The sequence below is a fragment of the Streptomyces sp. NPDC049879 genome, assembly GCF_044461265.1.
Classification (GTDB): domain Bacteria; phylum Actinomycetota; class Actinomycetes; order Streptomycetales; family Streptomycetaceae; genus Streptomyces.
The window spans coordinates 57,672-283,830 of record NZ_JBITKT010000006.1; the positions used below are offsets into that span (position 1 = coordinate 57,672).

206 protein-coding genes, 2 tRNA genes, 1 pseudogene and 1 CRISPR repeat array (2 of these 210 only partly in view) are annotated in these 226,159 nt (G+C 72.9%); of the genes and pseudogenes, 99 read left to right on the forward strand and 110 right to left on the reverse strand.

The genetic code is table 11. The features are described from left to right. Both ACIBPC_RS20980 and ACIBPC_RS20985 read right to left on the reverse strand, forming a co-directional pair. On the reverse strand, positions 1–2,413 hold the 5' portion of the coding sequence (locus ACIBPC_RS20980; RefSeq protein ID WP_398846640.1) for a PDZ domain-containing protein. 791 nt of this gene lie to the left of the window's left edge; only the first 2,413 of its 3,204 coding nucleotides appear in the window; its start codon is at positions 2,411–2,413; its stop codon lies off the left edge, out of view. A gap of 50 nt (positions 2,414–2,463) precedes the next feature. Next, positions 2,464–3,093, reverse strand: coding sequence for a TetR/AcrR family transcriptional regulator (locus ACIBPC_RS20985; RefSeq protein ID WP_398846642.1), 630 nt, complete (start codon positions 3,091–3,093; stop codon positions 2,464–2,466). 131 nt (positions 3,094–3,224) lie between these two features. Between ACIBPC_RS20985 and ACIBPC_RS20990 the strand changes: the two genes are divergently transcribed. Continuing rightward, positions 3,225–4,667 (forward strand): MFS transporter, encoded by a 1,443-nt coding sequence (locus ACIBPC_RS20990; protein ID WP_398846644.1) that lies wholly within the window; start codon positions 3,225–3,227, stop codon positions 4,665–4,667. A 299-nt stretch (positions 4,668–4,966) separates the two neighbouring features. On the opposite strand, the gene ACIBPC_RS20995 is transcribed toward ACIBPC_RS20990, so the two are convergent. The 3 genes from ACIBPC_RS20995 to hrcA are packed head-to-tail and all read right to left on the reverse strand — an operon-like array spanning position 4,967 to position 7,860. After that, entirely contained in the window at positions 4,967–5,713 is a 747-nt protein-coding gene (locus ACIBPC_RS20995) for a 16S rRNA (uracil(1498)-N(3))-methyltransferase (protein WP_398846646.1), read from the reverse strand. Further along, positions 5,710–6,843 (reverse strand): molecular chaperone DnaJ, encoded by a 1,134-nt coding sequence (dnaJ, locus tag ACIBPC_RS21000; RefSeq protein ID WP_398846647.1) that lies wholly within the window; start codon positions 6,841–6,843, stop codon positions 5,710–5,712. The genes ACIBPC_RS20995 and dnaJ overlap by 4 nt, the downstream gene beginning before the upstream one ends. Beyond that, positions 6,844–7,860 (reverse strand): heat-inducible transcriptional repressor HrcA, encoded by a 1,017-nt coding sequence (gene hrcA, locus ACIBPC_RS21005; RefSeq protein ID WP_398846649.1) that lies wholly within the window; start codon positions 7,858–7,860, stop codon positions 6,844–6,846. A 180-nt stretch (positions 7,861–8,040) separates the two neighbouring features. Between hrcA and ACIBPC_RS21010 the strand changes: the two genes are divergently transcribed. Genes ACIBPC_RS21010 through hemW form a run of 3 tightly spaced genes read left to right on the forward strand, consistent with a single transcriptional unit; the run spans position 8,041 to position 10,874 of the window. Next, a complete protein-coding gene (locus ACIBPC_RS21010) occupies positions 8,041–8,739 on the forward strand; it encodes an MBL fold metallo-hydrolase (protein ID WP_398846651.1) in 699 nt (232 codons plus the stop codon). A gap of 25 nt (positions 8,740–8,764) precedes the next feature. Further along, positions 8,765–9,604 carry a DUF3097 domain-containing protein gene (locus ACIBPC_RS21015; RefSeq protein WP_398846653.1) on the forward strand — a complete coding sequence of 280 codons (840 nt, stop codon included), beginning with the start codon at positions 8,765–8,767 and terminating at the stop codon, positions 9,602–9,604. 37 nt (positions 9,605–9,641) lie between these two features. After that, positions 9,642–10,874 carry a radical SAM family heme chaperone HemW gene (gene hemW, locus ACIBPC_RS21020; RefSeq protein ID WP_398846655.1) on the forward strand — a complete coding sequence of 411 codons (1,233 nt, stop codon included), beginning with the start codon at positions 9,642–9,644 and terminating at the stop codon, positions 10,872–10,874. A 27-nt stretch (positions 10,875–10,901) separates the two neighbouring features. Here the strand turns inward: hemW and ACIBPC_RS21025 are convergent, their stop codons facing one another. Then, positions 10,902–12,779: an AMP-dependent synthetase/ligase gene (locus tag ACIBPC_RS21025; protein WP_398846657.1), complete on the reverse strand. Its 1,878-nt coding sequence runs from the start codon at positions 12,777–12,779 to the stop codon at positions 10,902–10,904. Positions 12,780–12,882: 103 nt separating this feature from the next. Continuing rightward, positions 12,883–14,742: a translation elongation factor 4 gene (gene lepA, locus ACIBPC_RS21030; RefSeq protein ID WP_362965389.1), complete on the reverse strand. Its 1,860-nt coding sequence runs from the start codon at positions 14,740–14,742 to the stop codon at positions 12,883–12,885. 302 nt (positions 14,743–15,044) lie between these two features. On the opposite strand from lepA, the gene rpsT reads away from it, so the two are divergent. Then, positions 15,045–15,311, forward strand: coding sequence for a 30S ribosomal protein S20 (gene rpsT, locus ACIBPC_RS21035; protein WP_362965391.1), 267 nt, complete (start codon positions 15,045–15,047; stop codon positions 15,309–15,311). A 215-nt stretch (positions 15,312–15,526) separates the two neighbouring features. Here rpsT and holA read toward each other — a convergent pair whose 3' ends face one another. Then, a complete protein-coding gene (gene holA, locus ACIBPC_RS21040) occupies positions 15,527–16,513 on the reverse strand; it encodes a DNA polymerase III subunit delta (protein WP_398846658.1) in 987 nt (328 codons plus the stop codon). Positions 16,514–16,610: 97 nt separating this feature from the next. On the opposite strand from holA, the gene ACIBPC_RS21045 reads away from it, so the two are divergent. Both ACIBPC_RS21045 and ACIBPC_RS21050 read left to right on the forward strand, forming a co-directional pair. After that, positions 16,611–16,856 (forward strand): hypothetical protein, encoded by a 246-nt coding sequence (locus ACIBPC_RS21045; RefSeq protein WP_362965395.1) that lies wholly within the window; start codon positions 16,611–16,613, stop codon positions 16,854–16,856. Positions 16,857–16,949: 93 nt separating this feature from the next. Next, positions 16,950–17,432 (forward strand): pyridoxamine 5'-phosphate oxidase family protein, encoded by a 483-nt coding sequence (locus ACIBPC_RS21050; RefSeq protein ID WP_398846660.1) that lies wholly within the window; start codon positions 16,950–16,952, stop codon positions 17,430–17,432. A gap of 52 nt (positions 17,433–17,484) precedes the next feature. Here ACIBPC_RS21050 and ACIBPC_RS21055 read toward each other — a convergent pair whose 3' ends face one another. The 5 genes from ACIBPC_RS21055 to ACIBPC_RS21075 form a co-directional block, all read right to left on the reverse strand. Further along, positions 17,485–20,142: a ComEC/Rec2 family competence protein gene (locus ACIBPC_RS21055; RefSeq protein WP_398846662.1), complete on the reverse strand. Its 2,658-nt coding sequence runs from the start codon at positions 20,140–20,142 to the stop codon at positions 17,485–17,487. Beyond that, positions 20,129–20,770, reverse strand: coding sequence for a helix-hairpin-helix domain-containing protein (locus ACIBPC_RS21060; RefSeq protein WP_398846663.1), 642 nt, complete (start codon positions 20,768–20,770; stop codon positions 20,129–20,131). Before ACIBPC_RS21060 ends, ACIBPC_RS21055 begins: the two co-directional genes overlap by 14 nt. A 1,572-nt stretch (positions 20,771–22,342) precedes the next feature. Continuing rightward, positions 22,343–24,367, reverse strand: a complete 2,025-nt coding sequence (locus ACIBPC_RS21065; protein ID WP_398846664.1) for a GTP-binding protein — start codon at positions 24,365–24,367, stop codon at positions 22,343–22,345. 153 nt (positions 24,368–24,520) lie between these two features. Further along, positions 24,521–25,522 (reverse strand): methylmalonyl Co-A mutase-associated GTPase MeaB, encoded by a 1,002-nt coding sequence (gene meaB, locus ACIBPC_RS21070; protein ID WP_398846666.1) that lies wholly within the window; start codon positions 25,520–25,522, stop codon positions 24,521–24,523. After that, entirely contained in the window at positions 25,519–26,739 is a 1,221-nt protein-coding gene (locus ACIBPC_RS21075) for an acetyl-CoA C-acetyltransferase (protein WP_362965407.1), read from the reverse strand. Before ACIBPC_RS21075 ends, meaB begins: the two co-directional genes overlap by 4 nt. A 137-nt stretch (positions 26,740–26,876) precedes the next feature. Here ACIBPC_RS21075 and mce point away from each other — a divergent pair, with 137 nt between their 5' ends. The 5 genes from mce to ACIBPC_RS21100 all read left to right on the forward strand — a co-directional run bounded on the left by mce (position 26,877) and on the right by ACIBPC_RS21100 (position 34,143). Then, a complete protein-coding gene (gene mce, locus ACIBPC_RS21080) occupies positions 26,877–27,329 on the forward strand; it encodes a methylmalonyl-CoA epimerase (RefSeq protein ID WP_398846668.1) in 453 nt (150 codons plus the stop codon). 153 nt (positions 27,330–27,482) lie between these two features. After that, positions 27,483–31,130 (forward strand): hypothetical protein, encoded by a 3,648-nt coding sequence (locus ACIBPC_RS21085; RefSeq protein ID WP_398846669.1) that lies wholly within the window; start codon positions 27,483–27,485, stop codon positions 31,128–31,130. Positions 31,131–31,416: 286 nt separating this feature from the next. After that, positions 31,417–32,361 carry a cellulose-binding protein gene (locus ACIBPC_RS21090; protein WP_362965411.1) on the forward strand — a complete coding sequence of 315 codons (945 nt, stop codon included), beginning with the start codon at positions 31,417–31,419 and terminating at the stop codon, positions 32,359–32,361. 106 nt (positions 32,362–32,467) lie between these two features. Then, on the forward strand, positions 32,468–33,373 hold the full coding sequence (locus tag ACIBPC_RS21095) for an ATP-binding cassette domain-containing protein (protein ID WP_362965413.1): 906 nt from the start codon (positions 32,468–32,470) through the stop codon (positions 33,371–33,373). Between the two features lie 2 nt (positions 33,374–33,375). Then, a complete protein-coding gene (locus tag ACIBPC_RS21100; protein WP_398846672.1) occupies positions 33,376–34,143 on the forward strand; it encodes an ABC transporter permease in 768 nt (255 codons plus the stop codon). A gap of 33 nt (positions 34,144–34,176) precedes the next feature. On the opposite strand, the gene ACIBPC_RS21105 is transcribed toward ACIBPC_RS21100, so the two are convergent. After that, positions 34,177–34,494 (reverse strand): ATP/GTP-binding protein, encoded by a 318-nt coding sequence (locus ACIBPC_RS21105; RefSeq protein WP_362965417.1) that lies wholly within the window; start codon positions 34,492–34,494, stop codon positions 34,177–34,179. Positions 34,495–34,657: 163 nt separating this feature from the next. Between ACIBPC_RS21105 and ACIBPC_RS21110 the strand changes: the two genes are divergently transcribed. Further along, the gene (locus ACIBPC_RS21110) at positions 34,658–35,731 is read left to right on the forward strand and encodes an LLM class flavin-dependent oxidoreductase (protein WP_398847146.1); all 1,074 of its coding nucleotides are present in this window, start codon (positions 34,658–34,660) and stop codon (positions 35,729–35,731) included. On the opposite strand, the gene ACIBPC_RS21115 is transcribed toward ACIBPC_RS21110, so the two are convergent. Further along, positions 35,700–36,089: an SCO5389 family protein gene (locus tag ACIBPC_RS21115; RefSeq protein ID WP_362965419.1), complete on the reverse strand. Its 390-nt coding sequence runs from the start codon at positions 36,087–36,089 to the stop codon at positions 35,700–35,702. The two genes, ACIBPC_RS21110 and ACIBPC_RS21115, sit on opposite strands and share 32 nt — an antisense overlap. 305 nt (positions 36,090–36,394) lie before the next feature. Here ACIBPC_RS21115 and nucS point away from each other — a divergent pair, with 305 nt between their 5' ends. Continuing rightward, a complete protein-coding gene (gene nucS, locus ACIBPC_RS21120) occupies positions 36,395–37,078 on the forward strand; it encodes an endonuclease NucS (protein WP_362965421.1) in 684 nt (227 codons plus the stop codon). A 149-nt stretch (positions 37,079–37,227) separates the two neighbouring features. After that, positions 37,228–38,364: a CRISPR direct-repeat array (repeat unit 37 nt; unit sequence GTGGCGCCCGCCAACGAAGGCGGGCGGGGATCGCAAC). A gap of 11 nt (positions 38,365–38,375) precedes the next feature. Here the strand turns inward: nucS and ACIBPC_RS21125 are convergent. After that, entirely contained in the window at positions 38,376–39,482 is a 1,107-nt protein-coding gene (locus ACIBPC_RS21125) for a protein-L-isoaspartate O-methyltransferase (protein ID WP_398846675.1), read from the reverse strand. A gap of 250 nt (positions 39,483–39,732) precedes the next feature. Beyond that, the gene (locus ACIBPC_RS21130; RefSeq protein WP_398846676.1) at positions 39,733–39,921 is read right to left on the reverse strand and encodes a hypothetical protein; all 189 of its coding nucleotides are present in this window, start codon (positions 39,919–39,921) and stop codon (positions 39,733–39,735) included. Between the two features lie 182 nt (positions 39,922–40,103). Here ACIBPC_RS21130 and ACIBPC_RS21135 point away from each other — a divergent pair, with 182 nt between their 5' ends. The 5 genes from ACIBPC_RS21135 (at position 40,104) to ACIBPC_RS21155 (ending at position 42,286) form a co-directional block, all read left to right on the forward strand. After that, positions 40,104–40,946: a helix-turn-helix domain-containing protein gene (locus ACIBPC_RS21135; protein WP_398846677.1), complete on the forward strand. Its 843-nt coding sequence runs from the start codon at positions 40,104–40,106 to the stop codon at positions 40,944–40,946. A gap of 1 nt (position 40,947) precedes the next feature. Further along, entirely contained in the window at positions 40,948–41,157 is a 210-nt protein-coding gene (locus ACIBPC_RS21140) for a DUF397 domain-containing protein (protein ID WP_398846679.1), read from the forward strand. 131 nt (positions 41,158–41,288) lie between these two features. Beyond that, positions 41,289–41,537: a DUF397 domain-containing protein gene (locus tag ACIBPC_RS21145; RefSeq protein ID WP_398846681.1), complete on the forward strand. Its 249-nt coding sequence runs from the start codon at positions 41,289–41,291 to the stop codon at positions 41,535–41,537. A gap of 118 nt (positions 41,538–41,655) precedes the next feature. Next, entirely contained in the window at positions 41,656–41,898 is a 243-nt protein-coding gene (locus ACIBPC_RS21150; protein WP_398846682.1) for a DUF397 domain-containing protein, read from the forward strand. Positions 41,899–42,058: 160 nt separating this feature from the next. Then, positions 42,059–42,286 (forward strand): hypothetical protein, encoded by a 228-nt coding sequence (locus ACIBPC_RS21155; RefSeq protein ID WP_398846684.1) that lies wholly within the window; start codon positions 42,059–42,061, stop codon positions 42,284–42,286. A gap of 13 nt (positions 42,287–42,299) precedes the next feature. On the opposite strand, the gene ACIBPC_RS21160 is transcribed toward ACIBPC_RS21155, so the two are convergent. After that, the gene (locus ACIBPC_RS21160; protein ID WP_398846686.1) at positions 42,300–43,178 is read right to left on the reverse strand and encodes an RNA polymerase sigma-70 factor; all 879 of its coding nucleotides are present in this window, start codon (positions 43,176–43,178) and stop codon (positions 42,300–42,302) included. Positions 43,179–43,351: 173 nt separating this feature from the next. Between ACIBPC_RS21160 and ACIBPC_RS21165 the strand changes: the two genes are divergently transcribed. The 3 genes from ACIBPC_RS21165 (at position 43,352) to ACIBPC_RS21175 (ending at position 45,180) form a co-directional block, all read left to right on the forward strand. Further along, positions 43,352–43,837, forward strand: coding sequence for a carboxymuconolactone decarboxylase family protein (locus ACIBPC_RS21165; protein WP_398846688.1), 486 nt, complete (start codon positions 43,352–43,354; stop codon positions 43,835–43,837). Between the two features lie 66 nt (positions 43,838–43,903). After that, complete coding sequence (locus ACIBPC_RS21170) at positions 43,904–44,548, forward strand: dihydrofolate reductase family protein (RefSeq protein ID WP_398846689.1); 645 nt, start codon at positions 43,904–43,906, stop codon at positions 44,546–44,548. 56 nt (positions 44,549–44,604) lie between these two features. Continuing rightward, complete coding sequence (locus tag ACIBPC_RS21175) at positions 44,605–45,180, forward strand: hypothetical protein (RefSeq protein WP_398846691.1); 576 nt, start codon at positions 44,605–44,607, stop codon at positions 45,178–45,180. Here ACIBPC_RS21175 and ACIBPC_RS21180 read toward each other — a convergent pair. Further along, the gene (locus tag ACIBPC_RS21180; RefSeq protein WP_398846693.1) at positions 45,155–45,535 is read right to left on the reverse strand and encodes a VOC family protein; all 381 of its coding nucleotides are present in this window, start codon (positions 45,533–45,535) and stop codon (positions 45,155–45,157) included. The genes ACIBPC_RS21175 and ACIBPC_RS21180 overlap by 26 nt on opposite strands. A 165-nt stretch (positions 45,536–45,700) precedes the next feature. Between ACIBPC_RS21180 and ACIBPC_RS21185 the strand changes: the two genes are divergently transcribed. Continuing rightward, positions 45,701–46,270 carry a maleylpyruvate isomerase N-terminal domain-containing protein gene (locus tag ACIBPC_RS21185; RefSeq protein ID WP_398846695.1) on the forward strand — a complete coding sequence of 190 codons (570 nt, stop codon included), beginning with the start codon at positions 45,701–45,703 and terminating at the stop codon, positions 46,268–46,270. A 132-nt stretch (positions 46,271–46,402) separates the two neighbouring features. Here ACIBPC_RS21185 and ACIBPC_RS21190 read toward each other — a convergent pair whose 3' ends face one another. From ACIBPC_RS21190 to ACIBPC_RS21205, 4 genes are all read right to left on the reverse strand, one after another. After that, positions 46,403–48,682: an ATP-binding protein gene (locus ACIBPC_RS21190; RefSeq protein WP_398846697.1), complete on the reverse strand. Its 2,280-nt coding sequence runs from the start codon at positions 48,680–48,682 to the stop codon at positions 46,403–46,405. Positions 48,683–48,798: 116 nt separating this feature from the next. Further along, positions 48,799–49,092: an STAS domain-containing protein gene (locus ACIBPC_RS21195; protein ID WP_362965449.1), complete on the reverse strand. Its 294-nt coding sequence runs from the start codon at positions 49,090–49,092 to the stop codon at positions 48,799–48,801. Positions 49,093–49,360: 268 nt separating this feature from the next. Then, positions 49,361–50,215 (reverse strand): 3-hydroxyacyl-CoA dehydrogenase family protein, encoded by an 855-nt coding sequence (locus ACIBPC_RS21200; protein WP_398846699.1) that lies wholly within the window; start codon positions 50,213–50,215, stop codon positions 49,361–49,363. A gap of 168 nt (positions 50,216–50,383) precedes the next feature. Next, a complete protein-coding gene (locus ACIBPC_RS21205; RefSeq protein WP_398846701.1) occupies positions 50,384–51,034 on the reverse strand; it encodes a TetR/AcrR family transcriptional regulator in 651 nt (216 codons plus the stop codon). A 69-nt stretch (positions 51,035–51,103) separates the two neighbouring features. Here ACIBPC_RS21205 and ACIBPC_RS21210 point away from each other — a divergent pair, with 69 nt between their 5' ends. Genes ACIBPC_RS21210 through ACIBPC_RS21220 form a run of 3 tightly spaced genes read left to right on the forward strand, consistent with a single transcriptional unit; the run spans position 51,104 to position 53,307 of the window. Next, a complete protein-coding gene (locus ACIBPC_RS21210) occupies positions 51,104–51,889 on the forward strand; it encodes an ABC transporter ATP-binding protein (protein ID WP_398846703.1) in 786 nt (261 codons plus the stop codon). Between the two features lie 56 nt (positions 51,890–51,945). Next, positions 51,946–52,701: an ABC transporter permease gene (locus ACIBPC_RS21215; RefSeq protein WP_398846705.1), complete on the forward strand. Its 756-nt coding sequence runs from the start codon at positions 51,946–51,948 to the stop codon at positions 52,699–52,701. Positions 52,702–52,734: 33 nt separating this feature from the next. Next, a complete protein-coding gene (locus ACIBPC_RS21220; RefSeq protein WP_398846707.1) occupies positions 52,735–53,307 on the forward strand; it encodes a cob(I)yrinic acid a,c-diamide adenosyltransferase in 573 nt (190 codons plus the stop codon). Here the strand turns inward: ACIBPC_RS21220 and ACIBPC_RS21225 are convergent. Continuing rightward, complete coding sequence (locus ACIBPC_RS21225) at positions 53,304–53,867, reverse strand: hypothetical protein (protein ID WP_398846708.1); 564 nt, start codon at positions 53,865–53,867, stop codon at positions 53,304–53,306. The two genes, ACIBPC_RS21220 and ACIBPC_RS21225, sit on opposite strands and share 4 nt — an antisense overlap. Before the next feature lie 151 nt (positions 53,868–54,018). On the opposite strand from ACIBPC_RS21225, the gene ACIBPC_RS21230 reads away from it, so the two are divergent. The 12 genes from ACIBPC_RS21230 (at position 54,019) to ACIBPC_RS21285 (ending at position 61,082) form a co-directional block, all read left to right on the forward strand. After that, a complete protein-coding gene (locus ACIBPC_RS21230) occupies positions 54,019–55,236 on the forward strand; it encodes a sensor histidine kinase (protein ID WP_398846710.1) in 1,218 nt (405 codons plus the stop codon). Next, a complete protein-coding gene (locus tag ACIBPC_RS21235; RefSeq protein WP_362965465.1) occupies positions 55,233–55,892 on the forward strand; it encodes a response regulator transcription factor in 660 nt (219 codons plus the stop codon). Before ACIBPC_RS21230 ends, ACIBPC_RS21235 begins: the two co-directional genes overlap by 4 nt. A 64-nt stretch (positions 55,893–55,956) precedes the next feature. Continuing rightward, on the forward strand, positions 55,957–56,259 hold the full coding sequence (locus tag ACIBPC_RS21240; protein ID WP_362965466.1) for a gas vesicle protein: 303 nt from the start codon (positions 55,957–55,959) through the stop codon (positions 56,257–56,259). 33 nt (positions 56,260–56,292) lie between these two features. After that, on the forward strand, positions 56,293–56,715 hold the full coding sequence (gene gvpJ / locus ACIBPC_RS21245) for a gas vesicle protein GvpJ (RefSeq protein WP_362965468.1): 423 nt from the start codon (positions 56,293–56,295) through the stop codon (positions 56,713–56,715). Then, entirely contained in the window at positions 56,712–57,470 is a 759-nt protein-coding gene (locus ACIBPC_RS21250; RefSeq protein WP_398846712.1) for a GvpL/GvpF family gas vesicle protein, read from the forward strand. The genes gvpJ (ACIBPC_RS21245) and ACIBPC_RS21250 overlap by 4 nt, the downstream gene beginning before the upstream one ends. Before the next feature lies 1 nt (position 57,471). Then, positions 57,472–57,780 (forward strand): gas vesicle protein GvpG, encoded by a 309-nt coding sequence (locus tag ACIBPC_RS21255; protein WP_398846713.1) that lies wholly within the window; start codon positions 57,472–57,474, stop codon positions 57,778–57,780. After that, positions 57,780–58,415 (forward strand): hypothetical protein, encoded by a 636-nt coding sequence (locus tag ACIBPC_RS21260; protein WP_398846715.1) that lies wholly within the window; start codon positions 57,780–57,782, stop codon positions 58,413–58,415. Before ACIBPC_RS21255 ends, ACIBPC_RS21260 begins: the two co-directional genes overlap by 1 nt. 5 nt (positions 58,416–58,420) lie before the next feature. Next, positions 58,421–59,302, forward strand: a complete 882-nt coding sequence (locus tag ACIBPC_RS21265; protein WP_398846717.1) for an SRPBCC family protein — start codon at positions 58,421–58,423, stop codon at positions 59,300–59,302. Then, a complete protein-coding gene (gvpJ, locus tag ACIBPC_RS21270) occupies positions 59,299–59,658 on the forward strand; it encodes a gas vesicle protein GvpJ (RefSeq protein ID WP_398846719.1) in 360 nt (119 codons plus the stop codon). Before ACIBPC_RS21265 ends, gvpJ (ACIBPC_RS21270) begins: the two co-directional genes overlap by 4 nt. Continuing rightward, positions 59,655–60,497 carry a GvpL/GvpF family gas vesicle protein gene (locus ACIBPC_RS21275; RefSeq protein WP_398846721.1) on the forward strand — a complete coding sequence of 281 codons (843 nt, stop codon included), beginning with the start codon at positions 59,655–59,657 and terminating at the stop codon, positions 60,495–60,497. Before gvpJ (ACIBPC_RS21270) ends, ACIBPC_RS21275 begins: the two co-directional genes overlap by 4 nt. After that, positions 60,478–60,753: a gas vesicle protein gene (locus tag ACIBPC_RS21280; protein WP_398846723.1), complete on the forward strand. Its 276-nt coding sequence runs from the start codon at positions 60,478–60,480 to the stop codon at positions 60,751–60,753. The genes ACIBPC_RS21275 and ACIBPC_RS21280 overlap by 20 nt, the downstream gene beginning before the upstream one ends. 65 nt (positions 60,754–60,818) lie before the next feature. Then, on the forward strand, positions 60,819–61,082 hold the full coding sequence (locus ACIBPC_RS21285) for a gas vesicle protein K (protein ID WP_398847148.1): 264 nt from the start codon (positions 60,819–60,821) through the stop codon (positions 61,080–61,082). A gap of 76 nt (positions 61,083–61,158) precedes the next feature. On the opposite strand, the gene ACIBPC_RS21290 is transcribed toward ACIBPC_RS21285, so the two are convergent. The 24 genes from ACIBPC_RS21290 to ACIBPC_RS21405 all read right to left on the reverse strand — a co-directional run bounded on the left by ACIBPC_RS21290 (position 61,159) and on the right by ACIBPC_RS21405 (position 85,143). Next, entirely contained in the window at positions 61,159–61,605 is a 447-nt protein-coding gene (locus ACIBPC_RS21290; RefSeq protein WP_362965481.1) for a DUF2550 domain-containing protein, read from the reverse strand. Between the two features lie 71 nt (positions 61,606–61,676). After that, positions 61,677–62,060, reverse strand: coding sequence for a F0F1 ATP synthase subunit epsilon (locus ACIBPC_RS21295; protein WP_362965483.1), 384 nt, complete (start codon positions 62,058–62,060; stop codon positions 61,677–61,679). A 141-nt stretch (positions 62,061–62,201) separates the two neighbouring features. Next, a complete protein-coding gene (gene atpD, locus ACIBPC_RS21300) occupies positions 62,202–63,656 on the reverse strand; it encodes a F0F1 ATP synthase subunit beta (protein WP_362965485.1) in 1,455 nt (484 codons plus the stop codon). Between the two features lie 2 nt (positions 63,657–63,658). Beyond that, the gene (locus ACIBPC_RS21305; protein WP_362965487.1) at positions 63,659–64,588 is read right to left on the reverse strand and encodes a F0F1 ATP synthase subunit gamma; all 930 of its coding nucleotides are present in this window, start codon (positions 64,586–64,588) and stop codon (positions 63,659–63,661) included. A 3-nt stretch (positions 64,589–64,591) separates the two neighbouring features. Further along, entirely contained in the window at positions 64,592–66,163 is a 1,572-nt protein-coding gene (gene atpA / locus ACIBPC_RS21310) for a F0F1 ATP synthase subunit alpha (RefSeq protein WP_362965489.1), read from the reverse strand. Positions 66,164–66,295: 132 nt separating this feature from the next. Beyond that, complete coding sequence (locus tag ACIBPC_RS21315; RefSeq protein WP_362965491.1) at positions 66,296–67,120, reverse strand: F0F1 ATP synthase subunit delta; 825 nt, start codon at positions 67,118–67,120, stop codon at positions 66,296–66,298. A 5-nt stretch (positions 67,121–67,125) separates the two neighbouring features. Further along, positions 67,126–67,686 (reverse strand): F0F1 ATP synthase subunit B, encoded by a 561-nt coding sequence (locus ACIBPC_RS21320; RefSeq protein ID WP_362965493.1) that lies wholly within the window; start codon positions 67,684–67,686, stop codon positions 67,126–67,128. 41 nt (positions 67,687–67,727) lie between these two features. Beyond that, positions 67,728–67,958, reverse strand: coding sequence for an ATP synthase F0 subunit C (atpE, locus tag ACIBPC_RS21325; protein ID WP_052848131.1), 231 nt, complete (start codon positions 67,956–67,958; stop codon positions 67,728–67,730). An 82-nt stretch (positions 67,959–68,040) separates the two neighbouring features. Beyond that, the gene (gene atpB / locus ACIBPC_RS21330) at positions 68,041–68,850 is read right to left on the reverse strand and encodes a F0F1 ATP synthase subunit A (protein WP_398846726.1); all 810 of its coding nucleotides are present in this window, start codon (positions 68,848–68,850) and stop codon (positions 68,041–68,043) included. Between the two features lie 213 nt (positions 68,851–69,063). Beyond that, positions 69,064–69,489, reverse strand: coding sequence for a hypothetical protein (locus ACIBPC_RS21335; RefSeq protein WP_398846728.1), 426 nt, complete (start codon positions 69,487–69,489; stop codon positions 69,064–69,066). A gap of 297 nt (positions 69,490–69,786) precedes the next feature. Next, positions 69,787–71,211: an MraY family glycosyltransferase gene (locus ACIBPC_RS21340; RefSeq protein WP_398846729.1), complete on the reverse strand. Its 1,425-nt coding sequence runs from the start codon at positions 71,209–71,211 to the stop codon at positions 69,787–69,789. A 153-nt stretch (positions 71,212–71,364) separates the two neighbouring features. Then, entirely contained in the window at positions 71,365–72,024 is a 660-nt protein-coding gene (locus tag ACIBPC_RS21345) for a protein-tyrosine-phosphatase (RefSeq protein ID WP_362965540.1), read from the reverse strand. 65 nt (positions 72,025–72,089) lie between these two features. Next, positions 72,090–72,737: an L-threonylcarbamoyladenylate synthase gene (locus ACIBPC_RS21350; RefSeq protein WP_362965502.1), complete on the reverse strand. Its 648-nt coding sequence runs from the start codon at positions 72,735–72,737 to the stop codon at positions 72,090–72,092. A gap of 32 nt (positions 72,738–72,769) precedes the next feature. Beyond that, a complete protein-coding gene (prmC, locus tag ACIBPC_RS21355) occupies positions 72,770–73,660 on the reverse strand; it encodes a peptide chain release factor N(5)-glutamine methyltransferase (RefSeq protein WP_362965504.1) in 891 nt (296 codons plus the stop codon). Positions 73,661–73,684: 24 nt separating this feature from the next. After that, entirely contained in the window at positions 73,685–74,755 is a 1,071-nt protein-coding gene (prfA, locus tag ACIBPC_RS21360) for a peptide chain release factor 1 (RefSeq protein WP_398846732.1), read from the reverse strand. A gap of 119 nt (positions 74,756–74,874) precedes the next feature. Then, complete coding sequence (gene rpmE / locus ACIBPC_RS21365) at positions 74,875–75,099, reverse strand: 50S ribosomal protein L31 (protein ID WP_362965508.1); 225 nt, start codon at positions 75,097–75,099, stop codon at positions 74,875–74,877. Positions 75,100–75,218: 119 nt separating this feature from the next. Continuing rightward, positions 75,219–76,379 carry an LCP family protein gene (locus ACIBPC_RS21370; protein ID WP_362965510.1) on the reverse strand — a complete coding sequence of 387 codons (1,161 nt, stop codon included), beginning with the start codon at positions 76,377–76,379 and terminating at the stop codon, positions 75,219–75,221. 124 nt (positions 76,380–76,503) lie between these two features. Continuing rightward, positions 76,504–78,513 (reverse strand): transcription termination factor Rho, encoded by a 2,010-nt coding sequence (gene rho, locus ACIBPC_RS21375; RefSeq protein WP_362965512.1) that lies wholly within the window; start codon positions 78,511–78,513, stop codon positions 76,504–76,506. A 386-nt stretch (positions 78,514–78,899) separates the two neighbouring features. Then, positions 78,900–79,826 (reverse strand): homoserine kinase, encoded by a 927-nt coding sequence (gene thrB, locus ACIBPC_RS21380; protein ID WP_362965514.1) that lies wholly within the window; start codon positions 79,824–79,826, stop codon positions 78,900–78,902. Between the two features lie 230 nt (positions 79,827–80,056). After that, positions 80,057–81,139: a threonine synthase gene (gene thrC / locus ACIBPC_RS21385; protein WP_398847150.1), complete on the reverse strand. Its 1,083-nt coding sequence runs from the start codon at positions 81,137–81,139 to the stop codon at positions 80,057–80,059. Between the two features lie 40 nt (positions 81,140–81,179). Continuing rightward, positions 81,180–82,472 carry a homoserine dehydrogenase gene (locus ACIBPC_RS21390; RefSeq protein ID WP_362965516.1) on the reverse strand — a complete coding sequence of 431 codons (1,293 nt, stop codon included), beginning with the start codon at positions 82,470–82,472 and terminating at the stop codon, positions 81,180–81,182. Positions 82,473–82,587: 115 nt separating this feature from the next. Further along, positions 82,588–83,982: a diaminopimelate decarboxylase gene (gene lysA / locus ACIBPC_RS21395; RefSeq protein WP_398846735.1), complete on the reverse strand. Its 1,395-nt coding sequence runs from the start codon at positions 83,980–83,982 to the stop codon at positions 82,588–82,590. Between the two features lie 19 nt (positions 83,983–84,001). Continuing rightward, a complete protein-coding gene (locus ACIBPC_RS21400) occupies positions 84,002–84,751 on the reverse strand; it encodes a DALR anticodon-binding domain-containing protein (RefSeq protein ID WP_398846737.1) in 750 nt (249 codons plus the stop codon). Further along, on the reverse strand, positions 84,748–85,143 hold the full coding sequence (locus ACIBPC_RS21405) for a PleD family two-component system response regulator (protein WP_398846739.1): 396 nt from the start codon (positions 85,141–85,143) through the stop codon (positions 84,748–84,750). Before ACIBPC_RS21405 ends, ACIBPC_RS21400 begins: the two co-directional genes overlap by 4 nt. A 156-nt stretch (positions 85,144–85,299) precedes the next feature. On the opposite strand from ACIBPC_RS21405, the gene ACIBPC_RS21410 reads away from it, so the two are divergent. After that, a tRNA-Arg gene (locus ACIBPC_RS21410) sits at positions 85,300–85,371 on the forward strand. A 1,690-nt stretch (positions 85,372–87,061) separates the two neighbouring features. On the opposite strand, the gene ACIBPC_RS21415 is transcribed toward ACIBPC_RS21410, so the two are convergent. The 3 genes from ACIBPC_RS21415 to ACIBPC_RS21425 form a co-directional block, all read right to left on the reverse strand. Continuing rightward, a complete protein-coding gene (locus tag ACIBPC_RS21415) occupies positions 87,062–87,706 on the reverse strand; it encodes a hypothetical protein (RefSeq protein WP_398846741.1) in 645 nt (214 codons plus the stop codon). A 33-nt stretch (positions 87,707–87,739) separates the two neighbouring features. After that, positions 87,740–94,423 (reverse strand): RHS repeat-associated core domain-containing protein, encoded by a 6,684-nt coding sequence (locus ACIBPC_RS21420; protein WP_398846743.1) that lies wholly within the window; start codon positions 94,421–94,423, stop codon positions 87,740–87,742. A gap of 337 nt (positions 94,424–94,760) precedes the next feature. Next, a complete protein-coding gene (locus tag ACIBPC_RS21425) occupies positions 94,761–98,993 on the reverse strand; it encodes a LamG-like jellyroll fold domain-containing protein (protein ID WP_398846745.1) in 4,233 nt (1,410 codons plus the stop codon). 334 nt (positions 98,994–99,327) lie between these two features. Between ACIBPC_RS21425 and ACIBPC_RS21430 the strand changes: the two genes are divergently transcribed. Then, positions 99,328–99,406, forward strand: a tRNA-OTHER gene (locus ACIBPC_RS21430). A 406-nt stretch (positions 99,407–99,812) separates the two neighbouring features. Next, a complete protein-coding gene (locus tag ACIBPC_RS21435) occupies positions 99,813–102,092 on the forward strand; it encodes a glycoside hydrolase family 44 protein (RefSeq protein ID WP_398846747.1) in 2,280 nt (759 codons plus the stop codon). A gap of 43 nt (positions 102,093–102,135) precedes the next feature. On the opposite strand, the gene ACIBPC_RS21440 is transcribed toward ACIBPC_RS21435, so the two are convergent. Further along, a complete protein-coding gene (locus ACIBPC_RS21440) occupies positions 102,136–102,783 on the reverse strand; it encodes a winged helix-turn-helix transcriptional regulator (RefSeq protein ID WP_398846749.1) in 648 nt (215 codons plus the stop codon). A gap of 113 nt (positions 102,784–102,896) precedes the next feature. On the opposite strand from ACIBPC_RS21440, the gene ACIBPC_RS21445 reads away from it, so the two are divergent. From ACIBPC_RS21445 to ACIBPC_RS21455, 3 genes are read left to right on the forward strand one after another with little or no spacing between them, the layout of a single operon-like run. Further along, positions 102,897–103,049 (forward strand): hypothetical protein, encoded by a 153-nt coding sequence (locus ACIBPC_RS21445; RefSeq protein ID WP_398846751.1) that lies wholly within the window; start codon positions 102,897–102,899, stop codon positions 103,047–103,049. Beyond that, complete coding sequence (locus ACIBPC_RS21450) at positions 103,046–103,762, forward strand: DUF998 domain-containing protein (protein WP_398846753.1); 717 nt, start codon at positions 103,046–103,048, stop codon at positions 103,760–103,762. Before ACIBPC_RS21445 ends, ACIBPC_RS21450 begins: the two co-directional genes overlap by 4 nt. Further along, positions 103,759–103,965, forward strand: coding sequence for a DUF4287 domain-containing protein (locus ACIBPC_RS21455; protein ID WP_398846754.1), 207 nt, complete (start codon positions 103,759–103,761; stop codon positions 103,963–103,965). Before ACIBPC_RS21450 ends, ACIBPC_RS21455 begins: the two co-directional genes overlap by 4 nt. 19 nt (positions 103,966–103,984) lie before the next feature. Here the strand turns inward: ACIBPC_RS21455 and ACIBPC_RS21460 are convergent, their stop codons facing one another. The 4 genes from ACIBPC_RS21460 to ACIBPC_RS21475 are packed head-to-tail and all read right to left on the reverse strand — an operon-like array spanning position 103,985 to position 107,377. Continuing rightward, positions 103,985–104,653: a response regulator gene (locus ACIBPC_RS21460; RefSeq protein WP_398846756.1), complete on the reverse strand. Its 669-nt coding sequence runs from the start codon at positions 104,651–104,653 to the stop codon at positions 103,985–103,987. Then, the gene (locus ACIBPC_RS21465) at positions 104,650–105,741 is read right to left on the reverse strand and encodes a sensor histidine kinase (protein ID WP_398846758.1); all 1,092 of its coding nucleotides are present in this window, start codon (positions 105,739–105,741) and stop codon (positions 104,650–104,652) included. Before ACIBPC_RS21465 ends, ACIBPC_RS21460 begins: the two co-directional genes overlap by 4 nt. Then, positions 105,738–106,457 carry an ABC transporter permease gene (locus ACIBPC_RS21470; RefSeq protein ID WP_398846760.1) on the reverse strand — a complete coding sequence of 240 codons (720 nt, stop codon included), beginning with the start codon at positions 106,455–106,457 and terminating at the stop codon, positions 105,738–105,740. The genes ACIBPC_RS21465 and ACIBPC_RS21470 overlap by 4 nt, the downstream gene beginning before the upstream one ends. Further along, a complete protein-coding gene (locus ACIBPC_RS21475) occupies positions 106,454–107,377 on the reverse strand; it encodes an ABC transporter ATP-binding protein (RefSeq protein WP_398846762.1) in 924 nt (307 codons plus the stop codon). The genes ACIBPC_RS21470 and ACIBPC_RS21475 overlap by 4 nt, the downstream gene beginning before the upstream one ends. A gap of 189 nt (positions 107,378–107,566) precedes the next feature. Here ACIBPC_RS21475 and ACIBPC_RS21480 point away from each other — a divergent pair, with 189 nt between their 5' ends. Continuing rightward, a complete protein-coding gene (locus ACIBPC_RS21480) occupies positions 107,567–108,670 on the forward strand; it encodes a helix-turn-helix domain-containing protein (protein ID WP_398846763.1) in 1,104 nt (367 codons plus the stop codon). On the opposite strand, the gene ACIBPC_RS21485 is transcribed toward ACIBPC_RS21480, so the two are convergent. Then, a complete protein-coding gene (locus ACIBPC_RS21485; protein WP_362968281.1) occupies positions 108,660–109,001 on the reverse strand; it encodes a nuclear transport factor 2 family protein in 342 nt (113 codons plus the stop codon). The two genes, ACIBPC_RS21480 and ACIBPC_RS21485, sit on opposite strands and share 11 nt — an antisense overlap. After that, entirely contained in the window at positions 108,998–110,395 is a 1,398-nt protein-coding gene (locus tag ACIBPC_RS21490) for an MFS transporter (protein ID WP_398846766.1), read from the reverse strand. The genes ACIBPC_RS21485 and ACIBPC_RS21490 overlap by 4 nt, the downstream gene beginning before the upstream one ends. A 238-nt stretch (positions 110,396–110,633) precedes the next feature. On the opposite strand from ACIBPC_RS21490, the gene ACIBPC_RS21495 reads away from it, so the two are divergent. Then, a complete protein-coding gene (locus tag ACIBPC_RS21495) occupies positions 110,634–112,118 on the forward strand; it encodes an MFS transporter (protein WP_398846768.1) in 1,485 nt (494 codons plus the stop codon). A gap of 28 nt (positions 112,119–112,146) precedes the next feature. Here ACIBPC_RS21495 and ACIBPC_RS21500 read toward each other — a convergent pair whose 3' ends face one another. The 5 genes from ACIBPC_RS21500 to ACIBPC_RS21520 all read right to left on the reverse strand — a co-directional run bounded on the left by ACIBPC_RS21500 (position 112,147) and on the right by ACIBPC_RS21520 (position 119,416). Beyond that, on the reverse strand, positions 112,147–112,788 hold the full coding sequence (locus ACIBPC_RS21500; protein ID WP_398846770.1) for a class I SAM-dependent methyltransferase: 642 nt from the start codon (positions 112,786–112,788) through the stop codon (positions 112,147–112,149). A 50-nt stretch (positions 112,789–112,838) separates the two neighbouring features. Continuing rightward, positions 112,839–115,616: a hypothetical protein gene (locus ACIBPC_RS21505; RefSeq protein WP_398846772.1), complete on the reverse strand. Its 2,778-nt coding sequence runs from the start codon at positions 115,614–115,616 to the stop codon at positions 112,839–112,841. 50 nt (positions 115,617–115,666) lie between these two features. Next, a complete protein-coding gene (locus tag ACIBPC_RS21510) occupies positions 115,667–117,031 on the reverse strand; it encodes an SWIM zinc finger family protein (protein WP_398846773.1) in 1,365 nt (454 codons plus the stop codon). A gap of 89 nt (positions 117,032–117,120) precedes the next feature. Continuing rightward, complete coding sequence (locus ACIBPC_RS21515; RefSeq protein WP_398846774.1) at positions 117,121–118,377, reverse strand: NAD(P)/FAD-dependent oxidoreductase; 1,257 nt, start codon at positions 118,375–118,377, stop codon at positions 117,121–117,123. An 85-nt stretch (positions 118,378–118,462) separates the two neighbouring features. Next, positions 118,463–119,416 (reverse strand): helix-turn-helix domain-containing protein, encoded by a 954-nt coding sequence (locus tag ACIBPC_RS21520; RefSeq protein ID WP_362968295.1) that lies wholly within the window; start codon positions 119,414–119,416, stop codon positions 118,463–118,465. 71 nt (positions 119,417–119,487) lie between these two features. On the opposite strand from ACIBPC_RS21520, the gene ACIBPC_RS21525 reads away from it, so the two are divergent. The 3 genes from ACIBPC_RS21525 (at position 119,488) to ACIBPC_RS21535 (ending at position 121,993) form a co-directional block, all read left to right on the forward strand. After that, on the forward strand, positions 119,488–119,820 hold the full coding sequence (locus ACIBPC_RS21525; RefSeq protein WP_398846776.1) for a cupin domain-containing protein: 333 nt from the start codon (positions 119,488–119,490) through the stop codon (positions 119,818–119,820). A gap of 328 nt (positions 119,821–120,148) precedes the next feature. After that, on the forward strand, positions 120,149–120,658 hold the full coding sequence (locus ACIBPC_RS21530; protein ID WP_398846778.1) for a SigE family RNA polymerase sigma factor: 510 nt from the start codon (positions 120,149–120,151) through the stop codon (positions 120,656–120,658). A 21-nt stretch (positions 120,659–120,679) separates the two neighbouring features. Further along, positions 120,680–121,993, forward strand: coding sequence for a hypothetical protein (locus ACIBPC_RS21535; protein WP_398846780.1), 1,314 nt, complete (start codon positions 120,680–120,682; stop codon positions 121,991–121,993). Positions 121,994–122,075: 82 nt separating this feature from the next. Here the strand turns inward: ACIBPC_RS21535 and ACIBPC_RS21540 are convergent, their stop codons facing one another. Beyond that, positions 122,076–123,434, reverse strand: a complete 1,359-nt coding sequence (locus tag ACIBPC_RS21540) for a glycoside hydrolase family 28 protein (RefSeq protein WP_398846781.1) — start codon at positions 123,432–123,434, stop codon at positions 122,076–122,078. A 226-nt stretch (positions 123,435–123,660) separates the two neighbouring features. On the opposite strand from ACIBPC_RS21540, the gene ACIBPC_RS21545 reads away from it, so the two are divergent. The 12 genes from ACIBPC_RS21545 (at position 123,661) to ACIBPC_RS21600 (ending at position 136,440) form a co-directional block, all read left to right on the forward strand. Continuing rightward, complete coding sequence (locus ACIBPC_RS21545) at positions 123,661–124,938, forward strand: ABC transporter substrate-binding protein (RefSeq protein WP_362968642.1); 1,278 nt, start codon at positions 123,661–123,663, stop codon at positions 124,936–124,938. A gap of 65 nt (positions 124,939–125,003) precedes the next feature. Next, a complete protein-coding gene (locus tag ACIBPC_RS21550) occupies positions 125,004–125,972 on the forward strand; it encodes a sugar ABC transporter permease (RefSeq protein ID WP_362968641.1) in 969 nt (322 codons plus the stop codon). Between the two features lie 16 nt (positions 125,973–125,988). Next, the gene (locus tag ACIBPC_RS21555; RefSeq protein ID WP_362968640.1) at positions 125,989–126,885 is read left to right on the forward strand and encodes a carbohydrate ABC transporter permease; all 897 of its coding nucleotides are present in this window, start codon (positions 125,989–125,991) and stop codon (positions 126,883–126,885) included. 52 nt (positions 126,886–126,937) lie between these two features. Further along, entirely contained in the window at positions 126,938–128,017 is a 1,080-nt protein-coding gene (locus ACIBPC_RS21560) for a LacI family DNA-binding transcriptional regulator (RefSeq protein WP_398846783.1), read from the forward strand. A 191-nt stretch (positions 128,018–128,208) separates the two neighbouring features. Then, a complete protein-coding gene (locus ACIBPC_RS21565; RefSeq protein ID WP_398846785.1) occupies positions 128,209–128,793 on the forward strand; it encodes a hypothetical protein in 585 nt (194 codons plus the stop codon). A gap of 862 nt (positions 128,794–129,655) precedes the next feature. After that, positions 129,656–130,555 (forward strand): ABC transporter permease, encoded by a 900-nt coding sequence (locus tag ACIBPC_RS21570; RefSeq protein WP_398846787.1) that lies wholly within the window; start codon positions 129,656–129,658, stop codon positions 130,553–130,555. Between the two features lie 34 nt (positions 130,556–130,589). Then, the gene (locus ACIBPC_RS21575; protein WP_362968635.1) at positions 130,590–131,339 is read left to right on the forward strand and encodes an ABC transporter ATP-binding protein; all 750 of its coding nucleotides are present in this window, start codon (positions 130,590–130,592) and stop codon (positions 131,337–131,339) included. Then, positions 131,339–132,982: an FAD-dependent oxidoreductase gene (locus ACIBPC_RS21580; RefSeq protein WP_398846790.1), complete on the forward strand. Its 1,644-nt coding sequence runs from the start codon at positions 131,339–131,341 to the stop codon at positions 132,980–132,982. The genes ACIBPC_RS21575 and ACIBPC_RS21580 overlap by 1 nt, the downstream gene beginning before the upstream one ends. Beyond that, positions 132,979–133,353, forward strand: a complete 375-nt coding sequence (locus ACIBPC_RS21585) for a 4Fe-4S binding protein (RefSeq protein WP_398846791.1) — start codon at positions 132,979–132,981, stop codon at positions 133,351–133,353. The genes ACIBPC_RS21580 and ACIBPC_RS21585 overlap by 4 nt, the downstream gene beginning before the upstream one ends. 11 nt (positions 133,354–133,364) lie before the next feature. Continuing rightward, entirely contained in the window at positions 133,365–134,402 is a 1,038-nt protein-coding gene (locus ACIBPC_RS21590) for an ABC transporter substrate-binding protein (RefSeq protein WP_398846793.1), read from the forward strand. Beyond that, a complete protein-coding gene (locus ACIBPC_RS21595; RefSeq protein WP_398846795.1) occupies positions 134,399–136,033 on the forward strand; it encodes an FAD-dependent oxidoreductase in 1,635 nt (544 codons plus the stop codon). Before ACIBPC_RS21590 ends, ACIBPC_RS21595 begins: the two co-directional genes overlap by 4 nt. Next, entirely contained in the window at positions 136,030–136,440 is a 411-nt protein-coding gene (locus ACIBPC_RS21600) for a ferredoxin family protein (protein WP_362968630.1), read from the forward strand. The genes ACIBPC_RS21595 and ACIBPC_RS21600 overlap by 4 nt, the downstream gene beginning before the upstream one ends. Positions 136,441–136,592: 152 nt before the next feature. On the opposite strand, the gene ACIBPC_RS21605 is transcribed toward ACIBPC_RS21600, so the two are convergent. From ACIBPC_RS21605 to ACIBPC_RS21625, 5 genes are all read right to left on the reverse strand, one after another. Continuing rightward, entirely contained in the window at positions 136,593–137,654 is a 1,062-nt protein-coding gene (locus ACIBPC_RS21605; protein ID WP_362967326.1) for an LLM class flavin-dependent oxidoreductase, read from the reverse strand. Between the two features lie 86 nt (positions 137,655–137,740). Beyond that, positions 137,741–138,445: a flavin reductase family protein gene (locus tag ACIBPC_RS21610; protein WP_398846798.1), complete on the reverse strand. Its 705-nt coding sequence runs from the start codon at positions 138,443–138,445 to the stop codon at positions 137,741–137,743. 86 nt (positions 138,446–138,531) lie between these two features. Beyond that, entirely contained in the window at positions 138,532–138,981 is a 450-nt protein-coding gene (locus tag ACIBPC_RS21615) for a VOC family protein (RefSeq protein WP_362967322.1), read from the reverse strand. Between the two features lie 57 nt (positions 138,982–139,038). Then, positions 139,039–140,520, reverse strand: coding sequence for an MFS transporter (locus ACIBPC_RS21620; protein WP_362967320.1), 1,482 nt, complete (start codon positions 140,518–140,520; stop codon positions 139,039–139,041). Positions 140,521–140,630: 110 nt separating this feature from the next. Then, complete coding sequence (locus ACIBPC_RS21625; protein ID WP_362967318.1) at positions 140,631–141,119, reverse strand: TIGR03618 family F420-dependent PPOX class oxidoreductase; 489 nt, start codon at positions 141,117–141,119, stop codon at positions 140,631–140,633. A 280-nt stretch (positions 141,120–141,399) separates the two neighbouring features. On the opposite strand from ACIBPC_RS21625, the gene ACIBPC_RS21630 reads away from it, so the two are divergent. Beyond that, positions 141,400–142,320 (forward strand): helix-turn-helix transcriptional regulator, encoded by a 921-nt coding sequence (locus ACIBPC_RS21630; RefSeq protein ID WP_398846800.1) that lies wholly within the window; start codon positions 141,400–141,402, stop codon positions 142,318–142,320. A 187-nt stretch (positions 142,321–142,507) separates the two neighbouring features. Here ACIBPC_RS21630 and ACIBPC_RS21635 read toward each other — a convergent pair whose 3' ends face one another. Together ACIBPC_RS21635 and ACIBPC_RS21640 are read right to left on the reverse strand one after the other, a co-directional pair. Beyond that, a complete protein-coding gene (locus ACIBPC_RS21635; RefSeq protein WP_362967314.1) occupies positions 142,508–143,251 on the reverse strand; it encodes an SDR family oxidoreductase in 744 nt (247 codons plus the stop codon). Positions 143,252–143,320: 69 nt separating this feature from the next. Further along, the gene (locus tag ACIBPC_RS21640) at positions 143,321–143,734 is read right to left on the reverse strand and encodes a nuclear transport factor 2 family protein (protein WP_362967312.1); all 414 of its coding nucleotides are present in this window, start codon (positions 143,732–143,734) and stop codon (positions 143,321–143,323) included. Between the two features lie 284 nt (positions 143,735–144,018). On the opposite strand from ACIBPC_RS21640, the gene ACIBPC_RS21645 reads away from it, so the two are divergent. From ACIBPC_RS21645 to ACIBPC_RS21660, 4 genes are all read left to right on the forward strand, one after another. After that, complete coding sequence (locus ACIBPC_RS21645; RefSeq protein WP_362967310.1) at positions 144,019–144,306, forward strand: transposase; 288 nt, start codon at positions 144,019–144,021, stop codon at positions 144,304–144,306. 178 nt (positions 144,307–144,484) lie between these two features. After that, positions 144,485–145,924 carry an ankyrin repeat domain-containing protein gene (locus ACIBPC_RS21650; RefSeq protein WP_362967308.1) on the forward strand — a complete coding sequence of 480 codons (1,440 nt, stop codon included), beginning with the start codon at positions 144,485–144,487 and terminating at the stop codon, positions 145,922–145,924. Positions 145,925–145,991: 67 nt separating this feature from the next. Beyond that, positions 145,992–146,300 carry a muconolactone Delta-isomerase family protein gene (locus ACIBPC_RS21655; protein WP_362967306.1) on the forward strand — a complete coding sequence of 103 codons (309 nt, stop codon included), beginning with the start codon at positions 145,992–145,994 and terminating at the stop codon, positions 146,298–146,300. A 13-nt stretch (positions 146,301–146,313) separates the two neighbouring features. Then, the gene (locus ACIBPC_RS21660) at positions 146,314–147,003 is read left to right on the forward strand and encodes an EthD family reductase (protein WP_362967304.1); all 690 of its coding nucleotides are present in this window, start codon (positions 146,314–146,316) and stop codon (positions 147,001–147,003) included. A gap of 134 nt (positions 147,004–147,137) precedes the next feature. Here ACIBPC_RS21660 and ACIBPC_RS21665 read toward each other — a convergent pair whose 3' ends face one another. Then, on the reverse strand, positions 147,138–147,998 hold the full coding sequence (locus ACIBPC_RS21665) for an LLM class F420-dependent oxidoreductase (RefSeq protein ID WP_398846803.1): 861 nt from the start codon (positions 147,996–147,998) through the stop codon (positions 147,138–147,140). A gap of 260 nt (positions 147,999–148,258) precedes the next feature. Between ACIBPC_RS21665 and ACIBPC_RS21670 the strand changes: the two genes are divergently transcribed. Then, entirely contained in the window at positions 148,259–149,134 is an 876-nt protein-coding gene (locus tag ACIBPC_RS21670) for a helix-turn-helix transcriptional regulator (protein WP_362967300.1), read from the forward strand. Between the two features lie 41 nt (positions 149,135–149,175). Here ACIBPC_RS21670 and ACIBPC_RS21675 read toward each other — a convergent pair whose 3' ends face one another. The 7 genes from ACIBPC_RS21675 to ACIBPC_RS21705 all read right to left on the reverse strand — a co-directional run bounded on the left by ACIBPC_RS21675 (position 149,176) and on the right by ACIBPC_RS21705 (position 157,067). Beyond that, on the reverse strand, positions 149,176–149,502 hold the full coding sequence (locus tag ACIBPC_RS21675; protein WP_398846805.1) for an STAS domain-containing protein: 327 nt from the start codon (positions 149,500–149,502) through the stop codon (positions 149,176–149,178). A 16-nt stretch (positions 149,503–149,518) separates the two neighbouring features. After that, the gene (locus ACIBPC_RS21680) at positions 149,519–151,564 is read right to left on the reverse strand and encodes a glycogen debranching protein (protein WP_398846807.1); all 2,046 of its coding nucleotides are present in this window, start codon (positions 151,562–151,564) and stop codon (positions 149,519–149,521) included. Between the two features lie 7 nt (positions 151,565–151,571). Beyond that, positions 151,572–153,416, reverse strand: a complete 1,845-nt coding sequence (locus ACIBPC_RS21685; protein WP_398846809.1) for an AGE family epimerase/isomerase — start codon at positions 153,414–153,416, stop codon at positions 151,572–151,574. After that, positions 153,413–154,021 (reverse strand): DJ-1/PfpI family protein, encoded by a 609-nt coding sequence (locus ACIBPC_RS21690; protein ID WP_398846810.1) that lies wholly within the window; start codon positions 154,019–154,021, stop codon positions 153,413–153,415. Before ACIBPC_RS21690 ends, ACIBPC_RS21685 begins: the two co-directional genes overlap by 4 nt. 78 nt (positions 154,022–154,099) lie before the next feature. Then, positions 154,100–154,519: a hypothetical protein gene (locus ACIBPC_RS21695; protein WP_398846812.1), complete on the reverse strand. Its 420-nt coding sequence runs from the start codon at positions 154,517–154,519 to the stop codon at positions 154,100–154,102. 62 nt (positions 154,520–154,581) lie between these two features. Then, positions 154,582–156,186 carry a thiamine pyrophosphate-binding protein gene (locus ACIBPC_RS21700; protein ID WP_362967288.1) on the reverse strand — a complete coding sequence of 535 codons (1,605 nt, stop codon included), beginning with the start codon at positions 156,184–156,186 and terminating at the stop codon, positions 154,582–154,584. Between the two features lie 53 nt (positions 156,187–156,239). After that, positions 156,240–157,067, reverse strand: coding sequence for a type 1 glutamine amidotransferase domain-containing protein (locus tag ACIBPC_RS21705; protein WP_362967286.1), 828 nt, complete (start codon positions 157,065–157,067; stop codon positions 156,240–156,242). Between the two features lie 276 nt (positions 157,068–157,343). Between ACIBPC_RS21705 and ACIBPC_RS21710 the strand changes: the two genes are divergently transcribed. From ACIBPC_RS21710 to ACIBPC_RS21720, 3 genes are all read left to right on the forward strand, one after another. Then, the gene (locus ACIBPC_RS21710; RefSeq protein ID WP_398846815.1) at positions 157,344–159,317 is read left to right on the forward strand and encodes a maltotransferase domain-containing protein; all 1,974 of its coding nucleotides are present in this window, start codon (positions 157,344–157,346) and stop codon (positions 159,315–159,317) included. A gap of 65 nt (positions 159,318–159,382) precedes the next feature. Continuing rightward, positions 159,383–161,053 (forward strand): maltose alpha-D-glucosyltransferase, encoded by a 1,671-nt coding sequence (gene treS / locus ACIBPC_RS21715; RefSeq protein ID WP_398847152.1) that lies wholly within the window; start codon positions 159,383–159,385, stop codon positions 161,051–161,053. Further along, entirely contained in the window at positions 161,050–162,510 is a 1,461-nt protein-coding gene (locus tag ACIBPC_RS21720) for a hypothetical protein (RefSeq protein ID WP_398846817.1), read from the forward strand. Before treS ends, ACIBPC_RS21720 begins: the two co-directional genes overlap by 4 nt. Here the strand turns inward: ACIBPC_RS21720 and ACIBPC_RS21725 are convergent. The 5 genes from ACIBPC_RS21725 to ACIBPC_RS21745 all read right to left on the reverse strand — a co-directional run bounded on the left by ACIBPC_RS21725 (position 162,464) and on the right by ACIBPC_RS21745 (position 168,188). Beyond that, positions 162,464–163,129 carry a ScbR family autoregulator-binding transcription factor gene (locus ACIBPC_RS21725; RefSeq protein ID WP_362967279.1) on the reverse strand — a complete coding sequence of 222 codons (666 nt, stop codon included), beginning with the start codon at positions 163,127–163,129 and terminating at the stop codon, positions 162,464–162,466. The genes ACIBPC_RS21720 and ACIBPC_RS21725 overlap by 47 nt on opposite strands. Positions 163,130–163,499: 370 nt before the next feature. Continuing rightward, the gene (locus ACIBPC_RS21730) at positions 163,500–164,189 is read right to left on the reverse strand and encodes a ScbR family autoregulator-binding transcription factor (protein ID WP_398846819.1); all 690 of its coding nucleotides are present in this window, start codon (positions 164,187–164,189) and stop codon (positions 163,500–163,502) included. 403 nt (positions 164,190–164,592) lie between these two features. After that, a complete protein-coding gene (locus ACIBPC_RS21735; RefSeq protein WP_362967275.1) occupies positions 164,593–165,780 on the reverse strand; it encodes a transposase in 1,188 nt (395 codons plus the stop codon). Between the two features lie 714 nt (positions 165,781–166,494). Further along, positions 166,495–167,397, reverse strand: a complete 903-nt coding sequence (locus ACIBPC_RS21740; RefSeq protein WP_362967273.1) for a helix-turn-helix transcriptional regulator — start codon at positions 167,395–167,397, stop codon at positions 166,495–166,497. A gap of 101 nt (positions 167,398–167,498) precedes the next feature. Beyond that, positions 167,499–168,188 carry a hypothetical protein gene (locus ACIBPC_RS21745; RefSeq protein ID WP_398846822.1) on the reverse strand — a complete coding sequence of 230 codons (690 nt, stop codon included), beginning with the start codon at positions 168,186–168,188 and terminating at the stop codon, positions 167,499–167,501. Between the two features lie 106 nt (positions 168,189–168,294). On the opposite strand from ACIBPC_RS21745, the gene ACIBPC_RS21750 reads away from it, so the two are divergent. Together ACIBPC_RS21750 and ACIBPC_RS21755 are read left to right on the forward strand one after the other, a co-directional pair. Further along, a complete protein-coding gene (locus ACIBPC_RS21750; RefSeq protein ID WP_398846824.1) occupies positions 168,295–168,894 on the forward strand; it encodes a PadR family transcriptional regulator in 600 nt (199 codons plus the stop codon). Beyond that, positions 168,891–169,889, forward strand: coding sequence for a hypothetical protein (locus tag ACIBPC_RS21755; RefSeq protein WP_398846826.1), 999 nt, complete (start codon positions 168,891–168,893; stop codon positions 169,887–169,889). Before ACIBPC_RS21750 ends, ACIBPC_RS21755 begins: the two co-directional genes overlap by 4 nt. Positions 169,890–169,951: 62 nt before the next feature. Here the strand turns inward: ACIBPC_RS21755 and ACIBPC_RS21760 are convergent, their stop codons facing one another. Together ACIBPC_RS21760 and ACIBPC_RS21765 are read right to left on the reverse strand one after the other, a co-directional pair. Continuing rightward, positions 169,952–171,931, reverse strand: coding sequence for an ABC transporter ATP-binding protein (locus tag ACIBPC_RS21760; RefSeq protein WP_398846828.1), 1,980 nt, complete (start codon positions 171,929–171,931; stop codon positions 169,952–169,954). Between the two features lie 662 nt (positions 171,932–172,593). Then, complete coding sequence (locus ACIBPC_RS21765) at positions 172,594–175,719, reverse strand: AfsR/SARP family transcriptional regulator (protein ID WP_398846830.1); 3,126 nt, start codon at positions 175,717–175,719, stop codon at positions 172,594–172,596. A 208-nt stretch (positions 175,720–175,927) separates the two neighbouring features. Here ACIBPC_RS21765 and ACIBPC_RS21770 point away from each other — a divergent pair, with 208 nt between their 5' ends. Then, positions 175,928–178,333, forward strand: coding sequence for a tetratricopeptide repeat protein (locus tag ACIBPC_RS21770; protein ID WP_398846831.1), 2,406 nt, complete (start codon positions 175,928–175,930; stop codon positions 178,331–178,333). Between the two features lie 24 nt (positions 178,334–178,357). Here the strand turns inward: ACIBPC_RS21770 and ACIBPC_RS21775 are convergent, their stop codons facing one another. The 7 genes from ACIBPC_RS21775 to ACIBPC_RS21805 all read right to left on the reverse strand — a co-directional run bounded on the left by ACIBPC_RS21775 (position 178,358) and on the right by ACIBPC_RS21805 (position 185,406). Continuing rightward, a complete protein-coding gene (locus tag ACIBPC_RS21775; RefSeq protein WP_398846833.1) occupies positions 178,358–178,945 on the reverse strand; it encodes a hypothetical protein in 588 nt (195 codons plus the stop codon). Next, positions 178,942–180,084: a hypothetical protein gene (locus tag ACIBPC_RS21780; protein ID WP_362967257.1), complete on the reverse strand. Its 1,143-nt coding sequence runs from the start codon at positions 180,082–180,084 to the stop codon at positions 178,942–178,944. The genes ACIBPC_RS21775 and ACIBPC_RS21780 overlap by 4 nt, the downstream gene beginning before the upstream one ends. A gap of 266 nt (positions 180,085–180,350) precedes the next feature. Next, positions 180,351–181,160: an Fpg/Nei family DNA glycosylase gene (locus ACIBPC_RS21785; protein WP_398846835.1), complete on the reverse strand. Its 810-nt coding sequence runs from the start codon at positions 181,158–181,160 to the stop codon at positions 180,351–180,353. Between the two features lie 69 nt (positions 181,161–181,229). Then, the gene (locus ACIBPC_RS21790; RefSeq protein ID WP_398846837.1) at positions 181,230–182,255 is read right to left on the reverse strand and encodes a hemolysin family protein; all 1,026 of its coding nucleotides are present in this window, start codon (positions 182,253–182,255) and stop codon (positions 181,230–181,232) included. Beyond that, positions 182,252–183,580 (reverse strand): hemolysin family protein, encoded by a 1,329-nt coding sequence (locus tag ACIBPC_RS21795; RefSeq protein WP_362967251.1) that lies wholly within the window; start codon positions 183,578–183,580, stop codon positions 182,252–182,254. The genes ACIBPC_RS21790 and ACIBPC_RS21795 overlap by 4 nt, the downstream gene beginning before the upstream one ends. 388 nt (positions 183,581–183,968) lie before the next feature. Next, positions 183,969–184,907 carry a M56 family metallopeptidase gene (locus tag ACIBPC_RS21800; RefSeq protein ID WP_398846838.1) on the reverse strand — a complete coding sequence of 313 codons (939 nt, stop codon included), beginning with the start codon at positions 184,905–184,907 and terminating at the stop codon, positions 183,969–183,971. Between the two features lie 4 nt (positions 184,908–184,911). Further along, positions 184,912–185,406 carry a BlaI/MecI/CopY family transcriptional regulator gene (locus ACIBPC_RS21805; RefSeq protein WP_362967247.1) on the reverse strand — a complete coding sequence of 165 codons (495 nt, stop codon included), beginning with the start codon at positions 185,404–185,406 and terminating at the stop codon, positions 184,912–184,914. 164 nt (positions 185,407–185,570) lie between these two features. Here ACIBPC_RS21805 and ACIBPC_RS21810 point away from each other — a divergent pair, with 164 nt between their 5' ends. After that, positions 185,571–186,146, forward strand: coding sequence for a TerD family protein (locus ACIBPC_RS21810; protein WP_398846840.1), 576 nt, complete (start codon positions 185,571–185,573; stop codon positions 186,144–186,146). 115 nt (positions 186,147–186,261) lie between these two features. Here ACIBPC_RS21810 and ACIBPC_RS21815 read toward each other — a convergent pair whose 3' ends face one another. Both ACIBPC_RS21815 and ACIBPC_RS21820 read right to left on the reverse strand, forming a co-directional pair. Then, complete coding sequence (locus ACIBPC_RS21815; protein ID WP_362967243.1) at positions 186,262–187,059, reverse strand: VOC family protein; 798 nt, start codon at positions 187,057–187,059, stop codon at positions 186,262–186,264. 70 nt (positions 187,060–187,129) lie between these two features. Then, positions 187,130–188,143: an aldo/keto reductase gene (locus ACIBPC_RS21820; protein ID WP_398846842.1), complete on the reverse strand. Its 1,014-nt coding sequence runs from the start codon at positions 188,141–188,143 to the stop codon at positions 187,130–187,132. 222 nt (positions 188,144–188,365) lie between these two features. On the opposite strand from ACIBPC_RS21820, the gene ACIBPC_RS21825 reads away from it, so the two are divergent. Both ACIBPC_RS21825 and ACIBPC_RS21830 read left to right on the forward strand, forming a co-directional pair. Continuing rightward, entirely contained in the window at positions 188,366–188,866 is a 501-nt protein-coding gene (locus tag ACIBPC_RS21825; RefSeq protein ID WP_398847154.1) for a hypothetical protein, read from the forward strand. Between the two features lie 24 nt (positions 188,867–188,890). After that, positions 188,891–190,354, forward strand: a complete 1,464-nt coding sequence (locus ACIBPC_RS21830) for an SPFH domain-containing protein (protein WP_362967237.1) — start codon at positions 188,891–188,893, stop codon at positions 190,352–190,354. 67 nt (positions 190,355–190,421) lie between these two features. On the opposite strand, the gene ACIBPC_RS21835 is transcribed toward ACIBPC_RS21830, so the two are convergent. The 3 genes from ACIBPC_RS21835 to ACIBPC_RS21845 form a co-directional block, all read right to left on the reverse strand. Next, on the reverse strand, positions 190,422–190,754 hold the full coding sequence (locus ACIBPC_RS21835) for a cupin domain-containing protein (protein ID WP_362967235.1): 333 nt from the start codon (positions 190,752–190,754) through the stop codon (positions 190,422–190,424). An 83-nt stretch (positions 190,755–190,837) separates the two neighbouring features. Continuing rightward, positions 190,838–191,941 (reverse strand): PucR family transcriptional regulator, encoded by a 1,104-nt coding sequence (locus tag ACIBPC_RS21840; protein WP_398847156.1) that lies wholly within the window; start codon positions 191,939–191,941, stop codon positions 190,838–190,840. A gap of 61 nt (positions 191,942–192,002) precedes the next feature. After that, positions 192,003–192,692, reverse strand: a complete 690-nt coding sequence (locus tag ACIBPC_RS21845; RefSeq protein ID WP_398846845.1) for a cysteine hydrolase family protein — start codon at positions 192,690–192,692, stop codon at positions 192,003–192,005. A gap of 84 nt (positions 192,693–192,776) precedes the next feature. Between ACIBPC_RS21845 and ACIBPC_RS21850 the strand changes: the two genes are divergently transcribed. Continuing rightward, a complete protein-coding gene (locus ACIBPC_RS21850) occupies positions 192,777–193,427 on the forward strand; it encodes a TetR/AcrR family transcriptional regulator (RefSeq protein ID WP_398846847.1) in 651 nt (216 codons plus the stop codon). A gap of 152 nt (positions 193,428–193,579) precedes the next feature. Here the strand turns inward: ACIBPC_RS21850 and ACIBPC_RS21855 are convergent, their stop codons facing one another. Together ACIBPC_RS21855 and ACIBPC_RS21860 are read right to left on the reverse strand one after the other, a co-directional pair. Next, complete coding sequence (locus ACIBPC_RS21855; RefSeq protein WP_398846849.1) at positions 193,580–194,437, reverse strand: nitroreductase/quinone reductase family protein; 858 nt, start codon at positions 194,435–194,437, stop codon at positions 193,580–193,582. Positions 194,438–194,866: 429 nt separating this feature from the next. Then, on the reverse strand, positions 194,867–195,526 hold the full coding sequence (locus ACIBPC_RS21860) for a DedA family protein (protein WP_362967227.1): 660 nt from the start codon (positions 195,524–195,526) through the stop codon (positions 194,867–194,869). A 123-nt stretch (positions 195,527–195,649) separates the two neighbouring features. Between ACIBPC_RS21860 and ACIBPC_RS21865 the strand changes: the two genes are divergently transcribed. Further along, entirely contained in the window at positions 195,650–196,714 is a 1,065-nt protein-coding gene (locus tag ACIBPC_RS21865; protein ID WP_362967225.1) for a histidine kinase, read from the forward strand. Next, positions 196,705–197,349, forward strand: a complete 645-nt coding sequence (locus tag ACIBPC_RS21870; protein ID WP_398846852.1) for a response regulator — start codon at positions 196,705–196,707, stop codon at positions 197,347–197,349. The genes ACIBPC_RS21865 and ACIBPC_RS21870 overlap by 10 nt, the downstream gene beginning before the upstream one ends. 19 nt (positions 197,350–197,368) lie before the next feature. Here the strand turns inward: ACIBPC_RS21870 and ACIBPC_RS21875 are convergent, their stop codons facing one another. Continuing rightward, positions 197,369–197,692: a helix-turn-helix domain-containing protein gene (locus tag ACIBPC_RS21875; RefSeq protein WP_362967221.1), complete on the reverse strand. Its 324-nt coding sequence runs from the start codon at positions 197,690–197,692 to the stop codon at positions 197,369–197,371. Positions 197,693–197,762: 70 nt separating this feature from the next. On the opposite strand from ACIBPC_RS21875, the gene ACIBPC_RS21880 reads away from it, so the two are divergent. Continuing rightward, positions 197,763–199,127, forward strand: a complete 1,365-nt coding sequence (locus ACIBPC_RS21880) for an MFS transporter (RefSeq protein ID WP_398846854.1) — start codon at positions 197,763–197,765, stop codon at positions 199,125–199,127. Positions 199,128–199,311: 184 nt separating this feature from the next. Here the strand turns inward: ACIBPC_RS21880 and ACIBPC_RS21885 are convergent. From ACIBPC_RS21885 to ACIBPC_RS21895, 3 genes and pseudogenes are all read right to left on the reverse strand, one after another. After that, positions 199,312–200,646 (reverse strand): annotated as a pseudogene (locus ACIBPC_RS21885) (ThuA domain-containing protein); the annotation flags it as partial. 8 nt (positions 200,647–200,654) lie between these two features. Next, positions 200,655–203,090 (reverse strand): PQQ-dependent sugar dehydrogenase, encoded by a 2,436-nt coding sequence (locus ACIBPC_RS21890; protein WP_398846856.1) that lies wholly within the window; start codon positions 203,088–203,090, stop codon positions 200,655–200,657. A 287-nt stretch (positions 203,091–203,377) separates the two neighbouring features. Beyond that, a complete protein-coding gene (locus ACIBPC_RS21895) occupies positions 203,378–204,022 on the reverse strand; it encodes a TetR family transcriptional regulator (protein WP_398846858.1) in 645 nt (214 codons plus the stop codon). A gap of 99 nt (positions 204,023–204,121) precedes the next feature. Here ACIBPC_RS21895 and ACIBPC_RS21900 point away from each other — a divergent pair, with 99 nt between their 5' ends. The 9 genes from ACIBPC_RS21900 to ACIBPC_RS21940 all read left to right on the forward strand — a co-directional run bounded on the left by ACIBPC_RS21900 (position 204,122) and on the right by ACIBPC_RS21940 (position 218,058). Continuing rightward, a complete protein-coding gene (locus tag ACIBPC_RS21900) occupies positions 204,122–206,641 on the forward strand; it encodes a beta-glucosidase (RefSeq protein WP_398846860.1) in 2,520 nt (839 codons plus the stop codon). A 177-nt stretch (positions 206,642–206,818) separates the two neighbouring features. After that, on the forward strand, positions 206,819–208,753 hold the full coding sequence (locus tag ACIBPC_RS21905) for an RICIN domain-containing protein (RefSeq protein WP_398846862.1): 1,935 nt from the start codon (positions 206,819–206,821) through the stop codon (positions 208,751–208,753). 234 nt (positions 208,754–208,987) lie between these two features. Further along, on the forward strand, positions 208,988–209,386 hold the full coding sequence (locus ACIBPC_RS21910; RefSeq protein WP_398847157.1) for a ChaB family protein: 399 nt from the start codon (positions 208,988–208,990) through the stop codon (positions 209,384–209,386). A gap of 152 nt (positions 209,387–209,538) precedes the next feature. Further along, positions 209,539–211,956: a phosphoketolase gene (locus ACIBPC_RS21915; RefSeq protein ID WP_398847158.1), complete on the forward strand. Its 2,418-nt coding sequence runs from the start codon at positions 209,539–209,541 to the stop codon at positions 211,954–211,956. Between the two features lie 308 nt (positions 211,957–212,264). Beyond that, positions 212,265–213,530, forward strand: a complete 1,266-nt coding sequence (locus ACIBPC_RS21920; protein ID WP_398846864.1) for a glycosyltransferase family 4 protein — start codon at positions 212,265–212,267, stop codon at positions 213,528–213,530. Further along, a complete protein-coding gene (locus ACIBPC_RS21925) occupies positions 213,527–214,393 on the forward strand; it encodes a transferase (RefSeq protein WP_398846865.1) in 867 nt (288 codons plus the stop codon). Before ACIBPC_RS21920 ends, ACIBPC_RS21925 begins: the two co-directional genes overlap by 4 nt. A gap of 37 nt (positions 214,394–214,430) precedes the next feature. Beyond that, positions 214,431–215,693, forward strand: a complete 1,263-nt coding sequence (locus ACIBPC_RS21930; protein WP_398846867.1) for a phosphoribosyltransferase family protein — start codon at positions 214,431–214,433, stop codon at positions 215,691–215,693. Between the two features lie 73 nt (positions 215,694–215,766). After that, positions 215,767–216,885, forward strand: a complete 1,119-nt coding sequence (locus tag ACIBPC_RS21935) for a site-2 protease family protein (RefSeq protein ID WP_398846869.1) — start codon at positions 215,767–215,769, stop codon at positions 216,883–216,885. Between the two features lie 354 nt (positions 216,886–217,239). Further along, complete coding sequence (locus tag ACIBPC_RS21940) at positions 217,240–218,058, forward strand: hypothetical protein (protein WP_398846871.1); 819 nt, start codon at positions 217,240–217,242, stop codon at positions 218,056–218,058. A 13-nt stretch (positions 218,059–218,071) separates the two neighbouring features. Here ACIBPC_RS21940 and ACIBPC_RS21945 read toward each other — a convergent pair whose 3' ends face one another. The 5 genes from ACIBPC_RS21945 to ACIBPC_RS21965 form a co-directional block, all read right to left on the reverse strand. After that, positions 218,072–218,452, reverse strand: a complete 381-nt coding sequence (locus tag ACIBPC_RS21945; protein ID WP_398846872.1) for a VOC family protein — start codon at positions 218,450–218,452, stop codon at positions 218,072–218,074. 78 nt (positions 218,453–218,530) lie between these two features. Further along, positions 218,531–219,343 carry an SAM-dependent methyltransferase gene (locus tag ACIBPC_RS21950; RefSeq protein WP_398846874.1) on the reverse strand — a complete coding sequence of 271 codons (813 nt, stop codon included), beginning with the start codon at positions 219,341–219,343 and terminating at the stop codon, positions 218,531–218,533. Continuing rightward, a complete protein-coding gene (locus tag ACIBPC_RS21955) occupies positions 219,330–219,458 on the reverse strand; it encodes a hypothetical protein (protein WP_398846875.1) in 129 nt (42 codons plus the stop codon). The genes ACIBPC_RS21950 and ACIBPC_RS21955 overlap by 14 nt, the downstream gene beginning before the upstream one ends. 23 nt (positions 219,459–219,481) lie before the next feature. Then, positions 219,482–219,712 carry a hypothetical protein gene (locus tag ACIBPC_RS21960; RefSeq protein WP_398846877.1) on the reverse strand — a complete coding sequence of 77 codons (231 nt, stop codon included), beginning with the start codon at positions 219,710–219,712 and terminating at the stop codon, positions 219,482–219,484. Further along, positions 219,709–220,146, reverse strand: coding sequence for an ATP-binding protein (locus ACIBPC_RS21965; protein WP_398846879.1), 438 nt, complete (start codon positions 220,144–220,146; stop codon positions 219,709–219,711). Before ACIBPC_RS21965 ends, ACIBPC_RS21960 begins: the two co-directional genes overlap by 4 nt. Positions 220,147–220,484: 338 nt before the next feature. Here ACIBPC_RS21965 and ACIBPC_RS21970 point away from each other — a divergent pair, with 338 nt between their 5' ends. The 6 genes from ACIBPC_RS21970 (at position 220,485) to ACIBPC_RS21995 (ending at position 223,193) form a co-directional block, all read left to right on the forward strand. Then, positions 220,485–221,309, forward strand: a complete 825-nt coding sequence (locus tag ACIBPC_RS21970) for a helix-turn-helix domain-containing protein (RefSeq protein ID WP_398846881.1) — start codon at positions 220,485–220,487, stop codon at positions 221,307–221,309. Beyond that, entirely contained in the window at positions 221,306–221,545 is a 240-nt protein-coding gene (locus tag ACIBPC_RS21975) for a DUF397 domain-containing protein (RefSeq protein WP_362968848.1), read from the forward strand. Before ACIBPC_RS21970 ends, ACIBPC_RS21975 begins: the two co-directional genes overlap by 4 nt. 11 nt (positions 221,546–221,556) lie before the next feature. Next, positions 221,557–221,763: a DUF397 domain-containing protein gene (locus ACIBPC_RS21980; protein ID WP_398846883.1), complete on the forward strand. Its 207-nt coding sequence runs from the start codon at positions 221,557–221,559 to the stop codon at positions 221,761–221,763. Positions 221,764–221,808: 45 nt separating this feature from the next. Then, positions 221,809–222,069, forward strand: a complete 261-nt coding sequence (locus ACIBPC_RS21985; RefSeq protein ID WP_398846885.1) for a hypothetical protein — start codon at positions 221,809–221,811, stop codon at positions 222,067–222,069. Positions 222,070–222,190: 121 nt separating this feature from the next. Next, on the forward strand, positions 222,191–222,622 hold the full coding sequence (locus ACIBPC_RS21990; protein WP_362961594.1) for a DUF4240 domain-containing protein: 432 nt from the start codon (positions 222,191–222,193) through the stop codon (positions 222,620–222,622). Between the two features lie 247 nt (positions 222,623–222,869). Beyond that, positions 222,870–223,193 (forward strand): SH3 domain-containing protein, encoded by a 324-nt coding sequence (locus ACIBPC_RS21995; protein WP_398846887.1) that lies wholly within the window; start codon positions 222,870–222,872, stop codon positions 223,191–223,193. On the opposite strand, the gene ACIBPC_RS22000 is transcribed toward ACIBPC_RS21995, so the two are convergent. Continuing rightward, positions 223,190–223,438 (reverse strand): DUF6087 family protein, encoded by a 249-nt coding sequence (locus ACIBPC_RS22000; protein WP_362961598.1) that lies wholly within the window; start codon positions 223,436–223,438, stop codon positions 223,190–223,192. The genes ACIBPC_RS21995 and ACIBPC_RS22000 overlap by 4 nt on opposite strands. Positions 223,439–223,536: 98 nt before the next feature. Between ACIBPC_RS22000 and ACIBPC_RS22005 the strand changes: the two genes are divergently transcribed. The 4 genes from ACIBPC_RS22005 to ACIBPC_RS22020 form a co-directional block, all read left to right on the forward strand. Further along, positions 223,537–224,346, forward strand: coding sequence for an NAD(P)-dependent oxidoreductase (locus ACIBPC_RS22005; protein WP_362961600.1), 810 nt, complete (start codon positions 223,537–223,539; stop codon positions 224,344–224,346). Between the two features lie 86 nt (positions 224,347–224,432). Further along, positions 224,433–225,347 carry a hypothetical protein gene (locus ACIBPC_RS22010; protein ID WP_398846890.1) on the forward strand — a complete coding sequence of 305 codons (915 nt, stop codon included), beginning with the start codon at positions 224,433–224,435 and terminating at the stop codon, positions 225,345–225,347. 524 nt (positions 225,348–225,871) lie between these two features. Then, positions 225,872–226,045, forward strand: a complete 174-nt coding sequence (locus ACIBPC_RS22015) for a hypothetical protein (RefSeq protein ID WP_362961604.1) — start codon at positions 225,872–225,874, stop codon at positions 226,043–226,045. A 57-nt stretch (positions 226,046–226,102) separates the two neighbouring features. After that, positions 226,103–226,159: the 5' end (the start) of a diiron oxygenase gene (locus tag ACIBPC_RS22020; protein WP_398846892.1), read on the forward strand. Its footprint extends 933 nt past the window's final position; 57 of the gene's 990 nt are visible here — the first part of the coding sequence; its start codon is at positions 226,103–226,105; its stop codon lies beyond the right edge, outside the window.

The following is a 226,159-nucleotide window of genomic DNA, read 5'->3' on the forward strand; positions in this document are numbered from 1 at the left end:
GGCCGTCCACGGCGAGCAGCGCGTCCCCGGGCCGTACGGCGACGCCGGGGGCGGCCAGCGGGGAGCGGGCCGCCGGGTCGGCGGGGTCGCCGGGCAGCACGCGGACCACGCGCCACACGCCGTCGCCGTCCCGGGTCAGCTCGGCGCCGAGGAGCCCGTCGCGGCCGTGCGGGGGCTCGGGCGGCTCGGGGGTGAGGACGTAGGCGTGGGAGGTGCCCAGTTCGCCCTGGACCTCCCAGAGGAGGTCGGTCAGGTCGCCATGGCTGCCCAGGGCGTCGAGGAGCGGCCGGTAGTCGGCGAGGACGGCGGCCCAGTCGGTGCCGCCCATGTCGGCGCGCCAGAACTTGTCGCGCATCAGGCGGCCCGCCTCGTCGTACATCTGGCGCCACTCGGCGGACGGATCGACGGTGACGCGGATGCGGGCGAGGTCCACGTCGCGGGCGCCGTCCGCGCCGCCGCCGGTGCCCGTGGCGGGGAGGTCGCGCAGCCCCTTGCCGGTGTGGACGAGGAGGCGCGTACCGTCGCCGCTGACCTCGAAGCGGGCGGTGTCGCGGGCGAGTTCGTCCAGGTGGAGGGCGCCCAGGTCGTAGCGTTCCAGGGTGCGGGTGGGGCGGGTGTCCGTGCCGAGTTCCATGGCGGTGCCCTCACCGCCGCGCACCGGATGCCGCAGCCACAGCAGGCCGGTGGCGCAGGCGCGGAGCGACGAGTAGCGGCCCGTGTCCACCGGGAAGGGGACAGCGCGTTCGGCCAGTCCGTCGAGGTCTACGGTGACGGCCGGGGTCTCCTGCTCGGGCGCCGGCTGCTGCGGGGCATGGCCTTCGCGGAAGGGGCCGAACGGGGAAGGCGTGGTCGCGGCGAGCGGGATCAGCCACGGGCGGGCGGCAACGGGGAAACCGGCGTCGAAGACCAGGGCGTCGTAGACAGGCTCGAAGGACCGCTCGGAGAGGAACGCGAGGTGGAGTCCGTCGCGCGTGAATGCGGGCGCGTAGTCGCGGAAACGCAGGGGCGTGACTTCCGTGACGGCGTGCTCGGAGCCGCGTACGGGCGCGATGCGCAGCTGGCGCAGCGGGACGGGGCCTGCGCTGGACCAGGCAAGCCATGCGGAGTCGGGTGAGAAGGTGAGACCCGTGGCGTGGTCGTAGGGCGAGCGGTCCAGTTCGGTGACCTCGCCGCCGGCGGGATCGACCAGCAGGACACGGCCGTCGTGCGCGGCGACGGCGGCGAGCGTGCCGTCCGGGGTCACGGCCAGTTCGTGCACGCGGCCCAGCCGCCCGGCGGCGAACAGCCGGGGGGCGACGGGGGGTTCGCCGTCCTGGGGCGTGGCGGGGCGCAGCGCGAGCCCGTCCTCGCCCTCTGCGTCGGTGACCCACAGGACGTGCGGGACGCCGTCACGGACGAACGTACGGGGCAGGCGCGCCCGCACGCCCGGCTCCGCCGCCAGTGCGCGGGCCGGGCCGTCGCGGTGGGTGAGCCAGTGCAGGGTGCCGCGGATCTCGACGGCGCTGGCGCGGCCGGTGGTGTCGGGGCTGTAGGCGCCGAGGTGGTCGGCGGCGCGCACCTGGTGGGGGCGGCGGGCGGAGCGCGGGCTGCCGAGCGTGATGGCCGGGCGGCGGGGGCCGCCGCTGTCGGGGGCGAGGCTGTCGAGCACGAGCAGCCGGCCGCGTGTCATGTAGGTGACGCGGGTGCCGTCCGTCGCGGCCTCGCGGGCGTAGGTCTCCAGCGGGGTGTGACGGCGCAGGTCCGAGCCATCGGGCAGTGAGGAGTACACGGCGCCGACGCCCTCGTGGTCGGACAGGAAGGCGATGCGGTCGCCGACCCACATCGGGCACTCGGTGTTGCCGCCGAGCCCTTCGTGGACGGGCGCGAAGTCGCCGGAGCCGTCGCGGTCGATCCACAGGCGGCCCGCCGTGCCGCCCCGGTAGCGCTTCCAGCGGGCGGCGTCCCTGCCGCGGCCCATGGTGGACGACATCAGCAGCACGCCGCCGCCGGGACCCCGTGCCACGCCGTTCACCGGCCCGTACGGCAGGCGCCGCGCGGGGCCGCCGTCGAGGGGCACCGCCCACGCCCAGGTCCAGCGCGCGAGCGGCTGGTCGTGCGAGGCGAGGACGAGGACCTCCTCGTCGGAGAGCCAGCCGCGTACGGACGTCTCGGTCCCGGCCCAGTGGGTGAGCCGGGTCGCGGGGCCGCCGTCCGAGGGGCCGGCGTACGCCTCGGGGACGCCGTCGCGCCAGGACGTCCAGGCTATGTGCGCCCCGTCCGGTGACAGGCGCGGCGTGGTGACGGGGGCGTGGTCGGTGGTGACGCGCCAGGCACGGCCGCCCGCGAGCGGGGCGAGCCAGACGTCGTCCTCGGCCGCGAACGTGACCAAGTCGCCGCGGGGATGGGGGAATCGGGCGTAGAACGGCTTGTCCATCCGGCCAGGCTAGGGAGGGCCGAACGGGTGAAGCGGCTGCGACACGCGGGTCAACCTGCGTCACTCTCCGCAACCTCGGGTACGGGCCGTCCCGGCGGGGTGAAGGCGGCGAGGAGTGTTCCGGCGATGGCGTGGGGGGCCTCGTTTTCGGCGAGGCGGGCGGCGGTGATCTCGTCGGCGGCCGTGTGCAGGACCCCGTAGAAGGTCGCGACGAGCCAGGCCGCCGGGACGTCCGCGCGGAACGCGCCCTCGGCCTGCCCGCGCTCGATCAGGGCGTGGATGCGGCGCATCGGGGTCTCGTGCAGGTCGCGGATGCGCTCGGGCGACAACTCGCCCTGGGCGGCGCGCAGCAGGGCGCGTGAGCGGTCCACGATGCGCCAGGACGAGTCGATCAGCCGGGCGAGGGCGGCGCGCGGGTCGCCGCCGAGGTCCACCGTGCCGAGCGACGCGTCGGCATCGGACATCGCCCGCGAGAAGACGGCCTCCACCAGCTCGGGGCGTGAACCGAAGTGGCTGTAGAGCGTGACGCGGCCGACGCCCGCGCCCTGCGCGATATCGCCCATGCTCGCGGCCGGGTCCCGGCCGAGGATGTCCCAGGCGGCGTCGATGATCAGCTCGGCGTTGCGCCTCGCGTCGGCCCTGCGGCCCCTGACCCGCTGCTCCTCGCCCGCCTGCGTCATCCGCCCGCCGCCTCTCGCCCGTCCGTTCACCCGTAGGTGTCATTCTGCGGCACCCCTCTTCCCGAACAGCCGTGTACGGGTTAACGTGAGCCAGGAAACCGAACAGAGCTGTACATGTTAGGGGGCATGCGATGGCCGCGCATTCCGCGCACCACGCGGCGGAGGCACACGAGGGGCATCCGGGACATGGGGCGCCCGGCCGGTGGCGGGCGCTCGCGCTGCTGAGCGTCGCCCAGTTCATGCTGATCCTGGACGTGACGGTGGTCACGGTCGCGCTGCCGGACATCGGCGCGGGACTCGGCCTCGACCGCTCCGCCCTCACCTGGGTGGTGAGCGTGTACACCCTCGTCTTCGGCGGGCTGATGCTCCTCGGCGGCAGGGCGGCCGACCTGTGGGGGCCCCGCCGCCCGGTGCTCGGCGGCCTCGCCGTCTTCACCGCCGCGTCGCTGGTGGCCGGCCTGGCGGGCGGGCCCGCCGGGGCGGCCCTGCTCCTCGGCGCACGCGCCGCACAGGGCCTCGGCGCCGCGTTCCTCTCCCCCGCCGCGCTGGCGGCGGTGACGACCGCGTTCCAGGGCGCGGAGCGGCGGCGGGCCCTCGGGGTGTGGGCCGCGCTCGGCGGCACCGGGTCGGCGGTGGGCGTCCTCGCCGGGGGGCTGCTGGCCGCCGGGCCCGGCTGGCGGTGGATCTTCTTCGTGAACGTGCCGGTGGGCCTCGCGCTGCTGGCCGCGCTGCCGTCCGTCCTCCCCCGGTCACCGCGCCGGGGCGCGCACCGGCTCGACATACCGGGCGCGCTGCTGGTCACCGCCGCCACGGCGGCCGCGATCCAGGGCCTGATCCGCGCGGGCGACGACGGCTGGGGCTCCGGCTGGACGCTGGGCACGCTCGCCCTGGCCCTCGTGCTCTACGGCGCCTTCGCGGCGGTGCAACGGCGGTCCCGCGCACCGCTGATGGACCTCGCGGTCCTCGCCCGGCGGCCGGTGGTGACCGGCGTGGTGCTGATGCTGGTCGGCACGGCGCTGCTGATCACCCAGTTCTTCCTCGGGTCGTTCTACCTCCAGCGCGCCGCAGGACACGGGCCCCTGGCGACCGGGCTGCTGTTCCTGCCGGTCGCGGCCGGGACCGTCGTGGGCGCCCACACCGCGAGCCGCGCGGCGGGCCGGTTCGGCGCGCGGCCGGTGGCGCCCGTCGCCCTGCTGGTGACGGGCGCGGCGCTCGCCGTTCCGGCGGCCTCGCTCGGCACGGCGACGCTGGTGACCGGCATGAGCCTCGCGTCCGCCGGGATCGGCGCCGTCCTCGTCTGCGCCACGACCACGGCGCTCGCCCGGGTCCCGCACCACGAGGCCGGACTGGTCTCCGGCGTCGTGAACACCTGTCACGAGTTCGGGGCGTCGCTCGGTGTCGCGGTGGTCTCCAGCGTCGCCGCCGTCAGCATCGCGAGCGGCGGCGCGGGCACCTCGGGATTCCGCGACGCGCTGTGGCTGGCCGCCGCCGTGGCGGCCGTGACAGCGGCGCTCGCCCCGTTCCTCATACCGGGCGGACGCCCACCGGCCGGGACGCGCGTCTCCATGCACTGATCCACACCGGAACCCGGCCGGTCCCCGGCCCGGATTCGCACACCGGTCCAGGGGCCCTCCGGCTCCACGGGCATGACAGACCCACCGACCGTCACGGCCGGACGGTCGGTCGGGGACAGGCCGGGGAAGGCAGGGCCCGCACGCGCCGCGCGAGTGCGCTTGGGCGGGGGGGCGCGGGGCGGCCGGAGCGCCATGCCTTCCCGCCGTGGGCCTCAGGGCGCGCGGACCCTGGAAAAGTGTGCCCAGGAGGCGCGTTCATCGGCGCGCGGCGCTCGCGGAGGGAGCCGGGCGGACGGGCGTCAGGACCAGCGGCCGGTGCGGCCGAGGAGCAGGGCCAGGGCGGCCGTGCCCGCCGTGGAGGTGCGCAGGACCGTGGGGCCGAGCCGGTACGGCTTCGCGCCCGCCTCGGCGAAGGCGGCCAGTTCGTCCGGCGTGACCCCGCCCTCGGGGCCCACGACCAGGACGATCGGCCCCTCCACGGGCAGCGGCGCGGTCGCCAGCGGCTCGGTGCCGCTCTCGTGCAGGACGGCGGCGAACGCGGCCCCGGCCAGCAGCTCCGCGGCGCCCCGCGTCGTCACCGCCTCGGTCACCTCGGGGAAGCGCAGGCGCCGCGCCTGCTTGCCCGCCTCGCGGGCGGTGGCACGCCACTTGGCGAGGGACTTCGCGCCCCGCTCGCCCCGCCACTGGGTGACGCAGCGGGCCGCCGCCCACGGCACGACGCGGTCCACGCCCGTCTCGGTCATGGTCTCCACGGCCAGTTCGCCCCGGTCGCCCTTGGGCAGCGCCTGGACCACCGTCACCTCCGGCCGGGGCGGCGCCTCGGTCCTGAGGCCGCCGACCGTCACCTCAAGGCGGTCGCGGCCCTCGACCGACGCCACCGTGCCGGACGCGCCCGTGCCCCGGCCGTCCGTCAGCACGACGTCCTCGCCCGGCCGCAGCCGCCGCACCGAGACGGCGTGCCGCCCCTCGGGGCCGTCGAGCACCAGCGTCCGGCCCACGGCCGCCGCGTCGAGCGACTCGACCAGGAAGACAGGAGCCGTGCTCATCGCCCGTTGAACGCGTCCTTCAGGCGGGAGAACAGCCCCTGCTGCCCCGGCTGGAACTGCCCCATGGGCCGCTCCTCGCCCCGCAGCTTCGCCAGGCGCCGCAGCAGCTCCTCCTGCTCCGCGTCGAGCTTGCCGGGCGTCTGCACCTCGACGTGCACCACGAGGTCGCCCCGCCCGCTGCTGCGCAGGTGCGTGATGCCGCGGGCGTGCAGCGGGATCGACTGGCCGGACTGCGTGCCCGGCCTGATGTCGACCTCCTCCATGCCGTCCAGCGTCTCCAGCGGCACCTTCGTGCCCAGCGCCGCCGCCGTCATCGGCACGGTCACCGTGCAGTGCAGGTCGTCGCCGCGCCGCTGGAAGACCGCGTGCGGCGTCTCGCGGATCTCGACGTACAGGTCACCGGCGGGGCCGCCGCCGGGACCCACCTCGCCCTCGCCCGCGAGCTGGATGCGCGTGCCGTTGTCGACACCGGCGGGGATCTTCACCGTCAGCGTCCTGCGGGTCCGCACCCGGCCGTCGCCCGCGCACTCGGGGCACGGCGTCGGCACCACGGTCCCGAAGCCCTGGCACTGCGGGCAGGGCCGCGACGTCATGACCTGGCCGAGGAACGACCGCGTCACCTGCGACACCTCGCCCCGGCCGCGGCACATGTCGCACGTCTGCGCCGACGTGCCGGGGGCCGCGCCCTCGCCGTTGCACGTGTTGCAGACGGTGGCCGTGTCGACCTGGATCTCCTTGGTCGTGCCGAAGGCCGCCTCGTTGAGGTCGATCTCCAGCCGGATCATGGCGTCCTGGCCGCGCCGCGTCCGCGACTTCGGGCCGCGCTGCGACGCGGTGCCGAAGAAGGCGTCCATGATGTCCGAGAAGTTCCCGAAGCCCGCGCCGCCGAAGCCCGCGCCCGCCGAGGCGGCGCTCCCCAGCGGGTCGCCGCCGAGGTCGTACATCTGCTTCTTCTGCGGGTCGGAGAGCACCTCGTACGCGGTGTTGACCTCCTTGAACCGCTCCTGCGTCTTCGGGTCCGGATTGACGTCCGGATGCAGTTCGCGGGCGAGCCTGCGGAAGGCCTTCTTGATCTCTTCCTGCGAGGCGTCCCGCTGCACGCCGAGGATCGCGTAGTAGTCCGTCGCCACTTAGTTCTCCGCGAGGATCTGTCCGACGTACCGTGCCACTGCGCGCACCGCTCCCATCGTTCCCGGGTAGTCCATGCGGGTCGGTCCGACCACGCCGAGCTTGGCCACCGCCTCGTCCCCAGAACCGTAGCCGACCGAGACGACCGAGGTGGAGGTCAGGCCCTCGTGGGCGTTCTCGTGACCGATGCGCACGGTCATCCCCGAGTCCTTCGCCTCCCCGAGCAGCCGCAGGAGGACGACGTGCTCCTCCAGCGCCTCCAGCACGGGCCTGATCGTCAGCGTGAAGTCCTGTCCGAAGCGCGTGAGATTGGCGGTCCCGCCGATCACGAGCCGCTCCTCGGTCTCCTCGACCAGCGTCTCCAGGAGGGACGACAGGACGGTCGAGACCGTGCCGCGCTCCTCCTTGTCGAAGGAGTCCGGCAGATCCGCCACCAGCCGCGGCATGTCGGGGAACCGCTGCCCCGCGATCCGGCTGTTCAGCCGGGCGCGCAGGTCCGCGAGCGAGGTCTCCCCGAACGGCGCCGGGCAGTCGATCAGCCGCTGCTCCACCCGGCCGGTGTCGGTGATCAGCACCAGCATCAGCCGCGCGGGCGCCAGCGACAGCAGCTCGACGTGCCGCACCGTGGAGCGGCTGAGCGAGGGGTACTGCACGACGGCGACCTGCCGCGTCAGCTGCGCGAGCAGCCGCACCGTGCGGCCGACGACGTCGTCGAGGTCCACGGCGCCGTCGAGGAAGTTCTGGATCGCCCGGCGCTCGGCCACGGACAGCGGCTTCACGTCGGCGAGCTTGTCGACGAACAGCCGGTAGCCCTTGTCGGTGGGCACGCGCCCCGCGCTGGTGTGGGGCTGGGCGATGTACCCCTCCTCCTCCAGGGCCGCCATGTCGTTGCGCACGGTGGCCGGGGAGACCTGGAGGTTGTGCCGCTCCGTGAGGGCCTTGGAACCGACCGGCTCCTCGGTGCCCACGTAGTCCTGGACGATGGCCCTGAGCACCTCAAGCCTGCGTTCACTGAGCATGCCGCGCACCTCCCGTCCGGCCGTCGCCGCCCTTGGCACTCGACGTCACCGAGTGCCAATCCCTGGACCAGTGTACGGCCGGGTAGCACGCCCAGGGAATCGCGACCGGTGTGCCGGTTGTCGGCGGGGACCGGGTGCGGGTGGCTCGTTGTCGTTGGCTCAGGCTAACGTCCCAGGTCCATGAGCACTTGGGAAGAGGTGACGGACGGCGTGATCCGCCGTCGTCTGTCCGGCTGGGACGAGACGATCGGCGCGATCGCGGGTGACGACGGCCTGCTCCTCGTGGACACGGGGCCCACGCCCGGCGCCGCCGCGGACGCCGGGCGGGAGGCGGAGGCGCTGCTCGGCCGCCCCGTGACGCGGCTGGTGGTCACGCACCCGCACTTCGACCACCTGCTGGGAGCGGGCGCGTTTCCGGAGGCGGAGGCCTACGGGCCGCGGCACGACGCCGCGGAGAACGCGCGGGACGGCGTGCGGCAGGGGCTGGCGCCCGAGGACGCGGCGCACGGCGAGGAGCTGCTGTCCGGGGTGCGCTGGCGGATCATGGACGGCACCGATGTGACGCTCGACCTCGGCGGCGGGCGGCGCGCCCTGCTCGTGGACCTGGGCGCGGCGCACTCGTCGCACGACATCGCCGTGGTCGTCCACGGGCCGGTCCCCGTGGTGTTCTGCGGCGACCTGGTCGAGGAGTCGGGCGAGCCCCAGGCGGGCCCCGACGCGCGGCCTGAACGCTGGCCCGGCGCCCTCGACCGGCTGCTGGATCTCGGCGGGCCCGAGGCGGTGTACGTGCCAGGGCACGGCGCGCTGGTGGACGCGGACTTCGTGCGGGCCCAGCGGGACGCGCTGCGTGCGCGCTTCGGCGGAGCCGGGCCGGCGTGAGGGGCCCGCGTGGTCGAATGGGGCCATGCGCAGCCGACAGTACGGTCCCGACCTGACGCCGCCGTGGAAGCGGCGCACGCCCGTCCCCGAGGTCCCGGCGGACCACGGTCTCGTGGTCGAGGAGGCCGCGACCGGCTTCTGCGGCGCGGTCGTGCGCTGCGAGCGCACGGCGCAGGGCGACACCGTCACGCTGGAGGACCGTTTCGGGGCGCTGCGGGTCTTCCCGCTGGAGCCGCGCGGCTTCCTGATCGACGGGCGCGCCGTGACGCTGACCCGGCCCGTACGGCGCCCCGCCGCCCCGGCCGGGCCGGCGCGGACGGCCTCCGGCTCGCTGGCGGTGCCGGGGGCGCGCGCCCGCGTAGCCCGCGCCGGGCGGATCTACGTGGAGGGGCGGCACGACGCGGAGCTGGTCGAGAAGGTCTGGGGCGACGACCTGCGGATCGAGGGCGTGGTCGTGGAGTACCTGGAGGGGGTGGACGGGCTGCCCGAGGTGGTCGAGGAGTTCGGGCCAGGCCCGGACGCGCGGCTCGGCGTGCTGGTGGACCACCTGGTGCCCGGCTCGAAGGAGTCGCGGATCGCCGCGTCCGTGAGCGGTGAGCACGTGCTGGTGGTGGGGCACCCGTTCATCGACGTGTGGGCGGCGGTGAAGCCCGCGTCGGTCGGCATCGCGGCCTGGCCGGACGTGCCGCGCGGGCAGGACTGGAAGACGGGCGTGTGCCGCGCGCTCGGCTGGCCGGAGAACACGGGCGCGGCCTGGCAGCGGATCCTCGGCGGTGTCCACAGCTTCCGCGACCTCGAACCGGCGCTGCTCGGGCCCGTCGAGCACCTCATCGACCACGTGACCGTTGGTGGCCCCAACGGCTGAACGCGGCGGGCGCGGGCGCTGAGGGACAATCGGTCCCATGCCCTCCACCCTCCCCGACGGCGAGCCGGTCCCCGAGGACGGCGCGCTCCCCGCGTCGGCGACGGCCGGCGCCGCGGACCGCCCCCTGGCGTTCTACCTGCACGTCCCGTACTGCGCGACGCGCTGCGGCTACTGCGACTTCAACACCTACACGGCCTCCGAGCTGCGCGGCTCCGGCGGCGCCCTGGCGTCGCGCGAGAACTACGCGGACGTCCTCGCCGAGGAGGTCAGGCTGGCGCGCAAGGTCCTGGGGGACGACCCGCGCGAGGTGTCCACGGTCTTCGTCGGCGGCGGGACGCCGACGCTGCTGCCGCCGGGGGACCTCGGCCGGATGCTGGCGGCGGTGCGCGACGAGTTCGGGCTCGCGGCGGACGCCGAGGTGACGACGGAGGCGAACCCCGACTCGGTGGACCCCGCGTCGCTCGCCGCGCTGCGGGAGGCCGGGTTCACGCGCGTCTCGTTCGGCATGCAGAGCGCGCGGCCGCACGTCCTGGCCGTGCTGGAGCGCACGCACACGCCGGGCAGTCCCGAGCGGCGGGTCGCCGAGGCGCGCGCGGCGGGCTTCGCGCACGTCAGCCTCGACCTGATCTACGGCACCCCGGGCGAGACGGACGACGACTGGCGCGCCTCCCTGGACGCGGCGCTCGCCGCCGGGCCCGACCACATCTCGGCGTACTCGCTGATCGTCGAGGACGGCACCAGGCTCGCGCAGCGCGTGCGGCGCGGCGAGGTGCCGATGACCGACGACGACGTGCACGCCGACCGCTACCTCATCGCCGAGGAGACGCTGACGGCGGCGGGCATGGAGTGGTACGAGATCTCGAACTGGGCCGCCTCCCCCGCCGACCGCTGCCGCCACAACGAGCTGTACTGGACCGGCGCCGACTGGTGGGGCGCGGGCCCCGGGGCGCACAGCCACGTCGGGGGCGTGCGCTGGTGGAACGTGAAGCACCCCGGCGCGTACGCGCAGGCCCTCGCCTCCGGCCGCTCCCCCGGCGCCGGGCGCGAGCTGCTGTCGGACGAGGACCGGCGGGTGGAGCGCGTGCTGCTGGAGCTGCGGCTGCGCGACGGGGTGCCCCTGGACGTCCTCGCCCCCGCCGGGCGCGCCGCCGCGCGGGAGGCCCTGCGGTCGGGGCTGCTGCGGCCCGGCGCGTACGAGGACGGCCGGGCCGCGCTGACGCTGCGCGGCCGTCTGCTGGCCGACGCGGTGACGCGGGATCTTGTGGACTGAAGCGCCTGAAAGGGACCGGGAAGCGGGTCAGTCCTTCGGGTACATGTCCTCGACCAGGCCGTGGAACTCGCGCTCCACCACCGGGCGCTTCAGCTTGAGGCTGGGCGTCAGGTCGCCGTGCTCGACGTCCAGCTCGCGCGGCAGCAGCCGGAAGCGCTTGATCGTCTGCCAGCGCTGGAGCCCCGCGTTCAGCTCCTGGATGTAGCCGTCCACCAGGGCCTGGGTGCGCTCGTCGGCGACGATCTGCGCGTAGTCGCCCGGCACGCCGTTGTCCTTCGCCCAGGCGAGCAGCGACACCTCGTCCAGCGCGATCAGGGCGGAGCAGAACTTCCTGCCCTGGCCGACGACCATCATGGCCGACACATAGGGGCAGACCGCCTTGAAGCGGCCCTCGATCTCGCTGGGCGCGACGTACTTGCCGCCCGAGGTCTTGAAGAGGTCCTTCTTGCGGTCGGTGATCCGCAGGTAGCCGTCGTCGGACAGCTCGCCGATGTCGCCGGTGTGGAACCAGCCGTCGGCGTCCAGCACCTCGGCCGTCTGCTCGGGCAGCTCGTGGTAGCCCAGCATCACGCCGGGGCCGCGTACGAGCAGCTCGCCGTCGTCGGCGATGCGCGCCTCCAGGCCGGGGAACGGCTTGCCGACGGTGCCGACGCGGTTGGCGGCCAGCGGGTTCAGGAAGCTGGCGGCGGCGGTCTCGGTGAGGCCGTAGCCCTCCAGGACGGGGATGCCCGCGCCGTTGAAGAAGTGGCCGATCTCGGGGGTCAGCGCGGCCGAGCCGGACACACAGGCCCGCATCCGGCCGCCGAACGCCTCGCGCAGCTTCGCGTAGACCAGCCGGTCGGCGAGGGCGTGCTTGGCGCGCAGCCGGGCGGGCACGGCGGCGCGGCCCGTGCGGCGGAAGTTGTCCTGCGAGACGCGGGAGAACTCCTTGGCGGTCGCCGCGGCCCAGTCGAAGATGCGGCCTTTGGCGCCGCCGCCGGCGCGGGCGCGCATGGCCACGCCGTTGTAGACCTTCTCGTAGATCCGCGGCACACCGCACATCACCGTCGGGCGGACGGCGGGCAGGTTCGTGATGATCTCGTCCACCCGGCCGTCGACGACCATCACGTGCCCGACCTTGACGTGCGCGGACAGCAGCACCTTGCCGAAGACGTGGGCCAGCGGCAGCCACAGGTAGTGGATGTCGTCGGCGCGCAGCAGGTCGATGGCCTCGATGGTGTGGCCCATGTACGACCACGTGTCCTGGCTGAGCCGCACGCCCTTGGGGCGGCCGGTGGTGCCCGAGGTGTAGATCAGCGTCGCCAGGTGGTCGGGGCGCAGGGCCGAGACGGTGTCCTTGACGGCGTCCGGCTTGCGCTCCAGGTAGGCGGCGCCGCGTTCCGCCAGGTCGGCGAGGGAGAGGACCCAGCCCTCCGGGTCGCCCTCGGCGGGGACGGCGTCGTCCGCCTCGATGACGACGACGTGCGCGAGGTCCGGCAGCTCGGCCCGGCGCTCCCTGGCCTTGGCGAGCTGCGCGGCGTCCTCGGCGATCAGCACCCGGCTGCCGGAGTCGGCGAGGATGTACGCCGTCTCCTCCGCGTTGGTCTGCGCGTAGACCGTGGTCGTGGCGGCGCCCGCGCACATGATGCCGAGGTCGGCGAGCATCCAGTCCACGCGCGTGGCGGAGGCGATGGCGACGCGCTCCTGGGGGCGTACGCCCAGGTCCATCAGGCCGGCGGCGATGGCGAAGACGCGGGTGGCCGTCTCGGCCCAGGTGTAGCCGGCCCAGCCGTCGGGACCGCCGCCCGCGGTGGGCACCGGGTAGCGGAGGGCCTCGCGGTCCGGGGTGGCGGCCACGCGCTCCAGGAAGAGATGCGCCACGGACGGCGGGCGGTTCTGGGTCAGCTGAAGCTGCCTGTCGGTCACGACTTCCTCTTCCTCCGGGTGCGGCGCTGCAACGGGGGTGACTAATGGGTAACTTTCGGGTGGCGCTCAGACTAGAGGCCACGGCCCCCGTGCGTAAGGGGGGTCATTTCTTGTTCTTCCCCTCACCGCCGTCGGAATCCGACGACAGGGCGGCGATGAAGGCCTCCTGCGGCACCTCGACGCGCCCCACCATCTTCATGCGCTTCTTGCCTTCCTTCTGCTTCTCCAGGAGCTTGCGCTTGCGGGAGATGTCGCCGCCGTAGCACTTGGACAGGACGTCCTTGCGCATCGCGCGCACCGTCTCGCGGGCGATCACGCGGGAGCCGATCGCCGCCTGGATCGGGACCTCGAACTGCTGCCTGGGGATCAGCTCGCGCAGCTTCCCGGCCATCCTGACACCGTACGCGTAGGCCTTGTCCTTGTGGACGATGGCGGAGAAGGCGTCGACCTTGTCGCCGTGGAGGAGGATGTCCACCTTGACGAGGGCGGCGGCCTGTTCGCCGGTCGGCTCGTAGTCGAGGGAGGCGTAGCCGCGGGTCTTGGACTTCAGGGCGTCGAAGAAGTCGAAGACGATCTCGGCGAGCGGCAGGGTGTAGCGCAGTTCGACGCGGTCCTCGGACAGGTAGTCCATGCCCTGCATGACGCCGCGGCGGTTCTGGCACAGCTCCATGATCGCGCCGATGTAGTCGCTCGGGGCGATCAGGGTGGCGCGCACGACGGGTTCGCTGACCTCGGCGATCTTCCCGTTCGGGTATTCGCTGGGGTTGGTGACCGTGTGCTCGCTGCCGTCCTCCATGACCACCTGGTAGACCACGTTGGGCGCGGTGGCGATCAGGTCGAGGTTGAACTCGCGCTCCAGGCGCTCCCTGATGACCTCCAGGTGCAGCAGGCCGAGGAAGCCGACGCGGAAGCCGAAGCCGAGGGCGGCCGACGTCTCGGGCTCGTAGACGAGCGCGGCGTCGTTGAGCTGGAGCTTCTCCAGGGCGTCGCGGAGGTTCGGGTAGTCCGAGCCGTCGATCGGGTACAGGCCCGAGAACACCATGGGGCGCGGGTCCTTGTAGCCGCCGAGCGCCTCGGTCGCGCCGCCGCGCTGCTGGGTGATCGTGTCGCCGACCTTGGACTGGCGCACGTCCTTCACGCCGGTGATCAGGTAGCCGACCTCGCCGACCGCGAGGCCGTCGGCGGGGGTCATCTCGGGCGAGCTGACGCCGATCTCCAGCAGCTCGTGGGTGGCGCCCGAGGACATCATCTGGATGCGCTCGCGCCTGGCGAGCGCGCCGTCGACGACCTTCACGTACGTGACGACACCGCGGTACGCGTCGTAGACCGAGTCGAAGATCATCGCGCGGGCGGGGGCGTCCGGGTTCCCGACGGGGGCGGGGACCAGGCGGACGACCTCGTCGAGGAGCGCCTCGACGCCCTCGCCGGTCTTGGCGGAGACGCGCAGGACGTCGCCGGGGTCGCAGCCGATCAGGTGCGCCAGTTCGGCGGCGAACTTGTCGGGCTGGGCGGCGGGCAGGTCGATCTTGTTGAGGACCGGGATGATCGTGAGGTCGTTCTCCATCGCCAGGTAGAGGTTGGCGAGGGTCTGGGCCTCGATGCCCTGCGCGGCGTCCACCAGCAGGACGCAGCCCTCGCAGGCGGCGAGGGAGCGGGACACCTCGTAGGTGAAGTCCACGTGCCCCGGGGTGTCGATCATGTTCAGCACGTGCGCCGCGCCGTCCGACTGCCAGGGCATGCGGACCGCCTGCGACTTGATCGTGATGCCGCGCTCACGCTCGATGTCCATGCGGTCGAGGTACTGCGCGCGCATCTGGCGCTGGTCGACGATCCCGGTGAGCTGGAGCATCCGGTCGGCGAGCGTGGACTTGCCGTGGTCGATGTGCGCGATGATGCAGAAGTTACGGATCAGAGCCGGGTCGGTACGGCTGGGCTCCGGCGCGTTCGAAGTGATCGCGGGCACGCGGGGTCCTGTCGGTCATGGCTGGGGAAGAATGGATGTCCCCATGCTCCCACGCGTCCGCCGCTGGTACGGATTCGGAGCCTGTGAGGGCCGCTGGTAGGCTGGCGGTCCGTGCCCGCGCGCCGGTCCCCGGCCGCGTGCACACGGTGACCCCGCGCACACGCCACGGTGGGACGTCCGGCAGGACGGCGCCCGCTCGCGGCACACGCGGCATCACCGGGAGCAGGACCCCCAACCGTGACACCCACCGGTGCGCGCCGGCCCCCGGCCGCGCCGATCCGAACCTGCAAAGGCTCAATTTCGTGGCGAACATCAAGTCCCAGATCAAGCGGATCAAGACCAACGAGAAGGCGCGGCTGCGCAACCAGGCCGTGAAGTCCGAGGTCAAGACGGCCGTCCGGCGCGCCCGCGAGGCCGTCGCCGCCGGTGACTACGAGCAGGCCGAGGCCGCGCGCAAGGTCGCCGCCCGCAAGCTCGACAAGGCCGTCAGCAAGGGCGTGCTGCACCGCAACAACGCCGCCAACAAGAAGTCGGCGCTGGCCCTCCAGGTCAACGCGCTCCAGGGCTGACACCGGTACCCGCTCCGCGCCACCGGCCAGGACCCAGCGGCCCCTCTCTCCGCTCCCGTCCGGTGCGCGCCGTGCGCCGCGCTGATCCCAACGTTCGCCACGCTGGTGCGGTGCTGCGAGCGGCCACCGGGTGACCCCCCTGACATGCCGGAGGCCCCGGTCCCCCCTTCACCGGGCGGGACCGGGGCCTTCGTGTTGCCTCCGATCGGGCGCGGTCAGCGTGCGCGTGCGGCGCGGGCGATGGTGACGACGGCCTTCTCCAGCGCGTACCCGGGGTCGTACCCGCCGCCCTTGACGGCGGCGTCGGCCTCGGCGACGGCGGTCAGCGCGGTGGCGACGCCGTCCGCCGACCAGCCGCGCAGCTGCTGCCGCACGCGGTCGATCTTCCACGGCGGCATACCGAGTTCGCGCGCGAGGTCGGCCGGGCGCATGCCGGGCGGCGCGGAGGCCAGCCTGCCGATGGAGCGGACGCCCTGGGCGAGCGCGCTGGTGACGAGCACGGGCGCGACGCCGGTGGACAGCGCCCAGCGCAGCGCTTCGAGCGCTTCGGCGGCGCGGCCCTCGACGGCGCGGTCGGCGACGGTGAAGCTGGACGCCTCGGCACGGCCCGTGTAGTAGCGGCCGACGACGGCCTCGTCCACGGCGCCCTCGACGTCGGAGGCCAGCTGCGCACAGGCCGAGGCCAGTTCGCGCAGGTCGCTGCCGATGGCGTCCACGAGCGCCTGGCAGGCGCCCGGGGTCGCGCTGCTGCCCGCCGCCCTGAACTCCCCGCGCACGAACGCCAGACGGTCGGCCGGTTTGGTCATCTTGGGACAGGCCACCTCACGGGCACCCGCCTTGCGCGCCGCGTCGAGCAGCCCCTTGCCCTTGGCCCCGCCCGCGTGCAGCAGGACGAGGGTGATCTCCTCGACGGGCGCCGCGAGGTACGCCTTGACGTCCTTGACCGTGTCGGCCGACAGGTCCTGGGCCTGCCGGACCACGACGACCTTCCGCTCGGCGAACAGCGAGGGGCTGGTCAGTTCGTCCAGCGTCCCCGGCTGGAGCGCGCCCGGTTCCAGGTCCCTGACGTCCGTGTCGGGATCGGCGGCCCGTGCGGCGGCCACGACCTCCTGGACGGCCCGGTCGAGCAGCAGGTCCTCCTGGCCGACGGCGAGGGTGAGGGGGGCGAGCGGGTCGTCGGCGCGGGAGGCTCTGGCTGGCATGCGCCCCAGCATGGCACGCGCCTCGGACAGTGCCGCCCCGGGCGCGACCGCCGGACCGGCCCGCGGCGGCCCCCTGGGTCCGGCGGAGAATGGTCCGGTGAGCGATGGACGACACGTACTGGTGCTGCCCGACCGCGACGCGGCGGAGGAGGCGGCCTCCGAGGTGGCCGAGCTGCTGGGTCTCGCGGAGGAACCGCGCCCGCTGCGCGACGCCCTGGCCGGGGAGGACGACGCGGAGGACGCGCAGTGGCTCGTCGTCGTCGAGGACCCCGGCGGGGGGTACGACGAGGAGGCGCTCGCGGCGCTCGCCGAGGCGCACGAGGGCTGGCTGGAGCGCGACTGACCCCACGGCCGCCCCCGCGCCCGCGCCCGGGACCAGCGCCCTACGCCGCTCGCCCGATGTGCCGCCCGCCACAGCCCGTTACGGTCGGCGACCATGGGAGACACGACCAGTAGCACCACGGGAAGCAAGAAGGCACCGGCCCGGGAGAGCGCGCGGCGCAAGGAGGACACCCTTCGCCGCCTCGAACAGGACGTGGACGCGTGGGTGTCCACGGCGGGGGCGGACGGACTGCCGTACCTGACGCCGCTGTCGTTCGTCTGGCACGACGGGTACCTGCTGATGGTGACGCGGACGACCAACCCGACCGCGCGCAACGCCCGGGCGACCGGCAGGGCGTATGTCTCGCTGGGGCACACGCGGGATGTCGTGCTGATCGAGGCGGAGGTGGAGGCCGTGCCGGTGGAGGCGCTCGGGGAGGCGGAGGGCGAGGCGTTCGTCGCGAAGCTGCGCTGGGACGTGCGGTCGGATGCGGCGTACACGTTCCTCCGGTTCCGGCCGGTGACCGTGACGGCGTGGCGTGAGGTGAACGAGCTGGCCGGGCGCCATCTGATGCGCGACGGCGCCTGGCTGGTCTGACCGGTCCTCCGCGCGCGGCGCGCCAGGCACGGCGGAAGAGTGGTGAGCGGGGTCATGGCGCGGCCTCCCGTGCGACGGCGACCGGGCCCTCGGAGCCGGTCGTGACGGCGAGATCGCCGTGGAGGTCGGTCCTGAGCGTGACCGTGCCGAGGTCAGCGAGGCGGTCGAGGGTGCGGGGCGCCGGGTGCCCGTAGCCGTTGTCCTCGCCGCAGGAGACGAGGGCGATGCGGGGGCGGAGCCGTTCGAGGAGCGGGTCGTGCTGGTGCGCGGAGCCGTGGTGCGCGACCTTGAGGACGTCGGCGCGCGGCAGGCCGGGGTGGGCGGCCAGCAGCCGTTCCTGGGCGAGGGGTTCGAGGTCGCCGGGGAGCAGGGCGGTGAGGCCGCCGGTGCGGACGAGGAGGGTGACGCTCGCGTCGTTGGCGCCGAGGCCCTCGGCGGTGGCGTCGGCCGGCGGCCACAGGACCTCCCAGCTCAACCCGTCGCCGATCCGCTTCCGTTCGCCCGGCACGGCGGTCTCCACCGGGACGCCCGCCCCGGCCGCGAGCCGCAGGACGCGGGCGGCCTGGTCGGAGCCGTCGCGCGCGGACGAGGTGTGGAGGGCGTCGACACGGCGGCCGCGCAGCACGCCCGGCAGGCCGGACGCGTGGTCGGCGTGGAAGTGGCTGATCACCAGCAGCGGTACGTGCCGTACGCCGAGGTCGCGCAGGCAGCGGTCGATCGCCGCCGGGTCGGGGCCGGTGTCGACGACCACGGCGCTGCCCGGCCCGGCCGCCAGGACCAGGGCGTCGCCCTGCCCGACGTCGCAGGCCACCATCCGCCAGCCCGGCGGCGGCCAGCCGGTGAGGTACCGGCCGAGGGGCGCGGGCCGCAGGACGGCCAGGAGGAGCAGCAGGACGCATCCCACGACGGGCCAGGGGCTGCGCGGGAGGCGGCGGACGAGGACGACGACGGCGGCGGAGACGCCCGCGAGGAGCGCGGCGCCCGCCCAGCCGCCGGGCCAGTCGAGTTCGGCTCCGGGGAGGGCGGCGCCGGTGCGGGCGACGGTGGCGATCCACCGCGCGGGCCAGCCCGCCAGCCAGGCGAAGACCTCGGCGGCCGGCGGCGCGACCGGGGCGGTCGCGAGGGCGGCCCAGCCGAGGACGGCCACCGGTGTCACCGCGAGGTGGGCGAGGAGGTTGCAGGGGATGGCGACCAGGCTGGTGCCCGCCGCGAAGACGGTGACGACCGGTGCGCACACCAGGTGGGCCGCGCAGGCCGCCGCGAGCGCTTCGGCGGGCGGGCGCGGCATCCCGCGCCGGGTCCAGGCGGACGCCCAGCCGGGGGCGAGCACGAGGAGCGCGCCGGTGGCGAGGACGGAGAGCAGGAAGCCGAACGACCGGCTGAGCGTGGGGTCGTGGAGCAGGAGCAGCAGCACGGCGGCCGCGAGGGCGGGCAGCAGCGAGCGGTGCCGTCCGGTGGCGAGGGCGAGGAGGGTGATCCCCGCGCAGGCGGCGGCGCGCAGCACGCTGGGGTCGGGGCGGCAGATGAGGACGAGGCCGGTGACGAGTCCGCCGCCGAGGACGGCCGTGACGCGCAGCGGGATGCCGAGCCGGGCGGCGAGGCCGCCGCGTTCGGCGCGGGCGGCGGCGGTGAGGCTGCCGAGCAGGACGCCGAGGACGATCGCGACCTGGCTGCCCGACGCGACGACCAGGTGGGTCATCCCCGTGGCCCGGACGGCGTCCGCCAGGTCGTCGGGGACGCGGGAGTCGTCGCCGGTGACCAGGGCGGGCAGCAGCGCCCCGGCATCGCCGGGGAGCCCGGCGGAGGCGTCGCGCAGTCCGTCGCGCAGCCGGTCGGCGAGGCGTTGGGCCGGGCCGGGAGCGGTGACGTCCTGGGGCGGGCCGTCCGCGTCCGCGCGCAGGACGGCCGCCAGGTCGCCGCGACGGCCGGGGAGCGGCGGGGCGGGCTCCGCGTCGAGCCGCAGCCCGGTGCCGGGCCGGAGGGCGAGCCAGTCGTCGGCGCGTTCGGCGGTCACGACGAGCATGACGGGCGCGTGGAGGTCGAACTCGTGGTCGGCGTACGTGAGGTGGTGCACGTCGGCGGTGACGAGGACGGGGCGTGGTGCGCCAGGACGGTCGGGGCGGGCCCTTGCCTGCCGGGGGTCGTCGGTCAGTGTCACCGCCACGGTGACCCGGCTCCCTGCCGCCTTCTCCCAGAGGCCGTGGTGGAGTCCGGCCGTGTGCAGGCCGGTGGCCGCCAGCGCCGCCGCCGCGCAGAGGAGGGAGGTGGCCGCCGTGGCGGCCAGGGTCCTGGCCCTGGCGGTCGGTCGCTGGGCGGGGCGGGCGGGCGCCGGGAGTCGCGGGAGGCAGCAGATGCCGAGGGCCACGGCGGTGGGGACGGCGGGAGCGCCGAACGCGGGGACGGCGACGGTCCACAGCGCCCCCGCGAGCGGCAGCCGCCACAGGGGTCGGCGGCGCGGGGTGTCCCGGGTGAGCCCCAGGGCGGCACCGGCGGCCAGGCAGCAGCCGAGCGCGCACAGCCCGGCGGTGCGGCCGGGAAGTCCGAGGGCGAAGGCGGCGGCCGCCCACGCGGCGGTGGCGGGGGCCACGAGCCGCAGGTCCGTGGGGAGTTCCTGGTAGGGGTGGGCGGCGCCGAGCCGGTGCCGCGCCGTGGCGTGGACGGGATGCCGGGTGTCCCGGGACCGGGCGGCTGCGCGGTCAGAGGGTGACACGGTCCCTCAGTTCCGCCAGGCGGCGTTCCCCGATCCCGGAGACGTCGCCGAGCTGCTCGACGGAGGTGAAGCCTCCGTGCTGCTGCCGGTGGGCCACGATGCGCTCGGCGAGGACCGGTCCGATGCCGGGGAGGTCCTGCAACTGGTCGGGAGTCGCCGAGTTGAGGCTGACAGGAGCGGCGGGGACGCCGGTCGGTGTCCCGGCTCCTGGCGCCGGGGCGGGTGCCGTGGCGCCGACGAGGATCTGTTCGCCGTCGAGGAGGAGGCGGGCCCTGTTGAGCCCGTCGGTGTCCGTACCGGGATCGCTGCCCCCGGCGGCGTCGAGGGCGTCCGCCACCCGTGACCCGGCGGGCAGGGTGTAGATCCCGGGATCGGCCACCGCGCCCGCGACATCGACCACCACCGCCCCGGCTGCCGCGCCGGGCGCGGCCTGGTCCTGCCCGTCGCTGCCTGGGGAAGGCTCGGCGGTCGGTGCGGCGGAGGCTGCTGCGGAGGCCGAAGGGGGCGCGGTGCCCTGGTCGTCCGTGACCGTCACGGCCTCGGGGCGTCCGGCGACGAAGTGGTACCAGGCGAACGCCACGGCTGCCACCAGCACGACGCACAGCGCCGCGAGCGTACGCGCCTCCATCCCGCAGCGCGCCACCAGCCAGGTGGCCAGCCGCCCGGTCGCCCCACCGCCCCCGTGCCGCGCGGGCGGTGCGGCCTCCTCGCGTCGCGGCCGCTCGGGGCCAGGACCGCCGGTCGCCGCGCCGCCCGGAACCGGGGCGGGCGTGGAGTCCGGCGGATCAACTCCCCGCGCTCGCCCGTTCGTCCGGCGAGCAGTCCTCGGGGCACGGTCGGGCGGTCGCCCCGGCGTCTCCGATGTGTCCGCACCCGTCTGCGGGGTGGAGGCGGCGGCGGATTCCTGTGCCCGTCCGCCTGTCCAGCGGAGAGGGGCATGCCCAGCGGCCACGGATGGCGCAACTCCCGTAGGCCGCCCGCCTGTCCAGCGGAGGGACGGCGAGGGCGGCGGGCGCTCGTCCCGTTCCCGCTCGGCGGCCGAGTCGCGCTGCCCCTGCATCTCGCCGTGCCCACCCGGAGGCGGACCGGTGCGGGTAACGGGACCGGCTTCGGGCGGAACGCGGCCGACTGCCGTCCCGTGGGCGGCGGCAGTCCCATTGACGGCGGACAGGGCCGTGGCCCGTTCCAGCGCGGGGCGGTGGCCCCGCCCTGGTCCCGGCCCGGCGCTCCGGCGCCCTGCGATGGTCCGCCGAGGCCGCGTTCCCCTGTGCTGTAGGCGTGCGTTCATGCCGCAGACGCTTCCATCGATCACTCACCGTGACCAGCGGCCCCCTCGAATCTGGGGACAACTCACGCGTTGTGGATAACTCGGCCACTCCGGCGGGTGACGGCGAGGCCCCTGGCCACGCCGACCGCGTGGCAGTCGGGCCTGCAGGACGGGCCACTCAGCCCAGCAACTGCGCCATGGCCGCGCCCCGTCTCCCCGTCTGCCAATGAAGCCGGGCGAGGTGCCGACAGTGGCGAAGCACGGCAGTCGTGCGGGATCCGCGCGGGTGTCACCCGACGGCCGTGCGCCAACTCGGACTTGGGCGGGCGGCGAGCCGGGGCACCGCCCGGCGCGTCACCACCGCGACGACCGTGCAGACCCAGCGGGCGGGCCGCTCAACCGGCATGCGGCGGAGACGAGTTACCAGCCAGCGCCGGAGCCATGGCCCGGCCGGACCTTCCGGCGGCACCGCGGACGGCGCGCTCCGACCAGGCCCGAAGCAGGACAGCGACCGGGCCGAAGAACGCCCAGTCGAGCCTTCGCGAGGGTCACCGTGCCCGCACCTACGGCGTTCAAGCCGACAGGGACGATGCCGCGAGGGGCCGTTCAAGCCCGGTGATCTGGCCGTCGTCCACGGCCTGGGTCACGTCCTCACGGATCCCGTTCGAATTGGACCGCGTTGGAGAACGCGGTGCGTCCCAGGCGGGGCAACACGGCGAGGTTCCCCCCAGGCCAAGGGGACCTGGGGGTGCCCTCAACCGGCAGCTCCGTCCCGGGACGATCCGGAAGACGACTTCCGGCCCGGCAAGACAACGGCCGAGCGCGGCGGCCGAGGAAACCGCAACGGACATTGCGCAGGTGCCGTTCAGGATCCCCGCTGCGACGCAGCCGAGCGCACCGAGCCGCCGTCGTCGCCGGTCCCGGTGTGCCCCGTCATGCCGTCCCGGTCGGCAGGCTGCGGTCCGCCAGGAAGCGCAGGTACTCGACCGGGTCGAGCGGGTTGCCGTCCGTCCGCGCCCGCCGGGGCGGCACCCCCCGCACGGGGCGGTCGGTCCCCGGCCGTGTCCACAGCGCGCCCTCGCCCCTGGTGAGCCCCGGCAGCGCCGCGACCAGCCGTTGCAGCGGCCCCAGCGGCAGTTCCGCCTCCACGGTCCACGTCCCGCCGCGCGGCTCCGACCCGCCCACCGCCGCGCCGAGCCCCGCGAGCAGCCCGACGACGTCCCCCACCGTGTCCTCGGGCACCTCCAACTCGACGGCCTGGCACGGCTCGAAGACCCGCGTTCCCGCCTCCTCCAGCGCACGCAGCACCACCATCGGCGTCACCTTGCGGAAGTCGGCCGCCGTCGTGTTCGGCGAGTGCTGCCCCACGCGGTGGACCGTGAGCACGCAGTCGGTCACCGCCCACCCGTGCATCCCCTGCCGGAGCGCCTGCACCGCCGTCTCCTCCACCGCACGGTGGAACGCACGCGGCATGTACCCGGTCTCCACATCGTGCACGTACCGCACGCCCGACCCATACGGCCCCGGCTCCACGCGCAGACCCACCGTCGCCCAGAACTCGTTCCCCTCCGTCCGCCGCATCTCCGACAGTGCCTCCCCCGCACCCACCGGCCGCTCCACGTACACCGGGCGCGGTTCCTCGAAGACCGCGTCGATCCCGAAGTCCAGCAGCAGCCGTGCCTCGACGACCTCACGCTGCACCGCCCCGTACAGCAGCAGCGACATCGCCCCGTCCCCCGCGCGCCGTACCTGGATCAGCGGGTCCTCGTCCGCCAGCGCGGACAGTGCCGCCCACAGGCGGCCCTCCCCGTCCGTCTCCTCGCTGCGGACCGCCGTCTCCAGGCCTGGCGGCGCGAAGTGCGAGCCGCCGCCACCGGCGTCCCCCGGCTCGCCGAGCCGGTCCCCCACCCGTACGTCCGCCAGCCCGCGCACCCGCGCGATGCCGCCCGCGAGCAGCCGCCGCCCGGCGTCGCGCCCCGGCGCGGCGACGACGTCGAGTCCCGTGACCCGCCCGCTGAAGCCGCCGGTCGTGCCGTCCGGGTCACGCCGCCGGAACGTCAACCGCTGCCGGTCGCGCACCTCACCCGCGAAGAGCCGCAGGTACGCCACCTTCCGGCCCGTCGCCCGCCCCCCGCCGTCCGACCGCTCGACGGCGAAGACCGTGCCGCGCGCCTCCCCCGACGCGTCGCCCCCGCCAGGGGGCACGAACGCGCCGATCCCCGCGACCAGTTCCGCGGCGCCCTCACCCGTGAGCGCGGACCCGCAGTACAGCGGGTATGCGAGCCCGGCCGCCGTCTGCCGGGCAAGCAGTGTCCGCAGGCGCGCCTCGGACGGCGTGCGCCCCTCCACGAGCGCCGCGAGCAGCCCCTCGTCGTTCTCGGCGAGCGTCTCCGCCGCGCCCTCGCCGAGCGGCAGCGCGACGGCGCGCGCCCGGGGCGTGCCCTGGTCCGCCGCGCCCGTCAGGGGTACGACGCACGGCGCGAGCGTCCGCCGTACGTCGGCGAGCAGCCCGTCGTACCGGGCGCCCATGCGGTCGATCTTGTTGACGAAGACCAGCGTCGGGAGCCGCAGCCGCCGCAGCGTCCGCATCAGGACGCGTGTCTGGGCCTGCACGCCCTCGACGGCGGAGAGCACGAGCACCGCGCCGTCCAGGACGGACAGGGCGCGTTCGACCTCGGCGATGAAGTCGGGGTGGCCGGGGGTGTCCACCAGGTTGATCTGCCGCCCGCCGGGGGCGGTGAACGCGGCGACGGCGGCGCGGATCGTGATGCCGCGCTCGCGTTCCAGGGCGCCGGAGTCGGTACGGGTGCTCCCGGCGTCGACGCTGCCGAGGTCGGGGACGGCGCCGTGGTCGAACAGCAGCCGTTCGGTGAGGCTGGTCTTACCGGCGTCGACGTGGGCGAGCACGCCGATGTTCAGGGTCCCGGCGGTCGGCGCCGGGGCACAGGGGGAGGTCACAGATGTCCTCGGGGGTCAGGAGGTGGGCATTCGTCAGCTCGACCGCTCCGAAGCGACGGCGCATCTCTTTCTCCTGACTGCGAGGACCGCGACCGGTCCACCGGACGTGGAACGGCGTGGACCCTACCCACACCTCCCGCGTACCGCGAGCGATTAATCCACGCCCCGCGCGCCCCCCTCCGCCCGGCCCGTCAGCCCGGCCAGCAGCTCGTCCGCCGCCGCGTACGGGTCGGTCGCGCCCGCCGCGACCCGTTCCGCCAGGGCGGCGAGGCGGTGGTCGCCGCGCAGGTCCGCCATCCGGCGGCGCAGGGCGGTGAGGGCCAGCGTCTCGATCTCCCGGGCGGCGCGGCGCGCGCGGCGGGCGGCGAGCGCGCCGTGCGCGGTCAGCCAGTCGCGGTGCCTGCCGAGGGCGGCCGTCACGTCGTCCACGCCCTCGCCGCGCGCCGCGACCGTCTTCACCACGGACGGCCGCCAGTCCTCCGGGGCGCGGGGCGCGCCCAGGCCCAGCATGTGCTGGAGTTCGCGCACTGTGGCGTCGGCGCCGTCGCGGTCGGCCTTGTTGACGACGAAGACGTCCCCGACCTCCAGGATTCCCGCCTTGGCCGCCTGCACGCCGTCGCCCATGCCGGGGGCGAGCAGCACGACCGTCGTGTCCGCCTGGGACGCGATGTCCACCTCGGACTGCCCCACCCCGACCGTCTCCACGAGAACGACGTCGCACCCGGCCGCGTCCAGTACGCGCACCGCCTGCGGCGCGGCCCAGGCCAGCCCGCCCAGGTGGCCGCGCGTCGCCATCGAGCGGATGTAGACGCCCGGGTCCGTGACGTGCTCCCCCATCCGCACCCGGTCGCCCAGCAGCGCGCCGCCGGAGAACGGCGACGACGGGTCCACCGCCAGCACCCCGACGCGCAGCCCCGCCCGCCGGTACGCGGTGATCAGCGCCGACGTCGTCGTGGACTTGCCGACTCCGGGCGAGCCCGTCAGACCGACCACGTACGCGTGCCCGGTGTGCGGGGCGAGCTGCGCCATGACCTCGCGCAGCTCGGGAGCCTCGTTCTCCACGAGCGTGATCAGCCGCGCGACGGCGCGCGGCTGCCCGTCGCGCGCCCTCGTCACCAGCTCCGCGACGCCCGCACCCCGCGCGAGCCCGCTCACGCGCCGGGCGCGCGCAGGATCAGCGCGTCGCCCTGGCCGCCGCCGCCGCACAGCGCCGCGACCCCGGTGCCGCCGCCGCGCCGCCGCAGCTCGTGCGCCAGGTGGAGGGCCAGCCGCGCCCCGGACATCCCGATCGGGTGACCGAGCGCGATCGCACCCCCGTTGACGTTCACCTTTTCGAGGCCGACGCCCAGGTCGCGCATCGACTGGACGGCGACGGCGGCGAACGCCTCGTTGATCTCGATGAGGTCCAGGTCGTCCACGGTCAGGCCCTCGCGGGCGAGCGCCGCGCGGATCGCGTTGGACGGCTGGGACTGGAGCGAGTTGTCGGGACCCGCGACGTTGCCGTGCGCGCCGATCTCGGCGAGCCAGGGCAGCCCGAGCCGCTCGGCGCGCGCCCGCGACATGACGACGACCGCCGCCGCCCCGTCCGAGATCTGCGACGACGAGCCCGCCGTGATCGTCCCGTCCGCGCTGAACGCGGGCCGCAGCCGCGCCAGCGACTCCTCCGTCGTGTCCGGCCTGATGCCCTCGTCCTGCGTGAACATGACCGGCTCGCCCTTGCGCTGCGGCACGGCCACCGGCACGATCTCGGCGTCGAAGACCCCGTTCTTCCGCGCCTCCGCCGCCCGCCGGTGCGAGGCGGCCGCCACCGCGTCCTGCTCCTCGCGCGTGATGCCGAGGAGGCCGTTGTACCGCTCGGTGGACTCGCCCATCGCCACCTCGTCGAACGCGTCGGTCAGCCCGTCGAGCGCCATCGAGTCCAGCAGCTCCATGGCCCCGTACTTGTGCCCCTCGCGGGACTTCGGCAGCAGGTGGGGGGCGTTCGTCATCGACTCCTGGCCGCCCGCCACGACGACCTCGAACTCGCCCGCCCTGATCAGCTGGTCCGCCAGGGCGATGGCGTCGAGGCCCGAGAGGCACACCTTGTTGACAGTGAGCGCCGGCACGCGCATCGGGACACCGGCGCGCACGGCGGCCTGGCGCGCCGGGATCTGCCCGGCACCCGCCTGGAGCACCTGCCCCATGATCACGTACTCCACGTCCTCGCCGGTGATCCCGGCCCGCTCCAGCGCGGCCGCGATCGCGAAGCCGCCCAGCTCCGCGCCCGAGAACTGCTTCAGCGAGCCGAGCAGCCGGCCCATGGGCGTACGGGCCCCGGCGACGATCACGGAGGTCGCGCGCCCGGCGGATGTGCCTGCCTGGTGGGTGGTCATGGGGTGCTCCTCGGCGGATCTGAGGGAGTGAACGGCGGTTCACGTCAATGTACAGAGCGTGACACGGCCGGTCATCCGGGCGTACATGTGACTCCCGGCACGTTGCGGCGCGGCGCCAAGAGCGCTGCACTGGGGAGATGTTGACGCGCATCGATCACATCGGGATCGCCTGCCACGACCTGGACGCCACCGCCGCGTTCTACCGCGCCACGTACGGCTTCGAGGTCCTGCACACCGAGGTCAACGAGGAGCAGGGCGTGCGCGAGGCCATGCTCCGCATCAACGGCACCGACGACGGCGGCGCCTCGTACATCCAGCTCCTGGAGCCGGTACGCGCCGACTCCCCCGTAGGCAAGTGGCTGGCCAGGCACGGCGAGGGCGTCCACCACATCGCCTTCGGCACCGCCGACGTCGACGGCGACGCCGAGGCCATCCGCGGCAAGGGCGTCCGCGTGCTGTACGACGAGCCGCGCCGCGGGTCGATGGGGTCGCGCATCACGTTCCTCCACCCGAAGGACTGTCACGGAGTGCTCACGGAGATCGTCACAGCCGCCCCGCCGGGAACAGCGGGAGAGGGCTCAGGCCACTGACGCGGGCTGCCCCGGCCGGTAGAGTGGCCCAGCCGGGGCATCGAGTCTCCTTCTCCTCGTCCCGCGCTCGGCCGATGACCGACATCGACCGCCATCGACGACGTACACGACGTGCACGCTTCACCACGACCAGGGGACGGATGGGACCGCGCGGTGCGGGGCTACGACGCCTACCAGGCTGACGACCATCTCTCGCAGCTCGAAGCCGAGATGGACCGGCTGAAGAAGGAGCGCGACAAGGCGGTCGACCACGCCGACGACCTGGGCTACCAGGTCGAGGTTCTGCGTGCCAAGCTGCACGAGAACCGCCGCGCGCTGTCCCTGCGCCCCATGTACGGGGACCCCGCCTCCCACGCCGAGCAGCTCCTGCGCTCCGCCCACCACCAGGCCGACCAGATGCGGGCCGAGGCGGAACGCGAGCTGCGCGACGCCCGCACCCGTTCGCAGCGCGTCCTCCAGGAGCAGGCCGACCAGCGCGCCCGCATGGACGCCGAGCTGCACGCCGAGGCCGTCAGCCGCCGCCAGCGCCTCGACGAGGAGCTGGCGCAGCGCCGCTCCACCGTCGAGTCCCACGTCAACGAGAACGTCGCCTGGGCCGAACAGCTGCGCGCCCGCAGCGAGGCCCAGGCCCGCCGCCTGCTGGAGGAGACCAGGGCGGAGTCCGAGGCCACCGTCACGCAGGCGCGCGCCGAGGCGCTGCGCCTGGTGGACGAGGCACGGCAGCGCCTGGCCGCCGAGGCGGAGGACGCGCGCGCCGAGGCCGAGGAGCTGCTGCGCCGCGCCCGTACCGACGCGGAACGCCTGCTGACCGCCGCGTCCGCGCAGGCGCAGGAGGCGACCGAGCACGCGGAACGGCTCCGCAGCTCCACCGCGCAGGAGACCGACACCGGCCGCCGCGAGGCCGCCGCGATGATCCGCAAGGCGGAGGAGCAGGCGGCCGACGCCCAGACGGCGCTGCGGGTCGCCCGCGAGGAGGCCGAGCGGCTGCTCGCCGACGCGACGGCCGAGGCCACGAAGCGGCGGTCGTCCGCCGAGTCGGAGTACGAGCAGCGCACGGCGACGGCGAAGGCCGAGATCGCCCGCATGGTCAGCGAGGCCACGCGCGACGCCGAGCAGCGCCGCACCGAGGCGCAGCACGCGCTGGACGAGGCACGGGCGCGCGCCGAGCAGATGCTCGCGGAGGCCACCGAGGAGGCCAGGACCAAGTCGGCCGAGGAGTACGCGGCGCAGCTCGCGGACGCGGCCCGTACCGCCGAGTCGGTGCTGACCAGGGCGTCCAAGGAGGCCCAGGCCACCACCCGCGCGGCGGGCGAGGAGGCGGAACGGCTCCGGTCGGAGGCGGAGGCCGAGGCGGACCGGCTGCGGGCCGAGGCGCACGACGTCGCCGAGCAGCTCAAGGGCGCCGCGAAGGACGACACGGCGGAGTACCGCGCCAAGACCGTCGAGCTGCAGGAGGAGGCGCGGCGCCTGCGCGGCGAGGCCGAGCAACTGCGGGCGGAGGCGGCCGAGGAGGCGGAACGGGTCCGCGCGGACGCGGGCCAGGAGGCCGTCCAGCGGATCGAGCAGGCGGCGCAGAGCGCGGAGGAGCTGCTCGCCCAGGCGCGGACCGACGCGGAGGAGATCCGCGCGGGCGCCGGGGCCGAGAGCGAGCGGCTGCGCACCGAGGCGATCGAACGCGCCACGACCCTGCGCAACCAGGCGGAGCAGGCGCTCCAGAAGGCGCGCGGCGAGGCCGACAAGCAGCTCGCCGACGCCGGGGAGCAGGCGGAACGGGCCGTCCGCGAGGCCGAGGAGGCCGCGGCACGGCTGCGCGACGAGGCGCGTGACGCGGCCCGTGCCGAACGCGAAGCGGCCGCCGCCGAGCTGGAGCGGCTGCGCGCCGAGGCCGAGCAGCGCGTCGCGGACGCCGAGGAGGCCCTGGGCGCGGCCCGCGCCGAGGGCGACCGGCTGCGCGCCGACGCGAACGCCGAGACCGAGCGGCTGCGCGCCGAGGCGGCGGAGCGCATCAGGGCGCTCACCGAGACCGCCGAGGCCGAGGCGGCGCGGCAGCGCGAGGAGGCGGCCGAGGACGCGGCGCGGCTGCGGTCCGAGGGCGAGGAGCTGGCGGTGCGGCTGCGCGCCGAGGCCATCGCCGAGGCGGACCGGCTGCGCGAGGACGCGCTGCGCGCCGCCGACCGCGTACGGGCCGAGGGCGCCGCGGCGGCGGAGCGTACGGCGGGCGAGGCGGCGGAGGCGCTGGCCGCCGCGCAGGAGGAGGCGGCCAGGCTGCGCGCCGAGGCCGACGCGCTGCTCGCGGAGGCGCGGGACGCGGCGCACCGCGAACAGGCGCAGGCCCGCGAGCGCAGCGAGGAGCTGCTCGCGACGGGCCGCGCGCGGCTGGACGAGGCGGAGCGCCGCGCGGAGACGCTGGTGTCGGCCGCCGAGCACAAGGCGCAGCAGGTGCGCGACTCGGTCACCGGGCTGCGGGACGCGGCCGAGGCCGAGATCGCGCAGCACCGGGCCGAGGCGGAGCGCGAGGCGGCCCGCGTGCTGCGGGAGGCGGCCGAGGAGAAGGAGGCCGCGTCGGCGCTCGCCGAGCGGACCGTCCAGGAGGCCATCGCGGAGTCGGAACGGGCGCGTTCCGAGGCCGCGGAGGTGGCCGAACGGACCCGGGCGGAGGCCGACGCGTACCAGGACCGCGTGCGCCGCGAGGCGTCCCAGCGGCGGACGGACGCGGCGGCGCAGGCGGACGAACTGGTCGCCAAGGCGCAGGAGGAGGCCGCCCGTATCCGTGCCGAGGCCGAGGAGACGCTGGACGAGGCGCGCAAGGACGCCGCCCGCAAGCGCACCGAGGCCGCCGCCCAGGCGGACGAACTCGTCGGCAAGGCCGGGCAGGAGGCCGCCCGCGTCCGTGCCGAGGCCGAGCAGGCGCAGGACGAGGCGCGCAAGGACGCCGCCCGCAAGCGCACCGAAGCGGCCGCCCAGGCGGACGAACTCGTCGGCAAGGCCCAGGAGGAGGCCGCCCGTATGGCGGCGACCTCCGAGGAGCGCGCCGAGGCGACGACGGCGGCGGCGCGCGCCGAGGCCGCCAGGCTCGTGGACGAGGGGCGGCGCGAGGGCACCGAGGCCGTGGAGACCTCACGCGCGGACGCCAACCGCCTGCTGGACGAGGCCCGTAGGGACGCGGCGGCCATAAGGGACCGCGCGGAGGAGCTGCGGGGCCGGGTCGAGGCCGAGGTGGAGGCGCTGCACGACCGGGCGCGCCGCGAGTCGGCCGAGCTGGCGCGCGCGGCGGGCGAGCGGGTGGACAAGCTGATGAAGGCCGCCGAGGAGCAGCGCGCGGAGGCGCGGACGACGGCGGAGCGCACGGTGTCGTCGGCCGACGCGGAGGCGAGCAAGATCCGGGTGGCGGCCGTGCGGAAGGCCGAGACGCTGCTCAAGGAGGCCGAGCAGCAGCGTTCGAAGGCGCTGCGCGAGGCGGAGCAGCTGCGGGCCGACGCGGAGCGCGAGGCGAAGCGGCTGGTCGAGGAGGGCAGGCGTGAGCTGGAGAAGCTCACCCGCAGGCGCGAGGACATCAACACCGAGATCTCCCGCGTGCAGGACGTGCTGGAGGCGCTGGAGTCGTTCGAGGCGCCCAAGGCGGGCGGCGGCAGCGGCCGTGCCGGCGGAACGGGCGGTGCGGGCGGTGCCGGTGCCCCGGGCGGCGGTCCGCCGAAGCCGGGCGGCGGCCGTTCGGTCCCCGACCCGCGGATCGCGGGCCGGGAGAAGTCCGGCGCGGGGGCCGGGACGCAGCGGCCCACGGGCAAGCGCCCCACACCGTGACGGTGGCGTGACCGTGCCGACCGCGTTCGCACCGGTGACCCCACCGGTCACACCGGCCACACATCGTGACCACTCTTCCGGGCGGCTTGAATGCGTGTGTGGGGCGAACATTCTCCACAGAGAAGCGAGATCCGCTCGAAGACACGCCGGTTCGCCCCCTAGGATGAGGCTTCCGAGGGCTGGACCCGTCTTGTACCGAAGGCTGAGGAGTTCGACCTCGAAGCGCTGAACGCCCAGGCCCCCCCGATCCCCTACTCACTCACCCGTCTGAATCGACAGGAACCCCATGAGCGACACTTCCTCCCCCTTCGGCTTCGAGCTCGTGCGGCGTGGATACGACCGCGGGCAGGTGGACGACCGCATCTCGAAGCTGGTGGCCGACCGCGACAGCGCTCTGGCCCGCATCACCTCGCTGGAGAAGCGGATCGAGGAACTGCACCTCGAGACGCAGAACGCGCAGGCGCAGATCACCGACGCCGAGCCGTCGTACGCGGGGCTCGGCGCGCGTGTCGAGAAGATCCTCCGTCTCGCCGAGGAAGAGGCGAAGGACCTGCGCGAGGAGGCCCGCCGGGCCGCCGAGCAGCACCGTGAGCTGGCCGAGGGCGCGGCCCAGCAGGTGCGCAACGACGCGGAGTCCTACGCGGCCGAGCGCAAGGCGAAGGCCGAGGAAGAGGGCTCGCGGATCGTCGAGAAGGCCCAGGGCGACGCGGCCTCGACGCGCGCCGAGGCCGACAAGGACGCCCAGGCGAAGCGCGAGGAGGCGGACGCCCTCTTCGAGGACACCCGCGCCAAGGCGGCCCAGGCGGCGGCCGACTTCGAGACGAACCTCGCCAAGCGCCGGGAGCAGTCGGAGCGCGACCTGGCGTCCCGTCAGGCCAAGGCCGAGAAGCGGCTCGCGGAGATCGAGCACCGCGCCGAGCAGCTGCGCCTGGAGGCGGAGAAGCTGCGGACGGACGCCGAGCGCCGTGCCCGCCAGACGGTGGAGACCGCGCAGCGCCAGGCCGAGGACATCGTGGCCGACGCGAACGCCAAGGCCGACCGCATCCGCAGCGAGTCCGAGCGTGAGCTGGCCGCGCTGACCAACCGCCGCGACAGCATCAACGCGCAGCTGACCAACGTCCGCGAGATGCTGGCCACGCTGACGGGCGCGCAGGTCGCCGCCGCCACCCTGGGCGACGACGACGACAACGACAGCCTGAGCAAGGGCGTGCCGGCGCAGCAGACCCGCTGACGCACCCCGGCCCCTCCCCCGTTCTCCGCGGGGCGGGCTCACCTCAACGGCGCATGGGCCGTCGCCCCACCGGGCGGCGGCCCTCGCGCTGTCCTAGCGTCGAGGCATGATCGAGCTGTCGGGCCTGACCAAGCGGTACGGGGCGCGTACGGCGGTGGACGGCCTGACGTTCGCCGTGCGGCCCGGCGTGGTCACCGGCTTCCTCGGTCCGAACGGCGCGGGCAAGTCCACGACGATGCGGATGATCCTGGGTCTCGACCGGCCGACGAGCGGCGAGGTCCTGGTCAACGGCGCGCGGTACGACCGGCTGCGCGAGCCGCTCACCGACATCGGGGCGCTGCTGGAGGCGCGCGCCGTGCACCCGGGCCGTACGGCGTACCACCATCTGCTGTGCCTGGCGCAGAGCAACGGGATTCCCGAGCGCCGTATCGGCGAGGTGCTGGACGTCGTGGGTCTTTCTGCGGTGGCGCGCAAGCGGCCGAAGGGCTTCTCGCTGGGCATGGGGCAGCGGCTGGGGATCGCGAGCGCGCTGCTGGGCGATCCGCGCATCCTGATGTTCGACGAGCCGGTGAACGGCCTCGATCCCGAGGGCATCCAGTGGATCCGCAATCTGATGAAACACCTGGCGTCCGAGGGGCGGACGGTGTTCGTCTCCAGTCACTTGATGAGCGAGATGGCGCTGACCGCTGATCATCTGGTGGTCATCGGGCGCGGGCGGCTGCTGGCGGACACGTCGATGACCCGTTTCATAGAGGAGAATTCGGCCACTTTTGTGCGGGTGCGGACCCCCGATCCGGAACGGATGCGTGACCTGCTGACGCGGATCGGCGCCTCGCCGGGCCAGGAGGCGGACGGCGCGCTGACCGTTCCCGGCTCGGACGCGGCGCGGATCGGCGAACTGGCGCACGAGCACCGGCTGCCGCTGCACGAGCTGAGCGTCCAGCAGGCGTCCCTCGAGGAGGCGTTCATGCGGCTGACGCACGAGACGGTCGAGTACCAGGCGAGGGGCTGAGCATGGCGTATCCGGGCCGGGTGCTGCGGTCGGAGTGGACGAAGATCAGGACGGTCAGGTCCACCCTGTGGACGCTGGCGGCCGCGCTGCTGGTCACGGTCGCGCTCGGCACGCTGATCAGCCTCCTGATCCACAACACGTTCGACGACCTGTCGGCGCACGAGCGCCTCACGTTCGACCCGACGCTGACCAGCTTCGCGGGCACGTCGCTCGGGCAGCTCGCCATGATCGCGTTCGGCATCCTGGTGGTGTCGAACGAGTACGGCACCGGCATGATCCGCGCCTCCCTCGCCGCCGTGCCGCAGCGGGGCGCGCTGCTGGCGGCGAAGCTGGCGGTGGCGACGCTGCTGGCGCTGGCGGTGGGGATGGTGACGAGCTTCGCGGCGTTCTTCGCGGGGCAGGCCGTGCTGGGCGAGCACCGTACGACGCTGGGCGAGCCGGGTGTGCTGCGCGCGGTGTTCGGGGGCGGCCTGTACATGGGGCTGATCGCGCTGTTCGCGATGGGCATGACGTGGGTGCTGCGCAGCGCGATGCTGTCGTTCGGCGTGCTGGTGCCGTTCTTCTTCCTGGTGTCGAGCATCCTCGCGAACGTGTCGGCGACGGAGAAGATCGGCCGCTATCTGCCGGACCAGGCGGGGCAGCGGATCATGCAGGTCGTGGACACGGGCGACCGCCCGTACGGCCCGTGGGGCGGCCTCGGGATCATGCTGCTGTGGGTGGCGGCGGCGGTGCTGGCGGGCTACCTGGTGCTGCGCAGGCGCGACGCCTGAACCGGCGGCGTGCGGGGGCGCGCGGGCGGGGCGTCAGTAGCGCGGCGCGTTGCGGGAGCGCTGGACGCGCGCCTTGCGGCGGTCCCGCGCGCTCCAGCACGCCGCGTGCCAGTGCCTGCGGTCGTCGACGGCGCCGAGGCGCGGCCAGGCGACGACATGGGGGACGCCCGGCGGGATCTCCTGGTCGCAGCCGGGGCAGCGGTAGTGCTTGGTGGCGCCGCCGCCGGTGATGCGCCGGACCACCCACTCCTCGCCCTGCCAGTCCTCGGTGTTCTCCAGGCCGTACGCGCGCGGTCCGTCGTCCGCGCTCGGCTGCCGGCGGCCCTGGGCCTTGTTGCGACGGGGGGACATGCCGCCGAGTGTACGCACCGCCCCCCACCAGGCATTGAACGATCATCCGAGAAATGGGACGGCGGCCCGTGCCCTGGGCACGTGTCGGCCGTTGAGCCGTGGAGGAAACGGCCGAGTCCGGCACGTGGCACGGACCCTGGAAGGGGCGACACCCATGGACACCCTGCGCATAGGCACATTTGTACTGGCGGGCCAATACCCGGGACAGAGTGAGCGCGACGCACTGGAACGCGCGGTGCGTTCCGCCGTCGCCGCCGACGAGGCGGGCCTGGACACCGTATGGCTCGGCGAGCACCACTTCGTGCCCTACGGCCTCTGCCCGTCCGCCACCACCCTGGCCGCGCTGCTGCTCGGCCGCACCCGCCGCATCGGCATCGGCACCGCGATCAGCGTGCTGTCCACCACGCACCCCGTCGCACTGGGCGAGCAGACCGCGCTGCTGCACATGCTGTCCAACGGGCGCTTCACCCTGGGCGTCGGACGCGGCGGGCCGTGGGTGGACCTGGAGGTCTTCGGCGGTGGCGCGGAAGCCCTGGAACGCGACTTCCCCGAGTCCCTCGACCTGCTGCTGCGCTGGCTGCGCGAGCCGCGCGTCGCGGCGGACGGTGAGCGCTACCGCTTCCGCGAGGTGGCCGTCGTACCCGCCCCGCCGACCCCGCCGCCCGTCGTCGTCGCCTGCACCTCCCCCGGCACCGTACGGCTCGCCGCGCACCGCGGCCTGCCCATGCTGCTGGGCATGCACATCGGCGACGACGAGAAGGCCGAGATGGTCGCCCTGTGGCGCACGGAGGCATCGGCCGCCGGCCACCCGCGGGACCTCGTGGACGGCGCGGAGCACGTCGCGGCAGGTGTCGCCCAGGTCGCGGACACCACCGGTGAGGCCGTGGACATCCTGCGCCGCGCACTCCCCCGCTGGCTCAGCCACGGCCTGGCCGCGCACCGCACGCTCGACGGCAGGCCGCGCCGTATGCGCGACGCCCTCGCCTACACCGAGCTGCTGTGCCGCCTGCACCCCGTCGGCGACCCCGCGCGCTGCGCCGACCGCCTGTCCGCCACGGCGGAACGCACCGGCATCACCCGCTTCGCCCTGCTGGTGGAGGGCTCGGGCGACACCGCGACGACGGAGCGGAACGTCCGCCGCCTCGCCGCCGACGTGCTGCCGCTCCTGCGCCGCGTGGACGGGGGAACGGCAGCACAGGACGCGGTCAGCAGTCGCGCAGCTCGGGCGACTGGTTGAGCAACTGGCTCCGTACGGACGTGAAGCGCGCGTGCACCGTCTCCTGGCCCTCCGGCGGGAAGACGGCGACGCGGTGGCAGTTCTGGAAGGCGAGACGCACCCCGAAGTGCCGCTCCAGGGCACCGCGGATGGCGTCGCTTGCGAGGGCGCGGAGCAGCTCGCCCCGCGCGTGTTCGTCCGGCGGCGGGGTGGTGTTGTCGGCGAACGGTCCGCCGTCCACCTTCAGCCGGGCCACCAGCGTGCTGATCATCTCCCAGGCGAACGGCAGGGAAGTGCGGACGCAGTCGATGAACTCCGCGTCATCGACCTCGCCCCGCTCGGCCCGCGCGAGCAGTGCCGGTGAGACGTCGAGCGACATGGATGTCTCCTCTCGGACCCCTGGTGAGGGGTCTGGCGTAACGGCCCGAGGACCCCGCCGCGTACGCCACCGCGTCCACGGGTGAATCCGGTGTGTCCGGACGGCGACGCCCCCAGGGCAAACGGTAGGCGTCCTGGCCCGTGCATGTCAGCGATACGGGCACATAACCGGCCACGGCCAGAACCCACCCATCCCGCCCGCCTCCCGACGCCCCTCACGCCCCCTTCCCCCCACGGCCCCACCCCCCTCACCCCTCACCCACCACCCCGTCCGGGGGGCCGCGCGGCAGCCTCTAGGCTGGGCCCATGCGTCTCGTCATCGCCCGCTGCTCCGTGGACTACGCGGGCCGGCTCACCGCCCATCTCCCCTCGGCCCCGCGGCTGATCCTCGTCAAGGCGGACGGCTCCGTGTCGATCCACGCCGACGACCGGGCCTACAAGCCCCTCAACTGGATGTCGCCGCCGTGCGTGTTGAAGGAGGCCGCCCCGGCGGCGGACGGCGACGGCGCGGCGGTGTGGACGGTGGAGAACAAGGGCGGCGAGAAGCTGATCATCACGATGGAGGAGATCCTCCACGACTCGTCACACGAACTCGGCGTGGACCCGGGCCTGATCAAGGACGGCGTGGAGGCGCACCTCCAGGAACTCCTCGCCGACCGCATGGAGACCCTGGGCGACGGCTGGACCCTGATCCGCCGCGAATACCCCACGGCCATCGGCCCGGTGGACATCCTGGGCCGCGACGCGGACGGCGTGACGGTGGCCGTCGAGATCAAACGCCGAGGCGAGATCGACGGCGTGGAACAGCTCACGCGCTACCTGGAACTCCTCAACCGCGACCCACTGTTGGCCCCGGTGAAGGGCGTCTTCGCAGCACAGGAGATCAAACCACAGGCCCGCGTCCTGGCAACGGACCGAGGCATCCACTGCGCGGTCCTGGACTACAACGCACTACGCGGCATCGAAGACGACAAGCTCCGCCTGTTCTGAGTCACCCCACCCACCCGGCACTTCGGAACCTCCAGTGTGGCAACAAAACCCGGATCGCACCGAAGCAAAATGCCCGCTTCCAACGCTTTCCTCCCGCCCAATCACTCAACACACCGACTACACCGAGCAATACCCGCAGCTCAACAGCAGTGGCGCCCGCCAACGAAGGCGGGCGGGGATCGCAACGTCGGCGGCCTGATCGACCCCGGCGAAGTCAGCGTGGGTGGCGCCCGCCAACGAAGGCGGGCGGGGATCGCAACTGCCAGGGTCGTCATGCGTACCTCTCTCGGGTGGCGTGGCGCCCGCCAACGAAGGCGGGCGGGGATCGCAACAGCTCGAACTCCAGCGAGCCCGGGTCGGTGGCCGAGTGGCGCCCGCCAACGAAGGCGGGCGGGGATCGCAACCGGGCTGAACGAGTAGCCGGCGGCGGCGCGCAGCGAGGGGTGGCGCCCGCCAACGAAGGCGGGCGGGGATCGCAACCCTTACCGGACGCGCGAGCGTTGCGGGCCGGGCCGTGGCGCCCGCCAACGAAGGCGGGCGGGGATCGCAACTGGCGGCAATGCACGCGGCAGCGCCGTCAGCTCAGAGGTGGCGCCCGCCAACAAAGGCGGGCGGGGATCGCAACTTGACCTGTTGACCTGGGTCAACGCCCGCCCCCTGGGGGTGGCGCCCGCCAACGAAGGCGGGCGGGGATCGCAACCCTTACCGGACGCGCGAGCGTTGCGGGCCGGGCCGTGGCGCCCGCCAACGAAGGCGGGCGGGGATCGCAACCAGGCGAGCGACATGGTCCGCGAAGGCTTCGTGGAGTGGCGCCCGCCAACGAAGGCGGGCGGGGATCGCAACTCCTCCCACGCCTCGGTGACGCCGTCCTCGGAGCAGGTGGCGCCCGCCAACGAAGGCGGGCGGGGATCGCAACAACGGCGGCAGGGACTTCAGGCCGCGCTCGGCACGGCGGTGGCGCCCGCCAACGAAGGCGGGCGGGGATCGCAACCGCTCGATCACGTCCGCCATGTCGTGGCCAGCGTTCGAATGGCGCCCGCCAACCAAGGCGGGCGGGGATCGCAACTTGCTGGGCCGGTGCAGGACGTCGGGAAGGGCTGGGGTGGCGCCCGCCAACCAAGGCGGGCGGGGATCGCAACGAGGAGACGGACCGCGCCGCCCAGGGGATGCGGGATCGCGGCGCCCGCCAACCAAGGCGGGCGGGGATCGCAACTTAATGGTGTGCCACCGGTCGGCGAGCTGCGCGATGGTGGCGCCCGCCGACCAAGGCGGGCGGGGATTGCGGCGGGGCGGAGGGTCAGGGGAGGGGCCAACTGGGGCCGGTTGGGGTTTCGAACCAGAGGTTGTGTGTGCCGTCTGGGGTGGTGGTGAGGCCGTAGTGGGCGGGGGTGGGGTGGTCGTGGTTGGCCCAGTGGGTGAGGACCGGGGCGATCTCGCCTACGAGGTCGCGGGGGCCGCCGTATTCGATGGCGTGGACACTCGCGCCCTGGGGTTCGATGCGGGCCCACGAACCGGTGGCCGGGTGGCTCAGGCAGTGGACCGTGCGCCGGTATTCGCCGACGCCGTAGAAGGTGACGGCCTCCACGTCCGGCTGGAGCAGGCCGCGCAGGAGCCGGGCCGTGTCGTCCGCGAGGTCGGGCAGGACGGCCGTGGTGCGGGTGCCGGGCCGTACGAGGAACACCGTGGCCGTGGGGTCGTTCGGCGCCGGACCGAGCGGGGCCGGGGTGGGGAGGAGAGGGCCGTCCGCGCTGTGGTCGGGGCGGACGGTGAGCGCGGCGAGGGCGTGCCCGAGGCGGGTGACGATGGTGCCGCCCGCCCTGACCTGGCGCGTCCAGGCGGGAGGAACGCGGGGTAGGCACGCGGTGGACAAGAGGGCGTCGTACGGGGCGTCGTGGGCGTGGCCGTGGGTGCCGTCGCCAGTCACGAGGTCCGGGTGAAGGCCGGTGCGGGCAAGTGCTTCGCGGGCCTGGGTGGTGCGGCGCGGGTCGAGTTCGATGCCGGTGACGTGCTCGGCACCGGTCTTCGCGCTGAGCAGGGCGGTGAGGTAGCCGTTGGCGACGCCGACGTGGAGGACGCGGCTGCCGCGCGGGAGATCGCCGAGAGCGGAGAGCATCGCGGCGGTGACGGTGGGCGCGGGGGTCGTGGTGGTCAGGGTCTCGGTGTTGTCGTGCCGGACGGTCAGCGGGGCGTCCTCGTGCAGTGCGCGGAGGTAGCCGGTGTCGGCCGGGGTGAAGTCCTGCCCGCCCCAGGGCCGGGGAACGGTGACGTGCGGCATGAACGGTTCGCGCGACACGTCGAGGAACGGCGTGCTCCACGCGGGATCGAGAACGTGCGCCGCGTGCAGCCGCACGACCAGGCGCCGCCGCAGCTCGGCCGGCGACTCTGCCGGGACCAGGGGGTTCATCCGTGAAGTACCTTCCCGTACGGATGTGCTGAGGAGTTGGGCGGAGCCTCCGCGCCGACCGGCGATCGGCGCGGAGGGGTGTGCGTTCAGCGGCGGACGCACAGACAGGGCGGGTCGAACGCGGCGACCCATACGGCACGCGGCGGGTGAGCACCGGGCACAACGCTGCGGGCAACCGCCCGATGCCGCCCCGGCGCCCTGAACACCAGGCCGACCAACGGCATACGGGCGAGCAGCCCGACGAGCCGCTTCACCGCCGGTGCTCCTTCAAGGAGCGCAGGTGTGCCTCGATCGCCGCGTTCAACACGGCGTATTCAGCGGCCAGTTCCTCGCTCGTGGGGCGCCGCGTGGTTTCAGTCGGCTCACCGGAGACGGCGGCGGACGCCTGAGGGGAATCGTCGTCGCTCTGCGAAGAAGCCGCAGGGTCAGGGATGGTCATCGCAATCCACCTGCCTGTTCAGCGTCAAAGACGCCCAGTGCACGACCGGACGCCTGGAGTTACTGAACGATGATGGAAGGCAGCTCAGCATTAGGCAAGTGTTCGTCCTGCTCGTACTTCCAAAGGGTGATCCTGTCCCACCATGGCTGTTCGACTTGAGGCGGGCGCGACATTATGTGGCCATGGCCCAACAGGACATGCCGACCATCCGAAGTCGTCGCCTCGGCGGGGAACTTCGCCGACTCCGCCTGGCGGCGGACCTCACGATCACGGACGCCGCAGAAGCGCTGGAGTGCGGCCACCCGAAGATTTCGCAGATCGAAACCGGCAGGCGCGGCATCAGGCAACTCGACCTGACGACACTCCTGAACCTCTACGGCGTCGAAGACGACGGCTTGCGCGCGGACCTGAAACGGCTGGCCAAGGAGATCCACAAGGTGGACTGGTGGTCAGCCGCAGGCCCGATGCTCCGCGACACGCTCAAGGACTACCTGACGCTCGAATCGGACTCCGATCTCGTCCGAACCTATGAGTCGATCGTGCTGCCTGGGCTGGTGCAGACCGAGGACTACGCGCGGGCCATCATCGGTACAGCCCTCCCTCGCCAAGCGGATGCGCTGGTCGAGGCCCGTATGAAGCGCAAGGCGCTACTGGACGATCGCAAGTTCACGTTCCGTGCGGTCATCGATGCGCCGGCTTTGCATCGGATTCCCGGTGACAAGTCCGTCGTACGCTCTCAACTGGCATACCTTGCCGAGCTGTCGAGCAGACCCAATGTGACCTTGCAGATAATGCCGTTGGACGCCGAGTGGCCCATCGATCAGTTGCCACCGTTCACCGTCTTCGGCCTGCGAGGGGAGATGCCGACGAGCGTCGTCTGGTTGGAGCACCTCACCGGCGCTACGATGCTGGAGCAGCAGTATGAGGTCACGAAGTACCTCACGGCCTGGGACGAACTGACGGCAGCCGCACTCCCTCCTGCTGCGTCGCTGAGATACATCGAAGACCTTGCCAAGGACGACTGACATGACACCCCAGCACCACTCCCCCGCACTCGACGGTGCTGTCTGGCACACGAGCACCTACAGCGACAACGGGAGTGGTTGCGTCGAGCGGGCGCGGCTCGCTGAGGGGTGGCAAGGAGTACGGGACACCAAGGACCGTGACAGAGGTGTTCTCTTCTTCAACGCTTCGGCTTGGACGGCCTTTGTCACCGGCGTCAACCACGGCCTCTGACCGACGACACCGCCCGCTCCGCCTCGCCCCCGCACCAGCTCGCAGGCTGATGCGGGGGCTGTGGTTTGTGCTGTGCAGCCCGGTGAGCATGCTTCCTGCGATCCATTCGATGTGCGAGGGAGAGTCACGGCATGCAACACACGCGGCGGACGAGTCAGACAGCCAAGGACGCATCCGCCTTACCGGTGACGTGGCGCAAGTCCAGTCACAGCAATGGGCAGTCCGCGTGTGTCGAGGTTGCAAGCAATCTCCTCGGCGTGGTGCCGGTGCGCGACAGCAAGACTCCATCGGGGCCGCAGTTGCTTTTCGGTGCCCCCTCGTGGCGAGCCTTCGTTTCCACCTGCGAGACCACTGCTGCCGTCCAGTGGCAGACAGGCTGAACAAGCTTCGGCATCGCGGGGAGTGCGCCGCAGCAGGTGGAGAGGCTGTGGTTTGTGACGGGCAGCCCGGTGAGCATGCTTCCTCAGCCCTGATTGATGCACGACCGAGAGGCACGACATGCAGAACACGCGATGGACGAGCCCCGGTGTCACAGACTCATCGGCTCTGCCGGTGACATGGTGGAAGTCGTCGGCGTCGGCTGCGCAGTCCGACTGTGTGGAGTTCGGCATCCTCAACCGCTCGATGGTCGCCGTCCGCGACAGCAAGCGGCCCACGGGAGCGGCGTTGCTGCTCGACCGCCAGCAGGTCACCCAGCTGATCACCGCTGTTCGTAGCGGGATTCTGGCAGAGCACCCGTAGATCGGATGCCAAGTCGTTCCCCTCAGGCTGTACGGGTCCGTCCCTCCTTCGAGGGACAGGCGCGGCGGGATACGGCTCGGGGGCCTACGTTGGTGGTGTGGAGCGATGTGGGCCGGGTCGTGGGCCGGTGTTCTTGACCTGTCTTGATGGGGAGACCGTTGTGCTGCCGCGCACCATCGATGGTGTGCGTGCGGCGCTTCCGCCTGAGCGGTGGGGTGAGTTCGAGCGGGCTGTGGGAGAAGCGCCCGCCGAGGAGTTGTTCGGCGTGGTGGGGCACTGGGCCATCGAGACCCGGCCTGAGCTTCGTGCCAGGGATGAGGAGATCTTCGCGAGGTTGGACGCGGGGGACTTCTCCGGGTTCACCGCTGCCGAGGATCTTGACCCGTGAGCTGTCGGCCGGTTCAGCGGGTCAAGGGGGTCGGGTGTGTCGTGTGCGAGAGCTTTGACGGGTTGCGGACCGCGTAGAGGCTGGTGATCCGGCCGTTGGTCACGTGCAGCGTCAGAATCGTGTCCGGTTCGGCGTCCGTGCCGAGTGCCAGTGCCGGGTGGCCGTTGATCTGTAGGGGGCGCAGGCGTGTCGTGGTGGTGAGCCGGGAGAGAACGGCGGCCACCTCGGCCGCGCCGATGACGGGGGTCAGCGCCGCCCGTACCGCTCCGCCGCCGTCCGTCAGCAGCACCACGTCCGGCGCGATCAGGTCCAGCAGGCCCTTGAGGTCGCCCGTCTCCACCGCCCGGCGGAACGCCGCGAGCACGTCCCGTGTCTCCGTCGCCGTGACCGTCCCGCGCGGGCGTCGCGCCGCCACGTGCGCTCGCGCCCGGTGCGCGATCTGCCGGACGGAGGCCGGGGCCTTGCCGACCGCCGCCGCGATCTCCTCGTACCCGACGTCGAACACCTCCCGCAGCACGAACACCGCCCGCTCCACCGGCGCCAGCGTCTCCAGCACCAGCAGCATCGCCGTCGACACGCTCTCCGCCAGCTCCACGTCCTCCGCCACGTCCGGCGCCGTCAGCAGCGGTTCCGGCAGCCACGGCCCCACGTACGACTCCCGGCGGCGGCTGAGCGTCCGCAGCCGCGTCAGCGCCTGCCGGGTCACCATGCGGACCAGGTACGCACGCGGATGCTGCACCTCGCCCAGGTCCACGTCCGCCCAGCGCAGCCACGTCTCCTGGAGGACGTCCTCCGCGTCGGCCGCCGAGCCGAGCATCTCGTAGGCGATGGTGAAGAGCAGGTTGCGGTGGGCGACGAACGCCCCCGTGGCGGTGTCGACGGGTTCCTTCACGGCCTGCTCCTGCCTCTTCCGCGGTGATGGTGTCACGCGCACAGGACGCCGCCCGGCACGGCCCTGTGACAGCGCCGCCAGGTGGCGTGCGTCACAGCGGCCGGGCTGTCACAACGGCCGGGCGGGCGGCGTCCCATGGCCGACAGAGCACGATCGAGGAAGAGGACACCGCCATGGCACCCCGCATGAACCTGTTCGCCAACGAGACCGGCGCGAAGATCGGCAAGCGGATCTACGCCGTCAGCCAGGTCATCCACGAGTCGCCGCTGCCCAAGCGGACGCAGGAACTCGTGCAGCTGCGCGCCAGCCAGCTCAACGGCTGCGGCTTCTGCGCCGACATCCACGGCAAGGACGCGGCGGCGGCCGGGGAGGACTGGGCGCGGCTCAACCTCGTCGCCACCTGGCGGCACGCCTCCGTCTTCACCGACGCCGAACGCGCCGCCCTCGCGCTCACCGAGGAGGGCACCCGGATCACCGACGCGTACCCCGGCGTCTCCGACGCGACATGGGCCGAGGTGCGCGAGCACTACGACGAGGACCAGACCGTCGCCCTCGTCTCCCTGATCGCCATGATCAACGCCACCAACCGCCTCGGCGTGATCCTCGGCAACGAGGGCGGCGCGTACCAGGCCGGCGACCTCGCCACCGTCACGGGCTGACGGCGGCGGCGATGAGTTCCCCCGGCCCGGGAAGTCTTCCTGTCGTCGTCCACCTGGGAGGAACTCATGAGCCAGCTGCTGAAAGTCCAGCACTTCGCCGTCTCGCGCGACGGCATCGCCGCCGGTGAGGAGCAGAGCCGGGAGCGGCCGTTCGGCCACGTCGATCCGGAGAGCCTGTTCACCTGGGCCATGGCCACGGCGAGCTGGCCTGGACGCGCCGAGCCGGGCGGCAGCCGTGGCCTGGACGACTACCTCACGCGCGACTTCGCCCACAACATCGGCGCCGAGATCATGGGCCGCAACAAGTTCGGGCCCCAGCGCGGCCCGTGGCAGGACCACGAGTGGCAGGGCTGGTGGGGCGACGAACCGCCGTTCCACACGCCGGTGTTCGTGCTGACGCACCACCCGCGCCCGTCGTTCACGCTGTCCGACACCACGTTCCACTTCGTGGACGAGGACCCGGCCACGGTGCTCGGGCGGGCGCGGGAGGCGGCGCGGGGGAAGGACGTCCGGCTCGGCGGCGGGGTGACGACCATCAAGCAGTTTCTCGACGCCGATCTCGTGGACACGCTGCACGTGGCGGTCGCGCCGGTGACGCTCGGCCACGGGCTGCGGCTGTGGGAGTCGCCCGACGAGCTGCTCGACCGGTACCACCTGGACGTGGTGCCGAGCCCGAGCGGGGTGACGCACCACCTGTTCTGGCGCAGGTGAGCGGCCCCCGGGGCGGGTTGACCTCAACCACCCTTGAGATACGAGAGTCGGTGACCATGACACGTTTCCTCGCACTCGTCCATCCCGCCGCCGGTACCGCGCTGATCAGCGAGTGGCTCACCGGCACGCCCGACCGTTCGCGCACGGCCGCCGACGCCGTGGCCGACGAGTGGGCGGCCGCCGAGGCGCCCCCGGGGCGTCTCGCCCAGCACGTCTTCCTCTCCGCAGAGGGCGACAGGCTGCTGTTCCACGCGCAGTGGACCAGCAACGAGGCGCACCTCACGTGGGCGCGCGCCAGGCGCGGGGAGGTGGTCAGCCGCGTGGACACGCTGGTGCCCGGCATCGAACGCCCCGGGCTCGCGCGGACGCGCCTGCGCCGGAGCGTCGTCCACGACGCGGTGTCCCCGGCCGCCGTCCTCGTGCTGACGAGGACGGGGGCGGCCGAGGCGGAGCGCCTGGCGGCACCGGTCCCGGGGCTGCTCGCGGCGCACGTCCACGTCACGCCGGACGGTGAACGCGCCCTCGTCATCACGGAGTGGGCCACCGCCGGACAAGCCCCGCCCGGCGAGCGGTACGTGCTGTACCGCTCGCTGGTCGATCAGCCCGTCAGAGCGGGGCGAGGCGCGTCCTGAGCAGGCAGAACTCGTTGCCCTCCGGGTCCATCAGGACGTGCCACCGCTCGTCGCCCGTCTGGCCGATGTCGGCCGGGCGGGCGCCGAGCGCGAGGAGGCGTTCCAGCTCGGCGTCCTGGTCGCGGTCGGTGGCGTTGACGTCGATGTGCAGCCGGGACTTGCCCGGCTCCGGCTCGTCCCTGTAGCTGAGGATGATCGTCGGCTGCGGGCCGCCGAAGCCCTCGCGCGGCCCGATCTCCAGCGTGCCGTCGTCCTCGCGGTCGAGCACGACGAAGTCCAGCACCTCGCACCAGAACCGCGCCAGCAGCTCGGGATCGCGGCAGCCGAGCACCAGTTCACTGATCCGACACGCCATGGTGACAACCCACTCTCGGTCCGGGGCGCGAACCCCGCAACCGTACCCAACGGGACGTACCCGGGCGTGGACACCCGGCCGGCGCCGTGACCGGAGCGGTTGGATGGGCGGTGGCGGCCGTCGAGAAACGACGGCCGGCACAGCACGAACCGTGAGGAGTACCGCGTGGACCACCAGGACGTCGATGCCGCCGTGGCAGAAATGCTGCGGATACTCAGCCCCCATACTGCCGAGGACTGGACGGTGCCGGCGGGGCCGCTCGACTGGACCTGCTGGCAGACGGCGGCGCACATCGGTCACGACCTGCTGGCCTACGCGGGGCAGTTGGCGGCACAGCCCACCGATGCCTACCTCCCCTTCGACCTGACCGTCCGCCCCACGGCCTCGCCGGGCGAGCTGCTCCAGGCGGTCACCGCCTGCGGCGGGCTGCTCAGCAGCGCGTTGGCCACAGCCGGTCCGGACCTGCGTGGCTGGCACTGGGGTCCGTGCGACCCGGAGGGGTTCGCGGCGATGGGCGTCGCCGAAGTGCTGCTGCACACCCATGACATCACGCGGGGACTGTCGGTGGACTGGCTGCCGCCCGCACCACTGAGTGCCGCCGTACTCAACCGGCTCTTCCCCGCCGCCCCTTCCGGAGACCCCAGACAGGTGCTGCTCTGGTGCACCGGCCGCGGGGACCTCGACGGTTTCCCCCGCCGAACCTCCTGGAGGTGGGAAGCAGCGCGAGCGGACTAGGGTCTGTCCTCGCTCACACACGGCCGTATGCGCGCGATGCGGCAACGCAGCGAGGCTCCCCCAGGCCCGGGCGGCCTGAGCCGTGCCCCCGTACCGGCGTCGTGAGACAGGCGAGATCAGCCGGACAGACCCCTAGACCGCCGGAGTGCCCTCGTCCGTGGGGGACGCGCCCGCGGTCGTCGTCTCCGGCGGCGGCGGGTCGTCGGTCGGCGGCGGGGTCGTCGGCTCCTCCGGCTCGGTCGGATCGTCCGTGGGCTCGTCCGTCGGTTCCTCCGGCTCGGTCGGCTCGTCGGTCGGCGTGTCGTCCGTCTCCTCCGGGGGTTCCGGGGTGTCGTCGTCGCCTCCGCCACCGCCGCCGTGGTGGCCGCCGCCACCGCCGCCCGAGGACGAGGGGGGCGGGTCGTACGTCGGGTCCGCGGTGGTCGGGGTGTCGGAGGGGGTCGCCGAGGGCGACTCGCTCGGCGTCTCCGACGGCGACTCGCTCTCGTCCGGCTCCGGGTCGCGCGTGGACGGGCGGCGGGTCGGGGTGTCGTCGTCATCGTCCCCGCCGAGCGGGGTGTCGTTCCCGGTGGCCGAGGGGTCCGGCGGCGTGGCGTTCTCCGGGTCGTCGTCGCGCGGGCCCGACGTCAGGCCGAACGCGACGACCGTCCCCAGCACGGCGACCAGCAGCGCGCCCGCCCCGGCCACCACCACGTTCCGCTTCGCCGCCCGGTGCAGGCCGCGGCGCGGGCGGCCGACGACCACCCGCGGCTCCGGCTCGGGGACGCGGTGGATGACCTGCGTCTCCGCCTCCTCCTCCGCCTGGTCGAACGCGGCGACGGCGCGCGCCACCGGGTCGGCGGGCGGCAGGGCGGGCGCCTCGTTCCGCCTGGCCGGGAGGCCCATCGGCGGGGTGTGCGCGGGCGCCTGCGGCAGCGCCGGACGGCTCAGGTCCTCCACGAGCGTGAGCGCCCTGCGGCCCGCGACGGCGCCGCCCGCGTCGGCCAGGACGCCGCGCAGCGCGGTGGACGCCTCCAGCTCCACCCGGGCGCGGTCCAGCTTGCCCCGGCAGATCGCCAGGACGCCCAACTCGTGGTGGAAGTATGCCTGCTGGGCGACCTCGCCCGCGACCCGCGCGGACTCCTGGCCGCTGCGCAGGACCCGTTCCCACGCGCTCCACAGCAGTGCGGAGGCCAGCGGGGGCGCCGCCGCGCGGGCCAGGGCGGTGACGGCCGCGGCGTGCCCGGCGCGCTGGGTGGCGGCGACGGTCGCGAGGAGGGCGTCCGCCTCGGCCGCGACCGCGGCGGCCGTGGTCTCGCGCCTGCCGAGCCACCACGTGTAGTGGACGGCGGCGCCGTGCGCCCGCGCGCCCGTCGTGTCGGCGTACCCGGCGGCGGTCAGGTCGGCGGCGACGGCCTCGGGCAGGCGGTGGCCGCCGCCGGACGGGGCGAGCAGCCCGGCGTCGAGCAGTTCGGTGCGCGCGGTGGCGGCGGCGGTGTCGCCGGAGAGGGCGCCGAGGTGGTCGCGGCCGGGGAGCTCACCGCCCAACGCGACGGCGAGGCGCAGCAGTTCGCGGGCGGGCTGGGACAGGGTGGAGGCGAGCGCGGCGGTGAGGCGGGCGGGCTCGGGCAGCGGCGCGTCCTCGGCGCGCAGGCGCAGCAGGGCGCCGGCCTCGGTGAGGTGCAGCGGGAGGCCGTCCACGGCGGCGCACAGGTCGGCGGCCCAGGCGCGTTCGGTGTCGTCCAGCGGGCGGGCGACGGCGAGTTCGAAGAGTTCGAGGGCGGCGGTGTGCGTGAGCCCGGGGAGTGCGATCTCCTGGAGGCGGGACGCGGGCGCGGCGGCCGGGGCGTCGGGCCCGGCGGAGAGGAGGAACGCGCACTCGGGGGTGGCGGCGAGCACCTCGTCGAGCGCGGTGTCGCCGAACTCGGCGTCGTCCAGGACGACGACCGCGCCGATCTCCCGCAGGGCGGCGGCGAGTTCGGTGCGCCCGGGGCGGTAGCCGCTGGTGGTGTGCACGGCGGCGTAGAGGTCCTGCAGGATGTCGTCGGCGGTGCGGCGGTGGCCGCTCAGCCAGATGACGCCGTACGGCGCCAGCTCGGCGGCGTCGCGGGCGACGGCGGCGAGGAGCGCGGTGCGCCCGGAGCCCGAGGGGCCGGTCAGCCGGACCGAACGGCCGCGCGCCAGCAGGCGGTAGAGGCGGTGGCGTATCTCGTCGCGCTCCAGCAGGGGCGCGCCCTGGGGTGGCGCCGCGGGGGCCGGGAGCGTGCCCGGGGCGCGGCGCGGGGTTATCGGGCGGCGGCCCGGCGGGCAGGAGACGATCTCGCCGCCGTCCACCGGGTTGACGGTGAGCAGGAAGTCACCCGCGACGAGTTCGACGACACGCCCCGGCTCACGGGGTGGCTCACCGTTCGGGGCTGGGGAGTTGAGGTCCATGCTGCTCTTCGTCTCTCGAACGCGATGCGGAGGAGTTGCGGCCGGTGCCCACGCTACCGGTGTGTGCTCGTGGGACGGCGGCCGGTGCCGCCGATTCCGTGAGGATCGCGCGCCGATCAGGACGCGATGGTGAGGACGCGGTGCAGCCGGGTCGCGACGAGCACGCGCCGCACGTGCGGCGGTACGTCGCGCAACACCAGGCGGCGTCCGCAGCGTCCGGCGCGGCGGTGCGCGCCCATGATGACGCCGAGTCCGGTGGCGTCGCAGGAGTCGAGCTGCCGCAGGTCGAGGACGAGGTCGCCGTCGCCGCCGTCCACGGCGCGGTGCAGCGCGAGCCGGGCGTCGGCCGCGTTCCGTACGTCCAGGCGCCCGCCGACGACCAGTTCCGCGTGGTCGCCCGTGATGTGCATCCGGTTTCCCCCGATTCGTGCGGCTCACTTCGTGCTGATGTGCTGGTGTGGTGCTGCGCTGGGTGCGGCGGCGTGCGGGCCGTGGGTGCGGTGGTGCGCGGCTGGACGCACTCCCCCACGGCCGTGGCGGCGCCGGGCCGTCCGCGGACGACCAAGGGTGGTACACGGGACGGTCACTGGGGACCCAAGGGTTGCGGACCGTCCTGAAACCGATATCGAATTCACTCCCCGGGGTGACCGGCGCGGCTGCGGCGGCCGGGGAGCCGGGTCACTGCCCGTGCGCGTGGAAGCCGTGGCCCGTCTTGCGGCCGAGGTCGCCCGCGTCGACCATGCGGCGCATCAGCTCCGGCACGGCGAACTTCGGGTCGCGCGACTCGGCGTGGATGTTGTCGGCCGCGTGCAGCAGGACGTCGACGCCGGTGAGGTCGGCGGTGGCGAGGGGTCCCATGGCGTGGCCGAAGCCGAGGCGGCAGGCGAGGTCGATGTCCTCGGCGGTGGCGACGCCCGACTCGTACAGCGCGACGGCCTCCACGACCAGCGCGGTGATCAGCCGGGTCGTGACGAAGCCCGCCACATCGCGTTCGACCACGACGCAGGTCTTGCCGCACGACTCGGCGAAGGCGCGTGCCGCGGCGAGGGTCTCGTCGCTGGTGCGCAGGCCGCGGACGAGTTCGCACAGCTCCATCATCGGGACGGGCGAGAAGAAGTGGGTGCCGACGACGCGTTCGGGCCTGCGGGTGACGGCGGCGAGTTTGGTGATGGGGATCGCGGACGTGTTGGAGGCGAGCACGGTCCCGTCGCCGACGAGTCCGTCGAGCGTGCGGAAGATCGCCTGCTTGACCTCGACCTGCTCGAAGACCGCCTCGACCACGATGTCCGCACCGGCGGCGGCGTCGAGGTCGGTGGCCGTGGTGACGCGGGCGCGGGCCGCGTCGGCCTCGTCCTGGCCGAGCCTGCCCTTGGCGACGAACTTCGCCCACGACGCCTCGGCGGCGGCGAAGCCGCGCGCGAGGGCGTCCTCGGTGGTGTCCAGGAGCGTCACCTCCCATCCCGCCTGGGCGGCGACCTGGGCGATGCCGGACCCCATGAGTCCTGCGCCGACGACGGCGAGCTTCCTGGTCACGTAGATCTCCCTTGATCCGGACGGAACGACGGGCTCGGGAGGCACGACCTTAGCGGCCACCGCGTGCCGCGGGGGACGAAAGAGACACGCGTCACCCGTGGGTCGTCCCTCCAGAAACACCGTCAACTGTGGTTATCACACGAGATGTTGGCGTGGGAGGCGCAGTGATCAGGACGCGGCGGGCCTGCGGGCGTAGTCCCACGCGGGCGCGCCGAGGAGGCTCTCGGCGTCGTCGAGCATGGCCAGCATGCGGGCGGCGGTCTCGTCCACCGGGACGCCGGCGAGCGCGTCGGCGCCCGCGATGCGGTAGACGCTGTTCGTCAGCCACAGCATGAGCCCGGCGACCAGGTCGGGCATCGGGTCGCCGGGGGCGGCGCCCGTCTCCTCGCGCAGCGTCTCGGCGAGCCGGTCGCACGTGCGGTACTGCATGCGCTGGAGGAAGGCCATCAGGGTGGGCGAGCCGAACAGGACGCGCATGAAGCGCTCGTAGCCCTCGGTCAGGCCGACCCAGGGGCGGCGCTCCTCGACGTCGCGGCGCACGGCGCGCAGGACCGCCTCGGCGGCCGACTCGCCGGGGGCGCGCTCCCGGACGCGGCGGGAGGGGCGTTCGACCTGCTCGTCCTCGCGGTCGAGGAAGAGGTTCTCCTTGGCGGGGAAGTAGTTGTAGACGGTGTTGACGGAGACCTCGGCCGCCTCGGCGATCTCCGCGACCGTGACGACGTCGAAACCCCGCTCCAGGAACAGTCCGGTGGCGACATCCGACAGGTGCCGCCGCGTCTGCTCCTTCTTCCGCTCCCTCAGCCCGGCCACGGTGGCCATTCTACCCGTCCCGGGGCCGGAAAAATAGAGGCGTTGCAAAATTTAAGTGACTCTGCTTTTCTCTGGGCCATGGAGACGATCCTCAGCACCCACGGACTCGCCCGGACCTTCACCACCAGACGCGGCACGGTCGAGGCGGTGCGCGGCATCGACATGACCGTGGAGCGCGGCGAGATCCTCGGCTTCCTCGGCCCCAACGGCGCGGGCAAGAGCACGACCCTGCGGATGCTCACCACCCTGCTGCCGCCCACCCGCGGCACCGCCTCCATCGCCGGGCACGACCTGGCGCGCGAGCCCGTCGCCGTCCGGCGGCGCATCGGGTACGTCGCGCAGCAGAGCGGCGTCGCGCCCGACGAGACCGTCGTCGCCGAACTCGTCTTCCAGGGGCGCATGTACGGGCTCGGCAAGGCGGAGGCCGCCCGGCGCGCCGAGACACTGGCCGGCGAACTCGACCTGTCCGACCTGCTCGACCGCAAGGGCTCCGAACTGTCGGGCGGCCAGCGGCGCCGCCTGGACATCGCGCTCGCCCTGACGCACCGGCCCGCCGTCCTGTTCCTCGACGAGCCGACGACCGGCCTCGACCCCGGCAGCCGCGCCAGCCTGTGGGACCTCATCCGCCGCGTGCGCGACGAGCAGGACACCACCGTCTTCCTCACCACGCACTACCTGGACGAGGCCGACGCCCTGTCGGACCGGCTGGTCGTCGTGGACGGCGGCCTGGTCGTCGCCGAGGGGACGCCCGCCGGCCTCAAGACGCGCTACGGCGGCTCCGCCGGGGCGAGCCTGCAGGACACGTTCCTCGCCATCACGGGACGCGGCCCCCGCACGCCCGACGCCGCGCCCCTCGCGCTGTGAGCCCCGCCCCGACCGCCGTGCCAGCCCCGACCGCCCCCGCAGAAGGACGTGCCCCCGTGCCCAGCCCGTTCACCGAGATCGGCATCGTCTTCGGACGCTACCTCCGCCAGACGCTGCGCTCCCGCATCAGCGTGATCTTCGGCGTCGTCCAGCCGCTGCTCTTCCTCGTCTTCTTCGGCCCCCTGCTGCGCGACGTCCCCCTCGGCGGCGCCGGGGACTCCTGGCAGACCCTCGTCCCGGGGCTGCTCGTGCAGCTCGGCCTGTTCAGCGCCGCGTTCGCGGGCATCGGCGTCATCATCGAGAAGCAGCTCGGCGTCATCGAACGGATGCGGGTGACGCCCGTCCGCAGGTCGGCGCTGCTGTTCGGGCGCGTGCTGCGGGACGTCGTGCAGCTCCTGGTCCAGTCGCTGCTGATCGTCCTCCTCGGGACCGCCTTCGGGCTGCGCGCGCCCGTCGCGGGCGTGCTGGTCGCGTTCGCCTTCGTCGCCCTGCTGGGCGCCTCCCTGGCCTCGCTGTCGTACGCCTTCGCCATGCGCGTCCGCACCGCGCAGGAGTTCGCCCCGGTCGTCAACTCCCTCAACATGCCCGCGATGCTGCTGTCCGGCATCCTGCTGCCGATGTCCCTCGCGCCCGGCTGGCTCGACGCCATCTCCCACTTCGTGCCGTTCCGCTATGTGGTCGAGGCCATCCGCGCGGCGTTCGTCGGGCACTACGGCGACACCGCGCTCCTCCAGGGCACGCTGGCCGCCGCCGCGCTCGCCGCCGTCTGCATCACGGCCGGTCTGCGCCTGTTCGGCAAGGCCGACGCCTGACCGCCGCGCCCCCGGGCGCTCTACCCTCGGACCATGGTCAACCTGACGCGGATCTACACCCGCACCGGAGACACCGGCACCACGGCCCTCGGCGACTTCAGCCGCACCGCCAAGACCGACACCCGCATCGCCGCCTACGCCGACGCGAACGAGGCGAACGCCGCCATCGGCACGGCGCTCGCCCTCGGCGACCCGTCCGAGGACGTCCGCACCGTCCTCGTCCGGGTGCAGAACGACCTCTTCGACGTGGGCGCCGACCTCTCCACCCCCGTCACCGAGGACCCGGCCACGCCGCCGCTGCGCGTCACCCAGACGTACATCGACCGCCTCGAAGCCGACTGCGACCGGTTCCTGTCGGAACTCGAACCGCTCCGCAGCTTCATCCTCCCCGGCGGCACCCCCGCCGCCGCGCTCCTGCACCAGGCCTGCACGGTCGTCCGCCGCGCCGAACGCTCCACCTGGGCCGCGCTCGGCGAGCACGGCGAGACGATGAACCCCCTCACCGCCACCTACCTCAACCGGCTCTCCGACCTGCTGTTCATCCTCGCCCGCGTCGCCAACAAGGAGACCGGCGACATCCTGTGGGTCCCCGGCGAGAACCGCTAGGCGGGCTCCCGGTCACCGGCCGCGCGCTTCGGCTCGCGCTTGGGCCAGACCGAGTACGTGGCCGCCACGATCCCGTGGATCACCACCACCCGCAGCGCGGTCACCTGGGACGCCTCCAGACGCTCCCGCCCGTCCACGTCCCCGACCAGCCACAGCATCAGCTGGAGCACGCCCGCCGCGAGCAGCCCGCCCACCAGGGTCATCGCCCAGATGCGCCACTCGTGCCGCGCCCGCCCCGCCCCGTACCTCGGCGGCTTCGGCGGGCGCGGGCCGCCCCCGAGGCGGTGCGCGGCGTGCCCGTCCGCCCAGCGGATCACGTAGTGCCCGTACGCCACGGTGAAGCCCAGGTACAGCGCGGCCAGGCCGTGCGCCCACGACGCCTCGCCGCCCGACCGCAGATCGACGACCGTCACCGCAAGCAGCGCCACGTCCACCAGCGGCACGCACAGCAGCAGCACCTTGCCCAGCCGCCGCATACGCAGCACGTACCGCGCCACCAGGCCGCCGCCGAGCACAACCCAGAACGCGACCTCCGCCGCCACGATCAGCCCGAACCCCATCGGCCACCGCCCTTCCACACCCGGGACTCCCCTGTCCCGTCCACCCTCCCCGCCACGCCACCCGCGCCCCTCGTCGCCCGTGACGATTCCCACTACACCTTTCGATGTACTCCCGGCCGCACGCCCGCCACGCCATGCTGAGATGAACACCATGCCGGGACCACCGCACCGCCCCCACCGCACCGACGCGCTCATAGCCGCCACCGGCATGGCCGCCGGTCTCGTCATGTGGTCCCTCGACCTCTACTCCAGCCCCTCCCTCGCACAGGACCGCGGCGACTGGGCGCTCCTCCCCCTCGCCGCCATGTGCACCGCCGAACTCCTGCGCCGCGTCTGGCAGCCCGGCGCCCTGCTGCTGGCCTGCGCCGCGTTCGCCGCCGACCAGGCGACCGGCTCCCTGCTGGTGACCGTCGCCATGTTCACCGACCTCTGCTACGCGGCGGTGATGTACGGGCCGCCACGCGTCGCCCGTGTCGTCCCCCCGGCGTTCATCGCCGTCAGCATCGCCAGCACCGCACTGCTCCTCGCCCTGCTGCGCGACGCCCAGGCGCTCCTGCTCGGCGCGATGATGGGCCTGCTCACGGTCGGCTCCGCGTTCACGGGCCTCATCACCCGCGCCCACCGCGACGCCGCTGCGGCCGAACGGCTCCGCGCCGAGCAGACGCGGCTCCTCGCCGAGATCGACCGCACCCAGGCCGTCACCGCCGAACGCTCCCGCGTGGCACGCGAACTGCACGACGTCGTCGCCAACCACCTCTCCGCCATCGCCCTGCACTCCACGGCCGCGCTCTCCCTGCGCGAACCCGAGACCACCCAGCGCGCCCTGCGCGTCATCCGCGAGAACTCCACGCAGGGCCTCACCGAGATGCGCCGCCTCATCGGCCTCCTGCGCGACGGCAGCCCGGAGACCCCGGCGCCCACGCCCAGCCTCGACGGCCTCGGCGCCCTCGTCACCCAGGCGGGCGAGGCGGGCGCCGCGCGCGGCCTGCGCTTCACCGCCGACGACCGCCGCACCGGCACCCCACTGCCCGCCCCGGTCGAGCTGGCCGCGTACCGCATCGTGCAGGAGTCCCTCGCCAACGCCGTGAAGCACGGCGCCCCCGGCCACGCCGCCGTCCTCCTCGACCTGCGCGACGACACGCTGCACATCGACGTCACCAGCCCGCACAGCGAACGGCCCACCCCCGCCGCCCCCGGCACCGGCAGCGGCCTCACCGGGATGCGGGAACGGGCCGCGCTCCTCGGCGGCGACCTGACGGCAGGACCCGACGGCGGCGTGTGGCACGTACGCGCCGCGCTGCCCCTCGAACCTCCCCTCCCGTCCCAGTACCAGCACCAGCACCAGCCGGAGAGGACCGCCCGCCCATGACCCTCCGCGTGCTCGTCGCCGACGACCAGGCCGCCGTACGCCAGGGCATCGTCCTCATCCTGGGCTCCGCCCCCGGCATCGAGGTCGTCGGCGAGGCGGCCGACGGCGAGGAAGCCGTGCGCCTCGCCCGCGCCCTGCGCCCCGACCTGGTCCTCATGGACGTCCGGATGCCACGCCTCGACGGCGTCTCCGCGACCGCCGCCGTCACCCGCGAGCAACTGGCCGAGGTCCTGGTGCTGACGACCTTCGACTTCGACGCGTACGTCTTCGGCGCCCTGCGCGCGGGCGCCGGGGGCTTCCTGCTGAAGGACAGCGACGCGGACACCCTCGTCGCCGCCGTCCGCACCGTCGCGGCGGGCGAGGGCACGATCGCGCCCGCCGTCACCCGGCGGCTGATCGCCGAGTTCGCCCGCACCGCCCCCCGTACGCCCTCCCCCGCCGCCGCGCGGCTGTCCGCGCTGACCCCGCGGGAACGCGAGGTGCTCGCCCACATCGGCGCGGGCCTGTCCAACGGGCAGATCGCCCGCCGCATCGGCGCCGCCGAGGCCACCGTGAAGACCCATGTCAGCCGCCTGCTGGCCAAGCTCGACCTGCGCAGCCGCGTCCAGGCGGCCGTGCTGGCACAGGAGTCGGGCATCACCCCGGACACCTTCTGACGCACCGTCCCCGGACGGCCCAGCACCACGCGCCGAGCGGCCCCGGCGTCCCCAGACTGAGGCCATGGCAGAACACTCGAAACGGCACGGCCCGTCCGGCACGGCCGAGCGCGTACGCGGCCCAGAAGGCGCCGCACGCCGTGCCAGCCGCCGCCTCGAACGCCTCACCGGCCACCCCGTCGACGGCGTCTCCGGCGTCTCCGCCGAGGAGCACGGCTGGCGCGTGGCACTCGACGTCCTCGAAGTCCCCCGCATCCCGGACACCACCAGCCTGATGGCCACCTACGAGGTGGACCTCGACCGGCACGGGAAACTCCTGCGCTTCCGCAGGGTGCGCCGCTACCGGCGCGCCGCGTCCGACGACTGACGCACCCCCCGCCCCCCGCGAAGGAGCACCCGCATGACCGTCACCACCGCCTACCCCGCCGCCTACCCCGACGGCGTCGCCTGCTCGCCCCGCTCGGGGACGCTGTACGACGTCATCGACATCATCCTCGACCGGGGCATGGTCATCGACGTCTTCGTCCGCGTCTCACTCGTCGGCATCGAGATCCTGCGCGTGGACGTCCGCGTCGTCATAGCCAGCGTGGACACCTACCTGTACTTCGCCGAGGTCTGCAACCGCATCGACCTGGAGTCGGACGACCGCGCGCAGTCCCTGCCCAACATAAGGGGCGGCGCGAAGGCCCCCCACCCGCCGACAGCTCGCCAGCAGGCGGCCAAGAGCCTGAAGAAGAAGGCGAAGAAGGCCAAGGAGGCCCTCAAGCCCAGCCACCACCGGCCGCACCGGCACCACCACCACGAGGACGACGGTGAGAAATGAGCCCGCTGTACGTGTACGGCTTCGTCCGCCCGGGGCACCCCGTCCCCGCCCTGACACAGGGCGTCGGCGACCCTCCGGCCCGCGTGCGTGTCGTCGGTGACGGCACGCTCGCCGCCGCTGTCAGCAAGGCACCGCCGGACCTGCTGGCACGCCGCCGCGACCTCGCCGCGCACCGGGAGGTCCTGCTCGCCCTCGCGGCGGACGGCCCCGTCCTGCCGATGCGCTTCGGCGTGGTCGCGCCCGATCGCGCCACGCTCCGGGAACGGCTCGCGGAGTCCCCCGAGACCCACCTCAGGACGCTCGGACGGCTCGACGGGCGGCTGGAGATGAACTGCAAGGTCTTCCCCGTCGAGGCCGCACTCGCGGGCCTCCTGCGCGCCGACGCCACGCTGCGCGCGCTCCGCGACCAGGCGCGCCGACGCCCGGGGTACGAGACCAGCGTCCGCCTCGGCGAGGCCGCCACCGACGCGCTGCGGCGCCACGCCACCACGGCCGCCGCCGGTGCGGTACGGGCCCTCGCCGCGTACGCGGAGGCCGTCGCGCCGGGACCCGAGGTGCCCGGCTGCGTCGGGAACACGTCGTTCCTCGTGCCGCGCGCCGCCGTCGCCGACTTCAGGACCGAGGCGGCCCGCCACACGGCGGCGCTCGCGGACCGGGCCGAACTGCGCGTCACCGGCCCGCTGCCCTGCTTCAGCTTCGTCACCCCCGGCGCGGCACCCGCCGTCCCCGCGGCGGCGGCCATGGGGCAGGCCTGACATGGGACTGCTCTCCGGACTGATCCTGCTGCCGCTGGCCCCCGTGCGCGGCACGGCGTGGGTGGCCGAGCGGATCGCCGAGGCGGCGGACAAGGAGACCACCGACCCGGCGCCCGTCCTGGCCCGGCTCACCGCGCTGCACCGGGCGCTCGACGAGGGCGTCCTCAGCGAGGAGGAGTTCGAGCACGAGGAGGAGGCCCTGCTGATCGAGCTGCGCCGCCGCCGCGAGGCCGCCATGCCCCCCGCCGCCCGACCACCACGTCCCCACCTGCCTCCCACCCACCCACCGAGCAGGAAGGTCCCCGACTGATGGACTCCCACAAGGCGGCCGTCGCGGCGGGCATCGCGGGCGGCTATCTGCTGGGCCGCCGCCACAAGGCGAAGCTCGCCCTGGTCGTCGCCACCTATGTCGCCGGACGCCGCTTCCGCCTCAGCCCCACGGGGCTGGCCGCCGCGGGGCTGCGCAAGATCCAGGACAACCCGCAGTTCGCGGAGGCCACGGAGCGGCTGCGCGGCCAGGTGCTCGACGCCGGCCGTACGGCGGCCCAGGAGCGCATCAGCGCGCTCACCGACACCCTCCGCGAGAAGACCGAGGCGCTCGGCGGCCCACTCGGCAGCGGCGACGGCGCAGACGACGAGGACGACGAGGACCGCGAGGAGGAGCAGGGCGGCGAGCCGGAGCGGCACGACAGCCACCGGCACCGCGACCGCTCCCACCGCAGGCGCGCCCAGGCGGACGACGAGGACGACGAGGACGACGAGGACGACGCGGAGAACGCCGAAGAGGACGAGGACGAGGAGGAGGCCCCCGAGGACCGCGAGGAGCCGCCGCAGCGCAAGCAGCGGAAGAAGGCCGCCGCGGCCAAGGCGGCCCACACGAAGAAGGCGGCCGGTGCCAGCAAGCGCGCCGCACGCTCCACGTCCCGGTCCCAGCGCGAGAGGTGACGGACATGGCGAAGAGAGACACGGCCGGGCAGGACGCGCTCGCCCAGAGCCTGGAGCGGCTCGGCAACGAGCTCACCGGCTTCCTCACGGCCCGGATCCACCGGCTCGCGGACGCCGCCCAGGCCAAGCTGGGCGACGTGGCCGGCCAGGTCGGCGGGGACGCGCTTGACCCGAAGAACCTGCCGAAGACCGGCGCGAAGCTCCTCGGCGGCAAGGCCAAGGATTCGGCCGTCGGCTCCGTCAAGAAGGCCGTCCCCGGCATGGGCGGCGGAGACGGCGACGGTGACGGCGGAGGCGACGGCGGCAAGAAGCAGGGCGGCAAGGCGGGCGGCAAGTTCACCAGCATCATCGAGACCGCCGACATCGGCGTCCCGCTGAACGAGGCCTACCGCCACTGGACCTCGTACGAGGACTTCAGCGACTTCATGAAGGGCGTCCAGAGCGTCGAGCGGCCCGACGAGACGACGAGCGACTGGAAGTTCAAGGTCGGCCCGTCGAACCGCGGCTGGAAGGCCACCGTCCAGGAACAGGTCCCCTACGAGAAGATCGAGTGGACCTCCGAGGGCGCGCAGGGCAGCACCCGCGGCGTCGTCACGTTCCACGAGCTGGCGCCCAAGCTGACGCGCATCGTGGTCGTCGTCCAGTACTACCCGGCCGGGTTCTTCGAGAAGACGGCCAACCTCTGGCGCGCCGCCGGGCGCCGCCTGCGCCTCGACCTCAAGAACTTCCAGCGCCACGTGACGCTGGAGGCCGACGAGGTGCCCGAGGGCTGGCTCGGCGAGATCCGGGAGGGCGAGGTCGTCCAGGACCACGAGCCGGAGGACGAGGACGCCGAGGACGAGGACGACGAGGAAGAAGAGGAAGAAGAGGAAGGTGACGAGCGGTGACCCTGCCCGTGGAGCCCGTGGACACCTGCGAGACGTTCACCCACCGCCCCTCAGGACCGTCCAACCTCGCCGACATCCTGGAGCGCATCCTCGACAAGGGCATCGTCATCGCCGGTGACGTCAAGATCGACCTGCTCGACATCGAGCTGCTGACGATCCGGCTGCGCCTGTTCATCTCCTCCGTGGACACCGCGCGCAAGGCCGGCATCAACTGGTGGGAGACCGAGCCCTCGCTGTCCACCACGGCCAACCGCGACGCCCTCGTCGACGAGAACCGCCTGCTGCGCGAACGCATCGCCGACCTCGAACGGGACCGCATCGCCGAGCACGAACGGGACACCCTGGACCGCGCATGACGACCTCCCCCACCTCCCCCGCACCCCACACCACCGCCCCCCGGCGCGGCTCCGCCACCTGCGTCTTCGCCGTCTGCCCCCGCGCCTCGGCGGACGCCCTGGCCGACGCCCTGGCCTCCGTGTCCGGGCACGTGACGGCCTCAGGACCGGTCCGCGCCCTCGCCGCGGGACCGCTCACCGCAGTTGTGCAGGACGTGCCCGCCGAGGCCTTCACCCCCGAGGCCCTGCGCGAACGCCTCGCCGACCGCGACGCCCTCGAACGGTACGCGCGGGCGCACGACGAGGTCGTCGCCGCCACGGCGGCGACCGCCCCGGCCATCCCCCTCCCCCTCGCCACGCTCTACCTGGAGGACGCGCGCGCCCGCGACGCGCTCACCGCCGACGCGCAGCGCTTCCTGACCGTCCTCGACCGCGTCACCGGCCGCGACGAGTGGGGCGTCAAACTCACACTCACCGCCCCCGCCGCCACACCGCCGCCGGAGCCCGCCCCGGCGGCCCAGGCGGCGACCGGCCGCGCGTACCTCGACCGCCTGCGCGGCCGCCAGCACGCCCGCGACGACCGGCGCCAGGCCGCGTACGACGCCGCCCGGCACGTACGCGAGCGCCTGCGCCCCCTCGCCGCCGCGTCACGCGACCTGCGGCTCCAGGACACGGGCACGCACCCGCAGGTGGCGAACACCGCGTACCTCGTGGACCGCTCCCGGGCCGGCGCGTTCGCCGCCGCCGTCGCCGCCCTCCGCTCCGCGCCGGAGACCGCCGGACGGGTGCGCGTCGAGCTGACCGGCCCCTGGGCCCCCTACTCCTTCACCGGTGAGGACCATGACGAGAACCCTGGCTGACGCCACCGCGCCCACCTCCGGCGTGCCCACCCCGCCGGAACCGGCACCCTGGGTCGGCCCCGACGGGCCCTACGGCCCGATCGGCGTCCCGCTCGTGGACCTGCTCGACCGGGTGCTCGGCTGCGGCGTCGTCATCAGCGGGGACCTGGTGATCGCCATCGCCGAGGTCCCCCTCGTCCGGCTGTCCCTGCACGCGCTGCTGGCCTCGGTGTCCGAACGGGTCCCGTCGCCCTGGGCCGACAGCGGGCCGCTGTGAGCGGCCTGCGCGCCGGCCTGCCGGACGGCACGTCCCTCGCGGCGGCGCCCGGCGCGCCCGCCCGGGTGGACATCGACGGCGAGAGCGTCGGCCGCGACCTGGCGGCGCTCGTGCTGACCGTCGTGGAGCTGCTGCGGCAGCTCATGGAACGGCAGGCGGTCCGCCGCGCCGACTCCGGCGAGCTGACGGACGAGCAGGTCGAACGCGTCGGGACCACCCTGATGCTGCTCGACCAGCGGATGGGCGAGCTGCGCGACCAGTTCGGCCTGAGACCGGAGGACCTCAACCTCGACCTCGGGCCCCTCGGCTCCCTGCTGCCCCGCGACTGAGCCCCCGGGAACGCACGCGCCCCTGGCAACGTGCCCGCGGGAACGCACGCGCCCCTAGGAACGCGAAAGGCCCGGCTCAGGCGACGTTCACCCGTTGTCCGGGTGGCGCCGCCTCCAGCCAGGCCAGGAAGCCGGTGAGCGCGTCCTCGCTCATCGCCAGCTCGATGTCCCAGTCGTCATGGCGACAGCTGAGCACCACCGCCCCGGGCAGCAGCGCCAGCTCCTCCTCGCCCTCGGGCCGCCGCCGCTCGCGTACCTGGATGCGGTCGCGCTCCAGCGTCCGGCGCGGGCGCGGCGCGTAGGAGAACACGCGGAACCACTCGACGTGGTCCCCGTTGTAGCGGGCGACGCCGTAGCGCCAGCCCTTGCCCGCGGGCAGCTCGGCGGGCGCGGCGAACCGCGCACTGCAGTCGAACGTGCCGCCGGACCGCTGGATCAGCCGCCGCCGCAGTCCGAAGCCGAAGAGCCCGAGAACCGCGAGGACCAGCACCGCGCCGACGGACACGAGCAGGACGACAACCATGGGTCAACGACCTCCTCGCCTCGTGCCGCCGTGTCTCGCGCCGGATACCCCTGGGTGTGCCTGGTGATGCGTCAGCGGTCCGCCGACACGGCACGCAGGCGGACGTCGGCACGCCGCTCGGCCTCGGCGTCCTCCTCCGACCTCGCCTGCTCCAGGGCACGCTGGGCACGCTCGACGTCGATCTCGTCGGACAGCTCGGCGATCTCGGCGAGCAGCGACAGCTTACCGTCCGTGTACGACAGGAAACCGCCGTGGACGGCCGCGGTGACCGTGCCCGCGCCGCTCTCACCGGCCGTGCGGATCGTCACGGGGCCCGACTTCAGGACGGCGAGCACCGGCTGATGCCCCGGCATGATGCCGATGTCGCCCGCGGTGGTCCGCGCGACGACCAGGCTCGCCTCACCGGACCAGACCCGGCGGTCGGCGGCGACCAACTCGACGTGCAGCTCAGCCACGATGGCTCCCTCACTTCCGGATATCCGCCTGGATATCGCCGGCTAGTCGAAGAATAGATGGGGCTCGCGGACATCCGCGGGGCGGGGGCACCCCTGGGGGTGAACCCCCGCCCCGGGGTCCGGGCAGGCGGGCCGCCGGCGTCAGGAGACGCCGAGCGCCTTCGCCTTGGCCTTCAGGTCGTCCAGGCCACCGCACATGAAGAACGCCTGCTCGGGGAAGTGGTCGTACTCCCCGTCCGCGATGGCGTTGAACGCGGCGATGGACTCGTCCAGCGGCACGTCCGAGCCGTCCAGGCCGGTGAACTGCTTCGCCGCGTGGGTGTTCTGCGACAGGAAGCGCTCGATACGGCGGGCGCGGCTGACGGTGAGCTTGTCCTCCTCGCCCAGCTCGTCCATGCCGAGGATGGCGATGATGTCCTGGAGGTCCTTGTACTTCTGCAGGATGTTCTTGACGCGCGAGGCGCAGTCGTAGTGGTCCTGCGAGACGTAGCGCGGGTCCAGGATGCGGGACGTGGAGTCCAGCGGGTCCACGGCCGGGTAGATGCCCTTCTCCGAGATCGGACGGGAGAGCACCGTCGTCGCGTCGAGGTGGGCGAACGTGGTGGCCGGGGCCGGGTCCGTCAGGTCGTCGGCGGGCACGTAGATCGCCTGCATCGAGGTGATCGAGTGGCCGCGCGTCGAGGTGATGCGCTCCTGGAGGACACCCATCTCGTCCGCGAGGTTCGGCTGGTAGCCCACCGCGGAGGGCATGCGGCCCAGCAGCGTGGAGACCTCGGAGCCGGCCTGCGTGAAGCGGAAGATGTTGTCGATGAAGAACAGCACGTCCTGCTTCTGCACATCGCGGAAGTACTCCGCCATGGTCAGACCGGCCAGGGCGACGCGCAGGCGGGTGCCCGGCGGCTCGTCCATCTGGCCGAAGACGAGGGCGGTCTGCGGGAGCACGCCGGACTCGGCCATCTCCTCGATCAGGTCGTTGCCCTCACGGGTGCGCTCGCCCACACCGGCGAACACGGAGACGCCCTCGTGCAGCTTCGCCACACGCATGATCATCTCCTGGATGAGCACGGTCTTGCCCACCCCGGCGCCGCCGAACAGGCCGATCTTGCCGCCCCTGACGTACGGGGTCAGCAGGTCGATGACCTTCAGGCCGGTCTCGAACATCTCGGTCTTCGACTCGAGCTGGTCGAACGCGGGCGCCTGCCGGTGGATCTCCCACCGGTCGGTGATCTCCGCCTCGGCCTCGGGCTCGTTGAGGATGCGGCCCAGGGTGTTGAAGACGCGGCCCTTGGTCACGTCGCCGACCGGCACCGTGATGCCCTTGCCGGTGTCGGTGACGGGCGCCTGGCGGACCAGGCCGTCGTTGGGCTCCAGGGCGATGGTGCGGACCATGCCGTCGCCCAGGTGCTGCGCGACCTCAAGGGTCAGCGTCTTCTTCGCGCCCGCCTGCGCCGGGTCGGCGATGTCGACGGTCAGCGCGTTGTAGATCTCGGGCATGGAGTCCACCGGGAACTCCACGTCCACCACGGGCCCCCTGACCCGCGCGATACGGCCCGTGGCCGTGGCCTGCGTGGGGGCCGACTCGGCAGCAGTAGTCATGATCAGCGTTCACTTCCCGCGGTCGCGTCGGCCAAGGCGCTCGCGCCACCGACGATCTCGGTGATTTCCTGGGTGATTTCGGCCTGGCGGGCCGCGTTCGCAAGCCGGGTGAGGGACCGGATGAGGTCCTCGGCGTTGTCGGTCGCGGACTTCATCGCCCGGCGGGTGGCGGCGTGCTTGGAGGCGGCCGCCTGGAGCAGGGCGTTGTAGATCCGGCTCTCGACGTAGCGCGGCAGCAGCGCGTCCAGCACCTGCTCGGCCGACGGCTCGAACTCGTAGAGCGGCGCCGGCTGGTTGCCGCGCTGGAAGACCTCGGCCGACTCCTCGGCCGTCGACTTCAGGGTCAGCGGCAGCATCCTGGCCTCGACCGGCGACTGCGTCATCATCGAGACGAACTCGGTGAAGACGATGTGCAGCTCGTCGACGCCGCCCTCGTCGGTGTCCCGCTGGACCGCCTCGATGAGCGGCGCCGCCACGGCCTTGGCGTCCGCGTACGTCGGGCTGTCCGTGAAACCGGTCCACGACTGGACGACCGGCCGCTCGCGGAAGCCGTAGTACGAGACGCCCTTGCGGCCGACGACGTACGCGTCCACCTGCTTGCCCTGGGCGACCAGCTCGCTCGTCAGGTGCTCGCCCGCCTTGATGGCGTTGGCGGAGTAGCCGCCGGCCAGGCCGCGGTCGGAGGTGATCAGCAGCACCGCCGCCCGCCGGGGCCGCTCGGCCTCGGTGGTCAGCGGGTGCTTGATGTCCGCGCCGCTCGCCACGGCCGTGACGGCCTTGGTCAGCTCGTCGGCGTACGGAGCCGACGCGGCCACCTTGCGCTGCGCCTTGACGATGCGCGAGGCCGCGATCATCTCCATGGCGCGGGTGATCTTCTTGGTGGCCGTGACGGACTTGATCCGCCGCTTGTAAACGCGAAGCTGAGCGCCCATGGGTCAGTCCTCGCCCAGCAGCCGGCCGTCCGCCGTCTGGAACTGCTGCTTGAACTGGTTGACCGCCGAGCGGACGGCGTCGAGCGTCTCGTCCGACATCTTGCCGCCCTCCCGGATGGAGGTCATGAGGTCCTTGTGGTCGCGGCCCAGGTAGTCCAGCAGCTCGCGCTCGAAGCGGCGGATCTCGCCGACCGGGATGTCGTCCATCAGGCCGCTGGTGCCGGACCAGACGGAGACGACCTGGTTCTCGGTCGAGAACGGGCTGTACTGGTCCTGCTTCAGCAGCTCGACCATGCGCTGACCGCGCGCCAGCGCGGACTTGGACGCGGCGTCCAGGTCGGAACCGAAGGCGGCGAACGCCTCCAGCTCGCGGTACTGGGCGAGGTCCACACGCAGCGAACCGGTGATCTGCCGGATCGCCTTGTGCTGCGCGGAGCCGCCGACGCGGGAGACGGAGATGCCGACGTTCAGCGCGGGGCGCTGGCCCGCGTTGAACAGGTCGGACTCCAGGAAGCACTGGCCGTCGGTGATGGAGATGACGTTGGTCGGGATGAACGCCGACACGTCGTTCGCCTTCGTCTCGACGATCGGCAGGCCGGTCATCGAGCCGCCGCCCATCTCGTCGGAGAGCTTGGCGCAGCGCTCCAGGAGGCGGGAGTGCAGGTAGAAGACGTCGCCCGGGTACGCCTCGCGGCCCGGCGGGCGGCGGAGCAGCAGGGAGACGGCGCGGTAGGCGTCGGCCTGCTTCGACAGGTCGTCGAAGACGATCAGGACGTGCTTGCCCTGGTACATCCAGTGCTGGCCGATGGCCGAGCCCGTGTAGGGCGCGATGTACTTGAAGCCGGCCGGGTCGGACGCGGGGGCGGCCACGATGGTGGTGTAGTCCATCGCGCCGGCCTCCTCCAGCGCGCCGCGCACGGACGCGATGGTGGAGCCCTTCTGGCCGATCGCCACGTAGATGCAGCGGACCTGCTTGTTCGGGTCGCCGGAGCGCCAGTTGTCGCGCTGGTTGATGATCGTGTCCACCGCGAGGGCGGTCTTGCCGGTCTGCCGGTCGCCGATGATCAGCTGGCGCTGGCCGCGGCCGATCGGGGTCATGGTGTCCACGGCCTTGTAGCCGGTCTCCATGGGCTCGTGCACCGACTTGCGCTGCATGACCGAGGGGGCCTGGAGTTCGAGGGCGCGGCGGCCCTCCGACTCGATCTCGCCGCGGCCGTCGATCGGGTTGCCCAGCGGGTCGACGACACGGCCGAGGTACTTGTCGCCGACGCCGACGGACAGCACCTCACCGGTGCGGCGCACCGGCTGGCCCTCCTCGATCCCGCTGAACTCACCGAGGACCACGGTGCCGATCTCGCGCTCCTCAAGGTTGAGGGCGAGGCCGAGGGTGCCGTCCTCGAACTCCAGCAGTTCGTTCGCCATGGCCGAGGGCAGCCCCTCGACCAGCGCGATGCCGTCACCGGCAACGCTGACCGTCCCGACCTCTTCCCGCGAGGCCGCGTCCGGCTTGTACGACTGGACAAAGTTCTCCAGTGCGTCCCGGATCTCATCCGGCCGGATCGTGAGCTCCGCCATCTGGGTTCCCTGCTCTCCTTGTTGGGCCCGTACGTTCGTCCGTCTACGGCCCAACCGGGCCGCTGGTCCTGCAATCTTGTTCTGGCTTGTCGGCGCCGCGCGCGACGCTCGCGGCGCGCTCCGCCCGCGCGGTCAGCCGGCGAGGCGCCGGCTGACGTCCTCCAGGCGGTCGGCGACGGTGCCGTGGATGACCTCGTCCCCGACCCGGACCGAGATCCCGCCGACGACGGCCGGGTCCACGTCCAGGTTGAGCTGGATGGGCCGGCCGTACAGCCGGGCCAGGGCGCCGCCCAGGCGTTCCCGCTGCTGGTCGCTCAGCGGCACCGCCGTGGTGACGACCGCGACCGACCGGCCGCGGCGGGCCGCCGCCAGCGTGGACAGCGCGTCGAGCCCTGCCTCCAGGCTACGGCCTCGCGGCCGTTCCACCAGGCGCACGACCAGCCGCTGCGTCACCTCGTGGGTACGGCCGCCGAGCAGGTCGTTGACCAGCCCGGCCCTGGCCGCCACGGCGCCCGGCTCGTTGTTCCGCGCGCCGAGCGAGGCCCGCAGCTGCGGCGAGGTGGCGACGATCCGCGCGAAGCGGAACAGCTCGTCCTCCACCGCGTCCAGGCCGCCGGCCCGCTCCGCGGCGATGAGGTCGGCGCTGTCCGCCAGCTCCTCCACGGCGTCCACCAGGTCGCGGGACGCCGACCAGCGGGACCTGACCATGCCGGAGACCAGGTCGACGGCCTCTCCCGAGACCTGCCCGGCCAGCAGCCGCGCGACCAGGCCGGCCTTCTCCTCGCCCTGCTGGGCGGGGTCGGTCAGCACCCGGCGCAGCCCGACCTCGCGGTCGAGCAGGCCGGTGACCGCGGCCAGGTCGTCGGCGAGGGCGGCGGCGTCGACAGCCGTGTTGTCGGCCAGGGCGTCGAGCCGTTCCCCGGCCGCCTCCGACGCCTCGCGGCTCGCTCCGTTCATGGAGGTCACGCTTCCCTTCCGGACTGGCTGGGGACGCCGGTCTCGGCGCGGCTCTCCAGCTCGTCCAGGAAGCGGTCGATGGTCCTGCTCTGGCGGGCGTGGTCCTCCAGGGACTCACCGACGAGCCGGCCGGCGAGGTCGACGGCGAGCTTGCCGACGTCCTGCCGCAGCTGCTCGGCGGCCTGCTTGCGGTCCGCCTCGATCTGGGCGTGGCCGGCGGCGATGATCTCCTCGCGCTGCCGCTGGCCCTCGGCGCGCATCTCCGCGATGAGCGCCGCGCCCTGCTCCTTGGCCTCCTGGCGCAGCCGGCCGGCCTCGTGGCGGGCCTCGGCGAGCTGCTCCCGGTAGCTCTCCAGCGTCTGGCGGGCCTCGGCCTGGGTGGCCTCGGCCTTCTCCATGCCGCCTTCGATAGCCTCGCGACGCTCCTCCAGCGTCTTGTTGATGCTGGGGAGGAGCTTCTTGTAGAAGACGAAGAAGATGACCGCGAAGCAGAAGAGCCCGATGAAGACCTCGGGCCACACCGGCAACAGCGGGCTCTGCGGTCCCTCGCTCTCCGCGAACAACATGGTGGTTGACCTCTCGTCGGTTGGGGCGGGTGGTGCTGGGATCAGATGGCGAACGCCAGCACGAAGCCCATCAGCGCCAGCGCCTCGATGACGGCGAAGCCGAGCAGCATGTTGGTACGGATGAGGCCGGCGGCCTCGGGCTGGCGGGCCATGGCCTGCACGCCGTTGCCGAACACGATGCCGACGCCCACACCGGGGCCGATGGCCGCGAGACCGAAGCCGATGGTGTTGACGCTGCCTTCGACGGCGGCAAGGGTTTCGAAAGCGGACATGTCGGTGGTTCCTTCTCTGTGGTGGGCCGGTGGGGGGTTGGCCCACCGGTGGGTCGTGCGGTCGGGAAGGTCTTGCTGGCTCTCAGTGCGCCTCTTCGAGCGCCTGGGAGAGGTATGTGGCGGTCAGGACGGTGAAGACGTATGCCTGGAGCGCCTGGATGAACAGCTCGAAGACGGTCAGCACGAGCGCCAGGATCACCGCGGGGATCGCGTAGAGCGTGCCGACGACGGTGCCCAGCATGTACCAGCTGGCCGTGATGAACAGCAGCAGCAGGAGGTGGCCGGCGAACATGTTGGCGAAGAGCCGGACGGCCAGCGTGAACGGCCGCAGGAACACGTTCGAGATGAACTCGATCGGCGTGAGGACGACGTAGATGCCCTTGGGCAGGCCGCTGGGGACGCAGAGGTTCCGCAGGCCGCCGACGAAGCCGTTGGTCTTGAAGGTGACCGTCATGTAGACGACCCACACCGTCACCGCGAGCGCGGCCGGGAAGGCGATCGCCGACGTGACGGGGAACTGGGCGAACGGGATGACCGCCCAGACGTTCATCACCCAGACGAAGAAGAACAGCGAGACGAGCAGCGGGACGTACGGTTCGCCCTTCTTGCCGATGATCTCCCGGGAGATGCCCCGGTGGACGAAGTCGTAGCCCGCCTCGGCGACCATCTGGAGCTTGCCGGGGACGACCTTCGGCTTGGCGAACGCGGTCCAGAAGAAGGCCAGGATCGCGACCGTGCCGAGCAGCGCCAGCAGCATGATCTTGTTGAACTCGATCGGACCGATGCTGAACAGCGGGTCGAAGATGAACGACCACACCGACGGAGCGGGGAAGCCGCAGTCCTGGAACAGATGGCAATCGGTCTCGAAGGCGAGCAGCTGATCGTTACTCACCGTGAGCTCCCTCGGCGTGACGCATGAATACGGCTACCTCGATGTGTCGGCGTGGCAGCGTGCCACGGGACGGCACTGGACTGGGTGTGGCGGAAGGCGGGCCGGTCAGCGTGCGCACGGCTGTCCCGCACAGCCCGTGCCGCGACGCTCCGGCTTCCGGCGACGGACGATAGCAGCCCGCGACGACACCGGTTATCCACCCCTCGCCCCGGCTCATCGCCGACCGCCGGGTGGCGCCGTGCCCGACTCCGGCACGACGTAGGGCGTCTTGGACGTGACATGCGCCCGGACGGTGCCGCCGAGCCAGGCGGCGATGCCCACCACGACGCCCGCCGCGAAGGCCCGTCCGTTGAGGAACGAGGCGTCGCGCAGCAGGAGAAGGAGGACGAGGAGCAGCCCCATCTGGGTGGTGTAGATCAACAGGGCCGCGCCCATGAAGAGTTCGGGCCAGCGGTCTCCGACGGCGCTGAGCGAGACCATGCCGAGCGCGAAGAAACCGGCGGCGACCAGGACGCCGAGCGCGACCCCGACGGCGCCGTCCGCGGCGGCCGTCACCGCGCCGACGGCAACGGCGAGCACACCTACCGCGGCAGTGGGGATCGCGGCGCCGCGGATGATCCGGGCGTCGTTGGACTGCATGGAAGTGTTTCTCCGGCGGGGCTTCGGGGACGTGTCGTCTTCGACGTTGGCGGTGTCCGGCTGGCTCGGGCGGTCGTGCCGGGGACGGTGCGCGATCCGCCGTGGGGGCCGGTTCGCGCGGGGCGTGACCGCCGCGCCTGACGGGCGTGTTCGGAGTCCGGCGGTGGGCTGCGGCGCCGGGCTTTCGTGAACGCTATCACAAACTATTTGATGAGGTCTTTACCCAGTTCGTGTGGAGGAGATCACACGGGAGGAGTATTCACGGCGTTGCGCCGCTGACGCTGTGGGTGACATCTGTTAAGAGCGCGTGTCGATCTTCCGGCGGACGGCGAAGCGCTTGCGGTCGCCGACCGCCGTGGCGCCGTGGGGACCGGCGTGCGGCTGCCGCGGATGCTCCCTCGTGCCCGTTCCCGCGTCCGTGGCGGACGGCTCGGCACCGGGGCCCTCGTCCGGCCCGGCGGGCGCCCCGGCGGGACGCTGCGCGGTGTCGTGGCCCGCTCCCGCCGGTACGGCCGCCTCCGCCGACTGCCGTTCCGCCGCGAGCCGTTCCTGGCGCCGGATGCGGTAGCGCGGCGGCACCACGCGCTCGGCCCACGGGGGCACGCGCGGGGTGAAGCGCGGCAGCAGCAGCACGATGAGCCCCAGCGCGCTGAGCGCCAGCACGGTCGGCACGATCCAGGCGCTCAGCGACTGCACCGAGTACGCGACGGCGCCGAATCCGATCAGCGCCGACCAGAAGTACATGATCAGCACGGCGCGGGTCTGCGAGTGCCCGATCTCCAGCAGCCGGTGGTGCAGGTGCCCGCGGTCGGCCGAGAACGGCGAACGCCCGTTCCAGGTGCGGCGGACGATCGCCATCACCAGGTCGGCGAACGGGACGGCGATGATCGTCAGCGGCAGCAGCAGCGGGATGTAGACCGGGATGAGTTCCTGGACGGTCGCCGACTCGGACTGTGTGAACAGGTTCACGGCGTCCGGGTCCACCTGGCCCGTGATCGACACGGCACCCGCCGCCAGCACCAGGCCGAGCAGCATCGACCCCGAGTCGCCCATGAAGATCCGCGCCGGATGCAGGTTGTGCGGCAGGAAGCCGGCGCACATGCCGATCAGCACGGCGGCGAAGAGCGTGCCGGGCGCCGCCGCCTCGATGCCGTAGCCGTACCAGATGCGGTAGCTGTAGAGGAAGAACGCCGCCGCCGCGATGCCGACCATGCCGCCCGCGAGGCCGTCGAGGCCGTCCACGAAGTTCACCGCGTTGATCGTGATCACGACCAGCGCGACGGTCAGCAGCGTGCCCTGGAGCGGGGTGAGCGCGACGACGCCGACGGTCGGGATCGGCAGCCACAGGATGGTGAGGCCCTGGAGGACCATGACGCCCGCCGCGACCATCTGGAGGCCGAGCTTCAGCAGCGCGTCCACGCCGTACCGGTCGTCCAGGACGCCGATCACCCAGATCAGGGCGGCGCCCGACAGCAGCGCGCGCGGCTCGTCCGACAGCCGGAAGACCTCGCCGACGTTCTCCAGCTGCGACGCCGCGAGCAGACCGGCGCACAGGCCGCCGAACATGGCGATGCCGCCGAGGCGCGGCGTCGGCTCGCGGTGGACGTCGCGGGCCCTGATCGCCGGCATCGCGCCCCAGGCGATGGCGAACTTCCGCACCGGACCGGTCAGCAGGTAGGTGACGGCCGCCGCGACGCAGAGCGTCAACAGGTATTCGCGCACAGAAAGCCCCGATGGTCTCGCTGGACTGCCGCGCAACACCCTCTCACGTTTCGGTCCCTCCTTCGCCGCCCCGCTGTCCGCTCCCTGCCCGTCCGTCCCCTCTGTCCCCCACCGGTCTCCTGCCCGTGTCCGGCGCGGTCATCCGCGGCCGGGTCAGCGCAGGGCGTGCCTGGCCTGCGTGCGGCGCGGCGGGACGCCGGTCAGGGCCGTCACGACCGGTTCGAGCGCCGTGCGGATCTCCTCGCCGACGCTGCGGAAGTACGGCAGCGGCGCGCCGTACGGGTCCTGCACCTCGTCCGCCTCGGCCGTGGGCGCGAGCAGCCAGCCGCGCAGGGCGGCGGCGGCCCGCGCGAGGGCGCGGGCGCGTTCCACCAGGCCCTCGGGCGACTCGGCGGCCGGGAGCGTGGCCATGTCGATGGCGCGCACGAGGCGCGTGAACTCCTTGAGCGTGAACGTCCGCAGCCCCGCCGAGTGCCCCATCGAGATGACCTGCGCCCGGTGGTCCCTGGTGGCGGTCAGGACGAGGTCGGCCTGGACGACGTGCTCGTCCAGCAGCTCGCGGCCGGTGAAGCCGCCCGGGTCGGCGCCGTACTCGGCCAGCAGCTGCGCGGCGTGCTCCTCCATGGGCGCGCCCTCGTGCCCCCACGTGCCGGCGCTCTCCACGACGAGGCCGCGCGCGAACGGGCCGAGCCGCTCGTCGAGCGCCTGGCGGGTGAGGCGTTCGGTGATCGGGGAGCGGCAGACGTTGCCGGTGCTGACATGGAGGATGCGGAAGACGCGCGCCGGGGTGCCGGCCGCCTCGGCCGCCCGTATGCCGGTGGCCGCGTGGCTCCCCGGGGGCGGCGGAGGCGGTGGCGGAGGAGGCGGTGGAGGCGGGCTCAACGGGACGTCTCCAGATCGGGAACGACCTTCCGCAGCTCCTCCTCGCTCACCGCCCCGGCGCGCAGCAGCACCGGTACGCGACCGGTGACGTCGACGATGGACGACGGCACGGCGTCCGGCGTCGGCCCGCCGTCGAGGTAGACGGAGACCGCGTCGCCGAGCATCTCCCTGGCGGCGTCGCAGGTCTGCGGCGGGGCGTGGCCGGTGAGGTTGGCGCTGGAGACGGCCATCGGGCCGAACTCCTTCAGCAGCTCGATCGCGACCGGGTGCAGCGGCATGCGGACGGCGACCGTGCCGCGCGTCTCGCCCAGGTCCCAGGTCAGCGACGGCTGGTGGCGCGCGACGAGGGTGAGCGCGCCGGGCCAGAAGGCGTCGACCAGTTCCCAGGCGCGCTCGCCGAAGTCGGTGACGAGGCCGTGCAGCGTGGTGGGCGAGCCGATGAGGACGGGCGAGGGCATGCTCCGGCCGCGGCCCTTGGCGGCCAGCAGGTCGCCGACGGCGCCGGGCGAGAAGGCGTCGGCGCCGATGCCGTAGACCGTGTCGGTCGGCAGGACGACCAGTTCGCCGCGGCGGGCGGCGGAGGCGGCCTCGCGCAGGCCGTTCTTGCGATCGACGGCGACGGAGCAGTCGTAACGACGTGCCATGGGTGAAGTGTCTCCTCTCACCGTTGCCGGGTTTACCGCGCGACCCGGCGGGCGGTGGCGAACCTGGGCCTGTTGTTGAGGTCGGGATGGTCGGCGGCGTCGGCCCAGCCGCGGTCCTCGGTGAAGATCCACGGGACCTGGCCGCCCTGGGTGTCGGCGTGCTCGACCACGACCATGCCGCCGGGGCGCAGGAGCCGGTGGGCGGCCCGTTCGAGGCCCCGGATGACGTCGAGGCCGTCCTCGCCGGAGAAGAGCGCGAGTTGCGGGTCGTAGTCCCTGGCCTCGGGCGCCACGTACTCCCACTCGGTGAGGGGGATGTACGGCGGGTTGGAGATCACCAGGTCGGCCTGGCCGGTCAGTTCGGGCAGGGCGGTGCGCGCGTCCCCGTGGTGGAGGACGACGCGGCTGCCCTCGGCGTTGCGCCTGGCCCACTCCAGCGCCGCCTCGTCCAGCTCGACGGCGTGGACGCGGGAGCGCGGCACCTCCTGGGCGAGCGCGAGGGCGATGGCGCCCGAGCCCGTGCACAGGTCGACGATCAGCGGTTCGGCGACGTCCATGGCGCGTACGGCGTCTATGGCCCAGCCGACGACCGACTCGGTCTCCGGGCGCGGGACGAACACCCCGGGGCCCACCTGGAGTTCGAGGTAGCGGAAGAACGCGCGCCCCGTGATGTGCTGGAGCGGCTCGCGCGCCTCGCGCCGCGCGACGGCCTCCCAGTACCTGGCGTCGAACTCGGCGTCGGGCACGGTGTGCAGCTTCGCGCGCTCGGTGCCGTGCACGTAGGCGGCCAGCTCCTCCGCGTCGAAGCGCGGCGAGGGCACGCCCGCGTCGGCCAGCCGCTGGGTGGCGCGGGCGACCTCGGCCAGCAGCACGGACCGTGACGGGGGCCGGGACGGCGGCGGGGACGGGGACGATGCGGTCACGGAGCCCACCCTACGCACCCGCCGTCACTGCGCCGCCGCCAGCTTGGCCGCGGCGTCGGCGTCCACGCAGGCCTGGATGACGGCGTCGAGGTCGCCGTCGAGTACGTGGTCGAGGTTGTACGCCTTGAAGCCGACGCGGTGGTCGGAGATGCGGTTCTCCGGGTAGTTGTACGTCCGCACGCGCTCGGAGCGGTCCACGGTGCGGACCTGGCTGCGGCGGGCGTCGGACGCCTCGCGGTCGGCCTCCTCCTGCGCGGCGGCCAGCAGGCGGGCGCGGAGGATGCGCAGGGCCTGCTCGCGGTTCTGGAGCTGGCTCTTCTCGTTCTGGCAGGACACGACGATGCCGGTCGGCAGGTGTGTGATGCGCACGGCGGAGTCGGTGGTGTTCACGGACTGGCCGCCGGGGCCAGAGGAGCGGTAGACGTCGATGCGGAGGTCGTTCGGGTTGACGTCGATGTCCACGTCCTCGGCCTCCGGGAGCACGAGCACGCCCGCCGCCGAGGTGTGGATGCGGCCCTGCGACTCGGTGGCCGGGACGCGCTGCACGCGGTGGACGCCGCCCTCGTACTTCAGCCGCGCCCAGACGCCCTGGCCGGGCTCGGGGGTGCCCCGGGACTTCACGGCCACGGAGACGTCCTTGTAGCCGCCGAGGTCCGACTCGTTGCCGTCGAGGACCTCGGTGCGCCAGCCGACGCGTTCCGCGTACCGCAGGTACATCCGCAGGAGGTCGCCGGCGAAGAGGGCCGACTCGTCGCCGCCCTCGCCCGCCTTGATCTCCAGGATGACGTCCTTGTCGTCGCTCGGGTCGCGCGGGACGAGCAGGAGGCGCAGCTCGTCGGTCAGCTCCTCGCGGCGCGCGGTCAGCTCCTTGACCTCGGCGGCGAAGTCCGGGTCCTCGGCGGCCAGTTCGCGGGCGGTCTCGATGTCGTCGCCGCAGGACTTCCAGGCCCGGTAGGCGGTGATGACCGGGGTCAGCTCGGCGTAGCGCTTGCCGAGGCGCCGGGCGGCGGCCTGGTCGGCGTGCACCCCCGGGTCGGCGAGCTTCCGTTCGAGGTCGGCGTGTTCGCCGATGAGTTCCTCGACCGCCTCGAACATCGTGCGTGCTCCTGGGCTCGTGTGGGTTCGTCTCGTGGTGCCCGCGCGGGCGGGGACGCGAACGGCGCCGGTCCGGCCGCTCGCGAGGGGAGCGGACGGGCCCGGCGCCGTCGGGGTCGCTACTTGCGGGCGGACCCGGCGTTCTTGCCGAAGCGCGCCTCGAAGCGGGCGACGCGGCCGCCGGTGTCGAGGATCTTCTGCTTGCCGGTGTAGAACGGGTGGCACTCGGAGCACATGTCGGCGCGGATGCTGCCGCCGTCGATGGTGCTGCGGGTGGTGAACGTGGCGCCGCAGGTGCAGCTGACCTGGGTCTCGCCGTACGCCGGGTGGATGTCGCGCTTCACGGTCTCTCCTTGGTTCGGGAGGGCTCCGGGTCGGTACGCGGGCGCGTGCCGTGAACCGGGGCCGACGCTCCAGTCTGCCAGGACTGTTCCCGGCAGCCAAAACGGGGTACGCGCCTCCGCTATTCCCGCGCGTCCAGGGCGGGCCGCGGCTCGCCCGTTCCCGCCCGCACGCTCTGGACCGTCCCCTCGCGCGCCGCCGAGTCCCGCAGCGCGGACTCGGGCACGGGCCGGTCGTCGCGCAGCGCGTCCCACACCGCGCGCGACTGCCGCTCCATGGGCACCACGCGGTTGGGGTCCAGCGGGTCGTACGTGACGGGCAGCGTCGCCATCTCCAGGTCGTCGGAGCCGATGCCCTGGAACGTCCTGCCGAGCGCCGCCAGCTCCGAGACGGACCCGAGGTCCTTGTCGGTGGTGACGGTCGAGGTGGCGGTGTCGGCGAGGTCGTAGAGCCGCTTCGGGTCGGTGACCAGGCCGAGGCCGCTGACCTGGTCGGCGAGCGCCTGGAGGAACGTGTGCTGCAGCTGGATGCGGCTGAGGTCGCTGCCGTCCCCGACCGCCTTGCGGGTGCGGACGAGCGCGAGGGCCTGCTCGCCGTCGAGGGTGTGCGTCCCGGCCGGGAGGTCCAGCTTGCTGTCGCGGTCGTCGATGGCCTGGGTCGTCGTGATCTCGACGCCGCCCAGGGTGTCGACGAGGCGGGCGAAGCCCTTGAAGTCCACTTCGAGGTAGTGGTCCATGCGCAGGCCGGTCAGCTCCTCGACGGTCTTCACCGCGCACGCGGGGCCACCGACCGTGTACGCCTCGTTGAACATCGAGCGGCGCTGCGCGGGGGCGGTGCCGCCGCCGGTGCGTTCGCAGGAGGGACGGCTGACGAGCGTGTCGCGCGGTATCGACACGACGGTGGCGGCGTCCCCGGCGGCGTTCACGTGGACGACCATCGCGGTGTCGGCGCGGGCGCCCGGCTCGTTGCCGTAGGAGCCGTTCTCGCCCGCCCTGGAGTCGGAGCCGAGGACGAGGAGGTCCATCGACCCGTTGGGGCTGTCCTCGGGGCGGTCGGCGCCGAGCGCGGAGTCGATGTCGATCTGCGAGATGTTGCCGTCCAGCTTGACCCACAGCACGGTGACGCCCGCGCCGCTGACCAGCAGCAGCCCGGCGAGGGCCAGCAGCACCGCGCGCAGGACCCGGCTCCGGCGGCTGCGCGGCGCACCGCGGTTCCGGCGGCGCGGGAGACGCGGGAGGCGCTGCCGCCTGCGGGTGCCCGGTCCGTCCGGTTCGCCACTCATTCATCCATGCTGCCCCCGTACGGCGGGGGGCGCTCGTCGATCTTGCGGGGCGCGCGGCACAGCGCGCGTACGCCCCCGGTCCGCGCGGGACCGGGGGCGTACGGATGGTGCGGGGCGGTGCGGGTCAGTCGCCGCTCGGCGTCGGCGTCGTCTTCTGGATCTGGAGCAGGAACTCGGCGTTGCTCTTGGTCTTCTTCATCTTGTCCAGGAGCAGTTCGATGGCCTGCTGCTGGTCCAGCGCGTGCAGGACGCGGCGCAGCTTCCAGACGATGGCCAGCTCCTCGCTGCCGAGGAGGATCTCCTCCTTGCGCGTGCCGGACGCGTCGACGTCCACGGCGGGGAAGATGCGCTTGTCGGAGAGCTTCCGGTCGAGCTTGAGCTCCATGTTGCCGGTGCCCTTGAACTCCTCGAAGATCACCTCGTCCATGCGCGAGCCGGTCTCGACCAGCGCGGTGGCCAGGATGGTCAGCGAGCCGCCGTCCTCGATGTTGCGCGCGGCGCCGAAGAACTTCTTCGGCGGGTAGAGCGCCGCGGAGTCGACACCACCGGACAGGATGCGGCCCGAGGCGGGCGCGGCCTGGTTGTAGGCGCGGCCGAGACGGGTGATGTTGTCCAGCAGCAGGACCACGTCGTGGCCCAGCTCCACGAGGCGCTTGGCGCGCTCGATGGCCAGCTCCGCGATGGTGGTGTGGTCCTCCGAGGGCCGGTCGAAGGTCGAGGAGATGACCTCGCCCTTGACCGCCCGCTGCATGTCGGTGACCTCTTCCGGACGCTCGTCGACGAGGACGACCATCAGGTGGCACTCGGGGTTGTTGTGCGTGATCGAGTTGGCGATCGACTGCATGATCGTGGTCTTGCCGGTACGCGGCGGGGCCACGATCAGACCGCGCTGGCCCTTGCCGATGGGCGCGACGAGGTCGATGATGCGCGGGATCAGGGCGCCCGGGTCGTTCTCCAGGCGCAGGCGCTCCTGCGGGTACAGCGGCGTCAGCTTGTTGAACTCGGGACGGCCGCGGCCCTGTTCGGCCGACATGCCGTTGACCGAGTCGAGGCGGACCAGCGCGTTGAACTTCTCGCGGCGCTCGCCGTCCTTGGGCTGGCGGACCGCGCCGGTGACGTGGTCGCCCTTGCGCAGGCCGTTCTTGCGGACCTGGGCGAGCGAGACGTACACGTCGTTCGGGCCCGGCAGGTAGCCGGAGGTGCGGACGAACGCGTAGTTGTCGAGGATGTCGAGGATGCCCGCGACGGGGATCAGGACGTCGTCGTCGGTGATCTGCGGCTCGACGACCTCGTCACGGCCGCGCCGCCCGCGGCGGTCGCGGTACCGGCCGCGGCGTCCGCGGCGGCCGCCGTCGAAGTCGTCGTCGCGGTCGTCGTCGCGGCGCCTGTCGCGGTCCCTGTCACGCTCGCGGTTGCCGTCGCGGCTGCCCTCACGGCCGCCGTCGCGGTCACGGTCACGGTCGCGGTCCCGGTTGCGGCCCTGGCCCTGGGCGTTCTGGCCGCCCTGGCCGCCGCCCTGGTTGCCGTTGTTCTGACCGCCCTGGTTGTTCTGGCCGCCCTGGCCGTTCTGGCCCTGGCCGCCCTGGCCCTGCGCGCCGCTCTTGTCGCGGCGGCCACGGTCGCGGTCGCGGTCACGCTTGGGCTGGCGCTCCTGCTGGCCGTCGCCCTGGCCCTTGCCGCCCTGCTCGGCGGCGGGGGCGGGCTCGGCGCGCTCCGCGGTCTCGGGGGCGGCGGTCGCGGCCTTGGCCTCGCCCTGCCCCGGGATGTCGATCTGCTGCGCGGCACCGGACTCGTCGCCGGTGCGGGCGCGGGAGGTGGCGCGGCGCTTGGGCTTCTCGGCGGCCTCGGCGGCGGGCCCCGCCTCGCCCGCCGGCGACGGCGCGCCGCCGGCCTGCTTCTCCTTGATGACCTCGATCAGCTGGCTCTTGCGCATCCGCGCCGTGCCCCTGATCCCCAGCTTCGCCGCGACCTGCTGCAACTCGGCAAGCACCATGCCCTCAAGGCCGGTGCCGGCGCGCCGGCGCCGGGGCGCGGCGGAGGCGGCAGGAGCGTCCGTGGCGGACGCGGTGGCAGCACCGGCGCTCTTGCCGGCGGTGTCGGCACTCACGCCCATCAGATCGGTGGTGTCGCTCACTAAGGGTCCTTCCCTGGAGCGGACGTCGGCCTGTCTGGCTCGGCGACCGGTCGTGCTGTCCGGCTGCGGCCCTGTGCGGTGGACCGGCCGGTGCGGTAGATCCCGCCCGCTCACTGCGCGCGGCGGAGGATTCGATTCATGAGTGGTGCGCGGGGTCGCGGACTGCTTCCGCCGCACCGGACTCCGGAGCGTGCTCGGCGCTACCAGGCAGGCTGCTCAGGCAGATGAGTGGAGGCTCCCGGAGGAAGAGGTGGCCCCAGAAAGGTGACCCCGGAATTCCGCACCGGACCCGTCGGGTGGAAGGTGCGGACTTGAGATTAACACTACCGGACGCCGCGTTCATTCCCCCTCTCGACGACTTTTCGGCCGGGGGCCCGCCGCGGGGGTCACCGGCCCTGCCCGCCCAGCGGGAGGACACTGGCGCCCGCCGTGTCGAGGTCCAGCCGGTTCGCCGTCCAGCCGTCACCGGCCAGCCGGGCGGTCTTGTCGGCCTGGCCCTCGTCGGCCAGCGCCAGCACGGTGGGGCCCGCGCCGGAGATCACGGCGGGCACTCCGTCCGAGCGCAGCCGGTGCACGAGGTCGGCGCTCTCCGGCATCGCCGGGGCGCGGTACTCCTGGTGCAGCCGGTCCTCGGTGGCGGGCAGCAGCAGCTCGGGGCGCCTGGTCAGGGCCTCGACGAGCAGCGCGGCGCGGCCCGCGTTCGCCGCCGCGTCCACGTGCGGGACGGTGCGGGGCAGCAGCCCCCTGGCGGTCTCGGTCGCCAGCGGCTGCGACGGGACGAACACGACGGGGACGACGCCGGGCGCCGGGTCCATGCGCACGGCCCGCACGGCGCCGCCCTCGCCCCAGGCGAGCGTGAAGCCGCCGAGGAGGCAGGCGGCGACGTTGTCGGGGTGGCCCTCGATCTCGGCGGCCAGCTCCAGCAGCGCCGCGTCGTCGATCCTGCTCTCGCCGCCCGTGGTCACCGCGCGGGCCGCGACGAGACCGGCGCAGATGGCCGCCGAGGACGAGCCGAGGCCGCGCCCGTGCGGGATGCGGTTGGCGCAGACGACCTCAAGGCCGCGCGGCTGCCCGCCGAGCGCGTCGAACGCGGTGCGCAGCGAGCGGACCAGGAGGTTGCCCTCGTCGCGCGGGACGGTGTCCGCGCCCTCGCCCGCGATGTCCACGTGGAGGCCGCTTTCGGCCACCCGGACGACCACGTCGTCGTACAGGCCGAGGGCGAGGCCCAGCGCGTCGAAGCCGGGGCCGAGGTTGGCGCTGGTCGCGGGGACGCGCACCCGTACGGCGGCGGCGCGGAAGGCGGGATGGGCCATCGCTGGATGACTCTCCTTGCTGAGATGTGCGGCCTTGCTGAGACGTGCGGCACGCCCCCTGGACGTGGCGCGCACGGCGGCGGCGACACGCGGGACGTGCGGCGCGGGGGGAGCCCCGCCACGCGGGCGCGGCACGGGCGGCGCACCGCTCGGGGGACGAAGACCAGCGTATCGAAGGAAGGTTCAGACGCGATACAGGGCTGCCAGGTGTCGTCCCGCCGCGCCGCCGGTCAGGCCAGGCCGAGGCGTTCCGCGGCGGCGTCCGCGTCCACCGGGACGGTGACGGGGCGGGGGGCGCCGGCCACGGCCCAGTCGGGGTCCTTCAGCCCGTTGCCGGTGACCGTGCAGACGATCCGCTGCCCCGGGTCGACGAGGCCCAGCTCGTGCGCCTTGAGCAGTCCGGCGACGGACGCGGCGGACGCGGGCTCGACGAAGACGCCCTCCTGCGCCGCCAACAGACGGTAGGCGGACAGGATCTGACGGTCGGTCACCTCGTCGATGAAGCCGCCGGACTCGTCGCGCGCCCGCTCGGCGAGCCCCCAGGACGCGGGGTTGCCGATGCGGATGGCGGTGGCGATCGTCGTCGGGTCCTTGACCGGCTCGCCGCGGACGATGGGGGCGGAGCCGGAGGCCTGGAAGCCCCACATGCGGGGGGTGCGGGTGGCGGGCCCGTCGGCGGCGTACTCCCCGTAGCCCTTCCAGTACGCGGTGATGTTGCCCGCGTTGCCGACCGGCAGGACGTGGACGTCGGGGGCGTCGCCGAGCATGTCCACGATCTCGAACGCGGCGGTCTTCTGGCCCTCGATGCGCACCGGGTTGACGGAGTTGACGAGCGCCACCGGGTACTTCTCGGACAGGCCGCGGGCCAGCGTCAGGCAGTCGTCGAAGTTGCCGTCCACCTGGAGGATGCGCGAGCCGTGCACGAGCGCCTGGCCCATCTTGCCCAGCGCGATCTTGCCCTGCGGCACGAGGACGGCGCACACCATCCCGGCGCGCACCGCGTACGCGGCGGCGGACGCGGAGGTGTTGCCCGTCGAGGCGCAGATGACGGCGCGGGCGCCCTCCTCCTTGGCCCTGGTGATCGCCATGGTCATGCCGCGGTCCTTGAAGGAGCCGGTCGGGTTCGCGCCCTCGACCTTGAGGTGCACCTCGCAGCCGGTGCGCTCGGAGAGCACCTGGGCGGGCACGAGCGGCGTACCGCCCTCACGCAGGGTCACCACGGGAGTGTCGGCCGTGACCGGGAGGCGGTCGCGGTACTCCTCGATGACGCCCCGCCACTGGCGGCTGGTGGCGGAGATGGCGGGTGAGTTCATGACGATCGTGCCCTTCGTGTTGGCTGCGCCGCGCACGGCGCTACTCCCCTTCGACGCGCATGATGCTCGCGACGCCGTGCACCGTGTCCAGTCTGCGCAGCTCCTCGACGGTCGCGGAGAGCGCGGCGTCGGGAGCCCGGTGCGTGACGACGACGAGCTGTGCCTCGCCGTCCTTGCCGGTCTGCCGCACCGTGTCGATGGACACACCCTGACCTGCGAAGACCATGGCGCACTGGGCGAGCACGCCCGGTTTGTCGGCCACGTCGAGACTGATGTGGTAGCGCGTGACGACCTCGCCCATGGGGCCGACCGGCAGCGCCGCGTACGCCGACTCGCCGGGGCCGCGGCCGCCGCTGAGCCGGTTGCGGCAGGCCGCCACCAGGTCGCCCAGCACCGCCGACGCGGTGGGCACGCCGCCCGCGCCAGGACCGTAGAACATCAGCTGGCCCGCCGCGTCCGCCTCGACGAAGACGGCGTTGTACGCCTCGCGCACCGACGCGAGCGGGTGCGTCAGCGGGATCATCGCCGGGTGGACACGCGCGGTGACGGACCGGCCGTCCTCGGCCCGTTCGCAGATCGCCAGCAGCTTGACCGTGCAGCCCATCTTGCGGGCGCTCGCGATGTCGGCGGCCGTGACCTCGGTGATGCCCTCGCGGTGCACGTCGTCGAGCGAGACGCGGCTGTGGAACGCGATGCCGGCCAGGATCGCGGCCTTCGCGGCGGCGTCGAAGCCCTCCACGTCGGCGGTCGGGTCGGCCTCGGCGTACCCGAGGGCGGTGGCCTCCTGGAGCGCCTCGCCGTAGCTCGCGCCGCTGGACTCCATGCGGTCGAGGATGAAGTTGGTGGTGCCGTTCACGATGCCGAGGACGCGGTTCACGTTGTCCCCCGCGAGGGACTCACGCAGCGGGCGCAGCAGCGGGATCGCCCCGGCGACGGCGGCCTCGAAGTAGAGGTCGGCGCCGTGCGCGGCCGCGGCGGCGTGCAGGGTAGGGCCGTCCTGGGCGAGGAGCGCCTTGTTCGCGGTGACGACGCCCGCGCCGTGCTCGAAGGCGCTGGTGAGCAGCGTCCTGGCCGGTTCGATCCCGCCGATCAGCTCGACCACGACGTCGATGTCGCCGCGCGCGACGAGGCCCGCCGCGTCGGTCGTGACCAGCTCCGGCGCGACACCGCCGCGCACCCGGTCCGGGCGGCGTACGGCGACCCCGGCCAGCTCGACCGGCGCGCCGATGCGGGCGGCGAGGTCGGCGGCGTGCGTCGTCATCAGGCGGGCGACCTGGGAGCCGACGACCCCACAACCCAGCAGCGCCACCTTCAGCGGACGGCTTCGCACCATGCGACCTCGCCTTTCAGCTTCTTCTCCGGCCCCCGCGGGGCCCTTCCAGTCTCACGCACCGGGCGCGGCCCCCCGCCGCACGTTCACTATGCGGACTGGGGGGCGCGCGGCCCGTTCAGCCGACGTCGAGCCCGAGGAGGTCGTCCTCCGTCTCGCGGCGGACGATGACGCGGGCCTCCCCGTCCCGCACCGCGACCACGGGCGGGCGGGGCGTGTGGTTGTAGTTGCTCGCCATCGAGCGGCAGTACGCGCCGGTGGCGGGGACGGCGATCAGGTCGCCCGGCGCCAGGTCGGCGGGCAGCCAGGCGTCGCGTACGACGATGTCGCCGCTCTCGCAGTGCTTGCCGACGACGCGCACCAGCATCGGCTCGGCGTCGGAGGCGCGGGAGACGAGGGCGACGGAGTACTCGGCGTCGTAGAGGGCGGTGCGGATGTTGTCGGACATGCCGCCGTCGACGCTGACGTACGTCCGCAGGCCGGGGAGCGGCTTCACGGTGCCGACCTCGTACAGCAGGAACGCGCCGGGACCGACGATCGCCCGGCCCGGCTCGACCGACAGCCGGGGCACGGCGAGGCGGGCCGCCTCGCACTCGCGGGCCAGGATGTCGCCGAGGGTCTTGGCGATCTGGTGCGGCTCGGCGGGGTCGTCGGCGGAGGTGTAGGCGATGCCGAGGCCGCCGCCGAGGTCCACCTCGGGCAGCTCGACGCCGTGCTCGTCGCGGATGGCGGCGAGCAGGCCGACGACGCGGCGCGCGGACACCTCGAAGCCCGCCATGTCGAAGATCTGCGAGCCGATGTGCGAGTGCAGCCCGGCCAGCTCCAGGGTCCCGGGGCGCGCGAGGACGCGGCGTACGGCCTCGGCGGCGGTGCCGTCGGCGAGGGCGAGGCCGAACTTCTGGTCCTCGTGCGCCGTCGCGATGAACTCGTGCGTGTGCGCCTCGACGCCGACCGTGACGCGGATCAGCACCCGCTGCCGTACGCCGTGCCGCTCGGCGGCGGCGGCCACACGGTCGATCTCCTGGAGGGAGTCGAGCACGATGTGGCCGACACCGGCGGCGACGGCGCGGTCGATCTCGGCGGGGGACTTGTTGTTGCCGTGCAGCGCGATGCGCTCCGGGGGGAACTGCGCGGCCAGCGCGGTGGCCAGCTCGCCGCCCGAGCAGACGTCGAGGTTGAGCCCCTCCTCGCGCAGCCAGCGGACGACGGCGCGCGACAGGAACGCCTTGCCCGCGTAGTACACGTCGGCGCCGGTGCCGAACGCCTCGCGCCAGGCGCGGCAGCGCGCGCGGAAGTCGGCCTCGTCCAGGACGTACGCGGGGGTGCCCTGCTCGGCCGCCAGGCGGCGCACGCCGATGCCGCCGACGCGGACCTCGCCGTCGTCACCGCGCGCGACGGTCAGGGACCAGACGCGGGGGTCGAGGCGGTTCAGGTCGGCGGGCGGCGCGGCGTAGTGCCCCTCGGGCAGGACGTCGGCGTGACGGGGCCCGGCGGGGTGGGCGGAACGGCTCATGGGTCTTCTCTCTCACATGTCACATGTGGTCGGGCGCGCTGATGCCCAGCTGGCGCAGGCCGTCGGCGAGCACCGTCCCGGTGGCCTGGGCGAGGGCCAGCCGGGCGCGGTGGACGGCCGAGGGTTTCTCGTCGCCGGCGGGCAGGGCGGCGTGGCCGTGACCGGTGGCGGCGGAGGCGCGGGCGACCCGGTCGAGCCAGCGGGCGGGGCGGGCGGGGGGCCGTTCCCCGAGGAGCGTGAGCAGGGCCCGTTCGGCGGGGGCGTACGCGGTGGCGTCGGGCGCGGGCGTGACGCCGAGGGCGCGGGCGCCGTGCGTGACGGCGCGGGCGCGGGCGTGGGCGTACCGGACGCGGAAGAGGGGGTTCGTGTCGCGCTGGACGAGCAGCCCGGGTCCTGGCGCGGTGCCCGTGGCCTCGGCCCAGCGCGCGGCGTCGCGGGCCGGGTCCTCGGGCAGCGGGGCGGGGCGGGGGCGGGCGAGGAGGTCCGCGAGGAGGCCGCCCTCGTCGTCCACGGCGATGGTGAGGAACGCGCCGCCGGTGACCTCCACGGCCCGTACGCCCGGCAGGCCGAGCAGGCCGTCGCGCAGGACACGGGCCACCTCGGCGGCGGGGCGCCCGGCGGGTCCCGCGAGGCGCAGCGCGATGGGGGTGGCCCAGCCCGTACGGCCGTGGGGCGCGCGCCGGAGCGCGACCCAGTCGTCCCCGGCCACGACGCCGAGGCCGTCGCGCGCGGTGCGCAGGACGGCGTCGGAGAGCTGGGCGGGGGTCACGGAGCAAGCGTACGAGAGGCCGGGCGGCCCTCGGCGCACAGCGTCCGCACCAGGCCCACCAGCTCGGCGGGCTCGAACGGCTTGGCCAGCACGGCGTCCACCCCGCCCGTACACGCCCCCGCGCCCGCGCTGGCGCTCACGACGACGAGGGGGATGGCGAGGGTCCGCGGATCGAGCCGGAGGCGGTCGACGGTGCGCAGGCCGTCGAGGCGGGGCATGGCGAGGTCGAGGGTGATCACGTCGGGCCGGAAGGCGTGGACGGCCTCCAGGCACTGGGCGCCGTCGGCGGCGGTCATCACCTCGAAGCCGTCGAGTTCGAGGTTGACCCTGATCAACTGCCGGATCACCTGACTGTCGTCGACGACAAGGACCCGCCCGGAAGCGCCTGGCACACAGCCAGGGTAAGCGCGTACCTCGCCCCCCGTCCGGTCTTTGGCGCAACTTCTACCCGGTGGTAGCGCACCCCGCACCCCCGTGCGGAAACCGGGGTGCGGACCCATCGCACCGAGCTGGTAAGGTTCTTCCCGTCGCCCGAGGGCGACGGAAGCGCCCCCGTAGCTCAGGGGATAGAGCAACGGCCTCCGGAGCCGTGTGCGCAGGTTCGAATCCTGCCGGGGGCACTCAAGCCCAGGCGCCGAAAAAGCTGTCTGATCAGCCGCGATGGGCAGAAGAGCGCAGTGCCGTCGCATGCAGCGGAGTGCCGCCGGAAGCAACTCCAGGACACGGCTTCCGGGACGTACGCAGGATCGGACGTAGCCGCCACTTCGGATATCGACAGAAATAGCGGATACCCTCGGATGGATACTCGGGGGTGTCCGCTGTGACGACCTCCGCTCGGCCGCCTCCGTCGGGTCGGCTCCGGTGTTCAGCCAGGTCGAGAGCGCGGAGTGGCGCAGGTCGTACAGGCGGCCCGCGAGGGCTGTCGGCCAGGCCCGGCGGGAGCGCCAGTTCCCGAGCCTCGGACCACACCCGCGAGTAGGTGGAGGACCCGACCAGGCCGCCGCGTTCGTTGGAAAACCTGCCATCGTCGGCCGCGACGAACGCGTCGGTGCTCCAGCGGAGCATCGACACCAGCACCGGCAGCAGGGGCACCGACCTGACCTCTTCCGGGTCACGATTCTTCAGACCCCGGTCGTCGTGCACGGAACCGGTCCGCGTCCACTTCTTCCCCGCCGTCGGACGCGTCCGGTGGAGGTAGGCCATACCCCAGCCCTCGGCGGGCAGTTCGCAATCCTGGACCGCCAGGCCCACCGCCTCGGCCGGGCGCATGCCCGCGTAGTACATGCAGCCGTACATGGCCACCAGACGTCGCCCTCTGGCTCGCTGATAGCCACCGACGTAGGAGACCGCGTCGACGAGGTTCCGGGCCTGGAGCGGGTTGGCGACGACGCGGGGATCAACGACAGCGATGCGGGACGGCTTCTGCCAGGTGACCGCGTGGACCGGTTTGCCTCGAACTCCTTGCGCTCCACCGCGTAGCCGAGCGCGTTCACCAGAATCTTGCGCTTGCGCTTCACCGTCTCGCTGGCCGCCGCCGAGCCGTCCAGCTTGAGCCGGAGAGAATCCAGCACCCGCCGCATGACATCAACTTGCGCGAGATCAGCCAGGGGCGGCGAGTTCTCCGCCACCCAGGCGATCACCGCCTTCATCTCCGGCGGGACGTCCCGTTCGGACGGTCCCGGAAGGACGAACGCCCAGTCTCTCAGAGCCCGTTGCAGCTTTTCCTCCGCTGGACGTCCCGGCCCTTTGGGCAGCAAAGCCTTAGTGACTGCGGTGAGGTCCTCATTGATATCACCACGGTAATTAGATGCCGCATGCGGCCACTTTTTACGCAAGTATTCCAGCGCGAAAGCGAACCACGTGACAGCGGGCGGCTTCTCCTCCATGGAAGGTGGAAATCCGGTCTCCGTGTCGAATTGTTCACCATTTTCCAACGCTGCAAGCAGTCGCGAGTGAAACCTTTCCGCGAGCCGTTTGCTGCGCCGCGTCCGTGATACCTCCCGGCCACCCACAGTCCATCGAACTTCGTAGGCATCTTTCCCGGCGCGCGTTTTGAGCCTGATAGACCATATGCTTGACCGGTTCACCGGTTGATGCCGACGATCCGACTGGCTTCTCTGATGCTCACACCGCTCTGAACGAGTCCGAGAAACTTCCGTCACTCCTCGCGCTTCCTCCGCCGCAGGTGCCCTTCACCGTGTGCCATCGCAGTCCCGTGGATCGGGTGTTGCGACGTTCATTAGAACCCAAGTCAATCCGGCGGGGCACTTTGTTGGTGAAATGCGCGATATTTTACGACCCCCTATGAGATTAAGGAGTCGTGATTGATACCAATTCCCTCATCCGGACAAGGTAAGGCACGCCTTCCCTTTCGGCGCGCATTGCAACATCACGGAAGAGGAGCTTCTCGTCAGACTCATCAGCGCTAGACAGGAAGGCGATATCCCGCACTTGCTGCCCGTAGTGAGTCATCAACCTGTCCCACGAAACGTCACCTTCGGCGCCTGGACGTTCGGCCTCGGCTTCCGCCCAAACAGAATCAACCTCAAGAGCGCCAACAATGGCATTGAATGCGCCACTTCGCGATTCTTTGAGGTAGGCGCGCAACGCCAGAGTCGCGGTAGAAATTGACTCCACAGCCAAAGCTTGCGCGAGGCCAAATTCATCAACCGTGTTGATCGACTCAAGGTCTGACTCCGCAATCCTGATCGCAGCCTCAAGCCTGGGGGCAAGTTCGATGGCAGAGGCGCCCGGCCTGGCGCGCAGGACTCGCCACGCCCCCACCAGGCCATCGTGAACCAATCCGTATCCTTCCAGCTCAGCGTGTGCCTCGCTGTACGCCTGATAGACGGGAAGAGTCCGATGGGCTGCGGCCAGAGAAAGCACGAAGACTCTCTCTTCGGCCAGCTCGCCACACGCTGCCTCGATCCGGCCAATCTCTTCCTTTGTGAGCATTTGCACCCCTTCCGATGCCGCCACGATCGAGAGTTACCTTAGGCCGGGCGGAAGCCAAAGAGCAGTCCGAGGACTCACAAGTGTTGCACCCTGGTTTGTCAGGAACTGAGAACAAGCAGGACAGAAAGGCCTACTGGCTGCAATCCCGCCAGGACTAAGCCCTAGGTGCTGAGCTGCAGTTAGTAGCTTCACTTCAGCATGCGCACCATTACTCATCGATATAGCCAGCTCTCCAGCGTCGAGAGAATCAGCCCTTTGAATCAGAGTGAGGTTACTCCTCGCTCCAACAGCAGACAGATCAATGCCTCCACCAATGCCGTCGGCGTGCAACACTCCGGTAGTCCTGTACTGCTGGCCGCCTGACGGAATAAGAGAATGCAAGTCGTCGGCCCTATCGGTCAGATGACCTAGGTCGGCAGCCCCGCCGCCGCAATTGTGAACCAGGACCGGCGTGGTCCCCGCCAGTACATAGTACGTGTGGAGGTCGGCGATGGTGAGGTCGTAGGTGCGGGCGGTGCCGGTGTAGGTGTGGGTTGCGGTGATGGTGACAGGGGTGCCGTCGGCGGTGCGGAGGTCTGTGCCGGGGGTGAGGTCGGCGGCGTAGGTCCAGCTGTCGGTGGTGTCGCTCCAGAAGGGGTGGTGAGCGGTGGCGATGATGTCTTCGTAGGTGTCTTCGCCGGTGCGCAGGGTGAGTTCGGTGTATTCCTTGTCCTCGTCGGTGATGATCGTGGCTGTCACCGTGCGTGGTCCGGTCTCGCCCGTGTCCGGGTCGGTGGCCAGGACGACGTCACCGATTTCGACGTCTTCGATGTTTTTCGATGTGCCGTCCGCCATGCGGACGTCGGTGCCCGCGAGGAAGGAGTGACGGGCGCAGGACCGTGCGGCGCCGACTACGTCGTCCAACACGCTGGCTGCTTCGTCGGCGTAGCGAAGGCCACTTGCCGCTATTCTTCCTGCACCTCCGGTCGCAAACCCAATGCCGAGCATCACACACGCGGCTGGATCATCGCCCCGGAAGCAACTCTTGGCGTCGTTTACGCCCATGGCTTCCAGGCCAACCTCGGTACCCACCTCGACTATTCTGCCGACGATGTCCCAGAAGCCGCTGCTGTTGTGAGTCGGTTCGGGTTCGGGGGTGGGCTCGGGTGGGCGGCGCGGAGGCCAGACGCAGTTGCAGGCTTCTGACTGCCTGTTGTTGAGATGGCTTTGGAGCGCGTCGTTGAAAGCGATCGGTTGGCGTGAGCTCGGTGCGACCGTGCGGTTGTTGATCGCTCTGCCAACTTTTCTGTTGCCGCTGGAGTCCACTGCACCGTTCTGGGGGCACGGGATTCCGGAAGGGCTGTCCGCTCCGCAGTCGAGGCGAAGTCCCGTCGGGTCGGAGAAACTGACAGGGCTGTTGTTGGCGTAGGCGTACCCGTTGATCTGCTGGGTGTCCGTGAGGTCGAGTATGGGATCGACGCTGATGAATCGGCCCAGCGCGGGGTCGTACTCGCGCGCGCCCAGGTGGGTCAGCCCGGTACTGGTGTCTGTGGTGCCGCCGACGAAACCTCGGGTTCCGGGCCAGAAGTCGGGGGCGTCGCCGCGTGTTTCGCCGAAGGGAAGGGTGCGGCGCCTGGCGATGTCCAGTGTGTAGGCGTCTACCGCGAGTTGGCCGGTGCCGTGGTGGTCGGCGAGCGTGTAGTACATGCTGCCGTCGTCCTGGAGGACGACCATGTTGCGTTCGCCGGCGTCCACGTAGCGTGTCGCGCGGACGGTGTCGGACCCGTTGGGCAGGATCAGTTCAGTGTGGCCGAGGTACAGGGTCGTCTCGGTGGGCGTCCGGCCGATGAGACGGTTCCCGTCCGCGTCGTACACGTACTCGGTCCGGTCTCCGTCGGCCTCTTCGACGGAGGTGAGCCGCCCTTCGGCGCCCCAGGCCAGGGTGGCGGTGTCACCGCCGATCTGGCGTGTGAGGGTATTCCCGGATTCGTCGTAGGTGTATTGCTCCAGGGAACGCACGTCCGGTGTGTCCTCGGTGACGGACGTGAGGGTGTGCGGCTGGCCGCTTCCGGTTTCCGGGTAGGAGTAGTCGCGTTCGGTCTCTTCCTCGTGGCGGCTCTCCGTGAGGCGGTTGCCCGCCTCGTCATAGGTGTACGAGTGCCAGTACGGTGCCGGGCCGCCCATGGTCGAGTCGGACGGGTTCGCGGCACAGCTTGTCTGTCCCTGGGCCCACGCCTCGGTCAGGCGACGAAGGTAGTCGTACTGGAAGCACTGGACGTCGGTCCCGGTGTTGGAGGTGTCCTGGATGGTCAGGACATTGCCTGCCTCGTCGTACCGGTAGAAGGCACCTCGGTCGCTGCCCGGGGCCATGTAGCGCCTTGCCACCGATGATGTGAGTCGGCGGGTGCCCCGCTCGTACTCGTAGAGGACTTGGGCAAATTCGTCGTACCACTCGTCATGCTGGAGTATGAGAGAGCGGAGCTGGCCGAGGTTGGTGTAGCTGCTGGCGATATGCAGCCCCGAGGAGCCCGTGAGGGCTGTCTGGCGTAGGGTGCCCGGCTCGTATTGCGGCGTCAGTGTGAGTTCGGGCAGTTGCCCCACGGCGGGCAGTGTCGTGCTCTCCACCATTCCGAATTCGGTGAAGGCGGTGCCTGTCTCGTAGGAGCCGGCCAGGGCACCTTCGGTGTCGGGGATTGTGACTTCGGAGCGCACGGGCCGGTACACCTCGTCGTACTCCAGGACCCGGGTGGCGTATTCCGCGCCGTCCTCGTAACGGGTCGAGGCGGCAAGCTGTCCTTCCGCGGCGGGCAGTGTGTCGAATTCCCAGGAGGCGAGGAGCGGACCGTTCAGGTTGTCCTCGTGCAGCTCCGTCTTCCGTCCGAGGCCGTCGTAGCGGTAGGCGAGGGTGGCTCCCCGGGCACCCGTGATCTCCACGAGCTGGGCGCGGTCGTCATAACGGAAGGTGGTGGTACCGGCATCGGGGTCCTGGCTCGATGTCCTGCGGCCGCGCTGGTCGTAGGTGTAGCTCCAGGTGTTACCAGCGGGGTCGACAGCCTGACTCAGCTCGCCGCGGGGCGTGTAGCCGTAGGTGATGCTGTCGTAGGCAGACGTGACGTTGTGGGAGTGCAGCTGGCGGATCTCTGTCGTCCGGCCGCGGGCGTCCGTGAGGGTGGTGGTCGCTGTCTCGCCCTCCGGTGGAAGGACGGTCACCCGGTCGCCGAAGTAGTAGGTGCGGGTGGTCGACAGGACGTCGTAGCCCACGCCGTTGCCCCGGACCAGCCGGCTCACTGTCTCCCGACCCAGCCCGTCGTACTCGTGCTGTGTCTGGGCTTCGACCGTGTTGGCATCGCTCGGCAGAAAGAGCTGGTTCGACGGCGCGCCCTGGGTGAAATAGGTGTCGAAGGAGTAGTCGACCAGGCCGCGTAGATCGTAGAAGGTGTCGGTCAGCAGTCTGCCGCCGTCAGGGCCAGGCCCCTGAGTCTGACGTGGCCGGAGGAACCCGTCGTAGAACGCGTAGAAGGTGTCCTGGCCGCCGTCCACACCTGGCGTCCTGGTCGACACCACGACGGGAAGTCCCTCTGTGAAGCGGTAGGAGAAAGTGTACGAGGGCTGGTCGCTCACGTCCCGGTCGGGAAGCCAGATCCTGGTGGAGCGCCCCAAGGCGTCGTAGGCGAGTACCGTTTCGCGCCCGTTGGTGTCCCGCGTATCAACGGGCTGCCCTCGCAAGGACTCGAACGTGCTCGTGGTGGTCTGGGCCGTGTCGGCGTCACCGGCGATCGCCGGTGGGGTGGTCTCGGTGACGCTGGTGGCGAAGCCGGTCGTGGGGCTGTAGCCGGTGACGGATGTACGTCCGTCGGACCGGCGGACTCGGGACAGCGAGCCGTCGGTCACCGTAATGGTCGCGGTGAGGTCGGTCGTGGTGAGCGGGCGACCGTAGCGGTCGTAGGTGCTGCCGGACTCCAGGTATGTAGCGGTGGTTCCGTTGTGTTCGCTGAGGCTGGCGGTGGCCGTCAGATCGCCCGCCTCGGGGGCGACGCCGTATCCGTTGCCGTCGTACGCGTAACGCTCGTCGCTCATGACGTCGGTCGCGCGGTCGGGTGTGGCCGAGCAGCGAACTGCCACGGTCTCCACGCGGGAAGGGAGGTTGAGGGGGACGCCGATGGTGTCGCTCGCGTAGGTCGTGCGAGCGCACTGGTCGTCGGCGGTGGTGGAGGTGTCCCCCCTGTCGTCAACAGTGATCGGTCGGCCCGCGACGGTGTCGTAAGTGTTATTGACTTCGGTGATCCGCCAGTCGTCTCCTGCACCCTGGTCGAGCGAGGTCCAGGTGGCGGTGCGTGCCGTGCCGGTGAAGTGGGAGCGCAGGGTCCCCCAGTCATGGCTCTCGCTGGCAGTCTGGTGACGCCACGGCCGGGAGACGGTCTTCTCCAGTATCTTGCCGCCGGGCCCGTCGAAGTTGACTGTCCGGTAAAGGAACCCCGCCGCGGACGAGTGATCGCTGATCGGGTCGCCTTCGCCGGTGCCGAGTGTCACGGAGACGTCCTTGGTGCCGCCGGAAGGGGTAGCCCGGTCGCCATGCATGCCACGGAGGAAGTAGCTGTCGGTCTGGCTCAGGCTGATCGACCGGTCGCCATGGGTGACGCGCACGTGTCCGTAGCCGCGCCACTGGGACCAGGTTCGCTCGTCATCGGGAATGAGACCGTTCTCGTCCCAGTGCCAGGCGGCGCCGCCCCGGTAGTCGTACCGCGTCATCCGATCGGGCCCCCCACGCGTACGGTCCACCTGCGTCACAGAGGTGACGACGTACTTGTTGAACCACTCCAGGTCCGGGTCCTGGTCCGGTCCGTTGCCAAGGTATTGGGGGAAGCAGCGTGTGGTGTTGCTCTGCGGTGTCGGCAGGGAGCCTGCGCGGCACGCCTCGCCCGAGTACACCGCCTCGATCTGACCGCCTGACTCGTCCGCGATGGAGCTGAGGCGTGCCTTGACGAAAGGTGCGTAGCCGTCGCCGGTTTCGTCGAGGCGGTTGACGAGGTCTTCGTAGCCGAAGGTGACTGGTGGCAGGGTGAGGGGGGAGGAGGCGGTGTGGCCGGTGCGGCGGATGCTGGCGAGCAGCAGCTGGTAGTCGACGTCGGCGGTGCCCCAGCGGTGGTTGAATGCCCAGGAGTCGACCGGCTTGTATGCGCCGCCGGTGTGGACGAAGGTGGCGACTTCGGTCAGGCGCCGGGTGGTCCAGAAGCTTGGCGAGAAGCGGCCCGCGTCGCAGTCCTCGGACGCCCCGCAGTTGAGGTCCCAGGGGGTGTCGTAGAAGTACTGGGCGTGGGTGTCGATGTCGCCGCAGCTGGCGCCGCCGCCGGGCAGGCACCGGTTGCCGCCGGTGAACTCCACCTTCGCCAGAGGGGTGGTGTACAGGTCGGCGGAGGCCAGGCCGTACTCGATACGGTCGAGTGAACCACCACGGGTGTAGCGGGTGTTGGCGTCCTCGTCGAGGAAGCGGCTGTAGGAGTTCTCCTCTTTGTCGTAGTAGTAGGCCATGGCGTTGCCGTGCGGGTCCACGACATAGTCGAGGTTCCAGCGCCACGCCTGACGGCACCAGGAATCCTTCATCGCCGAGGCGTGACAGGGGTCGTCGGTGTCGTCGCCGAAGACGGGGACGGTCCAGGTGGAGTCCGTCGTCTCGTCACCGGAGCCCCAGCCGGGAAGGCGCTGGTAGCCGAAGTAGTACTGGACGCCGTCGGGGTCGGTGACGCGCCAGTGCTCGTCGTCGCGGGCACCGTTGCTGCGGCCGGTACCGGTCAGACGCTCGACCACCGTCCCGTCGTCGTCCGGCAGCCGCCAGGTGTCCTCACCGTCCGGAACCAGCTCGCCCGCCGCGCCGTCCATCGTGATGAACGCGTTGTCGTAGTCCCAGCACAGGTCACCGACACGGTTGCCGTCGGTGTTCTCCACGCCTTCCTCAGCGCACGGTAGGTACCGGCGCTCGATGTAGGCGGGAGAAAGCGCGAAACCGTCACCGACCCAAGAACCCTGGTTGTTCGTCCCACCGGTGCGGCCGTCGATCGTGCCGGAGGAGTACGAGAGTGCCAGGCTCGGCGCCAGTCCCCCCGGCACGTCGGGGGCAGCCATGTCGTACGACCAGGTGAAGTCGCCCGAGTTGAGAGCAACGTTCCAGGTGGCAGAGGGAGACAGTTCGGTGGCTGTGTAATCCCCTTGCCCACCTTCCTCCTCCGCGACCGCCGCCAGAACCAGCGGTTCTCCGGCGTTGAGGGGCAGCTCCCCCGCCGTCAGGACCTGTTGCTCCGTATCGTTGGAAGATCTCACGGCAGTACGCTCACGGCACTCCGCCAGCTCCGGCGTGTCGACCACACAGGCAGGCAGGGCCACCAGGGTCAGTCGCGCCCCGTACCCACCGCCGTACGCGTGGGCGAACGACGAGTAGTCAACCTCTACTTCCGCACGCTCCGACACGGCAGTCCGGGACCCATCCGATTCGTCTCCGAGCCGGACGGTGAACAGCAACCCGTCCACCCCAGCGCCCTGCGCCTGATCGTGTTCGTGGATCTCCACCGACGCGTAGGATCGCTGTTCGGACTCCAGCCGCGATTCCGGGGGCTCGGCACCTGTGACGGTCACCGGTGACGGGATCGCCTCGGAAGAACGCCGGATAGTGTCACCGCCGTCGAGCGAGACGGTATACGTCCCCGCTGACGGCCATGTGACCTCAGGTGCTTCGAGGACCGTCACGGTGTGCGAATCCGGGCGCGGTAGACCGGCTGGAGCGTCCGAGCCGGGTACCGGGGGCTGGTCAGGGGCGAGTTCGAAGGTCTGCTCGTCGGCCGCAGCGGAAGCAGCTGGCAGAGTGAGGGCTTGGAGCAGTGAGCCGACCATGAGGAGTGCGGTGACCAGGGCGAGTCGCTGCCAGGCCCTGGTCAGGGGCCTTGGACGCGTGGTTGTGCCGTTCAACGCTTTTCTCCTCACCGCACCGCGGTCGTCAGGAGGGACAGATGGCTGGGTGGCGCTGTCGGATGGTGCTGGTGGCGGGCGGGATGGGCCCGCCACCAGCACCGGACCTACGGGCGGGTCACTCTTCCGCGGCGGGCGGGGGGATTTCGGTGGGTGCGTTGGGCTGGCCGAGGCTCATGTCGCGGATCTGGTTTCCGGAGAGGACGCCTTGGATGGCCCAGACGTCGTCGATGGCGCCCGGCCAGGGCTCGCGCCATACGCCGCCGCTCAGGGAGCGGCCGACGTGGAGGCTGCCCTGCGCCTGGAAGGGGTAGACGTTCTCGGCGAGGGAGGTGCCCGGCGTGCAGGTGGTGTCCTCGGCGTCCAGGCAGGTGACCTCTTCGAGCTCTCCGTCCACGTAGAGGAGTGCCTGGCCGGCGAACTTGTCGTAGACGAGGGCCAGGTGGTGCCAGGCGCGGACGTCGTACAGCCGCTGGTGTGCGATGCGGGTGACCGTGGTGGTCGCGTTGTCCTGGGTGTTGAGTGATGCCTGCCAGCGGCCGAATCCCTCTTCCTGGGGGTCGGGTTCGAAGCGGATGGCGAAGGCGCTTTCCCGCTGGCCGACCGCGCTCAGTACGGACGCGGTGCTCGTCGGCGGGGATGCGGCGCGGGCGAAGCCGGTGACGGTGAAGCTGCTGGAGGTGTCGATCGGCACGTCCGGTGCGTAGGCGTAACCACCGCCGCCGTCCACGTACAGGGAGGCGTCGTCCACGAAGCCGGGGCTCATCCCGGCGCCGCCCCACAGGAACAGGTCGTTGCCGAACGCGGTGGCGTCGGGGGTGGAGGCCACGTCGTCGGTGTCCAGGCCGTCGAGCTGCCAGCGGGCACGGACGATCGGCGCCTGGTGGTAAATCTGCCCGACTTCATAGTCGGTCACGACGCGGTCGAAGACACGGACGTCATCGATGGTTCCGGGGAAGAACGACCGCACCGTACCGCTGGTCTGCCCGGCACCGATCTGCATCTCGCCGCCTGCCGCGAACGGTGTGTCCAGCTTGACGGAACCGGACTTGACGCCGTCGACGTACAGCGTCAGCGTCTGGGCGTAGGAGTCATGGACGCCCACCAGGTGCGTCCACTCCTCCTCCCGCGCGGTCTGACCGTCCGGCTGCATGGCCCGGACGACAGTGCCGCTCGGCGTGTCGTCGCTGTACTGTGCGAACGCCCAGCGGTCGAAGGCCGCCGTGTAATACAGCTCGAACCCCGGCTGGTGCGTACCCGTCTGCGTCGCCACCACCGAGGCAGCCCCTGGAGTCCTGTCCAGACGCGCCCAGGCGGAGACGGCGAAGTTCCGGCTCGTGTCGATCATCCCGGTAGTGGTCGCCGCGTAGGCGTCCGTCCCGTTGTAACGGGCCGCCCGGCCGTGCACACCAGGCACACCGGCCTGCACACCACCGTGATAGCCGGCGGCCAGCGCCTCTCCCGCACCGGTCACACGCCGCCCGGACGCCTCATCCAGCGGGAACAGCGCCACCGCCGGCCGGCCGATGTCGCGCAGCCGCTGCTTGTTGAACAGCCTCGTCACATAAGGATTCACCGACGGCATCGAGAAGTCGAAGACCTGCACCTCATCGATGACACCCGGGAAGAACGACCGCGGTGTTCCATCGGTCTCCCCAGCACCGATCAGAACCCGCCCGTATGCGTTCCATGCATCTGTATACGAAGTCGTGCCGGCAAGCTGACCATTGACATAGAACCGCAACTGCCCAGACGGCTTGTCATACGAACCCACCAGGTGAGCCCACTGGCCCGCCACCACATCCACATTCGGCGCCAAAACCCGAGCCGTACTCGTCTGCCCCGACGCATCGACACGGTACTGATTGAACGCCCAACTGTCCTGCGCCGCCGAGTAATACAGTTCAAAGCCCGGCTGATGCCGCCCGGCCTGCGTAGCCACTACCGCCGCCCTCGTCGGCTTCACGTTCAGTTTCGCCCACACCGACACCGAGAACGACCCACTCGTGTCCACCACAGGACCCGTCGTCGCCGCGAACCCCGTCGCCCCGTCCACCTGAAGCCCGGTACCCACACTCCCCGCGGCACCCAACGTGGCCGTACCCGTTAGACTCGCCCACCGCGCCGGAACCACCGCAACAGAATCAGACCCACCAGCAGACTCATCCGACTGCCACCGAGCACGCGGACCAGCACCCGCCGCGACGCAAAAGATGTAGCTGGTCGGCTCTGACAAGTACTCGGCGGCGTCCTCCGCCTCGACATATAGGACGTGACACGCAGGTCTCGGCGGCACGACACTGATGGCTCTCGAGGCCCCGTTGGTCGTCGATACCTCCTGTATCGGCTCGTCGTTCAGCCAATACCTGTAACCAGTGACATCTGTATCGTGGGCGGTCAGTTTGAATTGCCCGTAGTGGCCGGTTCCCTGGTACCAGGGGTCCAGTGGGTCGGCGAGATCGATTGCTGGATAAGCCGAAGAGGTGATGTCGGGACCTCCCGGAGCCGATCCATCAAGGCGGAACGCACAGGCATAGCCGCTTCCGCTGGAAGACCAACGACTGTACGACGTGCCGTCGTAAGACCGGGCATGCCATCGAATCAGGACATCCTCGGGCACATTCGGCAGATTGAGTGTGAAAACGGAACCGGAAGTGCGGAGCGATGTGAGCTCCGAATCCCACCGGATGATGTCGCCCCGGCCATCACCCGCGTCCCAACGTGCGGCGAACTCGACGGACACCCTCCCGCCATCGGGATCCGTCACCCCCATGGCGCTGATGGTCCCCAACCGCGTCACAGCCGGCGTGTCGGATCCCGTCTCACAGGCGCCGCCGTACTGCATGATCAGTTGGGAGGGTTTGATCTGGTGCGGGGTGCGGTTGTAGGCGACGCGTAGGTGCGCGCGGTCGGAGAAGCGTTTCCAGGACAGAGGTTCTGTCTCGTCCGCGGCTCGGAGTCCGAAGGTGAGGGAGGAGAGTCCGTTGTCGGCTGCTTCCTGGACGAGGCTGCGGACGTTGAACTCGGCGTCGGCTGCCGCGCAGCCCTCGTAGCCGTAGGAGAAGGAATCGGAGGCGACCTGCTCCTTCCAGAACGAGCTGGTGTTCTGGCTGTTCCAGGTCGTGCGGGAGCTGATGGCGGCGGTGCGCCATAGTTCCACTTCCTGCGGGGCGCAGGAGGCGGAGTGGACGTTGCGGACGGAGAACTCGGCCTTGGTGATCCGCGCGCCGTTGAAGTGGGCGACCGGAAGCTGGTACATCAGCCGCTTCAGGTCGCGCGGCATGCAGGCGGCCCAGCCGCAGTAGCCCATGCCGGCGTTGGACTCGCCGTTGAACTTCCACTGCGGGGAGTTGGCCCAGTACCGGGAGACCATGGTCCACGATGTCGTGCGCGGACTGTGCCACTGCGGATCGATGTACACCGGATAGACGGTGTCCTCGCCCAGCAGGACATCCTCGTCAGGAGTCAGCGTGAGAGCGTCGCGCTCGGTATTGATCGACGCGCCGACATGCGCGAGATTGCTCGACTCGCCTGCGCCGGGCGGCCCCACCGCGGCGTCCTCGTCGTCCACGGCCGCGAAAGCGGCGGCCTCCTCCCCGCCCCCCGAGCTGGAGTCCCACATCAGCGGAACCGGCGCCTCGAACACAGGCGTGTCCGCGTTCGCGTCCAGCGCCTGGATACCCCCGTCCGGCGCCACCTCGGGCACCACACCGGTCGAGGCCAGCCCCAGCCGCAGCTCACCCAGCAAAGGATTCGCCGCAGCCTGCGCATCGTTCACCACGATCAACTGGCTGAAACCGTCCGGCTGCGCGGCCAGCCGCAGATCCACCCCCGGAAGCACATCACGGTAGACAGCGGTGTCACCGTTCAGCTCAGGCGTCGGCAGCTCCTCAGGCCAGACAAGCGCAAGCTCCCGACCGCTGCGCTCAAGCTCCACCAACGGCCCGTCACCGCCACCCGAGAACGCCAGCTCCGCAGTAGCGGCACGCGGAGCGACACCACCGTCCTCGGTGAACTCCAAAGTGGTGTCGACCTCCTCCCACTCACCGTCCACCCTCGCCCACACCGGCCGCAGATACTCGAACGCCTCCAGCTCCCCCTCCGGAGTCGCGAACACCTCCGTGGACTCCCCACGCAAAGACTCGACCTCAACGCTCGCCCCACTGGCACGCGCCTCATCCAGGGCAATCGCCTCTGCGGTACTCGTCTGCTCGGGAATCGGCGGGGACCCATGCGGCCCGGACAAATTCGCCTCCTCCGCCGCAGCAGGAACCGCCGTCACGACGGTGGCCATCGGCAACAGGCCGACCAGCAGCGCCCCGGCGACCGCAAAGCCACCGAAGGCAGGCATAGTTCGGCAATACGCCAGTTTCAAAATCCCCACCCCACGCACATCTTGTTCACATCCAAAGCTCGAAGGCGACCTTAGGGTGATGGCTTCACTACGAACAGGTGAATCAATCGGGACACATCAACAGCGACGCTACGAGCACGGGCATATGCATCACGTGGCGAATGTCACGTTTGACAACAGGGCGAACGCTAAGCGTCAGGACTACCCCCATAGGTCCAGCTAGCCTGGCCAGCCGTTTCTCCACCTCGACCTCAGCCGACACGCCTCCGCGACGCCACGACAGGTCTTGCGGGCTATTCGTGGGACGGGCAGGCCGATGGGACGTCAACTACTCCTGTGAATTGTGTGAAATTCTGGGACGGTGACGGCCTCCGGAGCCGTGTGCGCAGGTTCGAATCCTGCCGGGGGCACTTTGGATGAAGTGCCTGAACGCCCTGTGACCAGCATGAGTGCTGATCCGGGGCGTTTTCGTATGTGCGCGGCCGGATCCCGCCACAGGCAGTTCCTTGTAGCCGGTCGCGGCACATACGCGGCAACGCTCATCGCGTATGTCCCAGGTCAGGACCTCTCCCGCTACGCGGACACCCGCCAGAGGGCGCTCACGCGCTCCTCACGCGTCGGCCTCGTGCTCGCCGTACAGCGCCCTGATCCGTCAGTCGGCGATCTCGTTCCGGCCATCGATGCCCTTCGTGGAGCGGCGGGGTGTGTGTGCGATCCGTAGACAGGTGGGGCGGTGGCGTCTATAACGAGAGCGTTTCCGGAGCATGGGAGCGCTCCCGCACGTGCAAGTCCCCCATTGCAGGAGGAAGGACACCCGTGCGTCTGAGAACCCTTGCGGTCCCCCTGGTGGTGGCCGGAGTGGTCGCCACCATGGCGCCGCCCGTCGCCGCCGGAGCCGCCGATGCCGGTCCGGCGCTCAGTGTCGACGCCACCGACGTCAGGCATGCGATCAGCCCCCACGTCTACGGGATGAACTTCGCGAGTCCCGAACTCGCCGAGGATCTGCGGCTGCCCGTGCACCGCTGGGGCGGCAACGCCACCACCCGGTACAACTTCCGCAACGACACCACGAACCGCGCCTCGGACTGGTACTTCGAGAACATCCCCAACGACAACCCGGCCCCCGAGAACCTGCCCGACGGGTCGGAGACCGACCGGTTCGTCGAGCAGAACCTGGAGACCGGCACCGAGACCGTCCTCACCCTGCCGATGCTCGGCTGGGTCGCCAAGGAGCGGGCGCGGGCCTGCGGCTTCAGCGTCGAGAAGTACGGCCCGCAGCAGAGCACCGACGTCTGGGCGCCGGACTGCGGCAACGGGCTGACGCCCGAGGGCGAGGAGATCACCGGCACCGATCCGGCGGACACCTCCGTGGCCGTCGGCCCGGAGTACGTCACCGACTGGATCGAGCACCTTCAGAGCCGCTACGGCAGCGCGGCCGAGGGCGGCGTGGAGTTCTACAACCTCGACAACGAGCCCGACCTGTGGCACCACACGCACCGCGACGTGCGCCCGGAGGGCCTGGGCTACGACGAACTGCGCGACCGCACCTACGCGTACGGGGCGGCGGTCAAGGCGGCCGACCCCGACGCCCAGACCCTCGGCCCGGTCGGCTGGGGCCTGAACTCGATCTTCTACTCCGGCCTCGACCAGGACGTCTGCTCGGAGACCAACTGCTGGAGCAACCCGCCGGACAAGGCGGCGCACGGCGGCCAGGACCTGGGCCCGTGGTACCTGGACGAGATGCGCCGCTACGAGGAGGAGCACGGCACCCGCGTCCTGGACTACTTCGACATCCACATCTACCCGCAGCAGTCAGGGGTCTTCAACCAGGAGCCCGGCAGCGCGGAGACCCAGGAGCTGCGGCTGCGGTCCACCCGCCAGCTGTGGGACCCGACGTACGTGGACGAGAGCTGGATCGGCCAGCCGGTGCGGTTCATCCCGCGGATGCGGGACCTGGTGGACGCGCACTACCCGGGCACCAAGCTGGCCATCACCGAGTACAACTGGGGCGCCCACGGGCACATCAACGGCGCCCTGGCGCAGGCCGACGTGCTCGGCATCTTCGGGCGCGAGGGCCTGGACATGGCCGCGCTGTGGACGGCCCCGGCGGCCGACGCGCCGGTCGCGCACGCGTTCCGGATGTACCGCGACTACGACGGCAGGGGCGGCGCGTTCGGCGACACCTCGCTCGCGGCCACCAGCGCCGACCAGGAGCGGCTCGCCGTCTACGCGGCACGCCGCGAGGCGGACGGCGCGCTGACCCTCATGGTGGTCAACAAGAGCGGCGAGGACCTCACCAGCCCGGTGTCGCTGACCGGCGCCGCGGCGGGCACGGCCGAGGTCTACCGCTACAGCCCGGCCGACCTGACGGGCATCGTCCGCGAGGCCGACCAGCCCGTGACCGGCAGCGGCTTCACCGCCACCTTCCCCGCGGACTCCATCACCCACCTCGTCCTGCCCCAGGGCGGCGAGGAGCCCGACACCGAGGCGCCCACCGCCCCCGGCACGCCCGTCAGCGGCACGGTCGGCGCGGACAGCGCCGAGCTGAGCTGGCCCGCGGCCTCCGACAACCGGGGAGTCACCGGGTACGACGTGCACCGGGTGGCCGCGGACGGGACCCTGACCCGCGTCGGCGGGGGCACCGCGACGAGCCACACCGTCACCGGGCTCGAACCGGACACCGCGTACACCTTCGTCGTCACCGCGCGGGACGCCGCGGGCAACGTCTCCCCACCCTCGCCGCCACTGGCCGTCCGGACAACCGGCGGGACGGCGCCGGCCGCCTGCCGGGTGGCGTACCGGGTGGCCAGCGACTGGTCGAGCGGCTTCACCGGCGAGGTGCGGATCACCCACACCGGGACGGCGCCGCTGGACGGCTGGGAACTGGGCTGGGACTTCCCCGCCGGGCAGCGCGTCACCCAGGGCTGGTCGGCGAACTGGTCCCAACAGGGCACGCACGTCACCGCGACCGCCCTGGACTGGAACCGGCGCCTCGCGCCAGGCGCCTCGGTCACCATCGGGTTCAACGGCAGCCGCGGCGCCCAGAACCCGCCCCCGACCGCCTTCACCCTCAACGGCGGCACCTGCGCCGCCTGACCGCCCCTCCGGTACCCGGTCCCTGGCCGGGTACCGGAGGCGTTCAGAAGCGGAACAGCTCGGTGAAGCGGTCGAGGAGGGCGGGGTCGCCCTGGGTGCGGAGGGTGCCTTCGGCCAGCACGTCGGCGGGGGTCCTGGTGCCGCTCATCAGCTCGCGGACGGGGTGGCCCGAGAGGCGTTCGAGGACCAGGTCGGGGGCGGGGTGCTCGCCGAGGCCGACGGTCAGCGCGCCGTCGGTGATCTGGAGGCGGAGGGTGAAGTCGCCCATCCGGACCTCGAATCCGGTGGTGGCGCCCCGGGCCGCCTCCGGGCGGAAGGCGGTGCGGAACGACATGGCCACCGCCTCGGCCGTGATCGCCTCGCCGGGGCGCGGCTCGGTCATCGTCCTGGCGCCCCAGCGGCCCAGGGCGACGAGCGCCGGTTCGAGGTCCCGCCCGTAGTCGGTGAGTTCGTAGACGACCGCGCGTTCGGGGTGCGGCAGGGCGCGGCGGGTGGCCAGGCCCGCCTCTTCGAGCTGCTTGAGGCGGCTCGAAAGGATGTTGGTGGGGATGGCGGGCAGCCCTCTGCGCAGGTCCGTGTAGCGCCGGGGCCCGTTGAGGAGGTCGCGGACGACCAGCATCGCCCACCGCTCCCCCACCATCTCCATCGCGCGGGCCAGGCCGCAGAACTGTCCGTACTCGCGGGTCGCCATGGTGCGGATCCTAACCCGTGATGCGATTGACAAAGCTCGCTTGCAAAGTACAAGCTCACTTCTCGTTCGACTGTGCCCGCGGTCCGCGGGCCGTTCTCACGAGGAGTGACCGCATGACCGCAGTACGCAGGATCGGGGCGGGCCCGTTCGTCTCGACGGACGGTGTCGTGGAGGCGGTGACGCGCGTGTCCGGCGCGGACGGCCCCTGCCTCGGGACCGCCCCCGTCGTCGCCGCGTCCCGCCGCGCCCTCAAGGCCCGCTCATGACGTCCGGGACGCTCGGACCACCGGTCCGGCCGGTGCCGCGGGGTCTGGCGGCAGCCGGTGTCGGGGCGGGCCCGTTCTTCCTGGTGGCGGGGCTGGTCCAGGGTCTGGCACGGGACGGGTTCGACTTCGGCCGCAACGCCCTCAGCCAGCTCGGCCTCGGCGCCCTCGGGTGGGTGCAGGTCGCCGTCTTCCTCCTCACCGGCCCGCTGGTCGTCGGCGGCGCGGTCGCGGTGCGCCGGGCGCTGGGCGGTGGGCCAGGCGGTACGTGGGGGCCCCGGCTGATCGGGGCGTTCGGGATCTCGTTCGTGGTCGCCGGGGTGTTCCGCGCCGATCCGGGGGCCGGGTTCCCCGCCGGTGCCCCCGAGGAACGGGTCGCGTCGCTGAGCGCGCATGGCACCGTCCACATGCTGGCGGGCACGGTCGGGTATCTCGCGCTGTGCGCCGCGTTCCTCGTCCTCGCGCGGCACTTCGCCGCCCGGCGGCGGCGCGGCTGGGCGTTCGCCGCGCGCCTCCTGCCGGCCGGGGTCCTCGCCGGTGTCGCCGCCTCGGCCGCCACCGTCGCGGCGTTCACCGCAGGGGCGGGACTCGGCCTGCTCGGGCTCAGCGTGCTGACGGCCCGTCTGACCTGGCCCGATCCGCGGCGGCGGCCGTACGCTGACAGCCGCCGGAACCGCACCCGCACCCGCACCGAGCGACAGGAGAGCCTCGTATGACCACGCCGCCGAAAGGCCCCGCCAGCTACTTCCCGGCGGTCGAGAAGAAGTACGGCCGCCCGATAGCGGAGTGGCAGGACCTCATCCGCGCCTCGCCGCTGACCAGGCACATGGAACTCGTCGCCTGGCTCAAGTCCGAGCACGGCCTCGGCCACGGCCACGCCAACGCGCTCGTCGCGCACACGCTGGCCGACGGCCGGTGAGACCGGGCCGTTACCGGGCTCAGGGCGAGGAGCCGGGGACGACGAGGCCGTTCTCGTAGGCGAAGACCACGGCCTGGGCGCGGTCGCGCAGGTGGAGTTTGGCGAAGACGCTGCCGATGTGGCTCTTCACCGTCGCCTCGGTCACGACGAGGTGCGCCGCGATCTCCGGGTTCGACATGCCCCTGGCCACCAGGAGGAGGATCTCCCGCTCCCTGGGAGTGAGGCCCGCCGGGGGCTCGGGCCGGGGGCGGAGCGGCGCGGCGCGGCCGGCGTAGTCCTCGATGAGCCTGCGCGTGATCGACGGCGACAGCAGGGCCTCGCCGCCGTGCACGACGCGGATCGCCTCCAGCAGGCGGGCGCGTGGGGCGTCCTTGAGGAGGAAGCCCGACGCGCCCGCCCGGAGCGCGCCGAAGACGTACTCGTCCAGGTCGTAGGTCGTGAGGATCAGCACGCGGGGCGAGGGCGGTCCGGCGGCGGTCAGCCGGGCGGTGGCCTCGACGCCGTCCATGCGCGGCATGCGGATGTCCATCAGGACCACGTCGGGGCGCAGCGCGGCGGCCTGGGTGAGTGCCTCGTGGCCGTCGGCCGCCTCGCCGACGACCTCCATGTCCTCCTGGGTCCCGAGGAAGAGGCGGAAGCCGGTGCGGATCAGCTCCTGGTCGTCGGCGATCAGGAGGCGGACGGTCATGCCGCGTCCCCGGTGGGGAGGCGGGCGGTCACCAGGAATCCGCGGGCGGTGGGGCGGGCGTCCAGGCTGCCGCCCGCGACCGCCGCGCGTTCCCGCATGCCGGGGATGCCGTGGCCGCCGGGGGATGGGGCACGCGTACGGGAGCCGCCGTCGTCCTCGACCGTGACGTCCAGCCGCGCCGGGCCGTAGCCGAGGGTCACGGTGACGCGGGTGGGGTCGGTGTGCTTGAGCACGTTGGTCAGCGCCTCCTCGACGATGCGGTAGGCCGACAGTTCGAGGCCGTCGGCGAGTGGGCGGGGCTCGCCGGTGGTCTCCAGGTGTACGGGCATCCCCGACGCCGCGTGTCCGGCGACGAGTCCGGCGAGCTGGGCGAGCGAGGGCTGCGGCCGCCACTGCGCGTCGTTGTCCCGTGTGCGCAGCAGGCCGAGGATGCGGCGCAGTTCGGCCAGGCTCTGCTCGGCGGTGGTCTCGACCCGTTCCAGTGTCTCAGCCGCGACGCGGGGGTCGGTGGGCAGGATGTCGCGGGCGCCGCGTACGCCGATCAACGTGACGGTGACCGAGTGGGCGACGATGTCGTGGAGTTCGCGGGCGATGGAGGCGCGTTCCCGCTGGGCCGCGAGCTGGTCGAGCTGGTCGCGTTCGCGCTCCAGGGTGGCCGCGCGTTCCTCCAGGGCCCAGGTGTAGCGCCGCCGGGTCTGGAGGTACGAGCCGAGGCCCCAGGCGGCGATGGTGACGGGCGGCGAGGTGATGCTCGCCAGGTGCAAGAACAGCGCGGTCGGGACGAGCGCCGCGGCGGAGACCTTACGGTCGCGCTGGTCGGCGAGCGAGGCGAGGGCGACCACGACGGGCGCCCCGCCCGGCGACCAGCCGAGCGGGGCGAGGACGGCGGCGCCCGCGCAGGCCGCGGCGAGCACGGCCAGGGGTGCGCGGCGGCGGGCGAGCAGGGCGGCGCCGACCAGCACCGTCACCGCGACCGGGAGCACGCCGACGCGCGTGCCGTCGTCGAAGAGGAGGCCGGTCTCCACCACGGTCGTGACCGCGGCCAGCGCGGCGTCGAGGAGCGCCGGGCGGCGCGGCAGGCGGTTCACGCCAGGTCGCGCCGTCGCTCGGCGGCGACCGCGACGAGCACGACCGCGGCCGTCCACGCGGCCAGCACCCAGCCGGCCTCGGCGACCGTCAGGGTCGTGTGGTGGGTCATCCGGCTCAGGATCCCGGCCGCGCCGAACGGCGTGAGGTTGACCATCGCCTCCGAGACGCCGGACAGCAGCGGGACCACGGCGAAGTTCACGATCAGCAGGACGACCACCCCCAGGACCGGGCTCCGGATCAGGGCACCGAGCGCGGCGCCCAGGATCGCGGACAGGACGAACGCGACGAGGTTGCCCGCCGCGACGGCGCGGACGTCCGCCACGGTGAGGCCGGGACCTGGATGGCCGCTCAGCAGCGGCAGGGCGAGCCCGACCGACACGAGGGTCGTCAGCGTCCCGAGCAGGAGTCCGGTCAGCGCGTAGGCGGCGATTCTCGCCGACAGCACGGCCCCGCGGCCACGGCGGGCCACGAGCGCGGCGGGCGCGGCCGTCCGGTGCCGGTACTCCCCGGCGGCGCCGACCAGGCCCCAGAGCAGGAGGAGGACCGGCAGCGCCGCGAGGGCCTCCTCCTTCTCCGCCACCTCGTCCAGGCCGCCCGAGCCGACCGCGACCACCAGGACGTTGAGGATCGCGAACGCGACGCAGCCCAGCGCGAATCCGGGGAACGTCCTGGTGGTCGTCGTCTTGATCAGTTCGCCGCGCAGCAGAGGGCTCACCGGTCCGCACCTCCCGTGAGACCGAGGAACACGTCCTCCAGCGACACGGTCCGCGGGACGACCTCCTCCAGCAGGAGCCCGTCGCGGTGGGCCAGCCGCGCGACCTCGGCGGCGTCGAGCCCCTCGACCAGCAGGCCGCCTCCGTCGTCGGGCCGGGTGCGGCCGCCCGCTGCGGCGACGAGGCGCGCGAGGCGCGCGGTCCCGGCGGTGCGAACGAGGACGGCGGCGCCGCCCGGCCGTTCGAGGTCGCGGATGGGTCCCTCGTGGACCAGCCGTCCGCGGTCGATCACGACCACGTCGTCCACGGTCTGGGCTGCCTCGCCCAGCATGTGGCTGGACAGCAGAACGGTGCCGCCGTTCGCGGCGCGTTCCCTCAGCAGGGTGCGGAGGTGGCGGATGCCCTGGGGGTCCAGGCCGTTCACCGGTTCGTCCAGCACCAGGATCTCGGGGTCGCCGAGCAGCGCGGCGGCGAGCGCGAGCCGTTGCCGCATGCCCATCGAGTACTTCCCGACCCTGCGGCCCGCCGCCTCGGCCAGGCCGACGAGTTCGAGGACCTCGCCGACCCGGCGGCGGGGCAGGCCCGCGAGCGCGGCGAGGGAGCGCAGGTGCGCGCGGCCGGTCCTGCCCGGGTGGGCGCCGCACGGCTCGATGGCCACGCCGAGGCGGCGGGCGTCGGGCCGCAGCTCCGTGACCGGCGTGCCGTGGACGAACGCGCGGCCCGCTGTCGGGCGCGCCAGTCCGACGAGGGCTTTGAGGGCGGTGGTCTTGCCCGCGCCGTTCGGGCCGAAGAAACCGGTCACCCGGCCGGTCCTGACGGTGAACGACAGGTCGTCCACCGCCGTTCGGCGGCCGTAGCGCTTGGTCAGTCCCTCGATGCGGAGGGCCGCCGGGCCACCGGCGGGGGTGTGTGCGGAAGTCATGGCCACAGCCTTGGGCGTCACGGTCTCCCGGTCATCCGACCACGGGCGGGACTCGTTCTCCGACCAGGGGGGCAGACGATCGCCGGGCGGGGGGCAACCGGTGGTGGGTGGAGGCCGGTTCGGCGGGGTGAGGGGTTCGGCCTAGGGTGGGGCCTGCGCGTTGCCGGGATGGTGTGTGAGAACGGGGTTGTGGCGGTGTCGGGTGTGGAGACGGCGGAACTCGCGGCGCTGCTCATGGAGTTGAAGGACCGCTCGGGGCTGAGCTACGGCGTGCTGGCGAAGCGGCTGCACATGAGCGCGTCCACGCTGCACCGCTACTGCCGCGGGGAGGCGCTGCCGCCGGAGTTCGGGACGGTGGAGCGGCTCGCGCGGCTGTGCCGGGCGACGCCCGAGGAGCAGGCCGAGCTGCACCGGCGGTGGATCGCCGCCGACACGGCGCGGCAGCGTGAGCGGGAACGCAAGGGGCCGCCGCCGCGCCCGGCCGTTCCGGTGGAGACGCACGCCGCTCCCGTGCCGGAGGTGCGCCCGCAGGGGCTGCGGGTGGCCCTGGCCGGGGCGGGGGTCGTCGCCGCCGTCGTGGCGATCGCCCTGCTCGTGGGCCTGCTGACGGACGGCGGGGACGACGGGAGCGGGGAAGGCGACCTGGCCGCCATCCTGGACGGCGGGCAGGAGGCCGAGGACGCGCCGCTCGCCGTGACGACCCGGCCGTACGCCTTCGACCAGTGCGAGGGCCGCTACCTCGTGGACCTGCCGCCCGCCCAGGTGCCGCCGCCGCCGACCGAGACGGACGCCGCCGGGTGGGTGCGCGCCCTGGAGGCCGTCCCGGCGGGCGAGCAGCTCGTCGAGCTGGCCGTCCAGGGCACCGGCGCGGAGACCGTCGTCCTGCGCGACCTGCGCGTACGGGTCACCGCGACCGGCGAACCGCTGCCCTGGGAGCTCTACGGCGGCTACTCCGCCTGCGGCGGCGGCCCCGTGCGGACCAGCGCGTTCGACATCGACCTGGACGCCGCCTCGCCGCGGCCGACGGCGGTGGACGGGCAGCAGGGCCCGCCCCTGTGGGTGGACGAGAGCGAGCCGCTGGTGCTCTACGCCACCGCGCACGCCGAGGAGCGGTCCGTCGAGTGGTACCTCGAACTCGAGTGGTCGAGCGGCGACCGGTCGGGGACCCTGCGGATCGACGACGACGGGGAGCCGTTCCGCACCAGCGCCGTCGGCGACCAGCGGGAGATGAACTACATGATCGGCGGCACGGAGTGGTTCGACTCGGAGACCGGCGAGCCCGTCAGCCGGTGACGAAGAACCCCGTGACGGAGCGGATGCGGTTCCCGGCGAACTCCACGACGTCGTAGCCGGTCGCGGCGGGGCCGAGCCGCCAGGTGAACAGCGCGCGGTCGTGGTGGGCGCCGATCAGGGTGCCGAGGGTGAAGCGGAGGTCGCCGAACTGCGGCTGCGCCCGGCCGATGGCGTCCGACAGTTCGGCGTGCCCGCGCAGGGCCGCGTGGTCGGGGTCGGAGTAGAACGAGTCGTCGGTCAGGACGGTCTCCATGAGCGCGCGGCGGGCGGTGGCGTCGCGCTCGTTCCAGATCTCCAGGTACCAGTGGACGAGGTCGTCGGTGCTGCTCACTTGCCTGCTCCTTCGAGGGTCTTCGGGGCGGCGGGACGCCGGGGTGCGGGGCGGTCGGGCTTGAGGGCGAGGGCCGCCAGGCCGCCCGCGACGGTGAGGGCCGCGGCGGTCCAGCCGGCGGTGTGGAGGCCGTCGAGCAGGTCGGACGCGCCGGTGGCGAGGGCGACGACGAGGGCGAGGCCGAGTGCGCCGCCGATCTCCTTGGTGGTGCTGGCCAGGCCGGACGCGACGCCCTGCTCCCGCGGGGCGACGCCCGCGCCCGCGGCGGCGAACAGCGTGACGAACGCGACGCCGCCGCACACGCCCCACACGACGCTGCCGGGCATCAGGGTCCAGAAGCCGCCGCCGGGTGTGGTGCCCGCGACGAGGACGGCGATGCCCGCGCCCGTGCCGAGCGTCGAGGTGACGAGGGTGGTGCGGATGCCCCAGCGGCCGAGGAGGGCGGGGGTGAGCTTCAGGGCGGCGAGCATGCACAGGACGGTCAGCGGGAGGAACGTCAGCCCGGCCTCCAGTGAGCTGTAGCCGAGGACGAGCTGGAGGTAGGACGTGAGGACGTAGTAGCCGCCGCCGAGTGTGGCCTGGAAGATCGCGATGACGACCATGGTGGTGGCGAGGCCGCGGCCGCGTGCGAGGCGCAGGGGGATGAGCGGTTCGCGGGTGCGCGCCTCCACGAACAGGAGGAGGACGAGGAGGACGAGCCCGGCGGCGAGCGCTCCGGCGCCGCGCGGTGTCCACCAGCCTGCGTCCGTGCCGCTGGCCAGGCCGAACACCAGCAGGACCGAGCCCGCGGTGGCCAGGACGGCGCCCGGGGCGTCGAACCCGCCGGGGGCGCGCGCCGGGTCGGGGGGCAGCAGGCGGGGGGCGGCGAGGGCGCAGGCGAGGGCCAGGGGCACGTTGACGAAGAAGACCCACTCCCAGCCGAGGTAGTTGGTGAGGACGCCGCCCAGGAGGGAGCCCGCGGCCAGGCCCGCGCTGCCCGCCATGCCCCAGGCGCCGAGGGCGCGGTTGCGTTCCGGGCCCTCCGGGAAGCCCCGGTAGACGAGGGTCAGCGTCGCGGGGGTCAGCAGGGCGCCGCCGACGCCCTGCACCGCGCGGGCGGCGACCAGGGTGCCCGCGCCGGGCGCCAGGCCGCCCGCGAGGGAGGCGACGCCGTAGAGCGCCAGGCCCGCCATGAACATGCGGCGCGCCCCGAGGCGGTCGACGGCGCGCCCGCCGAAGAGGAGCAGGCCGCCGAGGCCGACGGCGTAGGCGCTGACCACCCACTGGACGGACGACGGGCTGAAGCCCAGGTCGTGGCCGATGTCGGGGAGTGCGACGTAGACGATGTTGTAGTCCAGGGCCACGACGAGCTGCGTGAGCGCGAGCAGCCCGAGGCGTAGCCGGTGCGATTCCATCAAGAACACCTTCAGCGTTGGTTCCACGGCGTGGATTGCACGGCACTGAATTAATGCACGCCGTTCAGTAAACGATACGGCGTACAGTAGTCCACGTCTCCGGGGTGTCAAGCGCGCGGGCCCGGGTGGGGCGGGGGTGACGGCGTGTCAGACAGGAGGTGGCAAGATCACCGGGCCGTACGCTGGGGCGGCGCCCGGCCGGACCGCGGGCGCGCCGCACCACGAACCCGGAGGCGCCGTGCGCTCCAGCCCGTCCGTGTCCCGCGTCCTCGCCCGTCCGCCGCTGGCCGGGAGCTACGCCGCCGCCGTCGCGCTGGTGCTGCTGGCGCTGTGCCCGTTCCTCGTGCTGACGACGGCGACCTCCCTGATGCGGCCGGTGCTGCTGCGCGATCTGCACGCCACCCCGTTCGAACTGCAGCTCGCCATCGGGCTGTCCAACGCCGGGTACGCCTTCGGCGCGGTCGCGGCCGCCGACCTGATCCAGCGGGTGCCGCGGCGGCACGTGTACTTCGTCTGCGAGGCGGGGTTCGTGGTCGCGTCGGTGGTGGCGCTCAGCGCGCGGGGCATCGGGCAGTTCGGGACGGGGATCGTCCTCCAGGGGCTGTTCACCGGGCTGCTGCTGGTCGTCGCGCTGCCGCCGCTCGTGACGCGGCGGAACCTGCGCGAGCTGCCGACGACCGCCGCCGTCGTCTCCATCGGGCTGTTCGGCATGGTGACGCTCGGGCCGCTGCTCGGCGGGCTCATCGGCGACGGGGGCGACTGGCGGCTGCTCTTCGGCGTCATCGCCGTGCTGGCGGCGGCCGGGTTCGCCATCGGGCTGCTGAGCTTCTCCCCCAACGAACCGCTCGCGCCCGGCGCCGGGTTCGACTGGCTCGCCATCCCACCCGCTCTGGCGGTGACCGTGCTGCCGTTCTTCGGCGTGTCCTGGCTGACGCGCTCGACGTTCGGCAGCCTCGTGTTCCTGCTGCCCGTCGTCGTGGGGCTGCTGATCGGCGTGGTGCTGATCGTGGCGCAGTACCGCGCACGCGACCCGCTGATGCCGGTCCGCCCCATCAGCAACACCCTGCCGGTGGCCGGGATCGCGGGCGCCATGATCACTGGGGCGACGTTCACCACCCTCGTCGAGCTGACCGAGGTGTTCCTGCTGGCCGCGCCGCGCTACAGCCCCGTCAAGGTCGGCGCGCTGCTCACCACGCAACTCCTCGGGGTGCTGGTCGCGGCCCTCATCTTCCGGCGACTGCTGCCCACGCGCTGGACGCCGGTGCTGGCGCTGTCCGGGCTGCTCAGCATCGCGGCGGCGTCGGTCGTGCTGCTGACGCTCAGCGCGTCGAACGCGGCCGCCGTCGTCCCGGTCGCCGCGCTGCTCCTGGGGTACGGGGCGGGGGCCGGGGTGACGCCGGGGCTGTTCCTGGCGGGCCTGTCGGTACCGGCGGCGGCGATCGGCTCGATCTTCGCGCTGGTCGAACTGCTGCGCTCGGAAGCCGCGTTCCTCGTCGGCCCGGTCCTGCTGCACTTCGCGCAGGACCGTGGCGTCACGGACAGCGGCTACCGGGCGACGGTCGCCATCGTGCTGGCGATCACGCTGCTGGGCGCGCTGCTGCTCGTCGGGCTCTACCTGCTCGGCGGGGCCAGGCCGCACCGGCCCGACCTGGACGCGTGGCTCGGCGGCCAGGGCGGCGCGTACCACTCGCCGCCGCTCGCCGCGCGGCTCCGGAAGGGGTGACGGGCGGCGGGCGGCGGCGGCGCGTGCGTCAGGCCGCGGCGCGCAGCACCAGGTGGCCGCGCCGGAACCGCTCCCCCTCGCCCGGCTCGCGCAGCATCCGGCCGACCTCGGCGAACCCGGCGTCGGCGGCGAGCGCCGCCATGTCGTCCACCGGCCACCGGTAGGCCGTCACGACCTTGTGGTCGAACGGCGTGACGGGCCCGCCCTCCGCCTCGAAGAACGCGAGCAGCAGGTGGCCGCCGGGCGCGAGGACCCGGCGGAACTCGGCCAGGTACGCGGGCACGTGGTGCGGCTCGGCGTGGATGACCGAGTACCACGACAGGACGCCGCGCAGCGTGCCGTCCGCCAGGTCGAGGGCGTCCATGGAGCCCACCTCGAACCGCAGGTCCGGGTACGCCTCGCGGGCCAGGCCGACCATGACGGGCGACAGGTCGATGCCGAAGGCGTCCAGGCCGAGGTCCCGCAGGTGCGCCGTCGTCTGGCCGGGGCCGCAGCCGAGTTCGGCGACGGGGCCGCCGCCGGTGGCGCGTACGCAGTCGGCGAAGGCGGCCAGGACGGCGCGGTCCAGCGGGAGGTCGTCCAGGGCGTCGCGGGCGAAGTCGGCGTAGACGGTGGCCATGGCGTCGTAGGCGTCGGCCGTCGCGCGGAGGGAGGAGGGCAGCTCGGTCACAGGCGAGGACTGTAGGGCCTCCGCTCCGCGCGACAGCGGGTGGGTCCCGGTCAGCCCGTGAGCGCGGTGTGGAGGCGCCGTGCCTCGTGGGCGAGCCGGCTGCTGCCGCCGCGGGCCGTTGTCTCCTCGACCGCGCGTATCAGGTCCTTGGCGTCGGCGGCGGCGGGGGCGCAGCGGGTGGCGAGGGCGAGGAGTTCGGGCAGGCCCGAGTGGCGCGTGCCGCCGGCCGGGGGTTCGGCCAGCAGGAGGGGCAACGCGGTGGCCAGGGTCTCCCAGACAGTGCGGCGGGCGCCCGCGTCGGCCGCCGCGGTCAGCCCGTCGGCGAACCGGCTGCCCTTGACCGCGCCGCGGTACGCCGACTCGGCCGCCGTCCGCCCGACCAGCGGGGTGTCGAGGCGTCCGCGCGCGGCGGCGGCGACGAGGGCGTCGACGGCGGCGGTGCGGTCCTCCTCGTGGCGGGCGGCCAGGCCGTGGACCAGGGCGAGGTGGACGGCGGGGCCCACCGGGGCGTCCACGGCGACCAGGTCGGGGAGGACGGCGCCGAAGCCGCGTTCGTCGTCGGCCAGTCCGGCGAAGTGGTGCTGGAGCCTGGCGGCGAGCACGTCGGCGTGGTGCGGGGCGACCCACGGCCACAGGCGGAAGGTGAACGGCCAGGACTGGGCGCTGTTGTCGGAGAGGGACGCGACGGGGGCCAGTACGTCTGCGAAGCAGGGGTCGAGCGGCTGGCGGGGCGTGGTCGGTGCCAGGGCCACCTGGACACGGCGGGCGGCCAGCCGGACGTGCCAGTCCCCGCGATCGGGTGCGGTGGCGCGTTCCGTGAGGGTGGCCGCCGGGGGTTCGGGGGGTGCGGCGCGGAGCCAGCGGGCGGTGGCGTGGGCCGCGTCGCCGCCGATGGTCTCGGCGGCGTCCGCCCACCGTTCGGCCTCGGCGGGGTCGTCGGGCACGGTGAGCCGCAACAGGGCCTGGTCGAGATCGACGGGGCCCGGGTGGGTGGCATGCGACCTGTGCTCGCGCAGCCGTTCCACCAGGTCGGCGGGGGTGAGCGTGCCGTCGGCGCCGCTGGGCGTGGCCAGCAGGCAGGGCCAGCGGGGGCCGGTGGGATCGGCGATGTGCCGTGCCGTCTCTTCCAGCCGGGCGGCGAGCACCGCGCCGTACGGGGAGAGGGGGCGCGCGTTGTCGCTCACGGCGTGCCGCAGGCGGCTGGTGGGGTCGGCCCGGTCGTCGGCGGCGGCGACGACCGCCGCGATGTCGTGCTCGGTGATGTCGCCCCAGCCGTACCACTGGGCGAACGCGCGCCCCGCCGCGAGGGGGGCGACCGCCGCGCGCAGCGCGGCGCGGTCCCGGTGCGCGAGGCGGACGACGGCGGCGAGGGCGCGTTCCAGGGTGGCGGGCCCGCCGCGGCCGGTGAGCAGCACGGCCAGTTCCTCGACGGTTTCGGCGAGGGAGTCCGGCGGCGCGGGGAGGGGTGGGGTGACGGGGGTGGGCAGGACGTCGGTGTCGGGCTCGGCGGCGGGGCCGGTCGGCTCGGCGGCGTCGTCCGGCAGGCCGAGCGCCCGGGCGGCGCGAAGGCGCAGGTCGGGATCGGGCAGCTGGGAGGCGGCGTCCCGCAGTTCGTCGGGCGCGGTGCCGGTGCGCTTGAGCAGCCGCTCGGCGAGGCGCCAGGCGCGGGCCGTCAGCAGGGCGTCGTCCATGGTCAGCGCGTCGGCCAGGGAGCGGAGGACGGTGGGCGCGGCGTCCTGGCGGGTGGCGGCGCGTTCGAGGAGCTGGAGCTGCGCCTTGAGCAGCTTCTTCTCGGTGCGGAAGAAGACGGCCTCACCGGCCTCCACCAGCTGCTCGGGCGTCAGCAGCCCGGCGGCGTCGAGACGGGCCAGGGCCGCCTGGGCGTGGCTCGCGGCGGCCAGGGGGGCGTCCGGGAGCAGGCGCAGCAGGTCACCGGCGCGTGCGGCGTCCTCGGCGACGGTCGGGTCCAGCGTCTCCAGCAGGCCGAGGGCGAAGCGGATGTCCGCCAGGCGGCCGCCGCGCAGGAGCCGGGAGGTGGCGAGGCCGAGAAGGACGCGGCGGTCGAGGGTGCCGTCCGCCGCGAGCGCGGTGAGGGCGCCGGTCCAGCTGTCCTCGGACGGTCGGGAGTCCCACTGGGGCCGCAGATCGCCGCCGAGCTGGTCCACCTCGAACAGGCGGGGCAGGAGCACGGGCAGGAACGGGTCGGCCCGCAGGACCTCCGTGAGGTTCTCGCCCTTCGGCAGCGCGTCCCGCGCGTCGCCCGTGACGCGGAAGCCGCGTTCGCCGCGGGTGGTGAGCATGCGGCGGCTGCCCACCCAGGCGGTGACGAACCCGTCGCCGGTCGGCACGGGCGCGCCGGTGGTCCGCACCAGGTGCTCCACGACGACGGCGTCCCCCGGACCCCAGGCGGTGGGGCGTCGGTCGGCGAGGCGCCGCGCGACGTCGGCCCGCCAGTCGCGGTCCCGGCGGGCGAGGAGGGCGAGGAGGGGGGTGATCGCGCGCCTGTCCCAGTTCTGCAGCTCGCGGGCGCCGAGCCAGCGGGCGGCCTCGGCCGGGGAGGTGAACGTGCCCGCGGCGGCGGCCAGCAGACCGGTGCGTGCCTGCCCGTGGGCACGGTCCCAGGGGCGGAACTCGCTGAGGCCGCGGCGTATTTCGCGGGCGGCGTCGGCGGCGGCCTTGGCGCCGTCGCGGTCGAGCGTGGCGAGCAGCAGGGACAGGCGGTCGATGTCACCGGCGGAGATGGCGGCGCGGATGTGGGTCAGGGTCTCGGCCGGGGAGTGGGTCAGTGCCCAGCGCCTGGCGGCGACTTCCCATGCTGGGGTGTTCAACGGGGTGCTTCTTTCGTGGCGACGGTCTGTGGGACGGGGATGGCGGCGGGTCAGGCGCCGCGTTCGTGCAGCCGGGCGGCGAGGGCGTGGCTGCACGGGCCGCGGCCGCCCCGGTAGGTGGCCCACCAGCGGCAGGTGCAGCTGAGCCGTCCGTCCGCCGTGCGGACGCGGTGGGTGTCGCCGCTGTCGCTGCGGACGAGGACCGTACCGTCCGCCTGCGCCGTCACGGCACCGGCGGCGAGGAGGGCGCGGCCCGCGCGGAGCCGGGGGTTGTGGCGTTCCGCTGCCCGGGCCTCGTAGGGCAGTTCGCGGTGGAAGTACGCGGCTTCCGCCGTGTCGTAGCCGATGCGTCCCGCGGTGCCGAGCCGGGTGAGCGCGGCGGAGACCCTGGCGGTGTCGAGGCCGGACTGCTCGGCGAGGGCGGCCACGTCCACCTTGGGCTCCCAGGCGAGGAGGACGGAGAGCAGGTCGGCGTCCTCGGCGGTCGCGTCGCCGGTCAGCGCGTCGAGGACGGAGCCCTCGCCCGAGAAGCCGCGGGTGACGTCGGGGGAGAGCGTCAGCGTCAGGCGCATGCCGGGCAGTTCGGCCTCCCAGGCGGAGGCGACCGGCCCGGTGGTGGCGGGGCCTACGGGTGGGCCGTAGACGCGCAGGGCGGTCGCGTACCGCAGGACGCGCTGGAGCGCGACGAGGCGTCCCGGCCCCGGCAGGCAGACCGCGCCGGGGACCGCCCTGCTGGTGGCGCGCAGGCTCCGCCCGGAGGGGACGAGCCAGCGGGGGGCGGCGGACGTGGTGGTGGTGCGGGGCAGTCCGCGCAGGAAGCGGACCGCCTCGGCGGCGGTGAGTTCGGCGCGGAGGTCGAAGCCGGAGGCGATGACCTGGGTCTCGGCGAAGCCGCGCAGCCACCGGTCGGGCAGCGGGACCTTCTTCTCCAGGACGGGCCCGTCGAGGGTGGTCACGGCGAGTTCGTCCGGGCCGACGCGCAGATGGAGCGGGTCGGCGCCGCCGATGCGGGTGAGGGCCTCGCGCAGCGGGTTGTTGACGTCCACGTTGGTGGTGCCGTGGCCGACGTCGGCGCCGTCGAGGCCGGGCCGCAGCACGTCCAGGCGGGCGTAGACGCCGCCGCAGCCGGAGAAGGACTCGAAGCGCAGCCGGTCGCCGTTGCCCGTGACGACCGGGTCGAGCGAGGCCGTCAGCCGGGGGTTCCAGTAGCGGGTGGCCGCCACGTCGGCGACGGCCAGCAGGCCGCAGGCGGCCGTGCGCGGGCTCGTCAGGAAGCCGCTGAAGAACGAGGGATGGGGCTGCGCACCGGCGGGCGTGGCCCCGCCCGAGGTCTCCAGCGCGAGGCGTCCGCCGCCCGGGGCGTCGTGGAACGCGGACGGGCGCAGGTAGGCGAATGCCTGTTCAGCTTGCGTCATGCGGCAGACAGTAGGGCCAGGCACTGACAGCGGCGTCCGGCATGTGGCACGGCCGCTGCGGGCGTCGTCCGTCGTCCAGGACGAGGGGCTCAGTGGTCCGTGCGTGTCAGGTCGCGCAGCACCTCGCGGGCGGCGCGCGTGCCGGAGGCCATGGCGCCCTGGACCGAGCCCGTTGCCCGGTGGTCGCCGCATACGAAGCGGTGGCGGCCGATGTCGGCGGGGCTGGGGCGGCTGAGCGGCTGGGGTGGCGGCATCGCGGGGAGGGCGCCGGGGACTTCGCGGGTGGTCACGGGGTCCCAGCGTGTGGTGTCCGTGCCGTAGATCTCGGCGAGCACGGGCAGCAGGTCACTCCCCCGGCCCGGGTGATCCGTGCCGAGCACGGACGTGGCGACGAGGGCGGTGCCTGGCGGGGCGTAGCCGGGCACGGCGTCGCTGAGCACGCACGTGTTGAGGATGCGGAGGCGGGTGTCGGTGAGCAGGACGGGCTCGGACACCGGGGAGCGTTCTGCCGCGTGGTAGTACGTGGTGACGGTGCGGCCGGGTGGGACCGGGAGGCCGGGGAGGAGGTACCCGGCGGTGGCGGGGTCGGTGGCGACGACGACGGCGCGCGCGGGGAGTTCACGGCCGTCCGCCGTCAGCACGCCGCCCTCGGTGAGGCGGGCCACCGGGTGTCCGAGCCGCACGGTCCCCGGCGGCAGCGCGTCGGCGAGCCGGCGGGGGACGGCGCCGATGCCTTCGTCCGGCAGGCAGAGCGTGCCGCGCAGCATGCTGCGCCAGACGAGGTGGAAGACGCGGCTGGACGTGGCCAGTTCGTCCTCCAGGAAGACACCCGCGAGGAACGGGCGGAAGAACGTCTCGGTGAACGCGTCGGTGAATCCGGCGGCGGACAGCGCGGCGCGCGTGGTCCGTTCCGGCGCGGTCTTGAGGCGGTGGGCGGGCAGCAGCGCGTCGGCGGCGCCGAGGCGGGCGAGGGCCAGCAGGTCGCGGGCGCTCGCGGTCCTGCCGGGGAGGAGGGCGGCGGCCCGGCGGGGGTCGCGGGTCGGGTCGGCGAGCCGCAGGCGGCCGTGGCCGGTGTGGATCAGCACACCGCGCGTGAACGGGCGCAGCCGCAGGGCGGGCAGGCTGAGGCGTCGGCGCACCTGGGGATAGGCGGTGTTGAACACCTGGAAGCCCCGGTCGATCGTGAAGCCGTCGTAGCGGTCGCTGCGCATCCGGCCGCCCACGCCGTCCGACGACTCCAGGACGGCGACGCGCAGTCCGGCGCGCGTCAGGTCGAGGGCGCAGACGAGTCCGGCGATCCCGGCGCCGACGACCAGGACGTCGGGCACCGCGCGCTCTGCGGGCATGGGGGACCACCTTCCGCCTCGGGCCCCCGCGGTCTCCCATCCTGCACGTGGCGGGTGCCGCGGGTGCCGTGCGCCGCGCCGGGGTTCAGCGGGCCGCGCCGAAGGTGCGGCGGTAGGCGCCGGGGGTGGTGCCGAGGGCGGCCCTGAAGCGGCGGCGCAGGTTGACCGCCGAGGCGAGGCCGACGCGGGTGGCGACGGCCTCGACGGGGAGGTCGGTCTCCTCCAGCAGTGCCCGTGCGGCGGCGATGCGCTGGGCGAGGAGCCACTGCCCCGGGCTGGTGCCGAGCTGTTCGGTGAACCGGCGGGCGAGGGTGCGGGGGGACAGCCCGGCGCGTTCGGCGAGGCCGGCGAGGGTCAGCCGCGTGCCGAGCCGGGCCGTCGCCCACTCCAGCAGCGGGGCCAGGGACTCGTCGGGCCGCTCGGGGGCGGGCTGCACGGCGTACTGGAGCTGGCTGCCCTCGCGGTGCGGCGGGAGGACCATGCTGCGGGCGATCTGGGCGGCGTACGCGGCGCCGTGGTCGGAGCGCACGAGGTGCAGGCACAGGTCGATGCCCGCGCCGCTCCCCGCGCTGGTGGCGACGTCGCCGTGGTCGACGTACAGCACGTCGGCGTCCACGCGTACGGCGGGGAAGGCGGCGGCGAGCTGGGCCGTGCGGCGCCAGTGGGTGGTGGCGCGGCGGCCGTCGAGCAGCCCGGCCTGGGCGAGGACGAACGCGCCCGTGCAGATGGAGACGATCCGCGCGCCGCGCCGGTGCGCCGCGCGCAGGGCGGCGAGGAGGGCAGGGGGGACGGGGGCGCCCGTGGGCTGCCAGCCGGGGATCAGCACGGTGTCCGCCTCCTCCAGGGCGGCCGGGCCGTCCTCGACGAGCATCGGGTAGCCGGCGGTGGTGGGGAGGGCGCCGGGGTGCTCGGTGCAGACGCGGAAGTCGTAGTGCGCCGGAAGGTCGGGCCTGGGGGTGCCGAAGACCTCGGAGGCGCAGGCCAGTTCGAACGGGGACTGCGGTGCGTTGAGGAGGGCCACGACGCGGTGGGGCTGCATGGCATGAATGTACCTGGGGATGTCTGTCTGGACTCTCGGCCGGTGGGTGGCGTCCGGTCCACAGTGGCCTCATGAGCGAAAGCAACGGAACGGGCGGCCTGAAGACCGCCGTGCGGGTCGAGGACGTGGAGCCGGTCGACGTGGCGCCCGGCATCGTGCGGCGCGGGCTGCCGCGCACGGAGTACGCGACGGGCTGGCTGATCGACTTCGCGCCGGGGAGCGAGTGGCCGGACACGGACGAGCACGCGACCGAGGAGCGGTACTACGTGCTGAGCGGGGAGGTGATCGAGGGCGAGGAGCGGCACGGGGCGGGGACGTACGTGGTCTTCGCGCCGGGCAGCAGCCACCGGCCGCGGACGGAGACGGGCGCGCGGATGCTCGGCTTCACGGTGCTGAGCGCCTGAACGGAAACGTTTCGGCCCGTCGCACCGCCCCGGGGAGGCGGTGCGACGGGCCGAGTCGTTCGTCCCTCTCCCGACCCCGTGTCGACAAACGTTGCGACATTCCGGCCTGTTCATCGCGTCGAGAAGGTGAGGGCGTCACCACCGGGGAGGCGCGGAGGGCGGGAGCAGAAGTGAGAGGGATCAGGCCGCGGCCGGCATGGCCAAGGCGCGAGGGGACGGGGGACGTCGGGGCGCCCCGCCGACGCGGACATCACCGATGCAACATTCCGTCGTTGCCGACGCATCTCTATAAGTGCAAGGGCAGTCCGATCGCATCGGAGGGGGCGCCATGAGGCGGCGCGACGACGACAGGTTCTACGAGTTCGCTGTCGGCAACAGCAGCAGGCTCTACCGGGCGGCCTGTCTGCTGACGACGGGTGACACCCATCTCGCCGAGGACCTCGTGCAGGAGGCGCTCGGCCGGATGTACACCGTGTGGCACCGGCGCAAGTCCATCGACAACCCGTCGGCGTACGCGCAGACCGTCCTGGCCCGGTGCTACCTGGGCCACGCCAGACTCCGGAGCAGCACCGAAGAGCCCATAGTCGAGCTGCCCGACCGGGCGGTGGACGCCACCGACTCGCCCCTCCGCGTCACCCTGCTGCGCGCACTGGCCGCGCTCTCCCCCAAAGACCGCACGGTGCTGGTCCTCCGCTTCTGGGAGGACCGCAGCATCGAGCAGACCGCCGAGGCCATGCGCACGAGTTCCAGCGCCGTCAGGACCCGTACCAGCCGGGCGCTGGCCCGGCTCCGGGTGGAGCTGGGCACCTCCGATCTCGCCGAACTCGCCGCTCTCTGAGGACCGCTGGAAGGAACAGTCATGAACCACGACAGGGATCACAGCGCCGAAGGGGCCGAGGAGACGGAGTTGGAGCGGCAGGTGGCGACGCTGCTGCGTGAAGCCGGAGCACCGTTCACCACGGACCCGGGCCCGCTCGCCGACAGCGGTCTGCGGTACGGCCGTGCGCGGCAGCGCCGCCGCCGGGCCGCGACCGCCACGGCGGGGCTCGCGGTGGCGGCCGTCGGCGTCGCCGCCGCAATCGGCGTCACCGTCTCGGGGGGCGGGCCGCCGGACGAGGACACCCCCGCGCCGCCCGCCGACACGGTCATCGAGGACGGGCAGGGGATGATCGACACGCTGACCGGACTGCTGCCCGAGGGCGTCCGAGTGCGCAGCGCGTCAGCCGAGGGACCGAACATGACAGCCTCTCCCTACGCCACCCTGACGGTCTACAACGGCGACGCCGGGCCGCAGGTCCTGACCGTGCGGCTCACCCAGTGGTACACCTCCGACTGGGCCGCGGAGGCGGGCTGCCGCGGGGTGAGGGGCGCATGCATGACCTGGGAACGCCCGGACGGTTCGATCGTCTCCGATCTCACCTGGGCCGAGACGGACGCGGGCGAGCACGCCGACCCGGCCGATCCGCCTCACCCCGACACGGAGGCATGGCTGGAGGGCGAGACCTCCTGGGGTGACGAGAACCCGGGGATGTGGCAGCTGGCCGTCTCGGTGACGGGTACCGGGTCAACCCTGGAGGGCAGGCGGCTGAGTGAGGAGCTCGGGATCATCGCCGAGGCACCCGTGTGGGACGACCTGCGGAAGACCGTGGACGAGCGGTGGGCCCCGAGGGCGGACACGGACAGGACGACCGGCGAAGACGACGAGGACACGTCGGCCGACATGGCGGTGGCCCCCGACCGCGTCCGCAGCACCTTCCGGGAGCTGGCACCCTCGGGTTCCGAGATCCGCGACCTTCCGCTGGAGGGAGACGGCAGCGTCGCCTTCCATGTCGGTCCTGAGGACGGACCGTCGCGGGTCGGGGTCCACCTCTCACCGCCCGGCACCGGCGACCCCTCCGCGTCGGCTTGGACAGGCTGCGAGACAAACGGGCTCCTCGACAACGGCTCGACGGTGTACTACTGCGAGACGGAAGGAACCGTCGAGGCGGCCGGAGGAAAGGGCGGGGCGGGGCAAGTGCCGTTCACCGTGATGGTCACGGTGCTCTACCCGGACGATGCCGAGCTGCGTATCCACGCGCAGGCGGCTCCCGGAGACACCGAACTCGCCGGGCTGACCCCGGAGGACATGACGGAGATCGCCGAGGCGGACGAGTGGCACGCGTTGTTCGAGTGAGCGGCGACCGGTGACCGCCGATTGACAAAAGGACGCGCCCCCGGCCTGGGTGGGCCGGGGGCGCGTCGGGGGAAGGCAGGGGTCAGGCGGTGGCCACGGCCTCGAAGCGGTCGGGGTGCGCCGCCTCGCCGCGGAAGTCGCGGTTGACCAGGCCGGTGCACTTCTCCGCGTAGAGGGCGTGGCGGCCGTCCTCCGGCCGCGCGGCCCACGCGACCTCGCAGTCCCGGAGCGTCACGTCGTGGACGTTCTCCAGGTGGAAGCCGTCCGTGGGCAGTTCGGGGAAGTTCTCGGCGCGGCGGGGCCGCAGGTCGGCGTGGCCGCCGGGCCAGCGGGACCAGCGGTCGATCTCCACGCGCACGCCGTCGAAGACCAGGCCCTCGATCGTGCCGGGGTCCTCGGCGCGGACGAGGACGCCGTTCTCCGAGCGGCACAGGATGTTGCGGAAGCGGATGTTGCGGATGGTGCCGCAGTTGTCCGTCCACGGGATGCCCATGATGGCGATCGGCTCGCCCCGGCCCCACCAGCCGGAGTGGAAGAAGCGGGTCTCCACGATGATGTCGCTGAAGAGGATGTTCTCCATGTCGCCGCCCTCGCCGTTGCGGACGGCCAGGCCGCGCGCGCTCTGGCGGACGACGCAGGAGGAGAACACCACGTTGCGGATCGCGGTCTGGTTCTCGACGCCGACGATCAGCGCGCTGGACGTCGTGGTGATGGTGCAGCCGGTCACCGTCACGTCCTCGCAGACGGGGACGCGGTCGGTGACGGCGCCGGTGTGCTCCAGGCAGGTCTTGAGGCAGATCGCGTCGTCACCGGCGACGATGTCGCAGTCGCTGATGCGGACGCGGCGGCAGCAGTCGAGGTCGATCGCGTCGCTGTTGGGCGTCTTCAGGTCGTTGTGGATGCGGATGCCGTGGATCAGCACGTCGTCGCACAGCGACAGGCGGAGCGTCCACACGGCGCCGTCCACGATCCGGATGTCGCGGAACGTGACGTTGCGGCAGTCGCGGAAGTAGACGGTGAACGGGCGGCGCTGGTCCATCGTGTAGATGAAGCCGTTGTCGCCGGTGACGAAGTGGCGGCCCGCGCCGTCGATGGTGCCGCCGCCGGTGACGGATATGTTCTCGGCGCCCTCCGCGTTCAGCAGCACGGTCGTCTGCTCGGCGCCCCACTGGGTGTTCCCGTCGTTGAGGACGACACCGCCGAAGAAGACCGAGTAGTCCGCGAAGTCGGGGCTTCCGGCGAGGGTCGCGCCGTTCTCGATGTGGAAGTCCACGTGCGAGCGGAGCGTCACGGTCCCGGTGCGGAACGTCCGCCCGGCCGGGAGGACGACCCGGCCGCCCCCGGCCGTGGCGCAGGCGTCGATGGCGGCCTGGACGGCAGCCGTGTCATCGGCCGCGCCGTCCCCCACAGCGCCGTAATCGATCACGTTGTACAACTTCACCAGCTCCTGGTCATGGACGGACGTGTCCGGATCTCGTCGCCGCGGCACGCATGCGCGCGCTCCGCCGCCTGACCCCCACTGGTATACCGTTCCACCTCGCCTGGGACAAGGGGTCTTCCGACTTTGCAAGTTCTCTACCAGCAGTTTTCCCGAACCCGTTGACGCGCCCGTAACACGAACCTACGATCCGCTAAATCGTTCCACCAAGGTTCGCAAGGAGGCATCGGTGCGTCGACGGACCATGCTCGCGGGTGCGGTTTCAGCCGCGCTGGCCCCGCTTCTGACCGGCTGCGGGGCCCTCGACCCGGGTGACGACGACCCCGACACCCTCGTCGTCCACAGCAACATCACGGCCGGTTCGGCGGGCGCCGCCGCGTACGGCACCATCCGCGAGGCCTTCGAGTCGGCCAACCCGGGAGCGCACGTCAAGGACGTGATCAGCGGCGGCACCGACCTCATCAACGTCTACGAGACGGCACGCCTGGCCCACAAGGAGGCCGACGTCGTCCTGATCAACCTCGCCGAGAAGTCCCTCGCCTGGACCGAGCTGGGCGCCACCGTCCCCGTGGGCCGCTACATGGACCGCTGGGGCCTCGCCGACCGGGTGCTGCCGCAGGCGCTGCGGGAGTGGACCGACGCCGAGGGGCGCGTCTCCGGCTTCCCGTGGACCGGCTTCGCCTGGCCCGTCGCGTACAACACGGCCCTGCTCGAAGCCGCCGGGATCGGGGACGTCCCCCGCACCGCGGACGAACTGGTCGCCGCCGCCGACGCCGTACGCGCCAAGGGGCTCGACGGCCTGGTCAGCATCGGCGGCAACGACTGGTCGGGCCAGAAGCTGCTGATGCAGATCATGCAGTGCTTCCTGCCGCCCGACCGGGCCGAAGCCCTGTTCACCGGTGCGGGGTTCGCCGACGACGAGGACGCGCTGCGCGGCCTCGCGCACTTCGCCGAGCTGCGCGACGCGGGCGTCTTCCGCGACGGCGCGCAGGGCCTCAACGCCGACTCGATGAACACCGACTTCTACACCGGCCGCGCCCCCGTCGTCTCGATGATCTCCGGCTCCCTCGCCGCCGTCCCCGCCGAGGTGGCGGACGTGACGGTCCTCGGCGGCTGGCCCCAGCCGGGCGGCGGCGTCTACGACCGCCCCACCGCGCTGCGCGGCTACACGTCCACCGGCATCTGGATCAGCCCCAACGGCCGCAAGAAGATCGGGCTCGTCGAGAAGTTCGTGCGCCACCTGTACAGCGAGGAGTCGGCCGGCACGTACCTGCGCCGGGCCGGGCAGGTCATGGCGCTGCGCGGCGCCGGGGACAGCCCCGACTTCCCGCTCGTCTCGGCGTCGGCCGTGCTGACCGACGACGACGTGTCCTGGGCCGTGATGCCCGACCTGTTCGTCCCCGCCGCCGTCTCCCAGCCGCTGATCCGCGCCACCAGCGTCGCGTTCACGCCGGGCACCGGCGCGGAGGCCATCGCCCGCGCGCTGGACACCGCCTACCGCAGCTGACCCCCGCCGCCCGTCCGTCCCCGGCCGTCCCAGCGGCGGCCCCCTCATCCGAAAGGGCACCCCGGATGGTGCACGACACGACGCAACCGGCCGCAGGGAGCGGGCCCGGCGTCCACACGGCCCTCTCCCCCGGCTCTCCCCGCGGGCCACGCCCCGCCACCCGCCGCGACCGGCGGCGCGGCTCGCCCGTGACGCTCTTCGCCGTACCGGCCCTCGTCTGGTACCTGCTGTTCCTGCTCGGCCCGCTCGTGGCGATGTTCTACATCAGCGGGCTGCATTGGCCCGGCATGCTCGCGCCCCGCTCCTGGACGGGCTGGGACAACTTCTCGACGGTCCTCGGGGACGACCTGTTCTGGGACGCGGTGCGCAACAGCGCCGTCCAGATAGGCGTCGTCCTGCCGATCATGATCGTCACCGCGTTCATGACCGGGTACTACCTGACGCTCAGGCCGCGCGGCCACCGGCTGCTGCGCATCATCCTGTTCACCCCGGCGCTGATCTCCGCGTCCGCCAAGGCGATGGTCGCGTACAGCATCCTGGCGCCCAACGGCCTGCTCAACGGCGTCCTGGGCGACATCGGCCTCGACTCGGCCACCCGCGCCTGGCTCGCCGACACCGACACGGCGCTCGCCTGCATCATGGCCATCGACCTGTGGAACGGCATCGGCTTCACCGCCGTCCTGTTCGCCGCGCGCCTCGGCAGCGTCCCCGGGGAGATCTACGAGGCGGCCGAGCTGGACGGCACCGGGCACTGGCGCCGCATGTGGCGCATCGCGTTCCCCATCACCAAGGACTACGTGGGCGTCACGACGATGCTCCAGTTCCTGTGGATCCTCTTCTCCTCCGCGCAGAACGTCCTGCTCCTCACCCAGGGCGGCCCGGGGAACGCCACGACGAACCTGTCGTTCCTCGTCTACACCAAGGCGTTCGTCCAGTCCGACCTCGGCTACAGCCAGGCCGCCGGCGTCCTGCTCTTCCTCGCCGGGCTGCTCGGCATGCTCGCCATCCGCCGCCTGTTCCGGCAGAACTACTGACCGCCCGGGAGCCGACATGTCCCTCACCAAGCACACGACGAACCGCGCGCCGCGCGGGGACCGGCGGCGGACGCGGCGGGGTGGCCGCCTCGGCGGCTGGCTGTGGGCCCTGAGCCACACCCTGGTGTGGCTGTACGCCCTGGCGCTGGTCCTGCCGCTGTACTACCTGGTGATCTCCTCGTTCAAGAAGACCACCGACATCTTCGACCATCCGCTGGTCCCGCCCCTCGACCCGGTGTGGCACTACTTCGGTGACGCCATCCACTACGCGCGGCTCGACCTCGCGCTCATCAACTCGGCGCTGGTGACGGGCAGCGCGCTCGTCCTGACGCTGCTGCTCGCGGCTCCCGCCGCGTTCGCCCTGGCGCGCAGCCAGGGGCGGGCGGCGCGGCTGATGGAGCGGATCTTCGGACTCGGCTTCCTGGTGCCGACGTTCGCCGCGCTGGTGCCGACGTTCCTGATGGCCGCGTACACGGGGCTGTTCCACACGCGGACGTTCGTCATCCTGCTGCTGCCCGCCGGGGCGCTGCCGCTGTCGGTGATCCTGCTGACGCAGTTCATGCGGACGGTGCCGGGCGAGCTGGAGGAGAGCGCGCGGGTGGACGGCGCCGGTACGTGGACGGTGCTGTGGCGGGTGTTCGTGCCGGTCGCCATGCCGGGCATCGCGACCGTGCTGCTGCTCAACTTCCTCAGTTTCTGGAACGAATACCTGTACTCGCTGGTCATCATCGGCCCCGACACCAGCCAGCGCACGGTGCAGGTCGCCCTGCCGACCCTCCAGGCCAACCAGGCGACGGAGTACGGCATCCTCATGGCGGGCACGGCCGTCACCCTCATCCCCGTCTATATCGTGTACGTGGTCCTCCAGCGGAGGATGGAACAGGCGCTGATCAGCGGCGCCGTGAAGATGTGACACCACCCGGGGCACGGCGGCCCGGCGGTCCACCGAGCGGGGAACAGGAGACATGGCACAGGCTTCGGAGAGCGGGACGGCCGTGGGACGCGCGGCCGGGCGGCGGCGCGGCCAGCCCACCATCCTCGACGTGGCCGCGCTCGCGGGCGTCTCCAAGTCGGCGGTGTCGAAGGTCTTCAACAACCGGTCGGGCATCTCGGAGGCCACGCGGGACCGCATCCTCGACGCGGCGGAGAAGCTCGGCTGGTCGCCCAGCGCCACGGCGACGGCGCTGCGCGGCGAACGGTCGCACGCCGTGGGGCTGATCATCCCGCGCGAGGTGGACCTGCTCGGCGCCGACCCGTTCTTCGCCGAGACGGTCGCCGGTCTTGAGGAGGAGCTAGGCCCGGCCGGGTACGCGCTGCGGCTCCATCTCGCGGGCCTGGACGCGGCGCAGGAGGCGGAGCTGTACGAACGGCTCGCGCGCGAGCGGCGCGTGGACGCGTTCCTCCTCACCGAGAACCGGATCGTCGACCAGCGGCACGAACTGCTGCGGCGGCTGCGGACACCCGGGCTGCTGCTGGGGCGCCCGACACCGGGGCAGCGCCTGGAGAGCGTGCACGCGGCCGGGCTCGACGAGGCGTTCTCCGCCGCGCTCGACCACCTGCTCGGCCTCGGGCACCGGCGGATCGCGTTCGTGACAGGCCCGGAGAACAGCGCGCACGCCCAACTGCGCGTGCAGCGGCTGGAGGCGCACCTCGCGGCGCACGGGCTGCGGCCGTACGCGGTGATACCCACCGATCTGACCGCCGAGGCGGCGGCCGACGCGACGGCGGGGCTGCTGGCGGCGGACGACGGCGGGCCGACCGGTGTGGCGTACATGAACGACGCGATGGCGCTCACCGGCATCGCGACCGCGCAGCGCGCGGGCCTCACCGTGCCCCGCGACCTGTCCGTCATCGGGCACGACGACCATCCGCTCGGCCGCTGGCTGCACCCGCGCCTCACGACGGTGCGGCAGGACGCGCGCGCGGTCAGCAGGGTCGCGGCACTGCGGCTGCTGTCGCTGCTCGGGGCGCACGCGGGTCCGGTCCCCGAGCCGCCCGCCGCCGACCTGGTGGTCCGCGAATCGACCGGCCCGGCGCGGCGTTGACCCGTGTACGCTGTCCGGCCGTGCTTTCCCGGCGAGTCGGCCACGTCTCTTTCTCCGTGGTCAACTCTTCACCAAAAGTAGCTAAAACCATCACAAGATGATGCCCTTTTCGACGGCTGGGTAACGAACAGCATCCGCACAGAAGGCAGGCCATACGCTCCCCTCACAGCACACTTGTTCAAGGGGAATCCATGCGCAGCTCCATACGTCTCGCCCTGCCCGCCCTCGTCGCGGCGACGGCCCTGACCCTCACCGCCTGTGGCGGCGACGACGACGCCGACTCGGGCAACAACAACGCCGGGGACTCGCAGGAGTCGAACGGCGCCACCGAGGAGGAGAGCGAGGCCCCGGCCGAGGAGACCCCCGCCGAGGAGACCGCCAGCGAGGAGCCCGCGGCCGAGGAGGGCACCGTCCCGGAGATCGACGACCTGCGCGGCGACTGGTACGTGGACACGCAGGACCAGGACAACTCGCACAACCTCACGTTCTACGGCGCCGAGGAGATCATCTTCATCGAGGACATGACCGCCGAGGGCGACATGTGCAGCGCCGGCACGTACGCCGACGGCGCCCTCTCGGTGACCGACTGCATGCTCGGCGACGACCGGTCGGCCGAGCTGCGGCTCGCCGACGACGGCACCCTCAACGTGACCTGGGACAGCGGCGAGAGCGAGTCGTACACGAACACCGTCCCGGGCGGCGCGGGCTTTACCGAGGACATCTACGAGCAGTTCCTCGGGCAGCTGGACGAGTTCACCGCCGGTCTCGGCGGCTGACCCTCCCGGACTCCCGCCGCTCCCGGGCCTCACGACGGCCCGGGCACGCGAGCCCCGTGGCCCGCACCGACCCGCACTCCGCGGGGCCGGTGCGGGCCACCGCTCGTTCCACCCCCGCCGACCGCGCCGACGCCCCGCCCACCGCGCCACGCTCCACACACCCCGCAGCAACATGCCACTCCCCCCACGCCGTTCCGATCCGTCCCGCGGTGCCGCCCGGGACCGCCCGATGACCGCCCCGGACCGACCGCTCACATAGAGTGACACACGGCACTGACAATCGCGCCTGCCACCGGAGCACGCCCCCTCCACGACGCGCCTCCGCCGCACGTCCCCGAACGGTCCCCACACCCGGCCCACAGCGCCCCGCAGCACCGTTCCCGCTGCTCAGCGAGGCGGCGTACCACCATGTGGGCAGCGCCTTGTCGGACTTGGACCGGGATGCGAACATACGAGCCATGAAGCGGGCCTCGTTCCTGACGCACAGGCGAGTGGTGGATCACATGCTGATCACCACCACTCTCTGTAGCGCGCGCTGAGCCTTTTCTCCGCTCGGCCCCCCTTCTCCGCTCGAACTCGCCTTCTCCGCTCGCCGTCGCGCGAGCCCGTCACCGCGCCGTCCGGCTGAGCGGGCGCTCCCCCGCCCCACCGCCGACCTCCGTCCGCCGACCCCGAGTCGGCGGTCCCCGGCGCGCGTTCCGCGCATCCCCCGTGCCGCACACCTGCCGTACGCGTGCCGCAGAGCCGCCGCACGCCGTGCCTCGCCGCCCGCACCCCTGACTTCACCGTGACCGCCGCCCCCGTCCCGCCTGCCCGCATGCCCCGGCGCAGGCGCGGTCCGGGGTACCCGAAGGGTTCCGCCATGCCCCCAAGTCCCCCGCAGAGCACGCAGATTCCCGAACCCCCGCCCGTCACCACCGCCCCCGCCGTCGCCGCGCCGGCCCGCACCGAGCCCCGCCCGCCCGGACCGCCGCGCCGCCGCACGTCGCGCCGCACCGGCGCCGCCCTGCTCCGCAGGCTGCGGCGGGTCAGCGGCCTGATCGGCGTCCTCCTCCTGTGGTGGCTCGGCACGGCGCAGGGCTGGCTCGGCTCCACCACCCCGTCACCCGGCGCCGTGTGGGACGCCGGAGTCGAGCTGGTCAGGTCGGGCGAGTACGGCCACCACCTGGGCGTCTCCCTCGAACGGGTCGCGCGCGGCCTCGCCATCGGCATCCCGCTCGGCGTGCTGCTCGGCCTGCTCGCCGGGCTGACGCGCTCGGTCGAGGACGTCATCGACGCGCCGATCCAGGCGTTCAGGATGCTGCCGCACCTGGCGCTGGCACCGGTGTTCATCATCTGGTTCGGCATCGGCGAGACATCGAAGACGATGCTGATCCTCATCGGCCCGATCTTCCCGCTCTACATCAACGTGCTGCACGGCATCCGCGGCGTGGACAACAGGCTGGTGGAGGCGGCCCGTTCGTGCGGCCTCGGCCGGTGGGGGCTGACGCGGCGCGTCATCCTGCCCGGCGCGCTGCCGCAGATCTTCGTCGGCCTGCGCCAGGCGCTCGGCATCGGCTGGCTGACCCTCGTCGTCGCGGAGCAGACGGCGACGACGTCCGGCATCGGCTACCTGATGACCGACGCCCGCGAATTCCTGCGCACGGACGTCATGTTCGTCGTCCTCGTGACGTACGCGCTGCTCGGCGTGCTGTCCGACCTGCTGGTCAGGCTGCTGGAACGGCGGGCCCTGGCCTGGCGCCGCGGCTTCACCGGCACCTGAGCCCCTCTCCACCACACCCCGCCTGGAGCACGCCATGCCCGCCCCTTCCGCCACCGCACCCCCCGCCCACCAGGGCGTCCGCGTCAGCGGCCTGCGCCGCGCCTTCGACGGCAGGACCGTCCTGGACGACGTCCATCTCACCATCGCGCCGGGCGAGTTCGTCGCCCTGCTCGGCCCCAGCGGCTCCGGCAAGAGCACCCTGCTGCGCGCCCTCGGCGGCCTCGACCCCGGCGCCGAGGGCCACGTCGAGGTGCCGGAGCGCAGCGCCGTCGTCTTCCAGGAGCACCGCCTGCTGCCCTGGGAACGCGTCTGGCGCAACGTCACCCTCGGCGTGCGCGGCGGCGACCTGCGCGCCCGCGCCGTCGCCGCCCTGGCCGAGGTCGGCCTCGCCGAACGCGCCGACGCCTGGCCGGGCACGCTCTCCGGCGGCGAGTCGCAGCGCGTCGCCCTGGCGCGCGCCCTGGTCCGTACGCCCCAACTGCTGCTGCTCGACGAGCCGTTCGGCGCGCTCGACGCGCTGACGCGGCTCAAGGCGCAGCACCTCGTCGAGGCCCTGTGGGAGGAGCACCGCCCCTCGGTCCTGCTGGTCACCCACGACGTCGAGGAGGCGCTGCTGCTGTCCGACCGCGCGCTGCTGCTGGGCGGCAACGCGATCGCCGCCGAGTTCGTCGTCGACATCCCCCGTCCCCGTCCCCTGGACCACCCGGAGCTGGTGCGGCTGCGCACCGAACTGCTCGCCGGTCTCGGCGTCCACGCCCCGGCCGAACACGGAAGGACCGCCTGATGTCCCGGACCCACGCCGCCCCGACCACGACCCCGACCACCGCCCCCCTCACCGAGGAGCTGACCGCCGACGTCCTCGTCGTCGGCGGCGGCCCCGCCGCCACCTGGGCCGCCGTCAAGGCCGCCGAGTCCGGTGCCTCCGTCGTCCTGGCCGACAAGGGCTTCTGCGGCAGCTCGGGCGCGACCGCCGCCGCGGGCACCGGCGTCTGGTACGTCCCCCCGCACCCCGACGCCCGCGAGGCCGCCATGGCGTCCCGCGAGGGCCTCGGCGGCCATCTCGCCGACCGCCGCTGGATGGCCCGCGTCCTCGACCAGACGTGGGAGAACATGCACGAGGTCGCGTCCGTCAGCCGCTACCCCTTCCCGGTGGACGAGCGCGGCGAGCAGCAGCGGCGCGGCCTCCAGGGGCCTGAGTACATGCGGCGGATGCGCGTCCGCGTGCAGCGCGCGGGCGTCCGCGTCCTCGACCACTCGCCCGTCCTCGAACTGCTGCTGGACGAGCACGGCGCCGTCGCGGGCGCCGCGGGCCACCACCGCCAGGCGGACCGGCCCTTCCGCGTACGGGCCGGGGCGGTCGTGCTCGCGACGGGCGGCTGCGCGTTCCTGTCCCGGGCGCTGGGCTGCGACGTGAACACGGGCGACGGCTACCTGATGGCGGCCGAGGCGGGCGCGGCGATGTCGGGCATGGAGTTCTCCAACGCCTACGCGATCGCCCCGGCGTTCACGTCCGTCACGAAGACCGCGTACTACGCGTTCGCGACGTTCTACCACGCCGACGGCACCCTCCTGGAGGGCGCGGGGAGCACGAAGGGGCGCTCGGTCATCGCCCGCACGCTGCTGTCCGAGGGCACCGTCCTGGCACGCCTCGACCGCGCGGGCGAGGAGCAGCAGCGCGCGATGCGCCTCGGCCAGGCCAACTTCTTCCTGCCCTTCGACCGCCTGGGCATCGACCCGTTCACCGACCTCTTCCCGGTGACGCTGCTGGCCGAGGGCACCGTGCGCGGCACCGGCGGCATCCGCATCACGGGCGACGACTGCGCCACGGGCGTCCCCGGGCTGTACGCGGCGGGTGACGCCGCCACGCGCGAGCTGATCTGCGGCGGCTTCACCGGCGGCGGCAGCCACAACGCCGCCTGGGCCATGTCGTCGGGCACCTGGGCGGGCCGTGGCGCCGCCGCGTTCGCCCGCGGCCTGGGGGAACGCGCCCACCTCCGCCGCCTGACCCCCGCGGGCGGCACAGGCCTGCGCCCCACGGGCACACCCGGCGGGGCCGACGGGCACCGCGAGGTGACGGAGGCGGTACGCCGCGAGGTGCTGCCGTACGACAGGAACCTGCTGCGCGACGGCGCCGTCCTCGCGCCCGCCCTCGAGCGGCTGCACGGCGTCTGGGCGGCGGCCCGCGAAGGGCTGCGCGGCCACGGCAAGGACGCGATGCGCGCCCGCCGCGCCGCGGCCATGACGGCGACGGCCCGCTGGATGTACACCGCCGCGCTGGCCCGCGAGGAGACCCGCGGCATGCACAAGCGCCTGGACCGGCCGTTCCAGGACGACCCCGGCTCGCGCCACCGCCTGGTCACGGGCGGCCTCGACACGACGTGGAGCGTCCCCGAGACGGCGCCCGTCCCGGCGGGGGTGGCCCTGTGATCGAGATCGTGTCCGCCGAGCGCTGCATCGGCTGCGACAAGTGCGTCCTGGCGTGCCCCACCGACGTGTTCGACCGGGGCGAGGACGGCGTGCCCGTGATCGCCCGGCAGGACGACTGCCAGACCTGCTTCATGTGCGAGGCGTACTGCCCGGTGGACGCGCTGTTCGTCGCGCCGGAGACACGGCCCCTGCCGGAGGACTCCGCACTGCGCGACGAGGCGCTGCTGACCTCCACCGGCCTGCTCGGCAGCTACCGCGCCCGCATCGGCTGGGGCAGGGGCCGTACGCCCGGCGCCCGCCTCGCCGTGGGCCCCGAACTGCCGCGCGCCCTCCCCACTCCCCCGCCCGCCGCCCCGCCCAGAACCACCTGAGAGGCACCACCATGCACTTCACCCGTACCGGACGCACCGGACGCACGGGACCCGCCCGTTCCCTCCCCCGGCGCCTGCTGGCCGCCGTCGCCCTGCCGCTCGCGCTGACCGCGGCCGTCAGCGGCTGCTCCGACGAGGCCGCGGGCGACTCGGGCGACGGGGGCGGCGGCAGGACGCTGCGCGTGGGCGTCATCGGCTCGCGCGCCCAGCTGAGCGGCCCGATCGGCTACCTGGACCAGCAGGGCGATCTGCTGCCGGCGCTGGAGGAGTTCGGCTTCGACAGCGTCGAGGTGTCGCCGTTCCCGAACGGTCCCGACCTCAACCAGGCGCTGGTGGGCGGCAGTCTGGACGTGGCGAGCTACGGCGACACGCCCGCGCTGGTCGCGCGCGGCAGCGGCCTGGACACGCGGCTGATCGCGCTCGGACTCGTCGGCAACGACGCGTCGATCGTCGTCCGCGACGACGGTCCGCGCAGCATCGAGGAGCTGGCGGGCAAGCCCATCGCCGTGCAGACCGGCTCCTACATCCACCGCTACCTGCTGGGCGCGCTCCAGGACGCGGACGTCGAGCCGTCCGAGATCCTGCACATCTACACCACCGACACCGAAGCCCCGCTGGAGCGCGGCGACATCGCCGCCGCCGCGATGCCGCAGGTGAACGCCGAGGTGTTCGAGCAGCGCGGCTACCGGATCATCGACCACCTCGCCGAGGACCACCCGGACTACGCGGGCACCAGCGCGACCGTCTCCACCGGCGCGTTCCTCGACGACCACCCCGGATTCGCGGCCCGCTGGCAGGAGTTGCAGACCCAGGGCGTGGAGCTGGCCAGGTCCGACTTCGCCGCCTACCAGGACTACGCCGTCTCGCTCTCCGACTTCCCCGAAGAACTGGTGCGGGAGACCACGCGCGAGGACCAGCTGCCGGACACCGCGTTCCCCGAGCGCGGAATCGAACTGCTCACCGGCACGAAGGAGTTCCTGGTGGAGCAGGACTTCATCGACGAGGACTTCGACCTGGACGACTGGATCGTGGACGGGGACGAGGCGTGACAGCGCCGGACGTCACCGATGTCACGGACGCCACCGACGTCCTCGTCCTCGGCGGCGGCCCCGCGGGCGCCTGGGCGGCCCTGGCCGCCGCCGAGGCGGGCGCCCGCGTCGTCCTGGCCGACAAGGGGTACCTCGGGACGAGCGGCGCCGCCGCCTCCGGCGGCAACAACCTCTGGTACCTCCCGCCCGACCCCGCCCTGCGCGCCCGCGCGATCGCCGAACGGGAGCGCCTCGGCGGCCTGCTGACCGACCACCGGTGGATGGCGCGCGTCCAGGAGGAGACGTACGGGCGCGTCAACCGCCTCGCGGAGTGGGGCTACCCGTTCCCGCGCGACGACGAGGGCGTCGAGCGCCGCAGCAGCCTCCAGGGCCCCGAGTACATGCGGCGGCTGCGGCGGCGCGTGCACCGCTCGGGCGTGCGCGTCCTCGACCACCACCCGGCGCTCGAACTGCTCGCGGACGCCGACGGCACGGTCACCGGCGCCGCCGGGCTGCGCCGCCAGGAGGGCTTCGCGCCCTGGCGGTTGGCGGCCGGGGCGGTGGTGCTCGCGACGGGCGGCTGCGCGTTCCTCTCCGGCGCGTTCGGGCTGAACGTCGACACCGGCGACGGGCACCTGATGGCGGCCGAGCTGGGCGCGGAGCTGTCGGGCATGGAGTTCTCCGCCGTGTACGGGGCGTCCCCCGCGTTCGGCAACCACACCAAGGGCCTGATGATGCAGTACGCGACCTACTACGACGCGGACGGCACACGGCTGCCCGCCCGCGGCCTCGCCACCCGCGACGTGCTCGCCTCCCGGCTGGCCGAGGGCCGCGAGGTGTACGCGCGGCTCGACCTGGCGCCGCCGGCCCTGCGCGCGCGGATGCGGGCCGCCCAGCCCAACTACTTCCTGCCGCTGGAGAAGGCGGGCATCGACCCGTTCACCGAGCCCTACCCGCTGCGGCTCGTCCTGGAGGGCACGGTGCGCGGCACCGGCGGCATCCGCCTCACGGGCGACGACTGCGCCACCGGCGTGCCGGGCCTGTACGCGGCGGGCGACGCCGCCACGCGCGAGCTGGTCACCGGCGCGGCCAGCGGCGGGGGTTCGCTCAACGGCGCCTGGGCGATCTCCTCCGGCACCTGGGCGGGCGCGGGCGCGGCACGCTTCGCCCGCGCCCGGGGCGCCCTGCCGGGCCACGGCGCGCTGCGCGCCGCGGGCCGCGCCGGGCTGCGGCCCGCACGCTCCGGGACGGCCCCGGCGGACCGCGCGGCGGTGGACGGGCTGGTGGCCGCCGTGCAGGAACGCGTCCTGCCGCTCGGCCTCAACTGGTTCCGTTCGGCGGCCGGTCTGCGCGCCAGCCTCGCGCTGCTCGCCGAGCGGTGGGCGTACGCGTCCGGTGAGCTGTGGGCGCGCGACGGCAGGACGACGCTGCGCGCCCGGGAGGCGAGCGCGATGACGGCGCACGCCCGCTGGTCGTACACGGCCGCGCTCGCCAGGGAGGAGACGCGCGGCGTCCACCGGCGCACCGACCACGCGGCGTCCGACCCGGCGTTCGCGCACCGGCTGCTGGTCTCGGGGCTCGACCGGATCACGGTGCGGCCCGACCCGGTGGCGCCGGTGCTGTCCGGTGTCACGGCGGGGGTGGCGCCGTGATCGAGGTGGTGAGCGACAGCCGCTGCGTGCGCTGCGACATCTGCGTGAAGGTCTGCCCCACCGACGTGTTCGACCGGGACGCGGACGGCCTGCCGGTGATCGCGCGGCAGGGCGACTGCCAGACCTGCTTCTCCTGCGAGCTGTACTGCCCGGTGGACGCGCTGTACGTGGCGCCGCTGTCCGGGCCCGCGCCGGAGGGGTCGCCGCACCGGGACGAGGCGGCGCTGGCGGCGTCGGGGGCGCTCGGCGCGTACCGCGCCACCGTCGGCTGGGGCGGCGGGCGCACGCCGGGCAGCCGGGCGGACGCCAACCACCGTTTCACGGCCGGGATGACCGGCCAGCCGGGCGAGCGTCCCGCGCCGCTGGCCGAGCCGGCGCTGCCCCCGCCCGCGCCGCGGGCGACCTGACGCAGGGCGCCGGTCCCGGTGCGGCAGGGCACCGGGACCGGCGCCCTGCGGGAGCGGTCCTGCAGTGGTGCGGGGAGCGGCTGGCCTGTCGTTCCCCGCACCGTGCTGTTCTCGCGCTGCCGGGACCCGGCCGTGGCCGGTCCCGGGACGGGTCAGGAGAAGTGGGGCAGGACGCGCTCGGAGAGCAGGCGCATCGTGCGCACCGAGTCCTCCACCGCCATGTCACCGCTGGCGACGAGGAAGCTGATGGTGATGTCGTCGCCGTACAGGTCGCGGATCGCCTCCAGCTGGCCCGTGACGTGCTCGGGCGTCCCGACGAGGACCTTGTTCTCCCGGATGTGGTCGTCGAACGGGTCGCCGCCCTCGGGCGCCTGGGTCAGCTGCTCGTAGCCCTGGTACGCGCTGCTGCGGGTCGTCTTCCAGTCGGAGACGGCGTGCGCCAGCTTCGCGCCTATGCGGGCGTCCTGGTAACGGCCGCGCTGGTAGGCGGCGTCACCGTCGTCGTCCACGTACGCCGAGTAGCTCATGTGGACGTTCTCGGTGCCGGGCTCGTGGCCGGCCTCGGCCCACGCGGTCCGGTACAGCGAGAGCATGTACTGCGTCTGCTCGGCGGTGTTGATGCCCGGGACCATCATCAGGCCGTGGCCCGCGGCACCGGCCGCCGTGCAGGACTCCGGGGTCCTGGCGGTGGCGACGAGGATCGGCGGGTGCGGCTGCTGGTAGGGGCGGGGCAGCAGGGTGACGGGGCCGAACGAGTGGAACGTGCCGTCCCACACGGCGTCCTCCTCGGCCCACAGCGTGCGGACCGCCTCGATGCCCTCCCGGAACCGCTGGTGGCTCTCGTCGATCGGGATCTCGAAGGCCGTGAACTCCGAGGGCAGGAACGCGCGGCCGAAGCCGACCTCAAGGCGTCCCTTGGAGAGGTGGTCGAGCATGGCCAGCTTGCCGGCCAGCTGGATCGGGTGGCTGAACACCGGCAGGACCGCGCCGGTCACCAGCTTGATGCGCTCGGTGCGCGCGGCGACGGCGGAGAGGAACGCCACCGGATCGGGGCTGTACCCGCCGTAGTACGTGAAGTAGTGCTCCACGGTCCGCACGTGGCCGTAGCCCAGCTCCTCGGCGAGGACGGCGAGGTCGAGGGCCTCGGTGAAGTAGTCCGTGGGGCTCTTCTCGTCCGGCGAGATGACGGGGGCGAGATCGATTCCGAACTGCACTGGTACTCCCTGGTGGTGAGGATGGGCTGGTGGTGGGTGACGGGCTGCCTGACCGGCTCCGGCGGCGGGTGTGCGGGCCGGGCGGGTCAGTCACCGATGGCGGCGAGTTCCGGCGGGGACCACCTGAAGTACTGCCGCCGGTGGTACATGAGGGGCGCGCGGTCGTGGACGGCGCCGTCGCGCACCGTGCCGATCACGATGGTGTGGTCGCCGGCGCGGAGGGTGCTGTGCACCTCGCACTCGGCGTGCGCCACCACGTCGTCCGCGAGCACGGGGGCACCGCCCGCCCGCGCGGCGGGCCGCTGCGTCAGACCGGCGAACTTGTCGTCCGCCTTGCCGGCGAAGGTCTGGGAGATCCCGGCGCCGGAATCGGCGAGGAAATTCACCACGAAGAATCGCGAGTCGAGGATCGCGGGCAGCGTCGTCGACGACTCGTCGAGACAGACCAGCAGCATGGGCGGCTCCATCGAGAGCGCCGTCACGGTATTGGTCGTCAGGCCTCGCTGATTTCCCTCCCCGTCGACCGCGGTGATGACCGCGACGGGTGTGGGGAGAGTCCCGAAGATGCTCCGGAAACTCCCTGTCTCAATAGGCATCTGCACCTCGCCCTTCTGGCGGGTCGGCTTTCCGTGTAATTCAAGGTTCGCCGCCCGGGGCCTCAGGAACAAGGCGCACCTAACGTAATACCAGAATGACTTCGGGTGCACCCGGTACGGACTTCCCGGTTTCTTTTCCCCGCACCCCGCCGCCCTTTCACCGCCCGCCCCGCCCCATTCCCGTTCGCCGCACATTCACCAGGGCACAGAAAAGCGGCGGCGCCGCGACGCGGGTTACGCGTCACGGCGCCGCCGTGCGATGGCCGGATATCAGTACGTGGTCACTCCCATTCGGCCTGGAAGATCTCGATGATGTTCCCCTCGGGGTCCTCGAGGAAGAACGCGTTGGTCTGGATCGGCGGGTAGGGCGCCAGGTCCATCACGATCGGCAGACCCGCGGCGACGGCGATCTCGTGCGCCTTCTCGACGTCGTCCACGTGAATGCTGAGCTGGCTCACGCCGAGAACCGCGTTGTGGTTCGGCGGCATGGGCCGCTGCACCTTGACGATCGTGTCGTTCTGCACCAGCTCGATCGACAGGTCGCCGTAGCGCAGGAAGGTCGCCTTGACCCCGTAGTCCTCGAAGTTGTGCGTCAGCACGTGCTCGAACCCAAGCTGCTCCATGTACCACTTCGCGGTCGCGTCGACATCCGCGACGGAGAGGCCGACGGACAGGAAACGCATCCGGCTGAGAATCTTCTCGGGCGCACCGGAGGAAGCGTTCTGGCTCATGATTCGGATTCCTTTCATGGTGGGTTGTCCGCACCGCTGACGCAGCAGCGGTGAGTTCTAGGAGGTGGTGGCCGTCCCGGCGGCGGCCTCGGGGACGGCCGCGGTGACCGGGGGCTCCGCCTTCGGGGCGGGGGCGCGCAGGCCGAGCCACGAGATGAGGATGCCGACGACGCCGAAGAGCGTGGCCGTCAGGAAGCTGGCCTGGAAGCCGTCGATCCTGGCCGCGTCGCTCGTCCCGTTGGTGGCCGCCGTGAGGACACCGCTGATGGCGGCGGCGCCGACGCCGCTGCCGATCTGGAAGGACGCGATGATCAGGCCGGAGGCGATGCCCTGCTCGCGGTCCTCGACACCGCTGACGCCCGCCATGTTCATGGTGGAGAACGTCAGGCCGTTGCCGATGCCGTGCAGGATCAGACCCGGCATCAGGATCAGCGCGTACCGCGCGTCGGTGCCGACGGCGATCCACAGGCCGATGCCGAGGGTCTGCGCCGACATGCCCAGCACGGCGACGGCCCGGAAGCCGAAGCGGGAGACGAGCCGCCCGGTCAGGAACTGCGCGACCAGGACGACGGTCAGGCCGTACGGCAGCAGCTCGACGCCCGTGCGCAGGGCGCTGTGGTCCAGGAACTCCTGGAGGTAGATCGTCGCCGCGAACGCCCAGCCGATGCTGGAGCTGGCGAAGGCGAGCGCGAGGATGTTGGCCGAGCTGCGGGTGCTGGAGCGGAAGAGCCGCAGCGGGACGGCCGGGTCGGGATGCCGGTTCTCGACGAGGACGAACAGCAGGAGCAGCAGCAGCGAGGCGCCGAGCGACAGCAGGGTCCGCGCGGAGAACAGTCCCTCGTCGGGGATCTGCACCAGTCCGAAGACCAGCAGCAGGGCGCCGCCGGTGACCAGGACCGTGCCGCCGATGTCGTACGAACGGCGCGTGTCGCTCGGCCGGTCGGCCTTGAGGACCAGCGGGGTCACGACCATGACGGCCGCCGCGAGCACACCGGGCACGAAGAAGACGAGCCGCCAGTCTGCCGTGGTCAGCAGGCCGGACAGGACGAGGCCGATGCTGTAGCCGCTCGCGGCGGTGGCGCCGTAGACGGCGATCGCCTTGTTGCGCTCGGCGCCCTCGCGGTAGGTCGTCGTGATGATCGACAGGGCGGCCGGCGCGGTGAAGGCCGCGGCGATGCCCTTGACGATGCGGGAGACCACCAGCAGCGGGCCCTCGGAGACCAGGCTGCCCGCGATGCTCGCCGCGGCGAACAGGCCCATCGCGATGAGGAAGGTCCGCCGCCGCCCCAGCAGGTCGGCCGCCCGGCCGCCGAAGAGGAGGAAGCCGCCGAACGCGACGGTGTACGCGGACACGATCCACTGCAGCGACGTGTTGGACAGCTCCAGGTCCTCCTGGATGCTGGGCAGCGCCACGCCGACGATCGAGGTGTCGAGCGCGTCCAGGAACATCGCCGCGCACAGCACGGCGAGGGCGAAGCCCTTGCGCGCGCCCATGGCGCTCTCGCCGCTGCCGGTGCTCTGGTCGTTCACCTGTGCCATGTCAGACCCCCTGGCAATCGAAATTGCTGGACATCGTTTCCCTTTCGCATTTCCTGTATCGGAGCGGTGCGGGCACTGACCTGGCCGGTGAGAATCCGTCCGGTGGGCCGTCAGCGCTTCTGGGCGTCCTCGGGAAGCCCGGGAGGGCCGGCCGTCCACGGCCCGACACCACTTATCCGTTCGATTTTCACCCGCATGACATAGCCGTTGAGCTCGCTCAACTGGTCAGGCGGGAAAAGGGCGTCCGGCCCCATGTAGGTGAGTGCGAGACGCCGCAGAAGGGGAAAGGCTCCCCCTTCGGTGACCTCGGCGGTGCCGTACACCACGAGGTATTCGCGCAGCCCGCTGTCGTGGAATCCGTCGCCCTCGATGGTGAGGGCCACGCGACCGTCCTGCTGGAGATTCCGGGTCTTCCGCCACGCGTACATCGACGCGAACACGATGTCGCCCTCGTCCAGGCCGACCCACACACCGGTGACGTGCGGACTGCCGTCCGGATTCAGCGAGACGACATGCGCCAGCGCGGACGACTCGATCAGCCGCCGTGCCGATTCCGGCAGCGCGAAGGGAATCTCCCTCTCCTCATGAGAACCGCTCATGGTCCGTCCTTCCCGGGTTTCCCTCGTGGTACCGCCATTGATGTTCCGAGACATCAACAGTCTGCCGCCGGCAAGCGGCGGCCCCCAGGAATCGGACCAATGCCCGGATCACTACGTGCACTTAACGCAGCGACACTGCCTTCCCGCGTGCCGGTGGCGCGCGAGGAGGTGTCCGGTGCGGAGCGGGAGTGCATGCGACCAGCATGCCGATGGGGCCCGTGGTGTGCCTGTCCCTGAAAGGTGCAGGCACGGACGGCCGTTCAGGGGGCATGCTTCTTCCATGGAGCAGCGGACGGAACTCGGCAGATTCCTGCATTCGCGGCGCGCGCGGCTGACCCCGGAGGCCGTCGGGCTCATCGACTACGGCGGCCTGCGCCGGGTCCCGGGCCTGCGGCGCGAGGAGTTGGCGCAGCTCGCCGGTGTGAGCGTCGGCTACTACACGCGGCTGGAGCAGGGCCAGACGCCCCACGCCTCGGAGGCCGTGCTCGACGCGCTCGCCCGCGTGCTCCAGCTCGACGCTACGGAACGGGCGCACCTGCACGGCCTCGCCCGCCGCAAGCCGCGCACCAGGCGGCGCGTGAAGCCCGAACAGGTCAGGCCGAGCGTGCAGTCGATGGTCGAGTCCTTCGGGCGGCTGCCGGCGCTCGTGGTCGGGCGGCACGGCGACATGCTGACGTGGAACCGCACGGCGCACGCGCTGCTGGCGGGCCACCTGCCGTTCGACGCGCCCACGCGGGCGGCGGACCGGCCCAACGTGGCGCGGCTCGTGTTCCTCGACCCGCACTCGCGGGAGCTGTACGCCGACTGGAAGCAGAAGTCGCACGACACGGTGGCGGACCTGCGGATGACCGTCGGCAAGTACCCCGACGACCCGAACCTGGAGAAGCTCGTCGGCGAACTGTCGCTGAAGAGCGCCGAGTTCGCGGCACTGTGGGCGGCGCACCCGGTGCGTGCCTGCGTGCAGAGCACGCGGGACTTCCGGCATCCGCTGGTCGGTCCCATGACGCTGACCAACGAACTCCTCGGCCTGCCGAACGACGACGGGCAGCGGCTGTCCGTCTTCACGGCGGAGGCCGGCTCGTCCTCGGAGATCGCGCTGCGGCTGCTCGCCGACCTCGCGGAGGAGGGCAAGGGCGCCGACACCGCCCCCGTCCCCGCCTCCGTCGGCGAGGCGGCGGAGCGCGTCAGGACGTCCCACTGACAGACCGGGTCAGGAGCGGCGCATCCCCCCCTCGGCGCCACGCTCCTCCCGGTTCCCCGGTGTCCGCGGCTCCCCGGCGCGGACGCCCCCGTGCGGCCCGGCAGTCCCACGCCCCCGGATGCTGCCGGGCCGCACTCCGCCCGCCCCCTCACCAGGGCCGGGCGGGGTGCGGCGCACGGTCACCGGCTCACCAGTCGAGCGGCCGCCCGTCGCGGAAGAAGCCGCCGGTGGGGCCGTTGTCGGGCAGTTCGACCGCCCACATCACGCTGCGCGCGCCCTCGGACACCGGCCGCCCGCCCGCGCCGCCCATGTCGGTGGCGACCCAGCCGGGGCACACCGCGTTGACCAGGACGCCGTGCGCGCGCAGGTCGGCCGCGAGCATCCGCGTCGAGGCGTTGAGCGCCGCCTTCGACACGCAGTAGGCCGGGGCGCCCGCGCCCATCCCGGAGATCGAGCCGCCGCCGCTGGAGACGTTGACGATCCGGCCGTGCGGGCTCTCGCGCAGCAGCGGGACGAACGCCTGCGTGGTGCGCCAGGCGCCGAGCAGGTTGGTCTCCAGCGCCTGGCGCACCACGTCGAGGTCGGCGGTGGCCGGGCGCTGCCATGTGTCGTACAGGATCGCCGCGTTGTTGACGAGGACGTCGCAGCGGCCGTACGTGTCGGTGATCCGTGCGGCGAGGGCCTCGACCGTCGCCGCGTCGTCCACGTCGAGCCGCGCGGGCACGACGTCGAGGCCCGACGCGATCAGCGGCTTCGCCGCGGCCTCGCCCTTGGCGGGGTCGCGGGAGCCGAGGACGGCCGTGTAGCCGGCCTTGGCGAGCTGGCGGACGACTTCGAGACCGATGCCGCGATTGGCGCCGGTGACGACCGCCACCGGTGAACCGGCCCGGCCGCCGGAGGCGTTCCGGGCTGACGGGGTCTGGGCTGACATGAGTGCCTCCCGGCATGACGGCGGGCCGGGACCGCGCTCGGCAGCGCGGACACCGGCCCGGGGGAAGGTCTACTGTGCGCGGATCGCCCGGATGATCTGCGACGGGTCGGTGTACGACTTCCAGCGCGTGATCCGCCCGTTCCGGACGGTGAGCCACTGGATGAACTCTATCTCGAACTGACGCCCCGTCGCCTTGACGGTGCCCGTCTCGTGGATGACGCCCATGGCCTCGTCGCCGTCGACGACGAGCTGCACCAGGCTCTCGGCGCCCACGTCCACCGTGCCGACGAAGGTCTGGAAACTGGCCAGGACCTCCTCCGGGCCGCGGCAGGTGCCGATCCACTCCATGTCGTCGTTGTAACCGGCCACCGGCGAGTAATTGATCCATTCGACCTCGGGGTCGAGGAATCCCAGCGCCCGTTCGATGTCACCTCCGGTCAGCGCCTCGAACCATCCGGATGCGACCTCGCGTGTTCCGTCCATTGCGGTTCCCTTTCGCCGGTCCGGTCCCCGGGACCCGCGCGCCGGGAAAGCGGCGGGTATTCACCGGAGCGTTCTTCTGAGTTCCTGCCGCGATGGTGACCGCACGATGTGCGCGGGGGCAACGGTGATTGAACGAAGTAGCGCGGCGGCCCGGCCGAGGGGGCGGCGGTATGCCGTCGGGTACCAGTCATGCGAGTACTAGCCATCACGCGTCCCTTCTCCGCGGGGCGGCGGCGGAGGAGGATGGCCGCGAGAGGTCGGGCGTGCCAGGGGAGGGGATCGCCATGGGCCGTCGGCCCGCGCTGCCGGTGGAGGACAAGGTGGACATCGTCCTCGGCGTGCTCAGCGGATCGGTGTCCGCGGCCGAGGCGGCCCGCCGCAACTCCCTGTCGGGGCAGACCATCAGCGTGTGGAAGCGCACGTTCGTGGACGGCGGGCGCGCCTCGCTCGCCGGTGCCAGGTGCGCCCCGGCCGACGACGTGCTCCGCCTGACGCGCGAGCTGGAGCAGCTGCGCGCCGCGCTCGGCGCGGCCGAGGCGGAGCTGGGCAGGCTCCGGCGCGACGACGCCTGAGGCGCCGGGCGCGCGCCACGGCCGCCGCGTCACCTCCGTCCACTGCGTCAACTTGTACAAGCCTCCGCGGTGAGGTCCCGTGCGCTGTCTCGCCGCTCCGGCTGCGGGTTAACTCGAAGGCGAACCCACCGGAAGTCCGTGGGAAAAGACCGACGAGCCCAATACCCGGGAGAAGCGTATGGCCGACACGGAAACCACACGAGCCCTCGTCGTGAAACTCTTCACCGATGTGGCGGGCGGCAATGCCGAGGGCGTCCTCGGGGCGATGGCACCCGATGTCGCCCTGGAATTCCCCGGCAATGAGCTGAACGCCCGGATACCGGGCTACGGGAACTGGACCGGCCGGGACGGTTTCGCCGAACACCTGCGGCTGCGCAGTGAATTCGTGGACATCGTCGCGTTCGAGCGCCGGGCCGTCGTGGTGGACGGCGCGAACGCCGTCGTCCAGACCCACCAGCTGATCCGCCACAAGGCGGGCGGCACCGAGGCGCCCACCGACTTCAACACCTTCCTCACCTACGGCGACGACGGCCTCGTGACCCACTGCAAGGTGGTCTTCGACTCGTCGGCCGAGGTCGCGATGTGGCGCGCCGAGTCGAACGCGCTGCTGCTGTCCGCCGTCCGGAGCGGGAGCCTCGCCGAGGTCCACCGCGTCCTCGGCGCCGGGGCCGACCCGAACCAGCGCGACGCGGAGACCGGCCTGACGGCGCTGCAGACCGCCGCCGGGCTCGGGAACGCCGCCGTCACCGCCGCCCTGGTCGAGGCGGGGGCCGACGTCCACTCCGCCGACAGCAGGGCCGGGGGCACCGCGCTCCACAAGGCCGTGCAGCGCGGCGACCTGGACACGATCCGCGTCCTCGTGGGCGCCGGCGCCTTCATCGACGCGGTGGCCCCGACCACGGGCCACACGCCGCTGATGGACGCGCTCTGGTACAAGTGGCCGGACATCGTGGCCTACCTGCTCGACCAGAACGCGGGCCTGGGCCTGTACACGCACTACGGGTTCTCGCTGCGCGAGCACTTCGAGTACGAGCTGAACGTGAACACGCGCGGCAAGGAGAAGCTGCTCGCCGCCGAGAAGCTGCTCGCCGACCGCACCGCGGCCGACGAGCGCGCCGCCCAGGAACAGCGGCTGATGGCCGCGGTCGCCGCCGGTGACGCCGCCGCCGCCCGCGCCGAACTGGCCGCCGGCGCCGCCGTGGACGCGCGCTTCCCGGTCGTCAACGGCTTCAACGACGCGCACACCCCGCTGCTGGTGGCGTCGCGCGACGGGCACACCGAGATCGTCCGCGACCTGCTCGCGGCCGGGGCCGACGTCAACGCGACCGAGCCCACGTTCGGCGCGGTGCCGCTGCACAAGGCGGTCTACAACGGGCGGGCCGACATCACCCGCCTCCTGACCGAGGCGCCGGGCATCGACCTGGACTTCCAGGGCGCGACCAACGGGTACAGCCCGCTGCACGACGCCCTGTGGCACGGCTACGAGGAGTGCGCCCGCATCCTCCTCGCCGCCGGGGCGCGCACCGACCTGGTCGGCCACGACGGCAAGACCCCGCGCGACATCGCCGAGGAGAGCTTCGGCGCCGGCCACCCGCTGGTCGTCGCGCTCAGCCGGTGACGGACGCGCCCTCCCGTACCAGCACCACCCCCAGTCACTCCCTGCATCCCTGTGAAGGAGCCGGACCATGCTGTTCTACGTCCAGATGAAGTGGAACCACGAAGGCCGCATCACCCTCGACGAGCTGTGGGAGATCGAGCGCGAGGAGGCCGAGCACGCGCAGGAGACCGTCGATTCCGGTTTCTGCGTCGGCATCTGGAAGGTGGCCGCGCAGAAGCGCGTCATCGCCATCATCGATTCCCCCGACGCCGAGGAGCTGGACCGTACCGCGCTCGGACGGCTTCCGATGCGCGAGTACCTGGAATTCGAAGAGGTCTGGCCGCTGCGTGACTACCTCGGCTTCGCCGAGGACGTCAAGCTCCGCTATCAGGTCTGAGGGGAAGTCCGCCATGATTCACCAGTTGATTTTCGCCGCGCCGCGCCCGGGAATGACGGTCCAGGAGTTCCAGCGCTACTGGGTCGAGGAGCACGCGGTGCGCTATGCGAGCAGGATTCCGCAGATCAAGCGGTACGCGGTCGACACCACCATTCCGCAGCCCGGTGAGAACCCGCTGTGGCAGGGTGTCGCGGAGATCTGGCTGGAGAACGAGGAGGAGCAGGTCGCCTCGTTGCAGACGCCGGAGTTCCTGGAGGGCGCCCGCCTGGACGAGCCGCGCTGGGCCGCGTTCTGGCAGTCCGTGGTGCTCGACACGGACACCGAGACCGTCGTGCAGGGCGAGCCCGAGGACGCCGTGCAGCCGGGCGTCAAGCTGATCGTGCTGGGCAAGCGGCGGGAGGGCATGTCCCGGGACGAGTTCCGGGAGTACAGCCGCCGTACGCACGCCCCGCTGGTGCGCGAGGTGCCCGGCGTGCGGCGCTTCTACCAGTCGTTCACGCGGGATGGCTGGTACGCGATCAGCGAGCCGCCGTTCGACGTGGCCTACCACGTCTGGTTCGACGACCTGGCGGCACTGGCCGAGGCCAGGCTGACGCCGGAGCGCGCCGCCGTCCTGGCCGACCGCGCCTCGTTCCTCAACGAGGACTACGTCCACACGCTGCTGCTGCGCCAGCACTGGATCATCGGCCCCGAGGCACGCTGAGCCATCCCGGCGCGCCGCCGGCCGCGTCCCTGCCCCGGGGCCCGGCGCCGCGCGGCCCCCGGCCCCCCGTACCGTCACGGGGGGCCGGGGGCCCTTTCTCGTTCCCGCGCGTTCCCGCGCGCGGCGCGGGCGCGTCAGCCGCCGTACGCCGCCATGGCCGCGGCCCACTCGTCGAGCTTCGCCAGCGTCTCGTCCTTCGTCCACGGGTCGGCGAAGAAGAGGACGCGCTCCGGTTCGAGGGCGGCGGCGCGCTCCAGTTCCGCCGGGTCGCCACCGACGAAGAAGCTCAGCCGCGGCTGCGGCTTCCCCTGCTCGGCGGCCAGCTTCCTGATGCCGGCCACCTCCTTCTCGACCCGGTCGATGTCGAACAGCGGCGGCATCATCCAGCCGTCCGCGAGGTCGAGGACGCGCTGCGGCATCTTCGGGCTCCAGCCGCCGAGCAGCACCGGCGGGCGGGGCCGCTGCACCGGCTTGGGCCACGACAGGACGGGCCCGAAGTCCACGTGCTCGCCGTGGAACTCGGCCGCGTCCTGCTCCCAGATGCGGGTGATCGCGGTCAGCCGCTCGCGCAACACGGAGAAGCGCCGCGCCGGGTCGACGCCGTGGTTGGCGATCTCCTCGGTGATCCAGCCCGTGCCGACGCCGAAGACGAGCCGGCCGCCGGAGAGCAGGTCGAGGCTGGCGGCCTCCTTGGCGGTGATGATCGGGTCGCGCGTGCTGAGCAGGATGACGCCGGTGCCCAGCAGGAGGCGGCTGGTGGCCGCCGCCATCGACGTCAGGGTGACGAACGGGTCCAGCATGTGGGAGAAGTAGCGCGGCATCGGCTCGCCGCCCGGCAGGGAGATGTCGAGCGCCGGTATATGGGTGTGTTCCGCGACGAAGACGGAATCGAATCCGCGCTCCTCGGCGGCCGCGCCCAACTCCGCGGGTGTGATAGCACGCTCCTGCGGATTGTTGGTCTCTGCGGAGACGAACACGGAGAGCCCGAACTTCATCTTGCGCTTCCTTTCTGCTGGGGCCGAGCCTCTCGGCTGGGAGACGTGGCACATTACAGTCCGGCGCGGGAACGTTCCAGACCATGTTGTGGTCAGGCAGAAAAGGGGGCGGCGGGCGGTTTTTTTGTTCCCCCTTTGCCGAGCCGCACTAGGATTGAACGCTCGCATGACCGGAAGCGCGGCGCGACTCCGGCATAACGGGCGTCACGGCATTTCCCGTCCGCCGGCCGCTGCCGTCGCCTCACAGAAAGGCGATCGCCTTGGACATCCGAAGCGAACTGTCCGATTTCCTGCGCTCGCGCCGGAGCCGGATACCTCCCGAGGCGCACGGGCTGCCCGGCGGCGGGAGGCGCAGGTCGCCGGGGCTGCGCCGCGCGGAGGTGGCCCAGCTCGCCGGGATCAGCGTGGACTACTACATCCGGCTCGAACAGGGCCGCGCGGGACGCCCGTCGTCGTCCGTGCTCGACTCCCTGGCGCGCGCCCTGCTGCTGACGGCCGGGGAGCGCGACCACCTCTACCTGCTCGCCAGGGACCAGAACGCGCCGCGACCGTCGGCCGCCGCCGAGCACGTGCGCGGCGGTGTACGGCGGCTGCTGCACGTCCTGTTCCCGACGCCCGCGTACGTCCTGGGGCGGCGGATGGACGTCCTGGCCTGGAACGACGCGGCGTCCGCGCTCTTCGGCGACTTCTCCGCGATGCCGGAGGACCGCAGGAACCTGGTGTGGCACCTCTTCCGCGTACCGGCGGCGCGGTCGCTCTACCCGGAGTGGGAGCGTGTCGCGCGGCAGGGCATCAGCCATCTGCGGGTCTCGGCCGCGCGGCACCGCGACGATCCGGGGATCGCCGCCCTCGTCGCCGAACTGGGCAGGACCAGCGCGGAGTTCCGCGCGATGTGGGCGATGCACGACGTGGAGGACCGCAGCAGCGGGCGGAAGACGTTCGACCACCCGGTCGTCGGGCGGCTGACGCTGGACTACGAGGCGCTGCAGCTGCACGACGGGCCGGACCAGCACCTCGTCACGTACACGGCGCCGTCGGGCAGCGCGTCGCAGCACGGTCTCGACCGGCTGGCGGCGATGTGCGCGCGGCGGGTCGTGGTGCTGGGGAGCGCGGGCGCCCCCGAGCCGGCCTCCTGAGAGGCCGGGCGCGGGGGCGCGGGTCGGTCGGGCGGGGGTGGTCAGGCGGGGTTCGCGGGCTCGTCGACCACGGTGACGGCGGTGTCGAGCCCGGCGAGGCGCAGGGCCTCCCGGAAGGCGGGTGACGCGCCGACGACGAACACCTGCGCCTGGCCCGGCAGTTGCTGCTGGGCGAAGGCGAGGCAGCGCAGCCCGGCCGCCGTCGGGACGGGCATGCCCCGTACGTCGACGACCAGGCGGGACGGGCTGCCGCGCAGCGCGTGGTCGACCTGGGCGCGGAACGCCTCGACCGCGGCCTCGCCGGGGGCCTGCGTGAGGCTGACCAGGGCGGAGCCGCCGGGGGTTTCGCTCGATGCGTGGAAGGTCATGGCTGTACGTCCTCCTTCAGAGGGCGGACTTCAGAGGGCGGGCCACCAGCGCCAGCGCGCTGTGTGCGGCCAGGGAGTGGTGCGGTGACGGGCACGGGGGTTCCGCGCCCGCCCGGTGCGCCTGCCGTCCCGGCGGCGCGGCCGTGTCGGCGAAGAGGTGCCAGCGGGTGCCGGGCGGGGGGTCGGGGACGCGCAGGGCGCGCGGCCCGTGGCCGGAGTTGACAGCCAGGTAGACGGTGCTCGGCGGGCCGCCGGGCGACGGCCGTTCCTCGTGGAGCAGCGCGGCCAGCAGCGTCGAGCCCTCGGACCAGTCGGGCTGTCCCGGCTCCTCCCCGTGCCAGCTCACGGGCGGCAGCGGCCAGCCGTCCGGCAGGGTGTCGACGGGGTGGTGCTCGCGGCGCAGGACGGGCTCGGCGCGGCGGAACGCGAGGCAGCGCCGGACGAACGTGTACAGGTCGCGGTGGCGCGCGAGCCCGGCCCAGTCGAGCCAGCCGGTCGGCGAGTCCTGGCTGTAGGCGTTGTTGTTCCCCCGCTGGGTGCGGCCGAGTTCGTCGCCCGCCGGGAACATGGGGACGCCCTGGCTGGTGAGCAGCAGCAGGAACGCGTTGCGTGCCTGCCGTTCGCGCAGCCGCCGGATGTCGAGGTTCCGTGTCGGGCCCTCGTGGCCGCAGTTCCAGCTGTCCTCGTCGGCGACGCCGTCGCGCCCGCCCTCGCCGTTGGCCTCGTTGCGCCGCCGCTCGTACGTGGTCAGGTCGGCGAGGGTGTATCCGTCGTGGCAGGTGACGTAGTTGACGGAGGCGGTGGCCGGGCGGCCCGCGTAGAGGTCGGGCGAGCCCACCAGGCGTGTCGCGAACTCGGCGACGCTGCCGGGCCGTCCGGCCAGCAGGCGGCGCGCGGCGTCGCGGTAGCGCATGTTCCACTCGGCGAACCGGCCGTGGTGCGGGAAGGAGCCGACCTGGTAGGCGCCCGCCGCGTCCGTCGCCTCGGCGATCAGCCTGCGCCCGGCGAGCACCGGGTCGGCGGCGATCTCGGCGAGCAGGGGCGGCTCTTCGAGGAGGGCGCCGTCCGTGCCGCGCGCGAGGATCGACGCCATGTCGAAGCGGAAGCCGTCGACGCGGTACTCGGTGGCCCAGTGCCGCAGGCAGTCGAGGAGGAAGGCGCGGGTGACGGGGTGGTTGGCGTTGACGGTGTTGCCGGTCGCGGTGAGGTTGCGGTAGGCGCCGTCCGGGCCGAGCAGGTAGTAGGCGGGCTCGTCCAGCGCGCGGAACGACAGCAGCGGCCCGCGCCGGTCGCCCTCGGCCGTGTGGCCCAGGACGACGTCGAGCAGCACCTCGATGCCGGCCGCGTGCAGGGCCTTGACCAGCTCCTTCAGCTCGCGCCCCGGGCCGCCCGGACGGCGGTCGGCCGCGTAGGCGGCCTTGGGCGCGAGGAAGCCGACGGTGTTGTAGCCCCAGTAGTTGGGCAGCGGCCGCCCGGTGGCGGGGTCGGTGTACGTGTTGTCGGTCTCGTCGAACTCGGCGACCGGCAGCAGCTCCACGCAGTTGACACCCAGTTGACGCAGATAGGGGATCTTCTCGCGCAGCCCCGCGTACGTCCCGGGCCTGGCGACGCCCGAGCTGCCGTGCCGGGTGAAGCCGCGGACGTGCAGCTCGTAGACGACCAGGTCGGCCGCCGGGATGCCGGGCGGCCGGTCGTCCCCCCAGTCGAACGAGCCGTCCGGCAGGGCGGACCGGTACGCGGGCCGCTCCCCCCACGCCCCGCCGCCGCCCAGCTCGGCCGCGTACGGGTCGAGGAGCACCGGCGAGGGTCCCGTTCCGCCGGGCCGGGGCGCGACGCGGAAGCCGTAGTGGAACGTGCCGGGGACCAGCCCCGGCACGGTGACGGTGTGCAGGCCTCCCGCGCCGGGCGCGCGGTCCATGCGGATCTCCCGCAGGACCGCCCCGTCGTCCGGGCGCATCAGCACCAGCCACGCGTCGGGCGCGGCGGTCCGCAGGGCGAAGCGGACACCGCCGGGGACGACGTGCGCTCCCGGCGGTGCCGCGGTGGTGGTGGCGGCGGTCACGGATCGCTCACCCGTCCGCCGGCCGCACCCTGGCCTGGACGGTGACCGGCGCCGACGTGGCGGGCAGCCGGACCGTCATGGCCTGCGGGTCGAAGTCGCCGTACGGCGCGCCGTCGATCAGCACGCGGTCCAGCACGACCCGGCCGGGCGGGAACACGTCGGGCGACACCCGCAGCAGCCGCCCCGGGTAGTCGGCGTCGGGCCGCGGCCTGAACCACAGGTCGAGCGGCTCGCGCCGGATCAGCAGCCGCGTGTACACCTCGGCGAGGTAGCACAGCTCCGCCTTGTGGTACATGCTCATGGCGTGGCTGCCCTTGAGGCGCTCGTTGCCCATCAGGAAGGGCAGGCCCTGGGCCAGGACGGTGAAGAAGACGCCGCCCTCGTCGTGGTCCAGGAAGAAGGAGTTGTAGAACGCGGACGACTCGCGCGCGTGGGTCAGGAACTCGTCGGAGCCGGTGCTGCCCGCGAGGATCAGATAGGCGAGGATCGCCTGCTCCTGCTGCCACCACGTCTTGTGGTCGTGCCAGACGAAGTGGTGGCGCCCGTTCTCCGCGGTGCGCTCCAGCAGGTCGTACCAGCCGCCGCGCCGGATGTCGCGGCCGAAGTCCGGCATGGTCGCGCCGATGCGCTCGGCCAGGGCGCGGTACTCGCGCTTCGGCACGGCGCCCTGCATGCGCGTGAGGTTCCAGGCGATCTTCAGGTTGTGGCCGATGACGGCGCGGTCCTGCTGCCAGCCCCAGGTGCGGTCGGGCGTCCAGTCGCCGTGGAAGCGCTCCTGGACGAACGGGCTCGGCGGGTGGGAGCGGTCCGGCATGTGGGTCACGATCATGTCGAACGTGTGCTCCAGCATGCGGAGATGGCGCTCGTCACCCGTGGCGAGGTAGAGGTTGAAGAGGTACGCGGGGGCGTGGTCGCCGACCGAGTTCCAGTTCTTGCGGGCCCGGTTGGGGCCGAGCGCGTCGTGGAACGGGCTGAGGGTGACCGGTTCGATGTGCGACCAGTAGCCGCCCCCGACCGGGTCGGCGAAGTGCTTGTCGAACAGGCGCAGCGTGCCCTCGATGTCCGCGAGGATCTCGGGCGACCCGGTGAGGCGGTACGTCTGCGTGAGCCCGACCAGCGCGTAGATCTGCTCGTACGCCGGGATGGCGCGGTAGTCGTCGCCGAACTCCGAGGCGAACAGCTTGAATTCGCGCATCCCCGTGTTGTCCACGCCGTGGTACCAGTAGACGGTGTCCTCGTCCGGGTCCTCGAAGCGCATATGGTCGTGCAGGTAGCGCGAGCCGCGCTCGGCGACGGTGAGGAAGTCCTCGTCGCCGGTAAGCATGTACGCGCTCGCCATGCCGTAGACCATGCGGGAGACGGTGTCGGCCTCCTGCACCTGGACCTGCGTCTTGTGGCCGCTGCCGCGGATCTCCGTCCGGTAGTCGCCGAAGTCGATCTCGCCCTCGCCGAACTGGGACCGCCGGTAGAAGCGCGCCAGCTGCCGCAGCTGCTCCACCCACCAGCCGTCGCGCTCGAACGGCCACGCGCCGTCGGGCGCGTTGACGACGGTGAGCTGGGACGCCTGGTAGTGCGGGCCGTCCGCCTCGGGGTAGACCGGGCCGTGGCAGAAGACGAACGTGCCGGGCAGCAGCACGTCGTACAGGCTGCCGCTGACGTCCTCGTACGGCTGCCCGAGGTTGCGCATCCGCTGGCCCGAGGTGGTCGCGGTCAGGTGGACGGTGACCTCCTGGCCGTCCAGGGTGCGCAGCGCGACGCGCCGGTCCTGGCGGCCGATGACGTATCCGGCGGTCGTGTCGGAGTAGGTGAACGGGAGCTGCGCGTTCCCCTCGCCGGTGCCGGTGCCGGTCATGAGCCGGCCCCCGCGGGCGGGTCGAGCCGGTCGATGACGGCGCGGGCCAGCAGGTGGCTCACGCCGACGGTGCGGCCCGTCACCAGGTCGCGGTCCACGGCGACGTCGAGGTCGGTGTAGTGCGCGCCCATGTTGCGCACGTCGCCGACGAGGTTGTTGTGGCAGGTGAGCTGGCGGCCGCGGACGAGTTCGGGCGCGGCGGTGACCAACATCAGGCCGTGGCAGGAGAACGCCTTCACGAGCTGCGGCATGCGGAAGGCGCGGCGCATCAGCTCGACGGCGGGCGCGAGCCGGTCGACGTCCTCGCTGTAGCGCAGCCGGTCGGCGACCTGGCCCGACGGCACCACGAGGGCGGCGTACCGGGACAGTTCGGCGTAGTCGAGCGCCTCCAGGTCGCCGGAGACGGTGAGCGGCGCGCCGCGGTCGTGGCCGGTGAAGCGGAGCGAGGGCTGCCCCCACAGGCGCGTCAGCAGGACGACCTCGGCCCCCTCCTCGGCGAAGCGGCGCTGGTAGTAGGAGATCTCCTCCTCGAGGAAGTCGCCCTCCACCAGGATGCCGATGCGGCGGCCGGTCAGCCGGCCGTCGACGGACGGATTGTGGCTCATCGGTGGGTCCCTTGCGAGTCGTAGGCTTGCCGGCCGGCGCCCGCCGCGCGGCGGGCGCGGCGGGCGGGCGGGCCGGTCTCAGATGCGGGTCAGCGGCGCGGGTGCCGGCGCCTCGGACGACGGCCGCGGCTCGACCGCGATCGTCCTGATCCGGGGCACGCCGTCCTGGAACACGACCCACCACTCGTGGCGTGCGGCGGGCGTGCCGTCAGGACCGGCCACGGACACCGAGGCCATCGCGTGGACGGGCGACTGCACGCGGACCTGTATCCCGGCCGGTTCCGGCTTGCAGCGGGTGAACGGCAGGCAGGCGTCCGTCAGGTACCACCGGCTGAACTCCTGCGGGCCGCGCACCACCGCCGTCGGCAGGTCGATCCGCAGTCCGTTGGCGAGGTACGGCAGCAGCTGCTCGGCCGGGACACCGCGTCCCAGCGCGTCGTACCAGTCGCGTACCAGGTCCTCCACGGTCGCGGCGACCGGCGTCGAACGGGCGGGCACGTTCACTGTCTTCCTTTCTCGACGGGTGCTCCCGGCACACGCGCCGGGAGCACCCCCGTGTGTCAGTCGACGGCCAGGTCGATCAGGTACGGGCCGTCGTGCGACCACATGGCGTCCAGGGCGGGCCGGATCTGGTCGTGGGTCTCCACGCGCTGTCCCGGCACGCCCAGGGCGGCGGCCAGCTCGCTGAACGCGATGGCCGGCCTGGTCAGGTCGAAGGCGTCGGGCACGTCGTGCGGCTCGACGCCGAGGTCGGTCCAGTACTGGGCGATGTTGAGGTCCAGCAGCCGGTAGCGGCCGTTGTTGCAGATCACGAACTTGGCGCCGATGTTCTCGCGCGCCGCGGTCCACAGGGCCTGGAACGTGTACATGCTGCCGCCGTCACCGGTGAAGCCGACGACCGGCACGTCGGGCCGCGCCAGCTTCATGCCGACGGCGCCGGGGATGCCGACGCCGAGGGAGCCGCCCCGCGTCTGGAAGAACGAGCCGGGGACCCGCGGCGGCAGGTGCCGCGCGAGGGGGCCGCCCGCCGTGAGGGCCTCGTCGAAGAGGGCGAGGCCGGGCGGGGCCGTCTCGGCGAGCGCGGCGACGAACGCCTCGGCGACGGTCGCGTCCTCCCCAGGCGCCGGTGCGGGCGCGGGGGCGGCGGCGACCGGACGGCCGGAGGTGTCCTGGCCCAGGGCGTCGGCCAGCGCGGCCAGGGTGGCGCGCGGGTCGGCGACCAGGCCGACGTCCACGGGGAAGTTCTTCGCGATCTCGTAGGAGTCCAGGTCGATGTGCACGATCCTGGCGTCCGGCCTGAACGGGCTGTCCAGCAGCGGGAAGACCTCGGGGAAGACGTACGTCCCCACGATCAGCACCGCGTCCGCGTCGCCCACGACGCGGGCGCTGCTGGCGCCGAACATGTGGCCAAGCTCGCCGCCGTACAGCGGGTGCGTGGTGTCGAAGTTGACCTCCGAGGAGTTCGCGCCCCACACGCGGGCGCCGAGCCGTTCGGCCACCCTGGTCAGTTCGGCCTGGGCGCCGGACACGGCCACGCCGTCGCCCATCACGATCAGCGGGCGCTCCGCGTCCCGCAGCAGGTCGGCGGCGCGGGCCAGGGCGTCCGGCGCCGGGACCGAGCGGGTGTCGGGGATGCTGGTCGGCACCGCGGGCTCCGACGTCAGCTCATCCATCACGTCGGCGGGCAGGACCACGACGACCGGGCCGCGCGGCGGGGTCATCGCGATCTTGACCGCGCGGCGCAGGATGCGCAGCGTCGAGCCCGGATCGACGACCCGGGTGGCCCACTTGGTCACCGGCTCGGCCATGGCGACCAGGTCGGCGGCCATCTGGCCGTCCATCGCGTCGTACCTGACGCCGGCCTCGCCGACGACCACGACGAGGGGCGACCCGCCGCGCTTGGCCTGGTACAGCATGCCGATGCCGTTGCCGAGGCCCACTCCGCTGTGCAGCTGGACCAGGCCCGGACGCTGGGTGGCTCGCGCGTACCCATCGGCCATGCCCACGGCCGCCCCCTCGTGGAGGGCGAGCACGTAGGAGAGATCGAAGCGGCGTCCTTCGTCCAGGAAGCCCTGTTCGACGGTCCCTGGATTACCGAACATGTACGTGATGCCATCCGCCGCGAACTGCTCGAAGATGGCGGTCTTTCCGGGCCTGGCAGGCATGCCTGGTCAGTCCTTTCCGGAGAGGACGGAGGGGAGGACGGGGGGAAGGCGGGTCACCAGCCGTGGCGGCGCAGGCCGTTCTCCAGCACGTCGACCATCAGCTGCCCGGCGGGCAGGGAGTCGGGCGTGGACCTGGCCGTGATGAAGGGGAAGTCCACGATGACGGAGACCTCCTTGCCGACGTTGCCGTGGAAGGCGCCCTCGGGGCCGGTCGCGTCGCGCAGGATGTACTCCAGCGGGTACGGCGGCGGGCCCATGTTGAAGTCCACGCCGATGAAGCCGGTGCCGTCCTTGTAGTCGTACTCCTTGGGGTGGCCGGTGACGTGCTTGCCCCACAGGAGGCTGGCGCGCGACTCCAGGTCGCGGGCGAACGCGAGGACGGCGACGCCGTAGCACTCGGCGAGGATCGGCTTGTCGGCGGCGGTGAAGGCGAGGACCAGCTCGTGCAGCCGCTCGTTGTTCGCCAGGTCCACGATGGGGCCGCTGCCGCCGACGAGGACGAGGCCGTCGAAGCCGGACACGAGGTCCTCGGTGGCCGCGTCGAGCCTGCGGTTGTACTCCTCCAGCTCGCGCAGGTGGTTGAGCGAGCTGTAGTAGGGGCGCTCGGGGATGAGGTCCTGCAGGCTCAGCGGGTTGTCCAGGCGGCTCGACTCGTCCAGCTCGCGGGCGCGGCGCGCCATGTCGCGCGTGGTGACGGAGCGGCCGAGCGGGGGGTCGATGTACTCGGCGTCGAGGCTGGGCGGCAGCGCCTGGGCGCGGCGGCCGGTCGGGGTGGCGAAGGTGATGCCGTAACCGGCGGCGTCGAGGGCCTCGACGGGCCCGACGAGTTCTTCACCCCAGTAACCGTACTCGGAAAGCACCACGAGTATTTGCTTGGGCACGAGCCCTCCATGGTCGATGGGTATCGGCCCCGTTTTCCGGGCCGCTCCCCAGTACAGTCAGGCGGGCCCCGGTCGGGCAAGAAAGGCCGTGCCGCGCGCGACCACTTGTTCAACTTGCCGATGCGTCCGCCCTTTTCCCGCGGCGCGGAATACCGCCCCCGCACACCCACCCGCGCAAGTTGACGCAGTGGCCGCCGAATCGGCCCGATGACGGCGGAAAGTGGTAGGGAATTACGCACTCTGGGACCCGACAACCCGTCAAGAAGGGGTTCCGACATGAGCGGCCGACTAGCCGTATCAGATATCACACCTGTCGTCAGCGGTGGCACCCGTCCGTCGAAAGCGGTCGTCGGGGAGCACGTGCCCGTGACGGCGACCGTATGGCGCGAGGGCCACGAGCGGGTCGCGGCCTCCGTCGTGTGGTCGGGTCCCGGCAGGGACGCGCGACCGGTGACACTCCCCATGACGCTGGTCGACGAGGGGCTCGACCGGTGGGAGGCCACCGTCGTCCCCGACCGGGAGGGCATGTGGTCCTTCCGCGTGGACGCCTGGGGCGACCCCTGGGCGACCTGGCTGAGCGACATCCGCGCGCTGACCTCGGCCGGCAGGCGCGCCGAGGCGCTGGCCAACGAGCTGGAGACCGGCGCGCGCCTGCTCGACCGGCTGGCCGCCGAGGCGGGCGGCCAGGGGGCCGACCCGGCGCCCGCCCGCGACGCGGCGGCGGCCCTGCGCCGCGCCGGCCTGCCGCTGGAGCGCCGCCTGGCCCCGGCGCTCGGCGGCGCGGTGGCCGCGCTCGTCGCACGCCACCCGCTGCGCGACCTGGTGACGCGCGGCCCCGTGCGCCACATCGAGACCGACAGGCAACGGGCGCTGGCAGGCGCCTGGTACGAGATGTTCCCCCGCTCCACGGGCGGGCGCGACGCCGGAGGACGGCCGGTGCACGGCACGTTCGCCACCGCCGCCGCCGACCTGCCGCGCATCGCCGCCATGGGCTTCGACGTCGTGTACCTGCCGCCCGTCCACCCCATCGGCACGACGCACCGCAAGGGCCCGGACAACGCGCTGGTCGCGGGCCCCGGCGACGTCGGCTCGCCGTGGGCCGTCGGCTCGCACGAGGGCGGGCACGACGCCGTGCACCCGCTGCTCGGCACCCTCGCGGACTTCCGCGACTTCGTCACCGTCGCGCGCGGCCTGGGCATGGAGGTCGCCCTCGACCTGGCCCTCCAGTGCTCCCCCGACCACCCCTGGGTGCGCGAGCACCCGGAATGGTTCACGACCCTCCCGGACGGCACGATCCGCTACGCCGAGAATCCGCCGAAGCGGTACGAGGACATCTATCCGCTGAATTTCGACAACGATCCCGAGGGCCTGCGCGCGGAAGTGCTCCGCGTCGTCCTCCACTGGGTCGAACAGGGCGTGCGGATCTTCCGCGTCGACAATCCGCACACGAAACCGCTGAACTTCTGGGAAGACCTCATCCGGCGCGTCAAGGAAACACATCCCGACGTGCTGTTCCTCGCCGAGGCATTCACCAGGCCGGCCGTCCTGAAAGACCTGGCGCGCGCCGGATTCACGCAGTCGTACACGTACTTCACCTGGCGCACCCGTAAACAGGAACTGGCGGACTACGCGCGGGAGCTGGCGTCCGAGGCCGATTTCCTCCGGCCCAACTTCTTCGTGAACACGCCGGACATCCTGCACGCCACGCTCCAGCACGGCGGCCCCGCCATGTTCGCGCTGCGCGCGGCCCTCGCCGCGACGCTGTCGCCCACCTGGGGCGTCTACTCCGGCTACGAGCTGTACGAGCACCTGCCGCTGCGGCAGGGCAGCGAGGAGTACGCGCGGTCCGAGAAGTACGAGCTGCGCCCCCGCGACCACGCGGCGGCCGAGGCGCAGGGCCGCAGCCTCGCGCCGTGGCTCACGCTGCTGAACCGCGTACGGGCCGAGCACCCCGCGCTGCGGCAGCTGCGCCGCATCGACTTCCTCGACGTCGACAACGACGCGCTGCTCGCGTACGTGAAGACCGACCCGGCCACCGGCGACCGCGTGCTGTGCGTCGTCACCCTCGACCCGCACACCCCGCAGAGCGGCGTGGTGCGCGGCGTGCCGGAGGCCTTCGGCGCCGACAGGCCGCTGCTGCTGCACGACCGGGTGACGGGCACGACGGGCCTGTGGGACACGGACACCCCCGTGACGATCGATCCGGCGCGGGCCGTCGCCCGGCTGCTGACGAAGGAGCTTCCCCGATGAGCAGGCGCATAGCCCCCGGCGTGATCGTCGAGCCGGAGTCCGAGTCCTACGAGACCGCGCGGTCCATGCCGGTGGAGCCCGACTGGTTCAAGCGCGCCGTCTTCTACGAGGTGCTGGTCCGCTCGTTCTTCGACAGCGACGCGGACGGCACGGGCGACATGAAGGGCCTCACCGAGAAGCTCGACTACCTGCGCTGGCTGGGCGTGGACTGCCTGTGGCTGCCGCCCTTCTACGCGTCCCCGCTGCGCGACGGCGGCTACGACATCAGCGACTACCGGTCGGTGCTGCCGGAGTTCGGCACGATCGAGGACTTCACCGGCCTGCTCGACGCGGCGCACGCGCGCGGCATCCGCGTGATCATCGACCTGGTGATGAACCACACCAGCGACCAGCACCCGTGGTTCCAGGAGTCGCGCAAGGACCCGCAGGGCCCGTACGGCGACTTCTACATGTGGGCGGACGACGACGAGGGCTATCCGGACGCGCGGATCATCTTCGTGGACACCGAGTCGTCCAACTGGACGTTCGACCCGGTCCGCAAGCAGTACTTCTTCCACCGCTTCTTCTCGCACCAGCCCGACCTCAACTACGAGAACCCGCGCGTGCAGGACGCGATGCTGGACGCGCTGCGCTTCTGGCTCGACCTCGGCATCGACGGCTTCCGCCTCGACGCCGTGCCCTACCTCTTCGCCGAGGAGGGCACCAACTGCGAGAACCTGCCCAGGACCCACGACTTCCTGAAGAACGTCCGGACGATCGTGGACGCCGAGTACCCGGGGCGCATCCTCCTCGCCGAGGCGAACCAGTGGCCCGTGGACGCCGTGCAGTACTTCGGCGACGCCGAACAGGGCGGCGACGAGTGCCACATGGCGTTCCACTTCCCGCTGATGCCGCGCATCTTCATGGCGCTGCGGCACGAGAACCGCAACCCGATCTCCGAGATCACCGCCACCACCCCCAGCATCCCCGAGCACTGCCAGTGGGGCATCTTCCTGCGCAACCACGACGAGCTGACGCTCGAGATGGTCACGGAGGAGGAACGCGCGTTCATGTACGAGAAGTACGCGCCGGAGCCGCGCATGCGGGCCAACATCGGCATCCGCAGGCGCCTCGCGACCCTGCTCGACAACGACCGCGACCAACTCCAGCTCGTCACCGCCCTGCTGCTGTCCCTGCCGGGCTCGCCGATCCTGTACTACGGCGACGAGATCGGCATGGGCGACAACATCTGGCTCGCCGACCGCGACGCCGTCCGCACCCCCATGCAGTGGTCGCCCGACCGCAACGCCGGCTTCTCCACGGCCGACCCGGGGCGGCTCGACCTGCCCGTGATCATGGACCCGGTGTTCGGCCACGCGGCGGTCAACGTCGAGGCGCAGCTGCGCAATCCGTCGTCGCTGCTGCACTGGAACCGGCGGATGCTGACGATCCGCAAGCGGCACCCCGCGTTCGGCCTCGGCACCTTCGAGGAGGTGCCGACGTCCAACCCGGCGGTCCTCGCCTTCCTGCGGCACCACACCGGCCCCGACGGGACGAACGACCGCGTCCTGTGCGTGACCAACCTGTCGCGCGTGCCGCAGCCCGTGGAGATCGCGCTGCCCGGCCTCGCGGGTGCCGGGCTCGTCGAACTGACCGGCGCCGTCGCCTTCCCGCCGGTCGGCCCCGAGCCGTACCGGCTGACGCTGGACGCGTACGGCTTCTACTGGTTCGGCGTCGAGGGACCGGAGCAGCCGTGACCGACATCCACACACCGGGCACGCCGTTCGGCGCGTACGACCCCCGCCGCGTGGAAGACGTGCTGCGCAGCGCCGCGTTCCGCGCGGCGCTCGCCGACTGGCTGACGGGGCAGCGCTGGTTCGCCGCGACGAACGGGCGGCTGCCCCACCCCGAGATCCTGCGGACGTACGTGTTCCACCGCGCCGGGAGCACCGGGCTGATCGCCCTGGTCCGCGACGGCGCGGCGGCCGGCGGCGACACCGGGCCGTACCAGATCCCGCTGGCCGTCGGCGCCGCCGTGCACCAGCCGCCGGGCGTCGCGCCCATCGCGCGGATCGGCGACGTGTTCGTGTGGGACGCCCTGTCCGACCCGGGGCCGGTCAGCACGCTGATACGGCACATGGCGGGCGGGCGCACGCTCGGCAGCCTCGCGTTCCGCGCCGAGCCGCCCGGCTTCGCGCCGCCGCGCGGGCCGGTCCGCGTCAGGCCGCCGGGCGGCGAGCAGACCAACACGTCGGTGGTGGTCGGCGAGCGGTACATCCTCAAGGTCTACCGCCGCCCGCTGCCCGGCGCGAACCCGGACCTGGTGCTGCACCGCATGCTGCGGGACGCCGGGTCACGGCACGTCCCGCCGCTGCTCGGCTCGCTGGAGTCCACGGCGCAGGACGGGCCCGCGTACACCCTCGCGACGCTCCAGTCGTACCTGCCCGAGGCGGCCAGCGGCTGGGACCTGGCGCTGGAGAACGCGGTGAGCGGTGACTTCACGGGCGAGGCCGCGCGGCTCGGCGAGGCGGTCGCGGCGGTCCACAGCGACCTCGCGGCGGCCGGGGGCAGCGTCCCGCTGGGCGCGCGCGACTACGAGGCTCTGGCGGAGTCGTTCCTCAGCAGGCTCGATCAGGCGCTGACCGTCGTGCCCCGGCTGCGGACGCACGCGGCGCGGCTGCGCACGCTGTTCGGCCGCGTCGCCGGGCTCGACCCGGGCGCGGGGCGGCTCGCCCAGCTCGTCCACGGGGACCTGCACCTCGGGCAGACCCTGCGGACGGCGGACGGCTGGCTGCTGCTCGACTTCGAGGGCGAGCCGCTGGCCGCGGGGCAGGAGAGCGCCGCCGTGCACTCGCCGCTGCGCGACGTGGCGGGCATGCTGCGCTCGTTCGACTACGCCGCGCACCAGGGGCTGAACGGCGCCGAGACCGGCTTCCCCGAGCTGATGCGGCGCCGGGCCGCGGCCAGGCGCTGGGCGGGGCGCAGCGTGGACGCCTTCTGGCGCGGCTACGCCCGTGCGGCGGGCCGCGACCGGGCGGGGGACCTCGGCCTGCTGCGGGCCTACGTCCTCGACAAGGCGGTCTACGAGGTGCTGTACGAGACGACGTACCGGCCCGGCTGGGCCTGGATTCCCCTCGGTTTCCTGGGGCGGGCGCTCCCGCGGGACGTCATCCCGACGCGCCGGCCGACCGCGGGCCCCGGGAGTTCCGGGTGACCATCGCGATCACGTCCGCGCTGCCGTGGGGGCGCAGCCGGGGCAGGACGGTCTCCCGCACCATGCCGGGGAGGGCGATCTTCCACCAGGCCGTGAGCCGGTCGACCACGTCGGCTCGCCCGCTGGACACCGCCGACAGTAACTGCACGCCGGTGAAGGAGCCGACGATCATGTTGGCGAGCGCCTCGGGGGCGGCGCCGGACCGCAGTTCGCCGTGGTCGCGGGCCAGCGCGAGCTGGCCGCGGCACAGGTCGGTCCACCACTGGTAGAGCCCGGGATCGGAGTCGCCCAGGACGCCCTGCTCGACCGTCAGCCGGAAGCTGGCCCGGAGCAGGGTGTCCTGGGCGAACGACCGCGCCACCCCGTGGGTGAGGTCGATGACCGTCTGCGTGTGCAGGCCCGTGTCGGTGAGGATCACGGATCTGCGCTGCTCGGCCATGACGCTGCGCGCGAGCGCCTCCTTGGAGTCGAAGTGGAAGTACAGGGCGCCCTTGGTGACGCCGGCGGCCCGGAGGATGTCGGTGATACTGGCGGACGCGTACCCCTGCTCGTCGAAGATGGCGGCAGCGGCTTCGATGACGCGCCGCCGGGTACGCAACGCGCGCTGCTGGGTGGCCAAACGAACCTCCTGGTGATGAGCCGCCGCACTGCCCGACCCGGGATTTCCCCCGTGGGACCGGTTGTTGCCGTGAGCGGTTTGGTCACGTCCGAAACAAACCGTCTGGTGCGTACTTTAACCGGGGCCATTCAGCGCCGCCGCGCCCGTGACCGGGGGCATTACCGGGACGCCCCGCGGCCGGATGAGCGGCATGTCCGCATTCCTCCGGCATTCCCCCGTCATAAGTGGTGGTCGCCATTCCGCAAAAGGCCGGCGCCGTCCTCCCCCCTCCCCCGGGGGAGGCCGCCCACACGCGGGTGAGACGCGGCACCGTCGCCGCGCGTTGCGCCGTCAGCGCCGGATATTTCCCTGAACGCGGTGGGGGCGCCGGTCAGGACACCGGCCCGTAGGCGGCCGGTCCCGTGGGCGCCTCCCGCCCGGCGGCGTCACCGTCCTCGGCGAGCGGCTCAGGCGCCGTGACGCGGTAGTCCGCCGACCTGCTCTCCGGGACGATGCCCGGCAGCAGCAGGCGCCAGACCGCGGAGATCCGGTCCTCGAGCGCCGGGCCGCCCGGGACCCGTTCGTCGAGCAGCTGCGCGCCGATCACCGCGGCCACGACGGTGTCGGCCGCCGCGTCGCAGTCGACGCCGCCGCGCAGCTCACGGTCGGTGCGGGCGCGCCGCAGGAAGCCGCGGCCCAGCGCGGCGCACGACTCCTCCGGCGCCCCCCACGGGCCGCTGAAGCCGCTGCCGTCGCGGCGCAGCCGCACCCCGGCGTGGGCCACCGGACTGCCCTGGATATGGCGTGCCACGGCGAACGAGAAGTCGATCAGCCCCTGGAGACCTGGCGCCCCCTGCTGCGCGCGGGAGGCGAGCCCGGCCCACTGCGCCGCCTCCTCCTCCAGCACCACCTCCGCCACCTGACGCTTCGACGTGAAGTGGAAGTAGAGGGCGCCCTTGGTGACCCCGGCCGCTTCGAGGATGTCCGAAAGCGCCGTCCCGTCGTATCCCTGCCTGCCGAACACCTCCGCGGCCGCGTCCAGAATCGCCCGACGCGTCCTGCGAGCCCTTGTCTGCTGCAACCCGCCCTCCCTCGAAAAAACCATCAGTACTCATCGGTAGTTGTGATATCACGCGGCACGAACGTCAATCAGTGCCAGTGCCGAATTGGCTGCCCGGCATGCGCCGCACAGCGGCGGCACCCGGATCACGGGTGCCGCCGTCGACAGCCGGGCCGCGAGATGCGGCCGGATTCGAAAAGTGATGATGCCGAGGAGATACTGCGGTACGCGGCGGGCGGCGTCACTTTATGCGGGACCCATCGCATTCATTGGCCACGGTCATCGTCCGCTTCCCCGGGACGGACAACCGCGTACTCCACGGGCGGGTGTTGCGCGCCGGCAGCGTGCCGCTCCCGCACGGGGGCGGTGACACGGACCGGCGGGAGAGGGGTGTTTCCGGCCAGGGTGACAGATACGTGTGGTCTCAATTACACGAACACAGCGCCGATTCATGACACCAGCCGATTTTGTCGAAGGTGTAGGCGGCCGAAACCATCGTCATGTGGTGGTGCCAGCCGCGGAACGACCGGCCCTCGAAGTCGCGCAGCCCGAAGCGGTCCTCCAGGCTCTGCGTGTCGAGCTTCGTGCGCAGCGACAGCCTGGCCAGGGACATCACCGAGTCGACGCGGTGGTCGGCCAGATTGGTGATCCAGTAGCGGGGCGGGCGCCCCAGCGGAAAGGTCTCGCTGAGCAGCCTGACCACGCGGGGCGGCGCGTGCCGTCCGGTGGCCGGTACCCGTACGAGCGAGGACACCACCTGGCTACGGCGGTTTTGAGCCTGGAGCGGGGTGAGGGAGCTGCTGCGCCGCACCCCCGGGTACTGGAGGTAGTCCCGCACCGCGACGACTTTCCCGGTGACCCGCGGCCCGTCACTGCGCCCGTCCGGTACGGCATTCAGGTGCGCGCCCCCGAGCACCTTCAGCGAACCGTCCACCTCCAGGGCGAAAGTGTGGTTCTGGTCGACCAGGGACTTGATGAAACTGTCGGCCTGCCGCAGATGGCGGATGTCGGCGATCACCGGCGCCTTCGCGAGCCCCCACTCGCCGTCCATCTCGTCGACCATGTCGAGGAGTTCGCGCCATTCCGGTTTCGCCTCGACCCCTTCCGGTATGTAGGCGGAACTGCGCAGTTTCGGATTCTCTCCCCAGCGCCGCGGCAGCAGAATCCGCCAATTGACGGGAATGCTGCCGGTGCTGTTCGCCAGAAAGGCCCCCACTCCTATCTGGCAATTGACGGTGCGACCGGCTTCCGGCAGGAATTGCCGCTCCACTCCGACGGATCGGTCGCCGCGCTTCGGGATGGCGGTCCGGGCCAGCACCCACGCCCTCGGCCGCTCCGCGGCCTGCACGTGGCGCGCCAAGAGGGCCCGTACGGGTTCCCACTCCCACGGGCTCTGGTTGATGAACTGCTGCAATGACTGGTGCGCCGGAATGGAAAGTATGCTCTCAGCTATCTTGCGAACGGTTTTCTTACCTTCTACAAGCAGCAAGCCACGGAGATAAACCTCCGCCCACCTGCGCTGGTCCACCCGCGGCATGGGGCTGAAGACCCCGTCCGCGAATGACGCGACCGCGTCAGGGACAATTCTCGGGACGATGGTGCTCGCATACATGGACTCCAAACCTCCCGGCCAGCACGTCTCGTTTTGGCGTCAACCCTCATGCTTCCTTGTGGCTACTGTGGCGCCAAGTTCGACATGACGTAGTTGCATAACGACCACAGATAATGAGAGAGACTGCTTCAAGACGCAATCAAAGCGGCCTTGTGCGGAGGAATGAGTTCCGCCCCGAGGGGCCGGTGAATGAAAACCGCACGACGGTCCAAAAATTTTGTGTGCCTTTACCGACGCCTTTACCGGGCCGGCGGCGGCGGCGCGGGCCGGGACGAGAATGGCTGGATGGCCCCCTGGTGTGCCGTCCGGCGAACTGCTTGCCCACGCTCCGGTCAGGGTCTCTGACGGCCTGTCACCTGCGCGTTAGCACGTGCATCCCGGCGCACCGGCGAGCGGATGCACGTGCGGACGGCGGCGTCGGCCCATCCGGCACGCGGATAACGCGACGGTACGTCACCCTGCTCCGCGATCGACACGATTGGGCCGATGGGTACGGCGGGAACCGGTCGGTAGGTTCCGGAAAAGAAACCGTCTGGTATGTATGATCGGCGCGCGCGTCCCAGGTGCCCACGACTCCCACACACAGGCACGGGCCGGGCACAGGGGGCATCCGGCGGCCGCTTTCCGTGTCAGGACCGTTACGTGATCCGCCCCTGGCACGTCCCTTGTGTCCGGATCGCGCACTCCCCCGACCGCCCGCCGCCGGGCGCCGGTTCAGCCGACGGGGCCGCCCGGCTCCGGCTCGTCCGCCCCGAACCCGGCGCCCCGCGGCAGCCCGGTGGGCGCGGCGCGGCGCAGGACGTCGAGCAGGTCGAGCGCGTCCTGCTCCGGGCTCCGCGCGGGCGCCGTGTACGCGACCAGCATCAGCTCGGAGGCCCCCGGCAGCCGCATCGCCTCGTAGTGGAGGCTGATCCGCCCGACGACCGGGTGGTGGAAGACCATGCGCCCGTGGTCGTGGCTGCGCACGTCGTGCCGCGCCCACCAGACGCGGAAGTCCTCGCTCTTCACCGACAGTTCGCCCACCAGCGCGGCGATCGCCGGATCGTCGGGATGGCGCCCCGCCGACCTCCGCAGGTGCGCGATGCCGCGCCGCGCCATGGTCGGCCAGTCCACGTAGAACGTCCGCGCGCCGGGGTGCGTGAACGCGTACCGCACCAGGTTGCGGCGCTGCGCCGGGAGTTCGGCCAGGTGCGGGAAGAGGACGGGCGCCATGCCGTTCCACGCCAGGACGTCGAGGCGGCGCCCGAGGACGTACGCGGGTGTCGGGTCGAGCCGGTCGAGCAGCCGCAGCGTGCTGCCCCTGACCCGTTCCGCCGGGGCCGTGGCGGGCGCCCCGCCGCGGCGGCCGGCGAGGGCGCGCAGGTGCTCCCGTTCGCCGGGATCGAGCGCGAACACCCGGGCGATGGCGTCGAGTACGGCCGCGGAGGGAGTGGCGCCCCGGCCCTGTTCGAGGCGCACGTAGTACTCGACGCTGATCCCCGCGAGCTGCGCGACCTCGGCCCTGCGCAGGCCCGGTGAACGGCGGCGGCCGCCCCCGGCGAGGCCCACGTCCTCGGGGCGGGTCCTGTCCCGCCGCGAGCGGAGGAAATCGGCGAATCCCCCTCGCTGGTCTGCCATGACGCCGAGTCTGGCAGCGGCGCGGCCCCCGGGTCGAGTGCGGACGGTGGTACTGCCCGTACCAGCTCCGCCGTGCGTACGGCGCGGACCGGGGACGGGCCTCAGGACTCCGAGCGCCGCGGAGGGCCCTGGGCGCGGCGCTTCCCCGCCCGCGCCTCCTGGCCCGTGCGCCGCCGCGCCCCGGCGGAGAACAGCGTCGCGGCCGTGAGGGCGAACAGGCCGCCGGTGACGGACAGGCCGACGGCGTCGGGACCGCGGCCGTCCGCGGCCTCGGCCCACGGCCGGAGGACGCCGAGCGGGTCCGTATACAGGACGATCCGCTGTCCCGGCGCGAACTGCCCGCCGCAGTTCTGCTGTTCCGACAGGTCGTGGACCGCTCCGGAGGTGTCCACCACGCGGCAGACGTGGCGCTCGCCGTCCCCGCCGGTGGTGTCCGCGACCAGGGCGTCCGCCCGTTCGCCGAACCCCTTGGCGTAGGTCTCGTACAGGCCGGGCCCCGCGAAGAGGCCGAGGGCGAACGTGGTGACGGCCGCGAGAGTGGCGGCCCCGGCGCGGTTCCAGGCCATCCCGGCCACGACGGGCGCGGTGAACCCCGCGACGACCACGACGGCGACTCCCGCCCACGGCCAGGCAAGCTGGGCGAGGACCGCGCCCACCACGGCCGCCAGCGGGATCGCCCCCGCCCACAGCAGCGAGTCCAGCACGCGGGGTCCGCCAGGGACCGGGGCCGCGTCCGGGGCCGCGACGACCCCCGCGTCGCCGGTCGTACGTGCTGTCCCGGGCGTTGCCATGCTGATCCCCTCACGACGGTCGGCGGTTGCCGCGCGGCCAGCTTAGGGAACGGCCGCGGCGCCCCCTTCACACCGCATGGTCTATTTGGACTGTTAGAGTTCGACCATGCCACGGCGCGCCCTCGACAACCCGCTCGTCCCGGTGGTGCTCGGCCTGCTGCTCGAACGGCCCGCGCACCCCTACCAGTTGCTGTCCGCCCTGCGTGACCGCGGCGACGCCCACGCCGCAGCGGCCACGCGCGGCACGCTCTACAACACCGTCACGGCCCTGGCCGGCGCCGGATGGGTCGCCGCACAGGGCCAGGAACGCGCGGGCAACCGCCCCGAGCGGACCGTCTACACGATCACCCCGGCCGGCCACGCCGAGCTGGTACGGCGCCTCGACGCCGAGATCCGCGACCCGGAGCGCGAGTTCACGCGCTTCGTCGCCGCCGTCAGCCACCTCGGCGCCCTCGGCCCCGGCGACGCGGCCGACGCGCTCGCCGAGCGCGCCAGGCGCCTGCGTGACCGCACGGCGGCCGACGAGGCGCGGCTCGGCGACGCCCTGGCGGCGGGCGTGCCCCGGCTGCACGTGATCGAGGCCGAGTACGCCCTCGCGCTCGCGCGGGCCGAGACCGCGTGGGCCGAGCGGACGGCGGACGAGATCCGTTCCGGCTCGCTCGCCTGGCCGACAGCCGTCATCTCCCGAGAGGACCACGACACATGACCGCCACCGACCCCTTTCCCTCCACCCCCCTGCTGTTCGGCGTCTACCCGGGCGGCGTCACCGGCGACGACACCGGCGGCCTGGCAGGCGGGGCACCCGACGACCCGGCCCGCGTCGAGGAGGCGCTCGACGCCCTCCAGGGCCACCCCGACCGCCCGTTCCTCGTGCGGGCCTACACGGCCTTCGACGACAGCACGGTCCTCGGCGCGCCCCACGCCACGGCCACCCCCGCCGACGCCGCGCGCTACGCGGTCGGCGCCCGGACGCTGGACCTGGTGGCGCAGTACCGGTCCGCGTCCGGCGACATCGACGGCTACTGCGCCTGGCTGCGCGAACTGGTCGAGCAGTACGGGGCGGTGACGACCACCCTCCAGGTCACCGAGGAGCCCGACGCGACCGGCAACCCCACCCTCGACGGCCACTACCCCCGCGTGCGCGAGGCGATCGTCCGGGGCGTGGCCGTGGTGAAAGAGCAGGCACGCGCACTCGGGCACACCCACCTGCGCGTCGGGTTCAACACCACCCCGCTCTTCGGCCCCGCCGCGTCCTTCATGGACGAACTGACCGCCCTCGGCGGCAAGAAGTTCATCGCGGACTTGGACTACATCGGCCTCGACTTCTTCCCCGACGTGTTCCGCCCGATAGCGGAGGCGGAACTCGCCGCGGCTGTCGAAGGGCTGCTGCGCCACCATCGCGAGACGGTCCTCACCTCGGCGGGCCTCGGCCACCTGCCGCTGCACATCACCGAGCACGGCTGGCCCACCGGCCCCGACCGCTCCCCCGAACGGCAGGCGGAGGTGGTGGCCACGGTGGTGAAGACCCTCGCCGCGCACGCGGACGAGCTGCTGCTCAGCGGCTACACGCACTTCGCCCTGCGCGACGCCGACAGCTCGGGCCCCACTCTCTTCCACCGCTTCGGCCTCACCACGGACGACTACGAGCCGAAGCCCGCCTTCGACGTGCTGCGGTGCCTGATCACCCAACTCGGTGGATGAGCACAGCGGTGGATGAGCACAGCGGCGGATGAGCACAGCGGTGGGGTGAACGCGTTCGCCCGTCAGGCCGTCTCCGCCGCCCGCCCGGCCCCGCGCGGCCGGGGCACGGGCCGGAACTGGCTCGCCTGGAGGTCGTACATCGTCCGGTACCGCCCGCCCAGCGCGAGCAGCGCCTCGGGCGAGCCCGACTCGACGAGCCGCCCCTCGTGCAGCACATGCACCAGGTCCGCTCCCCGCACCGACGCCATCCGGTGGGTGATGAGCACGACCGTCCGCCCCTCGTCCGCCAGCGAGCGGATCTGGTCGAAGACGCGCTGCTCGGCCTTGGCGTCCAGCGCGGCCGTCGGCTCGTCCACCACGAGGACGGGCGCGTCGCGGAAGTGGGCGCGCGCGATGCCGAGCCGCTGCCACTGGCCGCCCGACAGCTGGTGCCCGCCCCTGAACCGGCGCGACAGCAGCGTGTCCCAGCCGCGCGGCAGCGTCGGGACGAGGCCGTCGAGCCCCGCGTGCGCCGCCGACCCGGCGAGCCGCTCCGCGTCCGGCGGCGCGTCGGTGCGGGAGATCGTGACGTTGACCCCGGCCGTCATCGGCCAGCGGTAGTGGTCCTGGTGCACGAGGGCGCACCGCCCGAAGATCTCCCGGCGGTCGAGCGCGGCGGCATCGTGCCCGTCCCAGCGGACGGCGCCGCGCTGCGGCAGGTAGAGGCCGCACAGCAGCTTGGCCAGCGTGCTCTTGCCCGACCCGTTCTCGCCGACGAGCGCGACGACCGCGCCGCGCCCCAGCGGGATCGTCAGCGACACGTCGCGCAGCGCGGGCGCGCCGTCGGCGCCCGGGTAGGCGAACGTGACGTCCTCGAACGTCACGCTCTCCACCGCCGCCGGGAGCGGCTCGCCCCCGGCCGGGATGCAGCGCTCGGCCGACTCCGCCAGCAGCCGCCGGAGGTCGCCGACGTACAGCGACTCCTCGTGCAGGTGGTTGAGCTGCCGCACGAGACTGTCGAGCTGCCCGGTGCCGGTGCGGATGGCGAGGACGGCCGTGCCCGCCGCGGCGAGGGCCATCCCGCCGCCCCACAGCAGGGCGGCGAGGAGCGCGTACGTGCCCAGCGTCGCCGCGCCCGTGCACGCGGCGGCGGCCAGCTCCGTACGGGCGGCGAGGCGCGCGAGCCTGGCCTGCTCGCCCTCCTGGCTGATCGACATGTCGCGGAAGTGCCGCAGGATGTACGGCCCCACGCCGTGGACGCGCACCTCGGGCGCGGCGTCGGTGTCGATCAGGAGGCCCGCGAGCATGCTCGCCGCGCGGGAGTGCTGCACCCACCGGTGCCAGCTGCGGTAACGGCGCCGCGCCACCGTCAGCGTGGCCCAGGCGCGCGGGACCACGATCAGCAGCAGCATCGGCAGCAGCGCCACGTGCAGGGCGGTGAGCACAGTCCCGGCCGCCAGCAGGGAGATCACCGCGCCGAGGACGCCGACGCAGTGGCTGACCATGTTGCGCGCCGACGCCGCGCCGTACTGGGCGGAGTCCAGCAGGCGGTGGAACTCGTCGTCCTCCATCGCCGCCATCTCGACCTGGTGGGCGCGCTCCAGGTACCGCTCGCGGGCGAGGCGTTCGACCCGTGGTTCGAGGGGCCCGCTCGCCAGGGTGGACAGGGCGCCGCACGCGGCACCGGCCGCCGCCGTGACCCCGATGAGGACCGCGACGGGCAGGCACTCGCGCATCCGCCCGGTCAGGTCGCCCCCGGACAGGAGCGTCGCGAGGAGCCAGTTGACGCCGAGCAGCCCCACCGCCTGCGCCACCCCCCGCCCCGCCTCCGCGAGGGTGACGAGGAGGGTGAGGCGGCGGTCGGCCCGCCAGGCGAGCCCGGCGGCGGTGCCGACGAGCCGGGGCATGCCCGTCAGCATGGCGCGCAGCCGCAGCCCGTACCTGGCCTCCTCGTGCCGCGCCCAGGAGGTGTCGTACACGAGCGCCCCGCCGAACAGCTCACGCTCGGCCGCGGACACCCGCGCATCGTCGTCACTCGTCGTCTCGCCGTCGCTGCGTCTCACCGGACAACTCCCTTCGGAGAACCGTGCGCAACGCCCAACGCCCCCTCCCACCCCCAGACACGGCCCCCCACCCAACCCGGTCCCCCACCCACCCAGAACGCCAAGGCACCCCCGACACCCTGCGTACGCGCAGGTGAGCCGAACGCATGACAGCACAGGCCCCCCGAAACACGCTTCGGCCGGGGACACGCAGTGCGCCCCGGCCGAATAAGTCCTCCGAACCGCTCACACGACGACCCACAGAAGGCATCGAACGCGCGACGGCCCTGCCTTTACCAGATATGACTTAACAAGTCCATCTGAGAGCATCCGGCCCGGTAGGAGGTTGACGAGTCCACGGCCCAGACGCGACTCAAGGCCGCTGGCTCGTCAGTACAGCCAGCAGATCAGTGCGACGAGGATCTGACCACTCTCACTCAGCGCCAACACACCGAACTCGTACAGCTGGTGGGGGAGCACGCTCACAAACGGACCTTTCCAGTGGCAGGGGTGGATTGCCCCAGGAGGTTACCCTCACCCCAGGGGTACGCCTGACACACTGAAGTCACAATCAACCACATGGTCGGTATTAGAACTTATGTCATCAGCCTTACGGGTGAATCACCCTCAACGGACGCCCCTATGCGACAGGGCATGGTACAAGCGGCGATACAACGTCTCCATCAGCTCAGCTCAGGCAACTGGGCGTTCAGGTCCGCCTCAAGCACAGCCGCCTCTTGACTGAGCCTCTCTGCCTCCACGAAGAGCCCCATGTCTTGCCTCACGTGGGCTAGCAGAGTGAGGGCTTCGGCCACGCCGTCCGGCGAGGAGAGCCGTCGGGCGATCGCCAGCGCATCCTGCGCGTGGCCGACCGCTTGGTCGTGGCGCCCAGTCAGCAACTCGGCTCGGGCGAGTTCACGGAGAGCCTGCATCTCCTCGTTGGGCGCATGGATACGTCGCGCCATGGCGAGTGCGGCAACATGGTGAGGAAGGGCTTCCCTCGCCTGACCAGCCGCCCGAAGAGCGCTTCCTAGACCGTTCAACACCACGCTCTCCTGGAGCAGATCCCCTGAGCTCCGGATAACAGGCAGAGCGTCCCGATAGAGTTCAAGCGCCTGCTCCGCCTCACCAAGTGCAGTCAGAATTCCTGCCAGCATGCTGTCTAGCAGGGCTAATTCAGTACGACTAGCCACTGGCCGCGCGATGTCGAGCGCCTGTCGGCATATGTCGAGCGCCTCCCGGGGACGGCCCATTCTCGTCTGCAGCTCCGCCAGGTTGTTGAGCAATCGGTACAGGCCTCGGCGGTCATCCATGTGCTCGAAGATCGAAAGCGCATGTCTGAAATGCCTGTACGCGTCACGCCACTTGCCGAGATGCAGGAGACAAATACCTAGCAGGTTGAGTGTTCTGGCGATATGGCGATTGTCGGAGTGACGTTGACGAAGCTCAAGGGCGTGATACTGGAGAGGCACCGCTTCCTCGAAGCGCCCCGTGTGCCACTGAAGGGCGCTGATGTAGTGAAGGACCTCCATTTCGGCATCGATGTCATCGGATGCCCGAGCAATGGAGAGAGCTTCCCCTGCCACGTGCAAGGCTTGCTCGTAGTCACCGATGTGCGTGTGGATCGTGCTGAGATCCAGGAGGGCCCGGGTCCGCAAGCTGTCCTCGCCGGTTTTTTTCCAGTGTTCGACGGCCTGCCGGAGGTGTGGAAGCGCTGTACGGAGATAGCCCTCGTTTTCAAGGAACCCCACCAGAACATGCGTCAGCAGCGCATGCGAACGCGCCGGACCGAAAGCGCGCACATGTTCCAGCAACGCCAGAAGATTGCGTCCTTCAATGGTGAACCAGTCCCGTGGCCCTACAGCTTCGAGCCATCGCGCGGCATCCGGGCGCGCCCGAGACGACTCCTCTCCGGCGACATCGGCACGGAGCCGGTGCGGGTAAACAAGCCGATCAGCCATGTCGGCGGCTTGTACAACCATTTCCGTCAAGCGCTGGACAGCAGCTGTCGCTTCCCCCGGCGAGGCCAGCGTTCGCGCATACTCTCGCAACAGGTCGTGCACACTGAAGCGGTCGCTGGACGGCTCCATGAACAGGTTGACGCGCAGCAGCTCTTCGAGCAGACGCTCGACCCCGGCCAGCGGCAGTCCCGCCAGAGCGGCTGCAGCGTGAGGACCGAATTGAGTGCCGGGATATAGCCCGGCTGTCCTGAAAAACCGTCTCTGGTCAACGTTCAGTGTCCGGTAGGACATGGAGAAAGCCTCGGCAAGCCCACGAGTGCCGTCCCTGAGTTCATCGAGCCGCCCCGCAGGGGAGGCCGCCAGCCGGTCCGCCAGGTGAGCGGTGCTCCAGGCGGGCCGCGTAAGGAGGCGACAGGCCGCGATGTCGATGGCCAGCGGGAGACAGCCACACAACCGGACGACGCGCGCCACCTCGTCGCGATCCTTGATCTGTCGTTCCGGCAATTGCCGAGAGAAGAGCTCAATGGCTTCCTTCTGGGTCAATGCGTCGAGAACGACCGACCGTACGCCGTTCAGTCCCACGAGGCGCCTGCGGCTCGTCACGATCACGAGTGACGGTGAAGCTCCTGGCAGCAGAGGCTCTACCTGGTCCGCATCCAATGCGTCATCGAGGATAACCAGAGCCCGGCGGCGAGTCATCTCCTTGCGCCAGACTCCGGCGAGCTGATCGAGACTGGACAGGTGGGCGCCCTGCGGCACGCCGATGAGGCGGAGCAATTCACGCAGTGCGTCCTCAGGTGCCAGGGCAGGCTGCGCCGGATCATGCCCGAAAAGCCCCAGAAAGATCCGTCCATCAGGAAATCGATCCCGCAAGCGATGTCCGACATGTATGGCGAGTGCCGTTTTCCCCACACCCCCCATGCCGTCGATCGCCTCTAGAGCGACGGCGGATGGAAGCACCTCGACATTCTCTCCGACCACGGCATCGAAGTACCGCAGTTCGTCGGTCCGGCCTACCAAGGGAGTGCTTCGCGGGAGATTGTCGGGCACTAGGTCCGGTGGCCGGAAGGCGCTCACGACGCCGAGGTGGGTGAGCAGCTCAGCCGCCTGAGCACCTTCCTGAATACCACGCCTGATGGTCTGCAACTGAGGGCCGAGGTCATTGCCGTATTCGTGAACCAGATGCTGCGCTGTCCGCTGGAGCAGGCGAAGGGCCTCGGCAACCCGTCCAGCGCCATGCAGCCCCAGGGCGAGGTGAGCGACCAGCGACTCGTCCGCCGGAGCATCGTTCGCGAGACGCCGAAGGGCCAGCACCGTTTCGTGATAGCGGCCGAGCTGTAAGGTGACGTTCGCTTCCAGGAGGGCTGTCACGGTCTCCTGGTCGTGCACTCGAGCCCGAATCTCTTCGGCCCAACCGCTCTCAAGCCCCGCCAGCGCCTCCCCCCTGTTCAGTGCCCGCGCGTCGCGGATCAGTGTCAGGGCCGCTTCGAGACTGCCGTTGTCCGAGAGAGCACGCGCCTGATCCACCAGGGTCGCCTGGCGTCGAACATCAACCCTGTCGGGATGGATGTCGAGCCGATAACCGCCGTCAGCCCGCGCGAGCCGCGACTCGGCCTGGGGCCCGAAGGACTTGCGCACCCGGGAGCAGTAGGCGCTCAGGCTCGCTTGCGCATTGCCCGGCGGTTCGTCCCCCCACACACGCTGGATCAATGTCTGCCGGCTGACGGTCCGACCTGCTTCCCAGGCAAGCGAAGCGAGCACGAGCTTCTGCTTCGGAGTACCGGTGTCGCAGAGTCGGCCGTCGACTCGTGCCTCTACCGGGCCGAGCAGCGATATCTGGAACTCCACCAGCGCCCTCCCCCGCCGGCACGACTTCCTTTCAGACCTATGAGCATCGCACGATATTCCGGTGTGGGCCATACCGCCTTATCAACTATTCCGGATCGTGGTTCCAGAGATCGATGACGCTTCCCGTTGGGTAAGGGATCAACGTCGAGAACAACGCGGTGCGTCTGTGCGATGGCCCTCGCCGACTCGCCGCGGCCATGGTGAGGGGATGGGGGAGACCGTGGACAGACGCGAAATCGCCGACGTGTTGGACATGCTGTTGACCGATGTGAGCGGCGTTCCCCGTGCCGATGAACTGGCGTTGCTGACGCGTATTCTCAGTTCAGCACTGGAGACGGACGATGCGCTGGCCGAAACGTGGAACCGTGCACTTTCCGCTCCGTCGCCGGTCACCATTACCCAGGCCGCCGCCGAGCTGGAGCGTGTGGCGGCTGCAGACGGCCGCCTGTCGAAAGCCCTGGTCAGCCTGGCGAACCCGTCGGCGAAGCCGACGGCGGGACACTCGAACCGTCTTGAGGGAAACGCACAGATCTCCGGGCATCAAGTGCAGGCCAGGGACATCTCCGGAGGCGTTCACTTCCACCAGGCCCCCGTCTCGTCGTCCCTGCCTGTCCCTCGCCAGATTCCCGCTGTATCGCAGCATTTGGTGGGGAGAGAGGCAGATATGGCGGCTCTGGAGGCAAGCCGCCAAGGCCAGCGTTCGTCGCCTGGGTTGATCGTCGTGAGCGGCCCGGCCGGTGTCGGCAAATCCACTCTGGTGTGCCGCTGGGTGAGCGAACTGGAGGATCAATATCCGGATGGGCTCTTCTACGCCGATCTAGGCGGCTACTCCCTCAGCGGGGCCTCACGGTCCGAAGATGTGCTGGACCGATTCCTCCGCGCCCTCGGGGCAACAGACATCCCCGTCCGGATATCGGATAAATCCGCCCTGTGGCGTTCGTTCACCGCGCGGTCCAAAGTGGCGGTTGTGCTGGACAACGCGATCACCGCCGCGCAGGTGCGTCCCCTGCTCCCCGGGGCCACCGACCGGAGCCTGACCGTGGTGACCAGTCGCAATCAGCTCACGGGGCTCGTGGTCGAGGGCGCATCCCTGTACCGTCTGGGCGCTCTCGCACCGGACGCGGCCGTGCGGCTGCTCGGCCTCGGCGGCGGCGGCGACCGGATCGGCAGGGAGCGCGATGCCGCGCAGGACGTCGTGGCCTTGTGCGCGTACCTGCCGCTCGCCGTATGCCTTGCCGCGGCAAGACTGGCCGCCCGCCCTCGCCAGCCACTGGCGACCATGGCCGTCTCGCTGTCCCGGGGGATGGGCCCGTTGGAAGAACTGCGGCTCGAAGGACAGGCGGCGATCAAAGTTGCCCTGGACGAGTCCCACGCCCTTCTCACAACCGACGTCGCCCGCGCGTACGCCTGTCTCGGCATGTTGCCGACGAACATGTTCTCCACCGATCTGGTGGCCGCCGCCTGCGCGCTCCCGCTGTGGGAGGCGGACCGTATGCTGGAGTCGCTGGTGGAGACCAGCATGCTGGAGGAACTGGGGCCCGATGCCTACCGCTTCCACGATCTCGTGCACGCACACGCCCGGCGATGCGGCGAGGAGGCCGGAGCAGCGGAACGGGACGCGGTCCTCCGGAGGTTCGTGGACTGGCTGCTTCAGGGAGCGGCGAAGGCAGAGCTGCTGCTCACACCGAGCCATCAGACTCTGCCGCGGGAGTACACCGGAGAGCCCGGTCCCTTCACGGCGTTCGAGGACGCGGCGGGTGCCCTGTCCTGGCTCGACTCGCACCAGGCGATGCTGGACGAAGCCATCCGGTACTGCGCCGACTCCGGTCTGCACACCGCCTGCTGGCAGCTGACGGACGCCGCATGGCCGTTGTTCCTCCGGCTGCGGCCCGCCGAGCTGTGGATCAGGGCTCACCGTCTGGGCCTCGAAGCAGCCCAGGCGGCCGGAGACAGAGCCGCGCAACGGCGGATGCTCACGTCCGGGGGCAATGGGCTGCGCAACGCGGGGGAACCCGAAGAGGCTGCCGAGTGGTACCAGCAGGCGCTGCGCATGGCCCGGGAGGACGGCGACCGGCGGGATGAGGCGCAGGCGACGCACGGACTGGGAGTGGCGCTCTTCGAGGCCGGGCGTCTGCCGGAGGCGGAGCACCGGCTCCTCCGCGCCCTGGGCATGAGGGAGGACATCGGGTACCGGCGCGGTGCCGCGCTCTCCCGCATCGTGCTCGGACAGGTCTGCGAGGCGCTCGGACGTGTCGGCGAGGCCGTGGCGTATCTGACGGACGCGCGTGGTGTGCTGGTGGAGATCGGTGACGCCTACGACGCTGCACGGGCTCTCGCGCTGCTGGGCCACGTGCTCGCTTCGGCCGAGGCGGCGGAAGGCACCGGCCCCGGCGAGGGTGTCCGTCACCTCCGCGCCGCACTGGCGGAGTTCGCCGGAACAGGTTCGGTGCTCTGGCAGGGACGCTGCATGGAGATGCTGGGGCAGGCGGCCGAATGGTCAGGAGCCGGTGAGGAAGCCGCGGACTGGTACCTGAAAGCACTGGCGGTGCTGGAGCGGCGGAGCCCTCGGGACTCAAGCCGCATCGAGGGCCGTCTCCACGGCGTGCGACCGTGAAGACGGCCCTCAGGCCGTTGACCGTCAGCGCGCCGTCACGAGACGGCCGCCGTCAGGTCCGTGCACGAGCAGGGTCGTGCCCAGCAGTTCTCCGGAATGCCGCCCGGCGCTCAGCCACCCATGGAGGAAGGAGCCGAGGATGGGCCAGACCGATGGAGGCGCACTCGCCGCGTCCATGACGACGGTTCCCGCCCTCCCGGAACTCGCGGTCCCCAGCACGCAGCCGGCTCGGCCGAGGAGCGGGACCACCGTCACCAGGCAGCCGGGATACTCGACCAGGAGAGTCTCGGCCCTCCGCCTCGCCTGATCCGGTGTGCGGGCGGCGGTCGCGACGAGCACATCCGCCAGCCCGGACCAGCGACTGAAGGCCGGACTTCCCGCCTCGACACGGAGATGGGGATCAGTACCCAGCGCCGTCGCGCGCGCCGTCTCCGTGCCGTACCAGGGCGACGCGTCGGTGTCGTCGATGACCGCGGCCCAGCTGCGGTCCGGCGAGGCGGTCAGGACGAGGGCGGCCGTCCGCCTGCCGCCCACCGGGTCGTGCATCCCCCCGGCGACGGCCGGCGTCCCGTGCACCTCGGTGATCCGAACGCCGACGAACCGTGCGCTCACGCCGTCCACCGCCCGTTCCCCTGCCGCTTCCAGCTCGACAGCGGGGGCGGCAGCGGGGCGGGCCGTGTCTCGGGCGCGTACGCGGGCTCTCCGAGACCGAGCAGCCGGTAGAGCAACGCGCGCATGCGCTGCTGGAACTCGCCTGGCACCGACGTGATCAGCGCGGCGACGGAGTCGTAGTCACCGCTTCGGTGACGCTCGGACGCGTACCGCAGTTGCTCCCCCAGCGGGCGGACGGCCGAGAGGGCGGGAGCCCGCGCGGCCAGCGCGACCGCCGGGGAGTCTTCGGCCACCTCGGACCGTGGCAGGCCCGAGATCAGGATGGGCACATCCACCAGACTCCCGTACGCGGTGACCGAACCGTGGTCACCGATCAGGTAGTCGCTCGCCACCAGCAAGGACTGCCAGTCGGCCTCCGGCGGGACGAGCAGCGCGCCGTGGCGCTTCCAGGTGGCCAACCAGCTGTGGACCTGCCAGGGACCGTGCCCCGACCAGACGTTCGGGTGCACCAGGATGGCGACCCGGAATCTGCGGGCGGGCAACTCGGCGAGCAGCCGTGGCAGGAGGGAGTCGAAGCGTCCGAACGCGGCGGACCGGCCCCAGGTGGACGCGACGACGACGAGCTGCTGCCCGTCGCCGAGTCCCAGCGCGCGGCGGTACGCCTCGCGCTTGCCCCGGCTCACCAGAAGCCGGTCGTGGCTCGGGTCTCCGACGACCGTCGCCATGGGCAGGGCCTCGGGGCACGAACGGGACAGCATGTCCCGCTCGCGCTCATGGGCCAGGGCGACCGCGGCCGGCATGACCCGGCCGTCGTGCAGGAGATGCCGTCTGCTCAGCATCCCCGGCCCGCGCGTGGCCTCCGCCCCGCCTTCGCGAAGAAGTTTGATGTGTCCGGCACCGTGCGACAGCCGCACCACAGGTGCTTGGACCGCTTGCATGCCCTGCGAGCCTGCCGCGAGGGCGAGGTCGAACGGTGTCGTGACGGCCTGCCGCCACGAGATCGTGGCGATCCCCAGGCCGTGCAGGTAGCGCCTGACCCCTTGGCCGAAGGCGTGCGGTGCCACGGTGAAGACCACCTGCACCCGGAGGTCCGACTCCAGTGACTGGACGACCTCCTGAAGCCTCTGCGCGTACGTCATCGTATGCATGACAACGAGAACTCTCTTGCAGTCACGGACAGTGGCCCACTGTCCCTGCTGGATCACCGCAGGCGTCGTGCGCCTGCTTTCGCCTGACATCGCTTCCCCCCAGTGGGTGATGAGCAGTTCCGGTCATCGGGCTGCTTTCCCCGTTGCCTGGACGGTTGGCTTGCGGACGGATTGCAGGAGCCTTGCAGCCCTGGTGGAGGGCACGCGGAATCCGCCGACCGGGATGGAGGCCGGGGCAGTGTGGGGTGAAGAGGCAGTCAGCTCGGGGGCAGGACCGGGCCCTGTTGGCAGTGGGGGCACCAGTAGGTGGGGCGTGGCTGGGATGGTGTTTCGTGGAGTACGCGGATCGGTGTGCCGCAGCGTGCGCACGGGTGGCCGCGGTGGCCGTAGACGTACAAGCGGCGGCCCGTGCGGGCGAGGAGTGCGGGGGTCGTCGTCGTGCGGTCGCGCTGGTCGCGGTTGGCCTGGAGCAGGGTGTGGGCGCGCGCGACCACGGCGTCCGGGTCGGGCAGGTCGCCGACCGGCAGCCAGGGCGTCACGCCGGTGAGGAAGCACAGCTCGGCCATGAAGACGTTGCCCACCCCCGCCATCACGCGCTGGTCGAGCAGGGCCGCGCCGAGCGGGCGCGCCGGGTCGGCGAGGAGGCGGCGGAGGGCCTCGGCCGGGTCCCAGTCGGGTCCGAGCAGGTCGGGCCCGAGGTGGCCGACGACGCGGGGCTCGTCCCTCGTGCGGAGGAGTTCGAGGACGGGCAGGCGGTAGCCGACGGCCGTGTGCTCCGCCGTGCCGAGGATCGCGCGGATCTGGTGCGCGGGGCCGCCCGACCAGCGGCGGCCCGGCGCGTACACCTTCCACGCGCCGTCCATCCGCAGGTGCGAGTGCAGGGTGAGGCCGCCCTCGACGCGCGTCAGCAGGTGCTTGCCGCGCGGGGTGACGTCCAGGACCGTCCTGCCGGTCAGGTCGGCGGTCGCCAGGCGCGGGACGCGCAGGTCGGAGCGGATCAGGCGCCGCCCGGCCAGCGCGTCGCCGAGCCGGTCGGCGACCTGCCTGACGGTGTCTCCTTCTGGCATGCCTCCCATGATGCGCCCGCCCGCCAGGACACGGCGGACGGGCGCGGGACGGTCAGGCCGCCGGGGTGGTCAGGCCGCCGGGGTGGTCGGGGGGCCGACCAGCTCGGTGAGCACGTCCTCCATGGTGACGAAGCCGAGCAGCGCGCCCTTGTCACTGGTCACGGCCGCGAGGTGCGTGGAGGCGGCGCGCATCGCGGTGAGCGCGTCGTCCAGCGGCGTGTTCGGCGCGATCCGGATCACCGGGTGCAGCGCCTCGCGGGGGAACGGCCGGTCGCGGCCCTGCGCCTCCAGCGAGTCCTTCACGTGCAGGAAGCCGAGGACCGTCGGCCCGGGGCCCGTCACGGGGAAGCGGGAGTAGCCCGACGTCGCCGCCGCCTGCTCCAGGCGGCGCGGGGTCACGCGGTGGTCCACGGTGACCATGCGGCCGACCGGGACGGTGACCTCGGCGACGGTGCGCGTGCCCAGGCTGAGCGCGACGCGCAGCCGCTCGCTCTCCCCCGCCTCCAGCAGGCCCGCGTCGCTGGAGTCCTGCACGATGCGGGCCAGCTCGTCGTCGGTGAAGACGGACGCGACCTCGTCCTTCGGCTCGACCTTCATCAGCCGCAGCAGCGCGTTGGCGAAGGCGTTGATGCCGAAGATGAACGGGCGCAGCGCGCGGGTCAGGCCGACCAGGGGCGGGCCGAGGAGCAGCGCGGTGCGTTCCGGCGCGGCCAGCGCGATGTTCTTCGGCACCATCTCGCCGAAGAGCATGTGCAGGTACGTCGCCAGGGCCAGGGCGATGGCGAACGCGATGGGGTGCACCAGCGGGTGGGGCACGCCCAGGGCGTCGAAGCCGGGCTCCAGCAGGTGCGCGATCGCCGGTTCCGCGACCGCGCCGAGGACCAGCGAGGAGACGGTGATGCCCAGCTGGGCGGTCGCCATCATCGCGGACAGGTGCTGGAGCGCCCACAGGACGGTGCGCGCGCCGCGCTCCCCGCGCTCGGCGCGCGGCTCGATCTGGTCGCGGCGCACCGAGATCAGGGCGAACTCGGCGCCGACGAAGAACGCGTTGGTGACCAGCGTCAGTACGCCGAGCGCCAGTTGGAACGCGGTCATCGGGCGTCTCCCGCCGTGTCGGAGGTGGTGTGCGAGGGCTGGAGCACGTCGATGCGGACGCGGTCCGCGCGGTGGTGCGCCGTCAGCAGGACGGTGACGCGCCAGCCGGCGACCTCGACCGTGTCGCCGATGGCGGGTATACGCGCCAGCTCGGTCGCGACCAGCCCGGCGACGGTCTCGTACGGGCCCTCGGGCGCGTCGAGGCCGATGCCGGCGAGCTGGTCCACGCGCAGGCTGCCGTCCGCCTCCCAGCTGCCGGGTCCTGCGGGGGCGAGGTCAGGGTCCTCGTCGGGGTCGTGCTCGTCGCGGACCTCGCCGACGACCTCCTCGACGATGTCCTCCAGGGTGACGACGCCCGCGGTGCCGCCGTACTCGTCCACGACGACGGCCAGCGAACGGCTGCCGCGCAGCTGCTCCAGCAGGCGGTCCACGGGGACGCTGTCGGGGACGAGCAGGGCCTCGGACATCAGCGAGGCCACGGTGGTGCCCGCGCGGTCGCGCTCGTCCAGGGCCAGGACGTCCTTGATGGAGACGACCCCGGCGATGTCGTCGAGTCCCTCGCGGTAGACGGGGAAGCGGGACAGGCCGGTGGCCAGCGTGAGGTTGGCGGCGTCGGCCGCCGTCGCCGAGACGTGGAGCGCGTGGACGTCGACGCGGGGCGTCATGACGTTCTCGGCGGTCAGGTCGCCCAGGTGCAGCGTGCGGACGAACAGCTCGGCGGAGTCGGAGGGCAGAACGCCCTCGGCGGCGGAGTGCCGGGCGAGGGCGATCAGTTCCTGCGGGGTGCGGGCCGAGGCCAGCTCCTCGGTGGGTTCGAGCCCGGCGCGGCGCACCAGATGGTTGGCCGTGTCGTTGAGATGGCGGATGAACGGGGCGAACGCCGCCGTGAAGGCGCGCTGCGGGCCGGCGACGGCGCGGGCGACCGTGAGGGGCCGGGAGATGGCCCAGTTCTTCGGGACCAGCTCGCCGATGACCATGAGGACGACCGTGGAGGCGAGCACGCCGAGGGCGACGGCCAGCGGGGACGCGACGCCCTCCGGGATGCCGACGGCGCCCAGCGGGCCGCTCAGCAGGGTGGCGAACGCGGGCTCGGCCAGCATGCCGATGACCAGCGAGGTCACGGTGATGCCGAGCTGCGCGCCGGAGAGCTGGAAGGTGAGGCGGCGCACGGCGCCCAGCGCGCGGGCGGCGCCCTTGTCACCCGACTCGGCGGCGCGTTCCAGCTCGCCGCGCTCGACGGTCGTCAGGGAGAACTCGGCCGCGACGAAGACGGCGCAGGCGAGGGTGAGCGCGAGTGCGAGCAGCAGAAGCAGGGCCTCGGTCACCGGGTCACCCCGCTCTCGTCGCGCGCGCGGCGGTCGTGGGGGGTGACACAGCAGGTACTGGGAGGCTCGTCCATCGTGCGGACCGGGCTCCTTCGGGCTCGGGGGGCGTTCGAGTGACCCCATCGTAAAGGACTGGCAAACGGGACACAGGGGGCCTGCGGGACCGGCGGGGCGGTTCCGGGCAGCCGTGCGGCGGCGCGGGTCACGCGCTGCCGTTCCGCGGCACCGTTTCCACAGTGCCGTGGACACCGTTTCTACAGTGCCGTAGAAAAACGCGGCTGCCAACCGACCTGTGCCCCCGGACGGCGCGGGAACACGCGCCGGGCGTGTCCGTCCGGTCCTGGTGGAACGACGGCGGCGCCGCGGATCTTCCCGGCGCGGCGCCGCGTCACAGGGCGGTGGCGGCCCTGAGGACGAGCAGCAGGGTGACGGCCGCGTTGGCGGCGGAGAGGACGGAGGCCGCCGTACCGGCCGCGGCGGCCCAGGCGGCGAGCCCGGCTGCGCTGGCGGACGGCGGCCAGCGGCGGTCGGCGGGCACCGGGCCGAGCAGCGCGGCGACGCGGCGGGGCACGGGTCCCGGCGCGGCCAGGGCGGGCAGGGTCGCGGCGGGCCCGGTGCCGCCGTGGCCCGCGAGGGCGGCCTTGCCGATGGCCCGTGCCACGGCGCGGCGGTCGCCGACCGCGCGGGCGGCGTCCTCGTCGGCCCAGCGTTCGGTGGTGTAGGTGACAGCCGTGCGCAGGGGGCGCAGGAACGGGTGGGCGCGGGCGGCGAGCTGGACGGCCAGGAGGTAGCGGTGGTGGCGTCCGGTGAGGTGGGCGCGCTCGTGGGCGATCAGCGCGCGGCGTTCGTGGATGTCGAGGCGGGAGAGGAGGCCGCTGGAGACAACCATGCGGCCGGGGCGTCCGGGGAGGGCGTAGGCGTACGGGAGTTCGTCGGGCAGCAGGGCGAGCCGGGAGTGGCCCGGGACGGTGGCGAGGGCGCGGGTGGCGCGGCGGCGGAGCCGGTGGTGGCGCCACAGCGCGTGGGCGCAGGCGGCGGCGACGGCCAGGAGGGCGGGTATGGCGGGGCGGCCGACGGCGTCTTCGAGCGGCACGGCGGCGCGGACGGCGGGGTCGGACCAGGCGTCGGGGAGCGGGTTGCCGGGGAGCTGCGCGGTGCCGACGACCATCAGGAGCGCGAGGCACAGGGTGCTGGAGACGGCGAGGACGGCGGCGACGGCGGTGAGGAGGCGGGTGGCGCGGCGGGGGGCGAGGTGGACTTCCGCGAGGCGTGCCATGGGCCAGGCGGTGAGCGGCAGCACGAGCGGCAGGAGGACGAATACGCCCATCGCGTCAGTCCGTCTCTCCCCCGGCGCCGTCCCGGCCGTGCGGGCCGGCGTCCTGTTCCGGGTCCCGGCCGTCCGCCGGCTCCGCCTCGGCGAGGAGGGCGCGCAGGAGGCGCTCGTCGTCGGGCCCGAGGGCGCTGACGAAGCTGGCGAGGACGGCGTGGCGGTCGGCCTCGTTCTCCAGGACGCGGCGCATGCGGAAGGCGGCGAGGCCCGCCACGTCGGCCGCGGGGGTCCAGGCGAACGAGCGGCCCGCGCGTTCCCTGGTGACGGCGCCCTTGGCGTGCAGGCGGGTCAGGATGGTGACGACGGTGGTGTACGCGAGGCCGGTGCCGAGACGTTCCTGCACCCAGGCCGCGGTGGCCGGGCCGGGGGCCTGGCCGAGCGCCGAGAGGACCTGCGCCTCCAGCTCGCCCTGGCCGCGCCGCCGGGGGCGCGCCGCGCGGTCGCCCGAGGCGCAGCCGGCCGCGGGGCGACCGGCCGGGGGGAGTCCGTCCGCCATCTCTCTCACCTCCTGCACCGGCGCGGAATATCGTACCGGTGACGGTTGCGGGGCCCCGTTCTTCGTCCTTCTACGCTGCTGTAGATTCGGGACGGGCGGCCGGTGGCCGTCGCAGCGCGTGAGCGCGCGGGCCTCAGGACCGCGGCGGACCCAAGGAGGAGAGCATGGGAGTTTCCCTGTCCAAGGGCGGCAACGTCTCGTTGACGAAGGAGGCGCCTGGTCTGACCGCCGTGCTGGTCGGGCTCGGCTGGGACGTGCGGACCACCACCGGCGTCGACTACGACCTCGACGCCAGCGCGCTGCTGTGCACGAGCGGCGGCAAGGTGGCCTCGGACCAGCACTTCGTCTTCTTCAACAACCTGCGCAGCCCGGACGGTTCGGTCGAGCACACCGGGGACAACCTCACCGGTGAGGGCGAGGGCGACGACGAGGTGATCAAGGTGGACCTCGCGGGTGTGCCCGCCGAGATCACCAGCATCGTCTTCCCGGTGTCCATCTACGACGCCGGGAACCGCGGCCAGAGCTTCGGCCAGGTCAAGAACGCGTTCATCCGCGTGGTCAACCAGACGGGCGGCGCGGAGATCGCGCGCTACGACCTGAGCGAGGACGCGGCGACCGAGACCGCGATGATCTTCGGCGAGCTGTACCGGCACGGCGCGGAGTGGAAGTTCCGCGCCGTGGGCCAGGGCTACGCGTCCGGCCTGGCCGGCATCGCCGCCGACTACGGCGTGAACGTCTGACCCGCACGGGACACGTTCCGCACACCCCCACCCACGCCGGGCCCCCCTCACGGGCGGCCCGGCGTCCGCGTACCCCCCCGCCCCGACTGCGCGGGCGGTGCGGCGGGGTCCGGTGTCAGCTGGACGGGGTGAGGATCACGAAGTCCGCGCCCGACGGGTCCAGGACCACGGCGAGGCGGCCGACGCCCGGGACGTCCTCGGGGCCCATCCGGACGCTCCCGCCGCTGTCCCGCGCCCTGCCGACCGCCGCGTCGCAGTCCTCGCTCGCGAAGACCGGATGCCAGGACGCCGCGCCGCCCTGGGCGGCCAGCGCGTCGTCCGGCACCTTGAGGACACCGCCGTGCCGGTGGTCCTCGCCGCGCTCCGGCGGGCCGATCACCGTGTATGTGCCGCCGCCGCCCTCGGGGAGCCGCATCGGGGTCGCCTCCCAGCCGAAGAGCGCGCGGTAGAACGCGAGCGCCGCGCCGTCGTCCGGCGTGTACAGCTCCACCCAGCTGAGGGCGCCGGGGCCGTCCACCGCGTCGAGCCCCCGCCGGTCCCCCGCCTGCCAGACGGCGAAGCGCCCGCCCTGCGGATCGGTGAGCTGCGCGAACCTGCCCTCCGTACCGACATCCGCCGGTCCCACGCGGACCGAGCCCCCCGCCTGTCTCGCCCCGGCGGTGGTGGCCTCGGCGTCGTCCGTGGCGAAGAAGACCGTCCAGGCGGGTCTCGCGCCCTCCTCCGTGAGCGGCCCGATCCCGGCGACCGACCTGCCCCGCAGCCGCATGACGCCGTACCCACCCGGCACGGGGACGTCGGCGGGCTCCAGCGTCCAGCCGAACACCGCGCCGTAGAAGGCGGTGGCGGCGTCCATGTCCGGCGTGCCCAGGTCGATCCAGCAGGGCGAGCCGGTGACGTGGTCGGTGGTGATCATGGCGGTCCTCTCGCGTGAGCTTTCCTGCACACAGCGTGACATCCGCCACTGACAACCGCCCGCCGGGCGGTTACGCCCCGGCCTCGTCGAGCCTCTTGAGCTGCTCCCCGGTCAGCTCGATCCCGGTGGCCGCCGCCGAGGAGACGTACTGCTCGTACGTCCGGGGACCGACCAGCGGGATCAGCGCCGGGTCCTCCTGCCGCAGCAGCCAGGCGAGCACGACCTGCCCCGGCGTCGTGCCCGTCTCCCAGGCGATCTCGTCCACCACGGCGAACCTGGCCGTGGCGTCCGCGCCCTCGTACGACTCCATCACGGGGTGGCCGGTGCGCCGTTCCGGGTGGTCGAAGGCGCCCTTGAGGACGGGCGAGTACGCGACGAGCGTCAGGTCGTCGTGGGCGCGCAGGTAGTCGAGCTGCTCGTCGTCCACGATCGACGCGTGGTCGAGCCCGGCGCGGCGGCGCAGGTACGAGTGCTGCTGCTGGAGGGCGACGGGCGCGGGCCAGCCGTGCCGCTCGCACAGTTGCCGGATGCGTTCGAGGCGCCACGTCCTGACGTTGGACCAGCCGATGTAACGGGTCTTGCCCGCCGCGACCAGGCCGGCGAGGGCGTCGAGGGTCTCCTCCAGCGGCGTGGACCGGTCGTCCACGTGGACGTAGTAGAGGTCCACGCGGTCGGTGCCGAGCCTGCGCAGGCTGTCGTCGAGCGCGCGCCGCAGGGTGCCGGCACCCGCGCCCACGTAGCCGTTGCGCGCGGCGGAGTCGGGGGCGGCGCCCTCCCAGTCGCCCCACACGCCGTCGAGCGAGTTGAGCCGGGCGCTGCCCTTCGTCGCGAGGAACACGTCGTCCCGGCGTCCGGTGCGGGCGAACCAGCGGCCGAGCAGCGACTCGCTCTCCCCGCCGAAACTGCCGGGACTGTCCCACCAGGCGTAGCAGTCGGCGGTGTCGAGGAAGGTGCCCCCGTCCGCCAGGAAGCGGTCCAGGATCGCGAACGAGGTGGGCTCGTCGGTGCGGGTGCCCATCTGCATGCAGCCGAGCGCCAGTTCGCCGACGCGCTCTCCGGTGCGCCCAAGAGGCACGGTTTTCACGGGTGTCACTTCCCTTCGTGGAGGTGCGGAACAGCGCTCACGCTAGGAGTTGGAGTGCGCGCGAAGGCAACCTCCGCGGGCGTGTCACCCGTTCGTGCGGGGGTCGGCGACCGGCATTAAAAAGTCGTTAAGATTGCCGGACTCTGGAAGTGTGCCCGCCGTCCGTTGGTGTCACCATCCATGCAGCAGGCCGGAAGGCGGCGCACGGGGGAGGCGGCGGCGATGGAGTGGTTTCTCGGTCTCGGCATAGTCGGGCTGATTCTGCTGCTCCTGGCCCTGGTCCTGGACGGGGTGCTGGAGGGGGTCCTCGATCTGGACGGGGCGTTCTCGCTGCCCGCGGCGACCGCCTTCGTCTCCCTGCTCGGCTTCACCGGAGCGATCACGCTCGCGGTGACCGGGCTGGGAGTGGCCCCCGCGCTCGGCGCGGGGGCCGTGGTGGGGGGCGGTGCGGCCTGGGTGGTGGTGCGGGTGAGCCGGGCGTTGATGCGTGACGACCAGAGCCATACGGACGCGGCACAGCGGGACGAGGGTCTCGTCGGCGCGGCCGGCGCGGTCGTCACGGCGATACCCGGCGGCGGCTACGGCGAGGTCCTGCTGAACGTGGCGGGACTGCGTGTGAAGCTCACCGCGAGCAGCGCCCAGGCCGTGCCGGTGGGGACGGAGGTGTGGGTGGCGGGCGTGCTGTCGGCCACAGCCGTGGAGGTCCGTCCCGTCGAACGCTGATCAGCGGAGGGGAGTGGAAATTCGATGAGTGCGGTCATGATCGCCGTCATCGGCATCGTCGCGTTGCTGGTGCTGCTCGGCCTGGTGGTCGTCTCGCGGTACAAGGTCGCGGGACCGAGCGACGCCTTCATCATCACGGGGCGGCGCGGCAAGGTGTCGACCGACCCGGTGACGGGGCATGTCACGCGGGACACCAGCGGGCAGAAGGTCGTCGTCGGCGGCGGGGTGTTCGTCGTCCCGCTGGTGCAGCAGCTGCACGTGCTGGACCTGTCGAGCCGGCACATCCCGGTCGCCGTGCGCGGCGCGGTGACGCTGCGCGGGGTGAAGGTGAACCTCGACGGGGTCGCCATCGTGAAGGTGGGCGGCAGTGAGGACGCCATCAGGTCGGCCGCGCAGCGGTTCCTGCGGCAGCAGGGCGGCGTGGTGACGTTCACGCAGGAAGTGCTGTCGGGTGCGCTGCGGTCCATCGTCGGGCGTATGGCGGTGGAGGACGTGATCCGCGACCGCGCGGCGTTCGCCGGGCAGGTGGCGGAGGAGGCGGAGGCCAGCCTCTCGGGGCAGGGCCTGGTGCTCGACACGTTCCAGATCCAGGACATCACCGCCGAGGGCAGCTACCTGGCGGACCTGGGCAGGCCGGAGGCGGCGCGGGCCCGGCAGGTGGCCGACGTCGCCGAGGCGGAGGCCAGGCGGAGCGCCGAGCAGGCGCGGCTGCGGGCCGAGGAGGAGATCGCGGTCGCGCAGCGGACGCTGTACCTGCGGCAGGCCGAGATCAAGGTCGAGACGGACGCGGCGGCGGCGAAGGCGAACGCGGCCGGGCCCCTCGCGGAGGCGGCGCGGCAGCGGGAGGTGCTGGCCGAGCAGGAGAAGGTCGCCGAGCGGCAGGCCGCGCTGACCGACCGGCAGCTCGACGCGCAGGTGCGCAAGCCGGCCGACGCCGAGCGGTACCGGGCGGAGCAGGAGGCCGAGGCCGGGCGGGTCGCCGAGGTGGCGGCCGCGCGGGCGGCGGCCGAGCGCGCCAGGCTGACCGGTGAGGGCGAGAAGCAGCGCAGGTCGGCGCTGGCCGAGGCCACCCGTATCGAGGGCGAGGCGGAGGCCGCGGCCAAGGCGGCGGTCGGCGCGGCGGAGGCCGGGGCGATGCGGCAGAAGGCCGACGCGTACGCCCAGTACGGCGAGGCGGCGGTCCTGCAGATGCTGGTGGAGGTGCTGCCGCAGGTGGTCGGGAAGGCCGCGGAGCCGATCTCGGCGATCGACAAGATGACGGTGATCTCCACGGACGGCGCCGGGCGGCTGCCGCGCGTGGTGGCGGACAACGTGGCGCAGGGCATGGAGCTGCTGTCGTCGGCGACCGGTATCGACGTCTCGGCGGTGCTGTCGGGGCTCGCGGGCAAGGCCGGTGTGCCGGGCCTGGGCGGGGCGGCGCCGGAGGCGCAGCAGCAGGTGCAGCAGCAGGTCAACGGCGCGGCCCCGGCCGTGGAGCGCGCGGACTGACGCGCCGCGCGCGCCGTGCGCGCCGCCCGGCCGGTGGGGGGTGACCGGCCGGGCGGCGCGGCGCGTTCTAGCCCTCCGGGTAGAAGAGGAACAGCGTGCAGCCCGTCGTCGTCTGCGGGATGTGCGAGGAGCCCGCGGGTGCGTGGAGGAAGGACCCGGCGGGGTGGTCGCGGTAGCCGTCGTTGAAGACGCCGGAGACCACGAAGACCTCCTCGGGGCCCGGTTCGTGGACGTCGATCCCCTGCCAGCGGGTGTCCGCGTCCATCTCCAGCACGTACGCGGCCGCCCCGCCGTCCCCGCGCCACAGCGGGCGCAGCCTGATGCCGGGGAACAGCTCCCTGACCGGGGCGTCCTGAACGGCGGACCACACGTAGCCGGGCATGTCCTGTTCTGTCGTCATGCCGCGAGTTTGACGCCGCGCACGGCCCGCGCCGAGTGTCAGAGATGACATCATCGGGTACTTTCCCGCCACGACGGCCGGGGTCAGAGCGGCCGTGCGGGCCAGTCGAGGAGGCGTGCGCCGATGACGGCGGTCTGGAGCGTGTAGCGCTGGAACGGGTCGGCCGGGTCGGAGCCCGTCAGGTCGTGCACGCGCGCCAGCCGGTACGTGAGGGCGCGCACGCTCAGGGACAGCCGCCTGGCCGCCTCGGCGGCGACGCAGCCCGCGTTGAAGTACACGTCGAGCGTGCGCACCAGCGGTTCGGCGCCGCCCCGCGCGGCGGTCAGCGGCCCGAGCACGGACTGCACGAGGTCCGCCATCGCCTGCCGGTCGCGGGTGAGGACGGGGAAGACGAGCAGGTCGGCGGCGCGCAGGACGGGGGCGCCGAGCGGCAGGCGGTCGGCTATGTCGAGCGCGGTGCGTGCCTCCTCGTACGAGTGCGCGATGCCGCCGGGCCCTGGGTGGGCGCGGCCCAGGGCGGTGCGGCCCTCGCCCTCGGCGGGCAGGGCGGCCTGCGCCTGGGCCGCGAAGTACTCCAGGACGTCGGGCCTGTTGCCGGGCGAGACGCAGACGAGGCGGCCGTCCTTCGTCGTCAGCAGCACCTCGCGGGCGCCGAACCGGCCGCTGAGGGCGCTCTCCACGCGGCGGGTCAGCGGGTGCGTGTCGTCGTACGGCTCCGGGCCGCGCGCGACGCCGACCGCGTGCGCGTGGGCCAGGGGGAGGCCGAACCGCTCCGCGCGCGCGGCGACCGTCGCGGGGTCGCCCCGGCCGTGCAGCAGGTCGTCGATGAACTCGCGGCGGGCCGCCTCGTCGCGGCGCACGGCGAGGAGCTGCGCCCGTTCGTACCCTTCCGCGAAGGCGTCCACGGCCTGCTCGGCGGCGGCGAGGACGCTCTCGGCGGCCGTCCGCAGCGCGCCCGCCGGCTGGACGCCGCGCACCCCGGGCAGGTCGCGCCACGCCGCGCGGGCGGCGGCCAGGTGGGCGCGGATCATCTCCCGCTGGCCGTACCCCTCGCGGGCGGCGCGCTCCCCCAGCGCGCGCCGGGCGCGTATCTCGTCGCCCGTGAGGCGGCGGCCGGTGCGGGAGACCTCGGCGAGGGTGTCGGCCCAGCCCGCGAGGCACCACGCCGGTACGCCGGTGTCGTCCACGGTCACTCCCGCCCCCTCTCCCCCTCCTGACGTGCCGGGAAGACAATAGACGACGGGTCCCTCAGTCCTCCCCGCCCGCCCGCAGGGCGGCGGTGAACGCGCCGGAGTCCCCGACCCAGCCGAAGAGCCGCTCGACCAGGACGAGCGTCGACTCGTGGTGCGCGCGGCCCTGGATCTCGTCGGTGCAGTCGGCGAGGAGCAGCGTCCGGTAGTCGAGGAACGCGGCCTCACGGACCGTGGACTCGACGCAGACGCTGGTGGTGCAGCCGGTGACGACGAGGGTGCGCGCGCCGAGGCCGCGCAGGAGGGCGTCGAGTTCCGTGCCGTGGAAGGCGCCGAAGCGCGTCTTGCCGACGACGGGGTCGCCGGGCTCGGGGGCCAGTTCGCGTATCACCTCGGTGTTCCACGTGCCGCGCACGAGGACGCGGCCGGGGGTGCCGTCGGGCGCGGTGGTGGCGCGGCCGACGTCGGCGTGGACGAGGCGGTTCTTGGTGCCCTCGGGGCCGAGGTCGGAGAGGTCGGGGGCGTAGCCGTGGGCGATGTAGACGACGGGCAGGCCCGCGGCGCGGGCGGCGGCGAGGGTGCGGGCGATGGGCGCGACGGTGGCGCGGACGGGTGTGATGTCGCCGCCGCTCGTGTCGACGCCGCCGCCGGGGGACGCGAAGTCGTTCTGCATGTCGATGACGAGGACGGCCGTCGTCGCGGGGTCGAGGGCGAACGGCTCGGGGCGGGCGGGGACGGTGACGGTCACGGGGGCTCCCGGGGATCGAACTGCACAGGCTGTCACGTTCCCAAGAATTGCACACCACGTGCACCTCCATGCGACCCTGGGGGCATGACACGTCCCATCGACGAGCCGCGCAACGCCCGCAGCCGCCGCACCCGTTCGGCGATCCTGGCCGCCACCCGGGAACTGCTGGAGGAACGCGGCCCCGGCGCGCTGTCCATGGCCGCCGTCGCCGACCGCGCCGGGACCTCGCGCCGGGGCGTCTACCTGCACTTCGCGTCGCGCACCGAGCTGGTGACCGCGCTGTTCGACTACCTCGCCGAGACCGAGGGCCTGCACACGTCGCTCGCCCGCGTGTGGGCCGCGCCCGACGGACCGGCCGCGCTCGCCGAGTGGGCGCGCCACCTGGCCCGTTACCACCCGCGTGTACTGGCCGTGGACCAGGCGGTGCGGCGCGTACGGCGCGAGGACCCCGACGCGGAGCTGCACCACGCGCGGGCCGCCGCCTCCCAGCTGGCCCACTGCCGCCGCCTCACGGAGTGGCTGGCGCGGGAGGGGCGGCTCGCCCCGCCATGGACCCCCGGCACCGCCGCCGACCTGCTGCGCGCCCTCGTCTCGTCCGACGTGATCGAGACCCTGCTGGACGAACGGGAGTGGACCGCCGCCGAGTTGGGCGACCGGCTCGCGCTGCTGTACACGCGGACGTTCGTGGCACCGGCACCGCTCCCGCAGGGGGGCGGGGGCGCCGCCCCCGCCTGAGGGCGGCGGGCGCGACATCGCGCCGGCTCGCGCGACCAGGGCGCCCGGGGCGCGGAGGGGCCGCGACCGGACGCCCACGGACGCGTCGCCGGGCCGGGAGGGGCGCCGTGCCGCCGCCGCCGGTGCGACCGGCGGCGGGCCCCGTCAGCCGCTCAGGGCAGCAGCGCGTCGAGTGCCGGGAGCAGGTCGGCCTCCTCCCGGTCGAGGTGTGCCTCCAGCTCGCCCGCGAGGCGGTCGAAGGCGGGCAGGAGTCCGGCGGCTGTCGCGCCCGTGCCGTCCGCGAGGAGGCGCCGCAGCTCCTCGGTGAGCGCGGCGATCGCCTCGTGCTCCACGCGCAACCGCTCCAGGGCCGGGGCGAGTTCCGGCCGGTGGTCCGCGAGGAAGGGGAAGATCCTGGTGTCCTCGCCGATGTGGTGGTTGCGCAACCCCTGGCAGGCCGTGAGGCAGTTGGCGCGCAGCTGGGCGCCGAGCCCGGGGCCGTGGGCGGCCAGCTCGGCGCGGATCAGGGCCAGTTCGCGGCGGAACGCGTCGTGGACCGAGCGGAGCATCGCCCCGCCGCCCCGCGCGACCGGCCGGGGGACGCCCGTTCCCTCCAGCGCGACGACGGGGATGACGCGGCTGGTGCGCCGCTGGTACGCGCCCCAGCCCGGGTCGGCCTCCACCGCGCGGGCGAAAGCGGCGTCGCGCTCCTCGCGGCCGAGGACGGTGGCCCGCGCCTCGTACGTGAAGACCCCGTCCTCGACGGTGGCGAGCGGGTGGGCGCGGAGGTTGTGGTACCAGGCCGGGTGCCGGTCGGCGCCGCCCGCCGAGGCGATGACGAGGACGCGTTCGCCGTCCGGGAGGTAGCCGACGGGGGTGGTGTGCGGGGCGCCGGAGCGGGCGCCGGTCGTGGTGAGCAGGAGCAGGCGCGCGTTCTCGAAGGGCGGGCCGACGCGCCCGCCGTTCGCGCGGAAGCTGTCGATGACGTGCTGGTTGAAGTCGGTGAAAGTCGTGCTGGAGTCTTCTGGCATGCGGTGAGGTCGTCTCCACAGTGACGGGATGAGCCGGGCAGCGTCCGCCCCGTACGGGCGGTGTGCCGGGCGTCGGCGGGCCGCGCGCCCGCCGCGGGCTCAAACCGTGACCGGGTGCCTCACTCGTGCGTGGCGCAGGGCCGACCCGGTAGTCACACGCTGATCATACGACGATCGCCGCGTGGCCACGGCGCCTGCCCCTCCGCCCCGGGCGGGGGCGGGAGGGCGGGCACCGTGACCGGGCGGCGGTCTTCGGAACGGCGGACGCTAGTGCTGTGGCCGGGGAGGTTTGCCGGGTCACGGGGTCCGGTGCGGTGCATCGCAAGGCGCCGGATCGCAGCTCGTACTCGGCCGTACTCGCGCGATTCGGCAACGCAGCGAGGGGCCGTGCCGGGCGTCGTGAGGCGGTGAACCTTTCCGGTCACAGCACTAGGCCCGGCGCTTGCCCTCGCCCGGGCGCAGGAGGCGGTAGACGATCCACCCGACGATGGCGAGGACCACAACGGCGACGACGACCTTGGAGTAGGTGCCGACGATGTCGCTGACCTGCTCCCAGTTCTCCCCGAGCCGGTAGCCGGCGAGGACGAAGATCGTGTTCCAGATCGCGCTGCCCAGGGTCGTGAGCAGCAGGAACGTCGTCTGCGGCATGCGCTCCACCCCTGCCGGGATGGAGATCAGGCTGCGGAAGATGGGGATCATCCGGCCGAAGAAGATCGCCTTGGTGCCGTGCTTGGCGAACCAGCGCTCGGTCTTCTCGATGTCCTCGACCTTGACCAGCGGCAGCCTGCCCGCCACCGCGATCAGCCGTTCCCGGCCGAAGAGCGCGCCGACGCCGTACAGCGCCCACGCGCCGACGACGGAGCCGATGGTCGTCCACACGAGGGCGGCGATCAGGTTCATGTCGCCCTGGCTGGCGGTGAAGCCGGCCAGGGGCAGGATCACCTCGCTCGGCAGGGGCGGGAAGAGGTTCTCCAGCGCGATGGCGGCTCCGGCGCCGGGGGCGCCGAGGCTCTCCATCAGACTGGTCGCCCAGCCGGTGATGCCGCCGGGGTCCTCGCCGGACGCGGCGAGTCCTAGGGGGGGTGCCATGGATACGATCACACACCGGAGGCTACAAACTCCGAGGGGTGTGAGGCGATCCGGGCAGCTTCAGGGCACTGTGCGGAAAACCGCAGTACCCTCCGCCCGGCCCGGCCGGTTACGGTCGAAGACGTGCACGCCGCCCTGCTCCGCTGGCTGGCCGACGCCGCCCGCCTGGCGTCGGGTACGGCCGCCGCCCTCGCCGGAAGCCTCCTCCTCGTCCTCGCCTCGCCCGTCCTCCTGGCGGGCCCCGACGCGGCCCGCCGCGCCGTCCACCGCGCCGCCGGACGGCTCGCCGGGAGCGACGGCGACGGGCGGGCCGCGCTGCGCTACCTCGCGCTGCGGCTGCCGGTGGGGCTGCTCGGCGGGCTGGTGCTGCTGGCGGTGGCGGTCGGGGCGGCGTACGCGTCGCTGCTGGTGTGGGCGGTGTGGCCGTACGGCTGGTCCGTGGTGCCGGCCGGGTTCGGCGGCGTGCTGCTGCTCTTCCTGGCGGTGCACGGGGTGCCCGCCGTGGCGCGCATGGAGGCGGGGCTGGCGCAGCGCGTCCTGGGCGACGCGGCGCGTGCGGCGCTGGAGCGGCGCATCGACGAGCTGGCCACCAGCCGCGCCGGGGTCGTGGAGGCCGTGCACGAGGAGCGCCGTCGCATCGAGCGGGACCTGCACGACGGCGTGCAGCAGCGCATCGTCGCGCTCGGCGTGCTGCTCGGCCGCGCCAGGCGGGGCGGCGACCCGGCGCGGACGCTGGAGCTGGTCAGGCAGGCGCAGACGGAGGCGGGGCAGGCGCTCGCCGAGCTGCGCGAGGTCGCGTGGCGGGTCTACCCGGCGGTGCTGGACGAGGCCGGGCTCGGGGCGGCGCTGGAGGCGGTGGCGGAACGGGCGCCGCTGCCCGTCACGCTGGAGTACGGCCTGTCGTCGCCGCCGGACAGGCACGCGGCGGCGGTCGTGTACTTCGTCGTCTCCGAGGCGGTCACCAACGCCGTCAAGCACGCGGGCGCGAGCCGGGTCACGATCCGCGTGGCCCGGCACCCGGCCGGGCTGACCGCGACCGTCGGCGACGACGGCGCGGGCGGCGCCGACCCGGCGGGCGGCGGGCTGCTCGGCCTGGCGCGGCGCGCCGCCGCGCTCGACGGGCGGCTGCGCGTCCACAGCCCGGCAGGCGGCCCGACGACGCTGGAACTGGAGCTGCCGTGCGCGTGATCCTGGCCGACGACTCGACGCTGCTGCGCGAGGGCCTCGCCCGGCTGCTCGCCGAGGAGGGGCACGAGGTGGCGGCGGCGGTCGGCGACGCCGCCGCGCTCCTCGCCGCCGTGGACGCGGACCCGCCGGACGTCGCGGTGGTGGACGTGCGCATGCCGCCGACGCACACCGACGAGGGGCTGCGCGCCGCGCTGGAGATCCGCCGCCGCCACCCGGCGGTGGGCGTGCTGGTGCTGTCGCAGTACGTGGAGAAGCGGTACGCGGCGGAGCTGCTCGGCGGCGACCCCGGCGGCGTCGGCTACCTGCTGAAGGACCGGGTGGTGGAGGTCGAGGAGTTCCTCGACGCGCTGGAACGCGTACGGGCGGGCCAGGCCGCGTTCGACCCCGAGGTGGTGCGGCGGCTGCTGGCGCGCAGCACGCACACGGACCCGCTGGCCCGGCTCACCCCGCGCGAGCGCGACGTGCTGCGGGAGATGGCGGAGGGGCACACGAACGTGGTGATCGCGCAGCGGCTGTACGTGTCGCGCAGCGCGGTGGAGAAGCACATCAACGCGATCTTCGACAAGCTGGGCCTGCCGGGCGGCACGGGGCACAGCCGCCGGGTGCTGGCGGTGCTGCGCTACCTGAACAGCTAGGGCGTGCCCGGGCCGCCGTTCAGCGCCGGGGCAGGATGGCGTCGAGCAGGCCGGGGAACGCCGCGTCCAGCGCGTCCTCGCGGAGCACGTTGAGCGCGGCCGTGCCCTCGCGGTGGGTGGCGATGACCCCGGCCTCCCGGAGCGTCCTGAAGTGGTGGGACAGGGTGTTCTTGGCGACCGCGACGTCGAAGGTGCCGCAGGCGACGGGCACGTCGGACTCGCGCAGCTGGCGGACCAGTTCGAGGCGTACGGGGTCGGCGAGCGCCCGGAGGACCGCCATGACGTCGAGTGCCGCCGGCTCGGTCGCCGGGGGGCGCGGGCGGGTGCGGGTCGTGGTGGGCATGCGGGGTACCTCCTCCGCCCGAGACTACACCGTGGTTCTATGACCGTCGAACTATGAGTACGGTAGTTCCATGTCCATCGAACTAAAGCGGGGCGTCGTCGCGCTCGCGCTGATCTCGTCGTTCATGGTGTACGTCGACGGCACCATCGTGAACCTGGCGCTCGCGGAGCTGGGTTCGCGCCTGCACGCCTCCCGCGCCGAGCTGGAGTGGGCCGTCAACGCCTACACGCTCAGCTTCGCCGCCGTGATGCTCGGGGCGGGGGCCCTCACCGACGTCCTGGGCGCCAGGCGCACGTTCGTCACCGGCCTCGTCGTCTTCACGGTGTCCTCCGCGGTCTGCGCGGCGGCCGGGACGATGCCGGTCCTGAACGCCGCCCGGCTCGCCCAGGGCGCCGGTGCCGCGCTGCTGCTGCCGAGCGCGCTCGTGCTGGCCACCGCGGGCGCCGCCGACGAGCACGCGCGCCACCGGCTCGTCGGCCGGTGGGCCGCCGCCGGGGGGATGGGCATGGCGGCGGGGCCGCTGCTCGGCGGGGCGCTGGTCGCCGTGGCGGACTGGCGCGCCGTGTTCGCGGTCAACGTCGTGATCGGCGTCCCGGCGATCGTGTGGAGCCTGCGGTCCATGCCGTCCACGCCGCGGCGCGCCCGCCGCCCCGACCTCGCGGGCATGGCGGCCGCGACCGTCCTGATAGGCGGTCTCGTCTTCGGCATGGTCGAGGCCCCGGCCGCGGGCTGGGGAGCGCCCGCCGTCCTCAGTGCCTTCGCCCTCGCCGCCGCGGGCCTCGTCGCGTTCGTCCGGGCGGAACGCGCCGCGGCGGCGCCCCTGCTGCCGACCGCCGTGTACGCGGACCGGCCGTTCGTCGTCTCCGCGCTCCAGGGCGCGCTGTTCAACTTCACCTTCTACGGGCTGCTGTTCGCGATGGGCCTCATGCTCCAGCAGGGGCGCGGGCTCGGCGCCCTCGGGAGCGGCCTGCTGTTCCTGCCCCTGACCGGCCTGATCGCCCTGGGCAACGTGTGGGCGGCGGCCCTCGCCAGGCGCGCCGGGCGCCGCGCGGTCCTCGGCGCCGGGCAGCTCGTGCTCGCCGCCGCCCTGGTCGCGGTCGCGCTCACCAGCACCCTGTCCCCGCTGTGGCCCCTGGCCCTCGCGCTGCTGCCCGCCGGTCTCAGCGCGGGGGTCCTCGTGCCGACCATGACGTCCCGGTCCCTCGCCGCCGTCCGGCCCGCGCTGCACGGCGCCGCCTCGGCCGCGTTCAACACCTCGCGGCAGGTGGGCGCCGCGATCGGTGTCGCCGCGTTCGGTCCCCTCCTCGGGTCCGCGGGCGGGCTGCGCGACGGGTTCCTCGTCTGCGTCCTGGTGGCGGCGGGGGCGACGGTCGTGGCGCTCGTCCTGACGCTGGCCGACCGGGGACCCGCCGCCTCCGCGGCGGCCACGGCCTGACGTGGATGCCCCACGGTGCCCGGCTGCGTTCGGCGGCAGCCGGGCACCGTGGGGTGCGGCGGCGGGGTGGGGTTCGGCGTCACCACCCGGCCGCCCCCGTCGCCGCCGCCCCTCGCGGCGGAGACGGAGCCGGGGTGCCGGCCGCCCGGGGAGGGCGGCCGGCGGTCGGTACGTGTCAGTCGAGCTGCTGGATGCGGACGTTGCGGAAGGAGACGGTGTCGGCGTCCCCGTGGTTCTGGAGCCCGATGTGCCCCTGGAGGCTGCGGGCCGGGTCGGTGTTGGTGAAGTCGTTGACCAGCGTGCCGTTGAGGAAGACCTGGAGGCGCTCCCCCTCGACGCGGATCTCGTACGTGTTCCACTCGCCGGGCGGGTTGAGCGCGGCGTCGCGGGCGGCGAGGTCGGCCGACTGGAAGCCGTAGACGGCGCCGGTGGTGCGGTCGTCGGCGTCGGTGGCGTCGATCTGGATCTCGTAGCCGTTCGCCACCGCCGAGTTCGGGTCGTCCGAGGGCGGGAAGCCCACGAACACACCGGAGTTGTCGTCGCCGTCCAGCCGCCAGTCGAGCTTCAGCGAGTACGCGCCGAACTCCTGCGCGTCGTACCAGAACAGGCCCATGCCGCCCTCGGTGGTCAGCGTGCCGTCGTCCGCCACGGCGAACTGCCCCGGGCCCGCCTGCGACCAGCCGTCCGTGCCGGTGCCGTCGAGGAGGCTCGTGTAGCCCGTCTCGGGGCGGCAGTCGGCGTCGGTGACCCCGGCGGCCCAGCGGATGCCGCCCAGCAGGTGGCGGACGAAGTCGGGCTCGGCGTACGACTCGGCCGTGTGGCCGCCGCCGGTGTAGAACGCGCGGCCGCCCTCGTAGTCCTTGCACCAGGCGATCGGGTGGTCCCCGTTCATGTTGCCGCCTTCGTAGCTGCCTTCGTCGAGCGAGGCGAGGACGCGGGCCGAGTCCCGGGGATTGGTGCGGTAGTTGTACCACTCGTCGGTGCGCTGCCAGGTCGTGCCGAGGTGCGCCGTGGCGTCGTGCGCGCGGTCCTCGACGGTGACCGTGGCCTGCTGGATGTGGGGGTGCGAGTGGAAGAGCGCGCCGGCCAGGCCGTTGTACCAGGGCCAGTCGTACTCGGTGTCGGCCGCCGCGTGGACGCCCACGTAGCCGCCGCCGTCGTTGATGTAGCCCTCGAACGCGGTCTGCTGCGCGTCGTCCAGGACGTCGCCCGTCGTGGACAGGAAGACGACCGCCTCGTAGTCCGCGAGCGAGGGGTCGGTGAACGCGGCGGCGTCCTCCGTCGCGGTGACCGTGAAGTTGTTCTCGGTGCCCAGCTGGGTGATCGCGGCGATGCCCTCGTCGATCGAGTCGTGCCGGAAACCGGCGGTCTTCGAGAAGACGAGCACCTCGTACGCCGGGTCGTCCGGCGCGGCCGCGGTCGATGCCGACGCCATGGCGGCGGCGGGCAGGGCGGTGGCGACCAGCAGGCCGCCCGCGGCCCAGGCCGCGATCCGCGCGGTGCGGGGGTCGGGAGTCATGGTGGGGGTCACTCCCCTTCCGTGGTGAAGTGGAACGAGTCGAGGTCGAACAGCGAGCCCGCGCCGCCGGTGAACACGAGGAACAGCTCGGTGCTGCCGTCCGGCAGGTCGGTGAGCCCGGTCGTCACCTCCTCGTACGTGTCCCAGCCGCCGGTGTTGGGCACCGCGACCGAGCCGAGCAGCGTGCCGTCGGGCGCGCCCGCGCGGACCTCGATCGTGCCGCCCGCCCCGGCGGAGCCGGCGCGCGCGCCGAAGCCGGTGGCGTTCGCCAGGTGGTAGGGCTCGAAGGAGATCCAGTCGCCGTTCTCGATGTAGCCGACCGCCCGGCCGCCCTCGGCCGCGGCCTTCTCGGTGACGGTCACGCCCTGCTGGGCGCCGAAGTGCTCGGCCTGCCGGTGGCGGGTCTGGCCGACGGCCTGGTCGTGCGAGGTGAGGCCGCCGCCGTCCGTGTACTCCGCGTCGAAGACGCCGAAGATGTTGGCGTTCGGGTCGTGTTCGCCGTCCTCCAGGGTCTGGAGGATGCCCGAGCAGCCGGTGGCCGAGGTCAGCGGGTGGCCGTGGCTGTCGTGGCCGAGGATGAAGTTGACCGTGACCTGCGAGCAGTCGATCTCGCCGTCCTCCGGGTCGGTGACCGTCACCTCGAACGGCACCGCGTCGCCGAAGTCCACCAGCGCGCCGTCCTCGGGCAGTTCGAGGGTGACGGTGGGGGCGGTGTTGCCGACCGTGATGGCGACGGAGGCGCCCGCCGTGAGGCCGTCCGCGTCGGTCACCGTCAGCTCGGCGGTGAACTCGCCGTTCTCCGTGTAGGTGTGGCTCGGGTTGGCGTCGGTGGAGGTGCCGCCGTCGCCGAAGTCCCAGGCGTACGTGAGGGTGTCGCCGTCCGGGTCGGTGGAGCCCTCGGAGGAGAACTGCACGGTCAGCGGCGCCGCGCCGGACGTCACGTCCGAACCCGCCTGCGCCACCGGGGACTGGCCGCCCTCGCCGCCGAGGTGCTCGATGCGGTAGAGGGCACTGTTCTCGTCGCCGTTGAAGTAGCCGGTGCCGTAGTCGAGTACGTAGAGCGCGCCGTCCGGGCCGAACGCGGAGTCCATCACCTGCGTGCCGGTCCACGGGAACTCGTTGATCGACTGCACCGCGCCGTTCGCGTCCTGCTCGATGCGGCGGATCCAGCGCCGCCCGAACTCGGTGGCGAAGTAGTCGCCGTCGTACTCGGCCGGGAACTTGACCGCCGACTGGAGGTCGGGGTCGTAGTTGTAGACCGGGCCGCCCATGGGCGACTCCGAGCCACCGCCGAACTCCGGCACGGAGTTGCCGTCGTAGGGGATCCACGCGGGCTGCGCGGGCGGGAGCTGGCCGATACCGGTGTTGTTCGCCGAGTCGTTGACGGGCGCGCCGCAGTCGAACGTGCCGCCGGACGCGCCGGAGCCGAAGTCGTAGTCCGTGTACGCGTCGTTGTCACCGGTGCAGAAGGGCCAGCCGAAGTTGCCCGGCTCGGTGATGCGGTTGAACTCGACCTGCCCGGCGGGGCCGCGCGTGGGGGACGCGGTGCCGGAGTCGGGGCCGTAGTCGCCGAGGTAGACGACGCCGGTCGCCTTGTCGACGGACATGCGGAACGGGTTGCGGAAGCCCATCGCGTAGATCTCCGGCCGGGTGTCGGCCGTGCCGGGCGCGAAGAGGTTGCCGTCCGGGATCGTGTACGAGCCGTCGTCCTGGACGGTGATCCGCAGGACCTTGCCGCGCAGGTCGTTCGTGTTGCCGGCCGAACGGCGGGCGTCGAACGCGGGGTTGCGCCCGGCGCTGTCGTCGATGGGCGTGAACCCGTCGGAGGCGAACGGGTTCGTGTCGTCGCCGGTGGACAGGTAGAGGTTGCCCTCGGCGTCGAAGTCGATGTCGCCGCCGACGTGGCAGCACTGCCCGCGGCTGGCGGGGACGTCGAGCACCTCGGCCTCGCTGCCGGTGTCGAGCGTGCCGTCCGCGTTCAGCTGGAAACGCGACAGGCGGTTGACACCGTCGTACGGCGCGAAGTCGGCGGCCGAGCCGTTGGCGGGCGAGTCGCCGCCCGGGGTGTCGAGCGGCGGGGCGTAGTACAGGTAGATGAAGCGGTTCTGCTCGAAGTCGGGGTCCACGCCGACGCCTTGGAGGCCTTCCTCGTCGTGGCTGTAGACGGGGATGCGGCCGGAGACGCGCGTGGTGCCGTTCGCGTCGGTGATGCGGAGTGTGCCGTCGCGCGCCGTGTGGAGGACGGAGCGGTCCGGCAGGACGGCCAGGGACATCGGCTCGCCCATCTCGGCCACGCCCCTGGCGAGCGTCACCTGCTGGAACTCCGGCGCCGCCGCCGCGGGGGGATCGGCGGCCGGCACCGCTGCCTGGCCTGTGGGGGGAACGGCGGCGGCGAGCAGGGTGCCCGCCAGTGCCGCCAGCAGTACGTGGAACTTCCTGTGCACGAGCATCCTCCGTAAGACGCACGGGGTGGGGGTGAAGCCTTCGCACAGGCGCGCGCCGTCGCGCCGCCGCACCGTCCGGCCGTGGGACGAGGGGGATGGCCGTGCGGTCCGGTCGTGCACCGGGTGACCGGTACACAACAGGGACGGTAACGACTTCCGCCTCCACTGGAAACCCCTTTGAAACGGGGCTCGCGAACTTCTTCCTCCGGACGGACAAAGTCCGCCGGGTCCCCCGCACGCGCCAACAGGCCGCTGAACTCGGGCGCAGCGCCGCGCGCCGCCCCGCGTCACCCCTCCGGGCGCTCCCGCTCCCCGTCCGGTTCCGGAACCTGGCGCAGCCGCCCGTGCCCGATCAGCGCGTCGATCACCTGCTCGGTGGTGGCCGCCATGTCCACGGCGTCCGGGGCGAGGAGCCACTGGATCTGGAGGCCGTCCATCACCGCGATGACGGCGGTGGCGACGCCGTCCACGTCCAGTTCGGCGTCGACCTGCCCCAGATCCCTCGCCTCGGTCAGCGCGGCGACGACCTGGCCGCGCAGCCCGGCGTACCGGCCGCGGAAGAAGCCCTGCGCGGGGTGACCCTCCGTCACGCTCTCCGCCGACAGGACCGCGTAGAGTCGTACGATCCCCGCCCGCTCAGCGTTGCGCCGGGCGGTGTCCACCAGGTGCCGCAGGTAGGCCAGGCCCGTCGGCCGCTCCGTCCCCAGCTCCGCCAGGTCGGACACGTCCCGCAGATCGAGCACGCCCGTGAGCAGTCCGGCCTTGCTGTGGAAGTGGTGCAGCACCCCGGCCTGGGTGAGCCCGGCGCGTTCGGCGATCTCCGCCAGCGATGCCTTGTGGTAACCGCGGGTCGCGAACGTCTCCATCGCTATCCGCAGGATCTCCGCGCGCCGCCCTGTGGCAGCGGCCTGTGGCTGGCGTGCGTCCGGCATCCCTGGAGTGTACGACCGGAAGTTCCGGAACCGGCCACTACTTACTAAGCGCTCGGTAAGTCTGCTTTGATTTTTGCGACACTGCTCGAAAGGAACGCCATGACCTCCGTGTTCTCCACCCCCGCCCCCGCCGCGTCCCCGGCGGACGGCGGTGACGACGCCGGACTGGCGGCGCGGGTGAGCGCTCTCGACCTGGAGTCGAAGGTCCGGCTGCTGACGGGCGGGACGCTGTGGACGCTACCCGCCGAGCCCCGCCTCGGGCTGCTCCCCGTCCGCATGTCGGACGGCCCCCAGGGCGTGCGCGGCACCGGCGACGACCCGGGCGCGACCGGCCTGCTCGCCCCCGCGCCCAGCACCCTCGCCGCCTCCTGGGACCCGGAGCTGGCCGAACGCCTCGGCGCGCTCTTCGGCGCCGAGGCCGTCCGCAAGCGCGTGGACGTCCTCCTCGCCCCCGGGATCAACCTCCAGCGCACCCCCGTCGCGGGGCGCCACTTCGAGTACCTCTCCGAGGACCCGCTGCTGACGGGCATCCTCGCCGCCGGGCTCGTGCGCGGCATCCAGTCCCTCGGTGTCGCCGCCTGCCCCAAGCACTTCGTCGCGAACGAGTCGGAGACGGACAGGACCCGTTACCGCTCGCGCGTCGATCCGCGCACGCTGCGCGAGGTCTACCTGGCGCCGTTCGAGACGGTCGTCGCCGAGGGCGGCACCTGGAGCGTGATGAGCGCCTACTCGGGCGTGGACGACGGCACCGAGTCGGCGCCCATGGGCGAGCACGCCGGGCTGCTGCGCGGCGTCCTCAAGGGCGAGTGGGGCTTCGACGGCGCGGTCGTCAGCGACTGGGCGGCGACCAGGACCACGGGCGAGTCCGCGCGCGGCGGCCTCGACCTCGTGATGCCGGGCCCGGACGGGCCGTGGGGCGACGCCCTGGTGGCGGCCGTCAGGGCGGGCGAGGTCCCCGAGAGCATGGTGGACGACAAGGTGGTCAGGCTGGTGCGGCTGGCCGGGCGCGTCGGGCGGCTCGACAGCTCGCCCGCCAGGCCCGCCGTCCCGGCCAGGCCGGACACGGCGGAGTACGACCTGCTGCGGGAGACCGCCGTGCGGGGCACCGTCGTGCTGCGGAACGAGGCGGGGCTCCTGCCGCTCGCCCCCGCCGGTCTCGCGCGCGTCGCGCTGATCGGCCCGAACGCGGTCGCGCCGTACTTCCAGGGCGGCGGCAGCGCGTACGTCCCGCCGGTGCGTCTCGTCGGCTTCGCGAAGGGGCTGCGGGCGGCGCTGCCGCCGAGCACCGAGGTGACGGTGCACCGGGGCGGCGACGCCAGGCTGCACCCGCCGTTCGCCGACCCGGCGATGCTGGCCGACCCGGAGACGGGCGGCGCCGGGGTGCGGGCCGAGTTCCTCGGCGCGGACGGCGCGGTCCTCGGCTCGGTGGTCCGGGAGACGGGCGACTGGGGCGAGTTCCGGGCCTTCCCGGCCGGGACGCGCCGCGTGGTGCTGCGCACCGACGTGACGCTGACCGGGGAGGGCACGCACGAGCTGGAGTTCGGCGCGGTCGGCCGCTTCGAGATCCTGGCGGACGGCGAGCGGGTCGCGGCCGGGGACGACGACCGGGGCGTGGACCTGGTCCTCGACTCCTCGCACCACCACCCGGAGGGCATCACCGTCGGCTTCCCCGTGGCGGACGCCGAGGTGCCGCGCCGCGTCGCGCTGACGCTGGACCTCACGGTGGTGGACGCGGACGGCTACGGCCACTTCGTCACCGCGCACCTGCGCCACACCGCGCCGGGCACCGGCACCGCCGAGGAGATCGAGGCGGCCGTCGAGGCGGCGCGCGCCGCCGACGTGGCCGTGGTGGTCGTCGGCACCAACGAGGACGTCGAGTCCGAGGGCTGGGACCGTACGACGCTGGCGCTGCCGGGCGCGCAGGACGAGCTGGTGCGCCGCGTCGCGGAGGCCAACCCGCGCACGGTCGTGGTGGTCAACGCGGGCGCGCCCGTGCTGCTGCCGTGGGCGGAGGACGTCCCGGCGCTGCTGTGGGCGTGGCTGCCGGGCCAGGAGGCCGGGCACGCGCTGGCCGACGTGCTGCTGGGGCGGGCGGAGGCGGCCGGCAGGCTGCCGTGGACGCTGCCCGCGCGGGCGGCGGACGTGCCGGTGCCGGACGCGGTGCCGGTGGACGGCGTGGTCGAGTACCGCGAGGGCCTGCACGTCGGCCACCGCGGCTGGGACCGGGCCGGGCTCGCCCCGGCGTTCCCGTTCGGGCACGGCCTGGGCTGGACGGAGTGGGCGTACGAGGCGGTGACGGCCGACGCGGACGGCGCGGAGGTGGCCGTGCGGGTGACGAACACCGGCGCGCGCGCCGGGCGTGAGGTGGTGCAGGTCTACCTGGAGGCGCCGCAGGACGGACCGGACAGGCCGCTGCGGGTCCTGGCGGGCTTCGCGTCCGTGACCGCCGAGCCCGGGGCCACGGTCACCGCGACAATTCGGGTCCCCTCGCGCGTCTACCAGGTATGGGACGTGGCGGCAGGGGCGTGGACGACACCGGCGGGCGCGTACCGCCTGCATGTGGGCCGGTCCAGCCGCGACCTGCGGCTGACGGCGGCCGTGGAGATCGGCACGGCCTGACCGTACGGGCCGCCCGCGTGGACGCGCGGGCGGCGCGGGCCGTCGCGACAACGGAACAGCGCATCGGCACGGCCGGGCAGTGGCCCCCCACCGCCCGGCCGGACCGGACTTCGCAGGGCACACCCCCCATCTCCCGGCGGGGCGTACCGCCGGGAGAACCCAACGAAGGAGCCGCACATGACACGACGGGCACCATTCCTCTCCCGGTCCCTGCTCCCCCCGCTGCGCACGGCCGTCGCGGCGGTCGGCGCGCTGGCGCTGGCCGCCGGGGCGGTGGGCGCGTCGCAGGCCGCGCCTGCCGCCGCCCCGGGAGCGGCGGCGACATCCGCGCAGGTCTGGCTGACGACGCAGGACGGGTCGAGCCGGCTGGCGCGGCAGGCGGACGTGGCCTTCGGGGCGAGCCCCGAGGCGATCGACATCCGGGTGGACGCCGGGCAGCGCCTCCAACCGTTCACGGGCGCGGGCGCGTCGGTGACGGAGGCGTCGGCGTCGCTGATCAGGGGCCTCCCGCAGGGGCAGCGGGACGCGCTGATGACGTCGCTGTTCTCCCGCTCGGGCGACGGCATCGGGCTGAGCTACCTGCGGCAGCCGCTGGGCAGCACGGACTTCAACTCGGGCGGTTTCTACACGTACGAGGACACGCAGGGCCAGTTCTCGATCGACCGTGACCGGCAGCAGATCCTTCCCGTCCTCCAGCAGGCGCGGCAGCTGAACCCGTCGCTGCGCTTCATGGGGTCGCCCTGGTCGCCGCCCGCGTGGATGAAGACGAACAACTCGCTCAACGGCGGCAGCCTGCGCACCGACCGCTACCAGCAGTACGCCGACTACCTCGTGCGCGCGATCCAGGCGTACGGGCAGGCGGGCGTCCCGCTGACGGACCTGACGGTGCAGAACGAGCCGCAGTTCGCGACGAGTTACCCCTCGATGAGCATGACGTCCGCGCAGCAGGCCGACTTCCTGCGCGTCCTCGACGCGACGCTGACCAGGGCGGGTCTGTCCACGAACGTGCTGGCGTACGACCACAACTGGGACACGCCCGGCTACCCGCTGGACGTGCTGGCGCGGACCTCGGACATCGACCGGGTGATCGGCGCCGCGTTCCACTGCTACGGCGGCTCGCCCGAGTCGCAGGCGCAGATACGGGACGCGGGGCACCGGGTGTTCTTCACCGAGTGCTCCGGCACGGACAGCGCCACGCCCGCCGCGACGTTCGCCGACTCCCTGCGCTGGCAGGCGGAGAACCTGGTGGTGCGCAACATGCGCAGCGGCGGCGAGACCACCATCACGTGGAACCTGGCGCTGAACGCGAACGGCGGCCCGCACCAAGGGCACTGCGACACGCGCTGCAACGGCGTCGTGGAGATCAACGGCACGCAGGTGACGCGTGGCGCGGAGTACTACGTGCTGGGGCATCTGACGAAGTTCATCGACCCGGGGGCGGTCCGCGTCGGGTCGACGAGCCAGGGTTCCGGCGGTGTGCAGAACGTGGTGTTCCAGAACCCGAACGGCAGCCGGGTCGCGTACGTCGTGAACGCGTCGGGCGGCGCGCAGCGCTTCTCGATCACCGAGGCCGGGCAGTCGCTGTCGTACAGCCTGCCCGCCGGGGCGGTGGCGTCGGTCGTGTGGCCGGGCGAGCCCACCGGTGGCGGTGACCCGGGCGAGCCGGGCGGCCCGGCGGCGGGGACGTACCGCGTCGTGAACGCGGGCAGCGGCCTGTGCGTGGACGGTGTGGACCGGGGCACGGCGAACGGCACGGCCGTGCAGCAGTGGGCGTGCGTGACGCCCACGCAGGCCAACCAGGCGTGGCGGCTCTCGGGCGTCGGCGGCGGCTGGTACCAGGTGGTGAACCAGCACGCGAACCGCGCGCTGGACGTCACCGGCGGCGCGGGCGCGACGGGTGACGGCGTCGCCGTGCAGCTGTGGGACTGGACGGGCGGCACCAACCAGCAGTGGCGCCCCGAGGCGGTCTCCGGCGGCTACCGCTTCGTGGCGCGGCACAGCGGGAAGTGCCTGACGGTCACCGGGGGCGCGACGGGGAACGGGGCGCGCCTGTCGCAGCAGTCCTGCGCGTCGGGCTCGGCGGCGCAGACCTTCCGGCTGACGGCCGCGTAGGCGGCGCGCGCGGGCACCACGGGTGAGCGACCGTTTCACGGGACCGGGCGGGGGTACTCGCCCGGTCCCGCACGTCATGGCGCGGGTCGTGGCCCTGGGTCACGGACGGGCACCGGACCGTGCGGACCCATACGGACGGGGAAAACGGCAAGAAGAACGAGCAGCAAGCAGTACGCGACAAGCAGCGTGCACGAGCACACGATGCCGGGAGTGACCCGGCAGGAGGTGGACACCGTGCCAGGACGCAAGGAACTCCCCTCGACCCTGGAGCGCTCCGCCGCCGACGCACAGCGCACCTGGATCAAGGCGCACGACTCGGCGGTGAACGAGTACGGCGAGGGCCGCAGGGCCCACCAGGTCGCCTATGGGGCGCTGAAGCACACCCACGAGAAGGTCGGCGACCACTGGGAGCGCAAGGAGAAGGGCCGCAAGGGCCCCTCGGACCAGCGCTCCGCCAGGCCGCGCCGGCAGGGCGGGGCCAGTGGCGAGGGTGTGGACGAGCAGGCGACCAAGGAGCACCTGTACGACGTGGCCAAGCGGCTGGACGTCAAGGGCAGGTCGCGCATGGGCCGCGGTGAGCTGCTCTCCGCGATCCGCAAGGAGAACCGTTCCCGCACCCGGCGTTCCCGCTGACGCGCGGGCGACCGCGCGCCGCGCGCGGATTACGGCCGGGCCGGTGTGCGTGGGCACACCGGCCCGCCCGCGTCCGCCCGACTCCCCCGCGCCCCTCCGTCCGCCCGTGACGCGCCACCGCCCGCACCACTCCGCAGAAAGGCCCCGTGCCCATGCGCCAGGAACTGCGACCGCCGGCCACCCGCCCCCTGGACGAGACGGAACTGACGGCCCTCGACGCGTACTGGCGGGCCGCCAACTACCTGTCCGTCGGCCAGATCTACCTCATGGCCGACCCCCTGCTCACCGAGCCGCTGCGCCCCGAGCACATCAAGCCCCGCCTGCTGGGCCACTGGGGCACCTCGCCGGGCCTCAACCTGGTGCACGCCCACCTGAACCGCGTGATCATCGCCCGCGACCTGGACGCCATCTGCGTCTGGGGCCCGGGGCACGGCGGCCCGGCCGTGGTCGCCAACTCCTGGCTCGACGGCAGCTACACGGACACCTACCCCGACGTCACGCGTGACGCGACGGGCATGGGCAAGCTGTTCAAGCAGTTCTCCTTCCCCGGCGGCGTGCCCAGCCATGTCGCGCCCGAGACGCCCGGGTCCATCCACGAGGGCGGCGAGCTGGGCTACTCCCTCGCCCACGCCCACGGCGCGGCCCTGGACAACCCGGACCTGCTGGTCGCCTGCGTCATCGGCGACGGCGAGGCCGAGACGGGCCCGCTCGCGGCCTCCTGGCACGCCAACAAGTTCCTCGACCCGGTGCACGACGGCGCCGTCCTCCCGATCCTGCACCTCAACGGCTACAAGATCGCCAACCCCACCGTCCTCGCCCGCATCCCGCGCGAGGAACTGGACGCCATGCTGCACGGCTTCGGCTACGAGCCGCTGCACGTCGGCGGCGACCAGCCGGACGACGTCCACCAGCAGCTCGCCGCCGCCATGGACCTGGCGCTCGACCGCGTCGCCGCCATCCAGCACGCCGCGCGCAACGAGGGCCGCACCGAACGGCCGCGCTGGCCCGTCATCGTCCTGCGCACGCCCAAGGGCTGGACGGGCCCCGCCACGGTCGACGGCCTGCCCGTCGAGGGCACCTGGCGCGCCCACCAGGTCCCCCTGGCCGCCGTCCGCACCAACCCGGAGCACCTGCGGCAGCTGGAGGACTGGATGCGGTCCTACCGCCCCGAGGAACTGTTCGACGCGCAGGGCAGGCCGTCCCCCCAGGTGCTCTCCCAGACACCCGCCGGACGCCGCCGCCTCGGCAGCAACCCCCACGCCAACGGCGGCATGCTGCTGCGCGAACTCCCCGTGCCGCCGCTTGAGGACCACGCCGTGCCCGTCGAATCCCCGGGCACCACACTGCACGAGCCGACCGCCGTCCTCGGCACCCTGCTGCGCGACCTCATGCGCGCCACCGAGCAGCGCCGCGACTTCCGCCTCATCGGCCCCGACGAGACCGCCTCCAACAAGCTCCAGGCGGTGTACGAGGCGACGGGCAAGGCTTGGGAGGCGGGCGTCCTCGACGTGGACGAGGACCTGGCGCACGACGGCCGCGTGATGGAGGTCCTGTCCGAACACCTCTGCCAGGGCTGGCTGGAGGGCTACACCCTCACCGGCAGGCACGGGCTGTTCTCCTGCTACGAGGCGTTCGTGCACATCGTGGACTCCATGGCGAACCAGCACATCAAGTGGCTGCGCACCTCGCGCCGCCTGCCCTGGCGCCGCCCCGTCGCGTCCCTCAACTACCTGCTGACCTCCCACGTGTGGCGGCAGGACCACAACGGCTTCTCCCACCAGGACCCGGGCTTCGTGGACCACGTGCTCAACAAGAGCCCAGAAGTCGTGCGCGTCTACCTGCCGCCGGACACCAACACGCTGCTCGCCGTCTCCGACCACGTCCTGCGCAGCCGCGAGTACGTGAACGTGATCGTCGCCGGGAAGAACGCGTGCTACGACTGGCTCGACCTCCCCACGGCCCGCGCCCACTGCGCGCGCGGCGCGGGCATCTGGGACTGGGCGGGCTCGGAACAGGGCGACCGCGAGCCGGACGTGGTCCTCGCCTGCGCGGGCGACGTCCCCACGCAGGAGACCATCGCCGCCGCCGACCTCCTGCACCGCCACCTGCCCGACGTGGCGGTACGGGTCGTCAACGTCGTGGACATCGCGCGCCTGCTGCCCGCCGGCGAACATCCGCACGGCATGTCCGACCGCGACTACGACGGCCTGTTCCCGCCGGACCGCCCCGTCGTCTTCGCGTACCACGGCTACCCGTGGCTGATCCACCGGCTGACGTACCGCCGCGCGAACCACGACGACATCCACGTGCGCGGCTACATCGAGGAGGGCACGACCACCACCCCGTTCGACATGGTGGTGCGCAACAACCTGGACCGCTTCCGCCTCGTGATGGACGTGATCGACCGCGTGCCGGGCCTGGCCGTACGCGCCGCGCAGGTGCGCCAGACCATGGCCGACGCGCGCTACCGCCACCACGACTGGATCCGTGAGCACGGCACCGACCTCCCCGAGGTCGCCGAGTGGCGCTGGGGGCAGGAGAGCGCGGACGTCCCGCCCGGGGCCCGCTGATGCCCGCGCGCCCCGCAACCCCCATGCCCCGAAAGGCCCATGCCCGCCGGGGATTCGCAGGCCGCGGCGCGCTCCGGGGTACTGTGTCTTCCGCTGCGCCGTCCCCCGGTCACCGCGCGTCCACAGCGCACCGGCCGGGAGCACCAGCGCCGCGCCGAGCGGCCCCCCGCGGCGCATCCGCCCGCGGGAGCACCGCCGCCCGGCCTCCCCACGCTCGACGAGCAGCTGCCGAGCAGCCGCGAGGAGACATGATGCCGACCCGCCGCCGGTCCGTCCGCCGCGCGCCTTCGCGATAGGTCCCTGCCGCCATGAAGATCGTCTTTCTCCTGCACAACGGATACGGGATCGGGGGCACGATCAAGACGACGTTCAACCTCGCCTCGGCGCTCGCCGAGCGCCACGACGTCGAGATCGTCTCGGTGTTCCGGCACCGCGCCCAGCCGAACTTCGCGCTCGGCGAGAAGGTCGCGATGCGCCACCTGGTGGACCTGCGGGAGGAGAAGGACCACCCGCTGCACACCACCCCGGCCCGCGTCTTCCCCGCCTCCGAGTACCGCTACGGGCAGTACAGCAAGCTGACCGACCAGCGGATCAAGGAGTGCCTGGCGGGCCTTGAGGCGGACGTCGTGATCGGCACGCGCCCGGGGCTGAACGTGCACCTCGCGCTCGAAGGCCCCAAGAACGCCGTCCGCATCGGCCAGGAACACCTCACGCTGCTCAACCACCCGCCCGCCCTGCGCGGCGAACTGCGCCGCGTCTACCCGAAGCTCGACGCCGTCACCACCGTGACGCACGCCGACGCCGACGAGTACCGCCGCCGCATGCGGCTGCCCGGCGTACGCCTCCAGGCGCTGCCCAACAGCGTCCCCCGCCCCGGACTGCCCCCGGCGGACGGCAACGGGAAGATCATCGTCGCAGCGGGCCGCCTGGTGCGCGTGAAGCGCTACGACCTGCTGATCCGCGCGTTCGCCAAGGTCGCCGCCGAGCGCCCCGACTGGCAGCTGCGCATCTACGGCAAGGGCGAGGAGCAGGAGAAGCTGCGCGCCCTGATCGACGAACTCGGCCTGTACAACAACGCGTTCCTCATGGGCTCGACCAGCCCGATGGAGTCGGAGTGGGTCAAGGGCTCGATCGCGGCGGTGACGTCGAACTTCGAGCCGTTCGGCATGACCATCGTCGAGGCCATGCGCTGCGGCCTGCCCGTGGTCAGCACCGACTGCGACTACGGGCCGGGCGAGATCATCAAGGACGGCGTGGACGGCAAGCTCGTGCCGGTCGGCAAGGCCGACGCCTTCGGCGACGCGCTGCTCGCCCTCGTCCGCGACGACGAGCGGCGCCGCGAGATGGGCGCCGCGGCCCTCGCCAACTCCGAGGTGTACGACCCGGTCCCGATCATCGCGGAGGCCGAGCGGCTCTTCCTCAGCCTCATGGAGGAGAAGCGCGCCGGGCGGGCCCGCAGGCCGCTCGGCAGCCGGGTGTCCGCCGCGCTGCGCAGCGCGCCGCACGCCCTGCGCGACGCGGCCGTCAGCGCCGCGTCGACCACGGTCCGCACCGTACGGAAGGCACGCCGATGACCACCGCCACCGAGACCGCCCCCGGCACCTCCGACCTGCCCAAGGACCGGCTGCCGCGCGTCGACTGCCTGCTCGCCGCCGACGGGCGGCTGGCGTTCGGCGTCGCGCGCCTGCCCGAGCCGGACGGCGACCCGGCGCTGCTCGTCGTGCTGCGCCCGAAGAAGGGCGATCCCGAGACGGAGACGCGGACCGTGCCGCTGACGCGGGACGCCGAGGGGGACGGCGGCTGGCGCGGTGTGCTCGACGCGGAGCCGCCGCTGCCCGAGGGCCGCTGGGACGTGTACGCGCTGACGGGCCCCGACCGGCCGCGGCTGCGCGCCGTACCGGGGCTGCGCGACCTGCGGGGCCTGGCCGCCGGGACGCGCCCCGACCCCGAGGGGCCCGAGGTGGCCGTGCGGCTGCCGTACGCGACGAAGGACGCCTACTTCGCGCTGCGTTCGTGGGTGCGCCAGGGGCACGCCGAGGCCGGGGACGTCCACGTGGACGGCGAGGGCATGACGGCGGCCGTGCGGCTCGTGGGCGTGGAGCACGGCGCGGGCGCGGCGGCGCTGCTGAAGCTGCGCGGCGGCGGGAAGGACGGCCCGGCAGTCGAGGCGGAGCTGCGCGCGGACGGCGCGGGCGGGTTCACGTTCACCGCGCCGTACGAGCCGCTGGTCGCGCAGGGCACCGGGGACGCGGACGAGGTGTTCTGGGACGTGTTCGTGCGGCCCGGGCGCAAGGCGCCCCGGGTGCGGGTCGGGCGGCTGCTGGACGACGTGGCCGACAAGAAGCCGGTGTTCGTCTACCCGCCCGCCAGGATCGGCACGGCCACCGTCCAGCCGTACTACACGGTGGACAACGACCTGGCGGTGCGTGTGCGCTGAGCCGCGACCGGCCGTGAGGCCGGGGAGAGGAGCCCCCATGGTGTACGCCGACCGTATCGAGGCCGGACGGGTGCTGGCCCGTGAGCTGGGACGCTTCACGGACCAGGACGTCGTGGTGCTGGGACTGCCGCGCGGAGGTGTGCCGGTGGCCGCCGAGGTGGCGGGGGCGCTGTCCGCGCCGCTGGACGTCGGGGTCGTCCGCAAGCTGGGCGTGCCGCACCAGCCGGAGGTGGCCATGGGCGCCATCGGCGAGGAGGGCGCGCGGGTGCTGAACGACGACGTGCTGCGCGCGGCGGGCGTGTCCGAGCCCGAGCTTGCGGAGGTCGAGGCGGCCGAACGCGCCGAGCTGGAACGGCGGTCGCGCGCCTACCGGGCCGGGCGGCCGCCGGTGTCAGTGGCGGGCCGTACGGTGGTCGTGGTGGACGACGGGATCGCCACCGGGGCGACGGCGCGGGCGGCGTGCCGGGCCGCCAGGTCGCGGGGGGCGCGGCGGGTGGTCCTGGCCGTGCCGGTGGCGCCGCCCGGGTGGCGGCGGGCGATGGGGGGTGACGCGGACGAGCTGGTGTGCCCGAGCGAACCGGAGGGCTTCCGGGCGGTGGGGCAGTACTTCACGGACTTCGCGCAGACGACGGACGAGGAGGTCACGGCGGCCCTCGGGCGCGGCGACCGGCGGAGCGTGACGCTGGAGACGGCGGACGGGGCGCGGCTCGGCGGCGAGCTGGTGCTGCCGCGCGGGGCGCGGGGCGTCGTGGTGTTCGCGCACGGCACGGGCAGCGGGCGCCTGAGTCCGCGCAACGGCTTCGTCGCCGAGGTGCTGAACGACGCGGGCCTCGGCACGTTCCTCCTCGACCTGCTGACGGACGCGGAGGAGCTGGACCGCGCGCGGGTCTTCGACGTGCGCCTGCTGGCACGCCGCATCACGGCGGCGACGGCCTGGCTCACCGGTGAGCTGGAACAGCCGCTGCCCGTCGGCCTGTTCGGCGCCAGCACGGGCGCGGCGGGCGCGCTGTGGGCGGCGTCGGAGCCGGGCGCGCGGTACGCCGCCGTGGTCTCGCGCGGCGGCCGCCCCGACCTGGCGGGCGAACGGCTCGCGGCCGTACGGGCACCGGTGCTGCTGCTGGTGGGCGGCGCGGACCCGGACGTCCTGCGGCTGAACGAGGAGGCGCTCGGCGCCCTGCCCGACCCGGCGCGCCTTTCGGTAGTCCCCGGCGCGGGTCACCTCTTCGAGGAGCCGGGCACGCTGTCCACCGTCGCGGAACAGGCAAGGGACTGGTTCACCGCACACCTGGCGAACGGTTGACCCCCACCCGCGCCGGGTACTCGCGAGCGGTTCGCCAACGGATCGGGTTCCCGAACGGATGAGGTGACCGCGCGTGCGGGCGACCATCACACTGGGCAGGATCGCCGGGGTCAGGGTCGGCGTCCACTGGAGCGTCCTGCTGATCTTCGCGCTGATCGCGGCGGGTCTGGCCGCCGAGCGGCTGCCGGACGCGTACCCGGGGCGTTCCTGGGCGCTGTACACCCTCGTCGGGCTGGTCACGGCCGCCGTCTTCTTCGCGTCACTGCTCGCGCACGAGCTGGCGCACGCCGTGGAGGCGCGGCGGCGCGGGGTGGGCGTGGACGACATCACGCTGTGGCTGCTCGGCGGCGCGACGCGGCTGCGCGCGGAGGCGCCCGACCCGGGGTCCGAGCTGCGGATCGCGGGCGTGGGGCCGCTGGTGAGCCTGGTGCTCGGCGGCCTGTTCGCGGCGCTGACGTGGCTGCTGGACGCGACGTCGGCGAGCGGCCCGCTGGTCGAGGCGTCGGCGTGGCTGGCGGCGATCAACATCCTGCTGGGCGTGTTCAACGCGATCCCGGCGGCGCCGCTGGACGGCGGCCGGCTGCTGCGCGCGTTCCTGTGGTGGCGCACCGGCGACCGGCTGCGCGCGGCGCGGGGCGCGGCGGGCGCGGGGCGGGTCTTCGGCTGGGTGCTGGTGGCGCTCGGTCTGTGGGGCTTCCTGACGACCGGCGTGTTCGGCCCGCTGTGGCTGGCGTTGGTCGGCTGGTTCCTGGTGCTGGCGGCGACGGCGGAGGGCCGCCAGGCGCGCCTCCGGGAGACCGTCTCCGGCGTGCCGGTCGGCTCGGCGATGACGGCCGACCCGGTGACCGTCCCGGCCACCCTGCCCGCCGACCGGCTGCGCGACGACCCGTCCTACGGCGACCGGCACCGCGCGTTCCCGGTGACGGACGAGGAGGGCCGCGCGGTGGGCCTGGTGACCCGCGAACAGGCCGCCACGGGCGACACGACGGTCGCCGAGATCATGCGCCCGCTCTCCGAAACCCGCGTCTCCCACCCCGACGAACCTCTCTCCGAACTCCTCCCCCGCCTCGAACCGGACCCCGAGAACCGCGTCGTGGTCCTCGACGACAACCGCCCGATCGGCGTCCTGACCCCGGTCGACGTGCAACGGGCCGTGCAGAACCTCATGACATCCCACTCCGGCCCGCGCTGACCTCACTGACCGCGGTGACTGTCAGTGGTGGGTGGCAGGATCGCGGGCATGGTGTTCGTACGTACTACTCCGCCGCGGTCCGTCGATGTGGCCGTGGTCTTTCCTGAACTGGCTCCGCTGGCGCGGGAGGCGATCCGGCTGCATCCCCGGCCGGGGGCGCCTTCGGTGGGGGACAGCTCTGTCGGAGGGCCGCTGCTGTGGCCTGCCGGGGAGCCGTGGCCGCACTGCGAAGAGGCGCATGGCAACAGCAGGTTCTGTACCTCGCTCGCGGAGGTGCGGCACCTCAGGCGCGTGGCCGCCCGGCAGCTCCGTGACCCCGGAGGTCCCGCGCTCACGCCTGAGGAGAGTGCGGTGATGGACCGGCTCACCGCGCAGTACAAGGAACGGCTCGCCGCCGGCCCGCCGCCCTCGAAGCAGCCGGTTCCGCTGCTGCCGGTGGCCCAGCTGTATCTGCGCGACATACCCGTGCTGCGGCCACCGGGGCAGGCCGATGTGCTCCAGGTCCTCTGGTGTCCCTACGAGCATGAATCGATCCCCGAGCCGTTGACCAGGCTGTTCTGGCGGTCCGCCGCCGATGTCACCGATGTCCTCACCACGCCGCCGGAGCCCTTCGAGGTGGAGACCAGGCACTACGTGCCGGAACCGTGCCTGCTCGCGCCCGAGTCGGTCACCGACTATCCCCACAGTTACGACGTGCCCCCGGAGACCCAGTCCGCGCTGGGGGACTGGGACAGTTGGCTGACAGCCGGGGCCGGGATGAGCCCGGAGACGCGCGAGATGCTGGAGGAGTGGAGAAGGCAGCAGGAAGCGGGCGAATACCACTCCGAGTCGTGCGAACCTGTGGTGTTCTACGACGAGTGCCTGGGTGAGGCTCCCGGCTGGAAAGTCGGCGGCTGGCCGCCCTGGGGCCGCACCGACTCCTACCCGGAGTTCTGCACCGTCTGCGACGCCCGGATGGTCCCCCTGCTGACCATCGCCACCTACGAATGGGACGGCGGCCCGTCACGCAGCTGGGCACCGGAGGAAGACCAAGCCGCCGCCTACGCCCAAACCCACTGGACCGCCGACGACCCCGCACATGCAACCCAGATACAAGTCGGCAGCACCGACAACATGCAGCTCTACATCTGCCCGACCTCCCACGACCACCCCCACACCCAGCTGATCCAGTAATCCGCCCGGCGTCTCACGCGCTCGGTCCCGGCAGCAGGCAGAACGGGTGACCGGCGGGGTCCGCGCACACGATCCACCCCCGCTCGTCCCGGTGGAGTTCCGTCCCGCCCTCGGCGACGACCTGCCGGAGTGCGTCGTCGAGGTCGGTGACCTCGATGTCGAGGTGGAACTGCTGCGGGTGCGCGCTGTCGGGCCACCGCGGCGGCCGGTGGTCGGCGACCCGCTGGAACGCGAGGACGGACGCGTCGGGCAGGTGCAGCGTGGAGAAGTCGTCGTCCACGCTCCACCGCGGATCGGCGCGATCGACCTCCCCGCCGAGCAGCGCCCGGTAGAAGCGCGCGAGCACCTGCGCATCCGGACAGTCGAGCACGACACACTGGACGACACCGATCACGTCCACCCTCCCAGCAGTTGACGACCGCGTCTCCGAAACGGCCCGCACTCTAACGGCTTCCCTCTCCACGCGGAACCGTCAGCCGTGCTCGCCGCCGACCAGCGCGGTCACCAGGCACACGCCCTGGTCGCGGCCGGTGCCGGGTGACGCGCGGAGTCTGGCGCCGCGGAGCAGAGCGCGCAACTGGTCGTGCGTCCTGGTGTGGAACGGCATGTGGTGGCGGGCGGCGAGCGCGGCGGCGTGGCGTGCGGGGGCCAGGTCGGGCGGTGCGGCGGCCATCAGCAGTGAGCCGGGGGCGAGCACGCGTGCGAGGGTGCGGAGGATGCGGGCCGGGTCCCCGGCGCGGGACAGTGCCTCGGGAAGCAGGACGCACACCGGCAGCGCCGGGTCGTACCCGCCTTCGTCGGCCGCGAGCGCGACCGCGCGCACCGGATCGGCGGCGATGTCCGCCCGGAGCACGGTCCCCGGGTACGCGCCCGCCCGCAGGTGGGCGGCGGCGATCGGGTCGGGTTCCAGGTAGACCACGGTCACCGCGTCACCGGTTACGCGCTGGGCCGTGGTGTGCAGGTCCGGGCCCGAGGTGGTCGCCGTGGGGTAGCCGTAGTCGGTGACGAGGACCTGCCTGATGCCGAGTTCCCCGACCGCGTGCGCGACGGTGGCGTGCAGGGCGGCGCGCAGCGACGCGGCGGCCTGGGCGATCTGCGGCCAGGCGTCGGCGAGTTCTGCCACCGCCTGCCGGTCCACGGCGTAGTGGTCCTTGCCGCCGAGGAGGACGTCGCGGACGCGGGCACGGGACGGCCACGCGAACGCGTCCCAGGAATCGAGCCAGGGCGGAGCGGCGGCCAGCGCCTTCTCCAGCCGCACCCGGTTCCCCTCCTCACCAGCCTCCATCGGACTCCCCCGTCTCGCGCGCGACGGTCCGCACGAACACCCACACCAGCCCCAGCCCGGCGGCCATCCACACCAGTCCGAGCCCGGCCAGCACCCCGGCCGTCCACCCGCCCACAGCCCACCAACGCCCCGGTCCCGTCACCGCTCCGCCCCTTCCCACCGCACCGTCGCCCGGTACAGCGCCTCCAACTCCCCCACGCACCGCTCCCGGCAGATCCACAACGGCACCGCCCCCGCGTCCCCGACGAGTTCGCCGTGCACCGCCAATTCCCGGCTCCCGTCACCACACCGCCAGCACTGCCGCCCGGCGACCAGCGCCACCGCGACCTCCCGGACGACGCCGACGCCCGACAGCCACCGCCCGTTCACGCCGCCTCCGCCCGTAAAGCGGCCGGAAGCAATGCCCACACCGACTTGCTCTCCGCGCCCACGTCCACACCCCACGCGAGGCAGAGTCCGGCGATCAGCCCAAGGCCCCGCCCGCCCTCCGCGTCCGACGACGCGGCCCGGCAGCACTTCGGCGGCATGACATCCGGCGCGCCGTCCACGACCAGGACCCGCAACAGCGCGTCACGCCCGCCGTACGAGACCTGCGCGATCAGCCGCCCGCCACGCACCGGCCGCGCATGACGCACAGCGTTCGTCGCCAACTCCGAGAAGACAACAGCGGCATCCGCAACCGTCCCGGCCTCCATGCCCCAGCCAGTCAGCACACCCCGCACCTGCCACCGCATCACCGGCACACTCTCGACCGCGTACGGCTCCGACAGCAGCCGCAACAGACACCCCGCCCGCTCGTTCACGAGGCCGCCTTCCCAACGCGGTCGGACCCGGCCGGAAAGCCTGCGCAGCGGACCGGACGGCGTAACACGGTGCTTCTCGTCGAAGCGGCCTGCGTGCTTTGAATGTTCGGCGCCACAGCCATGCCATCTCCTCGCGATCGGCCGGTCACCCAGCGCTGCGCCATGACGCCACTATGTCAGTAGACACCACTCAGGAGAAGTAGCTTTTTGCACCTTCACTCCTACGAGTAACCCGGCGCGAGCGCTCGACTGGCGCATAGGCTCAGCGTGGCCAGTGGCCATCAAGAGTTGACGGAGGGCATGGATCGATGACGTCGCCGGTGGGGCCAGCAGGCCGGATGCAGATCGCCCGAGGGCTGATCGAACTCCGCGAACGGGCGGGCCTGACACAGGTGCAGGTCGCCAGCGCGGCCGGTTGCAGCAAGGCCACCGTGAGCCGTTACGAGGACTGGACGGACCGCCGCCGCGTGAAGTGGGCGACCGTCAAGAACCTGGCTGAGGCATGCAAGGGATCACGCCCCGAGGTGGACGCCCTTGTGGACCTCGCGCGGTCTCAGACCGCCGGGTGGTGGGTGGGTAACCCGATCGTGCCCGAATGGCTGAGCCCGCTCATCGCGTTCGAGGCTCTGGCCGGGTACGAGCGCGTCACAGCGACAACGGTCGTACCGGGCCTTCTTCAGACCCGCGAGTACGCCAGATCACTGCTCAGCGCCCAGGGCGTCCCGGATGACCGACTGGAGCAGAAGACCGAAGCACGGATGAAGCGCCAGGAGGTCCTTGACCAGGGCCTGCGATTGTGGGCCATCCTGGACGAGACGGCACTCCGGCGCAGGGTCGGGAATGCCGCTGTCATGGCTGACCAACTCAGCCACCTCCACGAAGTCTCCAAGCGCCCCACCATCGACGTGCAAGTCCTGCCCTTCAAGGCAGGACCGCCTTCTGCGCCGGGCCAGTTCCTCATCCTGGGTCGTGATGACGAACGCGACCCACGCAATACCATGGCGGTGGTCTACCTGGAGTTGCCGCAGCGAGGGGTGTACCTCGATGATCCAGACGATGTGACCGCCTACAAGGTCATGTTCGACCGGCTGCGAGCCCAAGCTGCTGGCACGGCCGAGACAGCCGAACTGTTGATGTCAGTCCGACAGGAGTACCTCCGATGACACGACGCCCCGCCACAACCTCAGCCGACCTCAGCACGGCGGAGTGGTTCAAGTCCAGCTTCAGCAACGCGGACAACGAATGCGTCGAGATCGCGCACCTGGATTCCCGCACCGCCATCCGGGACTCCAAGACAGGAGGAGACGACAGCCCCGTCCTGGTCCTGGCGGCCGGTGCATTCGCGAGCTTCATCGACTCCGTGTCCGGAACCGGGCAGCCGCCCACCACCAGCGCATGAGGGACCGGATGATGGCCACCCACCCGATGACACGCGACGCCGAAAAGCTTGCCTGGAGGAAGTCCTCCTACAGCGACGGAGAAGGCCAGAACTGCGTCGAGATCGCTGTACTCGACGGCGCCGTGGCCGTACGCGACTCCAAGGTTCCCGACGAACCGCACCTGCTGATCCCCCGCGACCAATTCACCGCACTCATCACCACCCTCACCCACCACTGACCCACCGGGAGACAACCGTTGAGTCCATCGGCAAGCACACCGCCTGTGCGTGAGTGGGCGTTCGTCCTGTATCCCGAGGGGTGGCCGGGTACGGAGGAGTCCGACCGGTTCGACCGGTCGGATGCGCTCGCCGGTGGGGAGATCGGGTGGGAGGAGGACCCGGGCGGGGTGCGGTTCCCGTGCGTGGTGCGTGCGGCCCGCGCTGAGGACGCGGTGGCGTGGGCCGTCGAGCGGCTGGGGCGGGCGGGCATCGGGATCGCCGACGTCAGGATGCCGCTGACCGACTTCCGTACGGCGGCCCCCTGACCGCCCGCGAGGAGTCGGATCTCACCGGTCCGGCCGCCACGGCTGCCCGAAGACGCGGGAACAGCCGGGGCGTTGCGCGCTTGCCCCGCTCGTTGTCAGACCCCCGCGCCATGCTGTCGGCATGACCGAGGACATGTTCTGGCAGTTGATCGCCGAGTGCCGTCCGCCGTTCCCTGACCCGGAAGGCGACGAACTCGCCGAGGCTCTCACCGCTCGCCTCGGGCGAGGTCCGGTGTCCGGGATCATCGGCTTCGCCGAGCAACTCGCCTGGGCGCTCTACCGGTTGGACCGCAGAGAGTACGGCGAGGACATGTCGGCCGATGCCTTCCTCTACACGCGCGCGGCAGTGGTCGCGGCCGGGCGGGAGGAGTACGAGAGGGTTCTCCGCGAGCCGCAACGGTTCACGCCCTACGCCGACGACCTCATATGGGCCGAAGCGCTCCTCTACGCCTCCGACAACGCGTACCAGCACGTCACCGGCGACGAATGGGACCGGGAAACCCGCTACAGCTACGAGTCCTGCTCCAACGAGGCCGGCTGGGCGACCCGGTAGCACGTGCGGTCGCAGCGGCGCAGAACGCGACGGAGACCTCGGCCGGTGAACCGGCAAGGGCCTGCGGGATCGCTGCGTAGCGCGCCAAGGTCTCGTCCTTTCGTCGCCGGCATCATCCACGGCAGGTTCCCCGCCCGGCCCGTGCGGGTCACCGACCGCCCCGCGCCGGTCGCGGTTGCGGGGTCATTCGCCGGTATTTAGGCTGTTTGGGTGGGCTCGGGGTGTCCCCTGTGGGTGGAGGCCTGTGATGTCCCGATCGCTGCTCGGTGCGCTGCCGCTGTGTGTCGCGGTGGGTGCTCTCGCCATGACCGGTGGTGCGCAGCCGCAGGAGAGGGCGGCCGAGGTCGGGGGGACCGTCACGGCGGGGGGTGGCACCGGCCTGCGTGAGGCGCCCGACGACGGCGCGGCCGTCGTGGACACGGCGGCGGGCGGGGCCCGTGTCGATGTGCTGTGCGTCGCGGAGGCGGATCACGGCTCGACGTGGTACCTCGTGCGCGCCGACGCCGACGCCTACGCCTGGGCGCCCGCCGAGGACGTCCGCGTGAAGGGCGATGGACCGGCCGCCTGCTAGTCGTTCCCGGCCGGGTCCGTCCCCGCCGTGTCCGGGTAGAGGATGCGCTGCGTCTCGGCCAGGTTGGCCGCCACCGCGACGGCCTCCCACTCGTAGCCGTTCCACCGGCACACGAGCCTGGGCGCCTCCGGGCGTACGTGCGCCCCCGCGCACGGGCCGGGCGTGAGCGTGACCACCCGGTAGCGGTCGCTGCGCCGCGCCGCCCGCCGCTCGGCCCAGTCGGCGAGGGGCTCCTCGTCGTCCATCGGTTACGCCAGCCCTTCCCGTCGCACGGCACCCGCCGCGCACATCACACCATGCCCCGGGCCGTCCCAACCCACAGGCGAACCAGTACCGTTCACCCATGGATCTGAGAACGGTGGCCATCACCGGCGCGGCGGGGCAGATCGGTTCCGTCGTGCGGCGCGCCCTCCGCTCGGAGGCGGAACGGCTGATCGCCCTCGACCGCGTCCCGCTGGAGGCGGAGGCACCGAACGAGACGGCGCGCCAGGTCGAACTGCGCGACCCCGGCGCGGTCGTCGCCGCCCTCGCCGGCACCGGCACCGACGCCGTCCTCCACCTCGGCGGCATCGCGGACGAGGCGCCGCTGGCCGAACTGCTGGCGGCCAACGTCCTGGGCACCCAGCACGTCCTGGAGGCCGCGCGCCGCCTCGGCATCCCCCGCGTCGTCCTCGCGAGCACCAACCGCGTCACCGGATTCCACCCCACCAGGCGCCTGACCGGACCGGCCGATCCGACGCGCCCCGACGGCCTGTACGCGGTGAGCAAGGTGGCCGTCGAGGCGCTGGGGCGCATGTACGCCGAGAAGTTCGGCCTGTCCGTCATAGCCCTGCGCATCGGCAGCTTCGAGGAGAGCCCGACCGAGCCGCGCCACCTCGCGACCTGGCTGAGCCCCCGGGACGCGGTCGGTTTCGTCCGCGCCGCGCTGACGGCGCCGCCGTCGCCCGGCTTCCGGGTGGTGTACGCGGTGTCCGCGAACACCCGGCGCTTCTGGGAGCTTCCCGCGCCCACCACGCTGGCGTACACGCCGGTGGACGACGCCGAGACGTACGCGTCCCTGATCCCCGGCGCGGACATCCCCTTCTCCCCCACCACGCCGCAGTCCGGCCCCTACGCGGCGCCGGAGTTCACGCTCCCGCACGTCCAGCCCTGACCCCACCGGCCGGAAGGGGAACCGGCCGCACGTCCCGCGCGTCCCACCGCCGCAGGGCGGACGGAACACGATCCCGGGGGGCATGTGTGCGTGGTGTCAGAACGGCGGGCGGTCTCGGCTCGGCGGCGCTGGTCGCCGTACTGGCGGTCGGCTGCGGCGGCGGGGACGGCGGGCTCGTGGTCGAGGGCGAGGCACCGGCGGCGCCGTACGCGGGCCCGCTGTGGGTCGAGCCGCAGGACCCGTCGGCCTTCGAGGAGGACAGCGTCGAGGCGGCCGAGGCGGACGCCGGGGCGGCGGCGCTGGCGCTGGAGTGCGACGGCGCCCTCTACCAGGGCGGCGGGGCGGGCGCCTGGAGCGAGGGCGACGGCGGGGACGACCCGGAGGGCGGCCTGCGCGCGTACTTCGACATCGACCAGCCGGGCCTTCCGGAGGAGGGCTACCGCGTGGAGCGCGAGGACGACGGGCGGGTCCTGTTCTCCCTCGACGTGGACGGCGAGACGAAGGTGGCGGTGATCGTCGCCGAGGACGGCCCCGACCGGCCCGGCTGGGGCCCCGAGACCTCGGCGGCCTGCGACCCGGCCGAACTGCCGGAGGACTGGGCGGACGAGCAGGGATACGAGTTCTGGACGGACGCGGACGGCGGACGCGTGCCCGTCAGTGAGATCAGCAGCAGCGAGGGGTCGGCGCACTGCGACTGGCAGGACGCCGATTTTCTGGAGATCGGGAGGGGCCTGGAGATCGGGAGGGGCCTGGAGATCGAGATCGGGAGCGACGCCGACCGGGCGCTCTACGCCCGCGACCCGGAGGGTGTGCTGCCCGGCGGAATGCTGACCGCCCCCTACGACGGCGACGCCGAACTGCCCGCCGACGCGCGGGACACCGGCCGGCACCTCGGCGACCGGCGGCTGTCGCTGGCCGCCGACGGCGCCACCGCGTACGTCCGCACGCCGGAGGGTGTGGAGGCGTGGCCGCTGGTCGTCCCGGGGATGGGCTGCGCCTGAGACCGGCGCGCGCCGAACGGCCGCCCGCCGCTGTGATGTTCGTCGCTGACACGATCCGCCGGGCAGGGGCGTGCGGCACGCCGGTGGGCCGGTGGGGGCGGGCCGTCCCGGCGGACCGTGCGTGATCGGCGCGGCCCCGGGCGGGGGCGCCGCACGTGGTCGGCGTCGCGGGCGGGAAGCCGTCCGGGCCGACCGGGCGCGGGCCTCCCGCGGGGCACCGGGCCGGGCCGCCGTGCAGGGGGCCGCCAACTGCTGCGGCGCAGGCCAGAGGGGGTGACGGGCCACCCGGGGCGCCGCCGGGCGGGGGCGGTGGAACGGGCCGGAGGGGGACGCCGCGGCGCGGCCGGTGACCACGGGCGCGGCTCCCGCCGACCGGCTCCGCCGCCCCCGTCGCGCCCCTCGTCCGGCACGGCGGCGGCACCGTTGCGAGCCGGGATCCGGGGTAAGGGAGGTCGGTGCGGCCCGTGCCCGTACCGCGAACAACTCGTGAGGGATTGTCAGTGCCACCCGTTAGGCTCGTTTGTATGTCCGAAGCACCTGAATCGACCGCTGTGCCCCGCTCCGCCGCCGTCCTCAACGAGGAGATACGCGCGCTGTGGACACGGGTCGCCGGTCGTCCGGCGGACGAGCAGCGCCGGGAGTACGAGCGCCTGCTCGCCGAGTGGGTCGCCGCCGCCCGCGCGGGGGCGAGTCGCTGACGGACGGGCGGCGCACGGGGATTGACGCCCCTTACTGACAGGTAGTCTCATAAGGGGATGGCTGTCGCACCGCGCCCCGCGCCCGTCCCGGACGGGCCCGCGGAAGAGACCTTC

Coding starts and splice junctions, on each gene's coding strand:
- ACIBPC_RS20985 (WP_398846642.1), bottom strand. CDS start 3,093: ATGACGCAGGCGGGCGAGGAGCAGCGGGTCAGGGGCCGCAGGGCCGAC.
- ACIBPC_RS20990 (WP_398846644.1), top strand. CDS start 3,225: ATGGCCGCGCATTCCGCGCACCACGCGGCGGAGGCACACGAGGGGCAT.
- ACIBPC_RS20995 (WP_398846646.1), bottom strand. CDS start 5,713: ATGAGCACGGCTCCTGTCTTCCTGGTCGAGTCGCTCGACGCGGCGGCC.
- hrcA (WP_398846649.1), bottom strand. CDS start 7,860: ATGCTCAGTGAACGCAGGCTTGAGGTGCTCAGGGCCATCGTCCAGGAC.
- ACIBPC_RS21010 (WP_398846651.1), top strand. CDS start 8,041: ATGAGCACTTGGGAAGAGGTGACGGACGGCGTGATCCGCCGTCGTCTG.
- ACIBPC_RS21015 (WP_398846653.1), top strand. CDS start 8,765: ATGCGCAGCCGACAGTACGGTCCCGACCTGACGCCGCCGTGGAAGCGG.
- hemW (WP_398846655.1), top strand. CDS start 9,642: ATGCCCTCCACCCTCCCCGACGGCGAGCCGGTCCCCGAGGACGGCGCG.
- holA (WP_398846658.1), bottom strand. CDS start 16,513: ATGCCAGCCAGAGCCTCCCGCGCCGACGACCCGCTCGCCCCCCTCACC.
- ACIBPC_RS21050 (WP_398846660.1), top strand. CDS start 16,950: ATGGGAGACACGACCAGTAGCACCACGGGAAGCAAGAAGGCACCGGCC.
- ACIBPC_RS21060 (WP_398846663.1), bottom strand. CDS start 20,770: ATGGAGGCGCGTACGCTCGCGGCGCTGTGCGTCGTGCTGGTGGCAGCC.
- ACIBPC_RS21075 (WP_362965407.1), bottom strand. CDS start 26,739: ATGACCACCCACCAGGCAGGCACATCCGCCGGGCGCGCGACCTCCGTG.
- mce (WP_398846668.1), top strand. CDS start 26,877: ATGTTGACGCGCATCGATCACATCGGGATCGCCTGCCACGACCTGGAC.
- ACIBPC_RS21090 (WP_362965411.1), top strand. CDS start 31,417: ATGAGCGACACTTCCTCCCCCTTCGGCTTCGAGCTCGTGCGGCGTGGA.
- ACIBPC_RS21095 (WP_362965413.1), top strand. CDS start 32,468: ATGATCGAGCTGTCGGGCCTGACCAAGCGGTACGGGGCGCGTACGGCG.
- ACIBPC_RS21100 (WP_398846672.1), top strand. CDS start 33,376: ATGGCGTATCCGGGCCGGGTGCTGCGGTCGGAGTGGACGAAGATCAGG.
- ACIBPC_RS21105 (WP_362965417.1), bottom strand. CDS start 34,494: ATGTCCCCCCGTCGCAACAAGGCCCAGGGCCGCCGGCAGCCGAGCGCG.
- ACIBPC_RS21115 (WP_362965419.1), bottom strand. CDS start 36,089: ATGTCGCTCGACGTCTCACCGGCACTGCTCGCGCGGGCCGAGCGGGGC.
- nucS (WP_362965421.1), top strand. CDS start 36,395: ATGCGTCTCGTCATCGCCCGCTGCTCCGTGGACTACGCGGGCCGGCTC.
- ACIBPC_RS21125 (WP_398846675.1), bottom strand. CDS start 39,482: ATGAACCCCCTGGTCCCGGCAGAGTCGCCGGCCGAGCTGCGGCGGCGC.
- ACIBPC_RS21130 (WP_398846676.1), bottom strand. CDS start 39,921: ATGACCATCCCTGACCCTGCGGCTTCTTCGCAGAGCGACGACGATTCC.
- ACIBPC_RS21135 (WP_398846677.1), top strand. CDS start 40,104: ATGGCCCAACAGGACATGCCGACCATCCGAAGTCGTCGCCTCGGCGGG.
- ACIBPC_RS21140 (WP_398846679.1), top strand. CDS start 40,948: ATGACACCCCAGCACCACTCCCCCGCACTCGACGGTGCTGTCTGGCAC.
- ACIBPC_RS21145 (WP_398846681.1), top strand. CDS start 41,289: ATGCAACACACGCGGCGGACGAGTCAGACAGCCAAGGACGCATCCGCC.
- ACIBPC_RS21150 (WP_398846682.1), top strand. CDS start 41,656: ATGCAGAACACGCGATGGACGAGCCCCGGTGTCACAGACTCATCGGCT.
- ACIBPC_RS21165 (WP_398846688.1), top strand. CDS start 43,352: ATGGCACCCCGCATGAACCTGTTCGCCAACGAGACCGGCGCGAAGATC.
- ACIBPC_RS21170 (WP_398846689.1), top strand. CDS start 43,904: ATGAGCCAGCTGCTGAAAGTCCAGCACTTCGCCGTCTCGCGCGACGGC.
- ACIBPC_RS21175 (WP_398846691.1), top strand. CDS start 44,605: ATGACACGTTTCCTCGCACTCGTCCATCCCGCCGCCGGTACCGCGCTG.
- ACIBPC_RS21180 (WP_398846693.1), bottom strand. CDS start 45,535: ATGGCGTGTCGGATCAGTGAACTGGTGCTCGGCTGCCGCGATCCCGAG.
- ACIBPC_RS21190 (WP_398846697.1), bottom strand. CDS start 48,682: ATGGACCTCAACTCCCCAGCCCCGAACGGTGAGCCACCCCGTGAGCCG.
- ACIBPC_RS21195 (WP_362965449.1), bottom strand. CDS start 49,092: ATGCACATCACGGGCGACCACGCGGAACTGGTCGTCGGCGGGCGCCTG.
- ACIBPC_RS21205 (WP_398846701.1), bottom strand. CDS start 51,034: ATGGCCACCGTGGCCGGGCTGAGGGAGCGGAAGAAGGAGCAGACGCGG.
- ACIBPC_RS21210 (WP_398846703.1), top strand. CDS start 51,104: ATGGAGACGATCCTCAGCACCCACGGACTCGCCCGGACCTTCACCACC.
- ACIBPC_RS21220 (WP_398846707.1), top strand. CDS start 52,735: ATGGTCAACCTGACGCGGATCTACACCCGCACCGGAGACACCGGCACC.
- ACIBPC_RS21225 (WP_398846708.1), bottom strand. CDS start 53,867: ATGGGGTTCGGGCTGATCGTGGCGGCGGAGGTCGCGTTCTGGGTTGTG.
- ACIBPC_RS21230 (WP_398846710.1), top strand. CDS start 54,019: ATGCCGGGACCACCGCACCGCCCCCACCGCACCGACGCGCTCATAGCC.
- ACIBPC_RS21235 (WP_362965465.1), top strand. CDS start 55,233: ATGACCCTCCGCGTGCTCGTCGCCGACGACCAGGCCGCCGTACGCCAG.
- ACIBPC_RS21240 (WP_362965466.1), top strand. CDS start 55,957: ATGGCAGAACACTCGAAACGGCACGGCCCGTCCGGCACGGCCGAGCGC.
- gvpJ (WP_362965468.1), top strand. CDS start 56,293: ATGACCGTCACCACCGCCTACCCCGCCGCCTACCCCGACGGCGTCGCC.
- ACIBPC_RS21250 (WP_398846712.1), top strand. CDS start 56,712: ATGAGCCCGCTGTACGTGTACGGCTTCGTCCGCCCGGGGCACCCCGTC.
- ACIBPC_RS21255 (WP_398846713.1), top strand. CDS start 57,472: ATGGGACTGCTCTCCGGACTGATCCTGCTGCCGCTGGCCCCCGTGCGC.
- ACIBPC_RS21260 (WP_398846715.1), top strand. CDS start 57,780: ATGGACTCCCACAAGGCGGCCGTCGCGGCGGGCATCGCGGGCGGCTAT.
- ACIBPC_RS21265 (WP_398846717.1), top strand. CDS start 58,421: ATGGCGAAGAGAGACACGGCCGGGCAGGACGCGCTCGCCCAGAGCCTG.
- ACIBPC_RS21275 (WP_398846721.1), top strand. CDS start 59,655: ATGACGACCTCCCCCACCTCCCCCGCACCCCACACCACCGCCCCCCGG.
- ACIBPC_RS21280 (WP_398846723.1), top strand. CDS start 60,478: ATGACGAGAACCCTGGCTGACGCCACCGCGCCCACCTCCGGCGTGCCC.
- ACIBPC_RS21290 (WP_362965481.1), bottom strand. CDS start 61,605: ATGGTTGTCGTCCTGCTCGTGTCCGTCGGCGCGGTGCTGGTCCTCGCG.
- atpD (WP_362965485.1), bottom strand. CDS start 63,656: ATGACTACTGCTGCCGAGTCGGCCCCCACGCAGGCCACGGCCACGGGC.
- ACIBPC_RS21305 (WP_362965487.1), bottom strand. CDS start 64,588: ATGGGCGCTCAGCTTCGCGTTTACAAGCGGCGGATCAAGTCCGTCACG.
- atpA (WP_362965489.1), bottom strand. CDS start 66,163: ATGGCGGAGCTCACGATCCGGCCGGATGAGATCCGGGACGCACTGGAG.
- ACIBPC_RS21315 (WP_362965491.1), bottom strand. CDS start 67,120: ATGAACGGAGCGAGCCGCGAGGCGTCGGAGGCGGCCGGGGAACGGCTC.
- ACIBPC_RS21320 (WP_362965493.1), bottom strand. CDS start 67,686: ATGTTGTTCGCGGAGAGCGAGGGACCGCAGAGCCCGCTGTTGCCGGTG.
- atpE (WP_052848131.1), bottom strand. CDS start 67,958: ATGTCCGCTTTCGAAACCCTTGCCGCCGTCGAAGGCAGCGTCAACACC.
- ACIBPC_RS21335 (WP_398846728.1), bottom strand. CDS start 69,489: ATGCAGTCCAACGACGCCCGGATCATCCGCGGCGCCGCGATCCCCACT.
- ACIBPC_RS21350 (WP_362965502.1), bottom strand. CDS start 72,737: ATGGCACGTCGTTACGACTGCTCCGTCGCCGTCGATCGCAAGAACGGC.
- prfA (WP_398846732.1), bottom strand. CDS start 74,755: ATGTTCGAGGCGGTCGAGGAACTCATCGGCGAACACGCCGACCTCGAA.
- ACIBPC_RS21370 (WP_362965510.1), bottom strand. CDS start 76,379: ATGAGTGGCGAACCGGACGGACCGGGCACCCGCAGGCGGCAGCGCCTC.
- thrB (WP_362965514.1), bottom strand. CDS start 79,826: ATGGCCCATCCCGCCTTCCGCGCCGCCGCCGTACGGGTGCGCGTCCCC.
- thrC (WP_398847150.1), bottom strand. CDS start 81,139: ATGAACTCACCCGCCATCTCCGCCACCAGCCGCCAGTGGCGGGGCGTC.
- ACIBPC_RS21390 (WP_362965516.1), bottom strand. CDS start 82,472: ATGGTGCGAAGCCGTCCGCTGAAGGTGGCGCTGCTGGGTTGTGGGGTC.
- lysA (WP_398846735.1), bottom strand. CDS start 83,982: ATGAGCCGTTCCGCCCACCCCGCCGGGCCCCGTCACGCCGACGTCCTG.
- ACIBPC_RS21415 (WP_398846741.1), bottom strand. CDS start 87,706: ATGCTCACAAAGGAAGAGATTGGCCGGATCGAGGCAGCGTGTGGCGAG.
- ACIBPC_RS21425 (WP_398846745.1), bottom strand. CDS start 98,993: ATGCCTGCCTTCGGTGGCTTTGCGGTCGCCGGGGCGCTGCTGGTCGGC.
- ACIBPC_RS21440 (WP_398846749.1), bottom strand. CDS start 102,783: ATGGCGACCCGCGAGTACGGACAGTTCTGCGGCCTGGCCCGCGCGATG.
- ACIBPC_RS21445 (WP_398846751.1), top strand. CDS start 102,897: ATGACCGCAGTACGCAGGATCGGGGCGGGCCCGTTCGTCTCGACGGAC.
- ACIBPC_RS21450 (WP_398846753.1), top strand. CDS start 103,046: ATGACGTCCGGGACGCTCGGACCACCGGTCCGGCCGGTGCCGCGGGGT.
- ACIBPC_RS21455 (WP_398846754.1), top strand. CDS start 103,759: ATGACCACGCCGCCGAAAGGCCCCGCCAGCTACTTCCCGGCGGTCGAG.
- ACIBPC_RS21460 (WP_398846756.1), bottom strand. CDS start 104,653: ATGACCGTCCGCCTCCTGATCGCCGACGACCAGGAGCTGATCCGCACC.
- ACIBPC_RS21475 (WP_398846762.1), bottom strand. CDS start 107,377: ATGACTTCCGCACACACCCCCGCCGGTGGCCCGGCGGCCCTCCGCATC.
- ACIBPC_RS21490 (WP_398846766.1), bottom strand. CDS start 110,395: ATGGAATCGCACCGGCTACGCCTCGGGCTGCTCGCGCTCACGCAGCTC.
- ACIBPC_RS21510 (WP_398846773.1), bottom strand. CDS start 117,031: ATGACGCAAGCTGAACAGGCATTCGCCTACCTGCGCCCGTCCGCGTTC.
- ACIBPC_RS21515 (WP_398846774.1), bottom strand. CDS start 118,377: ATGCCCGCAGAGCGCGCGGTGCCCGACGTCCTGGTCGTCGGCGCCGGG.
- ACIBPC_RS21520 (WP_362968295.1), bottom strand. CDS start 119,416: ATGCAGCCCCACCGCGTCGTGGCCCTCCTCAACGCACCGCAGTCCCCG.
- ACIBPC_RS21525 (WP_398846776.1), top strand. CDS start 119,488: ATGAGCGAAAGCAACGGAACGGGCGGCCTGAAGACCGCCGTGCGGGTC.
- ACIBPC_RS21530 (WP_398846778.1), top strand. CDS start 120,149: ATGAGGCGGCGCGACGACGACAGGTTCTACGAGTTCGCTGTCGGCAAC.
- ACIBPC_RS21535 (WP_398846780.1), top strand. CDS start 120,680: ATGAACCACGACAGGGATCACAGCGCCGAAGGGGCCGAGGAGACGGAG.
- ACIBPC_RS21550 (WP_362968641.1), top strand. CDS start 125,004: ATGGTGCACGACACGACGCAACCGGCCGCAGGGAGCGGGCCCGGCGTC.
- ACIBPC_RS21555 (WP_362968640.1), top strand. CDS start 125,989: ATGTCCCTCACCAAGCACACGACGAACCGCGCGCCGCGCGGGGACCGG.
- ACIBPC_RS21560 (WP_398846783.1), top strand. CDS start 126,938: ATGGCACAGGCTTCGGAGAGCGGGACGGCCGTGGGACGCGCGGCCGGG.
- ACIBPC_RS21565 (WP_398846785.1), top strand. CDS start 128,209: ATGCGCAGCTCCATACGTCTCGCCCTGCCCGCCCTCGTCGCGGCGACG.
- ACIBPC_RS21570 (WP_398846787.1), top strand. CDS start 129,656: ATGCCCCCAAGTCCCCCGCAGAGCACGCAGATTCCCGAACCCCCGCCC.
- ACIBPC_RS21575 (WP_362968635.1), top strand. CDS start 130,590: ATGCCCGCCCCTTCCGCCACCGCACCCCCCGCCCACCAGGGCGTCCGC.
- ACIBPC_RS21580 (WP_398846790.1), top strand. CDS start 131,339: ATGTCCCGGACCCACGCCGCCCCGACCACGACCCCGACCACCGCCCCC.
- ACIBPC_RS21590 (WP_398846793.1), top strand. CDS start 133,365: ATGCACTTCACCCGTACCGGACGCACCGGACGCACGGGACCCGCCCGT.
- ACIBPC_RS21610 (WP_398846798.1), bottom strand. CDS start 138,445: ATGTGCGGCGAACGGGAATGGGGCGGGGCGGGCGGTGAAAGGGCGGCG.
- ACIBPC_RS21615 (WP_362967322.1), bottom strand. CDS start 138,981: ATGAGCCAGAACGCTTCCTCCGGTGCGCCCGAGAAGATTCTCAGCCGG.
- ACIBPC_RS21620 (WP_362967320.1), bottom strand. CDS start 140,520: ATGGCACAGGTGAACGACCAGAGCACCGGCAGCGGCGAGAGCGCCATG.
- ACIBPC_RS21625 (WP_362967318.1), bottom strand. CDS start 141,119: ATGAGCGGTTCTCATGAGGAGAGGGAGATTCCCTTCGCGCTGCCGGAA.
- ACIBPC_RS21630 (WP_398846800.1), top strand. CDS start 141,400: ATGGAGCAGCGGACGGAACTCGGCAGATTCCTGCATTCGCGGCGCGCG.
- ACIBPC_RS21635 (WP_362967314.1), bottom strand. CDS start 143,251: ATGTCAGCCCAGACCCCGTCAGCCCGGAACGCCTCCGGCGGCCGGGCC.
- ACIBPC_RS21640 (WP_362967312.1), bottom strand. CDS start 143,734: ATGGACGGAACACGCGAGGTCGCATCCGGATGGTTCGAGGCGCTGACC.
- ACIBPC_RS21645 (WP_362967310.1), top strand. CDS start 144,019: ATGGGCCGTCGGCCCGCGCTGCCGGTGGAGGACAAGGTGGACATCGTC.
- ACIBPC_RS21650 (WP_362967308.1), top strand. CDS start 144,485: ATGGCCGACACGGAAACCACACGAGCCCTCGTCGTGAAACTCTTCACC.
- ACIBPC_RS21655 (WP_362967306.1), top strand. CDS start 145,992: ATGCTGTTCTACGTCCAGATGAAGTGGAACCACGAAGGCCGCATCACC.
- ACIBPC_RS21660 (WP_362967304.1), top strand. CDS start 146,314: ATGATTCACCAGTTGATTTTCGCCGCGCCGCGCCCGGGAATGACGGTC.
- ACIBPC_RS21665 (WP_398846803.1), bottom strand. CDS start 147,998: ATGAAGTTCGGGCTCTCCGTGTTCGTCTCCGCAGAGACCAACAATCCG.
- ACIBPC_RS21675 (WP_398846805.1), bottom strand. CDS start 149,502: ATGACCTTCCACGCATCGAGCGAAACCCCCGGCGGCTCCGCCCTGGTC.
- ACIBPC_RS21685 (WP_398846809.1), bottom strand. CDS start 153,416: ATGACCGGCACCGGCACCGGCGAGGGGAACGCGCAGCTCCCGTTCACC.
- ACIBPC_RS21690 (WP_398846810.1), bottom strand. CDS start 154,021: ATGAGCCACAATCCGTCCGTCGACGGCCGGCTGACCGGCCGCCGCATC.
- ACIBPC_RS21700 (WP_362967288.1), bottom strand. CDS start 156,186: ATGCCTGCCAGGCCCGGAAAGACCGCCATCTTCGAGCAGTTCGCGGCG.
- ACIBPC_RS21710 (WP_398846815.1), top strand. CDS start 157,344: ATGAGCGGCCGACTAGCCGTATCAGATATCACACCTGTCGTCAGCGGT.
- treS (WP_398847152.1), top strand. CDS start 159,383: ATGCCGGTGGAGCCCGACTGGTTCAAGCGCGCCGTCTTCTACGAGGTG.
- ACIBPC_RS21735 (WP_362967275.1), bottom strand. CDS start 165,780: ATGTATGCGAGCACCATCGTCCCGAGAATTGTCCCTGACGCGGTCGCG.
- ACIBPC_RS21740 (WP_362967273.1), bottom strand. CDS start 167,397: ATGGCAGACCAGCGAGGGGGATTCGCCGATTTCCTCCGCTCGCGGCGG.
- ACIBPC_RS21745 (WP_398846822.1), bottom strand. CDS start 168,188: ATGGCAACGCCCGGGACAGCACGTACGACCGGCGACGCGGGGGTCGTC.
- ACIBPC_RS21750 (WP_398846824.1), top strand. CDS start 168,295: ATGCCACGGCGCGCCCTCGACAACCCGCTCGTCCCGGTGGTGCTCGGC.
- ACIBPC_RS21755 (WP_398846826.1), top strand. CDS start 168,891: ATGACCGCCACCGACCCCTTTCCCTCCACCCCCCTGCTGTTCGGCGTC.
- ACIBPC_RS21770 (WP_398846831.1), top strand. CDS start 175,928: ATGGGGGAGACCGTGGACAGACGCGAAATCGCCGACGTGTTGGACATG.
- ACIBPC_RS21780 (WP_362967257.1), bottom strand. CDS start 180,084: ATGACGTACGCGCAGAGGCTTCAGGAGGTCGTCCAGTCACTGGAGTCG.
- ACIBPC_RS21785 (WP_398846835.1), bottom strand. CDS start 181,160: ATGCCAGAAGGAGACACCGTCAGGCAGGTCGCCGACCGGCTCGGCGAC.
- ACIBPC_RS21790 (WP_398846837.1), bottom strand. CDS start 182,255: ATGACCGCGTTCCAACTGGCGCTCGGCGTACTGACGCTGGTCACCAAC.
- ACIBPC_RS21800 (WP_398846838.1), bottom strand. CDS start 184,907: ATGGGCGTATTCGTCCTCCTGCCGCTCGTGCTGCCGCTCACCGCCTGG.
- ACIBPC_RS21805 (WP_362967247.1), bottom strand. CDS start 185,406: ATGGCGGACGGACTCCCCCCGGCCGGTCGCCCCGCGGCCGGCTGCGCC.
- ACIBPC_RS21810 (WP_398846840.1), top strand. CDS start 185,571: ATGGGAGTTTCCCTGTCCAAGGGCGGCAACGTCTCGTTGACGAAGGAG.
- ACIBPC_RS21815 (WP_362967243.1), bottom strand. CDS start 187,059: ATGATCACCACCGACCACGTCACCGGCTCGCCCTGCTGGATCGACCTG.
- ACIBPC_RS21825 (WP_398847154.1), top strand. CDS start 188,366: ATGGAGTGGTTTCTCGGTCTCGGCATAGTCGGGCTGATTCTGCTGCTC.
- ACIBPC_RS21830 (WP_362967237.1), top strand. CDS start 188,891: ATGAGTGCGGTCATGATCGCCGTCATCGGCATCGTCGCGTTGCTGGTG.
- ACIBPC_RS21835 (WP_362967235.1), bottom strand. CDS start 190,754: ATGACGACAGAACAGGACATGCCCGGCTACGTGTGGTCCGCCGTTCAG.
- ACIBPC_RS21850 (WP_398846847.1), top strand. CDS start 192,777: ATGACACGTCCCATCGACGAGCCGCGCAACGCCCGCAGCCGCCGCACC.
- ACIBPC_RS21855 (WP_398846849.1), bottom strand. CDS start 194,437: ATGCCAGAAGACTCCAGCACGACTTTCACCGACTTCAACCAGCACGTC.
- ACIBPC_RS21860 (WP_362967227.1), bottom strand. CDS start 195,526: ATGGCACCCCCCCTAGGACTCGCCGCGTCCGGCGAGGACCCCGGCGGC.
- ACIBPC_RS21875 (WP_362967221.1), bottom strand. CDS start 197,692: ATGCCCACCACGACCCGCACCCGCCCGCGCCCCCCGGCGACCGAGCCG.
- ACIBPC_RS21880 (WP_398846854.1), top strand. CDS start 197,763: ATGTCCATCGAACTAAAGCGGGGCGTCGTCGCGCTCGCGCTGATCTCG.
- ACIBPC_RS21895 (WP_398846858.1), bottom strand. CDS start 204,022: ATGCCGGACGCACGCCAGCCACAGGCCGCTGCCACAGGGCGGCGCGCG.
- ACIBPC_RS21900 (WP_398846860.1), top strand. CDS start 204,122: ATGACCTCCGTGTTCTCCACCCCCGCCCCCGCCGCGTCCCCGGCGGAC.
- ACIBPC_RS21905 (WP_398846862.1), top strand. CDS start 206,819: ATGACACGACGGGCACCATTCCTCTCCCGGTCCCTGCTCCCCCCGCTG.
- ACIBPC_RS21915 (WP_398847158.1), top strand. CDS start 209,539: ATGCGCCAGGAACTGCGACCGCCGGCCACCCGCCCCCTGGACGAGACG.
- ACIBPC_RS21920 (WP_398846864.1), top strand. CDS start 212,265: ATGAAGATCGTCTTTCTCCTGCACAACGGATACGGGATCGGGGGCACG.
- ACIBPC_RS21925 (WP_398846865.1), top strand. CDS start 213,527: ATGACCACCGCCACCGAGACCGCCCCCGGCACCTCCGACCTGCCCAAG.
- ACIBPC_RS21930 (WP_398846867.1), top strand. CDS start 214,431: ATGGTGTACGCCGACCGTATCGAGGCCGGACGGGTGCTGGCCCGTGAG.
- ACIBPC_RS21940 (WP_398846871.1), top strand. CDS start 217,240: ATGGACCGGCTCACCGCGCAGTACAAGGAACGGCTCGCCGCCGGCCCG.
- ACIBPC_RS21950 (WP_398846874.1), bottom strand. CDS start 219,343: ATGGAGGCTGGTGAGGAGGGGAACCGGGTGCGGCTGGAGAAGGCGCTG.
- ACIBPC_RS21970 (WP_398846881.1), top strand. CDS start 220,485: ATGCAGATCGCCCGAGGGCTGATCGAACTCCGCGAACGGGCGGGCCTG.
- ACIBPC_RS21975 (WP_362968848.1), top strand. CDS start 221,306: ATGACACGACGCCCCGCCACAACCTCAGCCGACCTCAGCACGGCGGAG.
- ACIBPC_RS21980 (WP_398846883.1), top strand. CDS start 221,557: ATGGCCACCCACCCGATGACACGCGACGCCGAAAAGCTTGCCTGGAGG.
- ACIBPC_RS21990 (WP_362961594.1), top strand. CDS start 222,191: ATGACCGAGGACATGTTCTGGCAGTTGATCGCCGAGTGCCGTCCGCCG.
- ACIBPC_RS21995 (WP_398846887.1), top strand. CDS start 222,870: ATGTCCCGATCGCTGCTCGGTGCGCTGCCGCTGTGTGTCGCGGTGGGT.
- ACIBPC_RS22000 (WP_362961598.1), bottom strand. CDS start 223,438: ATGGACGACGAGGAGCCCCTCGCCGACTGGGCCGAGCGGCGGGCGGCG.
- ACIBPC_RS22005 (WP_362961600.1), top strand. CDS start 223,537: ATGGATCTGAGAACGGTGGCCATCACCGGCGCGGCGGGGCAGATCGGT.
- ACIBPC_RS22015 (WP_362961604.1), top strand. CDS start 225,872: ATGTCCGAAGCACCTGAATCGACCGCTGTGCCCCGCTCCGCCGCCGTC.